Source organism: Streptomyces sp. NPDC048278 (assembly GCF_040652195.1).
In the GTDB taxonomy this organism is placed as follows: domain Bacteria; phylum Actinomycetota; class Actinomycetes; order Streptomycetales; family Streptomycetaceae; genus Streptomyces.
On sequence record NZ_JBEZLP010000005.1, the window covers coordinates 217817 to 447113 of the forward strand.

Below are 229297 nucleotides of genomic sequence, written 5' to 3' on the forward strand. Positions count from 1 at the left end.
CGGCCGTCAGCCGTCCGCGACACCGCCGCGGCGAGTCGCGCAGTTCCCCGCGCCCCTGGCAGGGCGCTGCACTCAAGCCCGATCGACAGGCGAAGCGACCCTTCGCTCCGCCAACGGCCGTCAGCCGTCCGCGACACCGCCGCGGCGAGTCGCGCAGTTCCCCGCGCCCCTGGCAGGGCGCTGCACTCAAGCCCGATCGACAGGCGAAGCAACCCTTCGCGCGGCCACCGGCCGTCAGCCGTCCGCGACACCGTCGCGGCTGGTCGCGCAGTTTCCCGTGCCCCTTACGGAGCGCTGTTGCGGACGCTTCTGTGGGCGAAGCGGTCCTTCGCGTAGCGGCCCCGGTTCTCCACCGGCACCACCCCGCTCGCCGCGCCCAGGCCGAACTTCGGCATGTCGAAGTAGATCGACTCGTAGGAGCCCTCGGGGGCTACGTACGTCTCGTGCCAGAGGCCCACGTGGGCGTGCAGCTTGCCCGCCTTCTCCTTGCGGTTCACGGCGCCCCACACCTTGTGGTGGAGCAGGCCCACCTCGCTCGCGTACGCGTACAGCTTCTCCTTGGACTCCCAGTACTGGACGACGTAGTACGTCCGCGGCGACGCCGTCAGCAGGATGCGGCCGAGCAGCCCCCGGCCGGGGTCCCGCGCCAGCTCCGCCAGCATGCGGAACATCGACACCATGACCGGGACCCACTGGTGGACCGCCCAGAAGTGGTTGATGCGCATGCCGATGAGCAGGACCACCGCATCGCCCTCGCGGGCAGCGGTCGTACGGCCCGGAATCGGTTTGGCGAACATGGAGACCATGTGGAGCGACACCCCCGGAGCCTTGTCGGATAGCGACACTATCCTTCTGTGGATGCTTGGATAGTGGCACTTACCAAGGAGGCGCGCAAGACATGCGGCTTGCCCGGTTGAGCGAGCGCAGCGGGGTGCCCGTCGCGACGATCAAGTACTACCTGCGCGAGGGGCTGTTGCCGCCCGGCCGCCAGGTCAACGCCACGACCGCGGAGTACGACGAGGAGCACCTGCGGCGGCTGCGGCTGGTGCGGGCGATGATCCAGGTGGGCCGGATCCCCGTGGCGACGGTCCGCGAGGTGCTCGGGCATGTCGACGACGACTCGCTGGGCCGCACGATCCGGGTGGGCGCCGCACTCTGGGCGCTGCCGCAGCTGCCGGAGCCGGACGAGGACGACGAGTACGTACGGGCCGCGCACCGGGAGGCCCGCACCCTGCTCGACACGCTCGGCTGGGCGAACGCCAGGCAGCTGACGACGATCTCCCCCGCGTACCGCCGGCTGGTGGTCGCGCTGGCCGCGTTCCGCCGGCTGGGCTACGACTGGGACGCCGAACTCCTCGTACCGCGCGCGAAGTTGATGTACCAGGCGGCCGTCGCCGATCTGGACTTCATGGAGACGCAGCCGTCGGAGGAGGAGAAGGCGGAGGCCGCGGTGGCCAGCGCGGTGCTGGTGGAGCCGATGTTGCAGGCCCTGCACCGGCTGGCCCAGGAGGAGGAGTCGGCCCGGCGCTACGGCTTCGGATAGGGCGCCGTAGGGACGACAGAAAGAAGGCCCCCCGCCGAAGCGGAGGGCCTTCATCGCGTACCCCCGACCGGATTCGAACCGGCGCTACCGCCTTGAGAGGGCGGCGTGCTAGGCCGCTACACAACGGGGGCGTGGATCTTACAGACGTTCGATGTACAACGCTGCAGATCCGAGCTGGTCTACCTGGACTCGAACCAAGACTAACTGAACCAGAATCAGTCGTGCTGCCAATTACACCATAGACCAATGATGGTTTAGACCAGTTCGTACCCCCGACCGGATTCGAACCGGCGCTACCGCCTTGAGAGGGCGGCGTGCTAGGCCGCTACACAACGGGGGCCCTAGCGATCATCCGTGGAAGATCTCCGTACCCCCGACCGGATTCGAACCGGCGCTACTGCCTTGAGAGGGCAGCGTGCTAGGCCGCTACACAACGGGGGCTTTGCAGATGAGCTCTGCGAGCTGGCCTACCTGGACTCGAACCAAGACTAACTGAACCAGAATCAGTCGTGCTGCCAATTACACCATAGGCCACTGGAACGCAAGCCCCTGAGGGGATCTTGTTCTAGTTTCGCGCCTCCGGTTCCGGCCTTTCGGCCCGCTCCCCGGCGGCGCAGGAAGAACATTACCTGAAGGTGGACGGGGCTCCAAAACGGGTATCGGCGCGGAGGATCGCGGGCAGTTCGGCGAGGGAGGCGATCCGGTGCGGGCCGGCGGGAGTGTCGGCCCTGGTGGCCGCGCCGGTGGACAGCCCGGGGCGGTCGATCCACACCGACAGCAGCCCGGCGTCGGCGGCGCCGCGCCCGTCGATCTCCGGGTGGTCGCCGACGTACGCGACCTGGTGCGGGGCGAGTTCCAGCGCCGCGCAGGCCGCCAGGAAGGCACCGGCGGCCGGCTTGGAGACGCCCAGTTCGGCCGCGCAGAGGACGGCCTCGAAGCGGTCGTACACCCCGAGCGTGCGCAGCTTGCGGTCCTGGACGTGCAGGCTGGAGTTGGAGAGCACGGCGTGCCGGTATCCGGCCGCGAGGGCGTCCAGGGCGGGCAGGACGTCCGGGAAGAGGGCCCAGACGGCCTCGTAGTGCGTCAGGTACCGGCGGAACCAGTCGTCGGCCTCGGCGTCGGTCAGCTCACTCTCCAGGAACACCCGGACCCGGTCGCGGCGCTGGCCCTCGAAGGAGAGCTCGCCCGCCGAGAACCGCGCCCACTGCTGGTCGGTGATCTCGCGCCACCGCACCAGCGCCGCCTCCGCGCTCCCCCAGCCGGCGAGCAGCCCCTCCGCCGCCAGATGCGCCCGCATGCCCTCGCGGTCGGCGCTCGTGTAGTCGAAGAGGGTGTCGTCCACGTCCCACACCACGGCCCTGATCGTCATGACACCGACCGTACTCCGCGGGTGCCGTCAGCCCAGGGTGATCCGGCCGGTCAGGGTCAGGGTCCGGCCCTGGCCGTCGCGGGGACGGGCGGTGAGCTTCCAGGTGTACCTGCCGGTCGCGGCCACGCCGCCGTTGTCGGTCCTGCCGTCCCAGGCCGGGCGGACGGCCGCGCCCGTGGAGGCGCCGGTCAGGGTGCGCCGGACCGTGCCCGAGGGGGTGGCGAGGGTCAGGGTCCACCTGGACGGCTTGTTCAGCTGCCACACCGGGGACCAGGGCGCGGACCTGGTGACGGCGGACGGCGAGTAGACCTGCGCGTCCATCTGGGCGAGCGGTGAGGTGGGCACGCGGCTGGGGACGATCCACACCCTCTCGTAGCTGCCGAGGTAGGCGATCTGGCCGCCGAACCGGTCCACGGCCCAACGGCCGTTGCTCGCGCCGGTGTTCAGATCGGTCGAGGGCAGCACGGCCACGACGTGCGTCTTCGCGGTACCGGTGTGGACGTCGGTGAGCAGCAGTTGGTGCGTGGTCCGGTTCTCGCGCACCAGGAAGCCGTCGCCCAGGCGGGCCGGGGAGCGGCCGGCGGGCACGGAGATGTTGCGCTTCGCCGCCCGGTCGTAGACCCCGGCCGGGCCGGACGGGCCGCAGCTCCAGTAGAGCCTGCTGTTGACGGCCTGGATGTCGGTGGGCACGCACCGGCCGCCGGTGACGACGGTCGTCGTGGTCCTGCCGGTCTTCAGGTCGTGGCCGGTGATCGACCCCTTGGCGCTGCCGGGCGTCCACAGGACCTGGCCCCACAGGGCCGCGGTGGTGCGGTTCCGGGTGAGCGCGGTCTTTCCTGACGTGGCGCCGCGCGGGAAGTCCTCGATCTGCTGCACGCCGGGCGTACCGCCGTTGTAGAGGACGTAGCGGCCGGTGCCGCCGGCGATGCGACCGCCGGAGTCGCCGGTGTCCACGCTCGACGAGGAGCCGGTGTCGAGGCCGGTCCGCAGCAGGTTCTCGTGGCCGGAGGGATCGGTGGACAGCACGGCGACAGTGCCGTCGCCGAGCGCCTCCAGCTGCGGGCAGGCGGTGTCGCCCGGGAGGCAGGTCACGTCGGGCAGGACGGGGCTGCGCGGGGCCTGGGAGCCGACCGGGCTACCGGAGGCGTCCAGCGCGAAGCCGGAGATCCGGTGGCCGCGGCTCTGCCTGCCGTCGAGGAACAGCTCGCCCCCGGCCATGGCCAGCCCCTCGACCCGTTCCTGTCCGGGCGGGGCCGGGGCCGCCTTCCGGGTGGCGGTGCCGCCGGCCGCGGTGGGGGTGATGCGGTAGATGTTCCAGTCGACGTTGGAGGTGCCGGCGGTGGCGAGCGCCCCGCCGTCCGGGGTCGGGGCCATGCCTCCGGAGGAGTCCGCGAGGACGGTGCCGGTCTCGCCGGTGGTCAGCGAGCGGGCCGTCAGCGCGGGCTCGGCGCCGCCGTAGACGACGGTCGGGTTGCCGATCAGAAGCTGGTCACCGACGACGGCCACCGTCTCGGCGCCCCGGACGGGCACGACGCCGGGCTGGGTGTCCGGGGCGGCGTCGACGCGGATGTACCTCCAGTCGGCGACCAGCCAGCGGTCGTTGAAGCGGACCTGCGGATCGGCGGCCACCCCCGTGACATAGCTGCGGAAGGTGCCGTCGCCCAGGTCCACGAGGCCCACGGAGGTCGTGCCGTCCAGGGTGTAGACGAGGGCGGCCCGGCGGACCGAGCCGCCCGGGATGTAACCCGTCGGCACGGCGCCCGCGGGGAGTCCGGTCACCGGGAGGTCGGTGGTGGAGCCGTCGGCCGCGGCGCGCAGGACGTGCGGGGTGCCGGAGGCGTCCTGGGTGAGCACGCTCCAGCCGGAGGTGGTCCGGTAGGTCTGGCCGGCCGGGACGGTGACGGTGGCCGTCACGCCGGTTGAGCGGTGCCGCTGCGTGACCTGGGCGCCCTCGTCCCACGTGCTGACCACGTCGGTGCCGGTGGCCAGGTCGTCCGGGCCGGCGTGCGCGGGCGGGACGAAGCCCGGGTAGTCGACCCAGGTCCCGGGGCCCGCGGCGGTCCGCGGCTCCCACTGGAACCCGGAAGCCCCCGCCCACATGTAGGACACGACGGTCGGCTCCTCCGTCCGGAACGTGACGAAGCCGGCCGGCGGCGGCACGTCCACGGGCCCGGCCTGCGCGGGTGAGGTCGCTCCGACGCAGGTCAGCGCCGCCGCTGCGGCGACGACGGCCGTGGCCAGTCTTCGCGAACGGATCACTTCGTCTCGTGAACGGGTCACGTCCCCCACCCCCTGCACCGGCCGCGCATGCACATCATGCGCACAGGAAACATCCAACGTGCACTCAGGAAGCGGGACTCGGCCGCCCAGGTGAACTCCGGGAGACGGCCGGGAAACACGTGCGGGGCGGCGGCCGGTGCCCCGGCCGCCGCCCCTGCCTACGCGCGCGTACCTATGCGGCCAGCTTCGCCAGCGCCGCGTCGATGCGGGCCAGCGTCCGCTCCTTGCCCAGGACCTCGAGGGACTCGAAGAGCGGCAGGCCGACCGTGCGGCCGGTGACGGCGACCCGGACCGGGGCCTGGGCCTTGCCGAGCTTGAGGCCGTGGGCCTCGCCGGCGGCCAGGACGGCCTCCTTCAGGGACTCGGCGGAGGTCCAGTCGGCCGACTCCAGCTTCTCGCGGGCCGTGGCGAGAAGGGCGTCGCTGCCCTCCTTCATCGCCTTGGTCCAGGACGCCTCGTCCTCGACCGGCTCGGCGAGGAACAGGAAGTCGACGTTCTCGGTGATCTCCGAGAGGACCTTGAGGCGGGTCTGGGCGTGCGGGGCGATCGCCTCCCACTTCGTCTCGTCGAAGTCCTCCGGGGCCCAGGGCGCGAAGGGCGCCTTCAGCCAGGGGGCGCAGCGCTCCGTGAAGTCCTTCACGTCCAGCATGCGGATGTGGTCGGCGTTGATCGCCTCGCACTTCTTGAGGTCGAAGCGGGCCGGGTTGGGCTGGACGTCCGCGATGTCGAAGGCCGCGACCATCTCGCCGATCGAGAAGATGTCCTGGTCGGCGGAGAGCGACCAGCCCAGCAGGGAGAGGTAGTTGAGCAGGCCCTCGGGGAGGAAGCCGCGCTCGCGGTAGAGGTTGAGGGACGACTCCGGGTCGCGCTTGGAGAGCTTCTTGTTGCCCTCGCCCATCACGTAGGGCAGGTGGCCGAAGGCCGGGGTCTGCTGGGCGATGCCCAGCTCGGTCAGCGCCTTGTAGAGGGCGATCTGGCGCGGGGTGGAGGAGAGCAGGTCCTCGCCGCGCAGGACGTGGGTGATCTCCATGAGGGCGTCGTCGACCGGGTTGACCAGCGTGTACAGCGGGGCGCCGTTGGCGCGGACGATGCCGTAGTCCGGGACGTTCTCCGCGGTGAAGGTCAGCTCGCCGCGGACCAGGTCGGTGAAGGTGATCGTCTCGTCGGGCATCCGGAAGCGGACGATGGGGGTACGGCCCTGGGCCTTGTACTCCTCGACCTGCTCGGCGGTGAGGTCGCGGCAGTGGCCGTCGTAGCCGGACGGCTTGCCGGCGGCGCGGGCGGCCTCGCGGCGGGTGTCCAGCTCCTCCTGGGAGCAGTAGCAGCGGTAGGCGTGGCCGGCGTCGAGCAGCTTGGCGGCGACGTCCTTGTAGATGTCCATCCGCTGCGACTGGCGGTACGGCGCGTGCGGGCCGCCGACCTCGGGGCCCTCGTCCCAGTCGAAGCCCAGCCAGCGCATCGCGTCGAGCAGCTGGTCGTACGACTCCTCGGAGTCGCGGGCCGCGTCGGTGTCCTCGATGCGGAAGACCAGCGTGCCCTGGTGGTGCCGGGCGAACGCCCAGTTGAACAGGGCGGTGCGGACCAGGCCCACGTGGGGGTTACCGGTGGGCGAGGGACAGAAACGTACGCGGACGGGAGTGCCGGATGCGCTAGCCACGCTTGACAACCTTGTTGGTGAGAGTGCCGATGCCTTCGATGGTGACGGCGACCTCGTCGCCGACGCTGAGGGGGCCGACCCCTGCCGGGGTGCCGGTGAGGATGACGTCGCCGGGGAGCAGCGTCATGGCCTCGGTGATGTTGACGATCAGGTCCTCGATGGAGTGGATCATCTCGCTCGTCCGGCCGAGCTGGCGCTGTTCGCCGTTGACCGTGAGCTGGATCGTCAGGTCGGACGCGGTGGCGAGGTCGAGGTCGGTCTCCACCCAGGGGCCGAGCGGGCAGGCGGTGTCGAAGCCCTTGGCCCGGGCCCACTGCTTCTCGCGCTTCTGGACGTCCCGGGCGGTGACGTCGTTGGCGCAGGTGTAGCCGAAGATCACGTCCGCCACGCGCTCGCGCGGGACCTCGCGGCACAGCCGGCCGATGACCACGGCCAGTTCGGCCTCGTGGTGGAGGTCCTGGGAGAAGGACGGGTACTGGATCTCGTCGCCGGGGCCGGTCACCGAGGTGGACGGCTTGAAGAAGGCGAAGGGGGCGTCCGGGACCTCGTTGCCCAGCTCCTTCGCGTGCTCCGCGTAGTTGCGGCCGTAGGCGACGACCTTGCTGGGGAGCACCGGCGGGAGCAGACGGACCTTGCTCAGCGGGACCTTGGTCCCGGAGAGCTCGAAGTCCGTGAACGGAATGCCCTTGATGATGTCGAGGACGAGTTCGTCCTGCTTGTCGCCCTCGACCGCGCCGAAGGCGACGTTCCCGTCGATGGAGAATCTGGCGATGCGCACGGGATCCTGCGCCCCTCACTGAACCGGCTGGAGTCTGACGCCCCAGGCTAACGTGGTGAGGGGTGGCCGCCGCGGAATAACCCGGTCGCCGGGTGGGTGAGTGATCGGCGGGCGGGTGCCGTACTACTCCGCGACCGAGGTCCCGGCCGGGACGTCCATGAGGATGGTGCGCCGGGGGTTGGCGGTCTGGGAGGGGAGATCGAGGGAGTGCTCGGGCAGCTCGGGGGTCTGCAGTTCCTCGGCGTCCTTGAGGTGGGCGAGGGTGGTGCGCCGGGGGTTGGCTATGTTGCGGAACATCATCGTCGTCTTCACGGTTGTACAGGACCCCGTCGTGTGTGGGTTGGCAGAGACTTCCCTGTTGTAAAGCGCCAGGCTAAACATCGAATTCCCGGCCGAAGCGGCGAAGAGGCCTTGATCCGCATGTGAGTTTGCTCACGGCGCCAGGGGCAAAGCGGTCATATCAGGCCGACAACTCACCGCAACGAAACGGACATTGGCGAACTGAACCTGTCATTCCGCTCCTGATCATGGCGACTGGGACACGGCCCGCACACCGGCGACTGACAGGGATACGCCCTTTATGTACGCGATCGACTTCCACATCTCGTAACGTGTCACTCACACGCTGTCACAGAGGTCACAGCTCGGTCCGCGGCCCTTGTTGGAGATCCGGCACTGTGCTGGAATTCCACGGACCGCCGCAGGATCGAGCCGGCGCGCAGAGGGCGCAACGCAGCGCCGAGTGGCGGCGAGACAGGGGGAGCCAGCGCCGGTCACACTCACGACCAACAGGGTGCGCATTCAGGGCGCTCCCCGTTCAACGCCGACACCGTGTCCTTCCGTTCCCGGAGGGGCGCCTGGTCCAGAGGTTGCGACGCTAGTGCAGGGACGTTTCAAGAGGGATGGCAGCGCTTCGGCTGAGCCGGCGGCGCACGGCGGGACCGACCGCGGTTCCTCGCCCCAGCACGCCCAGAACCCGGGCCCGGCCCCGGCCGGCGGTGGTGGCGACGGCGGTGAGCGCTCCGGGCGCCCCGCCGTGTCGGCGTCTTCGGGCCCCCAGCCGGCCGCGACTCCGACTCCGACTCCGCCGGTCAAGCCCACGCAGGGTCCGTCCAGCGCGGGCTCGCGCATAGCCCTGCGCAACTGGCGCATCTCCACGCGCCTGGTGTCGCTGCTCGCGCTCCCCGTGGTGGCGGCGACGACGCTGGGCGCGGTGCGCATCAACCAGTCACTCGACTCCATCCAGCAGCTCGACAACATGCAGCTGCTGACGGACATGACCACGCAGGCGACCGAGCTGGCCACCGCGCTCCAGACCGAGCGTGACAAGACGGCCGGTCCGCTGGCGCACAACGGTTCGCCCACGAGCTCCGCCGTCAAGGGCCTCGAGGACCAGACCGACCGCGCCCGCGAGAACTTCCTCAACGCCTCCGAGGAAATCGACACCGCGAGCAAGAACGGTCAGCTCCAGGGCGTCCGCGACAGCCTCGTCGGTCTGGCCGGCCAGCTGGACGACCTGGCGAAGATCCGCAAGGACGCCTTCCAGCAGAAGGAGAACTCGACCCAGACGGTCGAGGCCTACCACCGGCTGATCACCCAGCTGATCGACCTCTCGCAGGACATGGCGCAGGCCTCCAGCAACCCGGAGATGATCCAGCGCACCCGCGCCCTGGCGGCGTTCTCCACCGCCAAGGAGTACGCGTCCGTACAGCGTGCCGTCATCGCCGCGGCCCTGCCCGCCAACGGCACCAGCTCCGGCGACCTCTCCGAGAACGACCGCCTGTACGGCGAGTCGGCCCAGGAGAGCGAGACCTCCGAGCTGACGATCTTCCGGAAGATCTACGCCGGCAACGCGGCCGACCTGCTCAGCCCGATCGACGGCAACAACCCGACGATCGAGGCCGCCGACACCTACGCCAAGCGTGCACTCGGCGCCCAGAACGGTCTGAACGAGCTCAGCAAGCGCTCGTACCTGGACTGGGTGGACGACAGCTCGACCAAGATCGAGCAGATGCAGAAGATCGAGCACACGCTGCTCGAGGACATGGAGCAGAAGGCGCGCGAGCTGCGCAACTCCTCCGAGCAGTCGGCGATCATCTCCGGTGCGCTGATCCTGCTCGTCCTCGGTGTGTCGCTGGTCGGCGCCTTCATCGTGGCCCGCTCCATGATCCGCTCGCTGCGCCGCCTCCAGGAGACCGCCACCAAGGTCGCCCAGGACCGCCTGCCCGAGCTGGTCAAGCAGCTCTCCGAGTCCGACCCGCAGGACGTCGACACGTCCGTGGAGTCGGTCGGTGTGCACTCCCGGGACGAGATCGGCCAGGTGGCCGCGGCCTTCGACGACGTGCACCGCGAGGCGGTCCGCCTCGCCGCCGAGCAGGCCCTCCTGCGGGGCAACGTCAACGCGATGTTCACCAACCTCTCGCGCCGCTCCCAGGGCCTCATCCAGCGTCAGCTCTCGCTCATCTCCGAACTGGAGTCCCGCGAGGCCGACCCGGACCAGCTGTCCTCCCTCTTCAAGCTCGACCACCTCGCGACCCGTATGCGCCGGAACGGTGAGAACCTTCTGGTCCTCGCGGGTGAAGAGCCCGGCCGACGCTGGACCCGCCCGGTCCCGCTGGTCGACGTGCTCCGCGCCGCCGCGTCCGAGGTGGAGCAGTACGAGCGCATCGAACTGGCCGCCGTGCCGACCACCGAAGTGGCCGGCCGCGTGGTCAACGACCTCGTGCACCTGCTCGCCGAGCTGCTGGAGAACGCCACCTCGTTCTCCTCACCGCAGACCAAGGTCAAGGTCACCGGTCACGCGCTGCCCGACGGCCGCGTCCTGATCGAGATCCACGACACCGGCATCGGCCTCTCTCCCGAGGACCTCGCCGCGATCAACGAGCGGCTCGCCTCGCCGCCCACCGTGGACGTCTCCGTCTCCCGCCGCATGGGCCTCTTCGTGGTCGGTCGTCTGTCGCAGCGGCACGGCATCCGCATCCAGCTGCGGCCGTCCGACTCCGGTGGCACGACCGCGCTGGTCATGCTCCCGGTCGACGTCGCCCAGGGCGGCAGGAAGCCCGCTCCCGGCAAGCCCGGTGCCCCGGCCACGTCCGGCGGCCCGGCCGCCGCGCAGGCCGCGGCCGGTGCGGCAGCCGCCCGTCGCGGCAACGGCCAGGGCGGTGCCGGTGGTCCGCTCGGCGCGGGTGCCCCCGCCCCGGCGCTCGGCGGCGGTGCCCCCGCGGCCGGCGGACGCGGCGGTTCCCTCGGCTCCGGCGCCCCCTCCGGCGGCGGACTGCTCGGTGCCGGTGCGGCTCCGCGCGGCCAGGTCGGCGCCGGCCAGGGTCCCCGGGCCGCGCTGCCCGGCGCGGGCCCGAACGGCGGCCGTCCCGGTACGCAGCAGGGCGGCGGACGCGGCTCGCAGGGCCGGCCGAACACGGGTGCCGGCGGCTTCGGCAACCAGGACGCGTTCGGCAACGCGCAGGACTCCTTCGGCGGCCAGGACGCCTTCGGCAACCGCGCCCCGGTCCCGCCGCAGCGCTCCGCGAACCCCTCCGACCAGGGCCGTCAGCCCCAGCTGCCGCCGCGCGGTGGCCCGCGGGCCGAGCTGCCCGGCGCCAACCCGCCGGCCGGCCGCCCCAGCTGGAGCGACGACAACGCCCAGCCGCCGCTCTCCCGTGCCTCGCTGGACACCCCGCGCGGCCACGACGAGCAGGACCCGGCCCACACCGCGCCGATGCCCCGCATCGACGACCGGCAGGACTTCGGCGCCACCTCGCAGATGCCGGCGATCCCGCAGGCTCCGTCGACCGGCGAGTTCCCGCGCCCGGACTTCAACGCGCCGAACGGCTCGCAGAACACGGGGTCGTTCCCGCGGCCGGGCACCACCGGCCCGCAGGACACCGGTTCCTTCCCGCGCCCGAACGTGAACGGCCAGCACGACACGGGGTCGTTCCCGCGGCCCAATGTCAACGGCCAGCAGGACAACGGCCAGTTCGTGCGTTCCGACGTCTTCGGCACGCCGGCCGGACCGCAGGGCGGCTCCCAGAACACCGGGCAGTTCGCCGCGCCGCAGGCCTACGACAACGGCTCCACCGGCCAGTTCGCTACGCCGTCCTACGACGGCGGCTCCACCGGGCAGCACTCCCTGCCCGGTCGGCAGAACGGCTACGCGGGCAACGGCCAGAACGGCAACGGCCAGAACGGTACGGGCCAGTTCGAGCGTCCGGGGACCAACGGCCGCGGCCTCGACTTCGGCGCGCCGCAGCGCCCGCCGGTCCCGTCCGCGCCGCCGGTCCGCCAGGAGCCCGAGGCGCTGCCGCCGGCCACCGGTCCCGGTGACGGCCGTACCCCGCTGTACGACACGCTGGAGACCAACTGGTTCCACGGCGGCCAGCAGGAGCAGCACCCCCACAGCAACGGCAACGGCTCGGCACCGGTCCCGCCGATCCCGCCGGTGCCCACCCAGCCGCCGGCGCCCGCCGCCGCGGCCCCCCAGCGTCCCGCCCAGGCAACCTGGCGCACCTCCCCGAACGACGACCTCGTCCGGCAGGCGGAGCGTGTACGGCAGCCGGCGGCGGGCGGCGTCACCACCTCCGGTCTGCCGCGCCGGGTCCCCCGGGCGAACCTCGTCCCGGGCACGGCACAGCAGCAACAGCACCAAGCGGGTCCGCAGGTCTCGCGTTCGCCTGATGACGTTCGCGGCCGGCTGACCAATCTCCGTCGGGGTATCGCACAGGGTCGACAGGCCGGAACCGGCCCGCAGACCGGCACCTTCCCGAGCCCCACTCACCAGCAGGAGCGTTAGTTGAGTCCGATGAGCCAGGCGGCACAGAACCTCAACTGGTTGATCACCAACTTCGTGGACAACACCCCAGGTGTGTCCCACACCGTCGTCGTGTCAGCCGACGGCCTCCTTCTGGCGATGTCCGAAGGCTTCCCACGCGACCGTGCCGACCAGCTGGCGGCCGTCGCGTCCGGGCTCACCTCGCTGACGGCCGGGGCCTCCCGGATCTTCGAGGGCGGCAACGTGGCGCAGACGGTCGTCGAGATGGAACGCGGCTTCCTCTTCCTGATGTCCGTCTCCGACGGCTCGTCCCTCGCGGTCCTGGCCCACCCGGAGTGTGACATCGGCCTCGTCGGCTACGAGATGGCGCTCCTGGTCGACCGCGCGGGCGCGGTGCTCACGCCCGACCTGCGTGCCGAACTGCAAGGCAGTCTGCTCCACTGACAGCCCGGATCCAACCCGCCTCACCAAATCACCGTCCGGCCGCCACAATCCCCCCACCGGCCACGTCCGACGGCTAGCCCGACCGACTTGCTGTCCCGCCCGGAGGAACGATGACCCCGCCCACCGCCTCTCATGATCCGTACGCGGAGCCGTACGGGGACGAGGGCGACCAGCCGCTGGTACGTCCTTACGCGATGACCGGCGGCCGGACCCGGCCGCGCTACCAGCTCGCCATCGAGGCGCTGATCAGCACCACGGCCGACCCGGCAGCGCTCATGGGGCTGCTCCCGGAGCACCAGCGCATCTGCCACCTGTGCCGCGAGGTGAAGTCGGTGGCCGAGGTCTCGGCACTGCTCGCCATGCCGCTCGGTGTGGCCCGGATCCTGGTGGCCGACCTCGCCGAGGCCGGCCTGGTCGCCATCCACCAGCCGGGCGGCGACGAGAACAACGGCGGCGCTCCTGACGTGACGCTGCTCGAAAGGGTGCTCAGTGGACTTCGCAAGCTCTGACGGAGGCCGGGCCACCACCTCCGCGAAGATCGTGGTGGCGGGCGGCTTCGGCGTCGGCAAGACCACTTTCGTGGGAGCGGTCTCCGAGATCAACCCGCTGCGCACGGAGGCCGTGATGACGTCCGCCTCGGCGGGCATCGACGACCTGACGCACACCGGGGACAAGACCACCACCACGGTGGCCATGGACTTCGGCCGTATCACGCTCGACCAGGACCTGATCCTGTACCTGTTCGGCACGCCCGGCCAGGACCGTTTCTGGTTCATGTGGGACGACCTGGTACGCGGTGCGATCGGCGCGGTGGTGCTCGTGGACACCCGGCGTCTGGCCGACTGCTTCCCGGCGGTGGACTACTTCGAGAACAGCGGTCTGCCGTTCGTCATCGCCCTCAACGGCTTCGACGGACACCAGCCCTACACACCCGAAGAGGTGCGCGAGGCGCTGCAGATCGGACCGGACGCGCCGATCATCACGACCGACGCCCGGCACCGCGCCGACGCGAAGAGCGCGCTGATCACGCTGGTGGAGCACGCCCTCATGGCGCGCCTGCGGTAGCCACTGCGCCGTAGCCAAGTTCGTCGTCGCGTACGGCAGTTGTCGTAAGGAAACCGGAGCCGGCTGTGGCCTTTGACACGGTCGGCTCCGGTGTTCATAACGTTTCGGCAGAGGAATCCAGTGGTATCGCCACGCGTCGCGGTCACGCGGTGCCGCTGCGCTCACAATGGCCCCGCCTTTTGGCGGGGCTCGCTCTTTATGACCGTTTTATCTGGGGCTTACATCCGTGCGCTCTGCCCCAATGGACTGTTTGGAAGTGCACCGGCCCCCGTGCTGGAATGCCTGAACTGCCCATTAGTCAAAGACGTACTGAGTAGTGGTCTGAGACACACCGGGCTCTGAGAGACTGCGGCACGACGACAGGTGCCCGCCGCCGAGAGGTTGTTGGTCGAGTGAGGCGAAGCAAGAACGGTCCCGAGCCGTCGGCACGGGGCAACTTCACCCCGCCGCCGCGCGCTGCGGCGCCCACCCCTGTGCCAGCCGCGGAACCACCGGCCGCGCCCGCGAAGAGCGGCGGCCGTTTCTCCCCGCGGAACTGGCGCGTGCCGACCAGGCTGAACGCGATCCTGCTCATACCCGTGGCCGTCGGCCTCGTGATGGGCGGTTTCCAGGTGAAGAGCTCCATCGACACCTGGCAGGACGCCCGTGACGCGGAGAACACCGCGCGCCTGGTCCGCGCCGCCCTGACCTACGGCGACGCCCTGTACAACGAGCGGGACGTCAGTGCGGCACCGCTGCTCCTGAACAAGGGCAAGGCGACCGTCACCCAGGCCCGCGCCGCGACCGACAAGGCCGCCGACGCCTTCGACGCGGCGGCGCAGAACATGCCGCAGAAGCCGGGCCTGGAGCGCCGGCTGAAGCTGTTCCGCGAGGCGGAGCCCACCCTCACGGGCCTGCGCGCCGCCGCGTACACCAGCAAGCTCGGCGGTGTGAAGACGGAGGAGGGCTACACCCAGGTCGCCCACCCGCTGATGGAGTTCGCCAACGAGCTCGGTCTGGGCACCGGAAACATCACCTCCTACGGCCGTACCGTCTACGCCATCTCGCTCACCAAGGCGGCCCTGTCGCTGGAGCGGTCGATCGGCATGCACCTGCTGGTCAAGCCCGGCCCGGACGCCGGCAACCTGGCCAGCCAGCGGGTCGCCCTCTCCTCGTACGCCTACCTCGAGGGCATCGCCGTCGAGGAGTACATCGGCGGTGGTACCGAGGCGGACGCGCAGAAGCTGACCGACCTCGAGAAGAAGATCAAGACCGACGGCGCGGCCCTGGTCCAGCAGGCCAAGGCCAAGGACCCGAACTACGTGGCCCCGCCGTCCGGTGCCAACGCGATGGTCTCGGCGCTGGCGACGCTCAAGGACACCGACCCCGGCACCCGCCAGGCGCTGGCCACCCAGGGCATCACCGCCGACAACTGGTGGACGGTCAACACCCTCAAGTACCAGGCCTACCGCACGATCGAGTCGGACATGGCCGACAAGGCGGTGAGCGAGGCCTCCGACATCGCGGACAACGCGAAGACGGACGCCTTCATCACGGGTGCCGCGGTCATGGTCGCGCTGCTCGCCGCGTTCATCCTGGCCGGCATGGTGGCCCGCCAGATGTCCCGCTCGATGCGCCAGCTGCGCAACGCCGCCTTCGGCATCGCCGAGCAGCGCCTGCCGATGCTGGTCGACCAGCTCTCCCGCACCGACCCGGGCCGGGTCGACACCCGGGTGGCACCGATCCCGATCACCTCGACCGACGAGATCGGCGAAGTCGCCCGCGCCTTCGACCAGGTCCACCGCGAGGCCGTCCGGCTCGCCGCCGAGCAGGCCCTGCTGCGGGGCAACATCAACGCGATCTTCACCAACCTGTCGCGCCGCAACCAGTCGCTGATCGAGGGCCAGCTGACCCTGATCACCGACCTGGAGAACAACGAGGCCGACCCGGACCAGCTGGAGAACCTCTTCCGCCTGGACCACCTCGCGACCCGTATGCGCCGCAACGGCGAGAACCTCCTGGTCCTCGCCGGCGAGGAGCCCGGCCGCCGCTGGGACCAACCGGTCCCGCTGGTCGACGTGCTGCGCGCCGCCTCCTCCGAGGTGGAGCAGTACGAGCGCATCGAGCTCTCCGGCGTCCCGGAGGCCGAGATCCACGGCCGCGCGGTCACCGACCTCGTGCACCTGCTCGCCGAGCTCCTGGAGAACGCCACCACGTTCTCCTCGCCGCAGACCAAGGTCCGCGTCACGGCGACCCGTCTCCCCGACGGCCGCATCATGATCGAGATCCACGACAAGGGCATCGGCCTCACCGCCGAGGACTTCGCGGACATCAACCACAAGCTGGCCAACCCGCCGACCGTGGACGCCGCGATCTCCCAGCGCATGGGCCTCTTCGTGGTCGGCCGGCTCTCCGACCGGCACGGCATCCGGGTCCAGCTGCGCCCCTCGGGCGAGCAGGCCGGCACCACCTCGCTGGTCATGCTGCCGGACGCGATCACGCACGGCGGTGGCGGCGAACAGCCTGTGGACCGCGACGAGTTCACCGTCTCGCAGATCATCCCGGAGCAGCAGTTCCAGGCCGAGAACTTCGCCCAGCCGCAGCTCCAGCCCATGCGTACGGCGGCCGAGCTCGGCTTCGACGACAGCCGCTACATCGAGGTCCCCGACGACATCCGCGACCTGGACCCCGTGGGCCGCTCGCTGATGCGCGAGGAGCGCCGTGCGGCCCTGGAGGCCCAGGCGCAGCCCCCGCAGGCCGCACAGTCCCCGCAGGCGCCTCAGGAGACCGCCGAGATCCCGGCCTACACCGACGAGTTCGACAGCGGCCGGCAGGGCTACGACACGAACGGTACGGGTTTCCAGGAGCAGCCCACGGGCTACGACGGGCAGCCGGTGTACCAGGAGCAGCCGCAGGGCGGGTACGACGAGCAGTACTACGCGCCGAACGGCGGTCTGCCGCAGAACGACACGTTCTCCGCCGACCCGTTCTCCGTCGGCGGCGGCTACCCGGAGCCCGGTTATCCGGAGCAGGCCCAGGAGGAGCCCGCAGCCGCGCCGGCCGCCGCCGCGGATGCCCTCCCGGCCTTCGGCGAGCAGCCCTACCAGGACGACTGGCCGCAGCAGGACGGTTACACGAACGGCTACCCGGCCCAGTACGCTCCCCAGGCGGAGTCGGCGCAGGCCGGTGCCGTGGACGAGCGGAACCACGTAGGCTTCGACCGTCCGGGACCGGCCCCCTCCAACGGCCACCAGCTGACCGACGCCGGGCTGCCCCGCCGGGGCTCCGTCGGCGGCGGCACGGGCGGCTCGAACGGCGCGGGTCCCATGCAGCAGGCTCCGGCCGCGGCACCGGCGGCTCCGGCCCCGGCGGCCTCGGCTCCCGAGCCGGCCGGCGACGACTCCTGGCGCTCGCAGAACGACGCGCGCTGGCAGCAGGCCTCGGCGCTGCGCAAGCCCAAGGCGGGCGGGGTCACCTCCTCCGGCCTGCCGAGGCGGGTGCCCAAGGCCAACCTGGTCGAGGGAGCCGCCGCGAGCACCCCCCAGGGAGGCCCACAGGTCTCCCGCGCCCCGGAGGACGTCCGGGGCAGGCTGAGCAACCTGCGTCGGGGCGTCCAGCGCGGACGCAGCGCAGGCAGTGAAACGAACGGCCAGGGCTTCGGTCCTGACAGCACCTACAACCAGGAGCGTTAGTGTGAGCCCGATGAGCCAGGCGGCACAGAACCTGAACTGGTTGATCACCAACTTCGTGGACAACACCCCGGGGGTGTCCCACACCGTGGTGGTCTCCGCCGACGGACTCCTTCTGGCGATGTCCGAAGGCTTCCCCCGCGACCGCGCCGACCAGCTCGCGGCCGTCGCCTCCGGTCTGACGTCTCTGACGGCAGGCGCGTCCCGGATCTTCGAGGGCGGCAGCGTGAATCAGACGGTTGTGGAGATGGAGCGGGGGTTCCTGTTCATCATGTCCATTTCCGATGGTTCGTCGCTCGCGGTCCTTGCCCACCCGGAGGCCGACATCGGCCTGGTTGGGTACGAGATGGCCCTTTTGGTGGACCGTGCGGGCACGGTTCTTACCCCGGATCTGCGTGCGGAACTCCAGGGAAGCCTTCTCAACTAATAGTCAGACGGTGCGTTTTCGCGTCCGGGGGCCGTAAGGTTTCGGGACGCGGCTCCACAAGGATGGGTGCCCGGCACGGTCGGAGGAGGAGAGAAAGTGGCAACACCCCCAGGCGGTTCTAATAACGGCAACTGGTCGTACGGGCCTTCGCAGGGCCAGGGCGACGGTTCCGGGAACCGGTACAACTTCCCCTCCACGCCCAGCCACCGGCAGCCGTACGCCCCGCAGGGCCCCGGTCCGTCGCCGTACGACCAGCCGCCGGCGCCGCGCATCCAGCCGGTACAGCCGCAGCGCCGCCCCGAACCGGCGCCGGCCTCGGGGGCCAGCAGCCCCCTGGTGCGTCCGTACGCCATGACCGGCGGCCGGACTCGCCCGCGGTACCAGCTCGCCATCGAGGCGCTGGTGCACACCACCGCGCAGCCGCACCAGATGCAGGGCCAGCTGCCCGAGCATCAGCGGATCTGCAACCTCTGCCGGGAGATCAAGTCGGTGGCCGAAGTCTCGGCCCTGCTGTCGATCCCTCTCGGCGTGGCCAGGATCCTCGTCGCCGACTTGGCGGAGGCGGGCCTGGTCGCCATCCATCAGCCCGGCGGCGACGAGAACGCCGGTGGCCAGCCAGACGTGACACTGCTCGAAAGGGTGCTCAGTGGACTTCGCAAGCTCTAGCGGCGGTCCTTCCCGCTCCACCACCTCCGCGAAGATCGTGGTGGCGGGCGGCTTCGGCGTGGGCAAGACCACGTTCGTCGGTGCCGTCTCGGAGATCAACCCGCTGCGCACAGAGGCCGTGATGACGTCCGCGTCTGCCGGCATCGACGACCTCACCCACACCGGGGACAAGACGACCACCACGGTCGCCATGGACTTCGGCCGCATCACCCTGGACCAGGACCTGATCCTGTACCTGTTCGGCACCCCCGGTCAGGACCGCTTCTGGTTCATGTGGGACGACCTGGTACGCGGCGCCATCGGCGCGATCGTCCTGGTCGACACCCGGCGTCTCGCCGACTGCTTCCCCGCGGTCGACTACTTCGAGAACAGCGGCCTGCCGTTCGTCGTGGCCCTCAACGGCTTCGACGGCAGCCAGCCGTACAACCCCGAAGAGGTCCGCGAGGCCCTGCAGATCGGGCCCGACACCCCGATCATCACGACCGACGCGAGGCATCGTGCCGATGCGAAGTCGGCGCTGATCACTCTGGTCGAGCACGCTCTGATGGCCCGGCTGCGGTAGCTTCCGGCCACCGGGTTGCCACGACCGGTCGCTCGCCGACCACGGGTGGTCTGTGGCTGGTCGCGCAGTTCCCCGCGCCCCTTCGGGGGCGCGGTTCTTTTTCTCCGCCGCAACGGTGCTTGCCGCGACGGCGGTGTCCGGCGGTGCCGAAGCGGCCGACAGCCCTTGGCGCACACGGAGAAGGGCCCCTCTTGAGTAGAGGGGCCCTTCTCTGTACCTGCTGTCGGCTGAGCGGCGCAGCCTAGCCGTGCCAGCTGTGCGGGGCGCGGAAGCCGTTCTCGCGCTCCAGTCGGCGCCAGGCGGCCTTGGCGTGGCGGTGGTGGGGCTGCTCGGTGTCGGCGGTCGGCCGGGCGGCGGCGCGGGCCAGGAGGACCGCCGTTATGGCGGCGACTTCCTCCGGGTCGGCATTGCCCTTCTCGACGCGGATGTCAGGCACGTTCATGGGTGTCAGTCTCCGTGAGAGAGGTTTCCGCAGGATTACTGCGGGGGGTTGCCGTGCTTACGGGACGGCAGGTCGGCGTGCTTGGTGTGCAGCATCGCCAGCGACTTGGCGAGCACCTCGCGGGTCTCGGCCGGGTCGATGACGTCGTCGACCAGGCCGCGCTCGGCCGCGTAGTAGGGGTGCATCAGCTCGGACTTGTACTCCTTGACCATGCGGGCCCGCATGGCCTCGGGGTCCTCGGCGGAGGCGATCTGCCGGCGGAAGATCACGTTGGCGGCACCTTCGGCGCCCATGACCGCGATCTCGTTGGTCGGCCAGGCGTACGTGAGGTCGGCGCCGATCGACTGGGAGTCCATGACGATGTAGGCACCTCCGTACGCCTTGCGCAGGATCAGGGAGATCCGGGGCACGGTCGCGTTGCAGTAGGCGTAGAGGAGCTTCGCGCCGTGCCGGATGATCCCGCCGTGCTCCTGGTCGACACCGGGGAGGAAGCCCGGTACGTCCAGGAATGTGACGATCGGAACATTGAAAGCGTCACACATCTGAACGAAACGCGCAGCTTTTTCGCTCGCCTCGATGTCCAGGACGCCCGCGAGGACCTGGGGCTGGTTGGCGATGATGCCGACGACCTGGCCGTCGATCCGGGCCAGCGCGCAGATGATGTTCCGCGCCCAGCGCTCGTGGACCTCCAGGTACTCGCCGTCGTCGACGATCTCCTCGATGACCTTGGTCATGTCGTACGGCCGGTTGCCGTCCGACGGGACGAGGTCGAGCAGGACGTCGCTGCGGCGGTCGACGGGGTCCGTGGACTCGACACGCGGCGGGTTCTCGCGGTTGTTCTGCGGGAGGAGCGAGAGGAGGTAGCGGACCTCCGCGATGCAGGTCTCCTCGTCGTCGTACGCGAAGTGGCAGACGCCGGAGGTCTCCGCGTGGACGTCGGCGCCGCCGAGGCCGTTCTGGGTGATCTCCTCGCCGGTGACCGCCTTGACGACGTCCGGGCCCGTGATGAACATCTGCGAGGTCTCGCGGACCATGAAGACGAAGTCGGTGAGGGCGGGGCTGTAGGCCGCGCCGCCCGCGCACGGACCGAGCATCACGCTGATCTGCGGGATGACGCCCGACGCCTTCGTGTTGCGCTGGAAGATGCCGCCGTAGCCGGCCAGGGCCGAGACGCCCTCCTGGATCCGGGCGCCGGCGCCGTCGTTGAGGGAGACCAGGGGCGCGCCGGCCGCGATGGCCATGTCCATGATCTTGTGGATCTTGGTGGCGTGGGCCTCGCCCAGTGCGCCGCCGAAGATCCGGAAGTCATGGGCGTAGACGAAGACGGTACGGCCGTCGACCGTGCCCCAGCCGGTGATGACACCGTCGGTGTACGGCTTCTTGGCCTCCAGGCCGAAGCCGACCGCGCGGTGCCGGCGCAGCTGCTCGACCTCCTGGAAGGAACCCGGGTCCAGGAGCAGCTCGATGCGCTCCCGGGCCGTCAGCTTGCCCTTGGCGTGCTGCGCCTCGGTCGCCTTCTCGCTGGGGCCCGCCACGGCCGCCGCACGGATCTCGTGCAGCTCGGCGACCCGCCCGCGCGCGTCCGTCGGTTCACCGGTGGGCTCGCCCGTCGTCTCTTCCAAAACGGTCATGTAGCGACCTTACGAAGGACACCAAGGAATGCGAGACGTCGACTCCGTACAGTCTCCGACGCGTTTTCCTGGAACCACTGAACAGAACCAGAACGGCATGCAGCCGTTCCGACTGCTCAGGGGGCTTCGCCGTTGTAGGGGTGCCACAAAGGCGGGGCTGAGATGCGCCTCACATTCACCGGCGGTCCATACCACCCGCGGAGTGACACAGGCCTCCGGACGGCGGTTCACCCACACAGAGCCTAGCGGCTCCCCCCAGCGGGTCCCGGCGCGACATCGAGCGACGCGAGGTTACGGTGCGTAAGGGGCGTGACACGCGGGTCGATGATGTTGAAGGTTGAAGGGAATGGGTCTACGGTGTCTCTCGTTGAGTTCGTTGAACGTTAAACATCAAGGCCGCGCCTTCCGCAGACACCGCTGCACGCACCGCTACGAAGTCGCGACCCGTCCCCTCAAGGAGCACCTCATGGGCATCTTCGGCCGCAAGAACGACGAGACCACCGCCGCCGGCGCCACCGCCGACACGGCCGCGCTGACCGGCGACTACACGATCGACCCGGCGCACACCACGCTCGGCTTCGTGGCCCGCCACGCGATGGTCACCAACGTCAAGGGCAGCTTCCAGGAGTTCGAGGGCACCCTGCACCTGGACGGCTCGGACCCGTCCAAGTCCACGGCCTCCCTCGACATCACGATGGACAGCATCACCACCGGCAGCCCCGACCGCGACGGTCACCTGAAGTCGGCCGACTTCTTCAAGATCGACGAGTTCCCCACGATGACCTTCCGCTCCACCGAGGCCGAGGCCCTCGGCGGCGAGGACTACCGCATCACCGGCGACCTCACGATCCTCGGCGTCACCCGGCCGGTCACCATCGACCTGGAGTTCAACGGCGCCGCCAAGGACCCGTTCGGCAACGAGCGCGTCGGCTTCGAGGGCAAGGCCGAGATCAAGCGCTCCGACTGGGGCGTCACCTGGAACGCGGCGCTGGAGACCGGCGGCGTCCTCGTCTCCGACAAGATCAAGCTGAACTTCGACATCTCGGCGATCAAGAACGCGTGACCCCGCGGCGCCGGACCGCCGGCCCCGACCACGCCCGCTGAGCGCCGCCCTCCACTCCCCCGAGGGCGGCGCTCCGCCGTGTCCGGGCGGTCCTGCGGGGTCCGGCCCTAGTAGTCGACGGTCGGGTACCAGTCCCCGCGCCCCTGCGGGGTCAGGTCGAGGAGGTGCCAGACGGGCGTGAGCAGGTCGATGCCGCGCTCCTGGATGTCGTCGGCCATGCGGGGATGGGCGGAGTAGGTGTGCCGCACCGTGCCGTCGCCGTCGCGGGTGAAGACGGAGACCGTGGAGTCCTGGGCGCCGTCCTCGTCCTCGCTGCCCAGGTCGTACTTGAACGTGCTGTCACCGCAGCTGAGCAGCCGCAGCCCGTGCCAGCCGCGGTCGCGGCCGTACGCCCGCAGGGTGGGCGGGTCGGCAGCCGCGGCGACGACGAAGTCCGCGTTGCGGGTGACGTGGTGGGCGATGCCGTTGTAGCCGTCGATCCACAGCGTGCACATCGGGCAGGCACCGGTCTGGAGCTTGCCGTACATGAAGTGGTAGACGATCAGCGGCCGTTCGGGCGCGGAGAACAGCTCGCTCAACGCGACCTCGCGGACCGGGGCGTCACCGGCGTCGAGGTCGGAGGGGCCTTCCAGGAAGACGTAGTCGTCGACGGGCGGCCCCTGCGGGAGCGACCGGCGCCGGGCCGCGACCTCCTCCCGGTGCCGCATCAGCTCGATCTCGGCCAGCCGCAGTTCCTCACGCGCGCCGAGATAGTCCTCGGACTCCCCGGCCAGCCTGGTCTGCCGCGCCATCGCGTCCTCCCGGCTCGGGATCCCCCTCCCGGACCCTCAAGTCTAGGACGGCCACCCGGCTCACTCACCTCCGTGGATCCGCGCCAGGCCGACCGGCACCGCTTCCCCACGGGCCCAGGCCGTCAGGCCTGGAGTGTCTCCGCGCGGTGAAGAGCCCGCTTGAGCAGACCCTCCAACGCGTCCTGCTCGTCCTGCGTCAGGCCGGTGAACAGGGGCTCCTCCGTCAGGACCGTCAGCAACCGCTCCCGCAGCCCGGCGCCCTCCGGCGTCAGGACGAGCTGCTTGGCCCGGCGGTCGGTGGGGTGGGGACGGCGCTCTATCAGCCGCAGGCCCTCCAGCTTGTCGATCACGACGGTGGCGTTGGACGGTTCGCAGCTCATCCGCCCGGCCAGCTCACGCATGGTCATCGGGCCGGTCATCTCGCGCAGGGCCGAGGCCTGCGCGACGGTCAGACCGAGCCCCGAGACCCATTCGCGCATGCGCGCGTTGCTCTGCATGTCCAGGTCGTGGACCAGCTTGCCCAGCTCCCACTGCGCTTCCGCCTGCGCCTCCGTCATCGCCATGGCTCCAGGCTAGCAAACTGCTTCAACCCATGATAGGTATGGCTTTAATCATTCACGTCATACGTATCGGAGACGCCTCATGAACCTCGACCTCACGGGCAGGACCGCCGTCGTCACCGGCGCCGGCCGCGGCATCGGACTCGCCACCGTCCGGACCCTGATCGACGAAGGCGTCCGCGTCGTGGGCGCCGCCCGCACCATCACGCCCGAACTGAAGGACACCGGCGCCCATGCCGTGTCGGCGGACCTGAGCACCGCGGAAGGCGTCGCCGCCCTCATCGACGGCGCGCTGGCCGAACTGGGCGGCATCGACCTGCTGGTGAACAACGTGGGCGGCGGGGACGAGGCCGTCATGGGCTTCCTCGACGCCGACGACACCCAGTGGACCCGCATGTTCGACATCAACGTGCTCGCCACCGTCCGCGCCACGCGCGCGGCCCTGCCCAGCCTGATCGAGCGTCGCGGGGCGATCGTCAACATCTCCTCCACCGTCGCCCGCCTGCCCGTGGGCATCCCGGCCAGCTACAGCGCCGTCAAGGCGGCGGTCACCGCGCTCGGCAAGTCCCTGGCCGAGGAGTTCGGCCCCCGGGGCGTGCGTGTGAACACCGTCTCCCCCGGCCTGGTCCGCACCACCGTCTACGAGGACCCCAACGGCCCGGTCGCCCAGCTGGCCGCAGCCGCGGGCGTCGGCCTCGCCGACTTCGTCCAGCAGATCGCGAGGTCCCAGAACATCACCACCGGGCGCATGAGCGAACCCGAGGAGGTCGCGGCGCTGGTCGCGTTCCTGCTGTCGGACGTGGCCGGCAACATCACCGGCGCCGACTACGTCATCGACGGCGGCACCATCAAGACGGTCTGAACCACCTTCGACCCCGCCCCGGCGGCAGGCGGAATCCCGCACTTCACACCACAAACACGGAGGTCAGACCCATGGCTCACGTCGTCGTCGCATCCGCCGAGCGCACTGTTGACTCCCCCGCGGACGAGGTCCACCGGTACCTGGCAGACACGCGACTGCACTCCCGGTTCCTGCCGCCCCCCTTCTACGACTTCCGGGCCGAGGAGGGCGGCGTGGGCACGGGCAACGTCGTCCGATTCAAGATCGACTTCGCTGGGGGCGTCCGGGAGCTGCGGATGGAGGTCACCGAGCCGGAACCGGGCCGAACCCTGGTCCACACCGACACCGGCGGCTCCGGCCTCGTCACCACGTTCACCGTGACCCCGCACGGCGAGCAGGCGTTGGTGAACATCACCTCCCGCTTCGACGGCGAGACCGGCCTCGCCGGCTTCGTCGAGCGGATCATCGCGCCGCGCAGGCTGCACCGCGTCCACGGCAAGGAACTCGCCCGCCTCGACGCCTACGCCCGCGAGCAGCGCGCCGGTTGGCAACGGCACGCCGGCTGGAACGGGCCCCGGGCCTGACGAGCTGCCGGACGGTTCGCACCGTTGCCACACCATTTCTCACTGAACAGGAGTTCAACCATGAAGATGCTCACCTTCAAGGCCACGACCCACGCGGCGGAGCCTGCCCGCATCGGCGCACCGGTCGGCGCGGCGGCCATGGAGTCCGTGATCGACCAGCCGGGGCCGGTCGAGGTCGAGACGGTCGGCGCGGACTGGGAGGCCCCGATCACGGGGCTGCTCAACATCAGGCATCCGAAGGCCGTCGCAGCGGGGATCACCGACCACAAGGAGCCCATCAAGATCTACGCCCACGTCGTGCGACACCCCCTGTACGGCTTCTTCCTGGTCGACACCGGTGTTTCACGGCGGCTGGTGGAGGACCCCGTGGGCGTGGGGGTCGGGATGATGCTGAGGAAATACGGGGGCATCGAGAAGATGCGCCCTCGGCAGAGCACCGCGGAGATCATCGAAGCGGAGGGAGCCGCCCTTGACGGGGTCTTCATGACCCACCTCCACCTCGATCACGTCTCCGGGCTCCCGGACGTTCCCAAGGACGTCCCCATCTACACCGGCGCCGACGAGGCGGAGGCGTCGCTCTTCCTGAACCTGTTCGCCCAGGGCACCAACAACCACCTCCTGGCCGGACGGCCGCCGCTTCAGGAACTCCAGTTCACCAAGGACCCGGGCGGGCCGTTCGAAGGAGTCAACGACGTGTTCGGCGACGGCTCGTTCTTCGCGATCCTCACCCCCGGGCACACCACCGGACACGTCTCCTACCTCGCCCGCACCGCGGCGGGTCCGGTACTCATGACCGGCGACGTCAGCCACACGCGCTGGGGCTGGGACAACGCCGTCGAGCCCGGAACCTACATGCAGGAGCGACAACCCAGCATCAAAAGCCTGCTCGCCCTGAAGGCGCTCAGCGAACGCCACCCGAACATGGCCGTGAGACTGGGTCACCAGGAGTAGACAGCGCGGCCTGTGCACGCAACCACGACCGCCCGCGCATCCCTTCGTCGACCGCTGCGAGCGCTTTGCCGTCGGGGAGCCGCAGACCCAGGTGGAACGCCCGCGCTCAGGACAAACGCTTGCGAAGGCGCTGCAACGCTTCATCCGCAACACCGGCGGGCAGGCCTGGCACCACTAGCCTGCCACCGCCGCCGGCCGGGGCGCGCCGGGCTCGCGGCGCTTCGGTACCGGCAGCAGCCACCACGCCGAGGCCACCGAGAGGACCGCGCCCACCGCGATGCCCTCCAGACGGGTCGGGAGCAGGGACGCGGCGTCCTGGCCGAAGTAGCCGAGGAGGAGGGAGAGGGCGCAGGTCATGCCGGCGGCCCAGAAGGCGTAGGTGAGCGGGCGCAGCCAGAGGGCGACCGCGAGGGTCGTGAACGTCAGCGCCACCGCCGCGTGACCGGTGACGTCGGCCGCCGCGACGCCCGCCGCCAGGAACGTGCCCAGGCAGGCGCCGGCCAGGCGCTCGATTCCCTTGCGCAGCACGTCGGTTCGGCCCCGGTTGCCGCTCGCCGTGACGTACGCGGTCAGTACGGCCCAGGGCCAGTGGTCGTCGAAGAGCAGGTGGCCCAGGGCGAAGGCGGCGGCGATCCCGGCGGCCATCTGGAGCGCCATGCGGGTGCTGGGGCGGGGGTGCAGGCGGGAGCGGCGCGCGGGTGGGGCGGGGGCCGGGTCGGGGCGCCAGGGGCCGAAGCGGTCGCCCAGGGCCTGCACCAGCCAGACCGAGCAGCACGCCATGACCCCGACCAGCGCCGACCAGCCCCAGGTCACCAGTCCGCTCTGTGCCTCCGCCGGGAGCGCGGGACCGGGGACGACGAGGAGGGCGACCAGCGGGAGGGCGATCAGTGTGCCCGCCTTGGTGGCGGCGGGGCCGTAGCGGCGGATCCAGATGGCCAGCGCCATTCCGGCCGTGTAGACGGCCGCGCCCGCCGGGTAGTGCGAGGCGATCAGGCGGGCGACGAAGATCGAGGCGGCGGCGGTCACGGGCAGCAGCACCAGTGTCGTCAGCCGGCGGCGGGTGTCGGCCGTGCGCTGGGTACCGGCGAGGGTCAGGGTGAGGGCGATCGCGAGGACGAGCACGTCGGTGTGCAGCCCGGCGGCCCCCTCCAGCACCAGCGCGGCTCCCCAGCAGAGCAGCACGGCCGCCATCGTCAGCCCGGCTTCGTACGCGTTGCGTATGAGTTTGAGGGTCACGATGCGGAGAATACGGGTCGCATGGCCCAACAGATAGTAAGTTCATGCGTAGGATCTCCGCATGGAGCACCTCGCCGAAGCCGCCCGTGTCCGTCGTGCCGTCCTGCTGTTCAACCGTCGGCTGCGGCAGGAGCGCCGGGACGGGAGTCTCAGTCCCAATCAGCTGTCGGTGCTCGGGCACCTGTACCGGCACGGGCCGTCCACGCCCGGCGAGGTCGCGGCGGCCGAGCGGCAACGGCCGCAGTCACTGACCCGGGTCTTCGCGGAGCTGGAGGCGGAGGGGCTGGTCGGGCGGGCGCCGGACCCGGCCGACCGGCGGCAGGCTGTGCTGAGTCTCACCGAGGACGGGCGGCGCGCGCTGGCGGCCGACATGGCGCAGCGGGACGCCTGGCTGGCCGAGGCGTTCGGGGCGTTGAGCGAGACCGAGCGCGGGGTGCTGTCGCTCGCCGCCTCCGTGCTGGAGCGGCTGGGGGCCCTGGAGTAGCCCGCGCCGCTCAGAAACCGCCGCCGAAGTCCCCGCTGTCGCCGCCACCGCCGCCGAAGTCGCCGCCCCCGCCGAAGTCCCCGCCGCCGAAGGACCCGAAGTCCCCGGGGTCGAAGTCCGCGCCGGAGACGTCGCCGCCCTGGTAGCCGGCGGTGTCGGGGCCGCCGAAGTCGCCGTACCCGGTGCCGTAGTCGGCCGCGTAGGCGGGGGCGGACATCCAGCCGCCCAGGGCGGTGCCGATGAGGAGGCCGGGGAGGATGCCGCCGCCGAAGTAGCCGCCCGCCCAGGGGCCGTAGGCCGGGCCCGCGTCCCAGTAGGGGCGGCGGCCGTAGTCGGTGTCGACCTCGCGGACCGCCGGGTCGTGGCCGTCGGCGAGGCGGGTGGCGTCGGCCGCGCAGACCGGGACCTCGCGGGGCGCGCCGCCGGCCGGGGTCCAGGTCGCGTCGGTGACCGAGGGGCCGTGCCGGGGGTCGAAGAAGCAGGGCGGGCGGCGCTCCGGGAGCGGGCGGCCCTCGCGGCGGGCGGCCAGCTCGGCTAGTGCGAAACGGCCGTCCTCCAGCGCCTGGGTGACCCCCCGGACGTCCTCCGGTCTGCGGGCACCGGCCATCGCGGACTTCGCCTGGTCGTAGGCGTTGAGCGCGCGCTCGTAGCCGGCGCGCATCGCGTCGTCGGCGCCCGGCTCGGCCGGGTGGAAGTCCAGCCGGTCCAGTTCCTCGCCGAACGCGGTGATGTCCTCGTCGACGACCACCCGGAGCCGGTCCAGGGCGGCCCGCTGCTCCTCCTCGTGACGCCTGCGGTTGCGGCGGACCAGCGCGTACGCGCCCGCCCCGCCGGCCACCACCACGGCTCCGAGGGCGATCAACGCCGTGCCGGAGACCCCCGAGCCGCCCGTGCTGCCGCCACCCCAGGCGGCGGGGGCCTTGCCGCCCATGTTGGCCAGGGCCCGGTCGGTGAAGTCGGTCAGCTGGGCCTTGGCGGTCTCGCCCTGGACGCTGGTGACCAGGTTCTGGACGGCCGTCCGGGGCAGGACCGAGGAGTCGGCGCGGGCGTCGAAGCGGTCGCCGAGGCGGACGGCGTAGAGGCCGGTGACGCCGGTGGCGGTGCGCAGGTTCGTGAAGAGGTCCTTGGTGGGGTAGCCGGCCGGCAGGACGGCGACGAACAGGGGTTTGTCCGCGTCCTTGATCTGCCGGGCCAGCACGTCGGCGTCGGCCGTGGAGAACTGGGCGGCGGCGGCCGGGTCGACGTACACCGGGTTCTTGCGCAGGGCGTCGGCGATCGCGGAGACGCCGGTCGCCGCGTCGGCCCGCGGGGCGGGCGCGGTCAGGGCGACCAGCGCCAGCGCAAGCGCCAGGAACAGCAGCCCCGGGAGGCTTCGGGTGGTCCGTCGCACCGCGTTCATGCTTCGAACCTACCCCGAAGCCTCCTGGGGAGCGCGCTCCTCCTACGCTGCCCGGTAGGCCTCCGTCAGCTTCTCCACCGCCGCCGCGTACCTGCCGGTCAGCAGCAGGTGGTCGGCGTCGGCGAAGGGCTTCGAGACGGCCGCGGTGACGGACTGCCCGATCTTCGCCTGGACCAGCAGCCGGGCCTCGCCGACCAGCTTGCGGCCCGCCGGGTCGGAGCCCGTCCGTTCGGCCGCCCGCGCCGCCGCGCCGAGCGCCTTCAGGGTGGCCTCGCCGCCCTTGGGGGCCTTGGCCAGCGTGGTCAGGCCCCAGCCGTAGGGGTACTGCGGGTCGTACGACGCGTCGCCCACGTTGATCGGCAGCTGCGCCTCGGACTTCGGCCAGGTGACCGGGAGCTGACCGGTGAAGGCCTTCTTCCCGTAGAGCACGTCCGCCACGCCGTCGCCCTCGGTGCCCGGCAGCCAGGAGGCCACCAGGGCGTCGATCTCGCCGAGCCGGTCGCCGATCAGCTGGGGGCGCCCGGAGACGACCAGCACCGCGCACTTCATGGCCGCGCAGACCTTGTCCACGGCGGCCTGGTCGGCCGGGGTCAGCGTGAGGTCATTGCCGTTGCCGACGTCTCCGACGCCCTCGGCGTACGGGGTCTCGCCGACCACGACCACGCCCACGTCGTAGCCGCCGGTCGGCGCCGAGGCGTCCTGGGAGTAGGTGACGTCTCCCCCGGCGTTCCGCATGCCCTGGAGGATGGTGGTACCGGTGGTGTGGGTGCCGGACTGGCCCTGCCAGGTGATGGTCCAGCCGCCGGTCTGGTTGCCGAGGTCGTCGGCGTCGGACCCGGCGACGTACACCTTCTCCGACTTCTTCAGGGGCAGGACGCCGTCGGAGTTCTTCAAAAGCACCTGCGACTCGGCCGCCGCCTGCCGGGCGACGGCCCGGTGTCCGGTGGAGCCGATCTTGGAGGCATTGCTCGTGTCGGCGTAGGGGTGTTCGAAGAGGCCGAGCCGGAACTTCTGGGTGAGGATGCGGGACACCGCGTCGTCGATGCGCCGCTCGCTGACGCCGCCCGCGTTCACCTGGTCGGTCAGGGTCTTCGTGAAGTCCTGGTAGCTGTACGGCACCATCATCATGTCGACGCCCGCGTTGACGGCCGTGCTGACGTGGGACGCGTAGTCGCCCGGGAGCTGGTCGATGGCGTTCCAGTCGCTGATCACGAAGCCCTGGAAGCCCATCCGGCCCTTGAGCACCCCGTTGATCATGTCGGCGCGGGCGTGCATCTTCACCGGGCCCTGCCCGTCGCCGACGATGTCCAGCGAGGAGTACGACGGCATGACCGTGCCGATGCCCCGGTCCACGGCGGTCTGGTACGGCGCGAGATGGATGGCCTCCAGCTGCTGCCGGGTGACCGTGGTGACGCCCTGGTCGATGGTGTAGGTGCCGGTCGTGGACGAGCCGTAGGCGGTGCCGCCGTCGCCGACGAAGTGCTTGGCGGTGGCGAGGACCTTGTCGTCGTCCTTCAGGTCCCGTCCGTCGGCGCGGCCCTGGAGGCCCTGGATGACGGTCTCCATGGACTTCACCAGTGCCGGGTCCTCGCCGAAGGACTCGTAGGAGCGGCCCCAGCGTTCGTCACGGGTGACGCAGAGGCAGGGGGCGAAGTCCCAGGAGACGCCGGTGGCACGGACCTCGGAGGCGGTCACCGCACCGGCCTGCTCGGCGAGCCCGGGGTCGCGGGTGGCTCCGATGCCGATGTTGTGCGGCAGGATCGTGGCGCCGGCCAGGTTGTTGTGGCCGTGGACGGCGTCGGCGCCGTAGATCAGCGGGATCTGGAACCGGGTGGCCTGTGCCCGGAGCTGGAAGTCGTCGATCATCCGCGCCCAGGCCGCGGCCGTGTTGGGCGTGGGGGTGGAGCCGCCGCCGGAGAGCAGCGAGCCGAGGTCGTAGGCGGTGACGTCGCCGCCGGTGCCGACGGCACCGCGCTCGGCCTGGGTCATCTGGCCGACCTTCTCCGCCAGGGACATCCGGGAGAGGAGATCGGCGACCCGCTTCTTCACGGGCAACCTACTGTCCAGGTACGGCAGTCCGTGCGCGTCGACGACGACCTGCGGGGTCTCCGCGGGGGCCTTGGCGCCGGTGACCGTGAGCTTCAGCGGGACGGTCTCCGCCGGTTCGGCCGACCGGTCCTTCAGCGTCGGCACCTTGATGGTCTGCGTGGCCCCGGAGGCCGTACCGGCCGGGAAGGTGAGGGTGCCGGAGACCGCCTTGTAGTCCTTGCCGGCCTGGGCGGTCCCGCCCGTCGTCTCGTAGGCGACGGTGACCGGGTCGTCGATCGGCGCGGAGCCGGTGGTGGCGACGGTGACCTTCACGCTCGCCGTCCCGCCCTCCTTGACCGGGTAGACGGCCGCGTCGGTGGTGACCGACGCGCGCAGTGCCTGGTCGGCCTTGCCGTACAGCTCCACGTCGTCCATGGCGAACCGGCCCTGGATCCCGACGGGGAGGGTGACCGCGTAGCCCCACATCTCGGTCAGGCCGAGGACGTGGTCGATGCCGCCGACCGGCTGGTAGTCGGTCCGGTACACGAAGTCGGTGAACGGGATCTCGATCTGCTTCCAGCCGGTGAAGTCGTCGGTGAAGGATGTCGTCCACAGCTCGGAGGCCTCGCCGTCGGCGCCGCCGTCCTTGATCTCGAAGGCGGTCTTCCTGCCGTTGTCCTGGCCGTCCCACCAGAAGCGGATGCCCTGGTGCGCGGACCAGTCGTGGGCGGGCTCGGTGGCGGCGAAGTCGTGGCTGAAGCCGCCGTAGCCGCTGATGTCGTAGGTCCCGGCGAGGACCTTGGCGCCCTCGGGGGCGTCGGCGCGGTCGGCGAACTGCAAGGCGGGCGGGTCGTCGCTGTCGCTTCCCCAGGTGAAGATGCCGTCAGCGGGCTGGGCGGCGAAGGGGACCTCGCCCTCGAAGCGGTCGACGGGTGTGGGGGCCGGGTCGTCGGCGGCGCCGGCGCCGCCGGCTGCGGACAGGGGTATCAGGGCTGCGAGCAGTGCGGTGGAGACGAGCAGGGCGGCTCTTGGCATGGACCTTCCCTCGGCTCTCTGGTTCACTCGGGGCTCTCACAGTTCACTCATGGCTTAGATCACGTCGTGAGTTAACTAACGGCTCGCACCCCCGTCAAGACGTCCCGTCAGGAAGGGCGATGTGCCCATGAGAAGCACCCCCCACGTGCCGGCGAGAAGAGCACCCCGCACGCTCCGGCTGCTGCTGGCCGGGCTGCTCACCGCGGCCGGCTTCAGCGCCGTCGTACCGCCGGCGCACGCGGCCGGCGAGCAGGTCACCGCGTATCTCACGACCACCGACGACTCCGCCGGACGCCATGTCACCCGCGGGCTCCAGGCGCAGACGCCGTTCGCCTTCTCCGCCGGGACCGGCGGCGGCGGCACGAACATCACCGTCGACGAGAACACCCGCTACCAGACCTTCACCGGCGGCGGGGCGTCCTTCACGGACACCGCGGCCTGGCTGATGAACAGCAGCGGGGCGCTGTCCCAGGCCACCCGGGACGCCACCATGAAGAAGCTGTTCTCCCCCACGGACGGAATCGGCCTGTCGTTCCTGCGCAATCCGATGGGCGCCTCGGACCTGGCACGGTACGGGTACACGTACGACGACATACCCGCCGGGCAGACCGACCCGAACCTCAGCAGCTTCTCCGTCTCCCACGACCTCGCGGACGTCGTCCCGCTCACCAGGCAGGCGCTCCAGCTGAACCCCTCTCTGACTGTCATGGCCTCGCCATGGACGGCGCCGGCGTGGATGAAGGACAGCGGCTCGCTCAACGGGGGCTGGCTCAAGTCGGAGGACTATTCCGCCTACGCCGCGTACTTCGTGAAGTACCTCCAGGCGTACCAGGCGCAGGGCGTCAAGGTCTCCTACGTGACCCCGCAGAACGAGCCCACCTGCTGTTCCGGCTACCCGTCGATGAGCTGGAACGCGTCCGGGCTGCAGTACTTCCTCAAGAACGACCTGCTCCCGCAGCTCCAGTCGGCCGGCCTGTCCACCAAGGTCCTCGCGCACGACTGGAACTGGGACGTGTACGACTCGTACGCCGCCGCGCTCGTCGACGACGCGACGATCCGCAACCACCCCAACTTCGGCGGGATCGCCTGGCACGGCTACGGCGGTGACGTCTCCGAGCAGACCACCGTGCACAACCAGTACCCCTCGCTGGACGCCTTCGGCACCGAGCACTCCGGCGGCACCTGGGTCGCCGACCAGCAGAAGGAGGACATGTCCAACATCATCGACTACACCCGCAACTGGGCGAAGTCGGTGACCAAGTGGTCGCTGGCCGTGGACCAGAACATGGGCCCGCACAACGGCGGCTGCGGCACCTGCACCGGCCTGGTCACCGTGCACAACGGGGACGGCGCGAGCGGGACGGTCGACTACACCGTCGAGTACTACGACATGGGCCACCTGACCAAGTTCGTACGGCCCGGCGCGCAGCGGATCGCCTCCACCGCGTCCACCACCGTGCCGAACGTGGCCTGGCGCAACCCCGACGGCTCGAAGGCGCTCATCGCCTACAACGACTCGTCGGGCGCGCAGACGGTGACGATCAACTGGGGCTCCCAGCACGCCACCTACTCGCTCCCCGGCAACACCTCGGCGACCTTCACCTGGTCCGGCACCCAGTCGGGCGGCGGCAGCCAGACCGGTGCGTTCGTGGGGCTGGCGGGCAAGTGCCTGGACGTGGCGGGCGGTTCGACCACGAACGGCACGGCCGTCCAGCTCTACGACTGCAACGCCACCACCGCCCAACAGTGGACCGTGCAGTCCGACGGGTCGGTCCGGGCGCTCGGCAAGTGCCTCGACGTGACGTCGGCGTCGACGGCGGACGGCGCGAAGGTGCAGTTGTACGACTGCAACGGCACCGGTGCGCAGCAGTGGTCCTACAACTCGTCCACGGGTGACGTGGTGAACACGGCGGCCGGCAAGTGCCTGGACGTCACGGACAACTCGTCGGCGAACGGGGCACGGGCACAGATCTGGTCCTGCACAGGCGCGGCCAACCAGAAGTGGCACCTCCAGTAGACGAACCCGATCGGCCCTGGTGTCCCCTCGCGTCGCAAGGGCGGACACCAGGGCTTCTCCGCGTTGCCCTGACGCGTACGGACGCACAGAACCGGTCAGCCGCCCCGGTACAGGGCGGGCAACACGGATGCCTTCCTGCTCGACGAACGTCCTGGCCCTGCGGGTCAGGCCGGCCGGCAGGGCCGGGACAGCCCCCCTCGGCCTGACCGGCCTCGTCCTCAGACGCCGGACCGGCTGAGCTGTGGCTGCGCGCCGTCGTCGGCCATCGGGTGGTCCGAATCCGCCCGGTTCCGGATGAGGAGCAGATACACCAGCCCCCCGACCGTCCCCGAGAGCAGGAAGCTGCAGTCCACCCCGCCCGTCAGGGTCAGCAGCGGGCCCTCGTACGACGGGAGGGAGACCGCGAGGAGGCCTACGCCTGCGCCGAGGGCCCAGGACGCCGTGGCCCGGATGTTCCAGCCGGACCGGTACCAGTAGACGCCGCCCCGCGAGCCGCGGTTGAAGACCTGGAGGGCGTCCGCGTCGTAGACGCCCCGGCAGCGGACGAAGCCGATGAGGGTGATGACCGCCCACGGGGTGCCGATGGCGGTGAGGAGGAGGACGAAGGAGGTCATCGCGGACTGGGCGTTCCAGGCGATGGGGGTCCCCCCGGGCGCGAGCGAAGCCGAGCGTTTGGGGGAGGCCGGCGAAGACGCAGGCCGTGGCGACGATGGCGACCGTGTAGGTGGCGCGGGCGCGGGAGGCGCGAGGGAGGATCGCGTCCAGGTCGAGGCCCATGGAGTAGAGCATGAGGCCCGCGTTGCCGACCGAGCCGGCCGAGGCGGAGAGCAGGAGCGGGACCAGGTACCAGGCGGGGGACGCCGAGACCAGCGGGCCCGCGTAGTCCGCCGCCGCCCGCGCCGCGTACGCGGTGAACGTGCCGAAGAGCTGCGGGACCAGCAGGCCCAGGACCAGGCCGAGCCAGGTCGCGTGCAGGACCCGGCGGGAGGTGTGGCGGGCCGGGGAGATGTAGCGGGTGTAGTCGCCGAGGAGGGTGATGAAGGCGACGGGGCCGGAGAGGCCGGCCGCCACGGCCGCCAGGCACCAGGTCGGCCAGAAGCCGCCCAGCAGGTAGCCGCCCGCCTCCGGCAGCGCGGAGGTGGTGAAGTGCGGGGCGTAGGCGAAGATCCCGAGGACCAGCAGGGCCGTCATGCCGATGGCGAGGACCTTGGACATGGCGAGCAGCACCCGGTAGCCGTAGACCGCGCCCGCCACCGTCGCCGCCGCGAGCACCGTGTAGACGACGGCGTACGCCACCCCGTCCGCCGGGAGACCGAACAGCCGGCCCAGCACGCCCACCATCACGTCGCCGCCGATCCACACGGTCAGCGCGGTGTAGCCGAAGGCTAGCAGCAGGCCCACCACCGAGCCGACCAGCCGCCCGCGCACCCCGAACTGGGCGCCCGAGGAGGTGGAGAGGTTGGTCGCGGTGCGGAGGGAGACCAGGGCCAGCGGAGCCGTGAAGACCGTGCCGACCAGCGTGCCCGCCACGATCGCGCTCACCGACGCCCACCAGCCGAGCCCGAAGGACGGCGGCAGCCAGCCGAAGATGATCACGCCGAGACAGAGGTTGGAGCCGAGCAGGATCGAGACCAGGTCCTTCGGCCCGCTGGTGCTCCCCCACGCTCTCAACTGCGTTCGAGCGCGGGAGGTACCCCCATCCCGTCCGGGATCGTGTCGACTCCGCGCTGTTCTATCGGCATGGCTGGTCCCCTTCGACGGCCGTGCAAAAGTTAGAGCGACGTTCAATGTGGGTGACCTGCTGTTCGATGGCAATGGTTCCCTTCTCGTAATCCGGCATTTAGAGTGTTGTTCTAAGTCGAGCCAGGTATGACGAAGCGAAGGAGGTGCCGGGCGTGCGACTGACCCCCACGGAACGTGACCGGCTGCTGCTCTTCGGAGCCGCCGAGCTGGCCCGGGCCCGCCGCGCGCGGGGCCTCAGGCTGAACGTGCCGGAGGCCACCGCGCTGATCGCGGACACCGTCTGCGAGGCCGCCCGGGACGGCCGGCGGCTCGCCGAGGCGATCGAGGCGGCCCGCTCCGTGCTCGGCCCGGCCGACGTGCTGCCCGGTGTCGCCGACGTCGTCACCGAGGTGCACGTCGAGGCCGTCTTCGACGACGGGTCGAGGCTCGCGGTCGTCACCGACCCGATCGGCGGCGGGGGGCTCGGCGAGGACGCGCCCGGCGCGCTGCTGCCGGGGCCCGAGCACGCCGACCCGGAGGCGGTCGTACGGCTGGCCGTCACCAACACCGCTGCCGTCCCCGTCTCCGTCACCTCGCACTTCCACTTCTTCGAGGCCAACCCGCGCCTCGACTTCGACCGCGCCGCCGCCTACGGCCTGCGGCTCGCCGTGCCCGCCGGGTCGTCCGTGCGGTTCGGGCCGGGTGAGTCGCTGGAGGTCGGTCTCGTGCCGATCGGCGGCGGCCGGGTCGCCATCGGCTTCGCCGGACTCGTCGACGGGCCGCTGGACGCGCCCGGCGCCCGCGAGGAGGCCCTGCGCCGCGCCGCCGCCTGCGGATACCTGGGGGCACGAGAGGCAGAGGAGACCGGTCGATGAGCCGTCCCGCAGGACACCCCGCCGAGGCCCGCCGCCTCACCCCCCACGAGTACGCGGCCACCCACGGCCCCCGCGCCGGCGACCGCGTCCGCCTCGGGGACTCGGGGCTCGTGATCCGCGTCGAGGACGACTCCCAGCGCTACGGCGACGAGTTCCTGGCCGGTTTCGGCAAGACGGCCAGGGACGGGCTGCACCTCAAGGCCGCCGCCGTCCGGGAGACCTGCGACGTCGTGATCAGCAACGTCGTCGTCATCGACGCCGTGCTGGGGATCCGGAAGGTGTCCATCGGCATCCGGGAGGGGCGGATCTGCTCGATCGGGCGTGCCGGGAACCCGGACACCCTCGACGGGGTGGACGTCGTGGTCGGCACCGGCACGTCCATCGTGTCCGGGGAAGGGCTGATCGCCACCGCCGGGGCCGTCGACACGCACGTCCACCTGCTGTCGCCGCGCATCATGGAGGCCTCGCTGGCCTCCGGCGTGACCACGATCATCGGGCAGGAGTTCGGGCCGGTCTGGGGCGTCGGCGTCAACTCGCCCTGGGCGCTGCAGCACGCGTTCAACGCCTTCGACGCCTGGCCGGTCAACATCGGCTTCCTCGGCCGGGGTTCGTCCTCGCACGCGGCCCCGCTGGTCGAGGCCCTCGCCGAGGGGGGCGCCTCCGGCTTCAAGGTGCACGAGGACATGGGCGCCCACACCCGGGCCCTGGACACGGCGCTGCGGGTCGCCGAGGAGTACGACGTCCAGGTCGCCCTGCACAGCGACGGGCTGAACGAGTGCCTCTCGGTCGAGGACACCCTCCGGGTCCTGGAGGGCCGCACCATCCACGCCTTCCACATCGAGGGCTGCGGCGGCGGACACGTGCCCAACGTCCTGAAGATGGCCGGCGTCCCCCACGTCATCGGCTCCTCCACCAACCCCACCCTGCCCTTCGGCCGGGACGCGGTCGCCGAGCACTACGGGATGATCGTCTCCGTCCACGACCTGAAGACCGACCTGCCCGGCGACGCCGCCATGGCCCGCGACCGGATCCGCGCCGGGACCATGGGCGCCGAGGACGTCCTGCACGACCTGGGCGCGATCGGCATCACCTCGTCCGACGCGCAGGGCATGGGCCGGGCCGGCGAGACCGTCCGCCGCACCTTCGCGATGGCCGGCAAGATGAAGGCCGAGCTCGGCGCCCCGGACGACGGCCACGACAACGAGCGCGTGCTCCGCTACGTGGCCAAGCTGACCATCAACCCGGCCATCGCGCACGGCCTCTCGCACGAGGTCGGCTCGATCGAGGTCGGCAAGCTCGCCGACATCGTGCTGTGGAGCCCGGAGTACTTCGGGGCCAAGCCGCAGCTGGTACTGAAGTCCGGCTTCCCGGCGTTCGGCGTCACCGGCGACCCCAACGCGGCCACCGACACCTGCGAACCCCTCGTGCTCGGACCCCAGTTCGGGGCGCACGGCGCCACCCCCGCCGACCTCTCCGTCGCGTTCGTGGCCCGGGCCGCCCTCGACCAGGGCCACGACACCATGCCCACCCGGCGCCGCCGGGTCGCCGTCCGCGGCACCCGCGGCATCGGCCCGGCCGACCTGCGGCGCAACTCCCGTACCGGAGCGGTCGACGTCGACCAGCGCACCGGCCTGGTCACCCTCGACGGCGAACCGCTGCACTCGGAACCGGCCGACTCCGTCTCCCTCAACCGCCTGTACTTCCTGTAAGGACCCCCACCATGGACAAGGCTGCCGCCGACGGCTTCCGGATGCCCGCCGAGTGGACCCCGCACGAGCGCACCTGGATGGCGTGGCCGGGCCCCAACCCCACCTTCGACGACGCCGACGACCTCATCGCCGCCCGGATGGCCTGGGCGTCCGTGGCCCGTGCCGTCCTCCGCTTCGAACCGGTGACCGTCGTGTGCGGCCCCGGCCAGTCGGCGGCGGCACAGACGCTGCTCGGCCCCGGCGTCGACACCGTCGAGCGGGACCTCGACGACGCCTGGATGCGGGACATCGGGCCCACCTTCCTCACCGACGGGCGTGAACTGGCCGCCGTCGACTGGACGTTCAACGGCTGGGGCGCCCAGCACTGGGCCCGCTGGGAGCACGACGCGAAGATCGCCGCGCATGTCGCGGACCTCGCGGGCGCGCGGACGTACGCCTCGAAGCTGGTCAACGAGGGCGGTGCCATCCACGTCGACGGCGAGGGGACCGTCCTGCTGACCGAGACCGTGCAGCTGGGCCCCGAGCGCAACCCGGGCTGGACGAAGGCGGAGGTCGAGGCCGAGATCCACGGGATGCTCGGCACCCGCAAGGCGATATGGCTGCCCCGCGGCCTCACCGGCGACTACCCCCCGTACGGCTTCGGCACCCTCGGCCACGTCGACATCGTCGCCGCCTTCGCCCGCCCGGGCGTCGTGGTCGCGCACTCCCAGCCGGACCCCGCGCACCCGGACCACGAGGTGAGCAAGGAGGTCATCGGGCTGCTGCGGTCCCAGACCGACGCGCGCGGCCGGACCCTGGAGGTCGTCGAGGTGCCCGCGCCGACCGCCCTGGAGGCCGACGGCCACTGGGCCGACTACTCCTACATCAACCACTACCTCTGCAACGGCGGGGTCGTGCTCTGCGGCTTCGACGACCCGCGCGACGAGATCGCCGCCGGGATCTTCCGCCGCCTCTTCCCCGAGCGGACGGTGACGCTGGTGGACGCCCGTACGATCTTCGCGGGGGGTGGCGGTATCCACTGCATCACCCAGCAGCAGCCGAGGATCTAGGAGCGGAGCGGAACATGGCCGGTGCGCGCAGGAACGCCCCGCCCCGCGAGGACGTGCTCGCCGCCGCCATGACGATGATCGCCGGACGGGGCCTGGAGAAGCTCACCATGGCCGCGCTCGGCCGTGAGGTCGGCATGAGCAGCGGCCATCTCCTCTACTACTTCCACTCCAAGGACGAACTCCTGCTCCAGGCCCTGGAGTGGAGCGAGGGCCGGCTGGGCGCCGAGCGCGGCCGGCTGCTCACCCGGCGCGGCACCGCCCGCGAACGCCTCGACGCCTACGTCGACCTGTACGTCCCCGACGGGCACCGCGACCCGCACTGGACGCTCTGGCTGGAGGTCTGGAACCGCTCGCAGAACGCCGACGACGCGGCCCGCGACCGGCAGGCCGCCATCGAGGGCGCCTGGCACCGCGACCTGGTGGCGCTGGTCGCCGAGGGCATCTCACGTGGCGAGTTCCGGCCCGTCGACCCCGACCGGTTCGCCGCCCGGCTGCGCGCCCTCCTCGACGGGTTCTCCATCCACGTGGCGATCGGCCTGCGCGGCACGGACCGGGCACAGGTCCTCGGCCATGTACGCGACTTCCTGGCAGCGGACCTCCTCGCGGACGCGTGACGGACTGCACACTGTTCGCATCCTGAGACGGACGGTGAGGACGGGGACGGGCTGTGCCAGACTGCCTCCGTGCTCTCGTTCGCCATGATTATTGGCAGCAGGCGCGCCGGTCCGCAGTGACCACCACGTACGACCAGGTACGGGTGGCCATCGTCGTCCTCGACCCGCGCGCAGACCTCTCGCACCCGCGAGGGGTTTTTTCGTTTTCCGGCCCACCTTCAGCCGGAGGACAGGCGCGAGGGACCATGGAGGGACGGTGGAGCCGGTCATTCCGGTACGACCGAGATTCGACATCAGGAGCCTTGAGACCATGACCGAGACGGAAACCAACGAGCTGGACGACTCGTTCCACGTCTTCGACACCACGCTGCGCGACGGCGCGCAGCGCGAGGGCATCAACCTCACCGTCGCGGACAAGCTCGCCATCGCCCGGCACCTGGACGACTTCGGCGTGGGCTTCATCGAGGGCGGCTGGCCCGGCGCCAACCCCCGGGACACCGAGTTCTTCGCCCGCGCCCAGCAGGAGATCGACTTCAAGCACGCCCAGCTGGTCGCCTTCGGCGCCACCCGCCGGGCGAACGCCAAGGCCACGGAGGACCCCCAGGTCAGGGCGCTGCTGGAGTCCGGCGCCCCGGTGATCACGCTGGTCGCCAAGTCGCACGACCGGCACGTCGAGCTGGCCCTGCGCACCACCCTCGACGAGAACCTGGAGATGGTCCGCGACACGGTCTCCTTCCTGAAGGCCCAGGGCCGCCGGGTCTTCGTCGACTGCGAGCACTTCTTCGACGGCTACCGCGCCAACCCCGAGTACGCGAAGGCCGTCGTACGGGCCGCGTCCGAGGCCGGCGCCGACGTGGTCGTCCTCTGCGACACCAACGGCGGCATGCTCCCCGCCCAGGTCAACGCCGTCGTCTCCACCGTCCTCGCGGACACCGGCGCCCGGCTCGGCATCCACGCCCAGGACGACACCGGCTGCGCGGTCGCCAACACCCTCGCCGCGGTCGACGCGGGCGCCACCCACGTCCAGTGCACGGCCAACGGTTACGGCGAGCGGGTCGGCAACGCCAACCTGTTCCCGGTGGTCGCCGCCCTGGAGCTGAAGTACGGCAAGCAGGTACTGCCCGAGGGCCGCCTGCGCGAGATGACGAGGATCTCCCACGCCATCGCCGAGGTCGTCAACCTCACCCCCTCCACCCACCAGCCCTACGTCGGCGTCTCGGCCTTCGCCCACAAGGCGGGCCTGCACGCCTCCGCGATCAAGGTCGACCCCGACCTCTACCAGCACACCGACCCGGCCCTGGTCGGCAACACCATGCGCATGCTGGTCTCCGACATGGCCGGCCGCGCCTCCGTGGAGCTCAAGGGCAAGGAGCTGGGCGTCGACCTCGGCGGCGACCGCGAGGTGGTCGGCCGGGTGGTGGAGCGTGTCAAGGAGCGCGAGCTGAGGGGCTACACCTACGAGGCCGCCGACGCCTCCTTCGAACTCCTGCTGCGCGCCGAGGTCGAGGGCAGGCCGCGCTCCTACTTCCGCGTCGAGTCCTGGCGGGCCATCGTCGAGGACCGCCCCGACGGCACCCACGCCAACGAGGCCACGGTGAAGCTCTTCGCCAAGGGCGAGCGGATCGTCGCCACGGCCGAGGGCAACGGCCCGGTCAACGCCCTCGACCGCGCCCTGCGCGTGGGCCTCGAAAAGATCTACCCGCAGCTCGCCAAGCTGGACCTCGTCGACTACAAGGTCCGCATCCTGGAGGGCAAGCACGGCACCGAGTCCACCACCCGCGTCCTGATCTCGACCTCCGACGGCACCGCCGAATGGTCCACGGTGGGCGTCGCGGAGAACGTCATCGCCGCCTCCTGGCAGGCCCTGGAGGACGCGTACACCTACGGCCTGCTGCGCGCCGGGGTGGAACCGGCGGAGTGACGAACCGCGCCCCGGGCCTCGCCTCCCGACCGACCGAGTAGGGCGGTGGGCGAAGGCCCGGGGGCGAAGGCCCCGGAGGGACCGTCACCCCGGCTCGAGCCCCGGGAGGAACCGGGACGCCCCGAACGCCGGTTTCAGGTCGGTCCACCATGTCGCCCCCTCGTCGTACGCCGCGAAGAAGGGCCGGTCGACCAGGTCCGGATCGCGGGCCTGGATGAGGTGGAGGACGAAGACCCGCTCGCCGGCCACCTCGGCGACGCCGTCCACGCAGACCTTGCCCGGCATCGCCGACATGACCGGGCCGCGGACCGTGCGGGCGAGGCCCGACACACGGGCGTAGGCGTCGCGGAAGACGGCGTGGCCGCGGGCGAGCGGGACGCCGAAGTAGCCCTGGGGGCCGGTGTCCCGCTCCACGAACTGGTAGTACGGCACCGCGCCCAGCCGGGTCGTCTCCTCCCACAGCTCGGCCCAGGCGTCCGCGCTGTCGTTGATCCCGGCCACCAGCGGGCCCTGGCAGCGGATCACGGCCCCGGTGCCGCGGACGCGCCGCATCGCCTCCCGTACGACGGGCGGGCGCAGCTCCTGCGGGTGCGTGAAGTGGGCCATCAGGGCCAGGTGCCTGCCGCTCGCCACCACCTCCTCGAAGAGCCGCAGCAGGTCGTCGGCGTCGCGGTCGGTGGTGAAGCGATAGGGCCAGAAGGCGAGCGACTTGGTGCCGATGCGGATCGAGCGGACGGTGTCGATCCGCAGCAGCGGCTCGACGTAGCGGCGCAGTACGTCCGTGCTCATCACCAGCGGGTCGCCGCCCGTGACCAGGACGCTGGCGACCTCGGGGTGGGCGCGCAGGTAGGAACCGGTGGCCGCGATGTCGTCCGTGGCGATGCGCAGGTCGGCCTCGCCGACGAACTGCGGCCAGCGGAAGCAGTAGGTGCAGTAGGCGTGGCAGGTCTGGCCCTGACGCGGGAAGACCAGCACCGTCTCCGGGTACTTGTGCTGGAGGCCGGTCAGCCGCTGCCCCTCGTGCACGGGGACGTTGGCGTCCAGCTGGCCGGAGGGGTGCGGGTTGAGCCGCATCCGGATCTCGTGCGCGGCGCGCTGGATCTCGGCCCGCGACGCGTCCCGGCCCAGCAGCTCGGCCATCCGGCGGACGTCGGGCGCGGGCAGCATCCCCGACTGCGGGAAGGTCAGCCGGAAGACCGGGTCCTCGGGGACGGCCGACCAGTCGATCAGCTCGTCGACGACGTAGGCGTTCGTGCGGAACGGCAGGACCGAGGAGACCGCCCGCAGCTCCAGCCGCTGATCGTCCGTCAGGGAGACCCGGCGGAGCAGACCGTCCAGGTCACGGGGCGTGAAGGCGCGGAAACGGGGGTGGTGCGCTGAGCTCATCTGTGGCGGGGCCCTCTGTTGTTCATTCCGTGACCAGGACCGTGGACGGCCGCAACTCCACGAAGGCAGCCGCCCGCGCATCGTACTTCTCCCCGAAGTGCCGGATGAGCCGTCCGTGCAGCTCGCTCTCGTCGTCGACCACGATGACGTCGTGCGCGCCGGACCCGCTCAGCGCGTCGCTGTAGGCACTGAGTTGGTCGAGGCGGTGGCGGGCCAGGTAGGTGACGAGGTCGGGGGCGGCGACGTAGAGGCGGTCGTCGAGGAAGACGAAGTGGCAGACGAAATCGCGTCGCCCGTCCGTGGCGTCGACGAGGGTGACGGGCAGACGGGTGAACCGTTCCATCGGCTTGCCCTGCTGCCACAGTTCGTCGAAGCGCTGTTCGACGAAGGTGCCCAGCGGGGAGCGGACCGCGACTTCCAGCTGGACGCCCTCGCCGGAGAGCCGGCCGACGGTCAGGAAGGAGACCAGGCAGCGCTCGTCCCAGCGGTAGAGGGTGACGCCGGGGGAGGTGGAGCACAGCCGTACCTCCAGGAGCTGCCGGGAGGTGGCGTCGAGGCGGCGGGCGAACCCGTCCAGGGTGCGCAGGTTGCGCATGATGTCGCGGCGGATGTCGGCGCTCTGCTCACCCAGTTCACGGCCACGCAGGATGACGGCGAGGGAGTCGGGGTCCAGGAGCAGGATCTGCACCCGGGCGCCGCTCGCCGTGGCGGACCTGACGCCCCGGAAGAGGCGCTCGGAGAACTGCGGGCCGAACAGGTTGGAGAAGGTGTCCAGGACCTTCACGTTGGAGGTGGAGCCGTGCACCTGGGCGGCGAACCACTCGTAGTCCAGGCGGGTGTGCTCGCGGACCCGGCCCTCCTGGGCCCGGGATATCAGCGGGCCGATGACGAACACCGTGATGACCACGCCGACGAGGTCGGTACCGAGGTTGAGGGCGAGGTTCTGCCCGTAGCTGTCCATCGTCGAGGCCCGCCACAGCAGCAGGCCCGCGACGGCGGTGAGCAGGGCGAGCACGGTGAGGCTCTGCGGGCGGCGCGGGGTGCGTAACGTGCGCATCAGCCAGCGCAGTCGTGGCATCGGCGATCGTCCGCTCACGCGTGTTCCCTCCCCCGTGTGGAACCAGGAGATACCCGCACGGGGGAGGTGATACGCGTCGGACGGACCATCGAAGATCGGCCACCGGTACGACCGGTGGGGTCAGCCGAGCTGGTGCATCCAGCCGTGCTTGTCCTCGGCCGTGCCGCGCTGGATGTCGAGAAGGGCCTCGCGGAGCCGGAGGGTGACCTCGCCGGGCTCCCCGCCCGACTGCTGCCACTCGGCGTTCGCGCGCTTGACCGTGCCGACCGGGGTGATCACGGCGGCGGTGCCGCAGGCGAAGACCTCGGTGAGGGTGCCGTTCTCGGAGTCGCGCTGCCACTGCTCGACGGAGACCCGGGCCTCCTCGGACTCGTAGCCGAGGTCGCGGGCGACCGTGAGGAGGGAGTCGCGGGTGACGCCTTCGAGGATGGAGCCGGTGAGGGTCGGCGTGACGATCTTGTCGCCGTACACGAAGTACAGGTTCATGCCGCCGAGTTCCTCGACCCACTTGTGCTCGACCGCGTCGAGGTAGCAGACCTGGTCGCAGCCCTGGGCCGCGGCCTCGGCCTGGGCGAGCAGGGAGGCCGCGTAGTTGCCGCCGGTCTTGGCGTCGCCCATGCCGCCGGGGACGGCGCGGACGCGGTCCTCGGAGGCCCAGATGGAGACGGGCTTCACGCCGCCGGGGAAGTAGGCGCCGGCCGGGGAGGCGATGACCAGGAAGAGGTACTCGTTGGCCGGCTTGACGCCGAGGCCGACCTCGGTGGCGATCATGAAGGGGCGCAGGTAGAGGGACTCCTCGCCGCCGTGCGCGGGGACCCACGCCTTGTCCTGCTTGACCAGCAGGTCGCAGGCCTCGATGAAGGTCTCGACCGGCAGCTCGGGCATGGCGAGCCGGCGGGCGGACCGCTGGAAGCGCTTGGCGTTCTGGTCCGGGCGGAAGGTGGCCACGGAGCCGTCGGGGCGGCGGTAGGCCTTGAGGCCCTCGAAGATCTCCTGGGCGTAGTGCAGGACGTTGGTGGCCGGGTCGAGGGGGATCGGCGCGTACGGGACGAGCTGGCCGTCGTGCCAGCCGCGGCCCTCGGTCCACTTGATCGTCACCATGTGGTCGGTGAAGTGGCGGCCGAATCCGGGGCTGGCCAGGATCGCCTCGCGCTCCGCGGCGGGCAGCGGGTGTGCGGACGGCTTGAGCTCGATCGTGGGCGTCGTCATGAGTAGGTGTCCTTCACCGGTTGTAGTGATCGGCCGCGCGCACACCCGTAGGCCGGTGTCCGGGAGCAGGGCGAGTGCCCTGTCGTAGGACGTCCGAGCATTCCCTCATGGCGCGGCTCCGCGTTCGATTATCGCGCGGGGGCCGGGGTGGAAGGAATCGGGGTGAATGCGGACCCGGGGTTGATGGTGGCACCCGGCGGCAGGCATGGGAAAGCCGCCGGGCGCTGGTGCGACCCGGCGGCTTCGAAGTCGTGCTTCGAGTGGCTCGGGTCAGCCGGCTACTCGTACGGCGAGCGCGTCGCCGATCTCCGAGGTGGAGCGGGCGGGCTTGCCCTGGCGTTCGGTGAGGTCGGCGGTGACGGCCTCCTCGACGCGGGCGGCCTCGGCCTCGTAGCCGAGGTGGCGCAGCAGCAGGGCGACGGACAGGACCGTGGCGGTGGGGTCGGCCTTGCCCTGGCCCGCGATGTCGGGCGCGGAGCCGTGGACCGGCTCGAACATGGACGGGAACTCGCCGCTCGGGTTGATGTTCCCGCTCGCGGCGACGCCGATGCCGCCGGAGACGGCCGCGGCCAGGTCGGTGATGATGTCGCCGAAGAGGTTGTCGGTGACGATGACGTCGAACCGGCCGGGGTCGGTGACCAGGTAGATCGTCGCCGCGTCGACGTGGATGTAGTCCGTGGTGACCTCGGGGAACTCCGCGGCCACCTTGTTGAAGATGTTCGTCCACAGGTGCCCGGCGAAGGTCAGCACGTTGTTCTTGTGGACCAGCGTGAGCTTCTTGCGCGGGCGGGCCTGGGCGCGGGCGAAGGCGTCCCGGACGACCCGCTCGACGCCGAAGGCCGTGTTGACGGACACCTCGGTGGCGACCTCGTGCTCGGTGCCCTTGCGGATGGTGCCGCCGTTGCCGGTGTACGGGCCCTCGGTGCCCTCGCGGACCACGACGAAGTCGATCTCGGGCTCGCCGGCCAGCGGGGTGGCGACACCGGGGAGCAGCTTCGACGGACGCAGGTTGACGTGGTGGTCGAAGGCGAAGCGGAGCTTCAGCAGGAAGCCGCGCTCCAGGACGCCGGAGGGCACGCTCGGGTCGCCGATGGCTCCCAGCAGAATGGCGTCGTGCCCCTTCAGCGCGTCGAGGTCGGCGTCGGTGAGGGTCTCACCGGTGGCGTGGTAACGCTTGGCGCCGAAGTCGTACTCCCTGGTCTCCAGCTTCACGTCCTCCGGGAGGACGGCGGAGAGGACCTTGAGGCCTTCGGCCACGACTTCCTGCCCGATGCCGTCACCGGGGATCACTGCGAGATCGATGCTGCGAGACATGCCCGGCACCCTACTCCTCGTCCCATGGGATGACATGGAGCGTCCGGCATGCGGACACGGCGGGTCGTCCCGTCGCCGGGCGTTCACCCGTACGTGTGGCTGGTGTTGACCCGCGCTGGGCAACCTCTCGGGCATGGACAACCCCGGCACGGACATCCCCGACTTCGGCATCCCGCCGCGGCTCGCCGCCCGGCTGAGCATGGCCGAGCAGTACGAGTATCTGCGTGCCCGGCTGGTGAGCCGCCGCACCCTGGTGACGGCGGGCGCGGTGGCGGGCGGCGCGCTGGTGGCCGGCTGCGCGAAGTCGGCGAGCCCGGCTCCGGCGACCTCCGCGGTCCGGGGCGCGGCGGTCGTGCCGTTCGGCCGCCATCTCGCCTTCGGCGCCGACCCGCGGACGCAGATGCGGATCTCCTGGCAGGTGCCGTTCGCCGTGAAGAAGCCGTTCGTGCGGATCGGGACGCGCCCGGACCAGCTGGGCACGCGTGTCGCCGCCGAGATCCGGCACCTGCACACGCCCGGCGTGCAGGGGGTGCGCCCGGTGGTCGAGCAGTACTACGTGCACGCGGCCCTGACCGGCCTCACGCCCGGCACCACGTACTACTACGGCGTCGGCCACGACGGCCGGGACCCGGCCGCCCCCCACCACCGCGGCACCATCACGCCGTTCCGCACCGCGCCCGCGAGCCCGGAGCGGTTCGTCTTCACGGCCTTCGGCGACCAGGGCGTCAGCCAGGCCGGGAAGGCCGCCGACAACGCGCTGCTGAAGCAGGACCCCGCCTTCCACCTGCACGCCGGCGACATCTGCTACGCGGACGGCAACGGCGCCGGGAAGACCTCGGACGGCTACGACGCCCGGGAGTGGGACCGGTTCCTGAAACAGAACGACCCGGTGGCACGGTCCGTGCCGTGGATGGTGACGACCGGCAACCACGACATGGAGGCCTGGTACTCCCCCGACGGCTACGGCGGCCAGTACGCCCGCTTCGCCCTCCCGGACAACGGCTTCGACCCGCACGGGTCACCGGGCGTGTACGCGTTCACCTACGGCAACGTGGGCTTCGTGGCGCTGGACGCGAACGACGTGTCGTACGAGATCCCCGCCAACCTCGGCTACAGCGGCGGCCGGCAGACGACGTGGCTGGAGCGGAAGCTGAAGGAGCTGCGGGCGGCGAAGGGCGTGGACTTCGTCGTCGTCTTCTTCCACCACTGCGCGTACTCGACGTCCTCGCACGCCTCCGACGGCGGGATCCGGGCGGCCTGGCTGCCGCTGTTCACCCGGTACCAGGTGGACCTGGTCATCAACGGGCACAACCACGTCTACGAGCGCACGGACGCGGTGAAGGGCGGCGGGGTCGGCCGCGCGGTCCCGGTCGGCGGCTCGACCGACCCGACGCGGGACGGGATCGTGTACGTCACGGCGGGCGGCGGCGGGCGCGGCCTGTACGGGTTCCCGTCGGGGGTGAAGGACAGCTACGAGGGGCACGTCACCCGGCACGGCGCGGTGGACAGCTCCCACTGGACGAAGGGGCAGCACAGCGTGGCGGAGACGGTGGAGTGGTCGCGGGTGCGGTACACCGGCTTCTCCTTCCTCAGGGTCGAGGCGGAGGCGGGTACGGCCCCGAGGCTGAAGGTGTCGGCGCTGGCGCAGAGCGGTGCGCGGATCGACCACTTCGAGGTACGCCGGGGCGGCTGACCCCGGAGTACGGCGCGGCTGTCCCGGCCGCGCCGTACCCCGTGCGGGCGCGGCTCCCGTCGAGGGGTTGCTACACGTGTTACCGACGGTGCGTCAACGGCCCGTCAGCGGCTCAGTGGCCGGTCTCGCCGCCGTTGTCACGGCGGTCGAGGGCGCGCTGGAGTGCGGCGGCGGCGTTCTTGCGGTCCGAGTCGCTGGTGCGGGACACGTGGCGGACTCGGCGGCGGACGGTCGTCTCGGCCATGGGAATCGACTCCTTCGACATACAGGGAGTACGGCAAGGGGGGATACGAGACGCCGGAAGGGGCGGGGAGCGGTGCCGCAGGGGTTGCCTGCACGGGGCCCGGCTCACGACCGCCATTCGCTTGATCGAGCGAGACGTTCGGCTCCTACAAAAGTAAGGGAGCGGCCCGCTTCTGTCTGCACAATTACTCGGACTTCCTACTATCTGAGACGGCAAGGCCGGTCACCCGGCCGTGAGCTGGCGTTTTGACGGCTGGGGCGGGTGGGGCGAACGGGTTACATGACGTCTCCGTCGCGCCAGTCGAAGACCAGCTCGTGGGCGGGGTCGAGGGCACCGGCCAGGGCGGGCCGCACGAACACGTCCCCCTCCTCCGCGGCGAGCCGCACGATCCCCCGGTCCGGGGACAGCGCGCAGATCCTGCCGGGCCAGCGCTGCCAGCCCCGGACCGTGTACAGCCGGGCACCGTCGTCGCTCGCGCCGAGCGCGCCGAGGTCGTAGGCCCGCTCGACGATCCGTTCCAGCGCTGCCATCACCCGCCCGCCGTGCCCCCGGCGGCGGGCGTCGGGCCGTACGCCCACCGCCTCGACGTAGCCGACGCGCAGCCAGCGGCCCCGGTGCCGGGCGCGGCGCATGACGACCGAGCCGTGGGCGGCGAGCCCGGCCTCGTCGTGGACGAGCGCGTGCAGACCGCCCAGGCCGTGCTCCCAGTCGGTGTCGCCGAAGTCCCCGCCGAACGCCTCGTGGAGCAGGGCGCGGGCGGCACTCAGGTCGGCTGGGTCGAGGTCGGCGGTGTGGGCGATGCGGAGCGACGGGAGAGACATGGCCCCAGTGTCGTACGGGACTACCAGGCGACGGGGCCGTTGCGGTCGATGAAGCGGCCCGTTCCGGCGTCGGAGGCATCGGACGCGTCGGACGCGTCGGACGCGTCGGACGCGTCGGACGCGTCGGACGCGTCGGATCGCTCGGTGGCGAGACGGACGATCGCGTCCGTGCCCTCGGTGACGGTCTGCGGGCCGCTGTGGGCGTTGAGGTCGGTCGCCGTGTAGCCCGGGTCGACGGCGTTGACGCGGATGTCCTTGAGGGCCTTGGCGTACTGGGTGGTCAGCATGGTCAGGGCCGACTTGGAGGCGGTGTAGAGGGGCGAGACGACGGTGGACTCGACGCGGGCCGGGTCGTGGGTGAGCGCGAACGACCCCATCCCGCTGCTGACGTTGACGACGACCGGGTCCGGCGAGCGGCGCAGCAGCGGGAGGAAGGCGGTGGTGGTGCGGATGACACCGAAGACGTTGACGTCGAAGACGCCGAGGGCGTCCGCGCCGGTCAGCTCCGCGGGGTCGCCGTGCGGGCCGGCGATGCCCGCGTTGTTGACCAGTACGTCGATCCGGCCCTCGTGGGCGGCGACGTCGGCCGCCGCGGCGGCGACCGACGCGTCGTCGGTGACGTCGATCCGGACGAACCGCGCGCCGAGCGCGTCGGCCGCCGCCGCGCCCTGCTCGGGGTCGCGGGCGCCGACGAGCACGGTGTGGCCGAGTGCGACGAGGCGGCGGGCGGTCTCGCGGCCGAGGCCCTTGTTGGCCCCGGTGATGAAGGTGATGGTCATGGATCGATCGTCCGCCCGGCGCGGGGCCCCTGCCAGGGACGCCTCGACCGTAGGAACGGCATTACCAGGCTCACCCGGTTGGGGCAGGATGGAGGGCATGGCGAGGAAAGAGGCGGCCGGTCTGGGCCCGACGATCCGGGCGTGGCGGGAGCGGCTGTCACCGTCGGCCGTAGGGGTGTCCGCGACCGGTCGCGCCCGCCGGGCGACCGGGCTGCGCCGCGAGGAACTGGCCGAGCTGGCCGGGGTGTCGGTCGACTACGTCGTACGGCTGGAGCAGGGCCGGGCCACGGCGCCGTCCGGGCAGGTGGTCGCCGCCCTGTGCCGTGCCCTGCGGCTGACGGCCGCCGAGCGCGAGCACCTCTACCGGATGGCCGGGCTGGTCCCGCCGGACGGCGGCCCGGTCCCCGACCACCTCCCGCCGGGTGTGCTCCGCGTGCTGGACCGGCTGGGCGGGGTGGCGGTCGGCGTGTTCACCGCGCACTGGCAGCTGCTGTGGTGGAACCCCGGCTGGGCCGCGCTGCTCGGCGACCCGGCGGCCACCCCGCCCGGGCTGCGCAACCTCGCCCGCGAACGGTTCCCGGTCGGCGCCGAGGAGGCCCGCCTCGCGTCCTGGCCGGTACGGGTGGCGAACGCCGACGGCTCCGACCTCGCGATCGTGGCCGACCTGCGCCGCGCCACCGGCCGCTTCCCGCAGGACGCCCGGCTGGCCGAGCTGGTGCGCGAACTGGCCGAGGGCAACGAGCGGTTCGCCCGGCTCTGGGCGCGGGGCACGGTCGCCGCCCACCGCACGGACCGCAAGACGGTCGAGCATCCGGGGGTGGGTCCGGTGGAGGTGGACTGCGACGTCCTGACGGACGGCGACTCGGAGCTGAAGATCGTGATCCTCTCGGCCGCGCCGGACACCGAGGGCGCGGCCCGCCTCCGCACGCTGCTGTAGCCGGGCAGGGCATGGGAACGGGCCGGAGAGCCTGCTCGTGGGTCAGGCTTCCCGGCCCGTGCTCGGGGGGCTGAGGATCAGCCCATGTGCGGGTACGCGTAGTCGGTCGGCGCGACCAGCGTCTCCTTGATCGCACGGGTCAGCGTCCAGCGCAGCAGGTTCTGCGGGGCGCCGGCCTTGTCGTTGGTGCCGGAGGCACGGCCGCCGCCGAAGGGCTGCTGGCCGACGACGGCGCCGGTCGACTTGTCGTTGATGTAGAAGTTGCCGGCCGCGTAGCGCAGCTTCTCCATCGTGTACGCGGCGGCGGCGCGGTCGTTGGAGACGACCGAGCCGGTCAGCGCGTAGTCGGACACCGACTCCATCTGGGTCAGCATCGCGTCGTACTCGTCGTCCTCGTAGACGTGCACGGCGAGGAACGGGCCGAAGTACTCGGTGCGGAAGACCTCGTTCTCCGGGTCGCTGCACACGACGACGGTCGGGCGGACGAAGTAGCCGACCGAGTCGTCGTAGGAGCCGCCGGCGACGATCTCGCAGGACGGGTCGGTCTTCGCGCGGTCGATCGCGGCCTTGTTCTTGGCGAACGCGCGGTCGTCGATCACGGCGCCGACGAAGTTCGACAGGTCGGTGACGTCACCCATGGTCAGGTAGTCGACCTCGGCGGCGAACTCCTCGCGGAAACCGTCGTTCCAGATGGACGCCGGGATGTAGGCGCGGGAGGTCGCCGAGCACTTCTGGCCCTGGTACTCGAAGGCACCCCGGGTGAGGGCGGTCTTGAGGACGGCCCGGTCGGCGCTCGGGTGGGCGACGAGGAAGTCCTTGCCGCCGGTCTCGCCGACCAGCCGCGGGTACGAGCGGTACTTCTCGATGTTGTTGCCGACCGTCTTCCACAGGTACTGGAAGGTCTTGGTGGAGCCGGTGAAGTGGATGCCGGCGAGGTCCCGGTGCTCAAGGGCGACCTTGGACACCTCGATGCCGTCGCCGGTGACGAGGTTGATGACGCCCTTGGGCAGACCCGCCTCCTCCAGCAGCTGCATCAGCAGCACGGCCGCGTGGGTCTGGGTCGGGGACGGCTTCCACACGACCACGTTGCCCATCAGGGCGGGCGCGGTCGGCAGGTTGCCCGCGATCGCGCTGAAGTTGAACGGCGTGATCGCGTAGACGAAGCCCTCCAGCGGGCGGTGGTCGAGCCGGTTCCAGACGCCCGGGGAGTTGGCCGGGGGCTGCTCGGCCAGGATCTGGCGGGCGTAGTGGACGTTGAACCGCCAGAAGTCGACCAGTTCGCAGGGCGAGTCGATCTCGGCCTGCTGGGCCGTCTTGGACTGACCGAGCATGGTGGAGGCGGCGATCGTCTCGCGCCAGGGGCCGGCGAGCAGTTCGGCGGCGCGCAGGATGATGGCGGCGCGGTCGTCGAAGGCCATCGCGCGCCAGGCGGGCGCGGCGGCGAGGGCCGCGTCGATGGCGTCCTGGGCGTCCTGCTGGGTGGCGTGCCGGCCGGTGCCGATGACGGCCTTGTGGTGGTGCGGCTGCACGACCTGGAAGGGCTCGCCGCCGCCGAGCCGCTTCTCGCCGCCGATGGTCATCGACAGCTCGATCGGGTTCTCGGCGAGCTCCTTGAGCTTCGCCTCCAGGCGGGTGCGCTCGGGCGAGCCGGGGGCATAGCCGTGCACCGGCTCGTTGACGGGGGTGGGGACCTGGGTCACAGCGTCCATGGGTTACCTCTTCCGAGTGATTCCCTGGCTTCAGCCGGAGGGGGCCGAAGCAGTTGCGTATGGTGAGCAGCGGTCAGGGCTTGACCGTCACGGACCCGCTGTGGCGAGCCGTGAGAAGCCCCTTCGGGGGCGGAGTCACGAGATCCGTAACTCCTTTCCACGGGTCTGGGTCCGGCTCAGCCGGCCGCAGGGCTGCGGCTGTTGGCCTCCGAACTCCTCGGCGACCGACAGCCGTGGCTCATCCAGCGCATCACCCCTTGCTGATCATTGAGCGGACGAAAAATCGCAGGTTGGCGGGCTTTTCGGCGAGCCTGCGCATGAAGTAGCCGTACCAGTCGGTGCCGTAGGCGGTGTAGACGCGCATCCGGTGGCCCTCGGCGGCGAGCCGCAGGTGCTCGTCGCTCCGGATGCCGTACAGCATCTGGAACTCGTACTCGTCGGGCTTGCGGCCCGCGCGCCGGGCGAGTTCCTGGGCGATGGAGATCAGGCGCGGGTCGTGGGAGCCGACCATCGGGTACCCCTCGCCCTCCATCAGAGTCCGCAGGACCCGCACGTACGCCTTGTCGATCTCGTGCTTCTGCTGGTAGGCGACCTCGGCGGGCTCCTTGTAGGCGCCCTTGACCAGGCGGACGCGGCTGCCGGCCGCGGCGAGGCGGCGGGCGTCGGCCTCGGTGCGGAAGAGGTAGGCCTGGATGACGCAGCCGGTCTGCGGGAAGTCCTTCCGCAGTTCCTCGTGGATGGCGAACATCGAGTCGAGGGTGGTGTGGTCCTCGGCGTCGAGGGTGACGGTGGTACCGATCGCGGCGGCCGCCTCGACGACCGGGCGGACGTTGGCGAGGGCCAGCTCGTGGCCGCCCGGCAGCGCCTGCCCGAACATGGACAGCTTGACCGACATCTCGACGCGCTCGCCGAGGCCGAGGTCCTTCAGCCGCCCGACGAGCGTGAGGTAGGCGTCCCGGGCGGCGGAGGCCTGCTCGGGGGTGGTGATGTCCTCGCCGACGACGTCCATCGTCAGCTCCAGGCCGCGGCCGGTGAGCTCCTCGATGACCGGGACGATGTCGGTGACCGACTCACCGGGGATGAAGCGGTCGACGACCTGCTTCGTCACCGGGGCCGCCGAGATCAGACGTCGCATCCGGTCGCTGCGCGACGCGGCGAGAATCACGGGACCCAGCACGGGGCACCTCCACAACACATGCCAGACAGCCGCGATCCGACGATTTGGATACGGCACGGGGAACCACCGTGAAAGTTAAGGATCCCTCCGATCGTGGGCCATCGACAGCTGTCACGCATCCGTGCCACGGATCTCAGACAGATGTATGAAGACGCTCGGGAATTGCGGGAGAATGCCCGGGTGACGTCGGAATTCAAGGGTGACTACCAGGAGCTGGTCGACGAGATCTCGGAGCTCCTCGGCGTCCCGGCGACCCTGGAGAACCGCGACTTCGAGCTGATCGCCTTCGGGGCGTACGACAGTGAGGGCGACCTCGATCCGTCGGCGCTCGACCCGGTCCGCACCCGCTCGATCCTGACCCGGCGTTCGACGGCGGCGGTCCGCACCTGGTTCGAGGGCTTCGGCATCACCCGGGCGACCGGACCGGTCCGGATCCCGCCGACCCCCGAAGCCGGCGTGTACCGGGGGCGGATCTGTCTGCCGGTACGCCATCGGGGGGTCGTCCTCGGCTATGTGTGGCTGCTCGACTCGGATCCGGGTCCGACGGACGCCCAGCTGGCCGCCGCCCTGGGGGTGGCGGCGCGGATCGGGGCGCTGCTCGCGGACGAGGCGCAGGCGGGGGCGGGGCTCGGCCGGGAGCTGCGGGCGGTGCTGGTCGCGGAGGGCGGCTGGCAGCGGGACATGGCGGTGGCCGAACTCCGCACGGCCCTCGGCACCCGCGCGGACGCCCCGCACACCCTGGTCTGCGTCGCCCCCTGGCCGTCCGCCGACCCGGACGACGCGCCGTCCCCGCGCACCGTCCCGCACGCCACCGCGCTGTGCGCGCTGCCCTGGGGGGCGACCGGCCACAGCCTCGCCGTCCTGGTCCGGCTGCGCAGCACCGACACGGCCACGCCCGCCCTGACGGCCGCCGCCCGGCTGCTCAGGGATGCGGAGGAGGCCCGTGCGGCGGCGGCGCGCGGCGCCGGGGCGCGGACGGCGGCGGCCGTCGCCGCGGGGCTCGCGGGACCGGTCCCGGCGGCGCAGGGCTGCGCCGCCGGGGTGGGCGGGGCCAGGACCGGGCTGGCCGAGCTGGGCGCGGTCTGGCGGGAGGCGTCGGCGGCGGCCCGGGCCTCACTGGCGGAGCCGCGGTTCGGTCCGGTCGCGCAGTGGGCGGACATCGGCCCGTACCGCCTGCTGACCGCGCTGCCGCCGCAGGCCCCGCAGGACCCGGCCGTGGCCCCGCTGCTCACCCCCGCCCACCACGAACTGGCCCGCACCGCGGAGGTCTACCTCGACCACGCCGGCCAGGCGGGCCGCACGGCCACCGCACTCGGCATCCACCGGCAGACCCTGTACTACCGCCTGTCCCGCGTCGAACAGCTCACGGGTCTCGACCTGGACGACGGCGAGGACCGCCTGCTGCTGCACATGGCACTGAAGGGCGCCCGGCTCGCCTGAGGAGCGCCTTTCGGTGCCCTGCGCGGATGCCGGTCGGCGTATGCTCCGCGTGTTCTGTATACGTGTTCGCATGCGTGTTCCGCGTACGTGTTCTGCACAGGTGTTCACATCAAGGATGTCGGCGGGGGCGGACATGGGTGATTCGGGTCCGGGCATACGGCAGGGCGAGGCGGCCGAGCCGTCGCCTGCGGCGGGGACCGAGGCGCGCGGCCGGAGCCGGCCGGGGCGCCGGGCCGCCGCGCTGGGGATCGGCGCACTCGCCCTCGCGGGGTGCGCCTCCGGGGCCGTCTGGCTCTTCCGGGACGACCTGCCGCACCCGCTGGGCGACGACCGGGCCTGCGCCGGGAGCGAGCAGCGGCTGCCGGAGCGGATCCTCGTCCACGGCACACCGATCCCCTCCGACGCCGCCGACGTCCACTACTTCACCCGGAACGGCAGGGCCGTCCTGTCCTTCCGGAGCGGCCTGCTCTCCGGCTTCCTGCGCGGCGCGGGCATCGTGCCGGCGGGCGCGGACCTGTTCGACAAGCGGCACGGCGGCGTCGGCGTGGCGGGCGAGCCGTACAAGCTTCCCGACGGCCTGTGCGGACCCGCCCTGCAGAGTCCCGTCTGGTACTACCGCCCCGCCGACGGCGTCCGGGTCACCGTCGAGCGGTCGCCGCTGTACGACGACGCGCTCCGGTTCCCGGCCCGCGCCGTGCTGACGTACCCGCTCGGCTGACCCGCGCGCCGGCGGCTCCGCCGCGTCAACTCCGGTTCGCGGCCTCGACGATCTGCCGCAGCCCCTCGGTGAGCGCGTCGCCGTCGGGTGCGGTCTTCGGGTCGAAGGTCCATGCCGAGATCAGGCCGGACATCAGGGTCATGTAGAAGCGGCCGAGGGTGTCGGCGGTCTCGTCGGAGACCTCCTCCTCCGGTACGCCCATCATCAGCGAGGTCAGTCCACGGCCGCCCTCGCGCTGGGCGCGCGCCAACTGGTCGCGCACCTCCGGCAGCTGATCGCCCATCGCCATGATCTCCACGCTGAGCCGCCACATCGTGCCGGGCTCGCGCATGCTGCCGACGATGTTCGTCCAGACCTCTCGGAAGCGTTCGAGGGAGCCGGGCGCCCCGGTCAGCCCCCCGTCGCCGCCCTCGAAGGACAGCTCCTCCACCAGCGCGATGTAGGCCTGGGCGAGCAGCGCGTCCTTGGAGCCGTAGTGGTAGCCGATGGAGGCGAGGTTGGTCCCCGACTCCTTGACGATGTCGCGCGCCGTGGTCCGCGCGAACCCCTTCTCCAGCAGGCAGCGCTTGGCGCCTTCGAGCAGATCCTCACGGTGTCCCATGCGGCCACCCTACCCCGGGATCCATACAGCCGTCCTAGACGCATGACTTATACAATCGTTCTAGACAACCGTTTAAGACGCCCGTACATTCCTTGGCATGACGAACCCGACGAGCACGAACATGAGCACGACCACAGGCACACCCGAGACCAACTCCCTTGCCGGGCGCCGCGAATGGACGGCGCTCGGCGTGCTGATGCTGCCGCTGCTGCTGGTCTCCATGGACGTCTCCGTCCTCTACTTCGCCCTCCCGGCGATCGGCGCGGACCTGGCGCCGAGCGGCACCCAGCAGCTGTGGATCCTCGACATCTACGGCTTCGTCCTGGCCGGCCTGCTGATGACGATGGGCGCGCTGGGCGACCGCATCGGCCGCCGCCGCCTGCTGCTGTTCGGCGCCGCGGCCTTCGGCGGCGCCTCGCTGCTCGCCGCCTACGCGGACAGCGCCGGAACCCTGATCGCCGCCCGCGCGGTCCTCGGCATCGGCGGCGCGACCCTGATGCCGTCGACGATGGCGCTGCTGCGCACGATGTTCACCGACCCGGGCCAGCGCGCGAAGGCGATCGGCCTGTGGTCAGGCGTGATGACGGGCGGGATCGCGCTCGGCTCGGTGATGAGCGGGATCCTCGTCGAGCACTTCTGGTGGGGCTCGGTCTTCCTGGTCAACCTCCCGGCGATGGCCCTGCTCCTGCTCGTCGGCCCGTTCCTGCTCCCGGAGTCCCGGAACCCCTCCCCCGGCCGCTTCGACTGGCTGAGCGTCCCGCTCTCGATGGCCGCCGTGCTCCCCGTGATCTACGGCGTCAAGGAGATCCCCTCCGAGGGCTGGCACCCGCTGTACGTCGTCTCGGTCGCCGTCGGCCTGCTCTTCGCCGCCCTCTTCGTCCACCGCCAGCGCACCACCGGCTCCCCGCTGGTCCCGCCGGCCCTGCTGAAGGGCGGCGGCTTCGCCCCGGCGCTGGTCCTGAACCTGGTCGCCTCGCTCGCGATGATGGGCTCGGCGATCTTCACCACCCAGTACCTCCAGTCGGTCCTCGGGATGAGCCCGCTTTCGGCGGCGCTGTGGAGTCTGCTGCCCTCGGTGTTCATCGGGGCCGCGGGGCCGCTCACCGCGCAGCTGGTGCAGCGGGGTGCCGACCGCGGGTACGTCGTCGCCGGCGGCTTCGCGGCCATGGCGGCCGGGTTCGTGCTGCTCGCCCTGGTCGGTACCGACTCGCTGTGGCTGGTGCTGACCGGTGCCGGCGTCCTCGCCTGCGGGATGGTCGCGATCATGTCCCAGCTGACCGACCTCGCGATGACCGCCGCGCCGGTGGAACGGGCCGGGACGGCGTCCTCGCTGCTGGAGACGGCTTCGGAGTTCGGCGGTGCGCTCGGCATGGCCGTGCTGGGCTCGATCGGCACGGCGCTCTACCGCCACGAGATGCCGGCCACGGCCCCGGCCGGCGCCCGCGAGACCCTGGGCGGCGCCCTGGCCACGGCGAGCCGGCTGCCGGGGCCCGCGGCAGAGACCCTGACCCGCACCGCACGGGAGGCGTTCACCGGCGGGATGCAGGGGGCGGCGATCGCGGGGGCGGTGCTGCTGACGCTGGCCGCGGTGGGGGCGGGGATGACGCTCCGGAAGCCCGGTGAGTAGCAGAACATGCGAACGGCGGGCGGGCTGACCTGCGTCAGCCCGCCCGCCGTTCGCAGCAGTGACGGTTACACCAGGTTCACCGAACGAGCCGACGTGGCCCCGATCTCCGCCTCGACCTCGGCCAGCACGCCGGCGGCCACCGTGTCGTCGACGGTCAGGACGGCCAGCGCCTCGCCGCCCACCGCCGCACGGGCGACCTGCATGCCGGCGATGTTGATCCCGGCCTCACCCAGGATGCGGCCGACGGTGCCGACGACACCCGGCCGGTCCTCGTACCGCAGCACCAGCAGGTGGTCGGCGATCGCGAGGTCGACGTCGTAGTCGCCGACCGCGACGATCTTCTGGAGGTTCTTCGGGCCGGACAGCGTGCCGGAGACCGAGATCTCCTCGCCGTTGCCGAGGGTGCCGCGGACGGTGACGACGTTGCGGTGGTCGCTCGACTCGGAGCTGGTGGTGAGGCGTACCTCGACACCGCGCTCCTGCGCGAACAGCGGCGCGTTGACGTACGACACCGTCTCGTCGACGACGTCCTCGAAGACGCCCTTGAGCGCGGAGAGTTCCAGCACCTTCACGTCGTGCTGGGTGATCTCGCCGTAGACCTCGACGTCGAGGCGGACCGCGACCTCACCCGCGAGCGCGGTGAAGATGCGGCCGAGGCGCTCGGCGAGGGGCAGGCCCGGCTTGACGTCCTCGGCGATGACCCCGCCCTGGACGTTGACCGCGTCCGGGACCAGCTCGCCGGCGAGGGCGAGGCGGACGGAGCGGGCGACGGCGATGCCCGCCTTCTCCTGGGCCTCGTCGGTGGAGGCGCCGAGGTGCGGGGTGCAGACGACCTGGTCGAGCTCGAACAGCGGGGAGTCGGTGCACGGCTCCTTGCTGTAGACGTCGAGGCCGGCGCCGGCGACCCGGCCCTCCTTCAGCGCCGCGTACAGCGCCTCCTCGTCGACGATGCCACCGCGCGCGGCGTTGACGATCCGCACCGACGGCTTGACCTTGCGCAGCGCCTCGTCGCCGATCAGACCGACCGTCTCCGGGGTCTTCGGGAGGTGCACGGTGATGAAGTCGGCGACTTCGAGCAGCTCGTCCAGGGACAGCACCTTCACGCCCATCTGGGCGGCGCGGGCGGGCTGGATGTAGGGGTCGTAGGCGACGACCTTCATGCCGAAGGCGGACATGCGCTGCGCGACCAGGGCGCCGATGCGGCCGAGGCCGACGACACCGAGGGTCTTCTCGGCGAGCTCGACGCCCGTGTACTTGCTGCGCTTCCACTCGCCGTTCTTCAGCGCGGCGTTGGCCTGCGGGATGTGGCGGGCGCTGGAGATGAGGAGACCGCAGGCCAGTTCGGCGGCGGTCACGATGTTGGAGGTCGGGGCGTTGACGACCATCACGCCGGCCTTGGTGGCGGCGGAGACGTCGACGTTGTCCAGGCCGACGCCGGCTCGTGCGACGACCTTCAGCTTCTTCGCCGCGGCGATGGCCTCGGCGTCGACCTTGGTGGCGGAGCGGATCAGGATCGCGTCCACGTCGGCGATGGCGGGGAGCAGTTCGGCTCGGTCTGCTCCGTTGGTGTGCCGGATCTCGAAGTCCGGGCCCAGCGCGTCGACGGTGGCGGGCGACAGCTCTTCAGCGATGAGTACGACAGGTTTCGAGCTCACGTGAGTCCTCACATGTCCAATGCGGACGGCCGTCCCGACGGCCGCAGGCGGTGGAGGTTGGCTACCGCGTGGAGACGCACGACGCTGTGGGCCTGACGCGTATGTAGTACGGCAGTGTAGTGGCGTGGCAGGAGTCGTCCTGCGCCTCCGCGGAAGGATCACCCGTCCGAGATTCGACGGGGCGGACAACAGGGCCGGGGCGGCTCGCCCCGGCCCTGTCACCTGGGGCTCACGCGTCTTCGTTCACCCAGGACATCAGCTTGCGCAGCTGCTTGCCGGTGGTCTCCAGCAGGTGCTCGGAGTCCTGCTTCTTGTACTCGTTGTACTTCTTCAGACCGCCGTGGTACTCGTCCATCCAGTTGTTGGCGAAGGTGCCGTCCTGGATCTCGGCGAGGATCTGCTTCATCTCGGCCTTGGTGGCGTCGGTGATGATCCGCGGGCCGGTGACGTAGTCGCCCCACTCGGCGGTCTCGGAGACCGACCAGCGCATCTTCTCCAGGCCGCCCTCGTACATCAGGTCGACGATGAGCTTCAGCTCGTGCAGGCACTCGAAGTAGGCGATCTCCGGCTGGTAGCCGGCCTCGACCAGGGTCTCGAAACCGGCCTTGACCAGGGCGGAGGTGCCACCGCAGAGGACGGCCTGCTCACCGAACAGGTCGGTCTCGGTCTCCTCGGTGAAGGTCGTCTTGATGACGCCGGCGCGGGTGCCGCCGATGCCCTTCGCGTACGACAGGGCCAGCGCGAAGCCGTTGCCCGTGGCGTCCTGCTCGACGGCCACGATGCAGGGCACGCCGCGGCCCTCCTCGTACTGACGGCGGACCAGGTGGCCCGGGCCCTTGGGGGCGACCATGCAGACGTCGACGCCGGCCGGGGGCTTGATGAAGCCGAAGCGGATGTTCAGGCCGTGGCCGAAGAACAGGGCGTCGCCGTCGTTCAGGTTCGGGGCGATGGACTCCTCGTAGACCTGGGCCTGGATCGGGTCCGGGACGAGGATCATGATGACGTCGGCCTCGGCGGCGGCCTCGGCCGGGGTCACCACGCGCAGGCCCTGCTCCTCGGCCTTCGCCTTGGACTTGGAGCCCTCGTGCAGACCGACACGCACGTCGACACCCGAGTCGCGCAGCGACAGCGCGTGGGCGTGACCCTGGCTGCCGTAGCCGATGACCGCGACCTTGCGGCCCTGGATGATGGACAGGTCGGCGTCGGCGTCGTAGAACAGCTCGGCCACTTTGGGTTCTCTCCTTGTGTGCAGGTGTTGCGTCCCACCGTATGCCGGTGGAGGGAGGGGAAGTTTCGGGGTCTCGGTATACGGGCGGCCGGTGGGCCGTGGACGGATCGCCGGCCACCCGTGTCAGGCCTTGCTCAAGCCTTACGCAGATCGGTCCAGGGCGCGCAGCGACCGGTCGGTGATCGAACGGGCCCCGCGCCCGATCGCGATGGTGCCGGACTGGACCAGTTCCTTGATGCCGAACGGCTCCAGCATCTTGAGCATGGCGGTCAGCTTCTCGCTGCTGCCGGTGGCCTCGATGGTGACGGCCTCCGGGGAGACGTCGACGGTCTTGGCCCGGAACAGCTGGACGATCTCGACGATCTGGGAGCGCGTCTCGTTGTCGGCGCGCACCTTCACCAGAACGAGTTCCCGCTGAACGGCCGAACCCGGCTCCAGTTCGACGATCTTGAGCACCTCGACGAGCTTGTTGAGCTGCTTGGTGACCTGCTCCAGGGGCAGCGCCTCGACGCTCACCACGATCGTGATGCGGGAGATGTCGGCGTGCTCGGTGACCCCGACGGCGAGCGAGTCGATGTTGAAGCCGCGGCGGGAGAACAGGGCGGCGATCCGGGCGAGGATGCCCGGCTTGTTCTCCACCAGGACGGAGAGCGTGTGCTTGGACATATTCTTCTGCGTCTCTCTCTTACGTCTCTCGCTCAGTCGTCTTCGTTGTCGCCGAAGTCGGGGCGGACGTCCCGGGCGGCCATGATCTCGTCGTTGGAGGTGCCGGCGGCGACCATCGGCCACACCATGGCGTCCTCGTGGACGATGAAGTCGACGACGACGGGGCGGTCGTTGATGGAGTTCGCCTCTTCGATGGCCTTGTCGAGGTCGTCCGGGGACTCGCAGCGGATCGCGTGGCAGCCCATGGCCTCCGACAGCTTGACGAAGTCGGGGACCCGGGTGCCGCGGGCGTCCGGGTTGACGTCGTCGGGCCCGGAGTGCAGCACCGTGTTGGAGTACCGCTGGTTGTAGAAGAGGGTCTGCCACTGGCGGACCATCCCGAGGGCGCCGTTGTTGATGATGGCGACCTTGATCGGGATGTTGTTCAGGGCGCAGGTGGTGAGTTCCTGGTTGGTCATCTGGAAGCAGCCGTCGCCGTCGATCGCCCAGACGGTCCTGCCCGGCTGGCCGGCCTTGGCGCCCATGGCGGCCGGGACCGCGTAGCCCATGGTTCCGGCGCCGCCGGAGTTCAGCCAGGTGGCGGGCTTCTCGTACTGGACGTAGTGCGCGGCCCACATCTGGTGCTGGCCGACGCCCGCCGTGAAGACGGTGCCCTCCGGGGCGAGCTGTCCGATGCGCTCGATGACCTGCTGCGGGGAGAGCGAGCCGTTCTCCGGCAGGTCGTAGCCGAGCGGGTAGGTCTCGCGCCAGCGGCTCAGGTCCTTCCACCAGGCGGTGTAGTCGCCCTTCTGGCCCTCGCTGTGCTCCTTCTGCACCGCCTGGATCAGGTCGGCGATGACCTCGCGGGCGTCACCGACGATCGGCACGTCGGCGACGCGGTTCTTGCCGATCTCCGCGGGGTCGATGTCGGCGTGGACGATCTTGGCGTGCGGGGCGAAGCTGTCCAGCTTGCCGGTGACGCGGTCGTCGAAGCGGGCTCCGAGGGCGACGATCAGGTCGGCCTTCTGCAGCGCGGTGACGGCGGTGACCGCACCGTGCATGCCCGGCATTCCCACGTGCAGCGGGTGGCTGTCGGGGAACGCGCCGAGCGCCATCAGGGTGGTGGTGACGGGCGCTCCGGTGAGTTCGGCGAGGACCTTCAGCTCGGCGGTGGCGCCGGCCTTGATGACACCGCCGCCGACGTAGAGGACGGGCCGCTTCGCGGCGGTGATCAGCTTGGCGGCCTCGCGGATCTGCTTGGCGTGCGGCTTGGTCACCGGGCGGTAGCCGGGCAGGTCCATGACCGGCGGCCAGGAGAAGGTGGTCTTCGCCTGGAGGATGTCCTTGGGAATGTCCACGAGCACCGGGCCCGGACGGCCGGTGGAGGCGATGTGGAACGCCTGCGCGATGATCCGCGGGATGTCCTCGGCCTTGGTGACCAGGAAGCTGTGCTTGGTGATCGGCATGGTGATGCCGACGATGTCCGCCTCCTGGAAGGCGTCCGTGCCGATCGCCGCGGAGACCACCTGGCCGGTGATCGCCACGAGCGGCACCGAGTCCATGTTCGCGTCCGCGATCGGCGTCACCAGGTTGGTGGCACCGGGTCCCGAGGTCGCCATGCAGACGCCGACCTTGCCGGTGGCCTGCGCGTAGCCGGTGGCCGCGTGTCCGGCGCCCTGCTCGTGCCGGCACAGGACGTGGCGCACCCGGGTGGAGTCCATCAGCGGGTCGTAGGCGGGCAGGATCGTGCCGCCGGGGATGCCGAATACCGTGTCAGCGCCGACCTCCTCAAGCGAGCGGATGAGGGACTTCGCACCCGTGACGTGCTCGACGGGGGCGGGCTGCTGTCCTCCGGAACGGGGCCGCGGCTGCGGATGGTGGGCCGCGGCGCTCTGCTCGGTCATCGGCATTCTCTTCTCGATGCTGAGGGTTTTTGCGAGGTTCGTACGGTTTTCTGCTGCCGTACGCATGCTGTACGGGTGGTGCTGGTGCAACAAAAAACCCCTCGTGCCAAAAGGCAAGCGAGGGGAGCGCGCCGGTGAGGTCGCTGGGGATTCCGGATCGTCCTCCGGTGGGTCCCAGCTCAGCCGACGCGCTGTCCAAGTACGAGAATTCGGGTGCGCATGGAACTGACCCTCCCTCCGACGCGCACCACGTGTCAAGTGGGTGGGACGGGAGTCTCATTATGTGAGCGTAGGCCACTTCCGCCTCCGAGCACGGCCGGTACACCACCGGTGTACACCCCCGCGCCGCCGCCCGCGAAGGCGGGCTCGGCCGGGGCGTGCGGAACCGGATAGTGGCCGGAACCGAGCGCCCGGCGCAACCGGTACTCGTCGACCGGCCCGGAGAAGGCCATGCCCATCCCGTGCGTGCACCCCATCGCGCGGAGCGCCGTGACCTGCTCGGGCAGGTCCACGCCCTCGGCCACGGACTCCAGGCCGAGGTCGGAGGCGATCCGCAGCAGCCCGCTGGTGATCTTGTGCAGCCGGGCCGACTCGACCACCCCCTCGACCAGGCTGCGGTCGAGCTTGAGCACGTCGACGGGGAGCTTGCGGAGGGCCGTGATCGCCGCGTAGCCGCTGCCGAAGCCGTCAAGGGCGATCCGGACACCGTGCCGGCTGAGCGCCGTCAGCCGCCGCTCCAGCTCGTCCAGCGGGACCCTCGGGTCGGTGTCGGACAGCTCCAGGAGCAGCGCCCCCGAGGGCAGCCCGTGCCGGGTGAGCAGGGCCTCCACGGAGCCGAGCGGCGAGGACCGGTCGAGCAGCCGCCGGGCGGACGTCCGGACGGCGACCGGTACCACGAGCCCGCTCGCGGCCCGTTCGGCGGCCTGCTCGACCGCCTCCTGGAGGATCCAGCGGTCCAGCTCGGCCGTCTTGTCGCTGTCCTCGGCGACCCGCAGGAACTCGGCCGGGGTGAACAGCACGCCCTGCGAGGAGCGCCAGCGGGCCTGCGCGGAGACCGATTCGATCCGGCCGCTGTCCAGGCTCACCACCGGCTGGTGGAGCAGCGCGAACTCGCCGTCGTGCAGGGCGGCCCGCAACCGGGTGGCCAGTTCCGCCTTGCGTACGACGTCCTGCTGCATCTGCGGCTTGTACAGCTTGACGCGGCCTTTCCCGGCCGACTTGGCACGGTACATCGCCAGGTCGGCGTTGCGCAGCAACTCGCCCGCGCCGAGGCCCGGTTCGGCGAAGGCGACGCCGATGGACGCGTTGACACGGACATCGTTGCCGTCAATGGCGTACGGCTGGGAGAGGGTCACCCTGAGGCGGTCGGCGAGCTCCAGGATGTGCCGCTCCCGGGCACTGCGGTCACGGGTGCCGTCGCCGACGATCAGCGCCGCGAACTCGTCACCGCCCAGCCGGGACGCGGTGTCGCCGTGGCGGACCGCGTCCTGGAGTCTGCGGGCGGCCTGGACGAGCAGTTCGTCCCCGGCCTGGTGCCCGATCGTGTCGTTGACGGCCTTGAACCCGTCCAGGTCGATGAAGAGCACCGCCGTGTTCCGGAGGGCGGGGCCCCGGTCGGAGGAGCGGCGGCCGGACAGGGCCTGCTGGACGCGCCGGGTGAACAGGGCGCGGTTGGGCAGGTCGGTGAGCGGGTCGTGCTCGGCGTTGTGCTGGAGCTGCGCCTGTAGGCGCACCCTTTCGGTGACGTCCCGGCTGTTGAAGATGAGGCCGCCGTGGTGGCGGTTGACGGTGGACTCGACGTTGAGCCAGCCGCCCTCGCCGGAGCGGAACCGGCACTCGATGCGGGTGGTGGGTTCCTCCTGGGAGCTGGCGGCGAGGAAGCGGCGCACCTCGTGCACCACACAGCCCAGATCCTCGGGGTGGATGAGGTTGGCCAGTTCCGAACCCACCAGGTCCTCGGCGGACCGGCCGTAGACCCCGGCGGCGGCCGGGGAGACGTAGCGGAGCATGCCGCTGGGCGCGGCAATCATGATGACGTCGCTCGATCCCTGCACCAGGGAGCGGAAGTGGTTCTCCTGCTGCGCCAGTTCCTGGGTGAGGGTGATGTTGTCGAGCAGCATGATGCCCTGGCGCACGACGAGCGCGAGGACCACGCAGCCGGCGGTGATCAGGACGACGTGGTCGGGGCTGCGGCCGTTGAGGACGTTGTAGAGGATGCCCAGGGTGCACACGGCGGCGGCCAGGTACGGGGTGAGCGCGGCCAGGGAGCCGGTGATCGGGCGGCCCGCCGGGTACCGGCTGTGATCACCGCCCGGGGCGGGCGCCGGCGGCTGCTTGGCCGCCGGGGCACGGCCGCCGGGCACGTGCTCGTGGACCACCCGCGTGTGTCCCTCGGGATCCTGCGCGCCCGGCGGCCGGGGGGCGGCCCAGGGGGCGTAGGCGAGCAGCAGCGAGCCGGCGAACCAGCCCGCGTCCAGCAGCTGGCCGGAGCGGTAACTGCTGTGCAGCAGCGGCGAGGTGAACAGGGCGTCGCACATCACGGTCAGGGCGAGGGCGCCGATCGCGGTGTTCACCGCGGTGCGGTTGCCGGGCGAGCGCCGGAAGTGCAGGGCGAGCACCATGCTGACCAGGGCGATGTCCAGCAGCGGGTAGGCCAGCGAGAGCGCGGTGTGCGCGACGCTGGGCCCGTCGAACCGGGCGGCCTGGGCGAGCGCGAGGCTCCACGACAGGGTGAGCAGCGAGCCGCCGATCAGCCAGGCGTCCAGTGCCAGGCAGATCCAGCCGGCCTTGGTCACCGGCCGCTTGGCCAGCACCAGCAGGCCGACGATGGCGGGCGGCGCGAAGCAGAGGAAGAACAGGTCGGCGTAGCTGGGGCTGGGCACGGGCCGCTGGAGCACGACCTCGTACCACCCCCAGACCGCGTTGCCCAGGGCCGCCATCGCCGAGGAGAGGGCGAACAGCAGCCAGGCGGGTCGAAAGCGGACCCGCGGGGAGCGGGCGTAGAAGAAGCACGACACGGCGGCGGTGCCGGCGGCTGCGGTCAGACCGAAGTCGCCCATGAACAGGGCGATCTGGTTCGAGCCCCAGTCGAGCGCGGAACCGACGGCGTATCCCGCACAGATCAGGGCCAGGACGAGTTGGCGGACCATACCGGTCCCGCCGCCGGTGGCCGGCGGCCGGGGGTGCGGCATCCCCGCCGGAGACTGCGCCCGCAGCGCTCCGGGGAGGGTGGTCGTCACGGGCGTCGGCGCTGTCACCGGATGCTCCCGGTCTGCGCCGCTCCCGGGTCCCGTGGGCCCCGGTGCGCTGGGTGAGCGTGCCTCCTGCGTCCGCTGTGCCTGCGGTGGTGGTGATGGCTGGTGTGATGGCCGCGCCTGCGCGCAGCCGTGCGCCAGGGTCGCCGCCGGCGGCTCCGCCGCGTCGGATCGTTCGTCCATAGGCCGTGCATCGCCCGTCGCCCCCCTCACAAATCTGAAATGTCCATCCCCGGCGCCGTACGGTGCGCGGCGCAGCCCCTTCCCGGACGATACACCAGTCTCGTCACTCAGGGACATAGCTTCTCTACGCTCCGTGACGACCAGCGGCTATGCCGGCACACACCGCGCCCGGAAGGTTGCGGACCGTACCGGAAGCGGATTACACGCGTATTGCCGTGATGGTCAGTTGTCGGTGGATCCCGTCGTCAAAATCACGTTCCGCAACGGCTCCCGGTTCACGTAACGGTTCAACTGATCGGTGACGAGGCGCTTGGCGCGCGGCAGGAAGGCCGAGGTGGGGCCGCCGACATGAGGGCTGATCAGGACTCCGGGCGCCTGCCACAAGGGGTGTCCGGCCGGCAGCGGCTCGGGGTCGGTGACGTCCAGGGCGGCGGTGAGGCGACCGCTCTCCAGTTCGGCGAGGAGGGCCTTGGTGTCCACCACGGGCCCGCGTGCGATGTTCACGAGCAGGGCGCCGTCCCTCATCCGCGCGAGGAACTCCGCGTCGACCAGGCCACGCGTGGTGTCCGTGAGGGGCGTGGCGAGGATGACGACATCGGCTTCCGGAAGCAGATGCGGCAGTTCGGTGAGCGGATGCACGGGACCGCGCGCCGAGGCGCGCCCGGAGCGCGCGACGCGCGCCACCCGCGCAACCTCGAAGGGCACGAGCCGGTCCTCGATGGCCGAACCGATGGCACCGTAGCCGACGATGAGGACGGACTTGTCGGCGAGGGCCTGGTGGAAGCCGCTCTGCCAGTGCTCCTGCCGCTGGGCCCGGACGAACCCCGGGATGCCGCGCAGGGACGCCAGGGTGAGGGTGAGCGCGAGTTCGGCGGTGCTCGCCTCGTGCACCCCGCGCGCGTTGCAGAGCTGCACGCCGGGGGCGATCAGGTCGAGGGCCGCGGTCATGTCGTCGACACCGGCGGTGAGGGTCTGGATGAGGCGGACGTTGCGCATCCCCCGCAGCGGGCGCACCTTGACGGGCTGCCGCTTCATGTAGGGGACGACGTAGACGGCGCAGTCGGCGGGGTCGGCGGGAAAGTCCTGGTCGCCGTCCCAGAAGAGGTAGTTGGGGCCTTCCGGGAGCCCCTGGATCTCGGCCGGGGGGATGGGGAGCCACACGTCGGAGGTCATGGGCAGGAGGCTATGTCAGAGGTGTTCGGGCGACCGGGTTAGGTTGGGGACCCAAGAAGGAGGTTCACGGGCTGGTGGAGCGCAGGACGATCGGCGCGGGGGCGCTCGCGGTGGGGGCCGTCGGACTCGGGTGCATGCCGATGAGCTGGGCGTACAGCGGGTCGCGGCAGCGGGGTGACGAGTCGTCGAGAGCGGTGCACCGGGCGCTGGACCTGGGCGTGACGCTGCTTGACACCGCCGACATGTACGGCCCGTTCACCAACGAGCTGCTGCTGGGGCGGGTGCTCAGGGAGCGGCGGGCGGAGGCCTTCGTGTCGACGAAGGTGGGGCTGCTGGTGGGCGACCAGCACATCGTGGCGAACGGCCGCCCCGGCTATGTGAAACGGGCGTGTGACGCGTCGCTGCGCCGGCTGCAGACCGACGTCATAGACCTCTACCAGCTGCACCGCGCCGATCCCGAGGTTCCCGTCGAGGAGACCTGGGGCGCGATGGCGGAACTGGTGCAGGCGGGGAAGGTGCGGGCGCTGGGGTTGTGCGCCGTGGGGGCGCGCGGGGGGCGCAGGTCCGGCGCGCGGCTGCATGACGCGACCCTGCGGCAGCTTCAGCGGGTGCAGCAGGTGTTTCCGGTGAGCGCGGTGGAGGCGGAACTGTCGGTGTGGTCGCCGGAGGCGCTGGAGTCGCTGCTGCCGTGGTGTGCGGCGCGGGGGGTGGGGTTCCTCGCGGCGATGCCGCTCGGCAACGGCTTCCTGAGCGGGACGCTCACGCCGGGTGAGGGGTTCGAACCCGACGACCTGCGGGCGCGGCATCCTCGCTTCACGGCGGAGATGATGGCGGCGAACCAGCCGATCGTGGCGGGACTGCGGAGGGTTGCGGGCCGGCAGGGGGGCGGTGGTGTCACCGCGGCTCAGGTGGCGCTGGCGTGGGTGCTGGCGCAGGGGGCGCATGTGGTGCCGGTGCCGGGGGCCAAGCGGGGGCGGTGGGTGGCCGAGAACGCGGGTTCCGCGGAGGTCCGGCTGTCGGTGGAGGATCTGGCGGAGCTGGGTGGGTTGCCTGCTGCGCAGGGCTCTTGGGACTGAACGGTTTGAGAAAGCGCCGGGTTCTGCCGGTGGTTCGGTGCGGCGCCGTGGGGGCTGGTCGCGCAGTTCCCCGCGCCCCTTGCGGGGCGCTGTCAGCCGGCGTTGGCATCATGATCCGCCCGGCAGCCTCACGCCCCTTACGGGGCGCCGCCCCTGGCGGGGCGCGTTGTACTACCGTCGGGCGGGGGTGTCGGGGGCTGTTCGAAGGGATCGGGATCGTGCGACGTCGAGGTGTGGTCGCCCTGTTGGCTGCGGCTGGGCTCCTGCTGGTGGCGGGGTGTTCCTCCGGGGGCGGGGATCTGCCCACGCCGTCCTGGGCCGGGGGGTCGTCGGCGAGTGGTTCCGGGGCGGCCTCCGCGTCCGCCGGGGCATCGGACTCGGCCGCGCCCGCCAAGGGGTCGGTCACGGTGGTGCGTACGGTCGCCGAGGGGCTGAAGTCGCCGTGGGGGCTGGCGGCGCTGCCGGACGGGGCAGGGCTGCTGGTGTCCGACCGGGACGACGGGACGATCAGCAAGGTCGACGAGAAGACCGGGAAGATCACGGAACTGGGGGTCGTCTCCGGGGTGTCCGCGGCCGGTGAGGGGGGTCTGCTGGGGATCGCGCTCTCCCCCGACTTCGCCTCGGACCACATGATCTACGCGTACTTCACGTCGGCCTCCGACAACCGGATCGTCCGCATGCTCTGGGACGAGAGCAAGCCGGCCAAGGAGCAGCTGGGCGCTCCCGACACGATCTTCAAGGGGATCCCCAAGGGGTTCATCCACAACGGCGGGCGGATCGCCTTCGGCCCGGACGGCATGCTCTACGCGGGGACCGGGGAGAGCGGGCAGCGGGGGCTCGCGCAGGACAGGAAGTCGCTCGGCGGCAAGATCCTGCGGCTGACGCCGGAGGGCGACCCGGCCCCCGGCAACCCGTTCCCGGACTCCCCCGTCTACACCTACGGCCACCGCAACGTGCAGGGCCTCGCCTGGGACGACAAGCAGCGGCTGTTCGCCTCGGAGTTCGGGCAGGACACCTGGGACGAGCTGAACGCGATCAAGCCCGGCGGCGACTACGGCTGGCCGGACGCGGAGGGGAAGTCGTCCGACCCGAAGTACGTCAACCCGATCGCGCAGTGGCACACCGACGACGCGTCCCCGAGCGGCATCGCCTACGTCGGCGGCGTCATCTGGATGGCGGGGCTGAAGGGCCAACGGCTGTGGCGCATCCCGCTGGACGGCACGACCGCCGCCGCGGCTCCGCAGGCCTTCCTCACCGGCGAGTACGGCCGCCTGCGCACGGTCGTGGCGGCCGGCGGCGACAAGGTGTGGCTGGTGACCAGCAACACCGACGGCCGGGGCAAGCCGAAGACGGGCGACGACCGGATCCTGGAGCTGACGGTGAAGTAGGCGGGGCCGGGGCGGTACCGCTCACGCCCCGCCGTCTCCCGCCCCGCCGTCCCCGGAGTCCGCGTCGGGGTCCGCCTCGGAGTCGGAGCCGGTGTCCGTCGCGGGCTCCTCCTGCGGAAGCCGTATGACGACCTTGCCGGACGCGAGGTCTATCGGCCCGCGCCCGGGATCCGTGTCCCCCACGTCCTCGCGGGTGAGCTCCAGCCGCTTCTGCTCCTCGTGGGTGTGTTTGCGGCCGGGTGCGAACAGCTCCTCGAACATGTTGAACACGGTGCCTCCTCTGCCGGTCCCCTACCTGGTCGGGTCGAGGGCCTCGGCGGGGAACATCCCCAGTCTGTGTGCCACCGCCGCCGCCTCGCCCCTTCCTGCAACGCCCAGCTTGCCCAGAATGTTCGAGACGTGGACGCTCGCGGTCTTCGGGGAGATGAAGAGCTCCTCGGCTATCTGGCGGTTGGTACGGCCGGCCGCGACCAGGCGCAGGACGTCGCGCTCCCGGCTGGTGAGGCCGAGGCGCTCGGCGGGGTCGAGGGTCCGGCGGGCGGCGGCTCGGGTGGTGAGGGTGAGGCGGGCGCGCTGGGCGAGGAGGGCGACGGCCTCGGCGAGCGGGCGGGCGCCGAGGTGGTCGGCGACGGCCCCGGCCAGCCGGAGCAGTTCCGTCGCGCGGTCGCGTTCGTCGTCGCCGGTGGCCTCTTCGAGCAGGGCCTGGGCGAGGCGGCGGCGGACCCGGGCGAGGTCGTAGGGGCGGTCCAGGCGCTCGAAGCCGGTGACCACGTCCGACCAGACGGTGGCGGTGCCGGTACCCCGGGCGCGGTGCAGCTCGGCGCGGGTCCAGCGCTCGTACGCCTGCCACAGGGGCGCGCCGGTGGTGAGCTTGCGGGCGGCCTCGGCGAGCCGGTCGAGCGCCTCGGCACGGCCCTCGGCCGCCGCGGGCACGGCGCGGGCGTCGGCCTCGGCGGTCGCGGCGGCCAGCAGCAGGGGCCAGCCGTAGCGGTGGGTGCCGGGCGGGAAGCCGGCCGCCAGGGCGCGGTCCAGTTCGGCGCGGGCGTCGAGGATCCTGCCCTCCTCGGCGGCGACGCCGATCGCGATCCGGGCGACCGGCAGCTGGGCCTGGGGCATCGGGTCGTGGGTGCCGTAGTGGGCGCGCGCGACGGCCAGCCGGCGGGCGGCTTCGGCCGTGTCCCCCCGGGCGAGGGCGATATGGGCGAGTTGCAGGGCGCCGGCGCCCCGGGGCTTGGCGCTGGCCGCGGAGCCGAGGGCGCCGGCGGCTGCTTCGGCGGCCTCGTCCCACTGGCCGAGCGCGTACAGCGACTCGGAGAGGTTGCCCCAGACCCATGCCTCGGAGTCCAGCAGGCCGTATCTGCGGGCGAAGGCGATGCCCTCGCGCTGGACCGGCACGGCCTCGCGGGAGCGGCCCACCGACTCCAGCTCGGAGGGGAGGTTCGTGTAGGCGCGGCCCGCGACATGGGCGACGCCCTCCTGGAGGGCCGCGTCCTTGACCCGCTCCAGCTCCGCGAGGCCGTCCTCGACGTCGCCCGCGTCGACCATGAGGGTGCCCAGGGTGACGCGCGCGTTGAGTTCGATCTCCCGGGCGCCCACCATCCGCGCGTACTCCACGGCCCGTTCGGCGGCGGCGAAGGCCTCGGGGCCCGGCTCGTGCAGCATGGACCAGGCGGCGGCGTTGGCCAGCACGTCGGCGTGCACCTCGGACGGCGGGAGGCCACGCACCAGGTCCTGGGCGGTGCCGAGCTCCTGCCAGCCGTCGCCGCGGGCCAGGCCCTGGACCAGCCGGGAGCGCTGCACCCAGAACCAGGCGGCGCGCTGCGGGTCGTGCTCGTCCTGGAGGATCCGCAGCGCCTTCTTGGTGATCTTCAGGGCGCGTTCGCGCTCCCCGCAGAAACGGCCCGCGACGGCCGCCTCCGCCATCAGGTCGAGGTAGCGCAGCGGAGTGGTGGCGGGATCGCAGCCGCAGGGAGGGTAGACGTCGGTGTAGTCGACGGGGCGCAGGGCCGCGCGGACCTCCTCGGGGGCGGTGTCCCACAGCTCCATCGCCCGCTCCAGGAGCCGCAGTTGCTCGCTGTAGGCGTGCCGGCGGCGGGCCACGACGGAGGCGTCGAGGGCGGCGGGCAGGGCCTTGGCCGGGTCGTGGGCCTGGTACCAGTAGCTGGCCAGGCGGGTCACGCGCGCGTCGGCCGGCACCAGCTGGGGATCGGCCTCCAGTGCCTCGGCGTAGCGGCGGTTGAGCCGGGAGCGTTCGCCGGGCAGCAGGTCGTCGGCGACGGCCTCGCGGACCAGGGAGTGCCGGAAGCGGTAGCCGTCGCCGGCGGGGGTGGCGGTGAGGAGGTTGGCGCCGACGGCGGCCCGCAGCGCCTCGATGAGGTCGTCCTCGGCGAGCTGGGCGACGGCGGCGAGCAGCCGGTACTCGACGGTGGAGCCGCCCTCGGCGACGATCCGGGCGACCCGCTGGGCGCTCTCGGGCAGCGCCTCCACCCGGACCAGGAGCAGGTCGCGCAGGGAGTCGGTGAGCCCGGTGCAGCAGCCCTCGGCGCCGGCCACGGCCAGCTCCTCGACGAAGAAGGCGTTGCCGTCGGAGCGTTCGAAGATGTCGTCGACCTGGGCGGGGTCGGGTTCGGCGGCGAGGATGCCGGCGATCTGGCGGCCGACCTCCTCGCGGGTGAACCGGGCGAGTTCGAGGCGGCGGACGGTGCGCAGCCGGTCGAGTTCGGCGAGCAGGGGGCGCAGCGGGTGGCGGCGGTGGATGTCGTCGGAGCGGTAGGTGGCGAGGACGACGAGCCGACCGGTGCGCAGGGTGCGCAGCAGGTAGGCGAGGAGATGGCGGGTGGAGGCGTCGGCCCAGTGCAGGTCCTCCAGGGCGACGACCACCGTGCGCTCGGCGGCGACCCGTTCGAGCAGGCGCGCGGTGAGTTCGAAGAGGCGGGCCATGCCCTGTTCGTCGTGGCGGCCGGAGGTGGCCTCGCCGAGCTCGGGCAGCAGCCGGGCCAGCTCGTCCTCCTGGCCGGCGGCGGCCTCGGCCAGTTCGTCGGGCAGGGCGGCCCGCAGCGCGCGCAGGGCGGTGGAGAAGGGGGCGAACGGCAGGCCGTCGGCGCCGATCTCCACGCAGCCGCCCAGGGCGACGACCGCGCCCCTGCGGCAGGCGGCGGTGGCGAACTCCTCGACCAGCCGGGTCTTGCCGACGCCGGCCTCGCCGCCGAGCAGCAGCGCCTGCGGCTCGGCGGCCCCGGCACGCTCCAGCGCGTCGTTCAGTGTGTCCAACTCGTCGTTGCGGCCTACGAACACGGGACTCACGGACCTGGTTTCCACAGGCCAGAGCATCGCATGGGGCCCGGAGTCCACGGCAGCGGTTTTCCACAGCACCGGTGCGCTTGTCGTACCAGTGAACGGGGACGGGGACGGGGACGGGGGAAGCCGGTGGCCGACCCCCGTGCGGCCACCGGCTTCCCGGTTCGAGGTTCCCGGGCGGTCTGCCCCGCCCGGGCGTCCCGTGTTCACGCGGCGCGCGGGAGCCGGCGCCGGCCACGGCGGTCGGTATGGGCCTCCGGTGCCGCCGCGGCGGCTCCCGCCGCCGCGGCGCCCCCTGCCGTCCCGGCCGCCCGGGCCTCGCGGCGGGCGGCGCGGCGGGAGCGGACGACCTCGCGGACGAGGCGGGCGTCGTCGGCCTGCCGGCGCAGTTCGGCGGAGCGGATCCGGTGGAGTTCGTACGCGAACATGGTGGTGTCCCTTGTGAGAGTGGGTGGTTGTGCATCGCTTTCCGCGATGCCTCCACCTTCGTCTCCCAGGGGGGTGCGCCACATCGGGAGAGTTCCGCATCTTCGCGGGGCCGCCGGACCCCGGGGACGCGTAAGGGGCCTCAGACCGTCCGTAAGGTGCTTACGGACGCCCTAAGGCCCCTTCCGACCTGGGCTTCTGCCCTGAGCCTGCGCAGTCGGCCCAGCCGGCTCAGCTGGTCGACGGCAGTCCGAGGAGCGCGTCGGAGTACTTGAGGACGGCCAGCAGCAGGCCGATGACGCCGAGCGCGACACCCGCCCAGGCGACCGACTTGATCCACGGCGCCTGGGGCTTGCCGGGGGTGCCGAACGCGGGCCGGGCCAGCACCACGACGGCGGTGAGCAGCGCGGCCAGCGCGAAGAAGCCGGCCCACAGCGCGGTGGTCGCCCACGCGTCGCCGTACACCTCCTTGACCTGCTTGGCGACGCTCGCGGTCGACGAGGTCTGGAGCTGGCCGACGAGGGTCTCGCGGGCGGCTGCCACCGTACCGATCCAGCCACCCGTGAGGGAGACCAGGCCGAGCACGACGGAGACGACGGCACCGGCGCCCTGGCCGACGCCGGACGGGCCCTCGGCCTCGGCCAGCTCCGCGGCAAGGTCGGCGTCGTCCGCCAGGTCCTCGTCGTCCTCGTCGTCGGCGGCGTCGACGGCGTTCTGCGCGTTCGCCGTGGTCGACGCGTTCGCCGCGGCGAGGTCGGCGTCCTTGCCGTCGGCGGCCCCGGTCGCGGCCCCGGTCTCCGACGCGTCGTCGGCGTTCTTGGTGACGCTCACCTTCTCGTCGTCGGTCGTCACTTCGGCGCCCGTCCCGGCACCGGTCTCGTCAGCTGTCTTGGTTCCCATGTCCGGCACCGTACGGATCCTGTCTGAGAGGCTTCTTAATGATCGTTCGCTGTGACACGCGCGCGTGCTTCACGCCATTCCGGAGCGAGGATCGACCACACCTCCAGGTCGTGCCGTAGGCCACCATAGGGGTGCGCCTGACGGCGTACGCCATCGCGGGTCATCCCCAGCCGCCGGGCGACGTTCAGGCTGGGCTCGTTGCCCGAGGCGGCGACCCACTCGATGCGGTGGATGCCGCGCTGCTCGACCGCGAAGTCGAGCAGGACCCGCATCGCGCGCGTGACGAGTCCCCGCCCGGTGCCGGCCGGCTCCAGCCAGCAGCCGACCTCGGTGTTCCCGTGCTCGGCGTCGAAGTTCAGGAAGAGCACCCCGCCGACGAGCGTGCCCTCCAGCCACAGGCCGTGCAGGGAGCCGGTGTCGGCGGCCCGCAGGTCGGCGTACCGCTGGAGCATGGCCCGTGCGGCCGGCACGTCCTTCTCCCTGGTGCCGAACGCGATGAACCGCCCGATGAACTCGCGCCCACGCTCCAGGTGGGCGAGGAACTCCTCGGCGTGCCAGGGCTCCAGCGGGCGCAGTTCGGCGCCGTCGTCACCCAGGGATATCGCGTACATCGTGCTTCTCCAGTTCCACCACGTCCTTCACCGGCGCGTCGAGCCTCTCATGCGCGGCGCGCCTCCCGTGCGTCAGTCGAACTGGTCGCCGAGCGCCATCACCATGGTGCCCAGGATCATCAGCCAGAGGGCCCAGCGGGTGCGACCGCGGGACCCGAGCACCGCCGCGAACACGCACACGGCGGCTCCGGAGCCGTAGGCGGCGGGCACCAGCGCGGGCACGCCCCCGCCCACTCTCATCAGCGCGGCGGTGAGCCCCATCAGGGTCAGCAGCGCCCCGGTCACGGTGGCGGTCCAGCGGGCCTGACGAGCGTCCTCGTAGAAGTCCTCGTCCTCGTCGTCCGCGGCCTCCACCCCGGGTATCTCGGGTTCGGCGTCGGATTCGGCGTGTGTGGTCATGGCGGGCGAGCGTAGTACCCGCACCTGAGGAAAACGGCTGCGAACCAGGTGAACAACTGCTAGCTTCCGCTGGTCAGCCCTGACCGGCCCCTCGCCGGCGACCGAAGCGGGTGCATTGTTTGTCGGTTCGAACGCTCTCCTACGCATCGCCTTCCACTACGAAGATCACAAGGAGCCCGTTCAGCCATGTCCGACGCCGTCTCTCCCGCACCGTCGAAGGACGCCCCTCTCACTGACCGTCTGACCCTCCCCCGGTATCCGCTCAGCAGCACCTACGACGCCCGGTGGGCCGTCGAGAACCAGATGGGCCCGCACGCCCTGTGGCTGCTGGAGTGGCTGGCCCCTGCCCTGGGCCTGGACGCCCTTCGCCCGTGCGCGCGGGTGCTCGACCTGGGCTGCGGCCGGGCGATGACCTCGATCTTCCTGGCCAGGGAGTTCCACGCGCAGGTCACCGCCGCGGACCTGTGGGTCGGGCCCGACGACAACGCCCGGCGGATCGCCGAGGCGGGGTTCGCCGACCGCGTGCAGCCGGTGCACGTGGAAGCGCACGACCTGCCCTTCGCCGAGGGCAGCTTCGACGCGATCGTCTCCGTCGACGCGTACCACTACTTCGGCACCGCCGACCTCTATCTGCCCACGCTCACCCGGCTGCTGAAGCCCGGCGGCCGGATCGGGGTCGTCGTGCCCGCGGTGCGCGAGGAACTGGCCGGATCCGAGCCGCCCGAGCACCTGAAGGCGCACTGGGACCCCGGTTTCTGGGCGTTCCACTCCCCCGGCTGGTGGCACCGGCACTGGACCCGCAGCGGGGCCGTGCAGGTCGAGGCCGCCGACTGGCTGGAGGACGGCTGGCGCGACTGGCTGCTGTGGAGCGAGGTGTGCGCCGCGGAGAGCCCGGACCCGGAGATGGCCCGGATGGCCCGGGAGTCGGTGGAGCTGATCGAGGCGGACCGCGGACAGCTGCTCGGCTTCGCCCGGATCGTGGGCCGCCGCCTGTGACGCGGTACGGCCCCGGAGGCGCTGCCTCCGGGGCCGTACCGGTGCCTGCTGCGGTCGCTCAGCCCTCGCTGACGCCCAGCTTCTCCAGGATCAGCTCCTTGACGCGGGCCGCGTCGGCCTGGCCGCGGGTCGCCTTCATGACCGCGCCGACCAGGGCGCCGGCCGCGGCCACCTTGCCGCCGCGGATCTTGTCGGCGACGCCCGGGTTGCCGGCGATGGCCTCCTCGACGGCGGCGGTGAGCGCGCCCTCGTCGGAGACGACCTTCAGGCCGCGCTTGTCGACGACCTCGTCCGGGGTGCCCTCGCCCGCGAGGACGCCCTCGATGACCTGCCGGGCCAGCTTGTCGTTGAGGTCGCCCTTCGAGACCAGCTCGGTGACCCGGGCGACCTGCGCCGGGGTGATCGCCAGCTCGTCGAGCGAGGTGCCCGACTCGTTGGCGCTGCGGGCCAGTTCGCCCATCCACCACTTGCGGGCGGAGGCCGCGTCGGACCCGGCGTCGATGGTGGCGACGATCAGGTCCAGCGCACCGGCGTTGATGATCGCCTGCATGTCGAAGGCCGAGATGCCCCACTCGGCGAGCAGCCGGGTGCGGCGGGCCAGCGGCATCTCCGGCAGCGCGGCGCGGATCTCCTCGACCCACGCGCGCGAGGGCGCCACGGGGACCAGGTCGGGCTCCGGGAAGTACCGGTAGTCCTCGGCCTCCTCCTTCACGCGGCCGGAGGTCGTGGACCCCGTGTCCTCGTGGAAGTGCCGGGTCTCCTGGATGATCGTCCCGCCGGAGGAGAGCACGGCCGCGTGCCGCATGATCTCGAAGCGGGCCGCGCGCTCCACGGACCGCAGCGAGTTCACGTTCTTCGTCTCCGAGCGGGTACCGAACTTCGCGGTGCCGTTCGGGCGCAGCGACAGGTTCACGTCGCAGCGCATCTGACCCATCTCCATGCGGGCCTCGGACACGCCGAGCGCCCGGATGACCTCGCGCAGCTCACGGACGTACGCCCGCGCGACCTCGGGAGCGCGCTCGCCGGCGCCCTCGATCGGCTTGGTGACGATCTCGATGAGCGGGATGCCCGCGCGGTTGTAGTCGAGCAGGGAGTGGGACGCGCCGTGGATACGGCCGGTGGCGCCGCCGACGTGCGTCGACTTGCCGGTGTCCTCCTCCATGTGCGCGCGCTCGATCTCCACGCGGAAGGACTCCCCGTCCTCCAACTGCACGTCGAGGTAGCCGTTGAAGGCGATCGGCTCGTCGTACTGGGAGGTCTGGAAGTTCTTCGGCATGTCCGGATAGAAGTAGTTCTTCCGGGCGAAGCGGCACCACTCGGCGATCTCGCAGTTCAGCGCGAGGCCGATCTTGATCGCGGACTCGACGCCGGTCGCGTTGACGACCGGGAGCGCGCCGGGCAGGCCGAGGCAGGTCGGGCAGGTCTGCGAGTTGGGCTCGGCGCCCAGCTCGGTCGAACAGCCGCAGAACATCTTCGTCTTGGTGCCGAGTTCGACATGGACCTCAAGGCCCATGACGGGGTCGTAGGACGCCAGCGCGTCCTCGTACGACACCAGGTCGGTCGTGGTGGTCACGGTGAAACTTCCCTCTCAGCCCAGCAGGACGTCGTCGTCGCCCAGCCGCTTCAGCTCGCGGTACAGCAGGGCGAAACCGGTGACGATCGCGACGGCGGACACGGTGGCGTCGATGAGCCGCAGCGTGTCGTGCTCGGCGCGGGCCTTCTTGATCTGCTTGGCGACGCCGACCGCGCCGAACGCGGTGGTGGCCATGGACAGGTACGTACCGGACTTCGACTTCTTGAAGCCCTTGGCCTTCGACAGTGCGTTGCTCACAGCGACGGTGCCTCCTCCAGGAGCGGGTGCCCCCACCTTTCCACGAAGGCGGCCTCGACGGCGGCGCCGACCTTGTAAAGCCGGTCGTCCTTCAGCGCCGGGGCGATGATCTGCAGACCCACCGGGAGGTTGTCCTCCGGGGCGAGACCGCAGGGCAGCGACATCGCCGCGTTGCCCGCGAGGTTCGTCGGGATGGTGCACAGGTCGGCCAGGTACATCGCCATCGGGTCGTCGGCGCGCTCGCCGATCGCGAAGGCGGTGGTCGGCGTCGTGGGCGACACGATCACGTCCACCTGCTCGAAGGCCTTCTCGAAGTCCCGCGTGATGAGCGTGCGGACCTTCTGCGCGGAGCCGTAGTAGGCGTCGTAGTAGCCGGAGCTCAGCGCGTAGGTGCCGAGCATGATGCGGCGCTTGACCTCGGGGCCGAAGCCCGCCTCACGGGTGATCGACGTGACCTCTTCGGCCGAGTGCGTGCCGTCGTCACCCGTCCGCGCGCCGTAGCGCAGGCCGTCGAAGCGGGCCAGGTTGCTGGAGCACTCGCTCGGCGCGATCAGGTAGTACGCGGAGAGCGCCAGGTCGAAGGACGGGCAGTCCAGCTCGACGATCTCGGCGCCCAGTTCCTTCAGCAGCGCGACGGACTCGTCGAACCGCTGGATGACGCCGGCCTGGTAGCCCTCGCCGCGGAACTGCTTGACGACGCCGACCCGCATGCCCTCGACGCTGCCGTTGCGGGCGGCCTCGACGACCGGCGGGACAGGCGCGTCGATGGAGGTGGAGTCCAGCGGGTCGTGCCCGGCGATGACCTCGTGCAGGAGGGCCGCGTCCAGGACCGTACGGGCGCAGGGCCCGCCCTGGTCCAGGGAGGACGAGAACGCGACCATGCCGTACCGCGACACGGCCCCGTAGGTCGGCTTGACGCCCACCGTGCCGGTGACGGCGGCCGGCTGGCGGATGGAGCCGCCGGTGTCGGTGCCGATGGCGAGCGGCGCCTGGAAGGAGGCGAGGGCGGCGGAGGAGCCGCCACCGGAACCGCCGGGGATCTTGGTCAGATCCCACGGGTTGCCGGTCGGCCCGTACGCGCTGTTCTCGGTGCTCGACCCCATGGCGAACTCGTCCATGTTGGTCTTGCCGAGGATGACCACGTCGGCGGCCTTCAGCCGCTTGGTGAGCGTGGCGTCGTACGGCGGGATCCAGCCTTCGAGGATCTTCGAGCCGACGGTGGTCGGGATGCCCTCGGTGGTGAAGATGTCCTTGAGCGCGAGCGGGACGCCGGCGAGCGGGCCGAGCTTCTCGCCCTTCGCCCGCTTCTCGTCGACGGCGCGCGCCTGCGCCAGGGCGCCCTCGCGGTCGACGTGCAGGAAGGCGTGCACCTTCTCGTCGACGGCCTCGATCCGGGCGAGGTGGGCCTCGGCGACCTGCACGGCGGTGAGCTCACCGGAGGCGATCTTCGCGGCGGTCTCGGCGGCCGTGAGCTTGATGATGTCCGTCATGGCTGTCTAGTCCTCCCCCAGGATCTGCGGCACCTTGAAACGCTGCTGCTCCTGGGCCGGGGCGCCGGAGAGCGCCTGCGCGGGGGTGAGCGAGGGACGGACCTCGTCCGCGCGCATGACGTTCGTCAGCGGCAGCGGGTGCGAGGTCGGCGGTACGTCTTGGTCGGCGACCTCGCTGACGCGGGCGACCGCGCCGATGATGTCGTCCAGCTGGCCGGCGAAGTGTTCGAGTTCTTCGGGCTTCAGCTCCAGACGCGCCAGCCGGGCGAGGTGGGCGACCTCCTCGCGCGTGATGCCAGGCATGCAGCGTTCCTCTGGGGTGAGTGTGTGTGGTTTGGAGCCAATCCTATGGGGCACGGCCGGGTACCCGTTAAACGGTTTCCGTGGCGGGTGGTCTCGTTCAGACGAGGAACAGCAGCGCGGCGCTGATCAGGACGACGACCGCGGTGGCGAAGTGGATCCCGAAGGCGACGGCCCGGGTGCCGCCGTGCCGCAGGACTGTCAGCGTGTCGCCGAGCGGTACGAGGGCCACGCAGAGCATGAACCAGGCCTCGGCGTGCGCTCCGACGAAGGCCAGCAGCGCGAGCCCCACGACGCCGAGCGTGCCGTCCCTGAGGCCTTTGACGGAGAGATAGGCGCCCGCGTCGCCCGTCGGGTCGGCGGGCACGCCGTATCCGGCGGCTGCGGGCCCCGGCTGGAACAGGAACCGGTAGCCGAGGAACAGGCAGAACAGGTCGAGCAGGACGGCGAGGGTGTAGGCGGTGACGGTCATGGCGGCCCCCTGTTGATTGATTTCTAGCATCGCTAGGACTGATAGCGACGCTAACAGAGCGTCGACAGATTGGCTAGCGCTGCTAGAATCCGGAGCATGTCGATTCAGAACCGCCGGGAACGCGAACGGGCAGAGCGCGAGCAGCTGATCGTCACGGCCGCGCGCGAACTCGCCGAGAGCGAAGGCTGGGACGCGGTGACGACCCGCCGCCTGGCCGCCGAGATCGAGTACAGCCAGCCGGTCCTCTACAGCCACTTCAAGGGCAAGGACGCGATCATGGCGGCGGTGGCCGTCCAGGGTTTCGCGGAGATGGCGACGGAGCTGCGGGCAGCCCGCGCGGCGGCGAAGGGCGTGCGGGAGTCGCTGGCGGCGGTGGCGGAGACGTACACGTCGTTCGCCCGCAGGCGCCCCGCGCTGTACGACGCGATGTTCACCCACCGGGTGGATCTGCCGTTCGCGACCCAGGAGGCCCCGGAGGCCCTGTGGGCGGCGTTCGGTGAGCTGCTGCGGGCGGTCGAGCCGGTCGCCACGGGCGACGACGACCCCGGCATCCTGACGGAGACGTTCTGGGCGGGCCTGCACGGCCTGGTGACCCTGACCCGCAGCGGTCGCCTGCCGGAGGAGGCCCACGAGGAGCGGCTGAGGCTACTGATCGGCCACTTCGTCACTCCGTAAGGGCAGCCCCCTGTGCTTGGAGGCGCGAGGAACTGCGCGACGCCCGCCCGTCCGGAAACGGTGAACGGGTGGGCAGGCGGACGGGCGGACGGGTGGACGGGTGGACGGGTGGACGGGTGGGAAAACTACTCGGCGGCCGGCAGAGCCGCCCGTGGCCGCTGCCACCCCCGCGACCCCCGCGCCAGCAACCACGCCGTGGTCTCCTCCGGCGGCATCGCGGCGGCGACCAGCCACCCCTGCACGGCGTCACACCCCAGATCCCGCAGCCGCTCCCACGTCTCGTCGTCCTCCACCCCCTCCGCGACCACCAGCAGCCCCAGCGAATGCGCGAGGTCGACCGTGCAGCGCACGATCTCCGCGTCCTCGTTGTCCACCGCCAGCCGGGCCACGAAGGACCGGTCGATCTTCAGCTCGCTCACCGGCAGCCGCCGCAGATGCACGAGGGACGAGTACCCGGTGCCGAAGTCGTCCAGCGACATCTTCACGCCGTGCCCGTTCAGCCCCGCGAGGGTGTCGGCGGCCCGCTGCGGGTCTTCGAGCAGCACGTGCTCGGTTATCTCCAGCTGGAGCGCCCCGGCCGGCACCCCGTGCCGCGCCAGCCGCGCCGCCACCAGGCCCGCGAACCCCGGCGTGTGGACGTCGCGCGGCGAGACGTTGACCGCCACCGGCACCCGCAGCCCCTGCGCCCGCCATGCGGCGACCTGCCCGAGCGCGGTCTCCAGTACGTACTCCGTCAGATGGGGCATCAGCCCGGACGACTCGGCGATCGCTATGAACTCGTCCGGCGGCACCTTGCCCCGCTCGGGGTGCACCCACCGCACCAGCGCCTCGAGACCGGCCACCTGCCCGTCGAAACGGACCTTCGGCTGGTAGTGCAGCTGCACCTCGTGGGCGTCCAGGGCGCGCCGCAGGTCGCCCAGCAGGCCCAGCCGGTCGGGGGTGTTGGAGTCCCGCTTGGACTCGTAGACCTCGACGCCGGTACGGTCCCGCTTCGCCTGGTACATCGCCACGTCCGCCCGGCGCAGCAGCCCCTCCGCGTCGAGCGCGTGGTCGGGGAAGACGGCAACCCCCGCGCTGGCCTCCAGGACGAGGGTGAGGCCGTCGAGGTCGAGCGGCGAGGAGAGGGCCGTGACCAGGCCGCGGGCCACCCGGGTGGCCGAGGTCGTGGAGTCGGCGACCGGGAGTAAGACCGCGAACTCGTCGCCGCCGAGCCGGGCCGCCTCCGCACCGCGCGGCAGCGCGGCCCGCAGCCGGTCGGCTATCTGGAGGAGCAGCCGGTCACCGGCGAGATGACCGAGCGTGTCATTGACCGAACGGAACCGGTCGAGGTCGATCAGCATGAGGGCGGAGCGGGCGCCGATGCGTTCGGCGTCGTCGAGGGCGGTCCAGATCCGCTCCAGGAGCCACTGCCGGTTGGGCAGTCCGGTCAGCGGGTCGCGCAGCTGTTCCTCGGCGCGGGCCCGGGCTATCCACAGGGTGGAGTCGAGGGCGACCAGCGGGATGGAGAACAGCGGCAGCAGCAGCGGCTGGGCGACGGCGACCACGCAGATCAGCGGGGCGATGCCGAGCAGGGCGACGGCGACCAGGCCCTGGCGCATCAGGGCGGTGCGGGCGACGGTGGGCAGGCCGCCGCCGCGCGGTGCGTGCAGGTACCAGAGCAGGGCGCGGGTGACGGCGAGGTAGGCCGCCGCGACGAGCACGACCTCGGGGGCGGTGGCGACGCTCCAGCTGCCCGGGTTCCAGGGCGACTCGACGGTCGGGACCCGTCCGCAGACGAGGAGCACCAGGGCGCCGGCCCCGATGCCGAGGATGTCCACCGCGCCGTGCAGGACGCCCTGCCGCCAGCGGTGGCGCCGGGCTATGCCGACCAGGACGACGACGGTGAGGCTGACCATGCCGGCCGGCACCCAGCCGTAGAGCAGGAGGACGGCGAGGGTGAGGGCGGCGCCGGAGCCGGTGCCGCCCCACCAGCGGGCGCGGCCGAGCAGGACGAGGTGGCCGACGATGATGCCGGTCAGCACGGCCAGCGACCAGCCGACCGTGCCGGACGGGAAGAGGGCGTGGTCGTCGGAGAACGCGCGGTAGAAACCGGCGCCGAGGACGAAGGCGGCGGCAGCGACGACTCCGGCGGGCAGCGCGGGCCAGGACAGGTGCCGTTCGTGTTCGGTGCCGACCAGGCCGGGCGGCGGTTCGACGGCGGCCAGCGGCAGCGGGTCGCGCGCGTCCGCCGCGCCGCTCACCGCCGACCTGCCCGGCACACCCGGCGGACCGGGGCGCCGGTCGCCCCGCGCCGCCCACCGGCTCCCCCGCCATGCGCACGCCCGGCGGCGCAGCGGCAGCCGGGCGCCCGTGGCGGCGCTCTCGGTCGGTTCCATTCCCGTCCCTCTCACAGCCGGCGGTGCCCACGCCGTGCGGTCCGTGCCCTGCCGGAGCACGGGAATGCCCCGACCGCAGCTGGGCACGGCAGGCGCACGCCTCAACAGTAGGCCGCAGAAGGCTTCCACGGGCAGCGGTCGACGACGGTTGCCCGATTGCACCCCGGCCACCCGTATGCATCTGATATGCACCGAACGGGTGGCCTTCAACCACTACTCCTCGGTCGGAAGGGCGACTTCGGCCGCGGCGTCCGGTCCCTGCTCCAAAAGGACGACAAATCCGTCCTCGTTCAGGACAGGAACCTTCAGCTGCATCGCCTTGTCGTACTTGGATCCGGGGTTGTCACCCACGACCACGAACGCGGTCTTCTTCGACACCGAACCGGTCACCTTGGCCCCGCGGCTCTGCAGCGCGTCCTTGGCGCCGTCCCGCGTGTAGTGCTCCAGGGTTCCGGTCACGACGACGGTGAGGCCCTCCAGCGGACGCGGTCCCTCGTCCTCTCCGGTGGACTCGTCCTCCAGCGGGACTCCAGCGGCCTTCCACTTTCGGATGATCTCGCGGTGCCACTCCTCGGCGAACCACTCCGTGAGCGCGGTCGCGATGATGCCGCCGACGCCGTCGATGTTCGACAGCTCCTCCTCGGTGGCCTGTTCGATGCGGTCGATGGAGCGGAACTCGCGGGCCAGCGCCTGGGCGGCGACCGGTCCGACGTGCCGGATGGACAGGCCGTTGAGGAAGCGGGCGAGCGGGCGGGTCTTGGCCTCCTCGATCTTCTGGAGCAGCGCGAGGGTGTTCTTCTTCGGCTCGCCCTTCTGGTTGGCGAAGACCGTGACGACCTTCTCCTCGCCGGTCTTGGGGTCGCGCTTGGGCAGCCCGCTGTCCGGGTCGAGGACGTACGCCTTGATGGGCAGCAGCTTCTCGACGGTGAGGTCGAACAGGTCGCCCTCGTCGACCAGCGGCGGGTCGGCGGGCTCCAGCGGCCGGGTGAGGGCCGCCGCCGCGACCCCGCCGAAGTGCTCGATGTCCAGGCACTCGCGGCCCGCGAGGTAGGACACCCGCTCTCTCAACTGGGCGGGACACGCGCGCGCGTTGGGGCAGCGGAGGTCGATGTCGCCCTCCTTCATGGGCCGCAGCGGCGTCCCGCACTCCGGGCACTCGGCCGGCATCACGAACTCCCGCTCGCTGCCGTCGCGCAGGTCCACGACCGGGCCGAGGATCTCCGGGATGACGTCACCGGCCTTGCGCAGCACCACGGTGTCGCCGATCAGCACGCCCTTGGCCTTGACGACCTCCTGGTTGTGCAGGGTGGCGAACTCCACCTCGCTGCCGGCCACGGTGACCGGCTCGACCTGGGCGTACGGGGTGACCCGCCCGGTGCGGCCGACGCCCACCTTGATGTCGATCAGCTTGGTGTTGACCTCTTCCGGCGCGTACTTGTACGCGATCGCCCACCGGGGGGCCCGGGCCGTCGAGCCGAGCCGCCCCTGGAGCCGGATCTCGTCCAGCTTCACGACGACGCCGTCGATCTCGTGCTCCACGGAGTGCCGGTTCTCGCCGTAGTAGGCGATGAACTCCCGTACGCCGTCGAGGTCGTCGACCACCCTGTTGTGCGGGGAGGTGGGCAGGCCCCAGGTCTTCAGCAGGCCGTATGCCTCGGAGAGCCGGTTGAGGCCCTCGAAACCGGCCAGGGCGCCGATGCCGTGGACGACCATGTGCAGCGGGCGGGAGGCGGTGACCCGCGGGTCCTTCTGGCGCAGCGAACCGGCCGCCGCGTTGCGCGGGTTGGCGAACGGCTTGTCGCCGGCCGCGACCAGGCGTTCGTTGAGCTCGGCGAACTTCTCCATCGGGAAGTAGACCTCGCCGCGGATCTCGACCAGGTCGGGGACGCGCTCCCCGTCCAGCCGGTCCGGGATCTCCGCGATCGTACGGACGTTGGGCGTGATGTCCTCGCCGGTGCGGCCGTCGCCGCGGGTCGCCGCGCGGGTGAGGCGGCCGTGCTCGTAGGTGAGGTTGACGGCGAGGCCGTCGACCTTCAGCTCGCACAGGAAGTGGTACTCCTGCTCGCCGAGTTCCTTGTGGATCCGCTCGGCCCAGGCCGCGAGGTCGTCGTCGTTGAACGTGTTGTCCAGGGACAGCATCCGCTCGCGGTGCTCGACCGCCGTGAACTCCGTCTCGTACGCCCCGGCGACCTTCTGGGTCGGCGAGTCGGGCGTGCGCAGCCCGGGGTACTCGTCCTCCAGCGCCTCCAGCGACTTGAGGAGCTTGTCGAACTCCGCGTCGCTGACGACCGGGGCGTCCTTCACGTAGTACCGGAAGCGGTGCTCCTCGATCTGCTCGGCGAGCCGCGCGTGCTTCTCCCGTGCCTCGGCGGGCACCGCCGTCTCCGCCTGCTGCTTGTCGCCGGCCACCGTGTTCCTCCCGTTACTCTGGGTTGTCCGCGAGTGATCTCGCCGCCCGGACGCAGTGGGCGAGCGCCTCCCTGGCGTACGCGGGGGAAGCTCCCGCCAGCCCGCACGCCGGGGTGACCGTGACGGACTCCGCGAGAAGCCCCGGTCGCAGCCCCAGCCTGCGCCACAGCGTCCTGACACCCATGACGCTACCGGCAGGGTCTGACAATGCGGTGTCCGTGCCCGGCACGACACCGGCGAAGAGCCGGGTGCCGGCCTCCACCGCCTCGCCGATCACGTCGTCGTCACGTTCGGTGAGGAGCGAGAAGTCGAAGGAGACCGCGGCGGCTCCGGCGCGGCGGAGCAGGGCGAAGGGGACGTCCGGGGCGCAGGAGTGGACGACGACCGGGCCGTCGCCCTGCACGCCGAACACGTCGCGCAGGGTGGACTCGACGGCCTGCCGGTCGACCGCGCGGTGGGTGCGGTAGCCGGAGGCGGTCCTCACCTGGCCGCGCAGGACGGCGGTGAGCGACGGCTCGTCGAGCTGGAGCACCAGGCGGGCGCCGGGGACGCGCCGCCGCGTCTCGGCCAGGTGGAGGCGCAGTCCCTCGGCGAGGGAGGCGGCCAGGTCCCGGCAGGCGCCGGGGTCGGAGAGCGCCGACTCGCCGTTGCGCAGCTCCAGCGCGGCGGCGAGGGTCCAGGGGCCGACCGCCTGCACCTTCAGCGGGCCCGTGTACTCCTGGGTGAACTCCTCCAGCGCGTCCAGGTCCTCGCCCAGCCAGGACCTGGCCCGCCGGGTGTCCCGGCCCGGCCGGTCGCCGAGCCGCCAGCCGCTGGGCTCCACGCGCGCGTACAGCTCGACGAGCAGGCCGGCGGTGCGGCCGATCATGTCCGCGCCGGGGCCGCGGGCGGGCAGCTCGGGCAGGAAGGGGAAGTCCTCGAAGCTGCCGGTGGCGGTCTTGGCGGCCTCGCGGGCGTCGGTGCCGGGGAGGGAGCCGATGCCTGTGGCGGGGCCGAAGTCGGAGAGTGCGTTCACGTGAGGAGCCTATGCGGGGCGGGCGGTGCGGTGGGTTCCGGTGTGGGTGCGGATCTTGGTGCGCAGGGCCTGGGCCTCCGGCAGGCCCAGGTCGTCGAAGAGGTCCAGGGCCCGGCGCCAGGCGTCGAGCGCGGGGCCGGGCGCGCCCGCCGCCTCGTGGGTGTCGCCGAGATAGGTGAGGCCGATGGCCTCGCTGCGCAGGTCGCCCGTCTTGCGGAAGAGGGCGAGGGCCCGGTCGTAGCACTCCACGGCGGTGGTCCACCGGCCCAGGTGCCGGTGGATGTAGCCGAGGCTGTCCCAGGTGTGCGCCTGGCCGCTCAGGTCGCCCGTGGCCTGGACGAGCGGCAGGGCCTGCCGGCAGTAGTCGAGTGCCTCGCGCAGCTCGCCGAGTTCGGCGAGGTACCAGCCGATGTCGTTGAGGGCGACCGCCTGGCCGCCGCGGTCGTGCGCGAGCCGGAAGTGTTCGAGTGAGCGGCGCGCGTACTGCAGGGCCTCCCGGGGCGCGCCGTGCGCCCACGCCATCTTGGCCAGGTTCTGGCAGGTGCGCGCCTGGCCCGGGTGGTTGTCCAGGCGCCGGAAGAGGCCGAGGGAACGGGTGAGGTGGTGGCGGGCGCCGAGCGCGTCCCGCAGCTGGAAGCGGGCCAGGCCCAGGCCGCGGTGGGCGGCGGCCTGTCCGGCCAGGTCGTCGTGGTGCTCGGCCGCGCGCAGGGCGACGGTGTGGACGTCGGTGAGGGCCTGCCAGTTGCCCTGGCGTTCGAGGAACGTGGTCAGGGTCGCCGCCAGCTGCCAGGTGTGGGCGTCCAGGTCCGGGGCCGGGCGCTCCACGGCCGACAGCAGCACGGCCTGTTCGGCGATCAGCCAGGCCAGTGCCTCGTCGCAGTCCGCCAACGGCCGTGGCAGCGCGCCGGGTTCGGCCGGGGCCAGGGTCATCGGGTGGCGGCGCCGGGTCAGCAGGGCGTCGGCCGCGTAGGCCGTGTGCAGGTAGTGGTCCCGGACGCGGCGGCTCGCGGCCCGTACCGCCCGCGCGTCGTCGAACTCGGCGGCCAGTTCGACGGCATGGGCCCGCAGCAGGTCGTGGCAGGTGTAGCGGCCGGGGGTGGCCTCGGCCAGCAGGTGGGCCGCGGTCAGTTCGGCCACCGGCGCCCGCACCCGCCCCACGCACGTGCCGGCCAGCGCGGCGAGGGAGGTCAGGTCGGCGTCGGGGCCGGGATGCAGGCCGAGGAACCGGAAGAGCCGGGCCGCCGCCGGGCTGAGCGTACGGTACGACCAGTCGAAGACCGTCCGTACCGCGGTGGCCGGGTCACCGGTGTCCAGGGGGTCCAGGATCCGCTCGGCGGTGCGCAGTTCCTCGGCGGAACCGGCCAGCGACAGGTCGGGGCGGGCGGCGGAACGGGCGGCGACGACCGCGAGGGCCAGCGGCAGCCCGGCACACCGTACGACGATCTCGTCGACCGCGGCGGCCTCGGCGGCCACCCGGGCGGCGCCCAGCCGGGCGGCGAGCAGTTCGCGGCTCTCCTCGGCGCCGAGCAGGCCGAGGGCGAGCAGCCGGGCGCCCTCGGCGGCGGCGAGCCCGGCCAGCGGGGCACGGCTGGTCACCAGGGCCAGGCAGCCCGGCGCGCCGGGCAGCAGCGGCCGTACCTGGTCGGCGTCCCGGGCGTTGTCGAGGACCACCAGGACCCGGCGACCCGACAGCAGGCTGCGGTACAGGCCGACCTGGGCGTCGGGCGACTCCGGCACCCGGGTGGCCGGCACCCCGAGCGCCTCCAGGAATCCGCGCAGGGCACGGTCCGGGGCCAGGGGTGCGCCACTCGGGTCGTAGCCGCGCAGGTTCACGTACAACTGCCCGTCGGGGAAGGCCGGGTGCGCCTGCCGGGCCCAGTGCACGGCGAGTGCGGTCTTGCCGACGCCGCCCATGCCCGAGAGGGCGGACACCCCGACCGCCGCGGGATGCCGTCCGAGGTCCGCCAGCAGGGCGTCCAGCCGCGCGAGTTCGTCGACACGGCCGGTGAAACCGGGCGCTCCCGGCGGGAGTTGAGCGGGTGCGGTGTACGGGGTGCCGTCGCGGACGGGGGTCACCCGAGGTCCGGCGGGGGTGGTGCCTCGTTCTGCCGCCGGGGGGCCGGCCGGGTCCGGGCCGACGGGGATTGCCGGAGGTGCGGGGGCCGCAGGAGTGGCGGGGGTCGGCCGTACGGCCGCGGGGGGCGCCGGATGTCCGCCGGTGGGGAGCGGCTCGTGTGCGCCGACAAGGGCGGGGCCCGTGGGGTGGTCCCGGAGGATCCGCCGGTGGAGTTCCCACAGTCGGCGGCCGGGTTCCGTGCCGAGCTCCTCCACCAACCGCCGTCGGGTCTGGGCGTAGCAGCGCAGCGCCTCGCCGCTGTCGCCGGCCGCGTGCAGGGCCCGCATGAGGGCCTCCGCCAGGGGTTCCGTCAGCGGGTACTCGCCGAGCAGGTCCGTCAACTGGCCGACGACCGCGGCCGGGTCACCGCTGTGGATCTCGATGTCCGCGAGCCGTACTGCGGCGTCCACGCGCTGCCGCCGCCAGGTCTCGCGCATCCGGGCGGGCCAGGTCCCGGGCAGTCCCGCGAAGGGCTCGCCGCGCCACAGGGCGAGTGCCTCGCGCAGCTGCGCGGCACGGGTGCGGCCGGGCAGCGCGTCGTCGCGGGCGGTCGCCGCCAGCCGCTGGAAGCGGTGCAGGTCCACGCTGTCGGGGTCGAGGTCGAGCTGGTAGCCGCCGGCGCGGCGCAGCACCGGTAATCGCCCCTCGCCACTGTCGTCGAGGCGCTCCGCCAGCCGCCGGATGCGGGCGATGTGCGCGTACAGGGCGCGGCGGGCGCCCTCCGGCGGGTCGGCGCCCCAGACCCGGTCGACGAGCGCCTCCACCGGCACCGGCCGGCCGACGTCCACGGCCAACGCGGCGAGCACCGCCCGGCGTTGGGGTGGACCGAGATCCACCGGCGCCTCGCGCACGAGCACTTCCACCGGTCCCGACAGACACAACCGCAGCATTGAGCCCACCCCCGTCCGCCCCGTTTTCACAGTCTCCTCACATACGTGGGCTGGGCGACAACCTTTCGGCAAAGAATCGGCCCATGCGCGCAACCCACCCTGGTCCGGGCGGTGCCGCGCCGGTCTGTCGGCGTGTCGCACCCGCCACCGCACCCCGGTCCGGCACCGGACGGGGCTCACACGTGACCACGGGGGTAGACACGTGCACCGATCGGAGAGGGCGACCGCGACCGCCCCGGTACCGCCACCGAACAGACCAGCGGGGACGGTGTCCTCGGCCGGCCCCGACGGACCCCTGTCCGGTGCGGCCGGGCGGGGGGTTCTGGAGGGGGCCTTCGCGTTGCTGTACGCCGTGCAGCAGGAGCAGGGCGCCGGGGTGACCGCGCTGGCGGAGGTGTGCGGTCTTCCCAAGACGACCGCGTACCGGCTGCTCGACCAGCTGGCGGAGCTGGGCGCCGTGGAGCGCAGCGCGGGCCGTTACCGCATCGGACCGGGCATGTTCCGGCTGGGCCAGGGCTGGCAGCCGCATCCGGGGCTGCGGCCGGCGGCCCGGCGTCCGCTGCGGCGGCTGGCGGCCGTCACCGGGACGACGGTGGCCCTCGCCGTGCTGCACCGGGGGCAGACGCTGGTCCTGGACTGGACGGCGCCCGCGGACGTGCCGTGCCCGCTGCCCGACGACCGGCCGGTCTGGCCCTGGTACACGGCGGCCGGCAAGGTCCTGGCCGCCTGGGCCCGCACCGGTCCTGCGCCCGGCCCGCTGCCCCGGACCTGGCCGGGAGAGGCCGCGCGGATCCGCGAGACCGGGGCCGCCTACGACCGCGAGGAGGTGCTGGAGGGGGTGTGCTGCGCCGCCGTCCCGGTGGCCGCGCCGGGCGGTGTCCCGGTGGCGGCGCTGTGCCTGCTGACCGGCCCCGGACACCACCTGGAACGCCTCGCCGACACGGCCCACCGGGCGGCGTCGGCCGTCACGGCCGGGCTCGGCCGCCGCTGACCCGGTCGCTCGCCCCGCCGCCCGTTCCGTTCAGCGGCACAGCGGGCGACAGGGCCCGGCCCGCTCCGCAGTCTGGGTCGGGCATCGCGGACCTGCACCGCGGCCCCGCCACCGTTCAGGGAGGACACATGACGTCGTCGCCCCAACGCCCCGCGCCGGGTGACGAACTGGCGCGGCTGAAGGCGGAGTTCGAGTCCGCGTTCGAGGGCGGTTCCGACGTGTGGCGCTCGGCGCCGGGCGGCGCGCTCCCACGAGGGGAACGCTCACGATGACCACCCCGCAGCACCCCGAGGACTTCCTGAGTTCCCTGCGGCTGCGCAGCGCTCAGGAGGACGGGATCTTCCGGGTCGACGACCAGCGGCTCGGGGTCTTCGAGCCGGAGGCGGCCCGCCGGGTCAGCGCCGGCAACTGGCAGCGGTACGTGATGCACGACCGGCTGGTCGACATGGTGCGCCGGCGGCGCAGCCCCGAGATGCGGTGGAGCCGGATCCGCTCCGCCTGGATGACCCGGCTGCACGCGCTCGCGACGCCGGAGCAGCACGGTCTGCTGATCGGGCGCATGGAGCGGGTGCTGGACGCCCGGACCGGGCAGGACACCGACCTGACCATGCTGATGCAGGACGTGGCGCTGCGGTCGCTGCTGCCCGTCGCGCTCGGCGGGCTCACCGACGGCGAGGCGGACCTGGTCCGCCGGGACCTGGAGATGAAGCTGGCGCGGCTGGTGTCGCCCGCGCCGGGCGGCGTCCTGCACCACCTGCGGCACGTCGCCGTCCAGGTGCGGGCCGGGCTGGTGGTGCGCCGGGTGCTCCGGCAGCGGGCCCGGGGCCGGCGCGGGCGCGAGCAGGATCTCGCCGACCCCTTCGTGGACCTGCTGCCCGAACTCGGCATGGACCGGGCGCTGGACGTGGTGACCACCGTCCTCACCGCCATCGGCGGGCCGCCCGGCACCGCCGCCGCGAGCGTGCTGTACGAGTTCGCCCGGCAGCCGGAGTGGCAGCGCCGGCTCGAAGCCGAGCTGGGCGCGGTGGACCCGCTGGAGTTCCGTACGGCACCCACCAGGGCGGCTCCGGTCACCCACCGGTTCGTGAAGGAGGTGCTGCGGATGTGGAGCCCGCCGCTGCTGCTGGTGCGCCGCTCCACGTTCGGTTTCGACCTGGGGACCACCCGGCTGGAGCCGGGGCAGTGGTACCTGCTGAGCCCGCACCTGATCCACCGTGACGAGCGGGTGTGGAAGCAGCCCGACGTCTTCGACCCGGACCGCTTCCTGCCGGGCGCGCCGCACGGCCCGGCCGACCGGAGCTGTTATGTGCCGTTCGGCTGGGCGCCGAAGAAGTGCATCGGCGCGAACATCGCCGTCGTCCAGCTGATGGCCCTGTGCCACCTGCTGTGCACCCGCTACCGGCTGACCGTGGCGGATCCGGAGGCGGTCACGATGGCCTTGCGGTTCGCACCGGTGCCGGAGAACTTCCGGGGGCGGCTGGTCCTGCGGTGAGCAGGTCGTCCGCGGCGCCGTCGTGGCTGGTCGCGCAGTTCCTCGCGCCCCTTTGGGGCGCTGCGAACAGGCTCAGCCGGGAAGCGGGCCCGGGCGCACGGTGAGGTCGTTGATCTCCGCGTCCCCCGGCAGGTCCAGCGCGGTGAGGATCGTGGTCGCCACCGACTCCGGGTCGATCCAGCGCGCCGGGTCGTACTCCTTGCCCTCCTGCTGGTGGACCTTCGCCTGCATGGGGCTCGCGGTGCGGCCCGGGTAGACCGAGGTGACGCGGACGCCGTTGCCGTGCTCCTCGGCGCGCAGGGCGTCGGCCAGGGCCTTCAGCCCGTGCTTGGAGGCCGCGTACGCCGACCAGCCCGCGTTGGCGTTGAGTCCCGCGCCGGAGTTCACGAAGACCACGTGCCCGCGGGCGGCCCGGAGCTGGGGCAGGAAGTGCCGGGTCAGCTCGGCCGGTGCGACCAGGTTGACGTTGAGCTGGTGACGCCAGGACTTCGGGGTCAGCTCGCCGACCTCGCCCAGGTCGACGACGCCCGCGATGTGCAGCAGCGAGTCCACCCGGTCCGGGAGGGCCTGGTGGGAGAAGGCCCAGGAGAGCTTGTCGGGGTCCGCCAGGTCGCCGACCAGGGTGCGGGCGCCGGGGAACCCGGCGGCCAGCTCCTTCGCGCGGCCCGCGTCGCGCGCGTGCAGGACGACGTCGTCCCCTCGCGCGTGCAGGCGGCGGGCCACGGCGGCGCCGATGCCGGAACCGGCGCCGGTGATCACATGAGTTGCCATGAGGGCCATGCTCGCATCAGCGGGCGCGCTGGTTCGCCTCCAGGTACGCGAGCGCGTCGGCGGGTTCGGCGGCGACGTGCATCAGCTCCGCCAGGGGGCGGGGCAGGAAGCCCTCGGCGTCCATGCGGCGGAACTGCTGCGCCAGGCCGTCGTAGAAGCCGGCGGTGTTCAGCAGGACGACGGGCTTGTCGGTGCGGCCGTGCTTCTTCAGTTCCAGGATCTCGGTGGCCTCGTCGAGGGTGCCGGTGCCGCCGACCATGACGACGACGGCGTCGGCCTTCTCCAGGAGGAGCCGCTTGCGCTCCGCGAGGTCGGCCGCGATGACCATCTCGTCGGCGCCGGGGCGGGCCTTGTTGGCGAGGAACTCCACGGAGACGCCGATCAGCTTCCCGCCGGCTTCGTGGACGCCGTCGGCGACGACCTTCATGAGGCCGGTGTCGGAGCCTCCCCAGACCAGGGCGTGACCGCCCTTGCCGATCAGGTTTCCGAAGTCGCGAGCGGGGCGGGTGTAGCGGTCGTCGAGATCTGCCGCGGAGAGGAAGACACAGATTCGCATGGGGAAAGGGTATGCGTTGACCGTTGGCGGCTGCGGGTACGTTGTGGCTGGTCGCGCCCACGCGGCGGTAGCCGCACATCGAATACAGCCCCGCGCCCCTGAAGGGGCGCTCCACCGAGCGGCGGGAACAAGTAGGCGTCCAGCGGCGTCACCCTTACATGGCCTCTGGACACACGATCACCATCGAGCAGTCTCAGCAGCATGTTCGCGTCACGCACGGGGACCTCGTTCTCGCCGAGAGCGATCGGCCTCTCGTGCTGCGGGAGACCGGGTCGCCCGTGCGCTACTACATCCCCGCCGAGGACGTCCGGCTCGACCTCCTCACGCCCTCCGAGACGCACACCGTCTGCCCCTTCAAGGGGACCGCTTCCTACTGGTCCCTGCCGGACGCGCCGGACCTGGTCTGGGCGTACCCGGAGCCGAAGACCGACGTCGCCCGGATCAAGGACCACCTCTGCTTCTACGAGGTCGAGGTCACCGGCTGACGCCGGACGGTCGAGGCGATCGTCGCCGAGCCGACGACGCGGGTGCCGTCGTACAGGACGATCGCCTGGCCGGGGGCGACGCCGCGGACCGGCTCGGTGAACGTGACGCGCAGGTCGCCGTCGACCAGTTCCGCGCTCACCTCGGTCTCGCCGCCGTGGGCGCGGAGCTGGGCGGTGTAGACGCCGGGGGCGGTGGGGGCGGTGCCGCACCAGCGGGGCTTGATCGCGGTGAGGCCGGTGACGTCGAGGGACGCGGCCGGGCCGACCGTCACCGTGTTGTCGACCGGCGAGATGTCGAGGACGTAGCGCGGCTTGCCGTCGGCGGCGGGGTGGCCGATGCGCAGGCCCTTGCGCTGGCCGATGGTGAAGCCGTACGCGCCCTCGTGGGTGCCGACCTTGGCGCCGGACTCGTCCACGATGTCACCCTCGGCCTTGCCGAGCCGCTTCGCGAGGAAGCCCTGGGTGTCGCCGTCGGCGATGAAGCAGATGTCGTGCGAGTCGGGCTTCTTGGCGACCGCGAGGCCCCGGCGCTCGGCCTCGGCGCGGATCTCGTCCTTGGTGGTGAGGGTGTCGCCGAGCGGGAAGAGGGCGTGGGCGAGCTGCCGCTCGTCCAGGACGCCGAGGACGTACGACTGGTCCTTCGCCATGTCGGAGGCGCGGTGCAGCTCCCGGGAGCCGTCGGGGAGCGTCACGACCTTCGCGTAGTGGCCGGTGCAGACGGCGTCGAAGCCGAGCGCGAGGGCCTTGTCGAGCAGGGCCGCGAACTTGATCTTCTCGTTGCAGCGCAGGCACGGGTTGGGGGTGCGGCCGGCCTCGTACTCGGCGACGAAGTCCTCGACGACGTCCTCGCGGAAGCGGTCGGCGAGGTCCCAGACGTAGAACGGGATGCCGATGACGTCGGCGGCGCGGCGGGCGTCGCGGGAGTCCTCGATGGTGCAGCAGCCCCGGGCGCCCGTGCGGAAGGATTGCGGGTTCGCGGAGAGGGCGAGGTGGACGCCGGTGACGTCGTGGCCGGCCTCGGCCGCACGGGCGGCGGCGACGGCGGAGTCCACGCCGCCCGACATGGCGGCGAGGACGCGGAGGGGGCGGGTGCGCTGCGGGGTGTCAGTCATAGCCCCTCCAGGGTAAGGGGGCGCGGGAACCGGGGCCCGCGAGTATCCGTTGGGGATCACATGGGGGCGAGAACGGACGACGGTGACCGCAGGCTCGGGCGGCGGGCGCTGCTGATCGGCGGGGCGGTGGCCGCCGCGGGCACGGTGGCGCTGACCAGGGACGAGCTGGCGCGGCTGTACTGGCGGCTGCCGGGGGTGCAGAAGGCGCGCGTGGCGGGCGCGGTGGACTTCACGGGGGCGCGCTGGGTGGCGGCGTCCCCGGCGAACTACCGGACGGCGGACCGGCCGTCCGACTACCCGGTCGACCGGGTGGTCGTCCATGTCACCCAGGGCGGCTACGCGAGCGCGGTGAAGGCCTTCCAGGATCCGGCGCACCAGGCGGCGGCGCACTACATCGTGCGCAAGGACGGGCGGGTCACCCAGCTGGTCCGCGAGCTGGACGTGGCGTTCCACGCGGGGAACAGGTCGTACAACGAGCGCAGTGTCGGGATCGAGCACGAGGGGTTCGTGGACCGCCCGGAGGACTTCACGGACGCGATGTACGCGGCCTCGGCGCGGCTGACGGCCGCGATATGCCGGCGGTACGGGATGGCCGTGGACCGCGAGCACGTGATCGGACACGTGGAGGTGCCGGGGACGGATCACACCGATCCCGGGAAGCACTGGGACTGGGATCGCTACATGGGGCTTGTTCGGCGTGTCGGACAGGCCTGACCCCGGGTTCCACCTGTGACTTAATCGTTATCCTGTGCCTGTGCTGCACGCCGCCTGTGTCCGTTGCGTCCCGCACCCGGGGCGCTAGCTGCATCTGCTCAACTCAGCCTTTCCGCAAGGGAGTTAAGCATTATCAGCGTCCACGGCCGCCTCACAGTCGGGCAGGTTCGCTCCTAACTTCGCCTCAGATTTCACACAGTCCCCAGGTCAAACATCCGGGGCCATGACCCACACCACAGATCCCGCCTCCGGGGCGGACAGGAACGAAGAGCAGGTCACCGGCGGCAGGCGCCGCCGGGCCAAGGGCGCGGACCACGCCAAGGCCGAGCACACCAAGGCGGAGCGCGTCACGGACGCCGAGCACTCCAAGGAGGGAACGGCCAAGCGCGGCAAGGGCGTTCACCGGCGGAAGTTCCTCGGCGGCATGGCCGGGGTCGGTCTGGGCGCCGTCGCCGCGGGCGGCGCGACCTTCGCCCTGCTGACCGACGCGAGCGGCAACAAGGCGGGCGCGGCGACCAACACCGCCACCCTGACCGTCCCCGACCTCCTGGAGGGCACCACCTCCGACAGCACCACCACCTTCACCCTGGAGGCGAAGACCGGCAGCGCCGAGGTGCTCAGCGGTGTCACCAGCACCACCGCCGGCTACAACCAGTCGTTCCTCGGCCCGACCATGAAGTGGACCAAGGGCAACGTCAACGTCCTCAACATCACCAACAGCCTGGGCGAGGACACCACGGTCCACTTCCACGGCGCGCACGTCCCGGCCAAGATGGACGGCGGTCCGCAGGTCGCGTTCGCCGACGGGGAGACCTGGTCGCCGACCTTCACGGTCAAGGACGAGCCGATGACGCTCTGGTACCACCCGCACGCGCTGGGCACGACGGCGAAGCAGGCGGTGCACGGCCTGGCCGGCATGATCATCGTCGAGGACAGCTCCGACACCACCAGCGCCGACCTGCCCAGCACCTACGGCACGGACGACATCCCGCTGATCTTCCAGTGTCTGGCCGTCGACAGCTCCGGCGACATCAAGTACGACCTCACCGGCTACCTGAGCAGCGGCCTGAGCTACCCGCTGCTGGTCAACGGCACCAACGTCGACGACACCACCCTCACCTTCACCGCGACCAAGACCCGGACCCGGTTCCGGCTGCTCAACGCCTCGCCGTCGGACATCATCACGATCCAGCGCAGCGACGGCGGCACGATGACCCAGATCGCCACCGACCAGGGCTACCTGGCCGAGGCGGCGGACGTGACCACCATCCGGCTGGTGGCCGGCGCCCGCGCCGAGATGGTGATGGACATGTCGGACGACGTCACCCTCCAGGCGGTCGTCACCACCGGCTGGGTGCGCGGCGGCAGCGGCACGTACGACTTCCTGGCCGTCACCGCGAGCGGCACCGACACCCCGGACGACCTGCCCAGCTCGCTGCGGACCATCGACCGGTACGACACCAGCGACTTCACCGCGCGGACCATCACCCTCGGCCAGTCCGGTGCCACCATGCTGATCAACGGCTCGGCCGGCACGAGCATGTCCTCCATGGCCATGATCAGCACGACGCTGGGGTCCAAGGAGATCTGGACGATCAAGAACAGCACGCAGCTGGAGCACTCGTTCCACCTGCACGACGTGCCGTACCAGCTGATCTCCATCAACGGCGAGGATCCGACCGGTGTCGAACTCGGCTGGTACGACACGTACGAGGTGGTCGGCGGCGGCTCGATCGAGATCGCCATGGAGTTCACGGACTTCTCCGACGACACCTACATGTACATGCTCCACTGCCATCTGCTGCAGCACGAGGACGAGGGCATGATGGCGTCCCTCATGGTCACGGACAGCTAGCCGCCGCCCGGGCCTCCTGAGCAGGCTGCCGCCGGCAGTGGAAGTGCCGGCGGCAGCCGTTCGTGAGGTTCCGGTCACTGGCAGATCCCCCGGAACACGTCGACCCGGCCGTCCGTGCTGTCCGCCACCACGAGGTCGCGGACGCCGTTGCCGTCCAGGTCTGCCGCCGTCGCGTCGTAGGCGCCGGTGGCGGGCACGTCGGTCAGCTCGGTGAGGGTGCCGTCGGTGGCGCCCGTGTACGGCGTGACCGAGTTCCCCTTCAGCGAGGAGACCAGCAGGTCCGTGGTGCCGTCCCCGTCCAGGTCGGCGGCGCCCACGGCGACCGGCAGCGCGGGCGTGCCGTAGGTGGTGGCCGTACCGAAGGTGCCGTCGCCGTTGCCCGGCAGCACGTCCAGGGTGTCGGCGCCGTTGCTCACCGCGGCCAGGTCCAGGCTGCCGTCGCCGTCGAAGTCGCCCTCGGCGAGGGAGTAGAGGCGGGCGGTGGTGGCGTACCCGGTGGCGGTGCCCAGGGCTCCGGTGCCGTCGCCGAGGAGCACGCTCACCCCCGCGCTGCCGACGCTCGCCGTGGCCACGTCGGCATGGCCGTCGCCGTCGAAGTCACCGACGACGACACCGTGCGGCTGGCTTCCGGTGGCGGTCTGGCCGGCGTCGGTGAAGGTGCCGTCCCCGTCGCCGAGCAGCACCCGCACGGTGCTGGTCCGCTGCTCGGCGACCACCAGGTCGGCCAGGCCGTCGCCGTTCAGGTCCCCCGTGGCCAGCGCCCGCGGCGACCCGGAGACGTCGATCGCCGTGGCCGTACCGAAGGTGCCGGCACCGGAGTGGAGCAGGACACTCACCTGGGCCCCGCCGAAGTCGGCGGTCGCGAGGTCCGGATACCCGTCGCCGTCGAAGTCGGCGACCACGGTCTGGTACGGCCGGGTCCCCACCGCATACGTGCTGCCCGCCGCGAACGTCCCGTCCCCGTCGCCGGGCAGCACGGTCACCGAGTCGGCGTCGAGGTTGGCCGCGACCACGTCCGCCGCACCGTCGCCGTCGAGGTCGGCGGCGACGACGTGCCGGGTGTTGGTGCCGGCGGCGGCCGAGCCGGTCAGGGTGTACGACGGGACGCAGACGGCCGCGTCGGCGGCCACGGCGGGGAGCGCGGGCAGCGTGCCGGCCAGAAGCAGCCCGCCGGCCGCGGCGATCCGCAGGGAGGTGTGCCGGGTCATGCCGTACCGCCTCTCGTCTCAAGGGACTTGACCGATGTCCGGGTCCGCATGGCTCAGCTCTGGTCGGCGGCGACGCGGAAGCCCACCGTCGGGTAGCCGCCGCTGCCGTCCCGGCCCTCGCCGCGGTAGTGGGTGGTGCAGCTGCGCAGGGTCGCGTACCAGGAGCCGCCGCGCACCGCGTTGACGTCCAGTCCGGCCTCCTGGCCGTTGGTGGCCGTGACGACGCTGGAGGTCCACTCGAAGCAGTTGCCGGCCATGTCGTAGGCGCCGTACACGCTGACGCCGTCCGCGTAGGCGCCCACGGCCGAGGTGAGTCCGCCGGTCGCCATCAGCGCGTCGAAGAGGTCGGTGTAGACGAACCCGGTCCAGGTGTCGTGGTAGATCCAGCCGGTCACCCCGCCGGTTGCGGAGACGGTGAGGATCTCGGAGACCGGCTCGCTCTCGCCGTACCGGGTGGAGTCCGGTTCGTCGTAAGTAGCCTCGACCGAGCCGTAGTCGGCGAGATAGTACGCGGCGCAGACCGCGTTGTAGTTGTACCTGCTGGTGAGCACGGAGTCCGTGTAGGTCGTCCCGGCCGTGTCTCCCCAGGGGTAGGCGTAGGAGTCGGGGCCGCGGGCCGCGCTCTCCCACTCGGCCTCGGTCGGCAGCCGGAAGGTCCAGCCGTCGGCCTGCCCGGTGAGCCAGTCGCAGAAGGCCCCGGTGTCCGCCAGCGCGACCTGGAGCACGGGGTGTTGCTCCTTGCCGGCCGGGACCGTGCCGTCGTCCCAGTACGAGGGGACCGTGTACCCGGCGTTCGGGTTGTCGTCGAGGAAGGCCGCGTACTGGGCGTTGGTGACCTGGTAGGCCCCCAGCCAGTAGGGCGCGGCGATCGGCGAGGCCTCGCCCGCGCCCGTGGTGTTGGACAGGTCTGCGGTGAACACGAAGTCCGGGTCCGCGGGGGCGGACACCAGGGTCTGCCCGGCGACGGACACCGAGTCCGCCGCGGCCACGGCCGGAGCCGCGCCGAGCAGCGACGCGACGGCTCCCGCGCCGGCGATCCGGAACAGTTTCCGCCTGCCTAGCGGCTGTTGGTGCGGTGGTACGACGGTCATGGGGCGGCCCTCCGTCGACTCGATGACTGGGGAGGCCGGTCACGTGGCGTTCAGGGGGGCAGCGCACCGCGTGACCGGCCGTTCAACGGAACGTAAAGTGCGCGCCTTTGCCGTGGCTCTTGCCGGCCTGTGACTTGTCTGGACGCGCACGCACAGGTTCCGCGCCGGATGCGCGGCCTTTCCCGTTGAGCCCGCAGTCTGCCCGAAGAAGGGCACAGTGTCGACACCTTGCGCTGTGAATGACTGTGGACCTCTTGACCGCGCCTTACTGTCGACACTAGACACTTAGCGGAAGACCTCCCCACGCGACGAGGAGAACGTCATGACCGAGCCACGGACCGGACAACGACTGACCGGCAAGGTCGCCCTCGTCACCGGCGCGGGCGCGGGGATCGGGCAGGGCTGTGCGCTGCTCTTCGCCGAGCAGGGCGCCACCGTGGTCGGCTGCGACATCGACCCGGGCGCGGCCGAACGCACCCGCGAACTCGCCGCAGAGCGCGGGGTGAAGATCGACGTCATGGCACCGCTGGACATGACGGTCCCGGCGGACGCCCGGCAGTTCGCGGACTCGGCGCAGGAGCGGTACGGCCGGATCGACGTGCTGGTGACGGCCGGCGCGATCGCCCCGCACATGGCGAGCGCGGCGGAGATGGACTTCGACGCGCAGTGGACGCCGACCCTGCGCGGCGAGGTCGACGTGGTCTTCCTGCCGGTCCGGGCGGCCTGGCCGCACCTGCTGGCGTCCGGCGGCGGCTCGATCGTCAACTTCGCCTCGGTGAACGCCTTCCGGGGCAGCGGCACCTTCGGCATGGTCGCGCACTGCGCGGGCAAGTCGGCGGTGCTCGGACTGACCCGGCAGCTGGCCGTGGAGGGCGGCCCGTCCGGGATCCGGGCCAACACCATCTCCCCCGGCATGGTCCGCACCCCGGCCACCGAGTCGGCAGGCGCGCACGAGGGCGCCGCCCGGGCGGCCCTGCTGGCCCGGATCCCGCTGGGCAGGGTCGGCAGGCCCGAGGACATCGCCTGGTGCGCGGTCTACCTGGCGTCCGACGAGTCCGCGTGGGTCACCGGCGGGAACTTCCCGGTGGACGGCGGGGTGCTGGCGAAGTGAGACGGCGGGCCCCCGGGCCAGCCCCGGGGGCCTCGCGGGCCGTCACGTCGACGGGGTGCGCCGTCGGCGTGCCGGCTTGCGGCCGGCCTCCTGCTCCTGGATCTGCTCCTCCACCGAGCGCAGCGCCCGCACCGTCGCCCCCGCGATCAGCGCGGACGCCAGCTCGCCGTCGCGCTCCTCGCAGGCCTGCATCAGCCGCTCCTGGTCGTCGACGCTGTAGGCGAGGCGGCCGGGGCGGGTCAGGCTGAGGTGGCGGAGCATGAGGGTGCGCAGCGCAAGGGAGTCGAGGATCTGCTTGAGGGTGGCGTTGCCGACGATCTCGGTCATCCGCTCCTGGAGCTGCACATGGCCCCAGAAGTACGCGTCCACGTCGCCCTCGTCGGCGAGCCCGCGCATCTTCTCCACCCGGCCGCGCAGTTCGGCGATCTCGCCGTCGGAGGCCCGCTCGACCAGCAGGGCGGCGAGCATCGACAGAAGCTGCCGCCGGACCTGGTAGATGTCCCGGATGTCCTGGAGGGAGGGTGCGGCGACCCGGGGCCTGCGGCGCGCCTTCATCTCGACCAGGCCCTCCTGTTCGAGGACCATCAGTGCCTCGCGCACGGGGGTACGGCTGGTGTCGAACCTGCGTGACAGGTCGACGCTGTTGAGGTCCTGGCCGGCCGCGAGCCGGCCCTCGATGATCCCGGCGCCCACCCACTCGGCGATCTGCGCGACCAACGGCTCCCGCCGGTCCCGCAGCCGCAGCAGGCGGGCGAGCACGACATGCGTGTCCTGATCGGTCATCCGGCGGCCTCCCGGTCCGTGCCCGGCCCGGTGCCGGGTTCACAGCGGATCCATCGGTGTCGACACTATCGCACTCCGACGCCGCCCAGAACATCGTTCTACGGCAGTCTGTCGACAGCCACCTAGGGCTGGATGTCCAGGGCGACCAGGAACCGGGACACCATGTTGTACACCGCCACGGTCGCCGTCAGTTCGACGAGTCCGGTCTCGTCGAAGTCGGCCCGCAGGGCGTCGAACAGCTCGTCGGGAACGCGGACATCGCGGGTCATCGCATCGGTGTAGGCGACGACCCGCGCGGTCCGGTCATCGAACTCCGGTTTCTCCTTGCGGACTTCGGCCAGCTCCCGGTCACCGAGCCCGGCCCGCCGGGCGTGCGGCTCGTGCGCCTGCCATTCGTACGGCGCCCGGTTGAGGACCGCGATCCGCAGGACGACCAGTTCACGGAGGTCGGCGGGCAGTGACATCCGCTCCCGTACGGCACCGAGCAGGCTGTTCCAGCCGTCGGCCACCGGCGGGCAGTGCAGCAGCATCCGGTCGAGCGGATGCAGGCTGCCGCCCCGGCGGGCGCGGACCCGGTCGGCGATCTCGCCGCTGCCCTCGGTGTCGGGGAGTCGTGCCATGGGGTTCCTTCCGTTCGGAGGGGTGTCAGTCGAGCAGGGGGCGGGGAACGCGGTCCAGCAGCCGCAGGGCGTCGAGCCGGTCGACCGGACCGACCTGACCGGCCCGACCGGTCGCCGCGGTGCCGTCTCCGAACACCATCGCCTCCTCGCCCGTGAACCGCGGCCAGGCGGGCAGCGTGCCCCCGCCCGGGTCGTGGTCGGTGACGAAGCGGGCCCAGGTGTCGGCCATGGTGCGGGCGAGTTCGCGGTCGGCGTCCGTCCACGGCCAGGCGCGGGCCGTCAAGGTGTCGAGGACGTAGGGGAGTTCGGCGGTGTGATGGACGCCGTAGCCGGGGAGGCCGTCCCGGGGCGGGGCCAGCGGGAGACCGGGGGGCAGCGGAGGGGTCCGGGCGAAGCGGTACATCCAGGTGGGCGCGCGGGCCGCGTGGGTCCGCGCCCAGTGCCAGACCGGATAGCTGAACCGGCTCTCGCCCGTGAAACGCCGTGCCGTACGGCGGGCTTCGTCGCCGTCCCGCAGCGGGTACACCGCGTCCGTGCCGGGCTCGACGGGCAGCCGGCGCAGGATGTCCAGCGAGGCGTACACCGAGCCCTCGTCGTCGTTGGTGCCGACGAGGAGCGGTACGGGGTGCTGGCGGGCGGAGCCGAAGACGTCGTCGCTCGGTTCGGTGAGGACGCGGCCGTCGACGACCGGCCCGAAGTGGCCCTTGAGGACGAGTTCGACGCCGTCCAGGCGGCGCAGGACGCCGAGGTCACGGTCCGCCGCCCAGCGCAGCCCCTGCTTCTGTGCGGCGGCCTGGTCCGGGAGGGGGCCCTCGGCCCGGCCGATGCCGGAGGCGCTCTGGCCGATCGCCGCGTGGAAGAGATGCCGGGCGGCCGGTGCGGCCATGAGGTGGCAGATGTGGGCGGCGCCGGCCGAGTTGCCGGCGAGGGTGACCCGGTCGGGGTCGCCGCCGAACGCCGTGATGTTCTCCCGCACCCAGGTGAGGGCGGCGACGATGTCCAACACCCCGTAGTTGCCGGAGGCGCCGAGGTCGTCCTCGGCGGCGAGTTCCGGGTGGGCGAGAAAGCCGAGGGCGCCGAGCCGGTGGTTGAGGGTGACGACGACCAGGCCGCGCCGGGCCAGCGAGCGGCCGTGGTGGATCTCCTGGCCGCCGTGCCCGTAGCGGTTGCCGCCGCCGTGCACCCAGACCATCACGGGCAGCCGGGCGGCGGGGGCCGGATCCGGGGTCCAGACGTTCAGGTAGAGGCAGTCCTCGCTCATCACCAGCGCCCGCCGGTCGGCGAAGTTGGTGTGGTACATGATCGAGTCGCGGGGCGGCTGGGGCTGTAGGGGGGCCGGGCCGAAGGTGTCGGCCCGGCGTTGGCCGTCCCAGGACGCGGCGGGGCGCGGGGGCCGCCAGCGCAGCTCCCCGACGGGTGGTTCGGCGAAGGGGACGCCCCGGAAGACGGCCACCTCGCCGTCGTACTCCCCCGCCAGCCGGCCGCCGCCCGGATGTGCCCTGATCACCCGGCCGCCTTGTGCAGCACGCCGTCCTTCATGATCACCCGCAGCCGGTCGCGGTCCTGGAGGATCCGGATGTCGACCAGCGGGTCGCCGTCGACCAGCACCAGGTCCGCGAGGTACCCCGCCCGGACCAGCCCGAGTTCCTCGCCCATCCCCATGACCTGGCCGCCGTACCCGGTCGCCGCGCGCAGCGCCTCGGCCGGGGTGAACCCGAACCAGTCCACGAACAGCTCCAGGTCCCGCAGGTTGCGGCCGACCGGGTTCCAGGCGAAGCCGTAGTCGCCGCCGGGGACGACCCGGATGCCCCGGGCCACGAGTTCGGGTACGACCGCGCGGACGGCGTCCCGGGTGGCCTCGACCTCCATGCCGGGCTCGGGTTCGCTGTCGGCCTCGTGGAGGTTGGCGTGGATGATGCCGGGGGTCGGGGCGACGAAGATCCGGTCGCGGGCGCCCTGGAGGAGGTCGAGGGCCTCCTCGTCGGCGAAGGTGCAGTGGTAGACGGCGCGGATGCCGTGCCGTACGGCCATCTTGATCGACTCGGCCGCGTGGGCGTGCGCGGTGAGCCAGACGCCGTGCTTCTCGGCGGTGTACGCGGCGGCGGCCACCTCCTCGTCGGTGAACTGCACGATCCGGGAGGTGCCCTGTACGACGGCGCTCTCGCCGGAGAGGGACAACTTGACGATGTCGACGCCGAGTTCGGCCATGTCGGCGACGAACCGGGCCACCGACTCCGGGTCGGAGGCGCGGTGGTCGGTGCCGGGGAAGTCGTAGACGCCGGGCTCGACCATGCCGGCGCTGCCCTCCCAGGAGGCGGCCTTGAGGCGGGGGCCCGGCATCCAGCCCTCGGCGAAGGCCTTGCGGGCGGCGACCTCCGTGCCGGGCAGCCGGTTGCCGCCGGAGTAGGCGCTGGTGATGCCGTGATCGAGGAGGACCCGGCCGGCGTGCGCGACGAGCAGGGCCTTCTCCTCGGCGGGTTCGTCGCGGCGCCGGGAGAGGTGCTCGACGGTGGAGCCGAAGCCGAGGTGGGTGTGGGCGTCGACGAGTCCGGGGAGCAGGGTGCCGCCGCCTCCGTCGAACACCCGGGCCTCGGCGGCCAGGTCGCGCGGGACGCGGTCGGCGACCGCGGTGATGCGGTTGCCCTCGACCAGGACCTGCGCGGGGACCGGGTCGCGTCCGGTGCCGTCGAAGACGTGGACGTCGGTGAAGAGAACGGTCATGTCCGCGGCCTCCAGAAGCGGTGGCGCATCTCGCCGACTCCCCCGATCCTGCTGACCAGTTCGTCTTCCGGGGTCAGGAAGCGCTGCGGGACCCGGCGGTTGCCGACGCCCGCCGGGGTGCCGGTGAAGATCAGGTCGCCGGGGAGGAGGGTGCAGAACCGGCTGAGGTGGGCGACCAGTCGGGGAACCGGGAAGATCATGTCGGCGGTGCGGTCGTGCTGGACGGTCTCTCCGTTCAGCTCGCAGGTCAGCTCCAGGTCGTCGGGGTCGTCGAGCTCGTCCAGGCTGACGAGCGCGGGACCGACGGGACCGAACCCCGGGTAGGACTTGCCGAGCGAGAACTGGGCCGGTTTTCCCGCGAGTTGGCTGATCCGCTCGGAGAGGTCCTGGCCGACGGTGAGGGCGACGACCGGGTCCCAGCCCTTCTCCTCGGGCACCTGGTGGGCCTCGTGACCGATGACCGCGACCAGTTCCAGCTCCCAGTCGACATGGCCGGGCGGGAGGGTGACCGTGGTGTACGGGCCGGTGAGGCAGGTGGCGAACTTGGTGAACACGAGCGGGACTTCGGGCTCCTCGTAGCCCGCCTCGGCGGTGTGCGGGCGGTAGTTGAGGGCGACGGCGAAGATCTGGCGGGGGTCCGGTACCGGGGGCTCCAGGTCGGACTCGTCGTACGGGCGGGCGCCGGTCGCCGCGGCCGACCAGCGGCGCAGGTCGTCCCAGCGGGCGAAGAGGTCGGCGCCGAGGGAGTCGGGGATGTCGATGACGCCCTCGGGGGTCAGCAGGACGGGTCGGCCGGCGAGTCGTGCGATGCGCATGCCGCGATCACACCCACTGTTCCGCGGGCGGTTCCTGCTCCCCGTAGGCCTCGGCCCAGGAGACCACCGGGTTGCGCAGCACGCCCAGGCCCTCGATCTCGGCCTCGACGACGTCGCCGGGCTTGAGGTAGTTGGCGAACGGGTCCTCGGTGCTCGCGGCCACGCCCGCGATGGTGCCGGTGGTGACGAGGTCGCCCGCGCTGTAGGTCTGCGGGGAGTGGTAGGCGACCAGCTGCGGGATGGAGACCGACATCCGGCCGGTGTCGGACTTCTGCCGGACGTCGCCGTTGACGCGCAGCTCCATGTCCAGGGCGTGCGGGTCGTCGATCTCGTCGGCGGTGACGATGTACGGGCCGACCGGGCAGAAGGTCTCGATCGCCTTGGAGAAGGAGAAGACCCCCGACTCCATCTCCCGGCGCTGGATGTCGCGTGCGGTGATGTCGTTGAAGACCACATAGCCCGCGATGTGCTCGACGGCCTGCTCGGCGGAGAAGAACCGGCCCGGCTTGCCGATGACGATGGCGAGTTCGAGTTCGTAGTCCAGTTCCCGGGTGAGGTTCGCCGGGTACACGATCGGCTCGTCCGGGCCGATGATCGCGTCCACGTTCTGGAAGAACACGATGCCCTTGTTGACCGGGTGGGACCAGTCCACCCGGACCAGGTCCTCGTGGTGCTCACGGAAGTTGCCGGCGGTGTGGAAGAACTTCTTCGGCACGATCGGGGCGCGGAGCCGGACGTCGGCGAGCGCGAACGTCCGTCCGGTCTCGCCCACTTGGCCCTCGCGCTCGAAGTACGCACGGGTGGAGGGCACGTCCAGTTCCACGACGGTGTCCCCGTCGAGCCGGCCCACCAGTCCGCGGTCCGGGCCGCCGTCGAACGTCACCAGTTTCATCAGACCTCCCTAAACTGTCGACAGACAGCCTCTCCTGAGTCCGCTTCATCGTCAATAGATGCACCAAGTGTGGACACATATCGGTGCGGTGACCTACCGTCCGATCCATGCGGACGACTTGGGACTTCACGGGAACGAGGGCGCTGGTCGCCGGAGCCGGCGGGATCGGGACACAGGTCGCGGGCGCGCTCGCGGACGCCGGGGCCGCGCTGTTCTTGGCGACCGAGGATGCCGGGCACATCACAGGTGGCTTCTTGGTGGCTGACGGGGGATACAACATGATTGGGGCGTAGAGGTTGTGGGTTGGGTGCGGGTGGGTGGGGGCTGGTCGCGCCCACGCGGCGGTAGCCGCAAATTCAACACAGCCCCGCGCCCCTGGGTAGGACTCCTCGCCCCGATCGAAAAGCTCGAGCACCTCAATGGAAAAGCTCCGGCCCCCGGGATTCGGTTCGCATCCATCCCCGGGGGCCGGCCCTTGTCTCTTGGTCTGTTTACGACACCGTCAGGGTGAGGGCGCCCGTGTAGCTCTTGCCGGCGGTGATGGTGGTGGCGGTGCCGTCGACCGTGAGGGTGACGGTCTTTCCGCTCGGGGCCTCGATCGCCGCCGTCGACGCCAGGGTCAGGGCGCTCAGGTACGAGGTGCCGGTGACCGTCCAGGTCGAGCCGGCGCCCAGGGTCACCAGGACGCCGTTGTTGACCACCGCGCTCGGGGTGTTGGTGACCTCGCTGATCTGGCGGTACTCGGTCTTGGTGATGGTGGAGACGCTGTGCTTGGCCGTGCTCGCGGAGATCACGCCCTCGACCGTGGTGCGGGTGAAGGAGAGGGTGAGGTTCTGGCCTTGGAGGCTGGCGTTGCCGCCGCCCCAGACGGAGTTGTAGAAGTCGCCGGTGAGGGCGATGTCGGTGAAGGTGCCCTTCGCGTCGGTGGACTGGGAGCTGGTGGTGGTCCAGCTGGAGGACTTGGCCGGGGAGCCGGTCGGCTCGGTGTAGGTGCCGGTCGTCTCGCTGGACCAGGCCTTGCCGGAGACCGTGACGCTGCTCGGGCGGTCGGTGTCCATGAGCTGGAACAGGACGCCGTTGCCCGTGGTGATCGTGGCGCCGTCGGAGCCGTCGACGGTGACCGTGCCGGCGACGGCCTTGCACATGAACGTGGTCTCGCCGGTGTTGACCTGGGTGCCGCCGTCGATGGCGACCGAGCCCGCCGCGTACCACATGACCATGAAGCGGCCGGCGTCGATGGTGGTCGACTGGACTGGGAGGGCGCCGAGTTCGGCGGAGGTGAGGCCGAGGGAGAGGGAGTCGTTGAGGTCCGAGACCGCGTCGGCGGTGCTGTCGCCGTAGTGTGCCGAGGCGCCCCAGTGGATCAGGGCGTAGTCGCCGACGTCGAAGGTGCAGCCGAGGAAGTGCTCGGTGACGTTGCCGATCGCGTAACTGCCGTAGCCCTCGCCGCCGGTGTTGGCGATGGTGCTGTTGATCGCGGTGAGGGTGCAGTAGCTGCCGCCGTCGACCGACAGGGCGCCCCACTTCTCCGAGGAGATGGAGGAGTTGATGTACGTCGCCTTGGTGCTGGCGCCGAGCAGGTTGGTGGCGCGGACGTTGCCGGAGATGCCCAGCATCCACGGCACGGTGATCATGTAGCGGGTGTCGCCGGTGCCGGCGGACGGGTACTCGTCGGGGACGACGCCGTCGGCGCACCTGATGGTGGAGTTCTTGACGATCACGTTGGCCGTGGCGTCGGCGATGACGGCCGTACGGACCACGCCGACGTTGTTGATGTTCGCGCCGTCGAGGACGAGGGTGGTGCCCGAGCCGGTGCCGACGACGGAGGCGCCGTAGCCGACGAAGTCGCAGCGGCCGTTGCCGTCGAAGGCGATGGTCGGGTCGGTGAGGGTGTAGCTGCCGCCGCCGGCGACGTAGACGCCGTTGAAGGCCTCGGCGTTGGAGAGCAGGGTGATGCCGGAGGCCGCGGTGTCGGTGACGGTGCCGCCCACGACGTCGGAGGGGACGGACTTGGACTCGTCCACGCCGTCGGCGTCGACGTAGATCGCCTGGCGGAAGGGGAAGGTGAGGGTGGAGTAGGTGACGTCGGTGGCCTCGGCGACGTTCAGGACGATGGTGCCGGTGTAGGTGCCGGCCGCGATGGCGGTGGCGACGCCGCCGTTCCCGTCGGTGAGGGCGGCGAGTTCGCTGCCGGTCTCGACGCCGTTGACGGTGAGGGAGAGGCTGTAGCCGTCGGGGACGGCGATGGTGCCGCCCTCCTCGATGGTCAGGCAGGTCGCGGTGGTGGTCTCGGTGAGGGTCAGGGTCTCGTCCGAGCCGACGGTGATGCAGGTGTCGGCCTTGGCGCCCTTGCCCTTGCCGTTCTTGCGGCCGGCGGCCTGCGCGGTGGCCGGGGCGAGCAGGGTGGGGGCGAAGGCGGCGGCCACCGCGATGATGAGGGCGCGGGGACGGGCCCGGTTGGCGATCGGCCGGTCGAGCAGGTCGGACGCGGAGGTGGAGGTGGTGTCCTCGTGGTCCGTCCGGTTGTCGGTGGGCAGCACTGTGAACTCCTTTGTCTTCCGGTGTTTTCGGGCAGGGGGCATCGCCGTGCGGCGACACGGGGGGGCACGGGCAGGGGTGAGCCGGGCGTGGCGCCCGTGGGCGCACGCCCTCCCTGCTCGGTGGGGGGGTGGGTCAGTTGTGGGCGGGCGCGGCGTCCTGGTCGAGGCGCTCGCCGCGGATCCGGGCCAGCACTCGCGTGCGCAGTTCCGCGAAGCGCGGGTCGGCGCGGGTGGTGAGCTGGTCGCGGTCGGTGCCGAAGGGCACGGTGAGGGTGTCGAGTACGGCGGTGGGCCGGCCGCCGAGGACGATCACGCGGTCGCCCAGATAGACGGACTCGTCGATGTCGTGGGTGACGACGACGACCGTGATGCCGAGGCGGCGGCGCAGCTGGAGGGTGAGGTCCTCCAGGTCGAAGCGGGACTGCGCGTCGACCGAGCCGAACGGCTCGTCCATGAGCAGCACCGGGGCGTCGTAGGCGAGGCCGCGGGCGATGGCGACGCGCTGCTGCATGCCGCCGGAGAGCTGCCAGGGGTACTTGTCGCCGACGTCCGCGAGGCCGACGGCGTCCAGGCACTCCAGGGCGGTGGCCTTGCGGGCCGCCTTCTTCACGCCCCGCCCCTGGAGCGGGAAGGCCACGTTGTCCCACACCCGCATCCAGGGCAGCAGGGAGCCGCGGTAGTCCTGGGAGACCACGGCGATGTCGGCGTGCGGCTCGGTCAGCCGCTGGTCGCCGTAGCGGACCGCGCCCGAGGTGGGCGGGGTGAGTCCGGCGAGGCAGCGCAGCAGGGTGGTCTTGCCGGCGCCGGAGGGGCCGACGATGCACACGGACTCCCCCGGATCGACCCGCAGGGTGAGTCCGGCGAGCACCCGGTGCTCCTGTGGGCCGCCCTGGCCGAACGTCATGCAGAGGTCCTCGACGTGGAGGACGGATCCGCGGGTCATACGACCACTCCGTTGCTCTTCTTCTCGACGGGCTCGGTGGGCTTGGTGGACATGGTGGGCAGAGGGCGGCGGGTCCGAGGGGCGCGCTGGTGGTACCAGCCGAGGAGGGCGTGCTCGCAGAGCAGGAGCAGCACGCTCAGGCCGTAGCCGAGGACACCGATGAGGAGGGTGCCGGCCCAGGTGTCGGCGACGTGGAAGCTGGATCCGCTCTGCAGGATGAAGTTGCCGAGGCCGATCGGGGAGCCGTAGATCTCGCTGACGACCATCAGGACGACCGCGATGGAGAGGGCGACGCGGATGCCCGCGAAGATCTGCGGGAGGGCGCCCGGCAGGACCACCCGGCGCAGCTGGAGGTGCCAGGGGACGCGGTAGCCGCGGGCGGTCTCGTGCACGGCGGGGTTGATCTGGCCCACCCCGGCGACGGTGTTGAGCAGGATCGGCCAGAGCGAGCCGAGGAAGATCAGGAAGACCTTGGGGCCCGAGCCGATGCCCAGGGTGAGGATGATGACCGGCACGAAGCCGACGGTCGGGGTGGCGCGGGCGAAGTCGAGGAGCGGGCCGAGGGCCAGGCGCAGGGTGCGGACCTCGCCGATGACCAGGCCCGCGCCGACACCGACGACGGTGGCGAGGGCCAGGCCGAGCACGATGTTGCGGAGGCTGAACCAGAGGTCGTCGAGGAGGCCGCCGCCCGCGAGTTCGTCCCACAGGGTGTGCAAAACCGTGGTGAGCGGCGGGAAGTAGAAGCTGGTGCTGCCCGCGGTGGAGATCAGCAGGATCACGAAGACCAGGGCGGGGAGCCAGAGTTGGCGGATCGCCGCGCGGACGGTCATGCCGTCTCACCCGCCCTCGCCGGGGGCCGCCAGCGCAGCAGCCGGTGTTCGGCGTACTGGGCGAGCAGGGTGATCGAGTAGCCGATCGCGCCCGCCGTGAGGATGTAGGCGTAGGCCCGGTCCGAGGCGCCGGCCTGCTGCGACTCCATGATCATGTGGCCGATGCCGGGGAGCGTGGTGAGCACCTCGACGCCGATGGCGACCAGGACGGAGGTGGTGGCGGCCAGACGCAGGCCGGTCATCACGGAGGGGACGGCGCCGGGCAGGATCACCCGGCGGAAGCGGAGCAGGCGGGGGATGCGGTAGCTGTGCACGGTCTCGTGGACGGCCGGGGTGACGCTCCGGGCGCCGTACTGGGACTGGAGCAGGATCGGGAAGACGCAGGCGATGAAGACGACGGTGGCCTTCATGCCCGGGGTCGAGCCGAGGACCAGCAGGAACACCGGGAGCAGGGCGATGACCGGGAAGGAGCGCAGGATCTCCACCAGCAGCCGGGAGGACTCCTCGGCCGCCGCGTAGACCCCGGTGACCAGGCCGAGGGGGATGCCGACGGCGACGGCGACCAGGAGCCCGATGACCGCTCCGTCCAGGGTGTCGCCGACGGCCTTCCAGTACGTCCCGCTGCCGAGCAGGTCGCCGAGGGCGCCGGCCACGGCGGCGGGGCCGGGCAGTGCCGTGGCACTCACCGGGCCCGCCGCCGCGACCAGCGCCCACAGTGCCAGCACGGCCGCGAGCGCGCCGAGTTGGAGGAGGCGGACCCTCACCGGGTCACCACGGGGGCCTGGTCCCAGTACACGTCGGCGTCCTTGGGCTCGTTGTCGAGCAGGCCGAACTCGTGCATCTTCGTGATCACCGTGCGCATCATCGTCCTGTTGAGGTTCTTGTCGTAGTAGCTGATGTCGTGGGCGTCGATGAAGGAGGTGTCGACCTGGGTGTACTTCTTGTCGATGGCCTTGACGGCGGCCGGGTGGGCGTCGGCGTAGGTGATGGCCTTGGCGACGGCGTCGATGAACTTCTTCGCGGTGTCACCGTTGGCCGACAGGTACTTCTGGCTGGCGAAGAGCAGGCCCTGGACCATGCCGGGCAGGTCGTTCATGCCGTTGCCGAGGGAGCGCAGCCCGCTGTCCTTGGCGGCGAAGTAGAACGGGCCGAAGGAGAACACCGCGTCCGTCTTGCCGGACTTGGCGGCGTCGGTCAGCGAAGTCGTGGGCAGCGCCACGAACTTGATCTTCGAGGGGTCGCCGCCGGCCTGCTGGGTCAGGTACTCGCAGATGAACTGGATGGTGCCGCCGAGCGCGGAGATGCCGACGGTCTTGCCCTCCAGGTCCTTGAATGACGTGATCTTGCTGTCCTTCTTCACCAGGAGTCCGTCGGTGGGGTCGGTCTTCGTCGTCGCGGACTGGAGGCCGGTGACGATGCGGATGCCCATGCCCGAGGCCGCGCCCTTGAGGAAGCCCGAGCTGTCCGTCATCGCGAACTGGGCCTCGCCGTTGAGGACGGACGGCGCGTTCTGCGAGGTGTCCTGGGCGCCGGCCTTGATGGTGACGTCGAGGCCCGCGTCCTTGAAGTAGCCCTGCTGCTCGGCTATGTAGAGCGGCTCGAAGATGGCGCCGTTGGAACGCAGTACGGTGATCTTCGCCTTGCCGTCGGCCGTCTGGGTGCCGGCGGCCGAGTCGCCGCCGCAGGCGGTGGCGGTCAGCGACACGGTGGCGGCCAGGGCGGTCAGCAGGACGAGGGTGCGGCGCCGCGGGTTTCTCGAAGTGTGCATGGAACGGCTCTCCTTCGGGGCGGGGATCACTGCGTCCGCGCGGGGCCCGCGGCGGCGTAGGCGGTGGTGGATTCGGCGGGGGTCATGTAGCTGCGGAACAGGCCGTCGGGGTCGTACACGGCCCGGATCTCCTCCAGGCGGCCCGCGTTGGCCGGGCTGAGCCCGTGGTCGGGGCGGTCCGCGAGGTTGTTGTCGGAGAACTGCAGCCCCGTGGACAGGTGCTGGATCGCGGCGAGTTCGCCGTGCGCCCACCGTTCGTGGAGAAGGTCCTCGGCCGGGTCCGTCCAGCCGGCGTTGGGCGAGAGATAGAGCTTGGCCTGGCTGGACCAGCAGGCGTCGGGGCGCTCCGGGAAGCCGCCCCACAGCATCCACAGGACGTGGCTGGTGGTGTCCGGCGCGGAGTCGAACAGCGGCCGGGCGGCGGCCAGCACCTTGTCGACCGGCTCGTCGGTCCAGATGCCGTCCAGCGCCCAGCGCATCCCGGCCGGGGTCATCCGGTCGGCGTGCGTGTACAGCTCGGCCATGGTCGTCTCCGCGCCGACGACCGCGCGCAGGGCCTGGGACCGGAAGGGCGCGGTCTCCAGCAGGGCGAGCGGTTCGGAGTCCTCGTCCTGCGCGAAGGCGGTGGCGGTGACCGACACGGTGTGCCGGTCGAGGCCCTCCACGAAGCCGACCTTGGCCGAGAACTCGACCTCCGTCGGCAGCAGTTCGAGCATGTCGTACGTCCAGGCCAGTACCTCGTCGCGGAGGTCGAGGGGGTAGCTGTGCAGGGTGCGCAGCAGCCGCTTCGGGGCCGGGTGCAGGGCGAGGTGGAAGCGGGTGACGACGCCGAAGAAGCCGGGGCCGCTGCCGCGCGCCGCCCACAGCAGGGCGGGGTGGTCGGCGTCGGTGGCGTGCACCAGGGTGCCGTCGGCGAGGACGACGTCCACGGCGCGGATGCCGAGGCAGGCGGGGCCGAGGTGGCGGGAGTCCCAGCCGTAGCCGCCGCCGAGGAGGAAGCCGCCGAGACCGACGGTGGGGGCGTGGCCGGTGGGGAAGAACAGACCGTGGGGGGCGGCGGCTTCGAGCAGGGCGGGTCCGGTGGCGGCCGGCTGAGCGGTGGCGGTGCGGGTGGCCGGGTCGACGGTGACCTCCGTCAGGCGGGACAGGTCGAGCAGCATCCCGCCGTCGCGGACGCCGTTGCCGACCCAGCTGTGGCCGCCGGAGCGGATGCCGATCCGCCATCCTTCGGCGCGGGCCAGCCGGACGGCCGCGACGACGTCCGGCTCGCTCTCGGCGAGCACGATGGCGTCGGGGTGGCGGTCGGGCTTGCGTTCGTTCCAGACGGCGTCGAGACGGGCCCGTTCGTAGGCCGCGTCGCCGCGCCGGATGAGGGTGCCCTGGGGCAACTGGTGCATGGCGGTCTCCTCACGCGGTTCATCCGGGACCATACTGTCGACACTTTCGGCCTTCAAGAGATGCGTCATCGAAATATCTGGCATCTCTGCCGACACTAGGTACTTCAGTGCGGGGTGCCGTGTGTCGTCATCCGTCTGCGGCGCCTCCGTGGCTGGTCGCGCAGTTCCCCGCGCCCCTGTCGGGGCGCTCTAGTCGTCGAAGTCGAAGAGTTCGGCCGGGTTGGTTACCAACAGGCGTTGCAGTGCCGCTGGTTCGGGAGCCATGTGCTTCAGCAGGTCCACCAGCAGGCCGTCGTCCGGGGGGTCGCCGGTGATGTTGACGTGGGGGTAGTCGGTGCCCCAGACCACTCGCTCGGGGGCGTACGCGACCAGGGACGCGGCGAGGGTGACGGCGTCGGTGTACGGCGGGCCCTCCAGGGAGAGGCGGTCGACGCCGCTGACCTTGACCCAGACGTGTCCCGTGTCGAGCAGGGCGCGCAGGGTGCGGGTGGCCGGGCTGTCGCGGCCCGCGGTCAGGTCGACGCGGCCCATGTGGTCGATCACCACCCGGCCGGGCAGGGCGCGTACGACGTCGGTCAGGTCCGGCAGGTCGTCGCCGCGCACATGGAGCTGGGCGGCCCAGCCGAGGCCGTCCACGCGTTCCAGTACGGCGTCGATCTCGGCGTTCGTCGGCCGGCTCCGCAGGTGGGGCAGGAAGTTGAGCCGGAAGGCCCGTACGCCCGCCCGGTGCAGTTCCTCCGCCTCGGCCCGGCTCGTGGTCTCGCCGATCAGGGCCACGCCCCGCACCCGCCCGCCGCCTGCCGCGAGGGCGTCGAGCAGTACCCGGTGATCGCGGCCGTAGCAGGACGACTGCACGACCACCGTCCGGGTCAGCCCCAGGCGAGCGTGCAGGGACCGGAGTTGCTCCTTGGGGGCGTCGGGCGGGGTGAAGGTGCGGTCCGGTGCGTACGGGAAGCGGGCGACGGGTCCGAAGACGTGGCAGTGGGCGTCGCAACTGTCCGGCGGGAGAAGGAGTTCCGGCACCCGGGGCGACGGGTGCGGGGGCGGGCAGCCGGGCGAGGGCGCGGGGCGCGGGGGCTGGGGCAGGGGTTGGGGCAGGACGACCGGTGCGGGCGCGGCGGGTTCAGTCACAGCGGGCCGTCATTCCGCCGTCGACCACGATCTCGGTGCCGGTGACGAACCGCGCCTCGTCCGAGGCCAGGAACAGTGCCGCGTAGGCGGTGTCGCGCCCGTCGCCCATGAAGCCGAGCGGGATCCGGGCCTGGCGCTGGGCGAGGAGTTTCGCCACGTCCCCGCCCGCGCGCTGCCCGGCGAGGCGGGCCTCGACCAGCGGGGTGTGCAGCTGCCCGGGGACGACGGTGTTCACCCGGATCCCGTCCGGCGCGTACTGGACGGCCGTGACCCGGGACAGCTGGATGACCGCCGCCTTGGCCGCCGCGTATCCCACCTGGGCGGCGCCCGTCCAGCGCAGCCCCGAGCAGGAGGCGGTGTTGACGATCGCCCCTCCCCCGCCCCGCCGCATGACCGGGACGGCGTGCTTGCAGGCGAGGAAGGCGCTGGTGAGGTTGGTCCGCAGCTGGCTCTCCCAGTCCTCCAGGGCGAGCTCCACCACCCCGCCCGCCCGGGAGCCGCCCACGTTGTTGACGAGGATGTCGATCCGGCCGGCCCGTTCGGCGGTCCCGGTGAAGTAGGCCTGGACGGCGTCGGGTTCGGTGACGTCCAGGAGGTCGGTGCGGACCGTGCCGCCCTCCGCGCGGATCTGGTCCGCGGTGACCTGCAGCGCGTCCTTGTCGCGGTCGGTGAGAAAGACGGTGGCGCCTTCGCGGGCGAAGAGCACGGCGGCGGCACGGCCGTTGCCCCAGCCGGGGCCGACACTTCCGGCGCCGCCGATGACGGCGACCTTGCCGGCGAGCCGCCCTGCACGAGGGCCGAGTGGGTGTTCTGGCGCGTCCTGAAGCACAGGAGCCTCCCTCCATGGGGGATCGGAGCCTGCCGACAGTCATAGCCAAGTGTCGACACAAAGTAAACATGGGAGCTTTATCGAGCGGATCTCAGGCGCCTTCTTGCCAAGGGTGTCGACAGAGGGCTTGTATGGGCATCGGTACCGAGGAAGCAGCCGATCCGGAGGACAGCCGTGCAGAAACCCCCCGTCTTCACCCCGGAGGAGATCGCCCGCTTCCGCGCCGAACTCGCCGCCCGCCGGGCGCCCGGGGCACATGAGCCCGGCCGCTGGTCGGTGAGCCCGCTCAACCGCCGTACGGACGTGGTGGGTTCGCTGCCGGAGACGGTCCGGCTGCGGGACGCGACCCTGCGCTCGCTGGAGACCCTGCCGGGCGTCACCGCCCCGGCCGGGGCGAAACGCGCCCTTCTGCGGCGGGTGGTGGCGACCGGGGTGCCGGAGGTCGTCACCGCCGGACCGGGCGGACGGGACGAGGGCGCGCTGAAGGCCGAGGTGGATCTGGTCAAGGGCGAGAACCCGGGGTGCCGGGTGATCTGCCCGCTGATGCGCTCGACGGAGGACGTCGACCGTGCCGCGCGGGCCGGTTACGACGCCGTCCAGGTGTGGGTGCAGGGTTTCGGCGAGACGGCGCTGCTCTACCGGCCCGACGTGTACGCGACCGCGTGGCGGGGCGAGGAGTGGCGGACCCCGGAGACCGCGCGCGACCGGGCCGCCGTGCTGGGGCGGGCGGCGCGGCTCGTCTCGTACGCCCGCTCGCTGGGCGTCGAGGTGATCGCGCCGATGCTGATGGTGTCGTACCTGACGGAGGAGGACCACGCGGCGACGGTCGCGGCGCTGACCGGGGCCGGGGCCGGGGAGCTGACCCTCTTCGACGGGCCGGGCGCGATGAGCCCCGAGGCGTACGGGTACCTCGTGCGCCGGACCAGGGAGCTGGCGCCGGACGTGGCGGTGGGTCTGCACCCGCACAACACGTTCGGGCTGGCCGTCGGCTGCGCGGTCGCCGCCGTCCGGGCCGGTGCCGACGCCGTGGAGCTGTCGGTCAACGGCTACTGCGGCGGCCCCGGCAACGCCGACCTGGCCGCCACCGCGCTGGCCTTCGAGGCCGTCTACGGCGTCCGTACCGGCATCCGTACCGAGGCCCTCACCGAACTCTCCCGGCTGGGTGCGGAGGTGACGGGCTGCCAGACCGCCTGGAACCACCCGATCACCGGTCCCGACGCGTTCTGCTGGGGCGGCCTCGACTTCATCACCCAGGAGACGGCGGTCGATCCGCTGCTCCACAACTGCGTGGAGCCGTCCCTGGTCGGCAACGAACGCCGGATCCCCTTCACCCCGGACAGCGGCCCGTACACCCTGGCCGACCGGACGGCAGCGCTCGGCATCGACCTGCCCCCGGCCGGCCTGGACCAACTGCTGGATCAGGTGCAGCAGTTGATGGCCCGGGAGAACCGCCTCGCCGATGACGACGACCTGCGGGCGCTCGCCCGGGAACTGGGGTGACCGGCCGGCCCGGTGGCCATGACGGGTGGGCACACCGGGCCGGCGGCGTCAGCCTGTCTCCGGGCCCGTCGGCCTCAGGAGGTGCTGACACCCACGGTGAGCGTCGCCTTGTACCCGTCGGAGACGCTGTCACCCAGTGCGGTCAGGGTCAGCAGGCCGGAGGAGGCACCGCCGTCGTCGTAGATGGTGTCGTCGGAGAGCTGGGTCTCCGTGGTGGTGTTGTCCGAGTACGGCGAGGTCGCCTGGACCTCGGTGTTGATGTCCGCGTCGAAGAACAGCTGACCGGTGTGGATGATCGAGCCGCCGGTGTACGAGTCGTCGGTCAGCGTCACGTCGGTGTGGACCCGCATGTGGACGTGCACGGCCCGGGAGACGTAGTGGCCCGGCCAGATCGAGATGAGGCTCACCTGGCCGTCGGAGTCGGTCATCTGGCCGCCCCGCAGGAAGGTGCCGTCGTCGGTCTCGGTGTGGCCGTTCTTGCCGACGAACCCGGAGTACTCGCCGAGCGCGTCGCAGTGCCAGATCTCGACCAGCGCGTCCGCCAGCGGGGCACAGTCGTTGGCCTCGTCGACGACGGTGAAGGTGTACTGGACCTCGACACCCTCCTTGTCCTCGCGGACGTCCTCGCGCACCAGCGCGCCGGTGAGCGAGTACGGCCCCTCGGTGACCTCGGCGGTGAGGGAGCAGACACTGGAGGAGGCGTCGCTGGTGACGGCGGTGGAGGCGTCGGAGTCGGCGTCCGGGGTGACGGTGTCGGCGGAGGCGAGACCGGCGGCCATCAGCCCGCCGGCCGCGGCGATGGTGGCGCCGCCGATCAGCACGCGCCGCCGTTTCATCGTGTTGTCCATGCGGTGACGGCCCGGCTGGGCGTCGAGGGTGTCGGCGGAGGCGGGCTCGGGGGTCTGCCCGGAGGCAGAGGCGTTGTCTGTCATGTCACGAGAACCTAGGGACCGACCTGAGGTGGGCCATGGCCACGCACTGTGAGGACGCTGGGGAAAGAACGCCTCAACTCACCCTCTTTCGAGGACAGTTGGGGCAGATTCCGCGTGTTGCGGACGCGATCACACGGGTCTTCCGGAGCGGGCGGCCCTCAGCTGAGTCCGGCGGCCCGTGCCCGCTCCACCGCCGGGCCGATCGCCTTCCCGACCGCCTCGACGTCGGCCTGGGTGGAGGTGTGGCCGAGCGAGAAGCGCAGGGTGCCGCGGGCCAGGTCCGGGTCGGTGCCGGTGGCCAGCAGGACATGGCTGGGCTGGGCGACCCCGGCGGTGCACGCGGAGCCCGTCGAGCACTCGATGCCCTGGGCGTCCAGCAGCAGGAGCAGCGAGTCGCCCTCGCAGCCGGGGAAGGTGAAGTGCGCGTTGGCGGGCAGGCGGTCCACCGGGTCGCCGCCGAGGATCGCGTCGGGTACGGCCGCACGGACGGCGTCGATCAGGGCGTCGCGCAGGGCGCCGATCTCCCGGGCGAACCACTCGCGGCGCTCGACGGCCAGTCGCCCCGCCACCGCGAAGGAGGCGATCGCCGGGACGTCGAGGGTGCCGGAGCGGACGTGCCGCTCCTGTCCGCCGCCGTGCAGGACGGGGACGGGGGTGTACTCACGGCCGAGGAGCAGGGCGCCGATGCCGTACGGGCCGCCGACCTTGTGGCCGGAGACGGTCATCGCGGCGAGGCCCGAGGAGCCGAAGTCCACCGGGATCTGACCGAAGGCCTGGACCGCGTCGGCGTGCAGCGGGATGCCGAACTCGTTGGCCACGGCGGCGAGTTCGCGGACCGGCAGGACCGTGCCGATCTCGTTGTTGGCCCACATGACGGTGGCGAGGGCCACGTCGTCGGGGTTGCGTTCGACCGCCTCGCGCAACGCCTCGGGGTGGACCCGGCCGTAGCTGTCGACGGGGAGGTACTCCACCGTGGCGCCCTCGTGTTCGCCGAGCCAGTCGACGGCGTCCAGGACCGCGTGGTGTTCGACGGGGCTGGCGAGGATGCGGGTGCGGGCCGGGTCGGCGTCGCGGCGGGACCAGTAGAGGCCCTTGACCGCGAGGTTGTCGGCCTCGGTGCCGCCGGAGGTGAGGACGACCTCGCTGGGGCGGGCGCCGAGCGCTTCCGCGAGGGTCTCCCTTGATTCCTCGACCGTGCGGCGGGCCTTGCGGCCGGAGGCGTGCAAGGAGGACGCGTTGCCGCTGACGCGGAGGGCGGCGGTGAGCGCTTCCACCGCTTCCGGGAGCATCGGGGTCGTGGCTGCGTGGTCGAGGTAGGCCATGGTGGGGTCGATTCTACGTGGGGGCTCCGCCGCAGAACCGAGGGGCGCCGTGGCCGGCTCGGGCCGGTGGGTCACTTCCGGCCGTGCGGGGCCGGTCGCGCCCACGCGGCAGAGCCGCACATTCAGCACAGCCCCGCGCCCCTGACGGGGCGCTGCCCCTCGCGGGGCTCACAACGATCCCTCTACAGGCTCCAGGAGACCGTGTTCGACATCTCCATGGCGATGGCGAGGACCGCGAGGTCGGCGATGCCCAGGGTCAGGCCCAGGTAGGCGCGGCCCTTGCGGCCGGTGCCGCGCCACAGGGCGACGAGGGCCAGGACGATGGCGATGGGGCCGAGGAACATGTTGAGGACGAGGAGGCCGAGGAGGCCGAGGATGAAGGAGGCGACGGCCATGCCGTCGGCGTCACGGGTGCGGGTGCGGGTTTCCGGGCGGGTGGCGGCCGGGGCGGTGAGGTGCAGCATGACTCAGCTCCTGGGAGTCGTGGTGGACGGTCAGTTGGCCGAGGCGCGGCGGCGGGCGAGGCGCTCGCGGAGCGCGAAGACGGCCAGCCAGACGGCGATCACGGCGGCCAGCCCGGCGGTGACGTCGAGCGGTGCGTGGGCCACGGTGCCCAGCACCACGCCGAGCAGCATGAGTGCGGCGACGAGGAACAGCATGGGGTGGATCCCCCTCCGTTACATTTGGGTGAACGGTTGTAGTAACAGTTGTTCACTGACTTTGAGTCTAGCAACCCGCACGGCTTTTCAATTCCGGAGAACAGTTGTTAACTGGATGACATGAGTCACACCCTCGGCATCCGACAGGCCCAGAAGCAGAAGACGCGCCAGGCCTTCCTGGACGCGGCGCTCGCCCTGCTGGAGGAGCAGAGCCTGAGCAGCCTGGGACTGCGCGAGGTCACCCGGGCCGTGGGTGTCGCCCCGACCGCGTTCTACCGGCACTTCCGCTCCACCGCGGACCTCGGCGTCGCCCTCGTCGACGAGGCGCTCGGCAGCCTGCATCCGATGGTCCGCACGACGGTCGCCACGGCCGGCGAGGAGCGCATCACCCGGGCCGTCCAGCTGATTGCCGGCCATGTCTCCGCGCACCCGGCGCACGTCCGGTTCATCGCCCGGGAGCGGCACGGCGGGGTGCAGCCGGTGCGGGAGGCGATCCGGGCCCAGCTCGCCCGGTTCGCCGAGGAGGTCAAGACCGAGCTGGCCAAGGACCCGGAGGCCGCGGGCTGGGGCGACGACGACCTGCTGATGCTCGCCCACCTCTACGTGGACCAGATGCTCATCACCGCCTCCCTGTTCCTGGAGACCCTGGAGTCCCCCGACCCCTCGGAGGCGGAGCGGCAGCGCGTCGTCCAGGTCGCCACCCGGCAGCTGCGGCTGATCAGCCTAGGCAGGCAGCACTGGCTGGACCAGGAGCCGTGACGCACAGGGGCGGCGCGCCCGTTCGCCGGACGCGCCGCCCCTGTCGTACGACTTCCGCGGTCAGCTCTTGGTCGCCTGCGCGGTCGGCGCACCGCTGGGCGCCGCACCGCCCCCGCCGGGGCCGCCCTGGCCGCCACCGCAGCCGCCGGCGCCCTGACCGCCGCCGGGGCCACCGCCCTGGCCGCCGGGGCCGCCGCTCGGCATGCCGGTGGGGGTGCCGGTCGGCTTGACGGTGGAGTTGCCCGTGGGGGCGCCGGAGGGAGCGCCGCTCGGCATGCCGGAGGCGTTGCCGGTCGGCATCCCGGACGGCGCCTGACAGGACTGCGACTGGCCGGAGTTGCCGCTGCCGGAGGACGAGGAGTCGCTTGAGCCGCACGCGGTCAGCAGCAGCGGGGTGAGGGCGAGCAGGGCGACCGCGGGGACGAGACGTGCACGCTTCATGAGAGACAGCTCCGTAAAGGATGAGGGAGTCCTGAGGCGTGGCACTCAACCAACGGCGCTTAGGGCGTACTTGGGCCCGCCCTGTCCCCAGCCTGTGATTCGGGTAAAGGGCGCCTCAAGAAAACGCCCTGACCTGCCCCTTCGCCGAGAGGTGCGCCCTACCCGCTGGTACAGGCCCGTGACAGAACGGGGTGGTCAGCCGAGCCGGACCCGGGCCAACTGCCGTGACTGGGCGACCAGTCGGTCCGCGCTGTCCCAGACCTCGGCGTCCTCCTCGAGGAAGCCGCCGGCCAGGTTGCGGGTGGTGACGGAGACGCGCAGCGGGCCCGGGGCGGGCCGGTGGCGGACGTGGACGGTGAGTTCGACCGTGGGGACCCAGCCCTTGAGGCCGATCTCGAACGCGGTCGGCGGCAGCGCGTCCACCGCCAGCAGAAGGGAGAGCGGGTCGGCGTCACGGCCGTCCGCGAGACCGAACCAGGAGCGCATCTCGCCCTTGCCGGAGGGGGCGCCGAGGGCCCAGCCGAGGGTGGCGGGGTCCAGCTTGAGCATCAGGCGGTCGGTGATGGCGGAGCTGCCGTCGACCGGGGCCGGGCCGTCTTCCGGGCCGAAGCAGTGCTCCATGGGCGGGATCGCGGGCGGGGTCGCCACCGTCCGGACGTCGTCGGGAAGGGCGGTGAGGTCGCCGTAGGAGGCGAGGACGCGGATGCGTTCGACCTCGTTGCCCTCGTCGTCGTACTGGAGGAGCGCGGCCTGGCCGGTGGAGAGGGTGCGGCCGGTGCGGACGGTGTCCGTGCGGATCACGGCCGGGCCCGGCCGGGACGCGGTCAGGTAGTGCGCGGAGATCGTGAACGGGTCCGGGTGCGGCAGCGCGTCCGCGAGCGCCCGGCCGAGCACGGCCAGGAGGTAGCCGCCGTTCACGGCGTTGATGATGGTCCAGCCGGCCGAGAGGTCGATGTCGTAGACGCCGGGAGCGCGCCGGGTGACCGCGGTGTCGCGGTCGAACTCGCTGTCGCCGATCACGGCCCGCGTGGATGCTGCTTCTGGCATGCCTGAACAGTACAAGAGGTGATTACTAAGCGGTAGCTTTTGTGATCCACGCACCAGTGGGCCGTCCGGTAAGGGATCCCTCCACCGAGTGAGGTTCCGGCAATTTCTAGGTAAGTGTCCGGACACGTCCGTAACCCGGGGCCCCTGATTCCCCTCTATGGGGACATGAGCCTCACCGGGACTCCGTTCCTCTACACGACCATCGTGCTGTCCGTGGTCGCCCTCATACTGCCGCTCGTCCTGTGGTCGAGGATGCGCGGACCCAAGGCCTTCCGCGCCGCGGCCCGGGTCCTGATGCTCCTGTTCGCCCAGGCCACGGCCGTGACGCTGATCTTCGTGCTGGTCAACAACGAGAACAACCTGTACGACAACTGGGCGGACCTCCTCGGTACCGGCAACCACGTCCAGCAGGCCGCGAACCTCGGCCAGGACGGCACCGGCGGCATAGCGCTGAAGACGCTGCCCAAGGTGAGGCAGTCCTTCGCGGCGGCAAGCGGACCGGGCATGCGCGGAGTTCGGGTCACCCAGCTCAAGGGCCGGATCTCCGGAGTGAACGCCGAGGTCTACGTGTGGCTGCCGCCCCAGTACGACGAGCCCAAGTACCGGAACCACAAGTTCCCGGTCGTGGAGCTGCTGCCGGGCTACCCCGGCTCGGCCAAGGCCTGGTTCGGCTCGATGAAGGTGACCGCCCAGCTGGAACCGCTGATGAGGAGCGGCAGGGTCGCACCCTTCATCCTGGTCGCGCCGCGCACCAATCTGCTGGCCGGCGTGGACACCGGCTGCGCCAACATCCCGGGCACGGTCAACGCGGACAGCTGGCTGAGCATCGACGTCCCGAAGATGGTGACCGACAACTTCCGGGCCGCCCCCGCCCCGGCGGACTGGGCCACCGCCGGCTACTCGGCCGGCGCGCACTGCGCGGTCAAGCTGGCCGTCGCCCACCCGGACCGCTACCGGGCCGCGGTCAGCCTGTCCGGCTACAACGACCCGATCGGCGAGCGCAACTCGCTCGCCGCGCAGAGCGTGCCCCTGCGCGAGCAGAACAACCCCTACCTGCTGCTGCGGAAGGCGGCCACCCCGCCCCGGATCGCGCTCTACCTCTCCGGCGAGTCCGGTGACGGCTACCAGGCCGGGGTGGCGCTCGAACAGATCGCCAAGGCGCCGACCACCGTGCACGTGGTGTACCTGCCGCGCAGCGACGGCGGCCACAACATGGCGCTGTGGCGGCCCCAGGTGACGACGGTCTTCGAGTGGCTCACCCTCAACATGGGCCAGAGCCACGCCGGGGCCGGGACTACTCCTCCCGAACCGTCGAACGCCGGTTCCACGCACGCGGCGCTCGCCAGTGGTACCGCATCGCGAGCAGGCGCAGTACGAAAGCGGTGACGACCGCGAGCCCGCTGGTGAGCGGGGTCAGCGCGTCGTAGTGGATGCACAGCACCACCGTCGTCGCCCCGACGATCGCCGGGACCGCGTACAGGTCGCGGTCCCAGCGCAGCAGCGAGGGAACCTCGTTGGCGAGCACGTCCCGGAGCACGCCGCCGCCGACCGCGGTGGCGAGCCCCAGGGCGGCGGAGGCGGTGAGGTTGAGGCCGTAGGAGTACGCCTTCGTCGTGCCGCTGACCGCGAACAGGCCGAGGCCGGCCGCGTCGAAGACCAGGACCGCCGACTGGATCCGCTCCACGTGCGGATGCAGGAAGAAGACCACCAGGGCGGCGATCAGCGGGGTGATGAAGTACCCGAGGTCGGTGAAGGCGGCCGGGGGGACGGCCCCGATGATCACGTCCCGGAAGATCCCTCCGCCCAGTGCGGTGACCTCGGCCATCACTCCGATGCCGAAGACGTCGAAGTTCTTGCGGACGGCCAGCAGCGCGCCGGAGATGGCGAACACGAAGATGCCGATGACGTCGAGCGTGTGCTGGACGGAGGGAGAGAAGAGTTGCTGGAGCTGCACCCTGACATTGTGACCTGCCAGGGTGCATGAACCTTACAAAGCCAGGCCTACTGGGCGGGAAGGGCGGGTTTCCCTGTGCTGAACACCCACGTCTGGAACAGGTCGTCGAGCTGCTGACCGGAGATCTTCTCCGCGAGGCGGATGAAGTCGGCGGTGTCGGCGTTGCCGTAGCGGTGCAGCTTCGTCCAGGCCGGGAGCAGCTTGAAGAACGCCGTGTCGCCGATGCGTTCGCGCAGCATCTGGAGGGTCATCGCGCCGCGCTGGTAGACGGCCGAGGCGAACATGGTGTCGCGCTGCGGGTCGGCGACGACGGTCTGCCAGAAGGGGTTGTCGGCGGCCCTGGAGTTGTAGCCGGCCAGGAAGGAGTCGTGGGCCGAGCGGGTGCCCTGGTGCTCCGCCCACAGCCACTGGGCGTAGGTGGCGAAGCCCTCGTTGAGCCAGATGTCCTTCCACTGCGCCACGCTCACCGAGTCGCCGAACCACTGGTGGGCCAGCTCGTGCACGATCGTGGTCTCGTTGCGCACCGCCGAGTAGGCCGGCTTGCTCTGCACCTCCAGTGAGAACCCGGCCTCCGGCATGTCGTCGACGATGGCCCCGGTCTCCTCGAAGGGGTAGGGCCCGAAGAGCTGCTGCCAGTAGTCGGTGGCGGCGGCGGTGACGGCGTAGACGTCGACGCTGTTGCTGTTCGCCAGGGTCGGGTCGATGGCCACGTAGATCGGGATCCCGGAGGGGGTCCTCCCGGTCTTCACGTCGAACTTCCCGATGGTGGCGGTGGCGAGGTAGGTCGCCATCGGCCTCGACTCGCGCCAGTGCGTGTACGTCGAGCCGCCCTTGTCGTACGTCGAGACCAGCCGGCCGTTGGAGACCCCGGTCAGGCCCTCGGGCGCCTTGATCCGGATGTCGTAGGTGGCCTTGTCGGAGGGGTGGTCGCTGGACGGGAACCAGGTGGAGGCCGCGTTGGGCTCGCAGGCGACGAAGACGCCGTCGGGGGTCTTCATCCAGCCGTAGTCGGAGCCGAACACGATGGGGCCGTTGAGGGGTTCGGGGATCCCGCCGTAGGTGACGGAGACGGTGAAGTCGCGGCCCTTGCGCAGCGCGTCCCGCGGGGTGACGGTGATCTCGTCGCCGGTCCTGGTGAACTGGGCGCGTCTGCCGTTCACCTCGACCTTCGTGACCTCCAGTCTCTGGAGGTCGAGATCGAAGGCGGAGAGGTTCTGGGTGGCGCGGGCGGTGAGGGTGGCACGGCCGTCGAGGCGGCCGGTGTCCGGGGCGTAGGCCACGTCGAGGTCGTAGTGGCGGGCGTCGAAGCCGCCGTTGCCGAGCTGCGGGAAGTAGGGGTCGCCGATGCCGTCGGCGCCCGGGGTGGGGGCGGGGGCGGCGGCTATGACGAAGGAGGCGGCCGTCGCGGTTGCGACGGCCGCCAGACGTGCCGAACGGGAGAGGCGCATGAGTCGTCCCTTTCGAGCGTGCCGGTCAGTGGACGGACACGGTCGACTCTGCGCTCTCCCGTTAAGACATGTACATGACTTTGCAAAGTCGTGTCATGCGCTACTTGCCGGTTGGCTCCTGTGACTCCTGTGCCTCGGCTGTGCCCTCGTCCGGGCCTTCGGCGGCCTCGGAGGTCCCGGTGCCCTCGGAAGACTCGGCGTCCTCCGCGGTCCCGGTGTCCTCGGAGGCTTCGGCCGCGGACTCCTCGGCGGTCTCGGCCGCCGCGTCCGACTGGTGCTCGGCCTCCAGTGCGGCCACCGCGGCCGACGTCTCCGCCGACTCCTCCAGGGCCGCCTCGCCCACCAGTTCCGCGGCCTGCTTCGCCACGGTCAGCAGGACGGTGTCCTGCGGGGCCTGGTCGGCGAAGTTCTCCGGGTGGTGGCAGGCGACCTGCTGGCCGGGCTTCAGCTCGACGAGCGCGGGCTCGGCCGTCCGGCAGATCTCCGTCGCCTTCCAGCAGCGGGTGTGGAAGCGGCAGCCCGACGGCGGCGAGATCGGCGACGGCACGTCACCCTGGAGCAGGATGCGCTCGCTCTTCTGACCGCGGCGCTTCGGGTCCGGGATCGGCACGGCCGACATCAGCGCCTTGGTGTACGGGTGCATCGGCGCCTTGTACAGCGAGTCCCGGTCGGCCAGTTCGACGATCTTGCCGAGGTACATCACCGCGATGCGGTCCGAGACGTGCCGGACGACCGAGAGGTCGTGCGCGATGATCACGTACGTCAGGCCGAGTTCCTCCTGGAGGTCGTCCATGAGGTTCACGACCTGCGCCTGGATCGAGACGTCCAGGGCGGAGACGGGCTCGTCGGCCACCACCAGCTTCGGCTTCAGGGCGAGCGCGCGGGCGATGCCGATGCGCTGGCGCTGACCGCCGGAGAACTCGTGCGGGTAGCGGTTGTAGTGCTCGGGGTTGAGACCGACCACCGACAGCAGCCGCTGCACTTCCTTCCTGACGCCGCCCTCCGGAGTCACGCCCTGGAGCTTGAAGGGCGCTCCGATGATCGTGCCGATGGTGTGGCGCGGGTTCAGCGAGGAGTACGGGTCCTGGAAGATCATCTGCACGTCGCGGCGCAGCGGTCGCATGCCGCCGACACCGAGGTGCGTGATGTCCTTGCCCTCGAACTCGACCTTGCCGCCGGTCGGTTCGAGCAGCCGGGTGATCAGCCGGCCCATCGTCGACTTGCCGCAGCCGGACTCGCCCACGACGCCGAGGGTTTCACCGGCCTTGACCTCGAAGTCCAGCCCGTCGACCGCGTGCACGGCACCGACCTGCCGCTGGAGCAGGCCCTTCTTGATCGGGAAGTGCTTCTGGAGCCCGGTCACCTTGAGCAGGGTCTCGCCCTGGGCGACGCCCCGGGTGGAGACGTCACCGTCGCTCTGCGCAGGAATGGTCACTGCCGCGTCCTTGGTGGGTTTCTCGCTCACAGCTTCGGCGCAATCTCTTCGGTCCAGATCCGCTCCCGCTGCTCCTGCGTCATGTGGCAGGCGGCCCAGTGCCGGCCGCCGACCTCGGTCAGCTCCGGACGGACCGTGCGGGTGACGTTGTCCTTGGGGACGTCCGCGTACGGGCAGCGGGGGTTGAAGGCGCAGCCGGACGGGATGTTGATCAGTGAGGGCGGGGAGCCCTTCACCGGGATCAGGCGCTCCTGCTGCTCACGGTCGAGGCGCGGCATCGAGCCGAGCAGACCCCAGGTGTAGGGGTGCCGGGGCTCGTAGAACACCTTGTCGGCCGGGCCGCGCTCCACACAGCGACCGCCGTACATCACCAGGATGTCGTCCGCGAGTTCGGCGACGACGCCCAGGTCGTGGGTGATGATGATGACCGCGGAGCCGAACTCCGTCTGCAGGTCCCGGATCAGGTCGAGGATCTGCGCCTGGACGGTCACGTCCAGGGCGGTCGTCGGCTCGTCCGCGATGAGCAGTTCGGGGTTGTTGACCAGCGACATCGCGATCATCGCGCGCTGGCGCATACCGCCGGAGAACTCGTGCGGGTAGCTGTCGACCCGCTTGTCCGGCTGGGGGATGCCCACCCGGTCGAGCATCTCGACCGCGCGCCGCTTGGCGGTCTTCTTGTCGACGTTGTGGTGGATGCGGTACGCCTCCACGATCTGGTGGCCGATCGTGTAGTACGGGTGCAGCGCCGACAGCGGGTCCTGGAAGATCATGGACATCTGACGGCCGCGGAGCTTGCGCACCTCGTCCGGCGGGCTGCTGAGCAGCTCGGTGCCGTCCAGCCAGATCTCGCCGGAGATCTGGGGCTTGCGCTTGCCGTACTGCCCGGCGGTGTGCAGGCCCAGGATGCCGAGCGAGGTCACCGACTTGCCGGAGCCGGACTCGCCCACGATGCCGAGGGTCTTGCCCTTCTCCAGCTGGAAGGAGAGCCCGTCGACGGACTTGACCAGGCCGTCGTCGGTCGGGAAGTGCACCTTCAGGTCGCGCACTTCCAGGAAGGCCGTCGGAGCCTGCGAGCCGCTCGTGGGCTCGCCCACGGCCGCACCGCTCTTGCTCAGTTCGGTCATGAGAGCCTCACTCGGGGGTCGATCACGGCGTACAGGATGTCCACCACGAGGTTGGCGATCAGCACCGCGAGAGAAGTGATCAGGGTGACGCCCAGGATGATGGGCAGGTCCTGGTTCTTGATGGCGGTCAGCACCGCCTGGCCGAGGCCCGGCAGACTGAACGTCGTCTCGGTCAGGATGGCGCCGCCGATGAGAGCACCGAGGTCCATGCCGAGCATGGTCAGGATCGGCGTCATCGTGGAGCGCATGGCGTGCTTGCCGATGACGACGTGTTCCTTGAGGCCCTTCGCGCGTGCCGTGCGGATGTAGTCCTCGCCGAGGATCTCCAGCATGGTGGCGCGTGTGATGCGGGCGTACATGGCGGCGTAGAGGAAGGCGAGGGTGATCCAGGGCAGGATCATGCCGCCGAGCCAGCCGGAGAAGCTCTGGTCCAGCGGCACGTACTGGCCGTTGATCCAGTTCAGCCCGTAACTGAAGACGGCGAGCGAGAGCAGACCGGTGAAGTAGATGGGCAGGGACACACCGCCGAGCGCGACCACCATGGCCGTGCGGTCCCAGATGCTGCCCCGCTTGAGCGCGGAGAGCACACCCGCCGCGACACCGAAGACCAGCCACAGCACGGCGGCGCCGAGCGCGAGACCCAGGGTCACCGGGAAGCGGTCGGTCAGCACCGGCCAGACGGCCTGCTCGCTACGGAAGGAGTAGCCGAAGCACGGCGCGGCACAGTGGGTGATGTCACCGCCGGCCGCGTAGGTGCGGCCCACGAAGATGCCCTTGAAGAAGTGCCAGACCTGCACGAAGATCGGGTCGCCCAGACCCAGCTTCTCCCGCACCGCCGCGACGGCGTGAGGGTCGGCCTGCTTGCCCACGAAACTCGTGGCGATGTCCACGCCCGCCCACTTGGGGACGAGGAAGAAGATGCAGAAGACCACCAGGATGATGACCACCAGCATCACTGCGGCGGCGAACAGCCGCCTGATGAGGTAAGCGAGCACAGCTAACGGCCCGCCGCGGGACCGCGGGCCCCCGGAGGTCTTCCGGTGGCCCGCGGTCCCGCCGCGCCGGCCTTCACCTGCCTTTCGTGCCGTACGGCGGGTGTGCCGGGATTACTTCGTGGACTTCAGACCGATGTTGACGAAGTCGTAGTAGCCGCTGTACGCGTTCGTCGTGTACACGTTGGCGATACGCGAGGAACGCCAGTTCAGGAGTCGCTCGAAGGTGAAGGGCAGGTAGTACGCGCCCTCGGTCACCTTGTGGTTGATCTCCGTGGCGATCTGCGTCTTCTTCGACTCGTCCTGCGCGGTGTTGTACTGGTCGAACAACCCGTCGATCGTCTTGTCCTTGATCATGGCGAAGTTGTTGTTACCGCTCTGCAGGATGTAGTTGCTGTCCCACAGCGGGGCACCGAAGCCCTGGACGGTCGGGAAGTCCGCGCCCCAGCCCATGATGATGATGCCGAGCTTCTTCTTCGCGACGTTCGAGGGGGAGCCGATGATGCCGGAGCTCTGCGAACCGTCGTACTGGTAGATGTCGGCCTGGATGCCGACCTTCTTCAGCGCCGCCTGCAGGGACGTGGCCGTGGCCACCTCCTGCTGCTTGTTGTTGCGGACGGCGATGGTGGTCTTGAACCCGTTCGGCTGACCGCAGGCCTTCAGCGCCTTCTTGGCCAGGTCGTCGTTGCCGGTCTTGTTGGCACCGGAGATCCCGTACGGGTCGTACTTCTGGCCCTCGCCACCGGTGATGGCGGGCGGGAGCATGTTGGTGCCGATGTCACCACCGGCGATCGGGCCACCGCGCGCGGTCTGCAGCGACACGTGGTCGGCCGCGTAGATGACCGCCTTGCGGCACTCGATGTTGTCGAACGGCTTCACGTTCTGCGGGAAGACCGCGTAACGGATGAAGCCGGAGACCGGGTTGTCCAGGTTGGCCTTGTGCTCCTTCAGGGCGATGGTGCGGCCCTGCGGACCCAGACCCGTCTGGCCGGCGTCGATGTCGTAGTCGCCGTTGATCAGACGCTGGTCCATGTCGGACTGGTTCGAGGAGATCGTCAGCGAGATCGTGTCCGGGTACGCCTTGCGCACCGGGTCCGAGGACGCCTTCCAGTTGGTGTTGCGGACCAGCACCAGCTTCTTGCCCGGGCTGTACGACTGGAACTTGTACGGACCGGAGGAGAACGGGTGCAGCGTGTACTTCGCCTTGGTGTCCTTGTCCTGGCGGACCGGGGACGCCGAGACCATGGCGAGGACCTGCTTGAAGTCCGAGTTCGCCGTGGGCAGGTGGAAGACGATCGTCTTGGCGTCGGGCGTGGAGATCGCCTTCAGGCCGAGCTTGTCCTTCGAGGTGTCCTTGTAGGGACCCTTGTAGGTGCCCTTGGGGTCGAGCATCTGCTGGAGGTAGATCGGACCGCCGGACAGCACGTCCTGGGCCCAGACCCGCTCGATGCCGTACTTGATGTCCTGGGAGGTGATGGTCTTGCCGTCCTCCCACGTGATCCCGTCACGCAGGTGGAACGTGTACGTCTTGCCGTCGGCCGAGACCTGTCCCATGTCGGTGGCCAGGTCGGGCGTCAGCTCGGCGCCCGCGGCGCCCGGCTCGGTCTTGAAGGTGAGCAGCTGACGGCTGTAGTAGCGCGAGAAGTCCCACATGAAGCCGTAGTAACCGCGCGTGGTGTCCCAGAAGTCGGCGTCCTGAGCGGAGACGAACTTCAGCTCGCCGCCCTTCTTGACCAGCGAGGCCTGGGCGACCTTGTTGTTCGCCGCGTCGAAGCCGGCGGCGCCGGTCTTCGAACCACCGTCGTCGCTCTTGCCGCCGCCGCACGCTGCCAAGGCCAGCATGCCGGCGACCGCGGCAGCAGCGGCAAACGCCTGCTTACGCCGCCCTGAGGCGCGTTGGGTAGTCACGATCTCGGATCCTCCGGATTTGATGAGAGACCCCGTGTAGATGGCACGGGACGCTTGGGGTAAGGCGGTTCAGCGGGAGCCCTTCGGGTCCAGCGCGTCTCGCACGCCGTCGCCGAAGAGGTTGAAGGCCAGAACGGTGATGAAGATCGCCACGCCGGGGACGACCATGTACATGGGGTCCGAGTCGTAGTAGTCGATCGCGGTGGAGAGCATCTGCCCCCAGGAGGACGTGGGCGGCTTGACGCCCACGCCCAGGAAGCTGAGTGCCGCCTCGGTGAGGATGTTGGTGGGGATCATCATCGTCGTGTACACGATGATCGGCGCGACCAGGTTGGGCAGCAGTTCCTTGAACAGGATGTAGAAGCGCCCGGCACCCAGGGATCGGGCGGCCTCGACGTACTCCCGCTCGCGCATCGAGAGGGTCTGTCCGCGCACCACGCGTCCGATGTACGGCCAGCCGAAGAAGCCGATGACCAGGATCATCACGAAGACCCGCACGCTGGAACCGCTCAGCCCCAGCATTTCGTTCGGCATCACGGAGACCAGCGCGATGATGAAGAGCAGCTGCGGGAAGGCCAGCAGACCGTCCATGACGCGGCTGATCGTCGAGTCGACCCAGCCGCCGAAGAAGCCGGCCAGGATGCCGAGGACGGTGCCGAGCACGACGGCGACGATCGCGGACAGGAAGCCGACGAGCAGCGAGATCCGGGCACCGTAGAGGATCCGCGCGAAGATGTCGCGGCCGTTGACGGGCTCGACGCCGAGCAGGTGGTCGCCGCTGATGCCGCCCAACGACCCCGTGGGGGTGCCGAACAGAGGGTCGATCAGGCTCTCGTGGAAGGTGTCCGGATCCTGCCCGATCAGGTTGGCGATCACTGGGGCGAGGACGGCGACCAGGATGAGGAGGAGCACGACTATGCCGCCCGCGAGGGCGAGCTTGTCGCGCTTGAGGCGCTCCCAGGCGATCCGGCCCAGGGAACGCCCCTGCACGGCCTTGTCGCCGGCGGTGGCAGCCGCCGCTTCTTCGGCCGCGCTCGGGGCCGCTTCCGCGGTCGGCTCGTGCAATGGTGCCGTCATCTGGCAGGGACCCCTCTCAACCGGCGGTAGCCGGCTTGCACTTGCCGCTGGTAGCGGCATGATCGCTCTCTGCTGGGCAGGGTTGAACACCCCATAGGGCGCGAGTCTTCAACGCCGTGGCGACTGGTTGCCAGACTTGGCGGTGAATGGATGCGCAACCGTGATACGAGCAAGGCGTTTCGTTATCCGAACGACGGGTAACGCCTGCCGGACAGGGACAAAGGTGACGCATCACCGCGTCACCTACCCAAAGCCCCTCATCTACGCGCAGAGACTCCCCCCGGAGGCAGGTCTCGCCATTCAATCACCACCGGCAGGCACGTGACCCAGGTCACGCCGCTCGCCCCTCGGCCGGAAGGCGCGAAGGCGGGTGCGGTGAGGGTCAGTAGCCGCCCTGGGCCGGTGGATACCCGTACCCCGTCACCGGCGCGGGCGGCAGCGCCGCGTGGGCCTCGCGGTCGTAGAACGGCCGTGCCGTCGCCCGCATCCACATCACGACCGGGTCGTACTCGTCGGTCATCGCGACCGTCGACACCGGAAGTCCGTCCGGCACCGCCCCGATCGACTGCTGCATCATCCCCCGCACCGAGTCGACGGCCGGCGGCGAGGTGTCGTACACGTCCAGGCCGATCGCGAGGTACGGCGCCCCGAGGGCCGGCTGCACCCAGGCGCGGCGCAGCGAGCGGACCGCGGGGGTGCGGTGGGCGTTCTGCGTGAGCAGGGCGTAGAACTGCGGGACCTCGATGGCCGGTTCGGCGAGCCGCAGCGGGCCGGCCGGCTGACGGTCCAGGCCGGTGGCGATGCGGCGCAGGTCCAGCCAGGGGATGCCGACGCCGCCGCCGGGGGCGTGCGGGTTGAGCCAGAGGCCGAAGTGGTCGGGGTAGAGCGTGCGGGCCACGTCGATGCCGTCGACCACCTCGTACGAGCGGTTCCAGCCGCTCGCGGAGAGCTCCTGGGCCGAGGTCACGCAGGGGGCGTAGCCGTGGCCCTCGACCTCCATGTTCCCGTACTGGGCGTCGGGGGAGCCGGCCTGGCCGTGCCAGAGCAGCATCCAGATCTGGCCGGAGGAGGGCGTGGCGAGGGCGCGGAGGAGTGCCTCGTAGGCGTCGTAGCGCCCGGGGGTTACCTGGCGCAGCATGTGCTCGACCTGTCCGGTCGCCGCGGTGCCGCTGGCGCTCACGTGTTACCGCCCCTTCATCTGGTGCCCCGCGTCTGGAGGGCGCCCCGCGTTTGGAGACAGCTTATGCGCCCAGGGGGCGGGGACTGCCGGTCCGTCGGCGGGTGCGGGTCCGTCGTGGTACTTCGCGCAGTTCCCCGCGCCCCTGACGGGGCACGTTTCAGTGGCCGTACTGGTAGAAGGGCCGGACGTTCTCCCGCATCCAGTGGCCCACCGGGTCGTCCGCCACGTCGAGCAGGACCAGGTTCACCGGCCAGCGCACCGGGGCGCGGCCCAGCGCCTTGCCGAGGGCCTCCAGGGGCAGGGCACGCAAGTCGCCCTCCCACTGGGAGAGTTCGACGCCCACGAACATCACCGGGTCGGCCGTCTCGACCGCGGCGAGGCAGCGGCGGGCCGAGGCGACCACGCCGATCGCCGCGAACTCCGCGGACGCCGCGGCCAGGAAGTCCATCGGGTCGTCCTGCCAGTCCGGTTCGAAGAGGCGGACCCGGCCGCCGGAGGCGGGGCCGTCCAGCACGGTGCGGCCGGCCCGGCAGAGCTGGGCGACCGCCTCCGGCGGCAGCGGGACCCCGACCACTCCCCCGGGGTTCACGGCGATGCCGACCTGCGGGGGCAGCCCGCGGGCGAACTCGACCGCCGGGGCGATCGTGTACGACAGGTGGGAGCCGGCCACCTGACGGAACTGCTCCTCGGAGCTGAAGACCGGCACGTACACCTGGCCCTCGATCTGCGTGGTGGGCAGGTCCAGCGGGCCGCTGTGCGGGCCGCCGCCCTCGGGCAGCGGGATCCACAGGAAGCTCCGGCCCAGTACCTCGATGAGCCGGCCCGCCGCCGCGGGCATGCCGAGGGAGGCCGACAGGACCTCCTCCAGTTCGTTGCCGGGCCACCCGCCGTGCGGGTGGGGGTGCGCCTGTGCCGGGAAGTCCGCGGGAATGTCCGCCGGGAAGTCCATCTGCCTACCGCCTGCTGGAAACCGCTGCTGAGGCTGGAAAGGCTAGCGGGTGACACCGACAAAGCCACCCCACCAGCCGGTTCGGGCCGCCTTCGGGCGCTCAGCGCGCGAAGGCGATCCGGCGCAGTACGTCCGCCGCGTCCCGGTCGAGGAGGACCGCCGAGCCGACGCCCTCGGGCAGCTTCCCCTTCTCCGCCGCGCGCAGCAGCCGCCCGGCCGCCCGGCGGTGGCGCAGGAAGGCGTACCGGGAGACGCCCCGGCCGCGCTCGCGCTGGCCGTCCAGCGCCGTGCCCGGCGTGACGTCGAGGAGCAGCAGGTGCAGGGTGCCGCCGCGGCGGCGGGCCGCCCGGGCCAGCCAGTCCCGCACCCAGGCCTGGGTCCCGCAGTCGTGCACGACCACGCCCTCACCGGTGCCCAGGGCCCGGCGCAGCCCGGCGTAGTGGGCGAGGCGGACCAGCGGGCGGTAGGCGGCGTACGGCAGGAGCCGGGCCAGCCGGGCGTCCCAGCGGTCGCGGGTGTCCTGGGAGTCGATGCGGATGCCCTGGACGGTGCGGTGCATCAGCGTGGACTTGCCGCTGCCGGGCAGCCCGGTGACCACCACCAGGTCCCGGGGGCCGAAGAGCAGGCCGTGCGGGCTGTGCCCGGCGCGGTCGCGCAGATCGCGGACGACCGGTGCGGGGACCTCGCCGCGCCGCTCGCGGGCCGGGGCCGTCGGCTGCTGGGGCAGGGCGATGCCCGTCGTCGTCGCGAATGCCGTGGTCCTTGTCACCGTGACCGTCCTCCCTGGGGGTTCAGGAAAGGTTCTCCCCACTTAACGTAAAGAGAAGGTAATGCACGGTGCCTCGCGGTTCCGTACGCGTTCTGCCACAGGCCCGTCACAGAACGGAGGGGCAGGTCCGGCCTGCCACGGCCCCGGGCGGCGTGCAATGATGTCCGCGCCAACTGCATACCGGCCGCTTGAATCCGCGCGGGAGAGTCCCCAGCCGTCTTCGCTGGGGCGCCGAAGGAGCAAGTCCCTCCCTTGAATCTCTCAGGCCCCGTTACCGCGCGGGCGAGGCACATCTGAAAAGCGGGCCGCTGTGTCAGTGGCTCCACCCAAGGTGCAAGCCGTGATCACGTCCGTGGTCAGGGCGAACCTCTCAGGTTCCGATGACAGATGGGGAGGACAGCCCTCGCCTGTCATGCCCTTGGGACCTTCGGGAGACGACCGACCGATGAGCAGTACCGATTCCTCCGCACCCCGCCGTACCGCGCTCGACGCCCTGCACCGCTCGCTCGGCGCGACCATGACCGACTTCGCCGGCTGGGACATGCCCCTGCGCTACGGCTCCGAGCGCGACGAGCACGTCGCCGTACGGACCCGGGCCGGGCTCTTCGACCTCTCCCACATGGGCGAGATCACCGTGACCGGGCCGCAGGCCGCCGCCCTGCTGAACCACGCCCTGGTCGGCAACATCGCCTCCGTCGGCGTGGGCCGGGCCCGCTACACCATGATCTGCCGCGCCGACGGCGGCATCCTGGACGACCTGATCGTCTACCGGCTGGCCGAGACGGAGGCCGCTGCTTCCGAGTACCTCGTCGTCGCCAACGCCTCCAACGCCCAGGTCGTCCTCGACGCGCTCGTGGAGCGGTCCGCCGGGTTCGACGCCGAGGTCCGCGACGACCGGGACGCGTACGCGCTGCTCGCCGTCCAGGGCCCCGAGTCCCCGGGCATCCTCGCGTCCCTCACCGACGCCGACCTGGACGGCCTGAAGTACTACGCCGGGCTGCCCGGCACCGTCGCCGGCGTCCCGGCGCTGATCGCGCGCACCGGCTACACCGGCGAGGACGGCTTCGAGCTGTTCGTGAAGCCGGAGCACGCGGTGGAGCTGTGGCAGGCGCTGACCAAGGCCGGTTCCGCGGTGGGCCTGGTGCCGTGCGGGCTGTCCTGCCGGGACACGCTGCGGCTGGAGGCGGGCATGCCGCTGTACGGGCACGAGCTCACCACCTCGCTCACCCCCTTCGACGCCGGGCTCGGCCGGGTGGTCAAGTTCGAGAAGGAGGGCGACTTCGTGGGGCGCGCGGCGCTCGCCGAGGCCGCCGCCCGTGCGGAGCAGAACCCGCCGCGGGTGCTCGTCGGCCTGGTCGCCGAGGGCCGCCGGGTGCCGCGCGCCGGATACCAGGTGGTCGCCGGCGGCGAGGTGATCGGCGAGGTCACCTCGGGCGCCCCCTCCCCGACCCTGGGCAGGCCGATCGCCATGGCGTACGTCGACGCGGCGCACTCGGCGCCGGGCACGGCGGGCGTCGGCGTGGACATCCGGGGCAGCCACGAGCCGTACGAGGTCGTGCGGCTGCCGTTCTACAAGCGCCAGAAGTAGCCGGACGCCACCGGACCGGTCCGGAGCCGTCCGGAGCCGGACGGATCCTTCTGGACCCGTCCGGAGCCGACCGCAGCCGACCGCAGCCGACCGCAGCCGACCGCAGCCGACCGGCGTGACCTCGCCCACATCACCGCAGGTCACGCACGTTCCCAGCAGTCCCCCCCTTCACCAGCACTCCCCCGCGTACAGGAGAATTCAGGCCATGAGCAACCCCCAGCAGCTGCGTTACAGCAAGGAGCACGAGTGGCTGACGGCCGCCGAGGACGGCGTGGCGACGGTCGGCATCACGGAGCACGCGGCCAACGCGCTCGGTGACGTCGTCTTCGTCCAGCTCCCGGCGGTCGGCGACACGGTGACCGCGGGCGAGTCCTGCGGCGAGCTGGAGTCGACCAAGTCGGTGTCCGACCTGTACGCGCCGGTCACCGGTGAGATCACCGCGGTCAACGAGGACGTCGTCGACGACCCGTCCCTGGTGAACTCGGCCCCCTTCGAGGGCGGCTGGCTGTTCAAGGTGCGGGTCACGGACGAGCCGGGCGACCTGCTCTCCGCCGACGAGTACACCGCCTTCACCGCCGGCTGAGAGCCGCCGCAGACCCCGGCCTAGGAGTCGTACAACAGATGTCCGCTTTGCATACGCTGAACACGCCCCTGCACGAGCTCGACCCCGAGGTAGCCGCCGCGGTCGACGCCGAACTGGTGCGCCAGCAGTCCACCCTGGAGATGATCGCCTCGGAGAACTTCGCTCCGCTCGCGGTCATGGAGGCGCAGGGCTCGGTCCTCACCAACAAGTACGCCGAGGGCTACCCGGGCCGCCGCTACTACGGCGGCTGCGAGCACGTCGACGTCACCGAGCAGATCGCCATCGACCGGGTGAAGGAGCTGTTCGGCGCCGAGTACGCCAACGTGCAGCCGCACTCCGGTGCCTCCGCCAACCAGGCGGCCCTGTTCGCGCTGGCCCAGCCCGGGGACACCATCCTCGGCCTGGACCTCGCCCACGGCGGTCACCTGACCCACGGCATGCGCCTGAACTTCTCCGGCAAGCAGTTCGACGTGGTCGCCTACCACGTCGACGACGCCGGCCTGGTCGACATGGCCGAGGTGGAGCGGCTGGCCAAGGAGCACCGCCCGAAGGTGATCATCGCGGGCTGGTCGGCGTACCCGCGGCAGCTGGACTTCGCGGAGTTCCGCCGGATCGCCGACGAGGTCGAGGCGTACCTGTGGGTCGACATGGCCCACTTCGCCGGCCTGGTCGCGGCCGGGCTGCACCCGAACCCGGTCCCCTACGCGGACGTGGTCACCTCCACTACCCACAAGACCCTCGGCGGCCCCCGCGGCGGCATCATCCTCGCCAAGCAGGCCTTCGCGAAGAAGCTGAACTCGTCCGTCTTCCCGGGCTTCCAGGGCGGTCCCCTGGAGCACGTGATCGCGGCGAAGGCGGTCTCCTTCAAGGTCGCCGCCTCGGCGGACTTCAAGGAGCGCCAGCGCCGTACGGTGGAGGGTGCGCGGATCCTGGCGGAGCGGCTCACCGCCGCCGACGCCCGCGAGGCCGGCGTGAACGTCCTGTCCGGCGGCACGGACGTGCACCTGATCCTCGTCGACCTGCGCGAGTCCGAGCTGGACGGCCGGCAGGCCGAGGACCGCCTCCACGAGGTCGGCATCACGGTCAACCGCAACGCCGTCCCGAACGACCCGCGGCCCCCGATGGTCACCTCGGGTCTGCGGATCGGCACCCCGGCGCTGGCCACCCGCGGCTTCACGGCCGAGGACTTCGCCGAGGTCGCGGACGTGATCGCCGAGACGCTGAAGCCGTCCTACGACGCGGCGGCCCTCGGGGCCCGGGTCGAGGCACTGACGGCGAAGCACCCGCTTTACCCCGGTCTGAACAAGTAGTTCCCTGGTGGGGGCACCCGACGGCGTGTGCCCCCGCCCTTTTCCAAGGAGTTCCCGTGGCCATCTCGGTCTTCGACCTGTTCTCGATCGGCATCGGCCCGTCGAGCTCCCACACCGTCGGCCCGATGCGCGCGGCCCGGATGTTCGCCCGCCGCCTGCACAACGAGGACCTGCTGCCCTCCGTCGCCTCCATACGCGCCGAGCTGTACGGCTCCCTGGGCGCGACCGGCCACGGCCACGGCACCCCGAAGGCGGTGCTGCTCGGCCTGGAGGGCGCCTCGCCGCGCACGGTGGACGTGGAGACGGCCGACGACCGCATCGAGACGATCAGGACCACGAAGCGCCTGTCCCTGCTCGGCGAGCACGAGATCCCGTTCTCCTTCGACGACGACCTCAAGCTGCACCGCCGCAAGGCGCTTCCCTACCACGCGAACGGCATGACCCTCTGGGCCCACGACGCGTCCGGGGCCGAACTCCTCTCCAAGACGTACTACTCGGTCGGCGGCGGGTTCGTCGTCGACGAGGACGCGGTCGGCGCGGACCGCATCGTGCTGGACGACACGGTCCTGAAGTACCCCTTCCGCACGGGCGACGAGCTGCTGCGCCTGACGAAGGACACGGGTCTGTCGATCTCCGCGCTGATGCTGGAGAACGAGCGGGCCTGGCGCACCGAGGAGCAGATCCGCGAGGGCCTGCTGGACATCTGGCGGGTGATGCAGGCGTGCGTCTCCCGCGGCATGTCCCGCGAGGGCATCCTGCCGGGCGGCCTCCGGGTGAAGCGCCGGGCCGCCGTGACCGCGCGCCAGCTCCGCGCCGAGGGCGACCCGCTGGCCCACGCCATGGAGTGGATCACGCTCTACGCGATGGCCGTGAACGAGGAGAACGCGGCCGGCGGCCGGGTGGTCACCGCCCCCACGAACGGCGCGGCCGGCATCATCCCCGCCGTCCTGCACTACTACATCAACTTCGTGCCCGGCGCCGACGAGGACGGGGTCGTCCGCTTCCTCCTCGCCGCCGGCGCGATCGGCATGCTCTTCAAGGAGAACGCGTCCATCTCCGGCGCCGAGGTCGGCTGCCAGGGCGAGGTCGGCTCGGCCTGCTCGATGGCGGCGGGCGCGCTCGCCGAGGTCCTCGGCGGCTCCCCCGAACAGGTCGAGAACGCGGCCGAGATCGGCATGGAGCACAACCTCGGCCTCACCTGCGACCCGGTCGGCGGCCTCGTCCAGATCCCCTGCATCGAGCGCAACGGCATGGCCGCGGTCAAGGCGGTCACCGCGGCCCGCATGGCCATGCGCGGCGACGGCTCCCACAAGGTGTCCCTCGACAAGGTCATCAAGACCATGAAGGACACGGGCGCCGACATGAGCGTCAAGTACAAGGAGACGGCCCGGGGCGGGCTGGCGGTGAACATCATCGAGTGCTGAGGGACCAGGCCCTGACCAGCACGTTCGTGTCTTTCGGCGCTGTCGGGGCCTTCCCTGCTTACGCGGCGGAAAGTCCCCGGGAAGTCCCTGAGATAGACGTGAAAGTCCCCGAAAAGTCCCCGGGATATCCCCAGAGATCGTGGATGCTCGACGCCCGTGAGCGGTCGCGCACGCGAGTGTTCCACCGGCTCTGGCTGGCGAGTGGGAAGCGATACCCGACTCGGTTCCTTCCCTGCGAGCGCGAAGCCGGCGATGACCAGCGGGCTTCGGTCGAAGCCGGGACCACCGGGACTACCCCCTGCAGGCACAGGGAACAGTCCAGCCCACCGATCTCGACGGACCGGTCACCGGAACATCCCCTCGCGGACGCGGGGAGGGGGGCGCGTTTCGGCGACGCGTGAATCGTGAGTCCGCATTCAGGCAGAGTCTGCAGGTCTCCATGACGGGCAGCAGGGTGCGGACCGATGGCGACTCGGTTGGACCATGGACGCGCGTGTGCGCAGGAGATCGTTGAGCACGCGCACCGGGGACGTCGGGTAAAGGGCCAATCGAGCGTCGAGCGCCGTCTCCCACTGCTCGGTCAGGCCGAGCACGAGGCGTTCACGCATGCCAGGGGTGACGTGGGCGTAGCGCGCCGACACCGAGCCGTCGATGTGGCCTATGCGTTGGTCCATGAGGACCTTCTCGGTGCCGAGGTCCTCCATCACGGTTCGGTGGGTGTGGCGAAGGCCGTGGGGTGTTAGGCCCTTGGCGATCGGGAGCCAGCAAGTGTCAGCCCGGTCGCCGGCTCCGCGTCCTCGGACCGGGACGCCGGGCCAGGGCTCGCCGAGCAGCGGTACGGGGCGGGCCTCCTGCGGTGCCTTTTTCGGATACCAGCCGGAGACCGCTGGGGTGAACAGCCACGTCGCGAAGCCGTTTCGACGCCAGTGGGCAGGGCGCTCCGACACCATGCCGCCCCGCACGAACCCCAGGTCGGCGATAGCCTGCTCTACCTTGACCCGTTTGGCTTCGGTAACGCGATCGGGTTGGTTGAGGACGTTCGACGCCGTGCCGGTGGAGACTTCGGCACGACGAGCGACATCGACGAGCCTTGTGCCCTGGTGGCCGCCGGTGCTACCCGCGCCCTGCCCCCGGAAGACGTAGGTCTTGCCGTGACACGGACAGGGCGTCAACTTCGTGCGTGCGACATGGTTGGCGACCAGGGCCGACAACCAGTCCATCGCGTCGATAGCGCGGTAACTGTCGTCCTTGGGTGGACACCGCACCAACTCGCCCGTGTCAAGTTCGTACAATTGCCACTCGATGCGGATGGAGCGGGGGCGGGCGAACTCCGCCTCCAGGCCGACAATTTCACCCCACCGCATACCGGTGTACCCCTTGAGTACGATGGCGACGAACTCGTCGTCGCGGCCAGAAAGCAGGGAGGCTCTCTCCGCAGTCAGCAGGATGCCGAGAGCGTCGGTGACGACCTTCTCTGGCCCTCGCTCGCGGGAGCGTCCCGCGCGCTTGCCGCGCCCGCGCCGCCTGGCCGCCGGGTTCGACGCGATCAGGCCCTCGTCGATCGCGTCCTCGAAGATCACGTGGAGGGTGGAGCGCCAGGTCTTGACGCTGGAGACCGCGTAGGCGGCCTTCTCCTTCTTCTCCCACAGGTCGACGTCGGTGCGCACAATGCCGGCAAGCTCCTTGTCCTCGAACTCGGGGAGCAGATGCTCCTCGATGTGGCGCTTATAGTTCTGCATCGTCGAGGCCGCCAGGTCCTGGGCTTCATACCAGCGGTTCGCGTACGCGCCGAAGGTCTCACGTCCAATCGACGGATCGCGCCAGTCGCCATGTCTGAATCTGTTCTCGGCGTCGGTCGCGACACGTTGGGCCTCGCCCTCGGTGGCAAACCTGATCGCCTTGCCGCTCTCATCGATGACCGTGAGGTGCTTGCCTGGCGCGATCTTGTACCGACCGCGCCAGTAGTTTCCGCGCCTCTCCGCGAAACCCAACTTCCGTGTACCTCCCCCTGCTCATGGCTTGTGGCTTGCGCGGGCTCGATACGCGATGGACTCGTACCGGATACGACGCGGCGGGCGGGCCTGCAGACGCCCTGTCGTCAAGTCGGCGGCAGGCCGACGAGGCTGGGAGGCGCGGGCTCGAACAGCGGAAGGCCTTGTCGCGGGTACATCGACCGCAGCGCCGCCAGGGGCTCGTGTCGGGCGCTCTTCGTTCAGGCGGACGATCTCGGCAAGATGTTCGGCGGTGAAGCGGTATGCGCGGCCGACGCGGACATGCGGAATGAGGCTGCGCCGGGCGCGATCCTTGACCCACCAGGCAGAGCAGCCGAGGGCTTCGCTGATCTCCTCGGGGCGGTAGAGACGGGGCAAGGCAGCTTCGTCCTTGGTGCTTGGACGGAGGCGCACGAGGGCAGCAGGCATCGAGGAATAATGCAAGGAAAGTGGGTTCCCAACTCGGTAGGGAGAGTGCTCGGTCAGCAGTGCTGGACAGACCTCGTCACGCGCTCAGCCGCTGTAGCAGCGCAGGAAACGAGACACTATGCAGAGCGGTCATCGGAGGGCCTCCTTCGGAGATCCTGAAGCGTCTTCCCCAAGGCTCAGCCGATGACCACTGCTCTATACCCGACACCACCCGCATGCGCTCTCAAACCACCCCATCGGCCACGGCCTCGATAGTCCGCGGTACACCATGTCCATGGACGTGACCGATCTTGCACGACGCTGCCCCAGGTGTCGGTGCTCTGTCGGACACTGTCTCTACGGCGATGCGAGACCCAAGAGAGGTGGCACCAGCCCATGGAGGGGATGGCGCGTGACGGTTCGGTAGAGGTCCTCAAGTACCTGCACAAGCGGCTGCATGACCACTTCCGAACGCTTCACGAACATCGCCAGGCCCTCCGGCCGGCGGCTCCCGTATTTGCGCTGGAGCACAACCTCAGCACTAGCGACTTCGAGTTGCTTCGAGCCGCTGTGCGTGGGGCTGTCGGGCAGGGACTCGATACTCGCTCCCGCACCTGGTGGTTGCCCTTTGTGGTTTACGCAGCTGAGATCGGCTATGAATATGCTGGAGATGAGTATTGGCCACTCCTCGCCCAGAAGACACCGGGATGGGAAAGTGGGCCAGGTTGGAGCGTGACCACCAACCGCCAACGCATAAAGCGGTGGTTCGAGCGATTCGCAGCCGACTACGGCGGGGCTGAACCGAAGGGAGGCTTTGCGGCCAACTTCAACATCATCGCTTGGCCAATCACACACGCCGTCATACCGGCTGATCTCCAACGGCAGTTGGCGCAGCTTTTGTTTGAATCGCGTGCAGTATTGACCGCGGAGCTACTCAGCAATCCCCACGCCCTGGGGGCTTGCCTGGCTTCGCGTACGGGCGGATACAGCGAGCGTTTCCAGATCTTCTGCAGCAACCAGAGTCTTCTCGGTCAGGTGGCAGCAGCAATGCTCTCAGGCGACGACGAGGACTCCCCATATCTAGTGCGATCGACACTCACCCGCCTGGTTGACGACCTGACCAATGAACGTCAGTCACGAACCTGGCTGAACCGAGCCAAGCACTCGGCCAATCTGGTCCGTTCCAGCGGATTTCTCCCCAAGAATTCGGGCATGCGACCCGTGGAACGTGTGCAGCCACTCACGGCTGTCACTAACCCGAAGCTTCTCCTGCGGCTGACAGACGGCGGTTGGCGTCCATATTTGAAGCTACCTGATCTTACGTCACTACAGGTGTTGCAGAATCAAGTTGGTCAGGAACTTCGGAATCTCCGCCCGAAGGTGGAGGGCCGCCGCCAACCGCTTCCCCGCGGGAAACTTCTTTATCCGGGTGAAGTGGCCCTATCCACGTGGCCTCGGCTCGAAATCCCCATCATCCAACTAGAGCGGGGCTCTTCTGTCGTGAACAGCCTCATCGCCGAGCGTTGCTCAATCACGCAAGGACCGTGGTGGGTGTTCCGGAAGCAACCGGGTGGACTGGCCGTTGAGATAAAGAGCAAGGTTGTGCGACCGGGTCACGAATATTGCTTGGTCGGACGACTCGACAGCCAACCGCCCTCGCTGCCATACGCTACTAGTGCGACAGTTCTGGCCGAGGGAGTGCATGCCTTCGAGGTGAAGGTACCGCAAGTTATCGACGAAGCGGAAATATCCCAGCTCGTAGCGGCCAATCTATCGGTGGTGACGGATGTATCGGTGCGGCCCGTCGGGCTCGTTCCCGGGGCCTGGGACGGAGATGGTGCTGTCGAGTGGCTAGCTGGAGAGCCGGCGCTACTCGCCGTGCGATCCAGTCGGGTAACGGAGATGTGCGCAGTAACCGTCGATGGCGGGCTCCCTATTGTGCTCGATTGGCCTGCCGCAAAGCCGGAATTGATCTTTGCTCTTGAGGACCTCGCAGTGGGAACTCACGAGATCGACATTGCGCTATTGACTACGGACAACGATGCGACTATCGCAAGTGGCACATTGGCGATCACGATCCGCGACCCGCACACGAACCTGGATGAAACCACGGAGGGCTCAGGGATCCGGCTGTTTGCCACGCCGGCACGTCCGAAACTGACTGAGCTTTGGAATGGTCAGGCGAGCCTCTCGATCGACGGTCCGCCAAATACGAAAGCGGAACTGGTGATCGTACTGCGAGACGACGCTGGCAATGCACTGGCGCAGGCACATCACACGATCTCGATTCCTTTCAGCGATAGCGCATGGGAAAGGTTGGCGGGCCAGGAACTGCAAAAGAGAAAACTGCTCGCCGCCTACGAGGAGGCGGAGTCATGCGAAGTTACAGTGTCCCGGAGCGGAGTGGGTTTCGCGTCCCTGGTCTGCGAACGTGGCTTCCATCCGCTCCGCTGGGTGCTAACCAAACAGCGCAATGGCAAGCACGAGGCACGTCTGATCGATCGGTCGGACGGAGATGGCACGCAGGTACTCTATTATCCGGTGGAGGATCCCTTGACCGGGGAGAGCCGCGATTCACGTCGCCTAATTTCCGTTCCACCGAGTGGAGGACTGCTACAGGCAGCATCTGGCAATGTGACCGCGGCCATCGTCTTGCCACCCGAGCCAAACCGGCTGCGCCAGAGACCAGGCAACCGCCCGGTCATCCAGTTCACAGAGAATTCACTCTCTGAGATGCAGCAACTCATCTTTGGCCACCGCCGCTGGCTTGACGCCCACGTGCCAGCAGATCCGTTCGCTCATCATCAGCGAGAACAGGTTCTCAACGAGATCACGACTGCCCTTGTGTCCCTCGCCGCCGGAAGCAGGTGGGCTCATTTGGAGCGCAAGCGCGTTCCTGCCAGCACTCGCAAGCCACTGGATGTGCTCGACGAAATGCAGGAACTTGTGGGTCAGGCTCCGAAGCAGCGCGCTACGGCTCAGCAGATTGCCAGCCACCTCTGGCAATGGGCGGACTCACCGGGAGCGTTGAGCGAGGGGTTCGCCAGTGCGATCCGTATCATCGCTGCAGCCAGTGGCATCGATGATCCGCACACCGCCGCAGATTTCTTGCTTCCCCTTGTGACCAGACCTGGCTCTCTCGCAAGTTGGGACGAAATCGAACGGGACCGGCTCTTGGAGTGCGTGCAGCGTTCTCCCGTACTCGTTCGTGCAGCTCGATTCGCTGTGCTCGGGATTGAAGACCTACGAGAGGCGTCGAACCAGTCGGGTGTCGGAGGTAGCTGGTGAACATAACTCCGGTCAGCGGTCGCGATGCCGCTGAACATGCGCTCCGAGCTCTGGGGCTGGATGAGACAGCTACCGACCTGTTCTCGACGGAAGCCATATGCGCCTCGCTGCGCCGCGCGGCTTCGTTCCTGTGTCCGGCGACGCCGCGTCGGCTCGTGGAAGCCGTCCTTGAGGCCATTAAACCGCTCGATGATTCCTCCCTGGTTACTCGCAGCCAGATCGCGGAGCAGTTGGATCTCTTGGTGTCGCTAGGTGACCTGGTCGAACTCCCTCGCCAGCAGGATCGGGGCAGTCGCCTGCTCTACCTGGCTCCTCCCTCGTATGTGGTGAAGGCTCCCGGGCAGTACCTCTTGCTGGGGGTACGCCCCAACGCCGCCCCGCTCGTGGATGAGTCAATGGGCGCGGAGGTGCTGTACGAGGGCCACACGCGGTCCATAGAACTGGACCCGGAGGTGGGTCCTGTCCACATGCGTGCTGCGGGCCTACATGAGATCCGACGTGAACACTGGCTCAAACACCCGAGCGCGGATCCCGCAGCCGCTGTCGTCGTTGCGATGCGTCAGCGTCTGGACCAGGCCGCAGAATCTGGCGATGTCAGCGGTCTGACAATCATCGATCCTGGGACGTCAGTTCACTACTACCGCGGCCGCTGGAGATCACCTGCGGACAGCGACTCCGGCGACTTCGTTGCTCGCCGGCCCCAGGCCTACGGTGCAGACCTGTGGTGCCTTGTTCGGATCGAGCATGGTGTGCCTCGCGCGCTTGTGGATCTGCCAGTTGATTCCTCTGATGCGCCAGCCTGCGACGAAGCGTGGCGCTTCCAGGCAGCCCTCGATGCCGTGATTGGAAACCCGCAGGTGATGCAAGTCCGGCCCGCTACAGGGGCACCCGGGAGCCGAACGATGGACCTGTTCGGACCTGTGCCCGGCTGGACTCAGCGCTACCTCGAACTCGTGGGCACCCCTGTCTCCCGGGCGAGAGGCGCATTGGTCTCGTACCGCGTACCGATCTCGGTGATTGGCAAGATGTCGGCGTTCGTCACTGACATGCTGTGGATGCACGTCAGAGAAGAGGGAGGGGTGGCGTGACAGTGGAAGCGCCAACGATCGCGGAGACGGTCACCAAGATTCAGGCGGCACTTCGGGACTACATCGAGGCGACCTACCACGTGGGGCATCCCACGGTGATCGATCAGCGTCGTGTGCTGCTCGAACAGGAGGGCGTACTGTTCCGAGCGCCCTTCATCGAGAGCACTCCCCGGTATCAGACGGACCGAAGTTTTGGTGATCTCGAACTCGCCGCATCTGCACAAGCGCTCTTCGCCAGGTTGACAACACCCGAGGGTGGCCTGAAGCCACTGTTGTACGACCCGCCCTACACCCACCAAGCTGATGCACTTGAGTGGACGACCCGGGACGGCCTTAGCCTTGCTGTCACTACCGGCACTGGCTCAGGAAAGACGGAGTCGTTTCTCCTGCCAATGCTGGCGAAGCTTGCAGCGGAGGCGGCCAACAAGCCTGAGTCGTTCGCAGCTCCAGCTGTGCGTTCCTTGATTCTCTACCCGATGAACGCGCTGGTGAATGACCAGTTGGGTCGTCTTCGCCTCCTGCTTGGCGATCCGCGCGTCACGGCCCAGTTCAGCGACTGGGCTGGCCGACCAGCACGCTTCGCCCGTTACACCAGCCGAACCCTGTACCCCGGTGTACGGAAGGTCGAGAAGGACCAGGCCCGGCTTCGGTCCATCGAGGACTTCTACGTTCACCTCATCAACCGGGCAGACGACCCTTCGTCGCAGGGGCACCGCGAGGCAGCAGGCCTCATCAACAAACTGCGATCGCGCGGCAAGTGGCCAGCAAAGCCAGATCTGAAGTCCTGGTACGGCGCAAGTGGCTCCCGTTGGAAGAACAAGGATGGCGCGTTCGTCCGTGCCGTCCTTCAGCCCAACGACCCCGAACTCCTGACGCGCCATGAGGTGCTGGGCACACCTCCGGATGTCTTGATTACGAACTACTCAATGCTTGAGTACATGTTGATGCGCCCACTCGAGCGACCCGTGTTCGATGCGACGCGGGCCTGGTTGGCGAACAACCCCGACGAGAAGTTCCTCCTGGTCGTCGATGAGGCCCATCTCTACCGCGGCGCGGCCGGCGCCGAGGTTGCCCTCCTGTTGCGCCGGCTTCGCGCCAGGCTTGGGATTACTCCCGAGCGGCTACAGGTGATCTGTACGAGTGCGAGCTTCGCGAGCCCTGTGTACGCGCGTCAGTTCGCTGCACAGTTGAGCGGCAAGTCCGAGGGCCACTTCAAGACCGTAGAAGGTCGTCTCGCCCTACGGGGACTCGCTGGTCCTGGGAGCCTCCAGGACGCCCAAGCTCTCGCAGCCGTACCGATGCACGATTTCTACGAGGGCGAGGGAGACGAGGCCCGCATCGCCGCCGTTCAGGCGCTTCTGGACTACCGGAAGGTTGCCGTGAAAGAGGGCGCCACGGTCGGCGAACTGCTGCACGATGCTCTCAGCGGATTCGGCCCAATGAACCTGCTCGTCAACGAGACGATGCAGCGGGCACAACCGGTAAATGAGTTGGGCTCGCTCATTTTCCCGACCGTTGAGACGGAGCTTGCTGATAGGGCAGTTTCTTCCCTGGTGGCACTCGGTAGCGCGGCGCGACGGTCGGCGGATGACGCAGGTCTGCTGCCATGTCGCGTGCATGCGTTCTTTCGTGGGCTGCCTGGGCTGTGGGCATGTCTCGACCCCGACTGCCCGGAGGTTGACCGGGAAGCACACCCAGAGCCGGGGCCGGTTGGCAAGCTTTACGACCAACCGCGGGCAACTTGCGGATGTGGTGCACGAGTCTTCGAGTTGTACACCTGCAGGCACTGTGGCTCCGCCTACGCACGGACCTATACCGACGACGTAAGCGAGCCAACGTACCTATGGCATGAGCCGGGGGGATCGTTCGAGTCCGCATCGGGTTCCATCCCCGAACTCCAGGCACTCGATGTACTGCTTGAGGACCCCTCTGATGGCGATGTCGAACCTGCCGACATCGATCTCGTTACCGGCCGGCTCAATCCGGAAGAACTTGGCGCCCGCGTCCGCAGTGTCTTCATTCCTCGGCTTCGAAGGGGAGAAGCCGTCAGGGGTGACGACGACGGCGGTGATGGTGAGGCGGAGGCGAACGGAGAGTTCAAGCCTTGCGGTGTCTGCGGGCAACTCGCCGGGTTCGGCCGTTCGTCGGTACAGGATCACCAGACGAAGGGTGACCAGCCCTTCCAAGCCTTGGTGACACGTCAGCTCGAAGTCCAACCACCGGGTGCCCAGCCGTACACCGACTTTGCGCCGCTGCGCGGTCGCAAGGTGCTGGCGTTCTCCGACTCGCGGCAGGTTGCCGCACGGCTGGCACCCAACCTTCAGAGTTACTCGATGCGCGACGTCATTCGGCCCCTGATCTTGCGCGGGTGGCAGGAACTGGCGAATCAACCGTTCCTGGCGCCGTCGCTCAGCTTGGAGCGTCTGTACGTGGCCGTCATGGTCGGAGCGCGAGTGCTGTCGGTGCGGCTGCGCCCGGAACTACGTCCCATGGAGACGCTCCATGTCGTGGACACGGTCGCGAAGGCAATCGACAAAGGTGCACTCTCGGGTAATCCCGCTGAGTTGGTGCCACTGCTCACCACCGCCAATCCGCCGCAGTCGCTGCTGAGGGCGATGTACGCGACGCTAACGGACAAGTACTACGGGCTGTCGTCCTTGGGCTTGGCATCCCTCCGTGAGCGGGCGAACCTCACCGATACGTTGTTGACGGAACTACCGGACATCGATGGCGTCGCAAGCACCGCCGACACCAAACTTGCCCTTGTACGGTTGTGGCTGGCGCAATGGAACACCCCGACCCGAGGAATCTGGTTCCCGTCGATGACTGAAGGCGACTGGTGGAGGACAAAGGGCGGTGTCAAACAGCACACAGGTAAGTTCCAAGCGGTCGAGCGTTGGCTCGATTCAAAGGCTGCGAAGAAAAAGTTCGCGGACGACTGGCTGCAGACGTTGCTCACGAATTTCTGCGAACCAGTGGCCGGCAAGTTTCGGTTGTTGGCCCAGCACGTTGCCCTGGAACTCGGCGGAATGTGGGGATACTGCGAGCGCTGCCGCTTCACGCAGCGACCGTTTCCCGGAACAACTCGGTGCGTCAACTGCGGGCACGATCGGGTTCGCACTCTAAATCCCGACACTGATCCGGTCTTCCAAGCCCGGAAAGGCTACTACCGCGCCAGTGCGGCCCGGGCTTTGAGTGAACCGCCCGAGCCCCCATTGAGCATTATCGCCGCCGAGCACACGGCGCAGCTCAATGCCGCCCAGTCCGACGCTGTATTCTCCAAAGCGGAAGAACACGAGTTGCTGTTCCAGGATGTCGACCTCGGCTTGACCCGCCAAGGAGAGCAGTCACGCGCCGCCGTCGACGTTCTGTCCTGCACGACCACCATGGAAGTAGGCATCGACATCGGCAGCCTGACCGGCGTCGCGCTGCGCAATATGCCACCATCGCGGGCCAACTACCAGCAGCGCGCAGGACGGGCGGGGCGTCGGGGCAACGCTGTCGCCACTGTACTGGCCTTCGGAAGCGCCGACACACACGACGACCACTACTTCCGTCAACCAGAGCTCATGATCCGCGGCGCAGTCGACGACCCAGTCCTGACGTTGAACAATGACGAAATCGCACGGCGCCACGTCATCGCTTACCTGTTGCAGCGCTATCACCAGGATCGACTGCCAGCAATCGAGCCTGACGAGCAGCCGCAGCTCTTCGAAGTCCTTGGTAAAATCGAGGACTTCGTCGGGACAGTATCTCCTCTGAATCGGACCGATTTGGAAGAGTGGCTGAGGTCCGAGGAAGATAAGCTACGTGAGGAGATTGCATCGTGGCTTCCCGATGAACTGAGCGAGACGGACCGCAGCGCCGTTCTAAGCGGTGTCGTCACGAACACACTCCGCGAGATCGACAAGGCACTTGACCTCGACCTCGACGGGGGCCTGCCAGCTCCCTCCGAGGGCGATGCGGCGCCGGAGCCCGATGACGTGGAGGCAGAGGGCCCCGCCGAAGATAGCGCCGAGGAGCCGAGTGCTCGGCGGAGTCAGACGAACCTGCTTGATCGGCTGCTGTACAAGGGGGTGCTGCCGCGCTATGCGTTTCCGACGGATGTCGTGTCCTTCTACGTCTTCGATCTCGATCGGTCAACACCGTTCAAGGCCGAGTTCCACTATGCGCCCAGTCAGGGACTCCCAGTGGCCCTCAGCCAGTACGCACCTGGCAAAGTGGTGTGGGTTGATAACAAGGAGTGGACCTCCGGTGCCATCTACGCACCGGTCCAAGAGGAACGCTTCCAGGCCTGGCGGGACAAACTGCTGTACTTCGAGTGCCAGGTATGCCACTACGCCAAGCATTTCCCTCACGACCCGGCAGAGCGTGGGAAAGAACGCGACTGTCCAGCCTGCGGCGCCGAGGAAAAATTTGGCAAGGCCAAGAACTGGATGCGACCGCCAGGCTTTGCGCACCCGGCCGATAAAGCGCCGGGCACAAGCCCAGACGACGCGCCGGCCCGCAGTTACGCCACACGCGCCAAACTCATGGCGCCCGGGCCGACCGAGGAGACTGCCTGGCAGCGTGTCACCGATCGCTTGGCACAGACCTACCACCGCGAAACCCTGCTCGTCACCAACACCGGCCCACGCAACGAGGGATACACCTACTGCACGCGCTGCGGACTAATTGAGCCGACTGCGACGGCGACTGGGGTGGTCGTCGGTACGCATAAGAAGCCTTACCCCGATGAAAAGGCCCCGGACTGTCCCGGCACGGCCTCAACACGGGGCCTGGTACTTGGGACTGACTTCATTTCGGATGTACTTCTGGTTCGCTTGAAGGTGGCCTCGCCGATCACATTGAGGCCAGCTCTGCTGTCGACGCACATCGCGCTCCGTACGCTTGCTGAGGCGCTGACGATCGCCGCGACCCAAAAGCTCGATATTGAGGCGACGGAACTACAGGCAGAGTACCGTCCTGCGCTGACTCCCCTCGGTAAAGAAGGCCTTGAGGCCGAGATCTACGTGTACGACACGCTCGCCGGTGGAGCTGGCTTCGCTCGACGGGTAAACGACTACGGAATGGAAATCCTTGAACGGACGCTGAAGCGTCTCGAAGAATGCCCAGCGAACTGCGACGAGTCCTGCTACCGCTGTCTACGCAGCTTCCGTAACCGGTTCGAGCACAGCCTCCTCGACCGGCACGTGGGTGCCAGCCTGCTGCGCTACCTGATCCACGGAACCCCGCCGAGTCTGGACGAGGATCGACTCGAACGATCGGCCGACAAGCTCTACGAGGACCTCAACAGCCGTGGGCTTCACGACATTTCCTTCACTCGAAGGGACAAGATCGACGTTGCGGGAGTTGGAACGGTCACCGCACCTATCTTGGCAAGGCAGGGTGACCAGCGATGGATCTTGGGCGTACACGGCCCGCTAAGCCCTGGGTTGGCGCCAACCGCCGAGTTGCGTGCCGCGCAGCAGTCCGGGGACGTGATGGTCCATCTGATCGACGACATGGTGATCTCTCACAATCTCCCATTTGCCAGCCAGCAGGTATTGCAAACACTGGCCTGAGCAAAATCAGGATCTGGCTCGCCACCGGCGCCGCAGCGCCGGTGGCGGTTCTGTCGCCACCACCCATAACCGGCCTTTGGCGTGACCAGGTCTGCGAACGGAAAATGCTTTGACCACTGCCAGTGACGCTAGGAGAGACACATATGCCAGCCGATGACCTCGAAGAGGCCATGGGTGAAGATGACCTTGCAGAGGGGCAAGTGCCTATCACGGCACTGCAAGAACATTTCAGCGTGTCATTTACGCGAATGATCGCTTACGCCGCTGGATGCTCAATAAAGCCTCACGAGACCGACTATGAGGGCGTCGACATCACAATCGTTTCCTCAACGGAGTACCGCGGTTACTACGGTCCACAATTCGAGCTTCAACTTAAGTGCACTTATCAAGAAAGTCTACTCAAAGATGACAGCATGACCTGGCAAATGAAGGCAAAGCCGTTTCGGAAATTGACGCGTAGAAAGCGCTATATCCCCGCCTACCTCGGCGTACTCCTCATCCCGCGCGAACCCGAGCCATGGCTCGGGGCCGACGAGTTTGGCTTGTTCACGCGTAGCCGCATGTTCTGGGAGTCTGCAGATAACTTGAGATACGACGGGCCGATCAAGGAATACCGCACCGTACATTTGCCACGTCGAAACCTGTTCACGGGCGAACAACTTTTGGGCATAATGAAAACGATCGGGGACGCAGAGGAGGGTTCAAGGTGAGCCGATCTACACTCGACAGTTACCGTGATATTGCATCCACGTTGACCCCTCTCGCCGTCTCCCAGTTCCTGGCTTCTCACGACTGGGAACTGGAACATCAGCAGCCAGAAGTTCGTCAGGTCTGGCGCTACGGCTCGGGCCACTTGTCCACCGCGCCACGCATCATGATCCCGCTCGCTACGGACTTTGCAGATTTCATGCCGCGCTTCGTGGATGCTCTCGAGTCGCTCGGACACATTCATGACTGGGATGCAAGCCAGCTACTGGAACGCGTCATCGCTACACGTGCGGACCTCTTTTTCGTTCGTCTCGACCAAGGCATGATTGATGGCACGATTCCATTCCAGCAAGCCGAAAAGACACTGCAGGCCATTTACAAGATGATGAAGGCAGCAGCGACCACCACTGCTGACCCCCATCACTCGCACAAGGGCCGCAGGCCAGCGACAGTGGGAGAATTCCTGGATGAAGATGTACGGCTCGGCCACACTAAGCGTGGCAGTTTTGTGTTCACTGTCGTAACACGCCTGGGGGACCCTAGCCATCCGGCTGTCGACGACCCCGAGCGCCCAACAATTGCCTTTCCCCGGCGGGTCATGGAAACCCTGGCTAGAGGGCTCGAGACCACAAAGCGCCTGACGGAATCCTGGGATCAGGAAGCCTTCGAAATTCCAAGCAGTCTAGGGCTAAGTGCAGGGCTGGTCGAATCACTCGAAGATATGGCACAGCCCGAACATCTTCGTTCGCTGGACTTGTCTTTTCAGTGGGCAGCGGCTGAACCTAAGCCGGACGTAGGGCTTGCAACCATTGTGCTGGACCGCGATGTGATTGATGAGCTCCCACGAGTCCGGGAACGGCTCGTACGAAGGGAAGAGCCCGTACGGCGGGAGACGTTGGTTGGACTCGTTAAATCACTCACGCGAGACGATGCAACACCCAACGACGATGAATCAGCACTCATCACCGTCGCGGCGGAGGTAAGTGGTAAGACTCTGCGAGTGCAGGTCCCACTAACCGGAGAGAATCATGGCTGGGCAATAATGGCTTATAGGCGCCAACTGCCCTTCACGGTGACCGGAGACCTCTCATACGAACGTCGCGCATGGCGTCTGACAGGCCATATCGAAGTCGATTCGAGCTTCCTGCAGCATCTTTCAGGATCGTCAACACCCGACTTGGGCGAGGCTTGAAGCCGGAGCGCTGCAAGCATGAGAGTCAGTCCCCGGCGGGCTGCAATACCCCGGAGCCCGGAGTACTGCAGCCCGCGGAACCATCGCGGCGGAAGGCCTCCCAGGCAGCGCGCCGGCTGGCACAACGTTCTGGGGGCAAGTGACGACGGTTTCTTAACTGGAGATGGGGAACATTTCCTCTCCGGGGGCCGGCATTCCCTCTCCCACGGGCAACGGCACGCGGGCACCGTGCTCGACTGGACGGACCAACCGATGCGACCGCATGGACTCAAGAACATGGCCTTGTGCAGCCCTCTGTCGGCACCAGCGCTCAAGCCACCACGCGGAGACCTTGGCGCCCGCTTCGGCCAGCTCGGGATTCAGCAGGTATTGCGGCTCGCGATCGATACCGAGCGAGTAGTCCCGCAGGTTCTCGACCAGAGGGACGCCGTAGAGGATGCGCTCGCGTCCGTGCTTAAGAAGCTCGTTGGCGGGCCAGCCAAGTGCGGCCAGTCCCACTCGGACCTTACGCAGCCGGGGGCTGACACCTTCGCCGAAGAGGCTGTTGATCCGGACGGAAGACCCGCGCAACGCCGAGACTCGAACGAGGGCGTCGACGGTCTCATCGGAGAAGTGGGAGGTTCCGAAGGACCGTGATCGTCCAAGCTCGTAAAAGCCCATACGGAGGTCGCTGTCGCCCCCCATGACGTCAGCAGGCCAGAATAGTCGGTTGTATTGACTTGAACCGGTGCCGTAGAGCGACGTAGTTCCGACGAAGGAGAGTCGGGGCTCACGCAGAATCGGGCGGCCGGCCATCGCTGACGCAATTTCACTTGCGCGTGCATACTTCTCGCGGTAAGCGGACAGCACCTGGGGCGAGACGGCAAGCGCTCCCACCAGTTTTCCCGCCGCTAGCGCACTGTAGGGCGCCACGGCGCCACAGACAGTGAGGTCGGCGATCACAGTACCGACCCGTTCTCCACGTGCGCGACGCACCACTCGGCGCATCTGCGAACGGGCTTTCGGATCCGAAAAGGCCTTGGCCAGTCCCTCGATCGTGGGCGGAGAGAGATACCCTCCGAGCAGGCTGGCGACCTCCAGGGTTTCTGCAAGAGCCGAGGAACGCTTGCTCCGAAACAGATCAGTTGTGGCGCGCTCTACCCACGCTTCGCGGTCGATGTTGCGGACCGCACGGATCGTGGTTGCCTGGTGGTGCCTCTGCCGATGCCGATCGGCATCGGCCCGCAGCCGAGCGATGACCTCGGCCGTGGGCGCGGCCAGGTCGGTCGGTTGGAGAATCCCATCACGAAGGAGATCGTCGACGTAGATCTCGCTCTGCTGACCCTCGATCCGCTGAGCTAGCCACTCAGCAATGTCAGCAGTGGGCTCAGCTTGCACCTGCTCAAGAAACTGATCAGTCTCCCAGCCCATCCAATGATCGCGCTCGGCAATCTGGACAACGGGGCTGGAGATGGCCGCCAGCCCGATCACGGCGTGGAATTCTGTACCTGCATCCCGGACCAAGATCGGCATCGAGCGGCCGGGCACGGTTGCGTAGGCGTTGGACCATGTGTGGCGGAAGTAACGCCAGATGTCGTGAAGCTTGAATCCAGTTAGTTCACAAGTCGATGAGTCGACAATCTGAACGTAGGGCTTAACGACGTCTACAGACGCGTCGGCGCGCTGAAGCGCGTCCGCCAGCTCTCGGCCGTCGCGCATCAGGTTGAAGACAGAGACCAACCGGTCACCGTGTTGGTGCGTGCGTTCCATCCCCTCGACGAATCGTCGAACGCTGCTCTTTCTGAGCTGTTCGTCACGACGGAGATGCTCCTGACGCCGGATCCGGGCCTTCTCCACATCGCGGTCGCCGTGCGCCGAAGGGGGAGTGAAGACGGCCTTCGAACTGTCCACTCGAACCGTCCAGCCTTGATCCACAAGGTCGATGGCGACGTGGGCGGCTGCAGCAAGTAGAGGCTGGTCGTACAGGTTCTTGATCTCGGCTGCCTTCATCCACCGATCGTGGTCACCCACAGCTTCGGCTGCGACCGTGGCGCTCGCCAGCAGGGTGCAGAGCCGGCCGAACCCATGCCGTTCCCGACGGGAGGCGTCGGTCGGAAGACTGAGAGGAACAAACTTGGCCTCGTCTTTCATGACTTTTGGAGCATCCGTCCGTAGGTCCTGCTCCACATACGCAGGAGATCGTCGCAATTGTGACCGTCGCGGCTCAGAAGTGTTGTGGTGCGGGCGAAGGACAGGAGGAACAGTTCGAGAGCGGTGCGGAGCTCTCCTGCCGCCTCATCACCCAACGTCTGGAGGGGTCGGTACAACGCTGCGAAGGCAGGGTGGTCAACGTTCAGCGTGACATCGAGCGTGCGCCGCTTCAGAGTGGAGGCGAACATCCTATCGATAGAAAGTTGCTCGGATCCAATCCGGTAGCTCAGGGCGCCCGAGCCCTTACCCGCCGTTCTGATGACAGGCAGATCGACGTCAGCAGCCTCCGCTATGCGGCACGACGTCTCCGTGGCCGCTTGAAACTTGGCCTCCTCAAAAGCTTGGCGGACTCGCGAGTTCAAAAGCCGAGCGATCGCCTCCAGCTCCGACCCGAGGGCCTCCTGGAGTACCTGGGAAGGTCGGATTCCCTGCTTATTGATGGTGATACCGAAGTGCTCGTCGAGGATGGGATCGAACTCGATCTCGCAGCGCCACCAGTCGTCGTAGTTCTCTTTACGCTTCGCTCCCATGAGGTACCAGCCGCTCGCGATCTCGCGACCGGCGCGAAGGATAGAGACTCCGGCTCCCCCGACAATGCCGACACGCCGCTTGGTCACGTTGTCCAGATGCTGCCAGTGCTGCACTGGCAGCATCGCGAACCGAATCGTAACGAAGGCCGTCTTGCCCGACGACGCTGCCAGTTCGTATCGGAGCGGCTCGAACGCCAGGCGTGCGCTGTGCCCCTCAGTCTTCGCGGTCAGCAGCATGGGATCGACTGGATCCACCCGCTTCCCATTGATAGTCAACGCGAGGTCCCCGTTACTGAGGAAGCGGCGGTAGATGCGTCCAAGGTCCCGCCGAAGCGCGCGCTCGAGCCAGGCGAGGCGTTGGTACTCGATGCGGTCACAGTGCTGCCAGGTCACCAAGCAACCTGACCCCGTGGTATCGCCAGGCTGACGGCGAGCCCGAAGATCAACTGGGAGCCCGGCGGTGATGGCGTCGACGTCCAGGCAGACCCGGTTGGCTGCCTGACCGTTCTGCCACGAGGTCACCTCCACTCGCCGCGCCTGGCTGAGGGACGCGGCGGGCAACCCCATACCGAACCGGCCGAACGACTGCCTTTCATCGAAGCGTGACGAGCCGCCGAAGCGGAGGCATCCCTCTAGTCGAGAGCGCGACATCCCCTCCCCGTTGTCCTCCACGCGGATCTCTGGAAGGCCGCCCGGTTTGGCTCTCGTGATCGTGACCGCGACCTCCGTCGCTGCTGCCTGAAGCGAGTTGTCGATGAGTTCTGCGAGGGCGGTCGAGAGGCTGACGTAGCCCGACTCCCGGACTGCGCGGATGAAGTTGGAGGAGACCAGGAGGTCGTCCTTGCGTTGCGTCTGCCGGCCCATCGCTTCTCCCGATGACTTGCTCAGATTCCTGCATCGAGAGTAGCTGCATCGAGGCCGCCTGGAAAGCAGGTCACTCGGTGCGGCAAGGTCACTCAGACCTGGTCACGATCGTGACCGTGATCCGCTTCGTCTTGGCCGGTTCAGTCAAGTCCATGCCCGATCCGTCAGCCATGAGGAGACGGACAGTAGGACGGCTGACCCCAGCAAGACTCTGGTAGGGCTCAGCAGATTCGAGCATTACGACCCGGCCCGTACGTTGCAGATCGATCGAGATGCGGTGGCCGACCGTGTGCATGTTGATGATGCGCTCAACGACGTCCACCTCTGTCACCGCCTCCCCTACGAGCGCCTCTGGAAGCGGTGAAACGGACTTGAGCGAGTTGATGCCGAGCACCTGGAACGTGGTGATCTTCTTCCCCTTGAGCCGCTCCAGGAGCGGTGCGATCTCGGCTGCTGACTGGATGGTGGCCATGAGAGCATCATGGCGGAAGAAACAGGACGTGTACGCCAGGCCAGTCAGATGCTGTCGCGAGTATCCGCTGCCTTCCAGTCTGTCTGGGGTGAGGCATCCGGTATGCCAGGTTACCTGTCCTGGGGTGACAGGATTCCCCCGTCCCAGAGGACCACAAGAGCGTTCCGGTAGCCGAGCCAAGGGCTCGCGCCGCGACCCGCCGCCGCTGCTCCCTGGAGCGCAAGCCGCGCCGGTTTCCTAGTACGGCGCCGCCTCGTCCGGGGAGAAGACCCCGTGATTCTGCGCCGTGAGCGGCTGTACCACGCCCGCATCCACGATTGGTGGACCGGCCGGAACGTTGAGGCGGGTTTCGTGTGCCAGCTCAGTCGCCGTGGACAGACCTGGAATACATGCCGAGGCTGATCGATTGGCCTGTTCAGGACACTGACTGACTGCGAGGGGGCGGCTGAGACCGATGAACGATCTGACGTTGTTCCGCGTCACTGATGGCCAGGCCGTCAAGATCCCTGGCACCGCAGTGGCGCTGGAGCGACACCTGCAGACGTTGATCGAGCGGAATATGGAAGCGATGCTCGGAATCCGGTTCCTGGCATCTGAATACAGCACAGGTTCGCGGCACCGCGGGCGCGTCGACTCGCTAGGCCTGGACGAGAACAGCAACCCTGTGATCATTGAGTACAAGCGTTCGAACGGCAAGACGGTGATCACTCAGGCACTGTCGTATCTGTCTTGGCTGCGGGACCACCGACACGAGTTCGAGAGCCTGGTGAAGGAGCGGCTCGGCGACGAGACGGCTGGCACGGTCGACTGGAGCAATCCGCGCCTGGTGTGCATCGCAGAGGACTTCACGGCGCACGATACGAACGCGCTGGACGAGATCGGCCGCCGAATCGATCTCGTGAGCTACCGGGACTTCGGCGAGGGCCTACTGGCTCTGCAGTTGGTCGCCTCCGTGACTGGATCCACGGCACTCTCCCGGACTCCAATCACCCGGGCGAACCCTATTGCGCCGTCGAAGGGTCCTAGGGGGGGCATATCGACGGCCAAGTCGGTCCGGCAGCACTACGACGAGTCGCCTCAGTCACTTCGGGACCTATACGCCGACCTCGACGCCATGCTGATCTCCCATGCTGATGTACAGAAGGAGTTCCAACTCCACTACATCGCCTACCGGCGGATCAAGAACATCGCGACCGTCCGCTTCCAACCTCGCAGCCACACCCTCGTGGTCCGACTTGCGATCGATCCCGGCACTGTCTCATTGGTCGAGGGTTTCGCCCGTGACGTGCGCAAGATCGGTTGTCTGGGGACGGGTTCTTTGGAGGTCCGGATCCGATCCCAGGAGGACCTGGCAAGGGCGGCCGAACTCATCTGGCGCAGCGTCGAAGGCCGTTGATCCGGCTGCCGCTGGCGGTTGTGCCGTGGAGTCCCCCAGCGCAACCGCCACGTTCGGCATGCCGTCAAACGGGGTGGTCCGGCAGGGCTCGATCTCATTCCTCTGGGCCCGCCAGCTCGAAGTCGTCCTGGGACAGGGCGCTGCGGAGGCGCTCTTCTGCGATGCCCGCATAGTGATCGGAGAGTTCGACGCCGATGAACTGGCGCCCCTCACGCAAGGCGGCGACGCCGGTGGTCCCGGAGCCAGCGAAGGGGTCGAGGACCGTTCCACCCGGCGGGCAGATCTTCACCAGCTCCTGCATCACTTCCACGGGCTTCTGCGTGATGTGCACCCGGCTCTTCCGGGGCTGACTCGCGGTGTAGAGACCCGGGAGGTAGACAGGGTTGCGGTTGGCATCGACGGGGCCCTTGGTTCCCCACACGATGTACTCGCACGACTGCTTGAGTCGGCCCTTCTGCGGGCGGGAGACCGGCTTGTGCCACGAAGCGATCCCCCGCCAGGTCCACCCAGCGGCCTGGAGCGCGTCCGTCGTCGTCGGCAGCTGACGCCAGTCGGTGAAGACGAGCGCGCTGCCGGACTCGACGGTCGCGCGATAGGACTCGGTGAGCAGGAGGGTGAGCCAGAAGCCGTACGAGCGCTGGTCTCGGTTCTCTCCGGGGAAGTTGGCGAGGTCATGCTCGGCGTCGGCCGAGGTGTACTTGGCGCGCGCGGAGCGGCCGGTGCGCTCGCCGCTGGTTCGGCCGCCGCTGTTGTAGGGCGGATCGGTGATCACGGCATCGACGCTGTTGTCAGGGATGCCGGCGAGGGCGGTCAGCGCGTCGCCTCGGTGCAGGGTGTACGGCATTGCGCGGTTCTCTCTTCCAGGGGGCTGTCGTGCGCCTGTTTCTCCGCGTACGGAGGGCTGCGTACGTCGGCATGGATCGCTCCGCGGAACTGCGGAAGCAGCCGCCGTGGCGATCAATGCGCCGGAGGTTAACGCCGAATTCCGGCCGCACCCAATGAGGCGGCCTTCGACTCAGCTCCCCGAAACCGCCCGAGGCACAAGCCGTTTGGTGCGGCCGGATTTCGTCCCTACAGTCTCGCCGTGTTCGCAGGACGGGACCTGGCTCCGCCCCTGCTGACCTGTGTCAATGCGTGCTGTCCCGTCCAAGGGACAGCACCGCCGGACACCCCACCGACCGACTCCCTATCGGCGAAGGGAACTCCCCATGTGGAGAGTGAGATTACGAGCGCGGCTGGCTGCCGCTTTTCAGTAAGCAAGGAGCCAGCGACCGGGACTTATCAGCTCCCGGCCCTGGTTCCCCTGCCTCCCTCAGGGATGGCGAATTCATGACCGGCGTGGTGCCGGTGGCCTTTTCGACGAGAACGCCTGCGCCGCGCTGTCTACGAGTAAGGAGCTGCCGATGCAGCGTGCCGAGGCGCATCCCTCCCCAGGGCCCAGTTCTCCGTCCTACGGTTCGGCGTTCGGCCGTCGTCCGTGAAGAAGGTCGTAGCCATGGCTGGGGCCGTGGCGCTCTGCCCGACGTTGTTGATAGCGCCGGTCGCCGTCGCTCTCGCTGGTTCCAGCCGTGCTCAGGCCGCTTGTTCCGCAGACGGTGCACAGGCTGTGGACAGCGCGGCGGTCGCGAAGCTGGTGAAGTCGATCCTCAAGGGCGACGACAAGGGGTCCGTGTCTGTTTCGGGGCTGGATGACCCCGAGGAGCAGATTCCGAATGCCGAGACGATCCAGGCCACCGGCATCGCGATGAAGGTGCCGGCTCGGGGGCAGATCGTTGCCCTGGCCACGGCTCTGCAGGAGTCGGGGCTGCGGAACCTGGATTACGGCGATCGGGATTCGCTCGGCCTCTTCCAGCAGCGCCCCAGCCAGGGTTGGGGCACGCCTACTGAAGTTCGTGATCCTGTGCACGCCTCCACGAAATTCTACGAGGGCCTGCTCAAGGTCAAGGGCTGGCAGTCGATGACCATCACCCAGGCCGCGCAGGCGGTCCAGAAGAGCGGTTACCGCGACGCGTACGCGAAGTGGGAGCCGCTGGCTACGGCCATCCAGAAGGCCATCGCAAAGTCGCGTGGCATGGTGGGGAGTTCGAGCACGGACAGCGACACCGGCGATGCGGCCGAACAGCCGACCTCCTCGGCAGCTGCCGTGTGCGGCGCCGGCGACGACGGGTCCTCCTTCGGCTCGATTCCCGCGGGGCCAGTGCCCGAGGGCTACGAGGTCCCGGCCAGCGCGCCCAAGTCCATTCGTACGGCCATCCGTTGGGGCCTCGGTCAGCTCGGTACGCCGTATCAGTGGGGCGGTACGTGTTCCGCTCCCCACGGCCAGGACCCGATGGGCCGGTGCGACTGCTCGTCCTTGATGCAGGCGTCGTACAAGGCCGGCGGCATCTCGATCTCCCGGACCACGTACACGCAGGTCAAGGAGGGCAAGGCGGTCAGCGTCGATGCCCTCCGGCCGGGTGACCTCCTGTTCACCCGGGGCACGGCCGCGGTGCCGGAACACGTCGGGATGTTCATTGGCCAGGGGTTGATCCTGCAGGCCCCGCACACCGGCGACGTGGTCAGGATCTCGACCCTCGCCGACTGGCGTGCAGACATCGTCGCCGCCCGCCGGATCGTCTGACCGGCCACTTCTCCCCCTCCCTCGCTCCATCTCCCCCCGGGCCCTCGCGCGCCCAAAATCGCACTGGAGTTCCAAGTGAAGCTCATGCATCACGCCCAGTACCTGGCGTACAACCCCGGCATCACGCCGAAGGAGGGCGGTCTTCCCGGCCTCAGCGTGCTGAAGGACGTCGTCTCCTCGATCAACCTCTTCGGGATCGTCGCGGTGGTCGGCGCCCTCGCCATCTCGGCAATGGTCTGGGCGTGGGGTCACCACAGCGGTGGCCACCAGGCCGAGGCGAACGGGAAGAAGGGCACGGTCATCGCCGCCGGGTGCGCGCTGCTGCTGGGCGCGGCCAACGGCATCGTCGCGTTCTTCTCGGCGATGGGGACGCAGGTCCACTGATGTCGAGGAAACATTCCCTCTTCGCCCAGGAGCGCACCTACGGGGCGCCGTCCTCGGTCCTGCGACGTGCCCTGTTGGGTGGCATCGTCCTGGCCGTACTGCTGGCAGTCGCCGGGCTCCTCGCGTATTTGACCCGCGCGGAGAGCCCGGCCTCGGCTAAGCCCTCCCCGACTCCGGCATCCACGCAGCGGCCCGCCTCGCCGACGGCAACCCCCAGCGGGCGTGCGGCGGGTGCGGCACCGCCCAAGACGAGCGATCCGATCGTCTTCGCCAAGGCGGCCACCAAGGTGCTGTGGACGTACGACACCCGTTCCGTTTCCCGGGCCGAGCACGTCGCCGGGCTCAAGCGGTGGATGACCGGCGAGAAGAAGTACGACGACTGGGAGTCCGTCTCCGACCAGGTTCCCGGCCCGGTGCTGTGGTCGCGGATGCACGACAACCGCCAGCACGCGACTGCGAAGGTCGGCGAGGGCCACTTCCCTCAGGCGTTCAAGACGGCCCTGGCGCAGGATCCCGGCGCGATCACAGAGGCGTACGTCTACGCCGTGACGGTCACCGGCAAGCAGTCCATCGCCTGGAAGGGCTCCGGTTCCGGGGCCGAGTCCCGCTCCACGACGCTCGCCGTGCAGTGCCGCCCCGACAAAGCCTGTGCCCTGGTCGGCGTGCTGCCGAGCGTCGCGCCCTGATCGCCCCCAATTCCCTTAAGGAGGTGCCCTCATGGGGGCTTGTGACCTTCCCCTGATGAGCGCGGTGTGCGACACCGTCGGCGGCGTCGTCGGTTCGACCGGCGAGGCGATCACCGATGGCATCGGCGCCTGGATCGCCAAGTCGATGGGCGAGCTGGCCCAGTCCTCCGCGGACCTCGCCTCGACGGCGGTCGACAAGACCACGGCTGTCGATCTCAACGCCGAGTGGTTCCGCGGCAATTACGAGTTGCTTATGCCCATCGGTCTCGTGCTGACCGTCGGCACGTTCTGTCTGCAGTTGATGCGGGCCGCCTGGCGCCGTGACGAGCGCGCTCTCGCGCAGGCGGTGACGGGGACGGTGGCGGGTGTCCTGTTCGCGTTCGCCGCGATCGCGTGCACCACCGTCACGCTGACCGTGGTCGACGCGCTGTCCGCCGGGTTGTTCCAGGCGGCGGACACGTCGGTCGACGACGCGATCCGCCGCGTCATCGAGGTCAACGATCTCGGTCCGATGTACGAGTTGGGCTGGGCGATACCCGCCATGGTCGGCCTGGGATGTGCCATCGGCGCGTTCCTGTATTGGGCGGTGATGGTCGCCCGGAAGGTCGGCATCCTGGTCCTGGTGACGCTGGCGGTGTTCGCTGGCGCCGGCGGCGGCTGGGAAGTCGCGCGGCGCTGGAGGCGCGGGTGGATCGAGGCGACCACGACTCTGATCGTCAGCAAGCTGCTGATGACGATCGTGTTCCTACTGGGCGTCTCGGCCATGGGCAAGAGCGACGCCTCCGACGGGCTCGCCGCCTTGTCCGACGCCATGGCGGGCATCGTCGTCATGGTTCTGGTGATGCTGTGCCCCTACGCCACTTACAAGTTCGTGCACTGGGCGGCCGACGGCGGCGGCCAAGACGACCTGCACCGTTCGGGGGTCGCCGGTGTCGCGGTGGCTGCCGGTGCGGCGAAGACGGCGGGCCAGCTCGCAATGCAGGCCGGCACCGGTATGCGGGCTCCGCAGGGCCCGTCGAAGGTTCCGGGCCAGGGCTGGGGCGGTGTCGCCTCCGGTATTGACCCGACCGGCGGGTCGACCGACGGCGACCAGCCGAAGCAGACCCACTTCCGCTTCGGTGAGGACCCGAACGCCACCGGCGACAAGGGCCGGGCGCTGATCCGGCGGCCTCCCAGCGACGGTGACCGCGGGCAGCCGCTGATCCAGCGGCCCGGCCAGGAGGCGGCGGCCGACGCGGCTCCGGTCTCCTCCGGGCCGACGCCCCAGGGCGCGGCGGTGACGCAGCCGCGCATCACGCACCTGGATCCGCCGGCACCCCGGCGTCCAGGACCGGTGAGCGGTCCTTCGCCGCAGGGTGGTGCCACGCCTCAGCGGTGGGTCTACCCCGAGTCGCCGGGGGGATCTGGCTCGTAGCCCTCGCCTTGCTACGGGGCGGGCGGCACCTGTCGTCTCCGACGCCGCCCACCCCGACTTCTCCCCTTCTCTTTCTTGCTCTCCACGTTCCAAGGACGGCTTCGCCATGCTCTCCGACACCTCTCAGCCTGACGGCCCGGCCACCGTGAAGTTCCCGCATCGCTCGCGGCGCGGTGTCCTGCTCGGTCTGTCGGCTCCCCAGCTGACCGTCGTCGCCCTCACCGGACTGCTGCTGCTCGCGGTACTGCTCACTTCCGGCGTCACCGGGGCGCTCAAGCTCATCCCGCTGTGGGTGGTCGTTCTGGCGGCGGTGTTCGTCCGCCATCGCGGACGGTCCCTCGCCGACTGGGCGCCCATCGCCGTGGGGTACGCGCTCCGTCGCTTCCGCGGCCAGCTGGTCTGGCTCGCCCGGCCGTCCACCCGACCGCGCCGCGAGGGCCTGCTCCATCTCCCGGGCACGGCGGCGTCCCTGCGCGTGGTCACCGCCCCGCACGGCCGCTTCGGCGCGGTGCATGATCCGCACCACGGCACGCTCACCGCGGTCGTCAAGGTCTCCTCGCGCGCCTTCGCGCTGCTCGACCCGGCCACCCAGGCCAGCAATGTCGCAGGTTGGGGGCGCACACTGGCGGCGCTGTCGCGCACCGGGCACATCGCCCGGGTCCAGGTCCTGGAGCGCACGGTGCCCGACTCCGGCGACGCGCTCAACCGCTACTGGCACGAGCACGGCGATGAGGCGACCCACCTCGCCGGACCGATCTACCGCGACCTGCTGACCGCTGCCGGCCCGGCCGCGGCCCCGCACGAGGCGTACGTCGCGCTCGCCCTCGACCTCAAGGCCGCCCGCCGACTGATCAACCAGGCTGGCGGGGGACTCACCGGCGGCTTCGCGGTCCTGGCCCAGCTCACCGCCACCTTCGACCAGGCCGCCCGCAACTCCGGTCTCACGCCCAGCGGCTGGCTGAACGCGTCCGAGATCGCCGCCGTGATCCGTACCGCGTACGACCCGAAGGCATCCGCCGCGCTGGACCAGTGGTCGGCCTCGGGCCGCCCGCAGGCCGAGCCCGCTGCCTCCGGCCCCGTCGTCCTGGTCGAGAAGGCCGACCGGATCCAGACCGACTCGGCCCACCACGCCACGTTCTGGATCGAGAACTGGCCCCGCATCGAGACCTCGCCGGGCTTCCTGCACCAGCTCCTGTTCACCTCCGGCGTGCGCCGCACACTGTCGCTGACCTACGAGCCCAAGGGCCTGGATTCCGCGCTCAAGGACGTGCAGCGCCGCAAGGCCACCGTGATCGCGGACGCCGCCGAGCGGCAGCGCAAGGGACAGGTCGACTCCGAGGAGGACTCAGTCGAGTACGCCGACATCAAGCAGCGCGAGCGCCAGCTGATCGCCGGCCACGCCGATGTCGCCCTCACCGGCCTACTCACCGTGAGCGCCGACACCGACGAGCAGCTCAACGCCGCCTGCGCCGCGATCGAGACAGCCGCCGTCGCCGCCCTCGTCGACCTGCGCCTTCTGACCTGGCAGCAGGCCGAGGCCTTCACCAACGCCGCCCTGCCGCTCGCCCGCCCGTAGCGCACCCGCACCACCAACTCGCGCTCTACCGAAGGGCACCCCCATGCCGACCGAGCCCCTGCCCGAACTGGCTCCGGACTTCGTCCCGTTCGCCACCGCCGCGCTCGACTTCCACCAGGCGATCAACATGCCGGTCGCCCCGGTCGCCGCCGGCCGTGCCGAACTCGACTCCCTGCACGCCCACGTCGTCGCGCTGTACGGGCTGCTCGACGCCCACACCGCCCGCACCACCCCGGTGGCCAGGGCGGAGGGTGACCACCTGCGGGCGTGCCGAATCCGGCTGTGGCAGGCAGCCGAGCACCTCCACGCCGCCTTCCACACCGCCCCACACCCCGGCTCCGGCCGCCTTCCGACCCGGGAGGCATGTCGGGCCCGGCGGCCCGAGGGGACGCCCGAACTCACCGTGTGCCAGCGCCACCTGGCCACCGCCGCCCGCGTCCGCCATGACCACACCCCGGCCGATCTGCGCGACCCCTTCACCGGCCTCACCCGCCACTGACCATCAGGAGCACCACCCGCATGGCCTCTCGTACCCGCGCCAGCGCCAGCCAGCTCTTCGTCCCCCGCAAGAGCGACCGCCGTACGGCGCGCACCGCCCGTCATCAGTTCGCCGCCGCCCGGGACCAGGCCCGGCACGTCGCGCGCCCCGCAGCCCGCCCGACCGCGCCTGGGCTCGACCCCGAGTTGCGGGCCACCTACCCGGCCGCTGGCCGTCCCGGGCCGGCCTCCGCTCGCAGTAGCCGTCTCAAGCTGCCCGCCCACCGGATGACGACGGCCACCGCGTCGGGGGCCTATCCCTTTCTCGCGGAGGGCGGTCTCGGCGCGCAGGGCATCTACATCGGCCGTGACGTGCACGCGGAGGCGGCCTTCACGTACGACCCGTTCGCCCTGTACGGGCGTCTCGACGGCTTCACCAATCCCAACATCCTGCTGGCCGGGATCATCGGCATGGGCAAGTCCGCCCTGGCCAAGTCCCTCGCAGTGCGCGCCGTGGCCTTCGGCTACCGAATCTACGTGCCATGCGACCCGAAGGGCGAGTGGACTGTTGTCGCCCAGGAGTTGGGCGGGCAGACCATCGCGCTCGGCCCGGGCATGCCGGGGCGCCTGAACCCCTTGGACGCGCCCGCCCGGCCACACGACGTCAGCGAGGAGGACTGGACCACCGAGGTCCGCAAGCGGCGCCTCCTCCTGCTCGGCTCGCTCGCGAAGACGGTCCTGGGACGCGAGCTGCACCCCATGGAGCACACCGCCCTTGACGTGGCGCTCGACCAGGTCGTCGCCTACGCCGAGGCCAACGGCACCACGCCCCTGCTGGGCGAGGTCGCCCACGTCCTCGGCTCCCCCGAGCGCCTCGATGCCGCGCTCGGCGAGCTGTCCGGCCGACTCGGGCACGCCGCCGAGGACCTCGCCCACGCCCTACGGCGCCTCGTGCACGGCGACCTCGCTGGCATGTTCGACGCACCGAGCACCGTGGCTTTCGACCCGAGCGCGCCGATGCTGTCCATCGACCTGTCCCGCCTCGGTGGCGCAGGCGACGACACCGCGCTCGTCCTGGCGATGACCTGTGCCTCCGCCTGGATGGAGTCCGCGCTCGCCGACCCCTCCGGGGGACGGCGCTGGGTGATCTATGACGAGGCCTGGCGCGTGATGCGACATGTCGCTCTGCTGGAGCGGATGCAGAGCCAGTGGAAACTCTCCCGCGGCCTCGGCATCGCCAACATGATGGTCATCCACCGCCTCAGCGACCTCCTCACCGCAGGCGACGCCGGCTCCCGGGGACGCGCCCTGGCCGAGGGCCTGCTCACCGACTGCTCCACCCGGATCATCTACCGCCAGGAAGCCGACCAACTCGCCTCAGCCGCATCTCTGTTGGGTCTCACCGGCGTCGAGACCCAGGCCGTATCCGCGCTCACCAAAGGGCGCGGACTGTGGAAGGTCGCAGGCAGGTCGTTCATTACTCAACATCTTCTGCACCCGCGTGAGCGCGAGTTGTTCGACACGGACGCCCGAATGGCCAAGATCACTGGTCCTTGATCCCCCTCATCGTCAGTGAGGGGGAGTCGATGCCGCGCTCCGGCTCCCCTTCGGTCCCCTCTCCCCCACTTTCACAGAGGAAGTCCGTGTCCGTGTCTCTGCATTACAAGATCCGCCGTGTGGTGAACCAACTCGTGCGGCGCTACATCAACGCAACCTCGGTCAACGCCGCTCACAGCCACATTCCCCTGGCCACAGGCCCGTTTGCCGCACATGATGAATCCCGGCGAATCGCGCCGTGCACCGAGTCGGGTGTCCGGCATGGCTGAACCGTCACCGGCCGACCCGGCCGTGCGGCAGGCACTGATCGAGGGACTCGCGGCGGCCGTGGCCGCCGGAGAGCGCGTCCTGGCCGAGTGGGATGCCGTCTCGGACAGCCTGTGCGACGCCGACCACTGGCCCCTCGACGAGCGTTACGACCTGCGTCAGCAGCAACGAGACGCGGCCATGTGGACGCAGTTCGCCCCCTTCCTCGACCACGGCCCTGCCCTCGTCACCAACGCCGAGGAGACACTCCCGCTCCTCGCTCCTGGTGATCGGATGGATGGACGCTGGGCATACCGGCTTCGGATGCTGCGTGAGGCCTTGGAGGGTGGCGCGCGGGTTCAGGCAGACTTCGAAGCCGTTACGGGTGCGCTTTTGCCTGATCATCCTCGCGCCGAGGCTGCCTTCGCGAGGGCTGTCGCCGAGCGCAATGCCGAGGCCTGGCACTACGCCCTGACCTGGACGGAGAACGGCGAGGCTCTCGTCGAGATCGCGCGGGCCGAACAAGCCCTGCGCGGCCGACAGGATGGGGCAGAACGGTCCGCGCAGTCCCAGGCGGCCCACGCCCGGTCCCCGCACGCGATCCGCCAGAGCGCACACGTGACGACGGTGTCCACCGCGGCCCCGCCGCTCAACGCCCCCAGGCACGAGCGTCCGACCCGATCCCGCTAGCGGGGATTCCCGGCCCCACCAAATCCGGCTTCGGACCGCATCCTCGTCCTCCACACGGCCCCGACCACTGCGAGGTGCACCTCTCGTGGCGGAAACACCTCCGCACATCACCGTCACCCACCACGACCAGTACGGCGTAGTGGCAGCGACATCGCACGACAACCACGCCGTCGACCACATGCTGCGGCGGGTCGGCTTCGATCAGCTGTCCGGCAGCCACCTGTACGCGCTCACAGGGCCGACGCACGATCTGGCCCGGCGCGGACAGCAGGCTGTCCAGTCCTTGCGCGCCGCGCGATACAGCGTCACCGCCGACGCCTCGTACGACCTACAGCCCTCCACCCGACTCCACCGCGACCGAAGTCTCCACGACCCGCGGGAGAGCGACCCTGTGCCGAAAGCCCTCGGCGACAAGGACGTGGTCTTCGCTTCCGCCCGCGCGCTCGATGCCGACATCCGGGCCGCCCGGATCGTCGTGCACGACCAGGTACGCGATCCCGACGGCACGCTGCGGGCGGTCGGCACCGACATGCGCACCCGCGAGGGCGTGCTGCTGCACGGCGAGGGCGACCTGCGGTACGTCGAGTCCCGGCTGGACAGCACGACCCTCGCGTTCGACGCCTTCTCCTACATCCGCGGGAACGGACGCCCCGATCCGACTCCGTCGACCCAGCAACGCCGGGCCCAGGCCGCCGTCACCATCTCCCCGGCCCGCGCGGGCGCCTCGGTGCCACGGCCACCCGACGTTGCAGTCGCCTACCGCCTACCCGTCGCCGCCCAGCAGCCGGCGCGTGCCCGCTGAATGCCCGAGCCGAAGGAAACCTCCGCCATGAATCTGCATCTCGAACCCGACGTCGCCTTCGGCGTTCATCCCAATCTCGGGGTCGCCGCAGCCGTCACAGATGACCGCCCGTTCCTCGACGAGGTCCTGCGCAAGCACCACTTCCGTCACAGCAGCACCCTCGATCTCTACCTGCTGCCCGGAGGCACTCCGCACAACACCGCGGTGCGGACCGTGGCCCGTGTCAGCCGCGAGTTCCAGGAGGCCGGCCTCTCTGTCGCCGCCGACCCTCGCCTCATGGTGCCGCCACCCATCCCCACGCCGGACGGGGTCGCCGTACGTCAGGCACTGCCCGGCCAGTCGCTGACCGCACTGACCGGCGAACTCCACGAGCTGCGTCGCTCGGCCGATGTCGCCGACGTGCTGGAGCAGGTCCTCGACGAACACCACGGTGTCGTCGGCGACTTGGAGGAGTTCATCGACACGGCCGCCGCCTGGTGCTCGCGGCTCGACACTCCCAACGGCCGTGAGCTGAGCCAGCACCTGCGCACCATCGCCCATCACGTGGCGTTCCTCGGCGACCAGCTCGTCGACGCCCAGCTCGACCTGGCTGTCATGCCGGACGTGACTCCGGCCGACGCCCCGCCCCTGGCCGAGGTGCCGCTCCCCGCCCGGTACGAGATCCCGGCCGTCACGCACACCGCACGCTCCCGCGCGGCCTTGGCGTCCTCCCCCAATCTCCCGACCGCCGCCACTCGCCCCGCGCCGCCGGGCGAAGCGGTCACCTCCCGAGCCACCGCTCCCAACGCCCGCCGTTCGCGCTGATCCCGCGCTCGATCCGCAAGGAGCCACAGCTCATGGCCGTCAAGAAGTCCTGGACCATCAACCATGCCTGCGGACACACCTCCCAGGCCGATCTCTCCGACCGCCCCGCCGACCGGCGCGCCGGCTACGCCCGGTGGCTCACCGAGCGCGAGTGTGCTGACTGTTGGCGTGCCGCCCGAGGCGAGGACACCGGGTCCAAGGCCGAGTGGCTGGCGAAGAAGCGGGCCGACGAGCAGACCGAGGCCGAGGAATGGTCGGCCCGGTACCGGATGCCCCCACTGGACGGCACCGACCGCGCGGTCGCCTGGGGCACCCGCTGCCGCTACCAGCTCGTTTCCGCCGCCTACGCCGCCCTTGTCCTGGAAGGCACCACCAGCGAGGCGGCGTGGGAGGACATCGAGGAGGCCATACGGCCCGTGACTCGTGCGGGGTGGTGGCTCGATCAACGAGACGCCGACCCGGCCGACCTGCCCGAGCTGCTGGAAGCCGCCGCCACGAGCGACCGGCCGACCGAGAACCCGCACTTCTAGACCGGCCCGGGGGCCTCCATGTCCACCACACCCGATGTGGTCATCACCCGCGAGCCGGACGGGAACGTCGTTGCCGAAGGCGGCGACGAGCTGGCCATAACTCTTCTCAAGCGCGCCGGCTTCGTCATAGAGACCACGCCGCGCTCCTTCTGGTATCGGCTGCCCTGGGACCTGGGTGAAGAGCGGGAGAACCAGCTGGCCACCCATGCGGCCCGGATGCTGACGGCCGTCGGGTATGGCGTCGATCTCGATCCCTGCCTGGACTCCGTCCGGGTCACCACGCCCACCGATCCTGCTGGAGTTCGGGGCATCGGGCACAGCATGCTCACGCTTGTCGACCACCTGAACGGCGCTGCCACCTACGAGGCGGCGGCTGACGTCGTGGACGAGATCCTGGATCCGGACGACGGCGTCCTCGTACGTCTCGGCGACTTCTTCGAGGCCGCCGCCGTGCAGGCCAACTCGGTTGATACGGACGGCGGATGGGAGCTGTCACACCTCTTTGAGGACGCCGCGGTGACGGTCAGGGATCTCGGCACCGACCTGCACGCGGCCAGCGGCCGGATGCGGGATCTCGGCCCTCCACCGAAGCGGAGCTGGCAGGAGGGCGTCGCCCGCTACTACGCGTCGGCTCCCACCCGCGGCGCCACGCCAGCCACAGGAGTATCCGACGAACCCACCGCCGCAGGGCCTCCCACGCCTGACTCCCCTACCCGCCGCCGCACCCGCTAGGAGCCTGCCCATGGCCTCCAGAACACCTCGTCGCTCCGCCGCCACCCGTAGGTTCGCACCCCTCTGGATCCCGCTTTGTCATCGCCGCGTACCAGCACGCCCTCGACCACCACCGGCACCGACTTCCTCCTCTACCTCCTGATCGGCATCGCCGGTCTCGGTATGGCGGGAGGCTCACTGTCCTGGCTGTTCGGTAATTTCGCCAACGCCGCCGTCGGCTCCGACCCGTGGGCCGCCTTCCAGCCGACCAACGCGCTCCTGCACCACCGGCAGGTCTGGCCGCACCTGCCTCAGTCCGCCGCCGTCACCGGCTGCTATCTGCTGCCCGCCGCCGCGCTCACCGCCGCGGCCGTTCTCGGCGCCCGGCTCTGGTTGCGCCTTCGCCGTAGCCCCAGCGGGCTGGCTGGCCAGCGAGACCTGGCCGACCTGCTGCCCAAGAAGATCGCCGCCAAGGCGATCGACCTGCGCCCCAGTCTGAAGGGCACCAAGCCCAAGGACGTGGAGCCGGACGACCGCGGTGTGCTGCTCGGCACACTGAAGCCGGGCTCTGCCGAGGTCCGTTCCTCCTGGGAGGACGTTCTTCTCGCGATCATGGCGCCCCGGTCCGGAAAGACGTCCGGCCTGGCGATACCCGCGATCCTGCGCGCCCCCGGCCCGGTGCTGCTGACCTCCAACAAGGCCGCCCGCGACGCCTTCACGGCCACGCTCGACGAGCGCGCCCAGGTCGGCACGGTGTGGACACTGGACCCACAGCAGATCGCCCACGCCCCGCAGACCGTGTGGTGGGACGTCCTCGCCGATGCCCACGATCTCGCCGGGGCCCGGCGGTTGGCCGGCCACTTCGTGACCGCTTCCGTGGACGAGTCGAGCGCGGGCGACTTCTGGTCCACGGCCGCGGCCAACACCCTGACCGCGCTGTTCCTGGCCGCCGCGCGCGACGGCCGTCCGATCACCGACGTACTGGCCTGGCTCGCCTCACCGGCCGATCGCACCCCCATCGACCTTCTGCAGGACTCCGGTCTCGACGGCGTCGCCGCCCAGCTCCAGGGCACCGTGGCCGGTGCCGTCGAGACCCGTGACGGCATTTTCGAGACCGCCCGGCAGTACGCCAGCTGTCTCCTCGATCCGGGCATCGCCGCCTGGGTCACGTCGCCCAACGGCCTCGCCAAGGTACGGGAGTTCAAGCCGCAGGAGTTCGCGACCAGCAAGGACACCCTGTTCCTGCTGTCCAAGGACGGCGGCGGCTCCGCCTCGGCGATCATCGCCGCTGCCGCCGACGCGGTGATGCGCGCGGCCGTCCTCCAGGCCGAACGCGACGGCGGGCGCCTCGATGCCCCGCTGCTCGCGATCCTCGACGAGGCCGCCAACGTCTGCAAGATCGCGGACCTGCCCGACCTCTACTCCCATCTCGGCTCCCGGGGCGTCATCCCGATCACGATCCTGCAGTCCTACCGGCAGGGCGTACGGGTCTGGGGCGAGGCCGGCATGGACGCGCTGTGGTCCGCCGCGACCATCAAGCTGGTCGGCTCCGGCATCGACGACGCCGACTTCGCCGACAAGCTCTCGCGCCTCGTCGGCGACCACGACGTACGCACCGTCTCCGTGTCCACCAGCGAGTCGGGCAAGTCGACGTCGGTCTCCATGCGCCAGCAGCGCGTGCTGCCGGCCGACGCGATCCGCGCCCTGCCCAAGGGCTCCGCACTCCTGCTGGCCACAGGCGTCCGCCCGGCGCTGCTTGACCTCAAGCCCTGGTACCGCGAACCAGACTCCGACCGCTTGGGCGCCGCCTCCGCCGAAGCGACCGCGGCCATCACCGAACGGGCGCTGGCCAAGCACCTGCACCGCGACGACTTCGGCCCGGCCGCATGACCGCCCCGGTAGAGCACCGCGTCGCCACGAGACGGCCGGGCCCACGCCCCCGTCCAGCCGCTTCTCGTTCCTCTGCTGACTGAGGTGCTCGATGTCTCACCCTGTACCGCTGCCTCCCCCTGTACCGCCGACCTGGGTGTCCGTCCGCCCCGCCGAGCGACTCGCCGGCACTCCCCTCGTATGCCGTGACGGTAACTGGTGGCTCGTCTCCCCGACTGGATCGCTGCCCGCATCAGATCCCGCCTTCGCCAGTCAACTGGACTTGTTTGCCTTCGACTTGGCTGCTGCCGAGCGCGCCGTGGCGCGGCTGCGCACCCAGCGCGAGACAGCTGGCGAGGTGGCGTCATGACGCCGCTCGTGCAGGCCGAACAGGCGGTCCTGGGCGCGGTCTTCCTCGATCCGGGCCAGCTCGACCATCTCTCACCCTGGCTGCGACCGGACCACTTCTACCGCCCAGCGCACCAGGCTCTGTACGCCGCAATGCTCAGGCTCCACGCCGAGGGCCACCCCGCCGCAACAGCGAACGCCGGCGAGCCTGTGCCGCTGGCCTGGCTGACCGACACGGTGCGAGAGGCCAGTACCCGCACCCGCGGACTGACCGCATCGCACGCGCACGCACTTGTCGCAGCGTGCCCGACTCCCGTGCACGCCCCGGTCTACGGACGGATGGTCCTCGAAGGCGCCATCCACCGCAGCGTGGCCCAGCACGCCATCCGCCTCCACCAGGCCGCCCGTGCCGACGGAATCCGCGGTGAAGTCGAGGAGACGATCCACCACGCCCAGATCCTGTCCGAGGTCCTCACCGACCTCGCCCACCGCTGGGGCACCGAGCCGCGTCCTCTGCCGCCGCCCGCGGCGAGTGAGTCGCCGGTCCCCCAGCGACAGCCGGTGGACGAGAAGGTCCTGGCCGACGAGGAGTTCCTCCTCGGCTGTCTCAGCGTCCGGCCCGACCAACTCCTCGACGTCGTCGGATGGCTCCACCCGGTCGACTTCGCCGATACCGGACACCGGCACATCTACCGCTCTCTGGGCGCGCTGCACCACCGCGGTGAACCGATCGACCAGCTCACCGTGCTGTGGGAGACCCAACGCCGGGGTGCGCTGGCCGACGGGACCCTCGACGCCGAACGCGTCCTGAGGATCTGCGACCCGCTGGCCTTCTCCGGCGCCGCCGAGTACTTCGGCGAACGTGTCGTCCAGGCATCCCTCGTACGAACGGCCACCGCGGCGGCCCGGCAGGTACGGGCGCTGGCCGACACCGAGTCCCTGGCTCCGGGACGGCTGATCGGATACGCCCTCCACGCACTCGGACCGCTCGACGACGTCCGCCGTCGCTGGCGCACCGCCTCTGCGGGCGAGTCCGATCCGGTCCGTCCGGGCGGCCCACGAGGTGCGCCTCCACCCGCGGCCAGGATCGATGCCGCCCGCGCCCGCAGCCGCCTCGCAGACGCCACGGCTTCCGTGACGCCGGTCGCGGCCCCCTGCACCGCGCTTCCTTCCCGCCCCACTCATCGGAGTCCGTCATGACCGACCACACCGGCCGCGCGGGCCTGGAGAAGGACGAACTGTACGCGGTCGCCCACGAGTTCGAGCAACTGCGCTCCGAGATCGTCCGGTCGTACACGCAGCGCTCTCTGCCCGACCTTGTCACCGCTTCTCATCACCTCACGGCACTCGCGGGACTGGTGAAGGACCTGTCCGACGAGGTCCTCTTCCGCGCCACCGACACCGACCCTGGCCTCGACTTCGGCCCGGTCATCGCCGCCTACACCAGCGCGTCCGCGTCGGCGGGACGCGCCATGAACAGTTACACCGAGGCCTTCGAGCAGCTCGGATTCTCACGCAGGTACGCGGAAGCCCCATCGTCAGCGGACATGCGCGATGCCCGTCAGTCCGCGTTCGACGTCGCACAGGACCGACTGGATCTCACCGTGGACTCACTCCAGGAGACCTTCCTCGGTCTGCGGCGCGATGCCGACCACATCGACAGCACCCCGCCCCGTGTCCTCGCCGCACTGAGCCGCTCGGCACGTCTATCCAACTCGATCTACCGCGTCCCGAGCGAACTCCCCGCGACCGGGCCGACCCGTCTCGCCTACATGCCGGCGTCCCGCCATGCACGCTGACCCACCGACGGCGCCGTGGCCGTCGATCGGGAGCCTGTGCTCCGGCTACGGCGGCCTGGACCTCGGCGTCCAGGCCACCCTCGGAGGCACGCTCGCCTGGCACTCCGAGGTCGACCCGGGCGCATCCCGGATCCTGTCCCGGCACTGGCCCACCGTGCCCAACCTCGGCGACATCACCACCCTGAACTGGGCCGACGTCCCCGAGGTCTGCGTCCTGACGGCCGGGTTCCCCTGTCAAAGACGTCTCCGTCGCCGGCCGCCGCGCCGGACTGGCCGAAGGCACCCGTTCCGGGCTCTGGCATCACGTCGTGCGCGCCATCGAAGCCCTCAACCCCTGTCTGGTGGTGATCGAGAATGTCCGCGGGCTCCTCTCCGCGCCCGCCGGTTCCCCTGGCGACGTGGAACTCTGCCCGTGGTGTCTGGGAGACACCGCAGGTCAGCCTGCTGTGCGCGCACTCGGTGCCGTACTCGGCTCCCTGGCCGACCTCCGGTTCGATGCGCGCTGGTGCGTGCTACGCGCCGCTGACGTCGGAGCCCCGCACCGCCGCGAGCGGATCTTCCTCGCCGCCTGGCCCTCCGACCGGACCGCCGTTGTTGAAGACCCCGACCAGCAACCTGGCGACCAACGGCGGCAGCCAGCATCCGGTCAAACGCAAGCAGGGCGGCCACGGCCCGAATCTGGCGGACGAAGTGGAGTGGCTCCTGCCCACCCCGAAGGCGTCGGACGGCACCAAGGGCTCACCGAACCAGCGTCATGGCAACGGGGACTCGACCTTGCCTTCGGCCGCGGCACGGCTGCGTCGGACGCCCCGGGCGCGCGATGTCAGCACACCGGATCGTCGACCGGGAGCAGCCTTCCGGCCTCCACCGCAGGTCGTGGAACTCCCGCTGTTCGCCGAGCCGACACCGACGACGGACAAGCCGGGGCCTGGGGACCGTACGCCACCGCCATCGCCCGATGGGAGACAGCCACTCGTCCCGCACCACCCCCGACCGATGACGCGGGCCGCCTGAGCCCCCGGTTCGTGGAGTGGATGCAGGGCCTCGCCCCGGGCTGGGTGACCGACACCCCAGGGCTGGGTCGCCCTGCCCAACTGACCGCTCTGGGCAACGGAGTCGTGCCACAGCAGGCCTCCCAAGCACTGCGGATCCTGGCGCCGCCACGTTTCGTATGCCGTCACCGGACGCCGCGTTGAGCAGCGCCGTCTACACGAGATGTCCGGCCGGGCCAAACCCCGGATTCCGCGGAACCTCGGCACCCCACCCACCAGATCTCGCACAGGGGTAGCCATGTCCGAACCCGAATCCGATCACGAGAGCGGTCCGATACGAATACCGGACCACGACCTGGACGACCTCGTCGCCACGGTCACCCGACTCGTCGCGGAGAGCCGCAAGCAAGGCGAAACGCTCGCCCGGCTCACCACCGACGAGCAGCCGTCCCCCGAGGACGGCGAACAGAGCGCTGTCGAACGCGCCGGAGAGACGACTCCGCCCTCGTCTCCAACGGCCGGCGATCCGAGTGCCGCCACGACGGAGGAGCCAGCCTCCGTCTTCATCCTGGCGCTCGCCCCCAAGGCGTACGCCAAGGAGTTGGCCGCGCTGACGAACTGGGTGCACAACCTGCTCCTGCCGGTCTACGGCCGGGAGATCACCACCGGCCGCCCGTGGTGCCGGCAGTGGCAGGAACACCCCGAGGCCGTCGCCCGGCTGCACGCGCTCTGGCTCGCCTGGCAGCAGCTCACCGATGTCCAGGCCGGACTCACCGGCCCCTCGACGTGGCACCGTGACCACCTCGATCCGGCACTGCTCCAGCTCCGCACCCCGGACGGGCCGTTCGGCGCATGCACGACGAGCGCGAGCCGCCCCCACCACCGGCTGCTGGCCGCGCCCGAGCCCGCCGGAGTCTGAGATGGCCGACACCTACGAGCCCCCCGTGCCCGAGTACCGGATCGACGGCTTCGAGGCCGCCAGCGGGCGAATCGAGGAGGACTTCTCCTCCGTCACGCTCACGGACGACCTGTTCGTCACCCTCACCGACCACCACAGCACCGACGGCCACGACAGCTACCTCCTGCTGTACGACCGGGCCGCCATCTGGGACATCCCCGGGACAGCGGAGTACCTCTCGCTGCACATCACTCGGGACGTCGAACAGCGCACCTTCGCCTTCGCCTCCGAGCGCCACCCAGTCGTCCCCCTGGCGCAGAACTGGCTGATCGGCCGGGGCTGTCCGACGGAAGCCGCCGAGGTGTCCGACCGTCACGGGCCCCGCCCCGCCGACGCGCTCACCAGGCGCCTGGAGGACCTGCTCAGGACCAACCCCGGCAACCGGTACGAGGTCCTGGACCACTACACCGACAACGCCTGCTCCTTCGATTCCGGTGTCGAGGTGCGCACTCTCCTGTACGACGCCCATCCCGACTCCGCGGACACCCCCTACCGGCTCTTCCTCGAAGAGACGGCCAAGGACCTGCGCTCCTACACCGTGCGGGAGGGCGCGTTCGCCAACGCCGACGAGGCGGACAGGTGGGCCGTGGAGCGGGACTCGCCGCTCCCCCTGGCTCCCGCTCCACCCGGTACGGCCGATCGCCGGGCGGCAGCCGCCCGCGCTCGCTCCACCTCTGCGGGCGCCGACGTTGCCGTGGCTCCGGCGCCCGCTGCCCCATCACGAGCAGCGGGGCCTGCTCCGTCGCGCCGTCGTGGAGGCACGCCGTGAGCCGGGCGCGGTACGCCTTCGCCGCGCACCCCGAGGCCCTCGCCGACCTGCGCGCCGTGCCGGAGACCATCCGCGACCTCGCCCTCCTCGAACTGCAGCACCTGGTCCACGGCAACGAACGCGGAGCCGCCCTGCAACGCGAACTCGCCGGCTGTCACAAGGTCTACGTCGACCCGGAGACCCGATGGCGCCTGGTCATCCAGTACCGCGACGCCCCCGCGTCCTCGCAGCACAAGCGGGAGATCTACCTCCTGGCCGTCGGCGAACGCCAGGACCACGCTGCCTACCGCGCCGCGGCCTTCAGGCTGGAGCGCGAACGGGAAGCCGCCGACACCTCCGCCCTGGGGCGCCGGGCGCAGGCCGCCAGGGCCCGCTCCCCACACAGCGGCAGCGGGCACCCGGCTCCCGCGGCGCAGACGACAACGACGGCCGCCACGCCGCTACGTTCCCTCCGCGCCCGGTAACCCTCCCCTTCACACACCGACACACGGAGCGCACCCATGCCCGACTCCACCATCTCGGCGGAAGCACCCACAGAGTTCATCGCCTCGGCCATCGTCAGGCTCTCTCCTCGGTGGACCACCTGGACCCTGCAAACGGTCCAACAGCACGGCCCCATGCGTCTCGGGGACATCAACTCCGCACTACCGTGGGTCGGAATCCAGGCCATGGCACGGGTCGTACGCCGATTGGAAGCGAGCTACCTGTTGGAGCGGCCCCAACACGGGATCTACGGCCTCTCACCGCTCGGCGGTAACGCGCAGCACGCTCTCCGCGCGCTCGCCGCCTGGCATCACGTCCAGTTCACCGACCAGCGGCCGGTGCTCGCCGACGCGGAACGCACGGAGGACGCGCTACGCCGACTGAGCGGCAAAGGCACGATCGCGGTCCTTGAGGCTCTCGAACAGCACGGTCCGCTCCCCAGCAGTGAGCTGGGCGCCACGGCCGGACTGGCCACAGGATCCCTCCACCACCGCGTACAGCAACTCCAGACCGACGGACTCATCACCCGCACCAGCCCCTTCTCCGGGCGCGGAGCGGAGTACGCCCTCACGCCCGCCGCCCAGGCACTCACGCCGGTGTACGCGGAACTCGCCACACTCGCCCGCGACAGCGAATCCGCCCCGTCGCCCAGCGGAGTCGAGCGACGGACGACTGCTCATTCAGCGGCCGACACGGCGCGAGCGACCGCTGCAGTACGGCGCAGCCCCGCACTCACCCCCGGAATGTTCTCGCACGCCCCCGTCCCGCAGACGCGCGTCCCGATGAACCTCACGGAACTCTCCCGCCCGTCACGGACCAGGTGATCCCTCATGACCGCAGCCAGACCCCAGCACATCCACGGCGCCCGCGCGACACAGCACACAAGCCGCGTGGGCGCCCGCGCACCGCCCCATCGGAGAACTCCTCATGCCCAAGGATCCCCACACCCTCAGCCAGGGCACCGACGTCCTGGTCAGCCCCAGCTATCTCGCCGGCCCGGCTCGAACCTGACAGTCTTCAACACCCTTGAGAACGCGTCTGGTTGGACCAAGAACGTGGCGTTCGGCACCGACACGTACTTCACCAGCCCATGTCAGCGCGTACGCGTAGCCAACGCGGTCGAGGGCTACTACGGCGGGTGGACCGTCTCGTACGCCGAGGACCCACTCGGTGTTCCGGACTGGATCACCACGTTCGACCGGAACGCCCCCAGCGAGATCGTCGCCGCGTTCACCGGCACCCTCGTCGACGGACTGCACAACAACTTCGCCGACTACCTCAGCGGCGGCCCGCGCCACACCGGCACCAGCCCTGCCTCGCTGGCCGCACGCCACAGCTGGGAACCGGTACACGGCTCCCGGCCGTTCCGCCTGGTCTCACCCGACGGGTACGCCGCATACCACATGCGGGATGGCTGGCTCCACGAGTACGACGAGCTGATCAGCCCCGAGAAGTCGACGTGGCGCATGTCCGCCGGCCCCGACCCCGTGTTCACGCCGTCCTGGCGGGCGTTCTTCAGCCGGTACACCCCGCAGCACCTGATCGCGGCGTCGACAGCTGCGTTCACGGACCCCACTCCCGTGCTGCGCGCGCCGGACCATGTCCCGGACCGTCATCGCACCCTGGTGTCGATCACCCATCCGAAGCCCGCCGCGCTTGCCCCGCGCGCCGCAGCAGCCCTCGCCCGCAGCTCGCAACACCGCGCCGCGCCCATGTCTCCAGCCACAACCGCGCCCGCCACGTTCTCTCCGCACGCCGGATCCCGGCGCCAGCGATAGCGCGTCGTCCCTGAGTCCCGGAGTCCCACCGTGCCCAATCGCACCCCCGTCCAAGACGTCCGTGTCTCCCCCGTCTACCTCGCCGGCCCCACCTCCGACTTCACCGGCGACCCCGCCCTTGCCCCACTCCTCGCTCAAGGCTTCGCCCTGCACCACGACGAGGAGTCCAACGTGTACCTCTCGTCACCAGGGCAGGGCATCCGACTCGGCTACCTGCCCGAAGGACCGGACCACACCCTCTGGAAGGTCACCGTCCACACCGACCCCTTCGGTCCCCCGCGCTGGACGGCCACCTTCGACATGCCGACGCCCATCGAGTTGGTCACCGCCTTCACCACAGCCCTCGCCAACAGCTACGCGAAGAACCCGCAGTCCTGTGTGGCCGGCACAGCCCACGGAGCCGACGAGGTCCTCCGGCCACTGAGCGATGCAGGCTGGAAGCGCGAGGTCCTGCGAGCCGAGACCCTCTGCACCGCGCCCGACCGACTTGCCGGGCTGAGCTACTCCCGCCGACCACTCGCCCCCGAGACCGAACTCCGGCAGGACTCGGCCCGATGGGTTCTCTGGGGAGGCCAGGACGGATACATCTCCCGCTGGTACGCCTCCTTCTCCTCCTGTACGCCCGCCCATCTGATCGCTTCCACGACCGCCCGCCTCGCCGACCCAACCCTGTGATCCGGTACACCCGCGACGTCCCCGCCCGAAACCGAGGAGCTGCTCGTATCGCTCCCGTCCGGCCTCCCACGCCGACTCCGCTGGACGTCCGGCGCGCTTCTGCGGCCCGCGCTCGCACCACCGTTCCAACGGCCACCGCGCACGCCCCTGCCATGGCATCGCCACCCGGCCCCGGCGCCATACCCCCGGTTCGTTCATCTCGGCGTCGATGAGCGCCGCAGAGGGGAAAGCCACGGGCCCAACAACCTGTTCGACCTTCGAACCAGTACCCTGACCGACGGAAATCCGGCTCCGGCCGCCATGACCCGTCACCAGCAGGCTCAACCAAAAGCCTGCGGTGCATATCCCTCCACCGATCAGTCGCCTTCAAGCAGACGCACCAGAGAAGCAGTGATCACACGGCGACGGCCTCCGAAGGGCACGAGTTCGACCGGCGCCTCACCTCTTCTGATCAGCTCGTGGAGGTAGCTCCTTGAGACGCCGAGCGCGGTCGCGGCCTTGGGGACGCTCACCGTGGCGGGCCAGGAGCGCACCTGGTCGAGAGTCGGGCCGTCTGTGGACGTCGAGCGGCCGTCATCGACGTCACTCGCGGTGACCTGCGCCTGAGCGGTTCGCTCGGCGAGGGGCCGCTCCCACAGCCGGAGCAGGGCGCGCAGCCGATCAACGTCCTCCGGGGGTGGCAACGGCGCGCTGTCCACGAGGCTCCGGATGTACGCCTCCCGTTCCTCAGGCGTCATTGGCCTGCGCCCGTTCCGTACGACCGGGCTCGGTGAGGTGTTCGCGAGTCATCATGCCGCGCCCCCGTTGTGGCCGCCCGTTCACGCTCAGCTTGCTCTGCCTCGACGCGTTCAGCGACGGGGGCGAGGATCGGTCTGAGCTGGGCGATCAGCTCAGGGGGAATGCCCACAGTGCGGATCGCACGGTCGGCCTGCGCACGGGCATCCGCGATCTCTGCCGGGGTGAGGATCGCATGGCGCTCTTCCTCGGTCATCACGCCTCCCGCCTTCGTACACGGTCAAGTGCATCGCCCGACAGAGGGTCCGGCAAGGCGCGCAGGAGATGTGCGAATCGTGCGTTCGAGCGGACCAGGGGCCCCGATCCTCCGCGCGGGCTCAGAGCGGTCCGTCGGCCTCGGCATCCACCAGCCGTACCAGTTCCTCGACGCTCAGCTCGATCCGCCGCCCATCAGCCATCCGAGACCGGCCCAACGATGCCGCTTCGGCATCGTCGACAGCCTCGTCACGGACACGGATCTCCTCACTGCCCAAACCAGCTCCTCCCTCGCTTCCTTCACTCACCTCCGTGAACGGTCGCTCCCGCACCAGCCGAAACGGCGGCCGGTTCATTCCGCATTGGCCGGACATCGATCGTCGTGGCTGCGGCCAGTTCGCCCACGGCAGACGCACACCTCGGGCAACGACTGGAGACCCCATCCAAGACCATGTCAACGTACGGGAGACCGGAAAAACCGCAGGTCAACGAAGGGTTCTCTGTTCGTGACGCTCACCGCCACCACCCCGTTCCAGCCTCTCGCAGAACTTCCTCCGCCCGCCCTCGGCGAGCGTGAGTGGCTTCTCGAATGCCACTGCGCCCAACCTGTGACCGACCTTCTCAAGGGCCAGGGATGGGATGTCGTCGTCGACCTGGACTGTAACGTCCACTGCTCCAGCCCCGACCGACGCGTGTACGTGGGCTTCCTCCCCGAAAGCCGGGAGGCGGCACACGGCGAGCTGTGGCACATCCATGTCGCTGACGAGGACGGCACCACGGCCTGGCGCCAGACCTTCGGGTCGGACACCCCGGCACAGGCCGTCGCCGGGTTCCTCACCGCTCTGGTCATCTGCCCCACCCGCTGCTGTACCTGCGTGTGACACCCGTCTGCCAGAAACCGCCGTCCTGCCCCACCGACGCCCAGGAGACCGTCTTGCCCCACAAGATCACCGTTGGCCAGCTGGTCCGTCAGCTCCAGGCCTTCGACCCCGAACTGCCCACGTACTTCGCCATCAATCCCGACTGGCCCTATGCCCACCGCATCGGCCGCATCGTGGAGGTCACCGGATCGAACGGAGCCGTCTACATCGCCGAGGACGGCCAGGAGGACGTGCTGCCACCCGCTGTCCGCACCGAGCTGGACTGGTCCGGCGTATGAGCTGCCACCCCCGTATGCAGCCCGCTGTTCCACCGGTCAGCTCCTCGTGCCGCATGGTCCTCCGTGACGTCGCCCAGAGTCCCATGCCACGATCCGTACGTGGTGCCCTCCTCCGCCGCGTGCCTCCGCACCCCGCCCAGACGATCCACACGGTGTGGATATCCGACCTGGAACCCCGCCGACTCGAACCCGGTTCGATCCTGCTCAGCTGGGAGCCCGGCCCGGGGGCCGGAACGGACGTGACCGCTCGCCTCGGTCTGGCCTCGGCGGAGGTCCTACTCGCCAGGTGGCCGGCACTTCACGGCGACTGGATCCCCGTCGTACACCCCACCCTCCACGAGGTCAAAGGCCTTCACTCCGCGCTGTCCGTGGCCACCGACGCGCTGCACCTCGCCAACCACCTGGCCACCAACTGACGATCACACACTTCGAACGAAGAGGGGTGCCCCGAGAGCCGGGGCACCCCTCTGCTGACGGGCGGCAACGCCATCCCCGGTCTCGAAGGCGACGACGGGTGTGCGGAGTTCCGGGCGCGTCTGAAGGAGCGGATCCGTTCGAAGCGGGCAAGTCACCGCTACGGCCGGTAGATCGCCCACGTCTTGGGTGTCTCCGATACCTTCACCGCCGAGAGTTCAGGCACCTCGTCACGCCACCTGTCGAAGATCCACTTGGCGAGGTTCTCCGCCGAGGGGGAGGCACCCCCCCCCATCGCTTCATTGAGGTGCCGGTGATCGAGGGCGTCGTCCATCCACTTCTTGAACGCGTCGAGATCCCTGTAGTCCCGCACGAATCCCGCGGGGGTCAGCGCATCGTCCTCGGCGGACAGTTCGAGCACCACGATGTAGTTGTGGCCGTGCATGCGTGCGCAGGGGTGCCAGGCGGGCAGCTGGTCGAGCACGTGGCTCGCGGAGAAGTGGAACTCCTTGGTTATGGTGAACACGGTTTCCGCCTCCCCTTCTACTCCTGCGTCTGCGCATCACCCTGGTCCCGCACTGTAACCGCGAACCCGCCGGATTCCGACGGCACGTCCACGAACAGGACCTGGTTGAGCGGCACGGCGTTCAGGAAGTGTGCCCGCCGACGCGGGTCGCCGATGCTGTCCGCCTTACGGCGTACCTCGGCACGGGCCCGCTCCAGCAGGTCGGCGGCTTCCTCGTCGGCGCCGTCGGCGACCAGGGCGCGCGAGACGTCGTACAACACTTCCTCCGTACGCAGGGCGGGCATCGCACCCCGTTCTTCGAGGATCGCGTACGCGGCCCGGGCATCCTCCAGCGCGCTCCGGGTATCACCCTCCGCGAGCCGGAGACGGCTGCGCAGGCAGAACGCGGCGATGCGGCTGCGCTCCATCTTGGTGGTCTCGGTCTCGACGAGGGTGTCCCCGATCAGCTGGAGCGCCAGCCTGGAGTCCTCCCCCACCGCCATGAGCACGTCCACGTACAGGTTGCGGACGATGGGCACCAAATTGACCAGCCACGTCTCCTGCGTCTCCAGCCATGCTGCCCGGATGCGCCGGAGCGCCTCCGGCGCGCGCTCGGGTGTGCGGGAGGCGATCAGGGCCAGGAGCGCGTTGTTGTACGCGTGCCAGCCGCTGATGCTCTCGCGCTCCTCCTGGTACTCCTCCTCGAAGGCCAGCGCTCTGGCCAGCGCGGCCTCCGCCTCCTCCACGTCGCCCATGGCGATGTGCAGTTGAGCGAGGTAGTTCAACGCAATGGGCAGCTCGCCGCGCATCGCCTCACCGCTCAACCGCTCCACGCAGCGCAGCAGCCGTTGCAGGGCTTCGTCGAAGCGGCTCGCGTCGAAGAGGTTGACGCCGATCTGCATCTCGTTGAGGTTGCGTGCGTGCTGGAGCAGCGGGCTCGCGACATCGCCGAGTTCAGTGGCGGAGGCGTACAGTTCCTCGGCCTCGAACAACACTCTCAGGCCAGCTTCAAGGTCGCGCTTGGGCAGCTGGCGGCCGTACTCGACAAGTGCCACGTAGAGCACTTCGGTGCCCTCCGGACCGCACTCGCGGGCGAGAGCGACCGCCTCCTCGTGCTTCTCCAGCGAGGGATCAAGACCGTGCACCGCCAGCAGTGTCTTCCCGCGCAGCAGCGCTGTGCGGGCCATCAGCAGCGGGTCACCGAGGCGACGCGCCGATTCCTCGGCCTCGGCCGCCAGCGTGTCGATGCCGGGAGACTCCGCCTCGCTCCCGCTGCCCCTCCAGCGCACCTCGGTGAGGCTCAGCAGCAGTTCGGCCGCCTCCACCAGCAGACGGTCGCGTTCCGGGTCTCCCAGGGGCAGCTGCCGGGCCGAGTCGAGGGCCGTCCGGCAGTACTTCTCGGCCTGGACGAACGCCAGCTCGTCCACGGCCACGGATCGGGCGAGCCGGTAGTGGGCGCCGGCGCTCGCGGCAGCGCGGGAGGGCCCGGCCGCACGCAGGTGGCCGGCGACCATGACTCGGACCTCACGCGGAAGATCCCCGCCGGCCCTCGGCAGTCTCTCCAGGGCATCGGCCACCTGTGCGTGCCTCAGCAGCCGCGCTCCCTCGTCCTGATGGCCTTCACGGATGCACCACTGGAGGGCGCGGTGCTCGAAGTCGTACCAGTCGATGTGCAGTCCGTCCGCCCAGCGGGGCATGTCCGCACGGCGCCGTTCGCGCACAAGTCCGTGGTCGCGCGCCACGCCGTGCAGCAGATCCTGAACGCGGATCTGGGGCATCCCCGTCACTTCGGCGAGCGTGTGCGAGAAGAAGAACTGGCCGGCGGTGGCGCCGAGGACAAGCAGTTCCTGGGCGGCGGAGTCGATACCCCGGAATCGTTCCCGCACCGCGTGCGGGAGTTCGTTCGGCAGTGGTACGTCCGTCCCGTAGCCGGGGCGCCACAGCTTCAGGACCTGGTCCACGAAGACGGGGCGCCCACCGGTCACCGAGTGCACCTGCTCGGCGAAGCCGACGGGAACGTCCTGGCCATCCAGCCTGGCCGAGACAAGGTCACCGACGGCCCAGTCCGGCAGGGCCCCGATCCGGTGCCGGGCGATCAGCAGGTTGTGCCTCGTCTCCCACATGTGGAGCAGCTGCTCCATCTCCGCGCCACTCGCTGTCGTCGACGTGTACGAGCCGAGGCCCAGCACCAGGCTGAGCGGCTGGCCTTCCAGCTTGCGCAGCAGCAGGTGCAGGAGTTCACGGCTCCCTTCGTCGAACAACTGGATGTCATCGATCAGCAGCAGAAGCGGTGCGCCGTCACGCGCCTCCACCAGCAATGCCTCGCTGATCTGGTGGGCCATGATGGTCCGCACCGAACCCAGGCTGTCCGCCGGAAGGGACCCGGTGGCGAGGGCCGACTTGACCGCCACGGTTCCCGCGTCGACCACGCCGCCGATTCCGGGGATCGCGAGGGACACCAACGCTGGCGCGGCGGAGGCGGCTCCTCGTCCCAGCGCGCGGGCCCACCTCGCCCTGCGCTTCCCTGGACGTGGGGCTGAGCTCAGTTCGGCGAGGGCGTCGAGGAACGGTCCGTACTCGCCTCCCCTGCCAAGCCCTGGCACACAACTGACCAGGACCACCCGGCAGGCTCCGCCGGACGACCTCCGATATACCTCGGCAAGTAGGGACGTCTTACCCATGCCCGAGTCGCCCTCGACGACCAGGACGCTGCTGGTGCCCTCCTCCAGCCTCCTCGCGACGCTCCCGATCACGTCCAGGCTGTCCTCACGGTCGACGAACACCGCCGCCACTGCGCCCCCCAATCTCGCCGACTTCACCAAGTACCACGTCAACAACGCGCGCGATCAGGGTATTTGACGTATGACGATCTACGGAGGCGTTCCGGGACCAAGCCCCGGAATCGCAGGAGCCGAGGGAGACATGGCCGCCTTCTGCCGGCCCAGTGGTCGAGGTCAGGGATGTCAGGTGGCAGGGCCGGGCACCGGGCAAGGCACCACTAGCGATTCCGCTCGTCAATCCACATAGACGCCAGCGAACGTGCCGTCGTAGCCCGCGGCCCGGGCCGCGGCCTCCAGGCTCGGGTAGTCCTGGCCTCCGACGTCGATCATCGCCTCGTAGTCCGCGCGCGTCAGTTCGCGTTCGACCCACTGGTGTGTGCAGCGGCAGCGGATGCTGATCTCGTCGCGGTCGCAGATCACCATCCAGTCGCGCCGGGCGCCGCATCGGGGGCACATGACAGGGATCCCGGTGATGGTGATCTCCTCGGGGTGGGTGGTGGCCCGGAGACGGATGTTGCCGTCGCCGAGCCGAGTCTCCTGCTGGAGTCGCAGCAGGGGATCATCGTCGAAGTCGGTCTCCGGCAGATCGGTTCTCTGGGCCTGGACGCCGTTTTCGAGCATGTGCATCGTCTCCTTCTCTCAGCCGTTCACTATTAACAGGCCCTTGCGCCCCCGACATCCAGCACTTTGTGCGCTGATCAGCGCCTCGGCCCCGGGGAACGTGGGTCAGCACTGTGGGGCCTCACCGGCGGTTCGGGGGTCTGTGGTGCCGAGGAATAGCGCCGCGATCGGGCTGTCCCCGCGTTCGCACGCTCGCGGGGCGCGTCCATGGTGGCGGGCAGTTTGCCGATGCGTCGCAGGCGCCAGACGAGCACGTCGGTGACGCTGTCCGCGGTGTCCAGTTCGCGCCATGCGATGGCCTGTTGGAGGAGGGCGTCGGGGTCGTGTCCCGCTCGCTCGGCCTGGTCGAGGGTGGCGGTCAGCGCATCCCAGCCGGGTTCGTGGCGGACGCAGTCGGCCTGCTCGGGCAGGGCGGCTTCGAGGGTGCCGGCGTATCGCTGCCGTACGGGTTCGGGGAGACGCCGGCCGTGCTCGCGCATCGCGTTCATGGGCAGGGTGGAAGCCGATCGGTAGGCGCTGCGGAGGTGTCGAGCGGCTCGTTGGGCGGCGACTGCCTGCTGGGCGTGGCCTCGGGCGGAGTGCCAGCGCGCGGCGGCGATGGCCACGAGGACCATCGTGGACAGGACCATCGCGGTGGCACCACCGTCCTCGCCCTTGCCGAGTGCGCCGCCGGCTCGGACGATGCCGCGGGCGGCGGAGCGGATGGCGTGGTTGTCCGCGCGTTCGGCTCGGATGTGGGAGCGGGTGGCACGTTCGAAGACTCGGGCGGCCTCGGCGAGTTCCCCGCGGGTCGAGGCCGGGGCGGTCTGAGCGAGAGCGTCGAGCAGTTCGCCGACTCCGACCAGTTGGCCGGCGGCGTCCTCGTCGTCGTTCCCGTCAAGGATCGACGCCGCCCGTTCGACGACCGGTGCTGCTTCGCGGCGGGCGCGGGCTGGGTGCCTCACTTGTTCGTCGGCACGGCCGACGACGGGCTCATCGGCATCAGGTCGTACGGCGTCAAGCCGCTGCCGGATCTTGGGCAGGGAGAGGTCCGGGGCGAGTTTCGACCCGGAGAACCAGATGGGTTCGCCATCGCGGTTGCGGTCGCCGGGGAGAGCGACGTTGTATCCGATGGCGTCGCCCGAGGGGGCGATGCGCTTGTCGATCCGGAGGCCGGCTTCGGCGAGGCGTTCGAAGAACTCCTCCTCGCTGGCGGCTCCGGCCAGGGCGTGGCGGACGCCCTCCCGCAGTGTCTCCCGTGGTGTCTCGGGGCGACCGGTTCGCTCGGCCTTGGAGCGTTCGGCGCTGGTGGGGCGCTGGGCGGCGGTGCGGTCGCCGCCGTTGAGGATCTGCAGGCCGAACTCCTTCTCGATCTTTCGGCATTCGGCCTGGGCGCGGATGCCGTCGTTGTGGTGGCGTGCCTGTCGGCCGTCCTGGCGTACGAGGGTGGCGGCGATGTGGATGTGGTCGTCGGCATGGCGTACGGCGATCCACCGGCATGCCTTGTCGTCACCCTCAGGCGCGATGCCGGTGGCGTGCACGACGCGTCGGGCGACCTCGGCCCATTCGGCGTCGGTGAGGTAGCGGTCGCCGGGCGCGGTGCGCACGGGGCAGTGCCATACGTGCTGGACGGGGCGGCGGTCCTTCGGCAGGGCGAGAACGGGCAGGTCGAGCCGGTCGGAGAGTTGCTTGAGGGTGGCGTCCGGGTCGCGTCCGGGGTCAGGGGCGAGGCCGGGCATCCAAGAAGCGACAAGGTGAGGGTCGGTGTGTTCCTCCCTGCGGCCGGGTCCGTAGAGGTAGTTGAGCAGGCCGTACGTACGGCTGCCGGTGGAGACGTCCGGGACCACCGTCAGCGCCGAGCCATCTCTAGGGCGGCGCCCTCGATGCGGGCTGCGGCACCCAGGACTCGGGCGACCGCATCGTCCACGTACTCGACCTGACCGCCGGAGTTGAGGATGCGGGCGATCTGGTTGAGGTTGTTGCCGACGCGGGCGAGTTGGGCGCTGGCCGCCATCAGTTCCTCCACTCGACCGCGCTGGTCCAACAGCCACGTCTTCGGACCGCCTTGGGCGTGGGCTACGGCGACCGCGGCATCGGCGAGGAATCCGGCTGTCTTCAGACCGACGGCTTCGGCGGCGCGCTTGACGGAGTCGAGTTCGTCGCGGGTCAGACGGACGCTGCGGACTTGGTCGCGGTGGACGCTCTGGCGCAGACGGGGGCGCGTACGCAGCGCGGCGTTCGGCTCCGCTTCTCCCCCCGACTGCGATCCGCCCTCGGTCGCAGTCCCGGAGTCCGGCGCCCCCTGGTGCCGGACCTCCCCCGCCCCTCCGGGGGCGGGGGCATGCGCTTCCGAAACTCCTCCGCAGCCATGGGCTGCGGAGGAGTTTCGGAAGCTACAGCTTGCTCGGCTTCGTGCCGGGCAGTGGTCTTGCCGCAGGTCGGAGGTGGTGTCGGCCGGTTCGGAGCGTGTCATCGGAGCGTCTGGGCCTTCGTACGGCGCACGTCGTGGAGGACCTCGGCCACGAAGTCGAGCGCCAGGACCGGGTGGTGCAGGGTGAGGGGCGGGCTGGCGGGGGTTCGCTGCACGGTCCAGGTGCCGTCCGGGCCGGGGTCGGCGCGGTGGAGGTGTCCGTACCGGCGGAGCACGGTGATCCAGGCGTCGGCTTCGGCGGGGGTGGCCGGTGTGGTGCGCATCGTGTGTCTCCGGTGCGTGGGTAGGAGGTCACGGAAGTTGGTGGGGTGGGGGCGGGCGGCCCGGCTGTTGCCGTTGGCCGCCCGCCCATCCGGGCCGTTCGGTCAGCCGGTCCTGGTGGCCGAGTCCTGGCCGGTCTCGGCGCGGAGTTGTCGCATCAGGGCGGTCAGCCGGTCGTTGGACAGCGTCCTGCCCTGTCCGCGGATGGCGTCCGCGACGACCTCGCGGGTGACCTTGCCCGCGTCGGCGACCGCTTGGCGGGCGATCGGCAGCAGGGTGTCCGCCGACGGGTCGGTGTCCGGGGCGCCGTTGTCCGAGGTCTCCGAGATGGCGTCCGGGCCAGCCTCCGGGGCGGTGACCGAGGGGGCGGCCAGCCGCGGGCGGGTGACCGGGACAGGTCTGCTGACCGGCTGTCCGCCCAGGCCAGCGACGTCTCCGTCATGGGCGTGGTTCGGCTCCACGGTGGTCTCCGAGTGTCCGGACGGCTCCTCCCGGTCAGCCGTCAGCCGTATGTCCGGGCCGGAGGCGACCGCCGGACGGCTGCTCTCCGGCGCGGAGAGCGCGGCCGGTTGTCCGGAGGTGACCGGGGCCGGCCGGTGTCCGTCCGCCGCTCGCGGGGGCTCCGGCCGGTCAGCGGCGATCCGGTTGGTCCGGACGCCGAGAGTGTCCGGGTGTCCGTGGTGACCGGCTTCGGTGACCCGCCGGGCTATGAGGATGTAGAGGTGGACGGCCCCGGCCAGGGCGAGCGGCGCGATGGTGGACAGGGCGCCGACGGTGACGTCGCCGAGCCGTAGTCCGCCGCCTTCGGGACGCTGCTGGTTGAGGCGTACGGCGTGCAGCGCGTTGGCCCAGATGCTGGCGGCCGTCGCCGTGCCGAACAGCGTCCACACGTACAGGCGGGCGGCGAAGGAAGCGGTGCGCAGGACCAGGAGCGCGCGTACCCCGTAGGCGATGAATCCGTCGATCACCAGGGGGAAAACGAACGTGAGGGGTCCGCGGACGTGGATGGCGGTGGCCATCTGCTGCAGGGCGTCGTACGAGAGCGCGCATCCGGCGCCGCCGAGGGCGACGATCGCGGCTCGGTCCCAGCCGGTGATCCGCGCCGAAACCGGCGCGCTCTGGCTCACGCGGCCGTCCCGAGGTCGTCCCATGCGGGTGTCTCGGCCACGGGTGTGTTGAGCGCCTTCGTAGGGCTCTTGGACTTCTTCCCTTTGTTCGCCTTCTTCTGGTCGACGGCCCGGTTGCGGATCTCCCGGCGGGTGCGGCGGTAGAGCTTCTCGGCGTGCTCCTCGGTGACCTTGAGCAGCCAGGCGAGCCGCTCAGCCGGGACCTCTGCCTGGTAGGCGGCGCGGACGACGGCATCGCGCTCGGCCTGTGTGAGGTGTATGTCGCGGCCGGCCAGCACGGCGTTCACGCGAGCGTAGTCGAAACGGCTTTGGAGCTTGCGGTGCAGGGGTGCGCGTTCCTCTTCGGTCATGCCTCCCCGGATGCCGTCGCGGTCTCCGTTCTCGAGGGCGGCGTCCAGGCAGGTGGAGCGGGCGGGGCACTGGGCGCACAGGGCCTTGGCGGCGCGGATGCGGTCCATCTCGTCCGGCTCGGGGAAGAAGATGTCGGGATCGACCTGGTGGTCGGTCGTCGAGCAGCAGGCGGCGCTGTCGTGCCAGGTGAGGTCGCCGAGGGTGCGCGGTATCTGGTTCTCGGTGCTGTGCATGTGGGGTGTCTCCGGTCGCCCCGGGCGCGTTTGGGCATACGCGTCCCAGGGGGTTGGTGCGTGAAGGAGGCGGAACCGGTGTCGGCCGGTCACGGCAGGGATCAGGCGGCGGCGATGCGGCGACGCTCGGCCGCGAGGGCTCGTCTGCGGTCGGGACCGTCGAGGATGACCTTGTCGCTCATCTCGGTCAGCCGGGAGGCGACCCGGTCGCCGATGTGCTGACGCAGGTCGGTCATGCCGAGGTTGGTGGTGATGAGGGTCGGGAGCATCTCGTTGTAGCGGCGGTTGATGAGCCGCATCGTGATCTCCTCGGTCCACTCGCTGTTCTTGGCCGCGCCGAGGTCGTCGATGATCAGCAGCGGGCAGCGAGCGAGGTCCATCAGCTCCCGCTCGCCGTCGTGCCCGGGGCGGGGCCGCAACTCGGCGTACAGGTCGGCGGCCGTGGTCGCCTTCCAGCGCAGCCGGACTCCGGCGAGGAGCAGCGACCGTACCGCGCCGTACGCCTGGTGGGTCTTGCCCGTACCGGTGGTGCCGACGATCAGCAGCGAGCGGCCCTGCGCGATCCCCGGGGCTCCCTCAGGCCCGGGACGGCCGGCCTCGGCGATCTCACGGACCCAGGCGGCGACCGCCGGATGGTCGGCGACCGCGCCCCGGTACCGGGCCGGGATGCGGTTCTGCGCCGCCTGCAGGGCGGGGATGGGCTCGGCCACGTCGGTGAGCGGAGCGGCCGGATCGATGCCCCGGGCGGTGAGGATGTTGGCCAAGCGGCGGGCGATGCCGCCGACGGGCTGGGCGTCGTGGTCGCGCATCACAGCTCCTCGGCGTAGGCGGCGGCAGGGTCGGCAGGATTGGCCCAGGCCCGGTGACCGGGCACGTTAGGCCGCGATTCCGTCCGCGCCAAACCGGCGGGGGTGGCGTTCATGGCCTCGTGGACCAGGCTCGGCAGGGTGCTCGGGTGGAGCCCCTTCGCCCGGTGGCGGGCCAGCCCGGCTCGGATGTGGTCCGGCTCGATTCCCTCCGCGAGGAGCTTGGCCGTCTCCCGTCCGAGGTGACCGAGCACGCCGCTGGGCGGTCGGTGGGCACAGGCGGCGGCGTACTCGGCCATGAGCTGCTGGGTCGAGACCGTCGCCGGTGCGGGGGCGCTGACGTCCCCCGAAGGAGTAGTAGTTCCTAGATCCAAGTTCCTAGGTCCTAGATCCGGACCGTGAGGACTCATCGAGGGCTCGCTGAGTCCTCTGTGAGTGCTCCGTGAAGGCTCACCGAGTGCACCCTGAGCTGCGGTTTTGTTGTGATGGGCAGGAAGCTCGTCCGGGGTGCGTGAACCCTCAGCGAGTCCTTCGTGAGGGATCACGGAGGACTCAGTGCCGTCTACGTGAGTTCGCGATGCGGCCGAGGTGGGCCGTTCGACGTCGTGGTGCGGGCAGGCGGGGAAGCGAACTCCGCTCGGTCGGTTGACCTTCTGATGTTGGCGCCAGGTGACGATATGCAGGTACCGCTTGCCGTCATCCCCCTCGTAGCGGCAGATCAGGTGAGCGGTGGCCAGCTGGGTCAGGTCGTCCTCGACGTCCACGGGACCGTGTTCCGGGCGCAGCGACCACAGCAGTCCGGTGATCACTGCGGGCTGGTCGCGGAAGCGACCGTGGTCGTCGGCCTGGGTGAGGAGGCCGAAGAAGGTCCGCTCGGCGGCGAGAGAGACAGCGGCGAGAGACTCGGATGCGAAGGCTTCGGGTTTGATCGTTCGGATCCGGGCCACGGGTCAGCGGCCCCCGTCCGATGGAGCGCAGGCCTTCGCGGTGGGACGCAGGGACCCCGTGGTCAGGTCGAGGTCATGCGCCTCGTCCCAGTCCGCCTCGGGAAAGGCTCGGATCACCCAGCGGGCGGCGGCAGTTCGCTGGGGCCGGTTGAGAGGTATGGGCTGTCCCCGCTCGTCGTACGCGCAGGTATGGGGACTTGGCCAGGTCTGGCTGGGCTGGTGCTGCGACACGCGGATGATGCGGGCACCAGGCACCATGTCCGCCAGGAGGAGCGCCAATCGGTGCTGGCGGATACCGTCAGTGAGTTGAACGGCCTTGGCGGGCTGGGCGGTGATCGCCCTTCCGCTTCGGGAGGCGGGCATGCGAGAATTCCTCACTCGTAGGTGGGGTGGGACGGCCGTTCTCGTCGAAAAGGCCAGCCGACTCGCCCCGGTTATGAATCCGTACCCTCAGGGGTGGCGGGGTCGGCGCCCTGGAGCGGCTAACTCCGGGGCGCCGTTCTCATTTCCTGCTGGAATCGCAGAGTTGGCGCTGGGATGTCGTTTCGTTCTCCTCCGTTGCGGGGTCGTCGCTGGGCGGTGCCGGCGTCGGGACCAGCAACATATGCAGTAGGCGGTGAACACTCCAGCGGACCGTGGCTACTGGGGGAATCCGACGCCAACTCGACATATATCGATGGGTTGGAGAATTCCCACACCGGACGGCGGTGCCGGGAATAACGCTCCGGCCCGGCTCCTTCACCGTTGGAATAAGCAGGGATCAGGAGGCGCAGGAGCTGGCGCAAGGTCGACTTCCCACAGTCCCCGAGATCTTGATCCAGACGCGGTTTCTGACGTTCGATCGACGCAGCAGGGACATGCAACACTCCTCATACGACAGCCACTCACAAATCCCGTCCCGGGTAGGGAATGACCGAGGTGCGTCTTCCTCGCCCTCCGGGCTCGAAGCCGCACACGTTCCAACACCCGAGGGGCAGAGCCCTCGGTACCGGTTCCTTCCGGAAGCCCTCCGCGCGCACGATGCCGCGGCCGTACCCCGGTAACCCCACCTCGGCCGGGAGCCTTGGCAGGGTCGAAGACGAAGGCCGAGCTGGCGTGCAACGCCACCCGCCCTTCGCTAAGCTGAAGCTATTCCCGACTACAGAAAAAGTCAACGCACTGGATCCACTCCAGCTTGCATAAAAAACGAGGTCAGATGCCTGCTCGTCACTTCGACCGAAGCCGTCTGCGCGCGGTCCGGCGAGCCGCCGAGATCTTCCAGGCCGCCGTGGGCGAGGCCCTGGGGGTCTCCGACTCCGCGGTCGCCAGCTGGGAGAGCGGTGCGCAGACTCCCGATCCAGAGAAGCTGCCCGCTCTGGCCCGCGCTCTCGGCCGGGACCTGGACGATCTGTTCCCGCGGTCCGGGCCCCCCGACCTGACCGATCTGCGCTGCGACGCCGGCTACTACCAGTACGAGACGGCCACACTGATCGGCACCCGGAGCGCCGGGCCGGTGGCGGCGGCCGAACGCGGCGAGCGACGCCTCAAGGACAGGTACGTCCCGGCGTTGGCGTCGGCGTACGGGGTCAGCGAAGAGGATCTGCGGCGAGCTGAGGCCAGATCGATCGCCAAGGCACAGGGTCTGCATGTCGACGAACCCGAGCTGTCGGGAAAACGGGCGGGCCCGGTTCCCGGCAGCCCTCCCGAGTCGCTGGCCGAGAAGATCACCCTGCTCCTGGACAACTCGTACCCCAGCCCCCCTGGGCCCCCCTCTGACGCGGAAATGACCACCGCGGTGAACGCCCACGCTGGCGCCCAGATCATCACCGAGCAGGAGTTCCGGGATCTCCGTACCGGCGTCACCGAATCCGCGTCGCCTGCCGCGTTGGACGCACTGGCAGCGGTCGTCGGTGTCTCGCGGATGTACTTCGAACCAGATGACACCGTGGCCGCCCAGGTCTACGAGGGCCTTCAGCTCCTGGCTGCCGCCAAGAAGGGAGCCGTGGGCCGGGTGAGGGCTCGCGGCCTCGGCACACAGGGGCTGTCACCGAAGGCCATGGCCCTGGTCAACGAGTTGGTGGCGGAGCTGGAGGAGAAGGAGACGGACGCCGGTGAATGACGCCGTCTGCCATTGAACTGCGCGGTTCACAGGAGACTTGCGCGGCCCGGCTTACGGGATGCCTCCCCCGTGGTCCATGCTGAGGCGATCGGCACAAGGCATCGACTGGATGCTGGGGCCGCGACTTCATGCCCGCTGTGGTGCGCAGCGAGTGCGTGAGCTCGCGCCTTGATACGCGTCGGCTCCGCCGGGGACCAGGCGTCATGACGGAGTTGGGTGGGACATGTCCGCAGTACCTGTCGAGGAATTGATCACGAGCCTGGAACTGGGGGCCAAGTCGTTCGCGCCGGACGAGCTTGCGTACTTGGCTCTGACGTCCAAGGTCGAACGGCCACTGCAGGACAGGCTCGCGTGGGCCCTGCACACCAGGCTGCCTGAACTTGTCGTGGCACGAGAGTGGAGGCGGTGCGATATAGCCGTTCTGAACAGCGACGCTTCGTTGCCTCTGCTCCTCCTGGAAGCCAAGGCCATGTACTCGTTCGACCTTGTCCGCAAGACGTCCGCCGCTGACTACGCGGCCAAGGTGAAGGCGGACTTGGACAAGATGCGCGTGCTGGACAAGAGCGGCGCTGCTGATACATACGCGCTCGTGCTGGCGACTCACCCCTTCAGCACGCCTCAGAACCTCCCAGGCGTGATCAAATACGACAGAGACGTCCGTGCCGCTCTTCACAAGATGCCCGAAGACGGGATACGCCGCGCGGCGGCCAACGCGGCAAACCGAATCTTGGGTGCCTTTGGTCCCGTGCGGAAGGGTTCACTGTCCGGCGGCTCCGCCTTCGGCACCCAGGTCGCCGTTGACTACTGGTTGGTGGGCCCGCCGCTCCGATGAGGTGAGTGTCCCTTCCTGGGGTTGAGCTGCTGCTTCGCTGAGGGGTGCGACCAGCGAGTACGACGGCCCCGTCTCGTCAGCGATGCCGTGCGGCCCCAGTCAGGTGGTCGGCTGGGTGCGAATCACCAGCACGTCCTGGTGGAGTTCGCCGTCTGGCACGGACAGCCCAGCCCAGGTCGCGATCGCGGCAAGGAGATTGAACGGGGAGCGGGGTGCACAGGTGACCTGGGGGAAGCCCTTTGGCCCTTGAGTGAGGTAGGCGAATGTTGCGCGGGCGGCGGCTTCAGCGTCGGCCGCGTGCTGGCCAGCGGCTACCGGCACAGGTTTGCCAGCAGCGGAGACGAAGGCCTCGGCGAGCAGGAGGTGGGCGTGCCCAGCGGTGAGGCGTTCGGTCTGAGTGGTCACGGCCACTTGTGGTGCGAGCGCTCGCAGGCGGGAGAGCATCCAGGCAGTCTGTGCTATTCCGGTGGCCAACGCTCCGGCGCCAGCACCGGCTGACCAAGGCCGGTTACCTTCCCCCGTGCGGGCGCGGCCCAGCCACTGCCACTCATCGCTGTTGGGAGCCGGGACGGGGACGGCCATCGGCGCTTCCACAGCCAGGACCGCCCGCCCACCCTCGTCGAGAGACCGGACCAGAGCCTGGACGGCACCTTCCGGATCATCCCCGTAGGAGACCGCTGGGCGGTCTGGCGAGTCAACGGCTGCCCAGGCGAAGTTCGACTGCTTCACCGAGCCGATATCGACGCCCACGACCTGCACGGGATCCCCGCCCTTCAACAGCATCGGCGTACCGGACGCCAAGCTCGTGGCGCCGGTTGCTGGCGCCGGGAGATCTTCTCATGCTGCCTCCCTCGAAGCAGGTCTTCGAAGAACTCTCTGCTGGCCCGCTGACCGCATTCGATCCGTCTCAGCGGCACGGACCAGCGCGACGGACCCTGGCAACCGACCGTACGAATCTTGGGGACGAGTAGGCGTTCAAGCCTCCCCGGGGAGTCTGCCCATGCATCAACACCATAAGTGCGCGCTGACCACGGCCCCTCTCGACCTACGCTGCACGCACTACGCAGCGGATTCCTGCCGCTACAAGGAGGTCAGGTCTGGCGTCCGTGGATTTGGATGAACTGCACGACGACGTCCGTGATGGGGCGGCCGTCGTAGCCAGTAGGGATCTTCGCGATGGTGTCGACAACCTCTTGCCCTTGGATCACTTCGCCGATGATCGTGTGCCGACCGTTGAGATCCGGTGCCGGCCTGAGGGTGATGAAGAACTGCGAGCCCACGGTGTCCGGAGCCGTGGTGGTCATGGCCACCATGTACGGCCGGTCGAAATTCACCGCCGGGTCGATTTCGTCCGGGAACTCCCAGCCCGGTCCTCCGGTCCCATCTCCTTGCGGATCGCCGCCCTGGATCATGAGATCGGCGACCACACGATGGAAGATCGTTCCGCTATAGAGCGGCCCGAAGCCCAGTTCGCCCGTCCGCGGATCTCTCCATGTCCAACTCCCCCGAGCCAGGCCACTGAAGCTCGCGACGGTTTCCGGCGCGGACTCCGGAAACAGCTTCACCACGATCTGTCCCAGGGTCGTGTGCAGCGTGGCTGTCAGCTCTTGCACCATGGACTTCCGTCCCGTCATCCGTGCCCCCGCACATGGAACAGCACAACCGCGCAGGTCAGCATGAGGACACGCCAGTCGTACCCTCGAAAGTCTGGCCTCACCGAAGACCGTCCGGCGATGCTGCGGCCCCTCGGAGTCGGCGGACGACGTGCCGCGGACCGTAACCGCCGGTCCACTGCTGGAACACGACTGACTACAGTTCGTCACCGGAAATCACGATGCCGGCCCTCGTCCACGCGCCGAATCGGAGGACGACGAGGGCTGCTCCGCTTGCTCCGGCCCCCTCCGTGAGTCGCCGGCCGCCTGAATCGGTTACGGCTGATCGGTCCCAGACCCTGGCTCGCGCACCTGTCCGGCGGCGATCACCGCACGGATCTCCTTGAGGGCATCGAGGTCGGTCAGCGGATCTCCGCCGACGACCAGCAGGTCGGCGCGGAAGTCGGAGGCGATGCGGCCGGTCGAGTTGCCGAGTCCCAGAGCGTCGGCCGCGTGGACGGTGGCCATATCGATGATCCTGTCGTTCGTGATACCCAGGTGCGCGTAGAACGCGAGGGCGGGTACGAGCGTCCCGTCGAATCCGGTCCGCTGCACTCCGGCGTCGGTTCCGGCGATGAGTCTGACTCCGGCTTCGGCCATCTCCCGGACCTGCCCGAAGAGGACCTTCGCCCGCTCCTCGCCGAAGACACGCGGCACCATCTGCCAGTGGGGGCTGACAGCCGGACAGACCGCGATGCCCTGATCGACGATCTTGTTGAGTACTTCTCGACGCAGACCGAAGCCGTTCTCCGTCATCCAGGAACAGTGCTCGATGGTGTCCACGCCCGCGTCCACGACCGCCGTGATGCCGTCCGCCCCATGAGCGTGCGCGGCCACCGGTACGCCGGCCTGATGCGCCTCATCCACCAGAGCGCGCAACTCGTCTACTGAGAACTGGCTCTGCCAGCTCTTCGGCCCGTCCTTGGTCAGGCCGCCACCGGTCGCCATGACCTTGATCACGCTGGCACCCGCCGCCAGGTTCCGTCGCACCAGGTCACGGACGGCGGTCTCGCCGGATACCTCGCCGCCCAGGAAGTGGCAGTGCCCCCCGGGCGTGGTCAACGGAGTGCCCGCGGACACGACCCGAGGACCGGGCGTGCTGCCACGGGCGATCTCCTCGTCCAGACGCAGAGCCAGGTGGTTGCGGTCGCCCAGGTCCCGGACGGTCGTCACACCACTACGGACGAGTTGATCGGCGCGTTGGCGCATCTCCGACAGAAGGTAGTCGTCGTCCGAAGAGCGGAGGGCGGCCACCGGGTCGCTGCTGCCGTCGAACACCAGGTGGACGTGGGCATCGATGAGCCCGGGAACAACCGTCGCGCCGGGAAACGCGAGGTGTGTCTCGTCCGCGCCGGCGCGGGCGGCGAGCTGCGTGCGGGGTCCGACCGCGGTGATCGTGGCGCCCTCGACGAGGATGGCGCCGTCCTCCAGGTATGTCCCGGAACCGGTCAGGATCCGGTCGGCCGTGATCAGCATGTCGTCTCGTCTCCTCGTTCTCCCATGGTCACGCGCTCAGCCGGAGCACTTCCGACACCGCGATCAGCTGACGGACGTCCTCGTCCCGGTCGTCGCCCTTCGGCACCGCCAGGGCGACCGCCTGCCCCGGTGCCGGAACATCGTTCTTGATCATGTCGGCGGCGACGCGCAGACGTTGGGCCAGCTGAGCAGGCTCAAGGTCCAGCAGGTTCATGCCTTCCCCCCTGCCCACCACATAGGGGCTGATGTCGACCAGTCCGTCCCGGCATTCCACTATCCGGCGGTGGTATCGGCGGTGGACACCACGCGCCCGCCACCGATCCCAGAACCCCAACGAAGCGGGACGCAGGTGGTTCTGGGGATAGACCTCGATCAGGAGCTGCCACAAGGGGGCCAGCCGACGGTGATCGCGTCGTCGGCGCAGCCACAGCCGAGTGGCGGTGAGCCTGGCGCGGGCCACCGAGTACGTGACGCCTGCGGCGAAGAGCAGGCTGGACACGACCAGCAGGAGCGACGCGTAGGTGTTGACCCGATACGACACTGAACCACCGCTCCACCGGACGGTGACGAAGACCGCGCGGATCGCGCAGGCCACAGCCATCCCGCCCAGGCCGATCGCGGCCATCCACAAACCCGTGGCGTGCGGCCGGCGCGACATGCGCGCGTAGGCGGCGGACCACCATGCGGCGGCACCGATCGCGTACATCAGGTACAGGCCGGCGACGGTGTAGAAGAGAAAGATCTGGGGGACCGTCATGTCCACGGTGACATACGGCTTGCCGAGTTCATCGTGCGGCACGGTCACGGCGGCCACCGTGATCGCCACCGCGACCAAGGCCATGATGGCGCCTTCCCACCAGGCACGACGACGCGCTCCCGGCCCGTCCGCCGAGTACAGGTAGAAGCACATCAGGAAGTAGACCGCCAGCAACAGCAACAGGTTCTGGGCGAGCCGGGCCATGCCGTGCCCAGCGAGGGTGTCGATACCGCTGGCGCCTCCCGGCATGGCCGCTGGGTACGACAGGCCCATACACAGGAAGGCGAGCGCCACCGACCGCGTGGGAGCGTCGTGCGGAGCACGGAACCACAGGTAGAGCCGCCACGCGACAGCGACCGCGATGATCAGCAGAAGGTACTTGACCACGGCCTACAACCACCCTCGCCGGTCGCCCAGAGCGGACTGAACCCGACGCACTCGCGGGTCCTCCGACAACGGAGGAAGGGCATCCACCACCGAGGACCACTCCAGAATGATCGTGGCCGCCAGCTCCACCGAGCACTCCTCCGCGTCCTCGTACGAGCACCGGGCAGCGACCCGCCGGATCAGCTTGGGGTCCAGGACAGGCACGAGAGCAGACCACTCCTCGACGAACTCGTCCGGGGACGCCTCGGGGGCCGCACGGCCTTCCTCCCACTCATCGACGAGGATGTGGAGGAGTTCGTGCAGGATGATTTGCCGCTGGTGCAACGGGGTCGTCTCCTCCTGGTAGAGGATCACGTCCGTCTTCGGCATCTCGACCCACAGTCCCGAGGGTCCGGGCTTTTCCAGCGCGAAGGGACGCAGGACCATCGGACGTCCACGCCGCTCACCGAGCGCCGTGGCAAGCTCGTCCATGTCCAGAGGCGGAACGATGCCAAGGCTGCGCAGCTCCTGCCGCAGGCGTCGGTGCAGGCCGCGCTCCACGGTTCGTTTCTCGGCCGTACGCCATCGCCCCAGCCGCCGGCACCACACCCGCCCCCTCACGGGAACCGTAGATTCCGGCTCGCCGCGGCGGCTTTCTCCCGGAGACATTGCGCAATCCCTTCGTACCGGCCGAACAGGGCTCGCACTCGAAGCCGCTCGTCAGCCACCACGGGTCAAAGACGTTTCCGTCCCCAGGGCAGCACTCATGAAGGTGATCGCAGACACCGAGACCAGGACCCTCCGTATGGAGCGGACCAGCCGCAGCGATTGGGCTGCGAGTACCTACGAGACCCTTCTGAACGCGCTTGATCGCAAGAGCGAACGGAAGGCAATCGATCGGAGCCTTTCGAGGTGGCTCCCAGGAACCTCTCGGACCTTACGTGAGGCTCATAAAAGACCAACAACCGAAAGGCTCTCCTCGCGATCCAAGGAGGGCTGAAAAACACCTAGGCGAAAGGTGCCAAATCGACCATTCGAGATGTCGATCAAGACCCTGAGCTGCCACTTGCCCTTATGTTCATTTTGGTCACTCCCGTGCAACCATCACACGATTTCGTTACATTTTCGAGATATTCAAGATGCAAGATATATGCCCATAAGGGACATCATTGACGATAGCGCGCTCACCCTTTGGGGTGCCACATCGGGTGTGGGGGTGGTCACGAGCGTGCAAGTTCACCCAGGTCGCCGCGTTATCCTCCGGGTCATGCCTGCGGATATATTCAGCCAGCTGACCAGATACTCAGAGTTCTGGCGCGAGTACCACTTGTGTACGCTGACCACTCTTCGCCCTGACGGCAGCCCGCATGTAGTACCCGTTGGCGTGACCGTCGATGTCGATGCAGGCGTCGCTCGCATTATCACCCGCAAATCCAGCAAGAAGATCGCCAACATTCAGGCGTCCCGGCCCGGTGAAGCACACGTGGCTGTCTGCCAGGTCGACGGGGGACGCTGGGCCAGTCTGGAGGGCACGGCCGAGGTCCTCACCGACGCTGCCGCGGTGGAAGACGCCGTCACCCGCTACGCCGACAGATACGGACGGACCCCGGCCCCGGATCCGGAGCGCGTTGTCATCGAGATCACGATTACTCGGGCCATGGGCCTGGCCAGTCGTTCCCAGCCGGCACCGTCACGGCGCACTATCTGAAGCGAAGGTTTCGAGGCACTGGGAGCGGCGCCGCGCACCGTGCGGGCGAGATGGTCGGCTTATCTGCCTCCGGCGGTGAGACTTGCACGCATAGCTGCTTGGAGGTCCTTGCGGGCTTGGTGGAACCGTTCCAGTCCTTCGAGGTACTCCGGCGACGCCAGGGAGAGTCCTGGGTGGGAGTCGAGCAAGTCGCGCCATTGCCGGAGCAGCCTGTACGCGTGATCGGACTTCTCTCGAACCGCCTGCGGCGCTTGCAGGGCGACTCTGTAGCGCTGCGTCAGCACGGAAGTATCGCGAAAAGCGTCCAACGCCGCCTGGTACCGCGCGGCCGCATCGTTCTCCCTGAGGATGATCACCCGCAGGACCGACGAGCTGTCATTCAAGGCAGCGAGGTATGTGCTGTAGAGATCCCGGAGGGATTCGTGCATGCGGTTCGCTTGCTCACGACGGGATCGTGTGTGGTCGGCGATCAAGGTCGAGCCGATCCCTAAGACGGCACCGACGACTGTGCCTAGCAGCGTCCCCCAGTCCACGCGTGCCACCGTAGTACGACCAGCTCGGCACGGAAACCGGACAAATGCCAGCACTGTTCTCCCCGTTCGCCGACCAACCATGAGGCTCAGAGGGGCCCACTGGGGTACCCATCGGCGTCTCGCCACCGGCAGGAGCCGAACAACCCGCTAGTCGACCTCCTGCACCAGAGCACGCCCGCGCACATCGGCGAACGGGGTGTGGACACCTTTCCACACGTGCGCGCGTGACGTTCCATGCGCGGCTGGCGTCATAGCCGAGCCTTCTACTGCGGGGCCCATGACCTCCCTGGCGTTCCTGACCGCCGGCGTCACGAGGCCCTCTCCGCCACGGACTGGCAGCCCGCTGCGTCAGCGGTTGGGTCACCGGACGTTTCCCAGTCGAACACGAGGTCGACGTGGGGCTTCCTGATCACATGCGGGTTGGACTCGACGGGGTGACAGGCGTGGGCTGGGTGGACGGTGAGCATGGGGGTGCTGTCACGGGCCGTACGGTCCCAGGACGTGACGAGGTCGGTCATCGTGTCGGCCAAGTCGTCTGCCTGGGGGCCGTAGGCGTGGACGCCGAATTCCCAAAGCCCGTCGCCGTCGTCGCTGATCTTGCGGTGCAGCACGTGGGCGAGGGAGTCGTCGCGGACGAGGGTCGCGGCGTCCGAGCCCTTGGAAGGTTGGAGCACGCCGGTGTCGAGAGCCTTGTCGACGGCCAGGCGTGCGAACCCGGTGTCGAGGTGGGTGACCAGCCACAGCATGAGCTTGTCGAAGGGCACCTGGCCGGGGATGGTGACGCCGGTCCACCGCTCGGTGCGGGGCATATCGAGAGCGGCTTCGAGGCGACTGGTGTCGGTGGGGGTGCCGTCGGCGAAGCGTACGGTGATCTCGCCGCCGCGCAGCTTGACGGTGTGGTCGGGTCGGTAGCCGGGGCCCTGGAGAGGGACGAACCCGCACACCTCGAAGCGGTCGGCCACCAGCAGCTCGTCGCGTTTGGTGAAGGCAACGGACCATGTGTAGCCGTGGATCCGCAGTGGGACGACCAGGCGCCCGCCCTCGGAGAGGCTGCTGATCCAGGCGGGCGGGATGTCGCGGGCTTCGACGGTGACGACGATGGCGACGATGGCGTCCACGCTGCCCGGGGCGGCGAAGGTCGCGGGCGACTGTTCGCCGTCGCCGAGGTGGACGCGGACCTGCTGGTATCCGGTGTCGTCGAGGAAGCGGCGGGCGCGGTCGGTGACGTAGGGGTCGATGTCGATGGTGATCACCGTGCCGTGCGGGCCGACCAGCTCCTGGAGGAGGGCGGCGTTGTAGCCGCCGGAGCCGATCTCGATCACGGTGTCGCCGGGTTGGAGGGCGGCGTCGCGCAGCATGACCGCCTGCAGCCAGGGAGCCGAGACGCTGCTGGTGGTCTTGCCGTCAGGGGTTTGCTTAGTGACGGGGGCCTTCTTGGCGTCGTAGGCGTCGGCCAGTGGGACATCGGGCAGGAAGCGGTGGCGAGGGACGTGCCGGATGGCGGCCTCGATCGTGCTGCCCGCATCCGTGTAGCCGTCTTCGATCAGCCGGTCGGCCATCGTCTGACGCAACGCAGCCACTTCTTGTGCCTGTTGGGCGGACTCGGGAATGGTTGCAGGGATGATCGGGTAGCGGTGGACGGGCGGCAGACCGGTCAGCAGGCCAGGCCACACAGTGTCGATGACATGCGCGCTCGGGGTGAACAGCGGTTGGTCGAGGTGGGGCAGGTCCGTGATCTCGTGCCATTCCCAGCGGCTGGTCAAGTGGGGTTCGGTGACGACCGGTTCACCTGTATGGGCGGTGATTCGGACCGCGGCCGTCATCCGCGGGATGCCGTGTGCGGAGTCCATGAGCAGGGCCAGCAACCGGGCACTCGCCGGGTCGGCGGTGAGGCCGGTTTCCTCGCGCAGCTCCCGTACGGCGGTGACGAGGAAGTCCTCGTCGGCTTCGTTCTTCCCGCCGGGCAACTCCCACACCCCGCGCCGCCTCGACCAGCCGAGCAGAATCCGCCCCACGGGGTCGGTGACGACAACGCCCGCGCCTGTCAGGGCGTGCGCGGAGGGCTCGTTCTTCCCGGCGCAGATGACATGGCCAGGGGCTGGACCGCGTAGGACGATGAACGCGAGTCCGTCGGCATCGTGCCGTTCGGCGAAGCGCCACCCCTCGCACAGCAGGCCGAGTTCGTCCTCGTCGAGGGCGATGTCGCGCCGCTCGTCGGGCACGTTCGTCGTGACGGAGGTGATGACGACGAGGGTGCCGCCGGGGCGCAGTCGTTCGCGCAGCCTGTTCATCACGCGGGTGCGGTCACGGACGAAAGCCCACCGGCCCGAACCGCCCGCATCACCTGCTCTCCCGCGCAGGCCGGGACAACCACCGTCATGGACGATGGCGTTGCCTTGTTCCGTCATCCAACTTGACAACGGGGAAGCCGTACTGATCGCCGATGTTCCAGCCGAGCACCAAAGTCACGATCCACAGCTGCCGTGAACGATCGACGAGCTCGACGGCGAAGTCACGACCGTGCGTCGTCGCAGCCGATCCTCAAGGACGCTTCGCCCTCGTCGTCGCCTGGCTCATCATCCAAGTCGGCGAACTTCGTGAGGTTCGGGGGCAATGCGAGGCCGTATTTCTCTGCGAGGAAGAGCGTCTGCGCGTAGAGGCGCGCCTGCTTCGCAACGTCCCCGATCACGTAGGCGTTGGTGGTAGTCGACGCCACGACGGCAACGACGGGGAGACCCTTGGCGGCTTTGCCTACAGGCACGTGGGACACGCCGTTCCACTGTTTCATCAGTTTCTCCAGCGCAGCCAAGATCCGATGGTCGTGGCGAAGCTTCTTACTCCAGTTCTTCCGACCCTTCGCCGCAGCAGCAGCGAGATTGGCCCTTCGCGCTGTCGCGGCCTTTGGAACCTGATCACCGAATGAACGGGTGACCATCCGTCGAACGATGTGCTGGAGTTCGGGGTCCTTGGCGTCGAATCCGTAGGCGTAACAGACTCTGGCCACAATTGCGTTTATCAAGATCTGCATCACCAGAAGATCGGCGGCGATTGCCAACGCTCCTCCCGCAATGGGAACCATCGCCAAGGCACCCAAAGCAGCTCCCTCTGCCGCACCAAAGGACCGCCACTGCAACACGAGTCGCCTCACGACCTCGTCCAGATCGGCAAGGTCGAGCTTGCGAAGGTCCGCTAGCGATGCGACGTCGCGGCCCTTTCGGCGATGGAAATCGATCACCTTCTGCGGGTCAGTGAACTCGACGGCCAAGTCGTTGACGAACTCTATCGTTCCCACGATTCCGTCGACCGTCGGCGCAAGGGCCGCATCGGCGACTTTCGCGCCGAACTCCTTGAACGACTCCGGCGTAGCCTCAGCAACGGCAGTACCCGCGCGGACGGCAAACTCCTTCGTCATCTCACCAACTGCGCCCAAGGTGGCACGGGCTTGGGGCGGCACCAGCTCACGGCGCTGTGCCTTTTTGGTCCAGTGCGCGTTGAGTTCGCGCCACCGGCGCGATTCGTACGGCGAGATCGACAGGCTCGTCATGGTTGTGAGACTAGTACACCATCAGGCCATGATCACGACGATCTGTGACGCTCAACCAGACTGCAGTGGCCGCTGCGCCGCCATGTCGCGCTAGCGGACGCCTGCCTACCGATTCGACCTTGTGCCGGATCAACTCCGTACGCGCCCTGCGTACGTCTCTGGCCTTGCCCGTGCTCCGTACCGCCATATCCTTGACGGTACGGAGCAACCCGCTTGCTACTCCCGGAAAGATCACTAGAGATCAACACCGACAGCTATGGGCCGCGACCATGGCGCACCGAGATCCGGATTTGCGCATTCACTGCACATCCTCAGCCGACATCGCGCATTGGATTGTGGAACCTACAGCGGCACCCCACTGTGGTCAGCGGCTGGTGGACAGAGCCAGAAGTTCCGCGAACAGGCCGTTTCCGTCGGACAGTTCGTCGTAGGCGCCCTGTTCAGCGATCCGGCCGTCCTTCATAACCAGGATCCTGTCGGCGATCTTGGTATTGACCAGCTGGTGGGTCACCAGGACCGTGATGCAGTCGCTGGTGCGGGCCTTGATCTGCTGGAGGATGGTGTACTCGCCACGGGCGTCCATCTCCGAGGTCGGCTCGTCCAGGACCAGGAGCCCCGCCCGGCGGTACAGCGCCCGGGCGCAGGCCAGGCGCTGCCACTGGCCGCCGGACAGTTCGCTGCCGCCCCACAGCTCACGGGCAAGCAGCGTGTCCAGACCGGCCGGGAGGTCCCGAACGGCTTGGGTGAGTCCGACCGCCTCCAACGCTTCCCACACGAGACGGTCGTCTTCCTCGTGGGGCTGGCCGAGGGTGACGTTGTCCCGCACGGACAGCGGCCACTGCGCGAAATTCTGCGGCACCAGCCCGGACACCTTCCACAGACGGTCGGGGTCGAGGGCGGCCACGCTCTCGCCGTTCCAACAGACCGTGCCCTTGTCGGCCAGGAAGATTCCGGCGAGTAGCCTCACCAGGGTCGACTTCCCCGAGCCGTTCTCCCCTACCAGGGCGAGGACCTCTCCCCTGCGCACCGTCAGCGACACGCCGTCCACCGCCGCCTTCTCCTTGCCCGGATAGCGGTAGACGGCCTCCGTGACGCAGATGTCCTCCAGCGGTCCGTCAACGGCCAACGCGCCTCGTTTCGGGGCATGTTGGGCGGCATAGTCGAGGAAGGAGTCCGAGTCCGCGAGGTAGAGCGAGGTGTGGAACATCGCCGCGCCGTAGATGACCAGCTGGGACAGGGCGCCGAGCGTGGTCTGCACGGCGACGACCGCGGTCCCGGCGATCGCCGGCTCGATCCTCCCAATGGACACGAGCCAGGCCAGCACGGCCCAGGTGGCCACGAGGAAGGTTCCGCTGATCACTGAGCTCGTCAGGTTGATCTTCAGCATCCTGGGCGCAGCCGCGAGGGTGCGCGCGTCGATCCGCTCGGAGATGGCCCGATACCAGAAGGTGAGGTAGCCGGTCATCGTGTTGGCGCGGATCTCGTCGGTGAACTTGGCCGAGGTGGCCCAGCCGCGCAGGTTGGTGCGCACGTTGCGGTCGCCGACGTTGGCGTAGTGGGTTTCGTAGGTGACCCGGGCGTGCAGGATCGCGCCGGCGCCGGCGGGGACGACCGCGAGCAGGAGCAGGGGCAGCAGCAGCGGGTGCAGCACGGTCAGCACCCCGCTCGCGGTGACCAGGCGGATGACGGCGGCGGTGAGCCGGTTGGCGTCCTGGATCATGACGTGGCTGCGGACCACCCCCATCTCCGCGGCTTCCTGCCGGTCCGCGCAGCCGTCCTCGGCTCGGGCGGCGGCCTCGATCCCGCACACCGCCGCCACCAGGGCGCTGTCCGCCTCCGTCGTCAGCCGGGGCGTGATCCGCCCGTCAGCGTACGAGGACAGCGCACTCGCCGTCCGCCCGGTCATCGCGGCCAGCGCGATCACCACCAGGGCGGGCAACGCGTGGTGGAGCCGGTCGGCGACCGCCCCGGTGCCGAAGACGGCACGCATCGCGTGCGCGGTCGCCGTCAGCTGGACGGCAGAGCTGACACCGATGGCCAGCTGGCAGCCGGCCAGCAGCAGCACGGCGACGCGGTCGATCACCCACGCCATCCGCGCGGTCCGCGCCAGCACCGACGGCAGGCGCCGGACCAGCTGCGCGAACCCCGCCTCTTCCAGCGGGTTCTTGCTGTACATGCCGCCATAGCGCAGCTGGGCGGGCGGCGGGGGCGGCACCCGCCCGGCGCCCACCGCACCGCTCGTCCGCTCCGGCCGGGACATGACGCTCACCGGCTCCCTCCTCGCGCGCGGTCCGGGCAACGGCTCTGATCTGCTGTGAAGCCCAGTGGTGGTACGGGCATCACGCGCTCACCTCGTCCTTCACCCGGTTGAGCACGGCCTCGCAGGCGTCCGCAGCCTCCTTGTCGCCGAGGGCGCGTGCTTCGACCAGTGAGCGTGCGGCGGTGAGGGCCGTCAGACAGCGCAGGGCAACCCACTCGTCGTGGCCGAGGGCGCGGCCGTAGCCAGTGAAGAACGCCGTACGCAGGCGCGGCTGGGTCATCCAGGGCCCGCAGGCGAGGTGGACGAAGTCCAGGATCACAGGGGCGAACCGTGCCGACTCGAAGTCACGCAGGGCCAGTTGCGTCTCGGCGGACCAGATAAGACTTGAGCCGAGGGCGCCCCCGTGAATGAAGCCGAGCGGCATTCGGCCGACGAAGCGCAGCCGGTCGGCGAGGCCCATGACGAGCTTCTGTTCGTCCGACGACAGGCGGTCGCTGACCATATCGAGGTGACGGGCCGCGTCGTCGGCCAGGCGGGACAGCACCGTCGGCGCGTCGTGGTGCGCGGTACCGGTGTGCCTTCCGGCCTGGTGTAGCTGGGCGAGGAGCAGGCCGGCCCGCCAGTGCACCGTCCTGAGCATGGCCTCCTTCAGCCGCAGCTGGGCAAGGGGAGTGCCGGGCAGGGCCGTCACGATCAGAGCCAGGTGCGCGGCGGAGGTGGCCAGCAGGCGTGGGGCCGCACCGGGGCCGAGGGCGGGCACAGCGTGTCGGTGGGCGAAGGTCTCTTGGGTGAAGGCACCAGGGTTCTGGGCGATCTTGATGTGGAAAAGGGCGCCGTCACTCGTGCGTACGACGTCCCACGCACCTGCGAGCGACGGACCGGCCGTGGCGTTGCGCAGCACGGCGAGTGGGCCGAGGGTCCGTTCCGCCCAGGCCACGACGGGTGCCGAGGGTGATTGCTGTCCGGTCATGCCCCCCACCTCGGTGTCAGGTGGCGCGTATCCAGGGCGTACGCCGGAGTGCTGCCGGCCGCAGTCACCCTGTGGCTCCGGAGGACTGCCCGGGCGGCCTCGGGGTGAGCGGTGACTGGATGAACGAGGAGAGGCACAGGGACGGGATTCATGATTCCTCCGGTGGTTGGCCGAGCGACGACACGGTGGAGTGACGGCGGTATGCCGGGGCATGACCGTCCCGGATGCCGCCAACAGCGCGACATCCGAACCGTGTTGGGGATGACTGATGATGACCGGGACAACGACCCGACGGCCCGACTCGAACACGCGTGTTTGAGTCGGATCCCCAGCCGTGTGAATTCGGGGGTCTCGCCTCGCCGACCGCCATCCAGCACGCTTCCCGAGGCACGGAGGGTGGCCGAATCGCCGCGAGCGGATGCTCAAGTGATCCATGGGGCTGGAGTGAAAGTTGGTTTGCGTACCAAACCCGGAGCCCGCCCCATCCGCGACGGGGGCACGGACGGGACGGGCGGCATGTGGGTCTGGCGCATCGCTCGGCAGGCCAGCTTGGAAGTTGGCGCCGTCACGGCTTTACGGCGATGGCCGCGAACGCTGCTGATGAACCAGGGGGATACGCGGTACCTGTAACGCCGTGCCAGTGGGCGATCTCCACCAGCCCGGGGGCGAGTAGACGCCACCCGTCGAAGAACCGGCCGAGTTCATGAGGGCTGCGCAGGGCGATGGGACCGATCGACTCGGTGTACAGATCTCCGACCCGCTTCATCGAACCTGGGTGCAGTGCGGCGGTGGGGTGGGTGATGGAGAGGGCACTGCCTGGGGCCAGCCGACCCGTGAGAGCGGAGATGGCCGGGTAGGCGAGGCGGTCGGGTACTTCGTGCAGGACGGCGTGGGCGAGTACGGCCACCGGCCGGGACAGGTCCAAAGCGCCTCGCAGGTCCGGGTCGGTGAGGATGCTGTCGGGCTGGGCGAGGTCCGCGTGCACATGCGCCGTTCGGTGGGGGCGTGGCGCCGTGAGCAGCGTGGCGGCATGGGCCATGACGATCGGATCGTGGTCGACGTAGGCCACGGCGATCTCGCTTCCACGGGGCAGGACTGCGGCGGCGGTCTCGTACAGCGTCGGGGAAGTGGGGAGCCCACATCCGAGGTCGATGAACTGGGTGCTGCCCAGCTGGCCGGCCAGCAGGGCGACCGCTCGGATGGCGAACGCGTCGTTGATGGCGACGGCATCACGGAGGAACGGGGCGACGGTGAGGAGTTGTTCGGTCATTTCGCCGTCGACGGGGTAGTGGTCTTTGCCGCGTCGGAGGCAGTCCTGGACCCTTGCCGAGCTGGGCTTCGCGGTCAGCAGCCGCAGAGTGACCGCCGAGCCCAGAGAAGGCAGTGGGGCAGGCGGTCCGACGGCCTGGAGGGCGGGCGCGCTTCGGCTCTCCCCTACCGGCTGGACGGCGTGGTGTGCCGCATGCCGACGGCTGGCGGATGCGGCTTGGATGCGGCGAGGTTCGATGCCGTGCGCCTGCTCCAGCCGGCGCAGCAACTCCTGGGTCTGCCGGAGGAGCACCAGCAGGTGTTCGTACGCGAGATCCGGCCGCGGCTTCGAACTGGCACGGTCTTTGACCCTGCCGATCAGCGCCCGGAGTTCCGCCTGCTTCTCTCCCCCGATGCTGCTGGCAAGCGGCTCGGCGGCCGTCACCAGGCGCAGAGCGAGTGCCCCCAGGGAGGTGAGCGCCGCGGCGACAGCCATGGGAGCGTTCGGGACGCGGAATGCGATGGCGTCCAGCTCCCGCCGCGCGTTGGTCAACAACGTGGGCACATCCGTGCCCTTCGTGGACGCGGCGGGAGTCGTGCTCGTCATGGGAGTGCTCCGTACGGTGCTGTAGAGGTTGATTGGCCAGGTCAGGCAGCGGGCGTCTCGGCGATGTGCGCAGGAGGTGGCGTTCGGCCGGGAGCTGCTGAGGGTGCGGCCCGGGCCGTGAGGTGATCAGGGGCCGGGGGCTTGACCGGTGCGCCGTCGAGGTAGACGGGGATCTGCTGGTGGCCGTTGGAGATGAACGAGGCGAGGGGACTCAGGTTCTCGGCCGCCGTGGCCAGGGTGAGGCGAGGGAAGCGGCCGAAGAGGGCGTCCAGTGCGATGCGGGCTTCGAGGCGGGCGAGGCCGGCGCCGAGGCAGTAGTGCGCTCCCACGCCGAAGGACTGGTGGTTCTTTCGCGTGGGCCGGGTGGCGTCGAAGCGATCAGGGTCGGTGTGCACGCGGGGGTCGCGGTTGGCGGCGGCGTAGTTGATGACGATGAGGTCGCCGGCGCCGAAGGTCACCCCGGTCTCGGGGTCGTGGATGTCAACCGTGGGGAAGCGCGGAAGGATGTTGGCGACCGGGGCTTGGTGGCGCAGGGTCTCGTCCACGACGTCGTCCATCGTGATGCTGGCGTTCTCGGCCTCGACGAGGGCGAGCTGGTCGGGATGGGTCATGAGGTTGACCGAGGCGTGGTCGATCAGGTTGACCGTGGTCTCGTGGCCGGCGCCTATGAGCAGCAGGAGGCTGTCGATGAGTTCCTGGTGGGACAGCCGGCTGTCGGTGGCGGAGTCGTGGGCCTTGATCAGGTCGGAGGTGACGTCGTCTCCGGGCATCTCGCGCTTGGCGGTGACCAGTCCGTCCAGGGCCTTGTAGAGGGCGAGGTTGCGGGCCTGGGCCTGTTCCTCGGTGATGTCGGTGGCGAAGGCGCCGCCGATCAGCTCGCGGAAGGTGTCGTGGAGGTTGTCCGGGACGCCCAGGAGCATGTTGACGACACGCAGCGGCAGCAGCCAGGCGAAGTGCTCCCGCAGGTCCACGGGGTTGCCGGTGCCCCGGTGGTGTTCGAGGTCATCGAGGAGGGCGTGGGCGATGCCCTCGATGGCGAGGGCGAGCGCGCGGACCCGGCGGATCTGGAAGCCGGTGCCGATCAGACGACGCAGTCGCTTGTGCTCCGGTCCGTAGGCGGTCAAGGCGTTGCGGACCTGGACCCAGAGGCGGAGGGGCCACTTCTCCGGGATCTGCCCGTCGACGAAGGCGGGCCAGTGCTGGTGGGCGTCCTTGGAGACACGGTCGTCCAACAGGAGGCGCTCGATCAGCCCCGGATCGGTGACCGACCAGGCGGCGACCCCTCCGGGCAGTTCGATCCGGGCGGCCGGGCCGAGGGCGCGCAGCTGACGGGCCTCGGCGTGGAGGTCGGAGCCCGCCGGGTCGATCGCGAACGGGCAGCTGGAGGGAGGGAGCTGGGAGGTCATCGCGGTCCTCTGCTGGAGTTCGGGACGGTGGAGGTCGTGCGAGGGAAAGCGACGGGGAGATGCGTCCAGCCGCTCTGGAAGGTGCCGGGGCGGCGGACGAGTTGGGCAGATGAGCAGGCGAGGGTGAGATCGGGGATCCGGTCCAGGACGCGTTCGATGGCGGTCTCGGTGATGACGCGGGCGAGATCGGGTGCCGGGCAGGCACGGACGCCCGCGCTGAAGGCGAGGTGCGCCCGGTTGCCCGAGCGTCGGTCGGAGCCGGCGGCGAGGGCGGGGTCGCTGTTGGCGGCGGCGAAGGACACCAGTATCGGGATACCGGGAAGCAGCCGGATGCCCTCGTAGACGTGTTCTTCGCGCAGGTAGAGGGGGCAGTAGCTGGACACCGGCGGGTCGTCCCACAGGACTTGGTCGAGCGCGTCGGAGACGGGTCGGACGCCGGTGTGCAGGTCACCGCTGAACCGGTCGTCTGTGATGAGCAGGAGCACGGCGTTGGCGATCAGGTTGGTGCACGGGGTGGTTCCGGCCCCGATCAGCAGGAGGATCTGCTGGATCATCTCCTCGTCGGACAGCTGGGCCTGGTGGGACACGAGCCAGGAGGTGACGTCGTAGCCCGGCCGGTGCCGTTTGAGCCTCGTGAGGGCCAGGCAGGCCTCTTCGAGTTCGGTGTTCACCCGGGCTGCGTCCTGGGTGGTGTCGAAGAGCCTGGCGATGGAGGTGACGATGGTCTGGCCGATCTCGGGCGGGCAGCCGAACATCTCGATCAGTACCTGCATGGGCAGGGGGTCGGCGAAGTGGGCGACCAGGTCGGGGAGTTCGTGGTCCATGAGGCGGTCGAGCAGGCCTTCGGCGATGCGGGCCACGCCGGCGGTCAGGGCGTGGGTGTCGACCCAGGAAAGACTGTCGGTGACCGCGCTGCGCAGGCGTGTGTGGTCGTAGCCGTCGAGCCACAGCGCGTTCCTACGCGGCCGCATCATCATGAGCGCGGGGGCGTCGGCAGGTACGCGGCCCTCGCGAAGGGCCGACCAGTGGTGGGGGTCCTTGAGGAAGATGCTCGGGGTGTTGCGCAGCAGGTACAGGGCGGAGCGGTAGGTGGTGGTGATGTAGCCGTAGACCCCGTGGTCGATCTCGCATGGCGCGATGGGGCCTTGGGCTCGGAGCCTCTCGTACGTCTGGCGCGGGTTCGCACTGAATTCGGGCCCGTGGATCGGTAGCGGCTGCGGCGGGACAGGCGCGGGCGGGTATCCCGCCGGGCTGTAGGGGCAGCCGCCGGCCGCAGGCGGCCAGTGGGGCGTGGGCCCGGGAGTCGGCATGGTCATCGGGGTGGCTCCGGCAACAGGGTGAGGAGATAGGACACGAGGCTGATCAGGGCGTTCTTGGAGCTGGGGCGGTCGCGCGCGTCGAAGAACACCAGCGGGGTCTGCTCGGACAGGTCCATCGCGGCCCGCAGCTCGTCGACGGTGTGCCGCGGAGCGTCGGGGAACTCGTTGACCGCGATGGCGTAGGCCAGCCCGAGCTCCTCCACCGCGCCGATGACGGGATAGCTCTGCGCAAGGTGGCGTGTGTCCACCAGGACCAGCGCCCCGAGTGCGCCGTGGGCGAGGTGACGCAGGATGGGGAAGAACCGTTGCTGCCCGGGCGCGCCGAAGAGGTAGAGCACGAGTTCGGGGCTGAGGGAGAGCCGGCCGAAGTCGAGGGCGACCGTGGTCGCGCTCTTGTCCGGGCGCCCGTCCAGGTCGTCGACCGGGACGCTGGCGGCGGTCATCACCTCCTCCGTCCGGAGGGGACGGATCTCCGACATCGTGCCGATGACGGTGGTCTTGCCCACGGAGAAGGCGCCCGCGACCATGATCTTCACGGTGGTCTCGTCACCGCGCAGATGGGTACCCGCGGCGGGGTTAGAGCTTGCGGAGCCCCTCAAGGACTGCCTCCAATACCTCTCGGTCGGCCGCCTGGACGGCGTAGAACTTGCCGTTGGTGGTGATGTGGCCTCGTTCCATCAGGTCGGCGAGGAGGACCCGCAGGACACTGAGGGGAAGCACGAGATACGCCCCGATCTCGGCCACGGTCAGTGCTCCCGGCTGACACAGCTCCAGCACGCGGCGCTGCTCCGGGGACAGGCCCGCGCGATCCAGGCCGGGGGTGGAGATGCGTACGGTCGTGACGAAGTCGAAGTGGTTGCGGCTCGGCTCGGAGCGGCCGCCCGTCACGACGTGCAGGCCCACCAGCCCCGGCCCCCGGACACGCCGGGACGCGGTCATGACGCGGACGGTGCCGGTTGCCGCGGGGGAAGGCCGAGGTAGTCGCCGATGCGGTCGACGACCTTCTCCATCTGGTACGACACGGCCTCGACGTCCGCCTTCTCGTTCATGGCCACGGCCAGGTACGTGCCGGCGCGGGCGGCGATGATGATGATGTACGCCTGCTCGTACTGGATCAGGGTCCGTTGCCATGGGCCGGCGGAGAAGGGCTTGTCCTCGCTGCTCCTCGGCTTGCTGGCGAACTCGGTCGACTCCTGGCTGACGGCCTGAAGCCCGGTGACGGCCGCGGCCACCCGCTCGGACATGGCCCTGGGGATGTCCTGGCCGCGGTCGATGTCCTTTGAACAGACGACCGGCAGTCCGTCGGCCGACAGCACCATGGCGCGCAGGACGCCGGGCTGCCCGAGGAGTTCCTCATCGAGCATCCAGCCCAGCCCGCTCAGCATGTCGAGCTTCTTGTTAACGGTCGTCATCGGTGTGCTTCCCTTCGTCGGGGAGGTGGGAGCCCGGGCCTGAGGGTTGGCCGCCCTGGGTGCCAGCGCGTTCGACGCCGCGCAGGAAGGCACCCACGGCACGGCCGCCGTCACTCGGGGTCTGGGTCTCGTGGACAGGGGAGGTGGCGTGCCGCGGCCCGGCGCCTTGTCGGGTGCGTTGCGGGAGGCCGCTGTCGGCGCGCGTCGGATACTGCGGCGGTTCGCCGGCCACTGAGGCAGGCTCTGCCGGTGGCGCCGGGGCGGAGGTAGTGACAGGCGGGTGCGTGCGTGCTTGCTCGGCGGCTTTCGGTACGTCTGCGAGGGCCACCAACAGCTCCTGTGGAATGAACACCCAGGCCCGTACACCGCCGGTTGCGGATACCTGGTCGGCGCCCGCCCGGAAGCCGTAACGGTCGGCGTACTGTCCGGCCGTCACGAACCCGAGCTGGGGCGGGTTACGCATCTGGGTGATCCAGATCTGCTGGCCACCGGAGAGCAGCAGGCCGGCGTTCGCGCGGTTCTCGGGCGTCATCCCGATGCCCGCGTCGTCGATGAACACGGTCACCCCGTTGGCTGCCGAGACGTACCAGACCTGGACCTTGGTGCCCGGCTCGGAGTGGCGGGCCGCGTTGTCGAGCAACTCGGCCAGACTCAGCACGATGGGTTCCACGGCCCGGCTGGTCACGGCGAAAGGAGCCTCGCCGGTGATCTCGATGCGGTCGTAGTCGCGGATTCGTGAGACGCCGCCGCGCACGACATCGATCAGGGGTGCGGGGTCGCGCTGGCGCCCGGGCCAGGATCCGATCAGCACGCTGAATGCCTGAAGTCGCCGGGCCAGCTGGTTGCCACCGTGGGAGATCTCGATCGCGTCCGCGAGCACCTTCGGGTCGTGGTGACGCTCGACCATCTCTTCCACCGCGCCCTGCAGCTCGTTCACGAGCGGCTGGATCGCGCGGATGAAGGTGCCCAGTGTCGTGCGGGTCACGTTCTCCGCGCGGTCGGCGGACTGGACCGTCGTCTCGTGCACCGTGCGCAGGACTTCAGCCAGAGCCCGGCCGAACTCGGTCTTGCTCAGTTCCGGGTGGAGCGAGGGCGGGGCCGCTGCCTGTTGGCCGCTCAGCACGGTGTGGATCAGGTGGGGCACCTGCTGCTGAGCGAGATGCCGTACCTCGTCGTCACGGGCTGCGACCGCCTCCCGCTCCATCCGCAAGGACGTCTCCAGGCTGGCGACGCGACGCTTTCCGTCGAGTGACGCGGCACGAAAGCGCACGGCCGTGGCCACGGCTGCGAGAACAGCCAGGGCCGACAACCAAAGGGCCGGATCCAATACGCGCGAGGTCATCAAATCCCCGAAGTAGAAAGAAAGGTTGGCGATGGGGAGGCATCGGTCCCGATGCCACGCAGTGCCGGAAATGTGACGCACTTGCGATTCAGCCGGACGGCTTGAAACCGGCGGCTAGAAACTGATCTTTCCGACGATCTGGGCAACGCTGTTCACGGCCTGCGAGACGGTGGGGGCGATCGAGGAGTCTGCGAGGTAGAAACCGAAGAGCGTGCAGACGACCGCGTGGCCCGCCTTCAACCCGCTCTTTTTGACGAGCAGGAACGTGATGAACCCCAGCAGGACGACGGCCGAGACGCTAACCGCCATACCGGACCTCGACGTTCCGTACGCCGGCGGACCGTGTCAGGGACAGCCAGTGAAGGAGCGCGGGCGCGTGTGTGCAGGTGTTCCGCGGACCGGGCGGAAACAGCCACACCCCCGAGCACCGCGACCGCTGTGTCGGAAGCCCGCTGGTCGAGCACTCCCAGGCTCCCGGGCGGCACAGCGTCTGCGGAGCGTGCCAGCGGTAGGCGGTGTCCGACTCGACAGGGATGTGCATCCTGACGTGCGACTCACAGCAGAAGACCGGGCCAACTGGAAGGCCGTCCTGCCGGACGCCCTCCACCGCACGGAGTCCCACCCCGAGCCCGACCTGCACGACGTCCACCGCGCCCAGCCGCGGCCTCGGGAACGCCGCCAGTTGGATCCCCCAGCTCAACTCGGACTGCGCGGGAGACGGCGACCGGGCCTGCGACGACACGGGGCGGTCGGGTGGAGCGCCCCAGCCATGCGACGGCCCCGCGAGCCCCGCCGGCCTCTGCGGCAGGGAGTCATCAGAAGCGACGCCAACTCGACCTGAAGCGAACATCATCGGGAGACTCCTGTGCGTCCGAACGGACCGGTTGAGCCGCTCGACCGGGCGACTTCTGTCACCGGAACGCGGGCTGGCCCCCAAGACTGTTCACTGGACGGTGATTACGCACATGCCGAAGGTGATATCACTAAGGTGATTCCGGCTCCGCGAAAGGACGCCCGGAGAACCGCACATCTCGCTCGGGGGAGGGAAGGGTGCCTCGCCAGGCGCAACGGCACTGCGATCGATGCGGCTGCTCCCTGAGCCAGTACAACTCGGATTCCCTGTGCGCTTCCTGCACCCGCTCGCAACCCAGGCAAGCTCATTTCACGCCGCTCGTGCCGGAATACGTCTGGACGGACACGGAAGTCCGAAGTGCGCTCGGCAACTGGGATTTCAGCCGGGCCAGCCGCCTCATCCGGCTCCGAAGTGGCCTTCGCCAGGGAGACATGGCCCAGCTCACCGGGATGAGCCAGTCCTTCCTGTCCATGCTGGAGTCGGGCAACCGGCGGCTCACCAACATCGACAAGATCATCGAGTTCCTGACAGGCCTCGGCGTACCAGCCGAGTTGGTCGCCCTTCCTCTCCCACATGCTCACGGCCCGGCCCAGCAAGCGCCCGAGATCCCGTTCGCCGGCGACGCCGATCCGAGCCTCCCCTGGACCTCGGCCCGTATGGTGGAAGCACTGGACAGCGCGGTAGGAGGCAACGCGATGAACCGTCGACGATTCCTCACCGCTGGCGGCATCGCGCTCACCACCTTCGTCAACGCCTGGGACACCGCCGAAGCCGAACCCCTCACCAGGGCAGCGGAGGGGAGTCAGCTCACCGGTGACCTGCTGGACGCCCTGCAGCGCACCACCGACAGTCTCCGCACCATGGACGCGAGCGACGGCAGCGGCACCCTCACCGCTCTCGGGGACAGCCACCTCCGGTTCCTCAAGCACCTGCTGGAGGAGACCTCGTACGACGAGGAGACCGGACGCCGCCTCGCGGCGATCATCGCCGACACGGCCACGCAGACCGGCTGGTTCGTCTTCGACTCCGGCGACCGGGATCGTCCACTCAGCTACCTGTACGCGGCCCTGCGCGCGGCGAAGGCCTCGCAGGACGTACGGCTGGGCGCCGGCGCCCTGTCCTACATAGCCATCCACGGCTACTCCACCGGGGCCCCGCACCATGCCGTGGCCGCGGCTCAGCGTGCCCGGGACAGGGTCAGGCACCTCGGCACACCGGCGCTCGAAGCCATGCTCCTGACGCGGCAGGCCCGCGGGCACGCCAAACTCGGCGAACGCCAAGCCGCCCTCACCGCACTCGGACGAGCGGCGGAACTCTGCGCTCAGGGCCGCTCCGAACAGGACCCGCACTGGCTGTACTGGGTCAACGAGGGCGAGATCCACGGCCAGACGGGCAGCTGCCACCTCGACCTCGGCGACCCGAGCAGCGCCGCCGCCAGCTTCAGCAGGGCACGGCAGGCACTCAACCCGGCGGACCACCGCACCCGGGGCCTGTTCCTCTCGCGTGCCGCCACCGCCCACGTCGAGCAAGGCGACATAGAAGCCGGGGCCGCCGCGGCGCACGAAGTCCTCGACCTGGCCGCGAGGCTCCGGTCGGCCCGGCTCGACAGCCACGTCGCGGACATGATCCACGGGCTCCGTCAGGTCGCCCACAGCCCGTACGCTCAGGACGTACTGGAGCGACACGTCGCGATGCCGGCAACAGGGAGCCGAACTTGACCGCCGCACCTCGGACCCTCGTCCTGTGGGACATCGACCGCACCCTGTTGTACGTCGGCGACATCGACAGGCAGGTCTACCGGGAGACCTTCGCCGAGATCGTCGGTCGTCCCGCGGAGCACCTCCCGGCACGAGGTACCGGCGTCACCATGCCCCTGGCGATCCGTTCCCTCCTGACGGACAACGGCGTCCCCGAGGCAGAGGTCCCGCATTTGTTGCCGCGCATGGTGGAACTCCTCCCCCGACGCCTCGCCGCACACACGGAAGACCTTCGCCGACAAGGTGTCCTCCTGCCCGGAGCCGTCTCCGCCCTCAAGAACGTGCAGGCCCAACCGGGATACGTACCGACGGTGGTCACGGGGAACCTCAAGCCCAATGCCCTGCTGAAGCTCCAGGCGTTCGACCTCACCGGCTTCCTGGACACGGAGATCGGGGGGTACTCGTCCGACAACGACCACCGCCCGAGTCTCGTATCAGTCGCCCAGACACGCGCCCAGACCGAATACGGCTCACGCTTCTCCCGCTCCAACACGGTCATCATCGGCGACTCCCTCGAAGACGTCCGCACGGGCCTCGAAGGCGGAGCACCTGTGATCGCGGTCGCGTCCGGCAAGACCTCCGCAGTTGATCTGGCGGCGGCCGGAGCCGACGTCGTACTCGACAGCCTCGAAGACGTTCCGCGGCTTCTGGGCGCGATCGCGGCAGTGACCCGCTCCGACGTCTGAGCACACCCCGCCGCCCACCAGCTGGGGTATCACCGGCGTGATTCCCGCCCGCGAGTGCCCGCACGTACGCTGCCGTCCGCAGACGAGGAACGGGGGCGCGATGCCGAGGAACCCTCGCACATGCGCCGGCTGCGGATGCCGGTTGAGCCAGTACAACCTTGACGAACGGTGCGCGGCGTGCGCCCGCACCAAGGGGACGTGGGAGCCGCAACCAGTCCGCAGCATCCCGGACACGGTGTGGACCGACCGCGACATCCAAACCGCCATCGTGGCTTGGGACTTCGGCCGTGCGAGCCGACTCATCCGGGAGAGAGCCGGTCTTCGGCAAGAAGACATGGCGTCCATGGCCGGCCTGAGCCAGGGCTTCCTGTCGATGCTCGAAGCCGGCAGCCGACGTCTCACGAACCTCGACAAGGTCGCGCGGTTCCTCGACGGCATCGGCACGCCGGACGCCCTGCTGGCTCCGCCTTTCCGCGAACAGGGGACGTACGACGTCTCTGTCCCCGCACAGATCGGATGGTCACCCGTCGACGTGCCTCCCGGGGTGACCGAGGCCACCGACCTGAACCAGTTGGCGGCCCAGGCCGCCGTGCAGTCCCTGAACTTCGCCAGCGACATCACGCAGAGCAACGTCAGCGACGTGGAGCTCGAAGGGATCGAGGCCGTACTCGCCGGGATCGCCGGTGACTACGTCCACGCACCGCTGCACCGGATCTTCACTGACCTCGTGTCGACTAGGGATCACCTCTTCGGCCTGCTGAACGGCCGCCAGCCTCTCGGCCAGACCAGAAAACTGCTCCTGCTCGCTGGCACCAGCTCCCTGTTGCTCGCTCACGCCTCGCAGAACCTCGGCGACGAAGACGCCGCTGTCGCGCAGTTGCAGACAGCCTGGACTCTCGCCGAACAGTCCGATCACAACGACCTGCGAGCCTGGGTGAAGGGCACGGCCGCGCTGATCGCCGAGTGGTCGTCGCGGCGGCAGACAGCTCTCGACTACACAAGGCAGGCCGCCCTGCTGTCCCCCGGTGGGGAAACCCGAATCCGGATAGCGGCGATCGAAGCCCGGGCGGCGGCTCGCATCGGCGACCGCCGGACTGCCATGGACGCCATCGAGGAACTCAAACGGGCCCGGGACCGGCATGGGGCTCCAGACGCCCTGACCCGGTTCGGAGGCCTCCTCACGTTCCCCGAAGCGAAGCAGCACTACTACATCGGCGGAACCTTCGCGCTGCTTGGCGGGCATCGACTGGCCGAGCAGCACGCGACCACGGCCATCGAACTCTACGAGGCCGGCCCTCCGGAGCAGAGGTCGTACGGCGATGAGGCCCTGGCGCGCCTCGACATCGCGACAGCGCGCATCACCGCAGGAGAGATCGAGGGAGCCGGAGAGCACCTTCGGCCCGTCCTGGATCTCCCGGCGGACCAACGCATCCGGCAACTCGGCGACGCCGTGCAGTCAGTGGCTAGGCTGTTGGAGCAACCGCGGTTCGCCCGGAGCCCCGTCGCGCGTGAACTCGCCGAAGCGGCCCGCGGGTACCAGGCGATAGACACCCGAACGAAGGTCCTTGCCCCATGACGACGACGGTCTCTCCCGAGTCCGCCGCCCGCATGGCCTGTCGAGCCTCAGGCCTGACAGACCAGTCACTCACCCGACTCCACGACCACGCCACGTCCGTGTTCCTCCTTGCCGACGAAGGCATCGTCGTACGCGTCAGCCCCCTCTCCCAACGGCCACGTCTCGACACGGCGGTCTCGTTGACCCGCTGGCTCGTCGCGAACGGCTTCCCGGCGACGGAGCCCGCGGATCTCCCCCAGCCGCTCGTCTACGCTCCGCATACGGTGACGTTCTGGCGGCATTACCCGCAGCCAGAAGGCAGCGGGCCGCCAGCCGGCCCCTTGGGCGCCCTGCTAAGTGAACTCCACTCCTTGCCGGCGCCGCCGATCCCGCTTCCCCGGTTTCAGCCCCTCGCCTCGTTCAAGAGCTCCGTGGAGTCGAGCTGCTACCTGACCTCGCCCCAGCGTGAGTGGTTGGCCGCGCGGCGGGAGGAGCTTCTGGCCAGCTACGGCAAGCTCGACTTCCCTCTGGGCCAGGGTCACATCCACGCCGACGCCTATCCCGGAAACACGCTCTGGAGTGGTGACGGCGTGCGGCTCGGCGACTGGGACGAGGCAGCGTTCGGCCCTCGTGAGATCGACCTGGCCAACACCTTCCAAGGGGTCCGGTTCGGGCGTACTGTCGCGGACCTCGACGAGTTCAGCCTTCGGTATGGGTACGACATCCGGCAGTGGGATGGATTGCCCGTTCTGCGAGCGATCCGCGACCTGCACACGCTCGGCGCCTTCATACGACGCGCGGATCGAGGAGACAAGGCGGCTGGTATGCAGCTTTCACACCGAGTCGCGACGCTCATGGACGGGAGGGAAAGGGCCTCCTGGGTTATCGCCTGATCCGGGGCCTTCGGGAATCGGTCGCGGGTGTAATTCCCGAACGTTTCGCGAGCCCTTTGTGGCTACCGCGGTCGGTACCACCGCGAGGGCGCATATGGGCCCGCCCCTGGCTCGCAGGGGCGGGCCCATATGTCTTGCCATGGGCGTGCTTCACACTCTGTGGACGGGGAAGGCGACCAGCCTCTCTCCCGAGCTCAGCAGTCTGTCCGCAGCTCGTGCGACCGCATCCGGGCCAGTTGTCCCCATCATCTGCGCCAACCGCCGCCAGGTCACCGCGTCCGGTCCATGCTCAGGCGCGCCTGAGTGTTGCGGCTGTCTGGGTTCCGCACCTGCAGGGCACTCATGTGGCGCCAGAGCCAGGGGCTCGTCCGCGGCCGAGAACCGGACCACCCCGGCCGAAGTCCTGTCCGCCCGCATGATCTCTCCGTCGGGAAAGGTCGCCACGTCCCCCTCGAACCCCAGCGCTCCCGCGCAGGCCAGCGACAGGACGTCCGAGCAGTCCTGCACGACGACGGTGGCGAACTCGCGGGCGGCTGCTTCCTCGATGCTCGATCCCCGGGCTGAGGTGAGCCCGGACACGAACTCCCAGTAATCTGCGGCGGCTTCGGCGGAGCCGTCCCCAGCGCCCACGAGACAGACGGTTACGTCGTCCAGCAGCGGCAGCAGCGCCTCCACGGCGTCCCCGGGCCTGCCGGGTGGCATGAGCCGCGGCGCCGCCCCGCACAGGCAGCGGTACGGGCCGCCGACCGACACCACCTCGACGCCCGGGTTGCCGTGCTCCCGCAGGAGCGCGGCCAGTGCCGCATGGGCGGCCTCGGTCGGCAACTCCGCATCCAGCAGCATCAGTTTCAGCGGTGTTCCCTGCGCCGCCCGGACCCAATCAAGGTCCGGCGGGAGCTCCCCGAGCAGGGCGGGGGTCAGGTGTACGACACCTTTCTCCCCTCCCGCCCGGGCACCGATCATCTCGCGTACGGTCCGTCCCTCGTCGCCGACCAGCACGACGGTGGACACCTGGGGACCTCCGTCGTGCGGCCGGGTCAGTGCAACGGCCACGAAGTCGCCGAGGCCGTTGCCGGCCATGACGTACGTTCTTTGCGTTCTCAGAGCCATCGCGGCCTCGCTAGTCCCATTTTCCGTAGCCGTACAGCGTGTACGCCTTCCCGCCGGGCATGATCACATTGCCCGTCACGTCGATCTCCACGGTGGAGTAGCCCTCCACATGGCCGATGAAGAACACGTCGTAGCGGTAGCGCCCGCGTAGGCTGTCGTCTTCGTGCTCGCCCCATGATGGGTGCCAGTAGTAGCTGCCTTCCTCGGGGTGGCCGTACTCGTGCCATGGACTCACTGTGTGGCCCTCCACCAGGATCGTGAAGGACAGGGTGACGGAGTACGCCGAGCGCCAGTGGCCGGTGAGCTTAATACCAAAGAAGAGGGAGCAGTGGCCGCTCGGCTCCGCGCACCTCCGGGTCAGGTGCACACAGCCGGCGTGACCGCACTGCCAGCCGTCGTTCTTGTACTTGAAGCTTGTCCCCATCATGTCTGACGTGTTCACGGGGTTCTGTCCCGCGTAGTCGTAGGCGTTTTGGCTGCCGCCGGGGATCGGGTCGGTCTGCAGGAACCTGCCGTCGGCCGGGCTGTACAGGCGGACGCCCATGAGCAGCAGGCCGGTAGGGGTCTCTGCGGAGCGCTGGTGGGCGCCAAGCCAGCCATAGCGAGCGGTCGTGGTGGCGTTACCGAACTCGTCGTAGCCATGGCTGGTGACCATGGTGGAGGCGAGCGCCAGCTGGACGGTGACGTCGCCGTGCAGGTCGGACAGTTGCAGGACCGTGTTGCCCGTGGCGTCCGTGGTGGCGGCGAGTGATCCGGTGAGGTCCTCCACGTCGCGCGTGATCGTCCCCGAGGTGTCCTCGGCGGTCCACGCCGGCAGGTCCGTGCTGTCGGCGTAGTGGTTGGTCTTCGTCGCCGTGGCGGTCCAGGTGCCTCCGGAGAGGGTCTGCGTGGTCCAGCTCGCCAGGCGCTGGAGTCCGTCCAGACTCCAGGTCTGCCGGGTGGTCGCGGTGGTCTCCTGGCGGACCAGGTCGTTGGAGTAGTAGGCGAGCGTTGTGCCGTCGGGGGTGGCGGTGGTGCGGCCGAAGGCGTCGTAGGTGTAACCGGTGTCGCTGACGCGGTCGGCGCTGTCGTAGGTGTGGGCCGCCGTCGTGGTGGTTGTGGCCGTGGTGTCGGCGCAGTCCGTGGAGCTGGAGTCCGTGGCGAGCTTCGTGCGGTCCCAGCTGGTGGCGGAAGCGAACGTATAGGAGCGGGTCGTGCAGGAGTTACCGGTGTCGTCGGCGGCCTGGGTGAGGCGGTCGACGTTGTCGTAGGTGTAGGTGCTCGTCGTAGTGGTGCCGTTGTTCTCGCTGTGGCCCGCCCGCAGACCGCCGGCCGTGTAGTCGGCCGTGTCGGTCAGCACGGGCGTGCTGCCGGAGTCGGTGTAGGTGCGGGCGGTTTCGTGGCCCGCGGGGTCGTAGGACTGGGTGAGGGTGTAGCCGCTGGGAAGGGTCTCGGCGGTGAGGTTGCCGTCCGCGTCGTGACTGGTGGCGGTGAAGGTGCCGGCGACGGAGTCGGTGACCGTGGCGGGCAGGCCGGTGGTGGCGTCGTAGGTGTAGGTGGTGGTGGAGGGGGCGGAGTCGGTGACGGTGACGGGGCGGTCTGAGCTGTCGTACGCCGTCGTCGTGGTGTCGCCGGTGCCGTCGTCGTACGTCGCCTGGCGGCCGAGCTCGTCCTGGGTGACCGTGATGGTCGTCCCGTTCGAGGTCTGCTTGGCCAGGGCGCCTGTGGTGGTGCCGTAGGTGTAGGTGACGTCGGGGGTGGCCGTTCCGGTACCGCCGGAGACGGACTGCGTGAGCAC

At 70.0% G+C, this 229297-nt stretch carries 201 protein-coding genes, 5 tRNA genes, 2 pseudogenes and 1 riboswitch (1 of these 209 only partly in view); of the genes and pseudogenes, 84 read left to right on the top strand and 124 right to left on the bottom strand.

The features are described 5' to 3' along the window. Positions 1 to 284: 284 nt before the first annotated feature. Positions 285 to 797 carry a DUF4188 domain-containing protein gene (locus AB0D74_RS11740; RefSeq protein WP_362584222.1) on the bottom strand — a complete coding sequence of 171 codons (513 nt, stop codon included), beginning with the start codon at positions 795 to 797 and terminating at the stop codon, positions 285 to 287. A gap of 101 nt (positions 798 to 898) precedes the next feature. Between AB0D74_RS11740 and AB0D74_RS11745 the strand changes: the two genes are divergently transcribed. Then, positions 899 to 1543, top strand: coding sequence for a MerR family transcriptional regulator (locus tag AB0D74_RS11745; protein WP_362583596.1), 645 nt, complete (start codon positions 899 to 901; stop codon positions 1541 to 1543). 58 nt (positions 1544 to 1601) lie between these two features. Here the strand turns inward: AB0D74_RS11745 and AB0D74_RS11750 are convergent. The 10 genes from AB0D74_RS11750 to AB0D74_RS11795 form a co-directional block, all read right to left on the bottom strand. Continuing rightward, a tRNA-Glu gene (locus tag AB0D74_RS11750) sits at positions 1602 to 1674 on the bottom strand. A gap of 43 nt (positions 1675 to 1717) precedes the next feature. After that, positions 1718 to 1789 (bottom strand) — tRNA-Gln (locus tag AB0D74_RS11755). Positions 1790 to 1810: 21 nt separating this feature from the next. Further along, a tRNA-Glu gene (locus tag AB0D74_RS11760) sits at positions 1811 to 1883 on the bottom strand. 28 nt (positions 1884 to 1911) lie between these two features. Continuing rightward, positions 1912 to 1984 (bottom strand) — tRNA-Glu (locus tag AB0D74_RS11765). Positions 1985 to 2005: 21 nt separating this feature from the next. Then, positions 2006 to 2077: transfer RNA gene (locus tag AB0D74_RS11770), tRNA-Gln, on the bottom strand. Positions 2078 to 2168: 91 nt separating this feature from the next. Then, positions 2169 to 2912 (bottom strand): HAD family hydrolase, encoded by a 744-nt coding sequence (locus tag AB0D74_RS11775; RefSeq protein ID WP_362583599.1) that lies wholly within the window; start codon positions 2910 to 2912, stop codon positions 2169 to 2171. 27 nt (positions 2913 to 2939) lie between these two features. Beyond that, on the bottom strand, positions 2940 to 5192 hold the full coding sequence (locus tag AB0D74_RS11780; RefSeq protein WP_362583601.1) for a hypothetical protein: 2253 nt from the start codon (positions 5190 to 5192) through the stop codon (positions 2940 to 2942). A 172-nt stretch (positions 5193 to 5364) separates the two neighbouring features. Further along, complete coding sequence (gene gltX / locus AB0D74_RS11785) at positions 5365 to 6849, bottom strand: glutamate--tRNA ligase (RefSeq protein ID WP_362583604.1); 1485 nt, start codon at positions 6847 to 6849, stop codon at positions 5365 to 5367. Beyond that, positions 6842 to 7627: a fumarylacetoacetate hydrolase family protein gene (locus AB0D74_RS11790; RefSeq protein ID WP_362583607.1), complete on the bottom strand. Its 786-nt coding sequence runs from the start codon at positions 7625 to 7627 to the stop codon at positions 6842 to 6844. Before AB0D74_RS11790 ends, gltX begins: the two co-directional genes overlap by 8 nt. A 123-nt stretch (positions 7628 to 7750) precedes the next feature. Beyond that, positions 7751 to 7939 (bottom strand): hypothetical protein, encoded by a 189-nt coding sequence (locus AB0D74_RS11795; RefSeq protein ID WP_362583610.1) that lies wholly within the window; start codon positions 7937 to 7939, stop codon positions 7751 to 7753. A gap of 568 nt (positions 7940 to 8507) precedes the next feature. Between AB0D74_RS11795 and AB0D74_RS11800 the strand changes: the two genes are divergently transcribed. From AB0D74_RS11800 to AB0D74_RS11835, 8 genes are all read left to right on the top strand, one after another. Further along, positions 8508 to 12413: a nitrate- and nitrite sensing domain-containing protein gene (locus tag AB0D74_RS11800; RefSeq protein WP_362583613.1), complete on the top strand. Its 3906-nt coding sequence runs from the start codon at positions 8508 to 8510 to the stop codon at positions 12411 to 12413. 9 nt (positions 12414 to 12422) lie between these two features. Next, entirely contained in the window at positions 12423 to 12836 is a 414-nt protein-coding gene (locus tag AB0D74_RS11805; protein WP_003973453.1) for a roadblock/LC7 domain-containing protein, read from the top strand. Between the two features lie 110 nt (positions 12837 to 12946). Next, the gene (locus tag AB0D74_RS11810) at positions 12947 to 13345 is read left to right on the top strand and encodes a DUF742 domain-containing protein (protein WP_019058642.1); all 399 of its coding nucleotides are present in this window, start codon (positions 12947 to 12949) and stop codon (positions 13343 to 13345) included. Next, positions 13326 to 13901, top strand: coding sequence for an ATP/GTP-binding protein (locus AB0D74_RS11815; protein WP_046729249.1), 576 nt, complete (start codon positions 13326 to 13328; stop codon positions 13899 to 13901). Before AB0D74_RS11810 ends, AB0D74_RS11815 begins: the two co-directional genes overlap by 20 nt. Before the next feature lie 392 nt (positions 13902 to 14293). Beyond that, entirely contained in the window at positions 14294 to 17572 is a 3279-nt protein-coding gene (locus AB0D74_RS11820; RefSeq protein WP_362583617.1) for a nitrate- and nitrite sensing domain-containing protein, read from the top strand. 10 nt (positions 17573 to 17582) lie between these two features. Beyond that, on the top strand, positions 17583 to 17996 hold the full coding sequence (locus AB0D74_RS11825) for a roadblock/LC7 domain-containing protein (protein WP_033321188.1): 414 nt from the start codon (positions 17583 to 17585) through the stop codon (positions 17994 to 17996). A 96-nt stretch (positions 17997 to 18092) separates the two neighbouring features. Beyond that, entirely contained in the window at positions 18093 to 18662 is a 570-nt protein-coding gene (locus AB0D74_RS11830) for a DUF742 domain-containing protein (RefSeq protein ID WP_362583621.1), read from the top strand. After that, positions 18643 to 19224: an ATP/GTP-binding protein gene (locus AB0D74_RS11835; RefSeq protein ID WP_123973912.1), complete on the top strand. Its 582-nt coding sequence runs from the start codon at positions 18643 to 18645 to the stop codon at positions 19222 to 19224. The genes AB0D74_RS11830 and AB0D74_RS11835 overlap by 20 nt, the downstream gene beginning before the upstream one ends. Before the next feature lie 241 nt (positions 19225 to 19465). Here AB0D74_RS11835 and AB0D74_RS11840 read toward each other — a convergent pair whose 3' ends face one another. Continuing rightward, positions 19466 to 19666 (bottom strand): acyl-CoA carboxylase subunit epsilon, encoded by a 201-nt coding sequence (locus AB0D74_RS11840; protein WP_362583624.1) that lies wholly within the window; start codon positions 19664 to 19666, stop codon positions 19466 to 19468. 35 nt (positions 19667 to 19701) lie between these two features. Then, positions 19702 to 21297, bottom strand: a complete 1596-nt coding sequence (locus tag AB0D74_RS11845; RefSeq protein ID WP_362583627.1) for an acyl-CoA carboxylase subunit beta — start codon at positions 21295 to 21297, stop codon at positions 19702 to 19704. A gap of 466 nt (positions 21298 to 21763) precedes the next feature. On the opposite strand from AB0D74_RS11845, the gene AB0D74_RS11850 reads away from it, so the two are divergent. Beyond that, complete coding sequence (locus tag AB0D74_RS11850; protein WP_362583630.1) at positions 21764 to 22360, top strand: YceI family protein; 597 nt, start codon at positions 21764 to 21766, stop codon at positions 22358 to 22360. 107 nt (positions 22361 to 22467) lie between these two features. Here the strand turns inward: AB0D74_RS11850 and AB0D74_RS11855 are convergent, their stop codons facing one another. Both AB0D74_RS11855 and AB0D74_RS11860 read right to left on the bottom strand, forming a co-directional pair. After that, the gene (locus AB0D74_RS11855; RefSeq protein ID WP_362583633.1) at positions 22468 to 23151 is read right to left on the bottom strand and encodes a DUF899 family protein; all 684 of its coding nucleotides are present in this window, start codon (positions 23149 to 23151) and stop codon (positions 22468 to 22470) included. Between the two features lie 122 nt (positions 23152 to 23273). Beyond that, positions 23274 to 23708 (bottom strand): MarR family transcriptional regulator, encoded by a 435-nt coding sequence (locus AB0D74_RS11860; RefSeq protein ID WP_362584226.1) that lies wholly within the window; start codon positions 23706 to 23708, stop codon positions 23274 to 23276. A gap of 85 nt (positions 23709 to 23793) precedes the next feature. On the opposite strand from AB0D74_RS11860, the gene AB0D74_RS11865 reads away from it, so the two are divergent. The 3 genes from AB0D74_RS11865 (at position 23794) to AB0D74_RS11875 (ending at position 26087) form a co-directional block, all read left to right on the top strand. Beyond that, the gene (locus tag AB0D74_RS11865) at positions 23794 to 24573 is read left to right on the top strand and encodes an oxidoreductase (protein ID WP_362583636.1); all 780 of its coding nucleotides are present in this window, start codon (positions 23794 to 23796) and stop codon (positions 24571 to 24573) included. A gap of 71 nt (positions 24574 to 24644) precedes the next feature. Next, a complete protein-coding gene (locus AB0D74_RS11870; RefSeq protein ID WP_362583639.1) occupies positions 24645 to 25136 on the top strand; it encodes an SRPBCC family protein in 492 nt (163 codons plus the stop codon). 60 nt (positions 25137 to 25196) lie between these two features. Further along, a complete protein-coding gene (locus tag AB0D74_RS11875) occupies positions 25197 to 26087 on the top strand; it encodes an MBL fold metallo-hydrolase (RefSeq protein WP_362583642.1) in 891 nt (296 codons plus the stop codon). 174 nt (positions 26088 to 26261) lie between these two features. Here the strand turns inward: AB0D74_RS11875 and AB0D74_RS11880 are convergent, their stop codons facing one another. Next, entirely contained in the window at positions 26262 to 27323 is a 1062-nt protein-coding gene (locus AB0D74_RS11880) for an FUSC family protein (protein ID WP_362583645.1), read from the bottom strand. A gap of 61 nt (positions 27324 to 27384) precedes the next feature. On the opposite strand from AB0D74_RS11880, the gene AB0D74_RS11885 reads away from it, so the two are divergent. After that, the gene (locus AB0D74_RS11885) at positions 27385 to 27807 is read left to right on the top strand and encodes a MarR family transcriptional regulator (protein ID WP_362583648.1); all 423 of its coding nucleotides are present in this window, start codon (positions 27385 to 27387) and stop codon (positions 27805 to 27807) included. A 10-nt stretch (positions 27808 to 27817) separates the two neighbouring features. On the opposite strand, the gene AB0D74_RS11890 is transcribed toward AB0D74_RS11885, so the two are convergent. Together AB0D74_RS11890 and AB0D74_RS11895 are read right to left on the bottom strand one after the other, a co-directional pair. Further along, positions 27818 to 29206: a hypothetical protein gene (locus AB0D74_RS11890; protein ID WP_362583651.1), complete on the bottom strand. Its 1389-nt coding sequence runs from the start codon at positions 29204 to 29206 to the stop codon at positions 27818 to 27820. A 42-nt stretch (positions 29207 to 29248) separates the two neighbouring features. After that, positions 29249 to 32269: a glycoside hydrolase family 3 N-terminal domain-containing protein gene (locus AB0D74_RS11895; RefSeq protein WP_362583654.1), complete on the bottom strand. Its 3021-nt coding sequence runs from the start codon at positions 32267 to 32269 to the stop codon at positions 29249 to 29251. Between the two features lie 127 nt (positions 32270 to 32396). On the opposite strand from AB0D74_RS11895, the gene AB0D74_RS11900 reads away from it, so the two are divergent. Further along, a complete protein-coding gene (locus AB0D74_RS11900) occupies positions 32397 to 34286 on the top strand; it encodes a ricin-type beta-trefoil lectin domain protein (RefSeq protein WP_362583657.1) in 1890 nt (629 codons plus the stop codon). Positions 34287 to 34504: 218 nt separating this feature from the next. On the opposite strand, the pseudogene AB0D74_RS11905 reads toward AB0D74_RS11900, so the two are convergent. Continuing rightward, a pseudogene (locus AB0D74_RS11905) lies at positions 34505 to 36028 on the bottom strand (cytosine permease). A 153-nt stretch (positions 36029 to 36181) separates the two neighbouring features. Between AB0D74_RS11905 and ureA the strand changes: the two are divergent. The 5 genes from ureA to cimA all read left to right on the top strand — a co-directional run bounded on the left by ureA (position 36182) and on the right by cimA (position 42176). Beyond that, a complete protein-coding gene (gene ureA / locus AB0D74_RS11910) occupies positions 36182 to 36883 on the top strand; it encodes an urease subunit gamma (RefSeq protein WP_362583660.1) in 702 nt (233 codons plus the stop codon). Beyond that, positions 36880 to 38592 (top strand): urease subunit alpha, encoded by a 1713-nt coding sequence (locus AB0D74_RS11915; RefSeq protein ID WP_362583663.1) that lies wholly within the window; start codon positions 36880 to 36882, stop codon positions 38590 to 38592. The genes ureA and AB0D74_RS11915 overlap by 4 nt, the downstream gene beginning before the upstream one ends. Positions 38593 to 38603: 11 nt before the next feature. Next, positions 38604 to 39641, top strand: a complete 1038-nt coding sequence (locus tag AB0D74_RS11920) for an agmatine deiminase family protein (protein WP_362583667.1) — start codon at positions 38604 to 38606, stop codon at positions 39639 to 39641. Between the two features lie 14 nt (positions 39642 to 39655). After that, entirely contained in the window at positions 39656 to 40255 is a 600-nt protein-coding gene (locus AB0D74_RS11925) for a TetR/AcrR family transcriptional regulator (RefSeq protein WP_362583670.1), read from the top strand. Between the two features lie 310 nt (positions 40256 to 40565). Then, a complete protein-coding gene (cimA, locus tag AB0D74_RS11930) occupies positions 40566 to 42176 on the top strand; it encodes a citramalate synthase (protein WP_362583673.1) in 1611 nt (536 codons plus the stop codon). A gap of 84 nt (positions 42177 to 42260) precedes the next feature. On the opposite strand, the gene AB0D74_RS11935 is transcribed toward cimA, so the two are convergent. From AB0D74_RS11935 to AB0D74_RS11950, 4 genes are all read right to left on the bottom strand, one after another. Continuing rightward, entirely contained in the window at positions 42261 to 43562 is a 1302-nt protein-coding gene (locus tag AB0D74_RS11935) for a lysine 2,3-aminomutase (RefSeq protein ID WP_362583676.1), read from the bottom strand. A gap of 22 nt (positions 43563 to 43584) precedes the next feature. Further along, positions 43585 to 44658 carry a hypothetical protein gene (locus AB0D74_RS11940; protein WP_362583679.1) on the bottom strand — a complete coding sequence of 358 codons (1074 nt, stop codon included), beginning with the start codon at positions 44656 to 44658 and terminating at the stop codon, positions 43585 to 43587. Between the two features lie 102 nt (positions 44659 to 44760). Further along, positions 44761 to 45849: a branched-chain amino acid aminotransferase gene (locus tag AB0D74_RS11945; RefSeq protein WP_362583682.1), complete on the bottom strand. Its 1089-nt coding sequence runs from the start codon at positions 45847 to 45849 to the stop codon at positions 44761 to 44763. A gap of 270 nt (positions 45850 to 46119) precedes the next feature. Beyond that, entirely contained in the window at positions 46120 to 47163 is a 1044-nt protein-coding gene (locus AB0D74_RS11950) for a 3-isopropylmalate dehydrogenase (protein ID WP_362583685.1), read from the bottom strand. Positions 47164 to 47296: 133 nt separating this feature from the next. Between AB0D74_RS11950 and AB0D74_RS11955 the strand changes: the two genes are divergently transcribed. Then, positions 47297 to 48856 carry a metallophosphoesterase family protein gene (locus tag AB0D74_RS11955; RefSeq protein ID WP_362583687.1) on the top strand — a complete coding sequence of 520 codons (1560 nt, stop codon included), beginning with the start codon at positions 47297 to 47299 and terminating at the stop codon, positions 48854 to 48856. A 112-nt stretch (positions 48857 to 48968) separates the two neighbouring features. Here the strand turns inward: AB0D74_RS11955 and AB0D74_RS11960 are convergent, their stop codons facing one another. From AB0D74_RS11960 to AB0D74_RS11970, 3 genes are all read right to left on the bottom strand, one after another. After that, positions 48969 to 49100, bottom strand: coding sequence for a hypothetical protein (locus tag AB0D74_RS11960; protein ID WP_294004210.1), 132 nt, complete (start codon positions 49098 to 49100; stop codon positions 48969 to 48971). A 275-nt stretch (positions 49101 to 49375) separates the two neighbouring features. Continuing rightward, positions 49376 to 49921 (bottom strand): GNAT family N-acetyltransferase, encoded by a 546-nt coding sequence (locus AB0D74_RS11965; RefSeq protein ID WP_362583690.1) that lies wholly within the window; start codon positions 49919 to 49921, stop codon positions 49376 to 49378. A 20-nt stretch (positions 49922 to 49941) separates the two neighbouring features. After that, complete coding sequence (locus AB0D74_RS11970; RefSeq protein WP_362583693.1) at positions 49942 to 50700, bottom strand: SDR family NAD(P)-dependent oxidoreductase; 759 nt, start codon at positions 50698 to 50700, stop codon at positions 49942 to 49944. Between the two features lie 88 nt (positions 50701 to 50788). On the opposite strand from AB0D74_RS11970, the gene AB0D74_RS11975 reads away from it, so the two are divergent. Beyond that, a complete protein-coding gene (locus AB0D74_RS11975) occupies positions 50789 to 51637 on the top strand; it encodes a helix-turn-helix transcriptional regulator (protein ID WP_362583696.1) in 849 nt (282 codons plus the stop codon). Positions 51638 to 51714: 77 nt separating this feature from the next. Here AB0D74_RS11975 and pruA read toward each other — a convergent pair whose 3' ends face one another. Beyond that, positions 51715 to 53346, bottom strand: coding sequence for an L-glutamate gamma-semialdehyde dehydrogenase (gene pruA, locus AB0D74_RS11980; protein WP_362583699.1), 1632 nt, complete (start codon positions 53344 to 53346; stop codon positions 51715 to 51717). Between the two features lie 250 nt (positions 53347 to 53596). Beyond that, on the bottom strand, positions 53597 to 54523 hold the full coding sequence (locus AB0D74_RS11985; RefSeq protein WP_362583702.1) for a proline dehydrogenase family protein: 927 nt from the start codon (positions 54521 to 54523) through the stop codon (positions 53597 to 53599). A gap of 141 nt (positions 54524 to 54664) precedes the next feature. Here AB0D74_RS11985 and AB0D74_RS11990 point away from each other — a divergent pair, with 141 nt between their 5' ends. Together AB0D74_RS11990 and AB0D74_RS11995 are read left to right on the top strand one after the other, a co-directional pair. Next, entirely contained in the window at positions 54665 to 55963 is a 1299-nt protein-coding gene (locus tag AB0D74_RS11990; protein WP_362583704.1) for a helix-turn-helix domain-containing protein, read from the top strand. A 133-nt stretch (positions 55964 to 56096) separates the two neighbouring features. Then, positions 56097 to 56681: a hypothetical protein gene (locus tag AB0D74_RS11995; protein ID WP_362583707.1), complete on the top strand. Its 585-nt coding sequence runs from the start codon at positions 56097 to 56099 to the stop codon at positions 56679 to 56681. A 25-nt stretch (positions 56682 to 56706) separates the two neighbouring features. Here AB0D74_RS11995 and AB0D74_RS12000 read toward each other — a convergent pair whose 3' ends face one another. Beyond that, positions 56707 to 57282 carry a TetR/AcrR family transcriptional regulator gene (locus AB0D74_RS12000; RefSeq protein WP_362583710.1) on the bottom strand — a complete coding sequence of 192 codons (576 nt, stop codon included), beginning with the start codon at positions 57280 to 57282 and terminating at the stop codon, positions 56707 to 56709. 97 nt (positions 57283 to 57379) lie between these two features. Between AB0D74_RS12000 and AB0D74_RS12005 the strand changes: the two genes are divergently transcribed. Continuing rightward, the gene (locus tag AB0D74_RS12005; protein WP_362583713.1) at positions 57380 to 58909 is read left to right on the top strand and encodes an MFS transporter; all 1530 of its coding nucleotides are present in this window, start codon (positions 57380 to 57382) and stop codon (positions 58907 to 58909) included. Positions 58910 to 58974: 65 nt separating this feature from the next. Here AB0D74_RS12005 and serA read toward each other — a convergent pair whose 3' ends face one another. The 6 genes from serA to AB0D74_RS12035 all read right to left on the bottom strand — a co-directional run bounded on the left by serA (position 58975) and on the right by AB0D74_RS12035 (position 68951). Further along, on the bottom strand, positions 58975 to 60564 hold the full coding sequence (gene serA, locus AB0D74_RS12010) for a phosphoglycerate dehydrogenase (protein ID WP_362583716.1): 1590 nt from the start codon (positions 60562 to 60564) through the stop codon (positions 58975 to 58977). A gap of 229 nt (positions 60565 to 60793) precedes the next feature. Further along, positions 60794 to 61792 (bottom strand): ketol-acid reductoisomerase, encoded by a 999-nt coding sequence (ilvC, locus tag AB0D74_RS12015; RefSeq protein ID WP_089098583.1) that lies wholly within the window; start codon positions 61790 to 61792, stop codon positions 60794 to 60796. 141 nt (positions 61793 to 61933) lie between these two features. Further along, positions 61934 to 62458, bottom strand: coding sequence for an acetolactate synthase small subunit (gene ilvN / locus AB0D74_RS12020; RefSeq protein ID WP_046726929.1), 525 nt, complete (start codon positions 62456 to 62458; stop codon positions 61934 to 61936). A 32-nt stretch (positions 62459 to 62490) separates the two neighbouring features. Next, positions 62491 to 64341 (bottom strand): acetolactate synthase large subunit, encoded by a 1851-nt coding sequence (locus tag AB0D74_RS12025; RefSeq protein ID WP_362583722.1) that lies wholly within the window; start codon positions 64339 to 64341, stop codon positions 62491 to 62493. 254 nt (positions 64342 to 64595) lie between these two features. Next, positions 64596 to 67598 carry an EAL domain-containing protein gene (locus AB0D74_RS12030; protein ID WP_362583725.1) on the bottom strand — a complete coding sequence of 1001 codons (3003 nt, stop codon included), beginning with the start codon at positions 67596 to 67598 and terminating at the stop codon, positions 64596 to 64598. A gap of 402 nt (positions 67599 to 68000) precedes the next feature. Next, positions 68001 to 68951 carry a 2-hydroxyacid dehydrogenase gene (locus AB0D74_RS12035; protein WP_362583728.1) on the bottom strand — a complete coding sequence of 317 codons (951 nt, stop codon included), beginning with the start codon at positions 68949 to 68951 and terminating at the stop codon, positions 68001 to 68003. 74 nt (positions 68952 to 69025) lie between these two features. Between AB0D74_RS12035 and AB0D74_RS12040 the strand changes: the two genes are divergently transcribed. Both AB0D74_RS12040 and AB0D74_RS12045 read left to right on the top strand, forming a co-directional pair. Beyond that, the gene (locus tag AB0D74_RS12040; protein ID WP_362583731.1) at positions 69026 to 70027 is read left to right on the top strand and encodes an aldo/keto reductase; all 1002 of its coding nucleotides are present in this window, start codon (positions 69026 to 69028) and stop codon (positions 70025 to 70027) included. Between the two features lie 233 nt (positions 70028 to 70260). After that, entirely contained in the window at positions 70261 to 71415 is a 1155-nt protein-coding gene (locus tag AB0D74_RS12045) for a PQQ-dependent sugar dehydrogenase (RefSeq protein WP_362584229.1), read from the top strand. A gap of 21 nt (positions 71416 to 71436) precedes the next feature. On the opposite strand, the gene AB0D74_RS12050 is transcribed toward AB0D74_RS12045, so the two are convergent. From AB0D74_RS12050 to AB0D74_RS12075, 6 genes are all read right to left on the bottom strand, one after another. Then, positions 71437 to 71685: a DUF6191 domain-containing protein gene (locus AB0D74_RS12050; protein ID WP_362583734.1), complete on the bottom strand. Its 249-nt coding sequence runs from the start codon at positions 71683 to 71685 to the stop codon at positions 71437 to 71439. A 21-nt stretch (positions 71686 to 71706) separates the two neighbouring features. Further along, positions 71707 to 74745, bottom strand: coding sequence for an AAA family ATPase (locus AB0D74_RS12055; protein WP_362583737.1), 3039 nt, complete (start codon positions 74743 to 74745; stop codon positions 71707 to 71709). Between the two features lie 173 nt (positions 74746 to 74918). After that, complete coding sequence (locus AB0D74_RS12060; RefSeq protein ID WP_362583740.1) at positions 74919 to 75140, bottom strand: hypothetical protein; 222 nt, start codon at positions 75138 to 75140, stop codon at positions 74919 to 74921. A 229-nt stretch (positions 75141 to 75369) separates the two neighbouring features. Then, positions 75370 to 76038: a hypothetical protein gene (locus AB0D74_RS12065; protein WP_362583743.1), complete on the bottom strand. Its 669-nt coding sequence runs from the start codon at positions 76036 to 76038 to the stop codon at positions 75370 to 75372. A gap of 35 nt (positions 76039 to 76073) precedes the next feature. After that, complete coding sequence (locus AB0D74_RS12070) at positions 76074 to 76649, bottom strand: GNAT family protein (RefSeq protein WP_362583746.1); 576 nt, start codon at positions 76647 to 76649, stop codon at positions 76074 to 76076. Positions 76650 to 76721: 72 nt separating this feature from the next. Next, complete coding sequence (locus tag AB0D74_RS12075) at positions 76722 to 77048, bottom strand: hypothetical protein (RefSeq protein WP_362583749.1); 327 nt, start codon at positions 77046 to 77048, stop codon at positions 76722 to 76724. 186 nt (positions 77049 to 77234) lie between these two features. On the opposite strand from AB0D74_RS12075, the gene AB0D74_RS12080 reads away from it, so the two are divergent. Then, the gene (locus AB0D74_RS12080; RefSeq protein WP_362583752.1) at positions 77235 to 78044 is read left to right on the top strand and encodes a methyltransferase domain-containing protein; all 810 of its coding nucleotides are present in this window, start codon (positions 77235 to 77237) and stop codon (positions 78042 to 78044) included. A gap of 58 nt (positions 78045 to 78102) precedes the next feature. On the opposite strand, the gene gatB is transcribed toward AB0D74_RS12080, so the two are convergent. The 5 genes from gatB to AB0D74_RS12105 all read right to left on the bottom strand — a co-directional run bounded on the left by gatB (position 78103) and on the right by AB0D74_RS12105 (position 82137). Further along, positions 78103 to 79617 (bottom strand): Asp-tRNA(Asn)/Glu-tRNA(Gln) amidotransferase subunit GatB, encoded by a 1515-nt coding sequence (gene gatB, locus AB0D74_RS12085; protein ID WP_362583755.1) that lies wholly within the window; start codon positions 79615 to 79617, stop codon positions 78103 to 78105. Positions 79618 to 79632: 15 nt separating this feature from the next. Further along, positions 79633 to 79875 carry a hypothetical protein gene (locus AB0D74_RS12090; protein ID WP_089098594.1) on the bottom strand — a complete coding sequence of 81 codons (243 nt, stop codon included), beginning with the start codon at positions 79873 to 79875 and terminating at the stop codon, positions 79633 to 79635. Continuing rightward, complete coding sequence (gatA, locus tag AB0D74_RS12095; RefSeq protein WP_362583759.1) at positions 79872 to 81365, bottom strand: Asp-tRNA(Asn)/Glu-tRNA(Gln) amidotransferase subunit GatA; 1494 nt, start codon at positions 81363 to 81365, stop codon at positions 79872 to 79874. Before gatA ends, AB0D74_RS12090 begins: the two co-directional genes overlap by 4 nt. Before the next feature lie 6 nt (positions 81366 to 81371). After that, complete coding sequence (gene gatC, locus AB0D74_RS12100; protein ID WP_067164579.1) at positions 81372 to 81668, bottom strand: Asp-tRNA(Asn)/Glu-tRNA(Gln) amidotransferase subunit GatC; 297 nt, start codon at positions 81666 to 81668, stop codon at positions 81372 to 81374. 97 nt (positions 81669 to 81765) lie between these two features. Beyond that, positions 81766 to 82137, bottom strand: coding sequence for a DUF4267 domain-containing protein (locus AB0D74_RS12105; RefSeq protein WP_362583762.1), 372 nt, complete (start codon positions 82135 to 82137; stop codon positions 81766 to 81768). 96 nt (positions 82138 to 82233) lie between these two features. Between AB0D74_RS12105 and AB0D74_RS12110 the strand changes: the two genes are divergently transcribed. Continuing rightward, positions 82234 to 82812, top strand: coding sequence for a TetR/AcrR family transcriptional regulator (locus AB0D74_RS12110; RefSeq protein WP_362583765.1), 579 nt, complete (start codon positions 82234 to 82236; stop codon positions 82810 to 82812). 125 nt (positions 82813 to 82937) lie between these two features. On the opposite strand, the gene AB0D74_RS12115 is transcribed toward AB0D74_RS12110, so the two are convergent. The 4 genes from AB0D74_RS12115 to AB0D74_RS12130 form a co-directional block, all read right to left on the bottom strand. After that, the gene (locus AB0D74_RS12115) at positions 82938 to 85187 is read right to left on the bottom strand and encodes a bifunctional diguanylate cyclase/phosphodiesterase (RefSeq protein ID WP_362583768.1); all 2250 of its coding nucleotides are present in this window, start codon (positions 85185 to 85187) and stop codon (positions 82938 to 82940) included. A 213-nt stretch (positions 85188 to 85400) separates the two neighbouring features. Next, positions 85401 to 87596, bottom strand: a complete 2196-nt coding sequence (gene ligA / locus AB0D74_RS12120; RefSeq protein WP_362583771.1) for an NAD-dependent DNA ligase LigA — start codon at positions 87594 to 87596, stop codon at positions 85401 to 85403. A 13-nt stretch (positions 87597 to 87609) separates the two neighbouring features. Then, positions 87610 to 88611, bottom strand: coding sequence for a methionine synthase (locus AB0D74_RS12125; protein ID WP_362583773.1), 1002 nt, complete (start codon positions 88609 to 88611; stop codon positions 87610 to 87612). Positions 88612 to 88620: 9 nt separating this feature from the next. After that, the gene (locus tag AB0D74_RS12130) at positions 88621 to 91578 is read right to left on the bottom strand and encodes a BTAD domain-containing putative transcriptional regulator (protein ID WP_362583776.1); all 2958 of its coding nucleotides are present in this window, start codon (positions 91576 to 91578) and stop codon (positions 88621 to 88623) included. A gap of 379 nt (positions 91579 to 91957) precedes the next feature. Between AB0D74_RS12130 and AB0D74_RS12135 the strand changes: the two genes are divergently transcribed. The 3 genes from AB0D74_RS12135 (at position 91958) to AB0D74_RS12145 (ending at position 94100) form a co-directional block, all read left to right on the top strand. Next, the gene (locus AB0D74_RS12135; RefSeq protein ID WP_362583779.1) at positions 91958 to 92608 is read left to right on the top strand and encodes a helix-turn-helix domain-containing protein; all 651 of its coding nucleotides are present in this window, start codon (positions 91958 to 91960) and stop codon (positions 92606 to 92608) included. A 128-nt stretch (positions 92609 to 92736) separates the two neighbouring features. Continuing rightward, the gene (locus AB0D74_RS12140) at positions 92737 to 92880 is read left to right on the top strand and encodes a hypothetical protein (protein ID WP_362583782.1); all 144 of its coding nucleotides are present in this window, start codon (positions 92737 to 92739) and stop codon (positions 92878 to 92880) included. After that, positions 92877 to 94100: a cytochrome P450 gene (locus AB0D74_RS12145; protein ID WP_362583785.1), complete on the top strand. Its 1224-nt coding sequence runs from the start codon at positions 92877 to 92879 to the stop codon at positions 94098 to 94100. Before AB0D74_RS12140 ends, AB0D74_RS12145 begins: the two co-directional genes overlap by 4 nt. 72 nt (positions 94101 to 94172) lie before the next feature. On the opposite strand, the gene AB0D74_RS12150 is transcribed toward AB0D74_RS12145, so the two are convergent. After that, the gene (locus AB0D74_RS12150; RefSeq protein ID WP_362583788.1) at positions 94173 to 94880 is read right to left on the bottom strand and encodes an SDR family oxidoreductase; all 708 of its coding nucleotides are present in this window, start codon (positions 94878 to 94880) and stop codon (positions 94173 to 94175) included. Between the two features lie 7 nt (positions 94881 to 94887). After that, positions 94888 to 95427, bottom strand: coding sequence for a TIGR00730 family Rossman fold protein (locus AB0D74_RS12155; RefSeq protein WP_362583791.1), 540 nt, complete (start codon positions 95425 to 95427; stop codon positions 94888 to 94890). Between the two features lie 158 nt (positions 95428 to 95585). Between AB0D74_RS12155 and AB0D74_RS12160 the strand changes: the two genes are divergently transcribed. Further along, entirely contained in the window at positions 95586 to 95912 is a 327-nt protein-coding gene (locus tag AB0D74_RS12160) for a DUF427 domain-containing protein (RefSeq protein WP_362583794.1), read from the top strand. On the opposite strand, the gene mnmA is transcribed toward AB0D74_RS12160, so the two are convergent. Then, positions 95888 to 97024, bottom strand: a complete 1137-nt coding sequence (gene mnmA, locus AB0D74_RS12165; RefSeq protein WP_362583797.1) for a tRNA 2-thiouridine(34) synthase MnmA — start codon at positions 97022 to 97024, stop codon at positions 95888 to 95890. The two genes, AB0D74_RS12160 and mnmA, sit on opposite strands and share 25 nt — an antisense overlap. Before the next feature lie 60 nt (positions 97025 to 97084). Between mnmA and AB0D74_RS12170 the strand changes: the two genes are divergently transcribed. Together AB0D74_RS12170 and AB0D74_RS12175 are read left to right on the top strand one after the other, a co-directional pair. Then, on the top strand, positions 97085 to 97738 hold the full coding sequence (locus AB0D74_RS12170; RefSeq protein ID WP_362583800.1) for an N-acetylmuramoyl-L-alanine amidase: 654 nt from the start codon (positions 97085 to 97087) through the stop codon (positions 97736 to 97738). Positions 97739 to 97961: 223 nt separating this feature from the next. Continuing rightward, positions 97962 to 99593, top strand: coding sequence for a multicopper oxidase domain-containing protein (locus tag AB0D74_RS12175; RefSeq protein ID WP_362583803.1), 1632 nt, complete (start codon positions 97962 to 97964; stop codon positions 99591 to 99593). Between the two features lie 74 nt (positions 99594 to 99667). Here the strand turns inward: AB0D74_RS12175 and AB0D74_RS12180 are convergent, their stop codons facing one another. Continuing rightward, the gene (locus tag AB0D74_RS12180; protein ID WP_362583806.1) at positions 99668 to 100801 is read right to left on the bottom strand and encodes a VCBS repeat-containing protein; all 1134 of its coding nucleotides are present in this window, start codon (positions 100799 to 100801) and stop codon (positions 99668 to 99670) included. Positions 100802 to 100854: 53 nt separating this feature from the next. Further along, a complete protein-coding gene (locus tag AB0D74_RS12185) occupies positions 100855 to 101892 on the bottom strand; it encodes a formylglycine-generating enzyme family protein (RefSeq protein WP_362583809.1) in 1038 nt (345 codons plus the stop codon). A gap of 322 nt (positions 101893 to 102214) precedes the next feature. Between AB0D74_RS12185 and AB0D74_RS12190 the strand changes: the two genes are divergently transcribed. After that, entirely contained in the window at positions 102215 to 103003 is a 789-nt protein-coding gene (locus AB0D74_RS12190; RefSeq protein WP_362583812.1) for an SDR family oxidoreductase, read from the top strand. Positions 103004 to 103045: 42 nt separating this feature from the next. Here AB0D74_RS12190 and AB0D74_RS12195 read toward each other — a convergent pair whose 3' ends face one another. From AB0D74_RS12195 to AB0D74_RS12220, 6 genes are all read right to left on the bottom strand, one after another. Continuing rightward, the gene (locus AB0D74_RS12195; RefSeq protein WP_362583815.1) at positions 103046 to 103786 is read right to left on the bottom strand and encodes a GntR family transcriptional regulator; all 741 of its coding nucleotides are present in this window, start codon (positions 103784 to 103786) and stop codon (positions 103046 to 103048) included. A gap of 122 nt (positions 103787 to 103908) precedes the next feature. After that, positions 103909 to 104406 (bottom strand): carboxymuconolactone decarboxylase family protein, encoded by a 498-nt coding sequence (locus AB0D74_RS12200; protein ID WP_362583818.1) that lies wholly within the window; start codon positions 104404 to 104406, stop codon positions 103909 to 103911. Positions 104407 to 104431: 25 nt separating this feature from the next. Beyond that, positions 104432 to 105913: a carboxylesterase family protein gene (locus tag AB0D74_RS12205; protein WP_362583821.1), complete on the bottom strand. Its 1482-nt coding sequence runs from the start codon at positions 105911 to 105913 to the stop codon at positions 104432 to 104434. Further along, on the bottom strand, positions 105910 to 107127 hold the full coding sequence (locus tag AB0D74_RS12210) for an amidohydrolase family protein (RefSeq protein WP_362583824.1): 1218 nt from the start codon (positions 107125 to 107127) through the stop codon (positions 105910 to 105912). Before AB0D74_RS12210 ends, AB0D74_RS12205 begins: the two co-directional genes overlap by 4 nt. Then, the gene (locus tag AB0D74_RS12215; protein ID WP_362583827.1) at positions 107124 to 107942 is read right to left on the bottom strand and encodes a fumarylacetoacetate hydrolase family protein; all 819 of its coding nucleotides are present in this window, start codon (positions 107940 to 107942) and stop codon (positions 107124 to 107126) included. The genes AB0D74_RS12210 and AB0D74_RS12215 overlap by 4 nt, the downstream gene beginning before the upstream one ends. A 7-nt stretch (positions 107943 to 107949) precedes the next feature. Next, complete coding sequence (locus tag AB0D74_RS12220; protein WP_362583830.1) at positions 107950 to 108834, bottom strand: fumarylacetoacetate hydrolase family protein; 885 nt, start codon at positions 108832 to 108834, stop codon at positions 107950 to 107952. Positions 108835 to 108941: 107 nt separating this feature from the next. On the opposite strand from AB0D74_RS12220, the gene AB0D74_RS12225 reads away from it, so the two are divergent. Next, on the top strand, positions 108942 to 109127 hold the full coding sequence (locus tag AB0D74_RS12225; protein WP_362583833.1) for a hypothetical protein: 186 nt from the start codon (positions 108942 to 108944) through the stop codon (positions 109125 to 109127). A 198-nt stretch (positions 109128 to 109325) separates the two neighbouring features. On the opposite strand, the gene AB0D74_RS12230 is transcribed toward AB0D74_RS12225, so the two are convergent. The 8 genes from AB0D74_RS12230 to AB0D74_RS12265 form a co-directional block, all read right to left on the bottom strand. Continuing rightward, positions 109326 to 111374 (bottom strand): hypothetical protein, encoded by a 2049-nt coding sequence (locus tag AB0D74_RS12230; protein WP_362583836.1) that lies wholly within the window; start codon positions 111372 to 111374, stop codon positions 109326 to 109328. A 133-nt stretch (positions 111375 to 111507) separates the two neighbouring features. Continuing rightward, the gene (locus AB0D74_RS12235) at positions 111508 to 112317 is read right to left on the bottom strand and encodes an ABC transporter ATP-binding protein (protein ID WP_362583839.1); all 810 of its coding nucleotides are present in this window, start codon (positions 112315 to 112317) and stop codon (positions 111508 to 111510) included. Further along, complete coding sequence (locus AB0D74_RS12240) at positions 112314 to 113147, bottom strand: ABC transporter permease (protein ID WP_362583842.1); 834 nt, start codon at positions 113145 to 113147, stop codon at positions 112314 to 112316. Before AB0D74_RS12240 ends, AB0D74_RS12235 begins: the two co-directional genes overlap by 4 nt. After that, entirely contained in the window at positions 113144 to 113911 is a 768-nt protein-coding gene (locus tag AB0D74_RS12245) for an ABC transporter permease (protein ID WP_362583845.1), read from the bottom strand. The genes AB0D74_RS12240 and AB0D74_RS12245 overlap by 4 nt, the downstream gene beginning before the upstream one ends. After that, the gene (locus AB0D74_RS12250; RefSeq protein WP_362583848.1) at positions 113908 to 114915 is read right to left on the bottom strand and encodes an ABC transporter substrate-binding protein; all 1008 of its coding nucleotides are present in this window, start codon (positions 114913 to 114915) and stop codon (positions 113908 to 113910) included. Before AB0D74_RS12250 ends, AB0D74_RS12245 begins: the two co-directional genes overlap by 4 nt. A gap of 26 nt (positions 114916 to 114941) precedes the next feature. Then, a complete protein-coding gene (locus tag AB0D74_RS12255; protein WP_362583851.1) occupies positions 114942 to 116312 on the bottom strand; it encodes an FAD-binding oxidoreductase in 1371 nt (456 codons plus the stop codon). 189 nt (positions 116313 to 116501) lie between these two features. Continuing rightward, complete coding sequence (locus AB0D74_RS12260) at positions 116502 to 117443, bottom strand: amidohydrolase family protein (RefSeq protein ID WP_362583854.1); 942 nt, start codon at positions 117441 to 117443, stop codon at positions 116502 to 116504. Next, entirely contained in the window at positions 117436 to 118272 is an 837-nt protein-coding gene (locus AB0D74_RS12265) for an SDR family NAD(P)-dependent oxidoreductase (RefSeq protein ID WP_362583857.1), read from the bottom strand. The genes AB0D74_RS12260 and AB0D74_RS12265 overlap by 8 nt, the downstream gene beginning before the upstream one ends. Positions 118273 to 118446: 174 nt before the next feature. Between AB0D74_RS12265 and AB0D74_RS12270 the strand changes: the two genes are divergently transcribed. Beyond that, positions 118447 to 119772, top strand: coding sequence for a hypothetical protein (locus tag AB0D74_RS12270; protein ID WP_362583859.1), 1326 nt, complete (start codon positions 118447 to 118449; stop codon positions 119770 to 119772). Between the two features lie 74 nt (positions 119773 to 119846). Here AB0D74_RS12270 and AB0D74_RS12275 read toward each other — a convergent pair whose 3' ends face one another. From AB0D74_RS12275 to AB0D74_RS12290, 4 genes are all read right to left on the bottom strand, one after another. Then, entirely contained in the window at positions 119847 to 120704 is an 858-nt protein-coding gene (locus tag AB0D74_RS12275; RefSeq protein ID WP_362583862.1) for an intradiol ring-cleavage dioxygenase, read from the bottom strand. A gap of 158 nt (positions 120705 to 120862) precedes the next feature. Continuing rightward, positions 120863 to 122026: a cysteine desulfurase family protein gene (locus AB0D74_RS12280; protein WP_362583865.1), complete on the bottom strand. Its 1164-nt coding sequence runs from the start codon at positions 122024 to 122026 to the stop codon at positions 120863 to 120865. Positions 122027 to 122208: 182 nt separating this feature from the next. Beyond that, positions 122209 to 122487, bottom strand: a complete 279-nt coding sequence (locus AB0D74_RS12285; RefSeq protein ID WP_362584232.1) for a DUF4190 domain-containing protein — start codon at positions 122485 to 122487, stop codon at positions 122209 to 122211. A 33-nt stretch (positions 122488 to 122520) separates the two neighbouring features. Continuing rightward, a complete protein-coding gene (locus tag AB0D74_RS12290; RefSeq protein WP_362583868.1) occupies positions 122521 to 122685 on the bottom strand; it encodes a hypothetical protein in 165 nt (54 codons plus the stop codon). A gap of 120 nt (positions 122686 to 122805) precedes the next feature. Here AB0D74_RS12290 and AB0D74_RS12295 point away from each other — a divergent pair, with 120 nt between their 5' ends. Beyond that, positions 122806 to 123444 (top strand): TetR family transcriptional regulator, encoded by a 639-nt coding sequence (locus AB0D74_RS12295; protein ID WP_362583870.1) that lies wholly within the window; start codon positions 122806 to 122808, stop codon positions 123442 to 123444. 60 nt (positions 123445 to 123504) lie between these two features. Here the strand turns inward: AB0D74_RS12295 and AB0D74_RS12300 are convergent, their stop codons facing one another. Both AB0D74_RS12300 and AB0D74_RS12305 read right to left on the bottom strand, forming a co-directional pair. Continuing rightward, positions 123505 to 123885, bottom strand: a complete 381-nt coding sequence (locus tag AB0D74_RS12300; protein WP_362583872.1) for a hypothetical protein — start codon at positions 123883 to 123885, stop codon at positions 123505 to 123507. Between the two features lie 195 nt (positions 123886 to 124080). After that, entirely contained in the window at positions 124081 to 124932 is an 852-nt protein-coding gene (locus AB0D74_RS12305; RefSeq protein WP_362583875.1) for a thioesterase family protein, read from the bottom strand. A gap of 165 nt (positions 124933 to 125097) precedes the next feature. Here AB0D74_RS12305 and AB0D74_RS12310 point away from each other — a divergent pair, with 165 nt between their 5' ends. Beyond that, positions 125098 to 126318: an alpha/beta hydrolase-fold protein gene (locus tag AB0D74_RS12310; RefSeq protein ID WP_362583877.1), complete on the top strand. Its 1221-nt coding sequence runs from the start codon at positions 125098 to 125100 to the stop codon at positions 126316 to 126318. On the opposite strand, the gene AB0D74_RS12315 is transcribed toward AB0D74_RS12310, so the two are convergent. The 10 genes from AB0D74_RS12315 to AB0D74_RS12360 form a co-directional block, all read right to left on the bottom strand. Further along, on the bottom strand, positions 126227 to 126886 hold the full coding sequence (locus AB0D74_RS12315; RefSeq protein WP_351961334.1) for a trimeric intracellular cation channel family protein: 660 nt from the start codon (positions 126884 to 126886) through the stop codon (positions 126227 to 126229). The genes AB0D74_RS12310 and AB0D74_RS12315 overlap by 92 nt on opposite strands. Positions 126887 to 126933: 47 nt before the next feature. Further along, positions 126934 to 128334, bottom strand: coding sequence for a M1 family metallopeptidase (locus tag AB0D74_RS12320; RefSeq protein WP_362583882.1), 1401 nt, complete (start codon positions 128332 to 128334; stop codon positions 126934 to 126936). Between the two features lie 100 nt (positions 128335 to 128434). Continuing rightward, on the bottom strand, positions 128435 to 129769 hold the full coding sequence (locus AB0D74_RS12325; protein ID WP_362583885.1) for a dipeptide ABC transporter ATP-binding protein: 1335 nt from the start codon (positions 129767 to 129769) through the stop codon (positions 128435 to 128437). A 26-nt stretch (positions 129770 to 129795) separates the two neighbouring features. Beyond that, positions 129796 to 130893 (bottom strand): ABC transporter ATP-binding protein, encoded by a 1098-nt coding sequence (locus AB0D74_RS12330; RefSeq protein ID WP_362583887.1) that lies wholly within the window; start codon positions 130891 to 130893, stop codon positions 129796 to 129798. Further along, a complete protein-coding gene (locus tag AB0D74_RS12335) occupies positions 130890 to 131888 on the bottom strand; it encodes an ABC transporter permease (RefSeq protein WP_362583890.1) in 999 nt (332 codons plus the stop codon). The genes AB0D74_RS12330 and AB0D74_RS12335 overlap by 4 nt, the downstream gene beginning before the upstream one ends. Positions 131889 to 131999: 111 nt before the next feature. After that, positions 132000 to 133793 (bottom strand): ABC transporter substrate-binding protein, encoded by a 1794-nt coding sequence (locus AB0D74_RS12340; protein WP_362583893.1) that lies wholly within the window; start codon positions 133791 to 133793, stop codon positions 132000 to 132002. Between the two features lie 69 nt (positions 133794 to 133862). Beyond that, positions 133863 to 134870 carry an ABC transporter permease gene (locus AB0D74_RS12345; RefSeq protein ID WP_362583896.1) on the bottom strand — a complete coding sequence of 336 codons (1008 nt, stop codon included), beginning with the start codon at positions 134868 to 134870 and terminating at the stop codon, positions 133863 to 133865. Positions 134871 to 135252: 382 nt separating this feature from the next. Next, a complete protein-coding gene (locus AB0D74_RS12350) occupies positions 135253 to 136050 on the bottom strand; it encodes an enhanced serine sensitivity protein SseB C-terminal domain-containing protein (protein ID WP_362583899.1) in 798 nt (265 codons plus the stop codon). Between the two features lie 157 nt (positions 136051 to 136207). Beyond that, positions 136208 to 136999, bottom strand: a complete 792-nt coding sequence (locus AB0D74_RS12355) for an enhanced serine sensitivity protein SseB (RefSeq protein ID WP_362583902.1) — start codon at positions 136997 to 136999, stop codon at positions 136208 to 136210. Positions 137000 to 137099: 100 nt separating this feature from the next. Continuing rightward, entirely contained in the window at positions 137100 to 137768 is a 669-nt protein-coding gene (locus tag AB0D74_RS12360; protein ID WP_362583904.1) for an AAA family ATPase, read from the bottom strand. 189 nt (positions 137769 to 137957) lie between these two features. Next, positions 137958 to 138055, top strand: a riboswitch (glycine riboswitch). A 158-nt stretch (positions 138056 to 138213) separates the two neighbouring features. On the opposite strand from AB0D74_RS12360, the gene gcvT reads away from it, so the two are divergent. The 4 genes from gcvT to AB0D74_RS12380 all read left to right on the top strand — a co-directional run bounded on the left by gcvT (position 138214) and on the right by AB0D74_RS12380 (position 142673). Beyond that, positions 138214 to 139356, top strand: coding sequence for a glycine cleavage system aminomethyltransferase GcvT (gene gcvT / locus AB0D74_RS12365; RefSeq protein ID WP_362583907.1), 1143 nt, complete (start codon positions 138214 to 138216; stop codon positions 139354 to 139356). A gap of 205 nt (positions 139357 to 139561) precedes the next feature. Beyond that, positions 139562 to 139939: a glycine cleavage system protein GcvH gene (gcvH, locus tag AB0D74_RS12370; protein ID WP_351491106.1), complete on the top strand. Its 378-nt coding sequence runs from the start codon at positions 139562 to 139564 to the stop codon at positions 139937 to 139939. A 47-nt stretch (positions 139940 to 139986) separates the two neighbouring features. Beyond that, positions 139987 to 141249, top strand: a complete 1263-nt coding sequence (glyA, locus tag AB0D74_RS12375; protein ID WP_362584235.1) for a serine hydroxymethyltransferase — start codon at positions 139987 to 139989, stop codon at positions 141247 to 141249. A 56-nt stretch (positions 141250 to 141305) separates the two neighbouring features. Beyond that, entirely contained in the window at positions 141306 to 142673 is a 1368-nt protein-coding gene (locus tag AB0D74_RS12380) for an L-serine ammonia-lyase (RefSeq protein ID WP_362583911.1), read from the top strand. A 416-nt stretch (positions 142674 to 143089) separates the two neighbouring features. Here AB0D74_RS12380 and AB0D74_RS12385 read toward each other — a convergent pair whose 3' ends face one another. Together AB0D74_RS12385 and AB0D74_RS12390 are read right to left on the bottom strand one after the other, a co-directional pair. Continuing rightward, positions 143090 to 144664 carry a LacI family DNA-binding transcriptional regulator gene (locus AB0D74_RS12385; RefSeq protein ID WP_362583914.1) on the bottom strand — a complete coding sequence of 525 codons (1575 nt, stop codon included), beginning with the start codon at positions 144662 to 144664 and terminating at the stop codon, positions 143090 to 143092. Between the two features lie 21 nt (positions 144665 to 144685). Next, complete coding sequence (locus AB0D74_RS12390) at positions 144686 to 145093, bottom strand: DNA-binding protein (protein WP_362583917.1); 408 nt, start codon at positions 145091 to 145093, stop codon at positions 144686 to 144688. A gap of 375 nt (positions 145094 to 145468) precedes the next feature. Between AB0D74_RS12390 and AB0D74_RS12395 the strand changes: the two genes are divergently transcribed. The 5 genes from AB0D74_RS12395 to AB0D74_RS12415 all read left to right on the top strand — a co-directional run bounded on the left by AB0D74_RS12395 (position 145469) and on the right by AB0D74_RS12415 (position 156912). After that, entirely contained in the window at positions 145469 to 148360 is a 2892-nt protein-coding gene (locus AB0D74_RS12395; RefSeq protein ID WP_362583919.1) for a hypothetical protein, read from the top strand. Continuing rightward, positions 148357 to 149448 (top strand): hypothetical protein, encoded by a 1092-nt coding sequence (locus tag AB0D74_RS12400; protein WP_362583922.1) that lies wholly within the window; start codon positions 148357 to 148359, stop codon positions 149446 to 149448. Before AB0D74_RS12395 ends, AB0D74_RS12400 begins: the two co-directional genes overlap by 4 nt. Next, the gene (locus AB0D74_RS12405) at positions 149445 to 155012 is read left to right on the top strand and encodes a DEAD/DEAH box helicase (protein WP_362583925.1); all 5568 of its coding nucleotides are present in this window, start codon (positions 149445 to 149447) and stop codon (positions 155010 to 155012) included. Before AB0D74_RS12400 ends, AB0D74_RS12405 begins: the two co-directional genes overlap by 4 nt. A gap of 143 nt (positions 155013 to 155155) precedes the next feature. Next, entirely contained in the window at positions 155156 to 155722 is a 567-nt protein-coding gene (locus AB0D74_RS12410; protein ID WP_362583929.1) for a DUF4365 domain-containing protein, read from the top strand. Continuing rightward, positions 155719 to 156912, top strand: coding sequence for a hypothetical protein (locus tag AB0D74_RS12415; protein WP_362583932.1), 1194 nt, complete (start codon positions 155719 to 155721; stop codon positions 156910 to 156912). Before AB0D74_RS12410 ends, AB0D74_RS12415 begins: the two co-directional genes overlap by 4 nt. A 153-nt stretch (positions 156913 to 157065) precedes the next feature. Here the strand turns inward: AB0D74_RS12415 and AB0D74_RS12420 are convergent, their stop codons facing one another. The 3 genes from AB0D74_RS12420 to AB0D74_RS12430 form a co-directional block, all read right to left on the bottom strand. After that, positions 157066 to 159042, bottom strand: a complete 1977-nt coding sequence (locus AB0D74_RS12420) for a Druantia anti-phage system protein DruA (protein ID WP_362583935.1) — start codon at positions 159040 to 159042, stop codon at positions 157066 to 157068. Further along, positions 159039 to 160496 carry an ATP-binding protein gene (locus AB0D74_RS12425; RefSeq protein WP_362583938.1) on the bottom strand — a complete coding sequence of 486 codons (1458 nt, stop codon included), beginning with the start codon at positions 160494 to 160496 and terminating at the stop codon, positions 159039 to 159041. The genes AB0D74_RS12420 and AB0D74_RS12425 overlap by 4 nt, the downstream gene beginning before the upstream one ends. A gap of 88 nt (positions 160497 to 160584) precedes the next feature. After that, positions 160585 to 160968, bottom strand: a complete 384-nt coding sequence (locus AB0D74_RS12430) for a hypothetical protein (RefSeq protein ID WP_362583942.1) — start codon at positions 160966 to 160968, stop codon at positions 160585 to 160587. A gap of 454 nt (positions 160969 to 161422) precedes the next feature. Between AB0D74_RS12430 and AB0D74_RS12435 the strand changes: the two genes are divergently transcribed. Next, positions 161423 to 162364 (top strand): DUF5655 domain-containing protein, encoded by a 942-nt coding sequence (locus AB0D74_RS12435; protein WP_362583944.1) that lies wholly within the window; start codon positions 161423 to 161425, stop codon positions 162362 to 162364. Between the two features lie 94 nt (positions 162365 to 162458). On the opposite strand, the gene AB0D74_RS12440 is transcribed toward AB0D74_RS12435, so the two are convergent. Beyond that, a complete protein-coding gene (locus AB0D74_RS12440) occupies positions 162459 to 163208 on the bottom strand; it encodes a site-specific DNA-methyltransferase (protein WP_362583947.1) in 750 nt (249 codons plus the stop codon). 651 nt (positions 163209 to 163859) lie between these two features. Between AB0D74_RS12440 and AB0D74_RS12445 the strand changes: the two genes are divergently transcribed. The 23 genes and pseudogenes from AB0D74_RS12445 to AB0D74_RS12555 all read left to right on the top strand — a co-directional run bounded on the left by AB0D74_RS12445 (position 163860) and on the right by AB0D74_RS12555 (position 184532). Next, the gene (locus tag AB0D74_RS12445) at positions 163860 to 164984 is read left to right on the top strand and encodes a C40 family peptidase (protein ID WP_362583950.1); all 1125 of its coding nucleotides are present in this window, start codon (positions 163860 to 163862) and stop codon (positions 164982 to 164984) included. 84 nt (positions 164985 to 165068) lie between these two features. Continuing rightward, complete coding sequence (locus AB0D74_RS12450) at positions 165069 to 165368, top strand: DUF6112 family protein (protein ID WP_362584238.1); 300 nt, start codon at positions 165069 to 165071, stop codon at positions 165366 to 165368. Continuing rightward, positions 165368 to 166054, top strand: coding sequence for a hypothetical protein (locus AB0D74_RS12455; protein WP_362583953.1), 687 nt, complete (start codon positions 165368 to 165370; stop codon positions 166052 to 166054). Before AB0D74_RS12450 ends, AB0D74_RS12455 begins: the two co-directional genes overlap by 1 nt. Before the next feature lie 31 nt (positions 166055 to 166085). Then, positions 166086 to 167468: an ATP-binding protein gene (locus tag AB0D74_RS12460; RefSeq protein WP_362583956.1), complete on the top strand. Its 1383-nt coding sequence runs from the start codon at positions 166086 to 166088 to the stop codon at positions 167466 to 167468. Between the two features lie 106 nt (positions 167469 to 167574). After that, positions 167575 to 169044 carry an SCO6880 family protein gene (locus AB0D74_RS12465; RefSeq protein WP_362583959.1) on the top strand — a complete coding sequence of 490 codons (1470 nt, stop codon included), beginning with the start codon at positions 167575 to 167577 and terminating at the stop codon, positions 169042 to 169044. A gap of 43 nt (positions 169045 to 169087) precedes the next feature. Then, positions 169088 to 169543: a DUF6238 family protein gene (locus AB0D74_RS12470; protein ID WP_362583961.1), complete on the top strand. Its 456-nt coding sequence runs from the start codon at positions 169088 to 169090 to the stop codon at positions 169541 to 169543. A 20-nt stretch (positions 169544 to 169563) separates the two neighbouring features. Further along, positions 169564 to 171078, top strand: coding sequence for an ATP-binding protein (locus tag AB0D74_RS12475; RefSeq protein ID WP_362583964.1), 1515 nt, complete (start codon positions 169564 to 169566; stop codon positions 171076 to 171078). A gap of 261 nt (positions 171079 to 171339) precedes the next feature. Then, positions 171340 to 172014 carry a hypothetical protein gene (locus AB0D74_RS12480; protein WP_362583967.1) on the top strand — a complete coding sequence of 225 codons (675 nt, stop codon included), beginning with the start codon at positions 171340 to 171342 and terminating at the stop codon, positions 172012 to 172014. Between the two features lie 85 nt (positions 172015 to 172099). Beyond that, on the top strand, positions 172100 to 172816 hold the full coding sequence (locus AB0D74_RS12485; RefSeq protein ID WP_362583970.1) for a hypothetical protein: 717 nt from the start codon (positions 172100 to 172102) through the stop codon (positions 172814 to 172816). 27 nt (positions 172817 to 172843) lie between these two features. Further along, positions 172844 to 173620 (top strand): hypothetical protein, encoded by a 777-nt coding sequence (locus tag AB0D74_RS12490; protein WP_362583973.1) that lies wholly within the window; start codon positions 172844 to 172846, stop codon positions 173618 to 173620. A gap of 32 nt (positions 173621 to 173652) precedes the next feature. Beyond that, positions 173653 to 174150: a hypothetical protein gene (locus AB0D74_RS12495; RefSeq protein WP_362583975.1), complete on the top strand. Its 498-nt coding sequence runs from the start codon at positions 173653 to 173655 to the stop codon at positions 174148 to 174150. An 18-nt stretch (positions 174151 to 174168) separates the two neighbouring features. Further along, the gene (locus tag AB0D74_RS12500; protein WP_362583978.1) at positions 174169 to 174882 is read left to right on the top strand and encodes a hypothetical protein; all 714 of its coding nucleotides are present in this window, start codon (positions 174169 to 174171) and stop codon (positions 174880 to 174882) included. A 75-nt stretch (positions 174883 to 174957) separates the two neighbouring features. Beyond that, entirely contained in the window at positions 174958 to 176751 is a 1794-nt protein-coding gene (locus tag AB0D74_RS12505; RefSeq protein ID WP_362583982.1) for a TraM recognition domain-containing protein, read from the top strand. Positions 176752 to 177096: 345 nt separating this feature from the next. Continuing rightward, positions 177097 to 178278: a DnaB-like helicase N-terminal domain-containing protein gene (locus AB0D74_RS12510; RefSeq protein WP_362583985.1), complete on the top strand. Its 1182-nt coding sequence runs from the start codon at positions 177097 to 177099 to the stop codon at positions 178276 to 178278. After that, positions 178275 to 178877, top strand: a complete 603-nt coding sequence (locus tag AB0D74_RS12515) for a hypothetical protein (RefSeq protein WP_362583988.1) — start codon at positions 178275 to 178277, stop codon at positions 178875 to 178877. Before AB0D74_RS12510 ends, AB0D74_RS12515 begins: the two co-directional genes overlap by 4 nt. After that, positions 178867 to 179040 (top strand): annotated as a pseudogene (locus AB0D74_RS12520) (DNA methyltransferase); the annotation flags it as partial. The gene AB0D74_RS12515 and the pseudogene AB0D74_RS12520, both read left to right, overlap by 11 nt. Before the next feature lie 106 nt (positions 179041 to 179146). Continuing rightward, positions 179147 to 180073, top strand: a complete 927-nt coding sequence (locus tag AB0D74_RS12525; RefSeq protein ID WP_362584241.1) for a DNA cytosine methyltransferase — start codon at positions 179147 to 179149, stop codon at positions 180071 to 180073. A gap of 94 nt (positions 180074 to 180167) precedes the next feature. Next, complete coding sequence (locus tag AB0D74_RS12530) at positions 180168 to 180788, top strand: DUF4913 domain-containing protein (RefSeq protein WP_362583991.1); 621 nt, start codon at positions 180168 to 180170, stop codon at positions 180786 to 180788. 1 nt (position 180789) lies between these two features. Continuing rightward, positions 180790 to 181596, top strand: coding sequence for a hypothetical protein (locus tag AB0D74_RS12535; protein ID WP_362583994.1), 807 nt, complete (start codon positions 180790 to 180792; stop codon positions 181594 to 181596). Then, positions 181593 to 182060, top strand: coding sequence for a hypothetical protein (locus AB0D74_RS12540; RefSeq protein ID WP_362583997.1), 468 nt, complete (start codon positions 181593 to 181595; stop codon positions 182058 to 182060). Before AB0D74_RS12535 ends, AB0D74_RS12540 begins: the two co-directional genes overlap by 4 nt. 36 nt (positions 182061 to 182096) lie before the next feature. Next, the gene (locus tag AB0D74_RS12545; protein WP_362584000.1) at positions 182097 to 182903 is read left to right on the top strand and encodes a winged helix-turn-helix transcriptional regulator; all 807 of its coding nucleotides are present in this window, start codon (positions 182097 to 182099) and stop codon (positions 182901 to 182903) included. A 231-nt stretch (positions 182904 to 183134) separates the two neighbouring features. Then, a complete protein-coding gene (locus tag AB0D74_RS12550; protein WP_362584003.1) occupies positions 183135 to 183857 on the top strand; it encodes a DUF317 domain-containing protein in 723 nt (240 codons plus the stop codon). A gap of 30 nt (positions 183858 to 183887) precedes the next feature. Next, positions 183888 to 184532 (top strand): DUF317 domain-containing protein, encoded by a 645-nt coding sequence (locus AB0D74_RS12555; RefSeq protein WP_362584006.1) that lies wholly within the window; start codon positions 183888 to 183890, stop codon positions 184530 to 184532. Between the two features lie 356 nt (positions 184533 to 184888). On the opposite strand, the gene AB0D74_RS12560 is transcribed toward AB0D74_RS12555, so the two are convergent. The 3 genes from AB0D74_RS12560 to AB0D74_RS12570 all read right to left on the bottom strand — a co-directional run bounded on the left by AB0D74_RS12560 (position 184889) and on the right by AB0D74_RS12570 (position 185800). Then, complete coding sequence (locus tag AB0D74_RS12560; protein WP_362584009.1) at positions 184889 to 185269, bottom strand: helix-turn-helix domain-containing protein; 381 nt, start codon at positions 185267 to 185269, stop codon at positions 184889 to 184891. Continuing rightward, a complete protein-coding gene (locus AB0D74_RS12565; RefSeq protein WP_362584012.1) occupies positions 185266 to 185523 on the bottom strand; it encodes a hypothetical protein in 258 nt (85 codons plus the stop codon). Before AB0D74_RS12565 ends, AB0D74_RS12560 begins: the two co-directional genes overlap by 4 nt. Before the next feature lie 121 nt (positions 185524 to 185644). Continuing rightward, positions 185645 to 185800 (bottom strand): hypothetical protein, encoded by a 156-nt coding sequence (locus AB0D74_RS12570; RefSeq protein WP_362584015.1) that lies wholly within the window; start codon positions 185798 to 185800, stop codon positions 185645 to 185647. Positions 185801 to 186130: 330 nt separating this feature from the next. Here AB0D74_RS12570 and AB0D74_RS12575 point away from each other — a divergent pair, with 330 nt between their 5' ends. The 3 genes from AB0D74_RS12575 (at position 186131) to AB0D74_RS12585 (ending at position 187097) form a co-directional block, all read left to right on the top strand. After that, positions 186131 to 186403 (top strand): DUF317 domain-containing protein, encoded by a 273-nt coding sequence (locus AB0D74_RS12575; RefSeq protein WP_362584018.1) that lies wholly within the window; start codon positions 186131 to 186133, stop codon positions 186401 to 186403. Between the two features lie 53 nt (positions 186404 to 186456). Further along, positions 186457 to 186681, top strand: coding sequence for a hypothetical protein (locus AB0D74_RS12580; RefSeq protein ID WP_362584021.1), 225 nt, complete (start codon positions 186457 to 186459; stop codon positions 186679 to 186681). A gap of 119 nt (positions 186682 to 186800) precedes the next feature. Further along, entirely contained in the window at positions 186801 to 187097 is a 297-nt protein-coding gene (locus tag AB0D74_RS12585; protein WP_362584024.1) for an esterase, read from the top strand. Positions 187098 to 187255: 158 nt separating this feature from the next. Here AB0D74_RS12585 and AB0D74_RS12590 read toward each other — a convergent pair whose 3' ends face one another. Further along, complete coding sequence (locus AB0D74_RS12590) at positions 187256 to 187621, bottom strand: 6-carboxytetrahydropterin synthase (RefSeq protein ID WP_362584026.1); 366 nt, start codon at positions 187619 to 187621, stop codon at positions 187256 to 187258. 17 nt (positions 187622 to 187638) lie between these two features. After that, positions 187639 to 190353 (bottom strand): AAA family ATPase, encoded by a 2715-nt coding sequence (locus AB0D74_RS12595; protein WP_362584244.1) that lies wholly within the window; start codon positions 190351 to 190353, stop codon positions 187639 to 187641. Between AB0D74_RS12595 and AB0D74_RS12600 the strand changes: the two genes are divergently transcribed. Beyond that, entirely contained in the window at positions 190280 to 190459 is a 180-nt protein-coding gene (locus tag AB0D74_RS12600; RefSeq protein ID WP_362584257.1) for a hypothetical protein, read from the top strand. The two genes, AB0D74_RS12595 and AB0D74_RS12600, sit on opposite strands and share 74 nt — an antisense overlap. Positions 190460 to 190614: 155 nt before the next feature. Here AB0D74_RS12600 and AB0D74_RS12605 read toward each other — a convergent pair whose 3' ends face one another. From AB0D74_RS12605 to AB0D74_RS12640, 8 genes are all read right to left on the bottom strand, one after another. Then, complete coding sequence (locus tag AB0D74_RS12605; protein ID WP_362584029.1) at positions 190615 to 191007, bottom strand: hypothetical protein; 393 nt, start codon at positions 191005 to 191007, stop codon at positions 190615 to 190617. Positions 191008 to 191078: 71 nt separating this feature from the next. Next, positions 191079 to 192827, bottom strand: coding sequence for a relaxase/mobilization nuclease domain-containing protein (locus AB0D74_RS12610; RefSeq protein WP_362584032.1), 1749 nt, complete (start codon positions 192825 to 192827; stop codon positions 191079 to 191081). Positions 192828 to 192829: 2 nt separating this feature from the next. Further along, positions 192830 to 192994 carry a plasmid mobilization relaxosome protein MobC gene (gene mobC / locus AB0D74_RS12615; RefSeq protein WP_362584035.1) on the bottom strand — a complete coding sequence of 55 codons (165 nt, stop codon included), beginning with the start codon at positions 192992 to 192994 and terminating at the stop codon, positions 192830 to 192832. A 455-nt stretch (positions 192995 to 193449) separates the two neighbouring features. Beyond that, entirely contained in the window at positions 193450 to 193674 is a 225-nt protein-coding gene (locus AB0D74_RS12620) for a hypothetical protein (RefSeq protein WP_362584038.1), read from the bottom strand. A gap of 102 nt (positions 193675 to 193776) precedes the next feature. Next, positions 193777 to 194799: a DUF2637 domain-containing protein gene (locus AB0D74_RS12625; RefSeq protein ID WP_362584041.1), complete on the bottom strand. Its 1023-nt coding sequence runs from the start codon at positions 194797 to 194799 to the stop codon at positions 193777 to 193779. Next, positions 194796 to 195383 carry a WhiB family transcriptional regulator gene (locus AB0D74_RS12630; protein WP_362584044.1) on the bottom strand — a complete coding sequence of 196 codons (588 nt, stop codon included), beginning with the start codon at positions 195381 to 195383 and terminating at the stop codon, positions 194796 to 194798. The genes AB0D74_RS12625 and AB0D74_RS12630 overlap by 4 nt, the downstream gene beginning before the upstream one ends. A 101-nt stretch (positions 195384 to 195484) precedes the next feature. Next, positions 195485 to 196192 (bottom strand): ATP-binding protein, encoded by a 708-nt coding sequence (locus tag AB0D74_RS12635; RefSeq protein WP_362584047.1) that lies wholly within the window; start codon positions 196190 to 196192, stop codon positions 195485 to 195487. Further along, positions 196192 to 197136, bottom strand: a complete 945-nt coding sequence (locus AB0D74_RS12640; RefSeq protein WP_362584050.1) for a hypothetical protein — start codon at positions 197134 to 197136, stop codon at positions 196192 to 196194. The genes AB0D74_RS12635 and AB0D74_RS12640 overlap by 1 nt, the downstream gene beginning before the upstream one ends. A gap of 1195 nt (positions 197137 to 198331) precedes the next feature. Between AB0D74_RS12640 and AB0D74_RS12645 the strand changes: the two genes are divergently transcribed. Further along, complete coding sequence (locus tag AB0D74_RS12645; protein ID WP_362584053.1) at positions 198332 to 199234, top strand: helix-turn-helix transcriptional regulator; 903 nt, start codon at positions 198332 to 198334, stop codon at positions 199232 to 199234. A 223-nt stretch (positions 199235 to 199457) separates the two neighbouring features. Beyond that, complete coding sequence (locus AB0D74_RS12650; protein ID WP_362584056.1) at positions 199458 to 200066, top strand: hypothetical protein; 609 nt, start codon at positions 199458 to 199460, stop codon at positions 200064 to 200066. A gap of 99 nt (positions 200067 to 200165) precedes the next feature. Here AB0D74_RS12650 and AB0D74_RS12655 read toward each other — a convergent pair whose 3' ends face one another. From AB0D74_RS12655 to AB0D74_RS12675, 5 genes are all read right to left on the bottom strand, one after another. Then, complete coding sequence (locus AB0D74_RS12655) at positions 200166 to 200849, bottom strand: hypothetical protein (protein WP_362584059.1); 684 nt, start codon at positions 200847 to 200849, stop codon at positions 200166 to 200168. Between the two features lie 308 nt (positions 200850 to 201157). Further along, positions 201158 to 201682 carry a peptidylprolyl isomerase gene (locus AB0D74_RS12660; protein WP_362584062.1) on the bottom strand — a complete coding sequence of 175 codons (525 nt, stop codon included), beginning with the start codon at positions 201680 to 201682 and terminating at the stop codon, positions 201158 to 201160. 312 nt (positions 201683 to 201994) lie between these two features. Next, the gene (locus AB0D74_RS12665) at positions 201995 to 203194 is read right to left on the bottom strand and encodes an amidohydrolase family protein (RefSeq protein WP_362584065.1); all 1200 of its coding nucleotides are present in this window, start codon (positions 203192 to 203194) and stop codon (positions 201995 to 201997) included. A 28-nt stretch (positions 203195 to 203222) separates the two neighbouring features. Further along, positions 203223 to 204338, bottom strand: coding sequence for an MAB_1171c family putative transporter (locus tag AB0D74_RS12670; RefSeq protein WP_362584068.1), 1116 nt, complete (start codon positions 204336 to 204338; stop codon positions 203223 to 203225). Positions 204339 to 204341: 3 nt separating this feature from the next. After that, positions 204342 to 204878 (bottom strand): hypothetical protein, encoded by a 537-nt coding sequence (locus AB0D74_RS12675; RefSeq protein WP_362584071.1) that lies wholly within the window; start codon positions 204876 to 204878, stop codon positions 204342 to 204344. Positions 204879 to 205584: 706 nt separating this feature from the next. On the opposite strand from AB0D74_RS12675, the gene AB0D74_RS12680 reads away from it, so the two are divergent. Beyond that, entirely contained in the window at positions 205585 to 206025 is a 441-nt protein-coding gene (locus tag AB0D74_RS12680) for a TIGR03618 family F420-dependent PPOX class oxidoreductase (RefSeq protein WP_362584074.1), read from the top strand. Between the two features lie 59 nt (positions 206026 to 206084). Here AB0D74_RS12680 and AB0D74_RS12685 read toward each other — a convergent pair whose 3' ends face one another. From AB0D74_RS12685 to AB0D74_RS12745, 13 genes are all read right to left on the bottom strand, one after another. Then, positions 206085 to 206558 carry a hypothetical protein gene (locus AB0D74_RS12685; RefSeq protein WP_362584077.1) on the bottom strand — a complete coding sequence of 158 codons (474 nt, stop codon included), beginning with the start codon at positions 206556 to 206558 and terminating at the stop codon, positions 206085 to 206087. 308 nt (positions 206559 to 206866) lie between these two features. Continuing rightward, on the bottom strand, positions 206867 to 208849 hold the full coding sequence (fxlM, locus tag AB0D74_RS12690) for a methyltransferase, FxLD system (protein WP_362584247.1): 1983 nt from the start codon (positions 208847 to 208849) through the stop codon (positions 206867 to 206869). A gap of 221 nt (positions 208850 to 209070) precedes the next feature. Further along, positions 209071 to 210102: an EcsC family protein gene (locus AB0D74_RS12695; protein ID WP_362584080.1), complete on the bottom strand. Its 1032-nt coding sequence runs from the start codon at positions 210100 to 210102 to the stop codon at positions 209071 to 209073. Between the two features lie 364 nt (positions 210103 to 210466). Then, positions 210467 to 212362, bottom strand: coding sequence for an ABC transporter ATP-binding protein (locus AB0D74_RS12700; RefSeq protein WP_362584250.1), 1896 nt, complete (start codon positions 212360 to 212362; stop codon positions 210467 to 210469). A gap of 79 nt (positions 212363 to 212441) precedes the next feature. Then, the gene (locus tag AB0D74_RS12705) at positions 212442 to 213332 is read right to left on the bottom strand and encodes a phosphotransferase (protein ID WP_362584083.1); all 891 of its coding nucleotides are present in this window, start codon (positions 213330 to 213332) and stop codon (positions 212442 to 212444) included. A gap of 565 nt (positions 213333 to 213897) precedes the next feature. Beyond that, positions 213898 to 215187, bottom strand: coding sequence for an SAM-dependent methyltransferase (locus AB0D74_RS12710; protein ID WP_362584086.1), 1290 nt, complete (start codon positions 215185 to 215187; stop codon positions 213898 to 213900). Positions 215188 to 215228: 41 nt separating this feature from the next. Continuing rightward, on the bottom strand, positions 215229 to 216593 hold the full coding sequence (locus AB0D74_RS12715; protein ID WP_362584089.1) for a cytochrome P450: 1365 nt from the start codon (positions 216591 to 216593) through the stop codon (positions 215229 to 215231). Next, positions 216590 to 217909: a cytochrome P450 gene (locus AB0D74_RS12720; protein WP_362584092.1), complete on the bottom strand. Its 1320-nt coding sequence runs from the start codon at positions 217907 to 217909 to the stop codon at positions 216590 to 216592. Before AB0D74_RS12720 ends, AB0D74_RS12715 begins: the two co-directional genes overlap by 4 nt. After that, positions 217906 to 218439 (bottom strand): ATP/GTP-binding protein, encoded by a 534-nt coding sequence (locus AB0D74_RS12725; protein WP_046732174.1) that lies wholly within the window; start codon positions 218437 to 218439, stop codon positions 217906 to 217908. Before AB0D74_RS12725 ends, AB0D74_RS12720 begins: the two co-directional genes overlap by 4 nt. Positions 218440 to 218488: 49 nt before the next feature. After that, the gene (locus AB0D74_RS12730; RefSeq protein WP_362584094.1) at positions 218489 to 218851 is read right to left on the bottom strand and encodes a DUF742 domain-containing protein; all 363 of its coding nucleotides are present in this window, start codon (positions 218849 to 218851) and stop codon (positions 218489 to 218491) included. Next, the gene (locus AB0D74_RS12735; protein WP_362584097.1) at positions 218848 to 219324 is read right to left on the bottom strand and encodes a roadblock/LC7 domain-containing protein; all 477 of its coding nucleotides are present in this window, start codon (positions 219322 to 219324) and stop codon (positions 218848 to 218850) included. Before AB0D74_RS12735 ends, AB0D74_RS12730 begins: the two co-directional genes overlap by 4 nt. After that, on the bottom strand, positions 219311 to 220666 hold the full coding sequence (locus AB0D74_RS12740) for an ATP-binding protein (protein ID WP_362584100.1): 1356 nt from the start codon (positions 220664 to 220666) through the stop codon (positions 219311 to 219313). Before AB0D74_RS12740 ends, AB0D74_RS12735 begins: the two co-directional genes overlap by 14 nt. Positions 220667 to 220780: 114 nt before the next feature. Then, the gene (locus tag AB0D74_RS12745; protein WP_362584103.1) at positions 220781 to 220975 is read right to left on the bottom strand and encodes a hypothetical protein; all 195 of its coding nucleotides are present in this window, start codon (positions 220973 to 220975) and stop codon (positions 220781 to 220783) included. Positions 220976 to 221839: 864 nt separating this feature from the next. Between AB0D74_RS12745 and AB0D74_RS12750 the strand changes: the two genes are divergently transcribed. The 4 genes from AB0D74_RS12750 (at position 221840) to AB0D74_RS12765 (ending at position 226410) form a co-directional block, all read left to right on the top strand. Then, complete coding sequence (locus AB0D74_RS12750; RefSeq protein WP_362584106.1) at positions 221840 to 223237, top strand: helix-turn-helix transcriptional regulator; 1398 nt, start codon at positions 221840 to 221842, stop codon at positions 223235 to 223237. Continuing rightward, positions 223234 to 223962 (top strand): haloacid dehalogenase-like hydrolase, encoded by a 729-nt coding sequence (locus AB0D74_RS12755; protein WP_362584109.1) that lies wholly within the window; start codon positions 223234 to 223236, stop codon positions 223960 to 223962. Before AB0D74_RS12750 ends, AB0D74_RS12755 begins: the two co-directional genes overlap by 4 nt. 142 nt (positions 223963 to 224104) lie before the next feature. Next, positions 224105 to 225538, top strand: coding sequence for a helix-turn-helix transcriptional regulator (locus AB0D74_RS12760; protein ID WP_362584112.1), 1434 nt, complete (start codon positions 224105 to 224107; stop codon positions 225536 to 225538). Further along, the gene (locus tag AB0D74_RS12765; RefSeq protein ID WP_362584115.1) at positions 225535 to 226410 is read left to right on the top strand and encodes an aminoglycoside phosphotransferase family protein; all 876 of its coding nucleotides are present in this window, start codon (positions 225535 to 225537) and stop codon (positions 226408 to 226410) included. The genes AB0D74_RS12760 and AB0D74_RS12765 overlap by 4 nt, the downstream gene beginning before the upstream one ends. A gap of 150 nt (positions 226411 to 226560) precedes the next feature. Here AB0D74_RS12765 and AB0D74_RS12770 read toward each other — a convergent pair whose 3' ends face one another. After that, positions 226561 to 227490, bottom strand: a complete 930-nt coding sequence (locus AB0D74_RS12770) for a hypothetical protein (RefSeq protein WP_362584118.1) — start codon at positions 227488 to 227490, stop codon at positions 226561 to 226563. Positions 227491 to 227530: 40 nt separating this feature from the next. Next, positions 227531 to 229297: the 3' end of a DNRLRE domain-containing protein gene (locus AB0D74_RS12775; RefSeq protein ID WP_362584121.1), read on the bottom strand. The gene runs 4269 nt beyond the window's last position; 1767 of the gene's 6036 nt are visible here — the last part of the coding sequence; its start codon lies beyond the right edge, outside the window; it ends in the stop codon at positions 227531 to 227533.

Bases quoted from the DNA above. Each gene is read 5' to 3' on its own strand.
- AB0D74_RS11740 (WP_362584222.1), bottom strand. From the start codon at position 797: ATGTTCGCCAAACCGATTCCGGGCCGTACGACCGCTGCCCGCGAGGGC.
- AB0D74_RS11745 (WP_362583596.1), top strand. From the start codon at position 899: ATGCGGCTTGCCCGGTTGAGCGAGCGCAGCGGGGTGCCCGTCGCGACG.
- AB0D74_RS11775 (WP_362583599.1), bottom strand. From the start codon at position 2,912: ATGACGATCAGGGCCGTGGTGTGGGACGTGGACGACACCCTCTTCGAC.
- AB0D74_RS11805 (WP_003973453.1), top strand. From the start codon at position 12,423: ATGAGCCAGGCGGCACAGAACCTCAACTGGTTGATCACCAACTTCGTG.
- AB0D74_RS11810 (WP_019058642.1), top strand. From the start codon at position 12,947: ATGACCCCGCCCACCGCCTCTCATGATCCGTACGCGGAGCCGTACGGG.
- AB0D74_RS11825 (WP_033321188.1), top strand. From the start codon at position 17,583: ATGAGCCAGGCGGCACAGAACCTGAACTGGTTGATCACCAACTTCGTG.
- AB0D74_RS11840 (WP_362583624.1), bottom strand. From the start codon at position 19,666: ATGAACGTGCCTGACATCCGCGTCGAGAAGGGCAATGCCGACCCGGAG.
- AB0D74_RS11845 (WP_362583627.1), bottom strand. From the start codon at position 21,297: ATGACCGTTTTGGAAGAGACGACGGGCGAGCCCACCGGTGAACCGACG.
- AB0D74_RS11850 (WP_362583630.1), top strand. From the start codon at position 21,764: ATGGGCATCTTCGGCCGCAAGAACGACGAGACCACCGCCGCCGGCGCC.
- AB0D74_RS11855 (WP_362583633.1), bottom strand. From the start codon at position 23,151: ATGGCGCGGCAGACCAGGCTGGCCGGGGAGTCCGAGGACTATCTCGGC.
- AB0D74_RS11860 (WP_362584226.1), bottom strand. From the start codon at position 23,708: ATGACGGAGGCGCAGGCGGAAGCGCAGTGGGAGCTGGGCAAGCTGGTC.
- AB0D74_RS11865 (WP_362583636.1), top strand. From the start codon at position 23,794: ATGAACCTCGACCTCACGGGCAGGACCGCCGTCGTCACCGGCGCCGGC.
- AB0D74_RS11870 (WP_362583639.1), top strand. From the start codon at position 24,645: ATGGCTCACGTCGTCGTCGCATCCGCCGAGCGCACTGTTGACTCCCCC.
- AB0D74_RS11875 (WP_362583642.1), top strand. From the start codon at position 25,197: ATGAAGATGCTCACCTTCAAGGCCACGACCCACGCGGCGGAGCCTGCC.
- AB0D74_RS11885 (WP_362583648.1), top strand. From the start codon at position 27,385: ATGGAGCACCTCGCCGAAGCCGCCCGTGTCCGTCGTGCCGTCCTGCTG.
- AB0D74_RS11890 (WP_362583651.1), bottom strand. From the start codon at position 29,206: ATGAACGCGGTGCGACGGACCACCCGAAGCCTCCCGGGGCTGCTGTTC.
- AB0D74_RS11895 (WP_362583654.1), bottom strand. From the start codon at position 32,269: ATGCCAAGAGCCGCCCTGCTCGTCTCCACCGCACTGCTCGCAGCCCTG.
- AB0D74_RS11900 (WP_362583657.1), top strand. From the start codon at position 32,397: ATGAGAAGCACCCCCCACGTGCCGGCGAGAAGAGCACCCCGCACGCTC.
- AB0D74_RS11915 (WP_362583663.1), top strand. From the start codon at position 36,880: ATGAGCCGTCCCGCAGGACACCCCGCCGAGGCCCGCCGCCTCACCCCC.
- AB0D74_RS11920 (WP_362583667.1), top strand. From the start codon at position 38,604: ATGGACAAGGCTGCCGCCGACGGCTTCCGGATGCCCGCCGAGTGGACC.
- AB0D74_RS11925 (WP_362583670.1), top strand. From the start codon at position 39,656: ATGGCCGGTGCGCGCAGGAACGCCCCGCCCCGCGAGGACGTGCTCGCC.
- cimA (WP_362583673.1), top strand. From the start codon at position 40,566: ATGACCGAGACGGAAACCAACGAGCTGGACGACTCGTTCCACGTCTTC.
- AB0D74_RS11935 (WP_362583676.1), bottom strand. From the start codon at position 43,562: ATGAGCTCAGCGCACCACCCCCGTTTCCGCGCCTTCACGCCCCGTGAC.
- AB0D74_RS11945 (WP_362583682.1), bottom strand. From the start codon at position 45,849: ATGACGACGCCCACGATCGAGCTCAAGCCGTCCGCACACCCGCTGCCC.
- AB0D74_RS11950 (WP_362583685.1), bottom strand. From the start codon at position 47,163: ATGTCTCGCAGCATCGATCTCGCAGTGATCCCCGGTGACGGCATCGGG.
- AB0D74_RS11955 (WP_362583687.1), top strand. From the start codon at position 47,297: ATGGACAACCCCGGCACGGACATCCCCGACTTCGGCATCCCGCCGCGG.
- AB0D74_RS11960 (WP_294004210.1), bottom strand. From the start codon at position 49,100: ATGGCCGAGACGACCGTCCGCCGCCGAGTCCGCCACGTGTCCCGCACC.
- AB0D74_RS11965 (WP_362583690.1), bottom strand. From the start codon at position 49,921: ATGTCTCTCCCGTCGCTCCGCATCGCCCACACCGCCGACCTCGACCCA.
- AB0D74_RS11970 (WP_362583693.1), bottom strand. From the start codon at position 50,700: ATGACCATCACCTTCATCACCGGGGCCAACAAGGGCCTCGGCCGCGAG.
- AB0D74_RS11975 (WP_362583696.1), top strand. From the start codon at position 50,789: ATGGAGGGCATGGCGAGGAAAGAGGCGGCCGGTCTGGGCCCGACGATC.
- pruA (WP_362583699.1), bottom strand. From the start codon at position 53,346: ATGGACGCTGTGACCCAGGTCCCCACCCCCGTCAACGAGCCGGTGCAC.
- AB0D74_RS11990 (WP_362583704.1), top strand. From the start codon at position 54,665: ATGTATGAAGACGCTCGGGAATTGCGGGAGAATGCCCGGGTGACGTCG.
- AB0D74_RS11995 (WP_362583707.1), top strand. From the start codon at position 56,097: ATGGGTGATTCGGGTCCGGGCATACGGCAGGGCGAGGCGGCCGAGCCG.
- AB0D74_RS12000 (WP_362583710.1), bottom strand. From the start codon at position 57,282: ATGGGACACCGTGAGGATCTGCTCGAAGGCGCCAAGCGCTGCCTGCTG.
- AB0D74_RS12005 (WP_362583713.1), top strand. From the start codon at position 57,380: ATGACGAACCCGACGAGCACGAACATGAGCACGACCACAGGCACACCC.
- ilvN (WP_046726929.1), bottom strand. From the start codon at position 62,458: ATGTCCAAGCACACGCTCTCCGTCCTGGTGGAGAACAAGCCGGGCATC.
- AB0D74_RS12025 (WP_362583722.1), bottom strand. From the start codon at position 64,341: ATGACCGAGCAGAGCGCCGCGGCCCACCATCCGCAGCCGCGGCCCCGT.
- AB0D74_RS12035 (WP_362583728.1), bottom strand. From the start codon at position 68,951: ATGACCTCCGACGTGTGGCTCCCCATCCCCCCGGCCGAGATCCAGGGG.
- AB0D74_RS12055 (WP_362583737.1), bottom strand. From the start codon at position 74,745: ATGCTCTGGCCTGTGGAAACCAGGTCCGTGAGTCCCGTGTTCGTAGGC.
- AB0D74_RS12060 (WP_362583740.1), bottom strand. From the start codon at position 75,140: ATGTTCGCGTACGAACTCCACCGGATCCGCTCCGCCGAACTGCGCCGG.
- AB0D74_RS12065 (WP_362583743.1), bottom strand. From the start codon at position 76,038: ATGGGAACCAAGACAGCTGACGAGACCGGTGCCGGGACGGGCGCCGAA.
- AB0D74_RS12070 (WP_362583746.1), bottom strand. From the start codon at position 76,649: ATGTACGCGATATCCCTGGGTGACGACGGCGCCGAACTGCGCCCGCTG.
- AB0D74_RS12075 (WP_362583749.1), bottom strand. From the start codon at position 77,048: ATGACCACACACGCCGAATCCGACGCCGAACCCGAGATACCCGGGGTG.
- AB0D74_RS12080 (WP_362583752.1), top strand. From the start codon at position 77,235: ATGTCCGACGCCGTCTCTCCCGCACCGTCGAAGGACGCCCCTCTCACT.
- gatA (WP_362583759.1), bottom strand. From the start codon at position 81,365: ATGACGGACATCATCAAGCTCACGGCCGCCGAGACCGCCGCGAAGATC.
- gatC (WP_067164579.1), bottom strand. From the start codon at position 81,668: ATGCCTGGCATCACGCGCGAGGAGGTCGCCCACCTCGCCCGGCTGGCG.
- AB0D74_RS12105 (WP_362583762.1), bottom strand. From the start codon at position 82,137: ATGACCGTCACCGCCTACACCCTCGCCGTCCTGCTCGACCTGTTCTGC.
- AB0D74_RS12110 (WP_362583765.1), top strand. From the start codon at position 82,234: ATGTCGATTCAGAACCGCCGGGAACGCGAACGGGCAGAGCGCGAGCAG.
- AB0D74_RS12115 (WP_362583768.1), bottom strand. From the start codon at position 85,187: ATGGAACCGACCGAGAGCGCCGCCACGGGCGCCCGGCTGCCGCTGCGC.
- AB0D74_RS12140 (WP_362583782.1), top strand. From the start codon at position 92,737: ATGACGTCGTCGCCCCAACGCCCCGCGCCGGGTGACGAACTGGCGCGG.
- AB0D74_RS12145 (WP_362583785.1), top strand. From the start codon at position 92,877: ATGACCACCCCGCAGCACCCCGAGGACTTCCTGAGTTCCCTGCGGCTG.
- AB0D74_RS12150 (WP_362583788.1), bottom strand. From the start codon at position 94,880: ATGGCCCTCATGGCAACTCATGTGATCACCGGCGCCGGTTCCGGCATC.
- AB0D74_RS12155 (WP_362583791.1), bottom strand. From the start codon at position 95,427: ATGCGAATCTGTGTCTTCCTCTCCGCGGCAGATCTCGACGACCGCTAC.
- AB0D74_RS12160 (WP_362583794.1), top strand. From the start codon at position 95,586: ATGGCCTCTGGACACACGATCACCATCGAGCAGTCTCAGCAGCATGTT.
- mnmA (WP_362583797.1), bottom strand. From the start codon at position 97,024: ATGACTGACACCCCGCAGCGCACCCGCCCCCTCCGCGTCCTCGCCGCC.
- AB0D74_RS12170 (WP_362583800.1), top strand. From the start codon at position 97,085: ATGGGGGCGAGAACGGACGACGGTGACCGCAGGCTCGGGCGGCGGGCG.
- AB0D74_RS12175 (WP_362583803.1), top strand. From the start codon at position 97,962: ATGACCCACACCACAGATCCCGCCTCCGGGGCGGACAGGAACGAAGAG.
- AB0D74_RS12180 (WP_362583806.1), bottom strand. From the start codon at position 100,801: ATGACCCGGCACACCTCCCTGCGGATCGCCGCGGCCGGCGGGCTGCTT.
- AB0D74_RS12185 (WP_362583809.1), bottom strand. From the start codon at position 101,892: ATGACCGTCGTACCACCGCACCAACAGCCGCTAGGCAGGCGGAAACTG.
- AB0D74_RS12190 (WP_362583812.1), top strand. From the start codon at position 102,215: ATGACCGAGCCACGGACCGGACAACGACTGACCGGCAAGGTCGCCCTC.
- AB0D74_RS12195 (WP_362583815.1), bottom strand. From the start codon at position 103,786: ATGACCGATCAGGACACGCATGTCGTGCTCGCCCGCCTGCTGCGGCTG.
- AB0D74_RS12200 (WP_362583818.1), bottom strand. From the start codon at position 104,406: ATGGCACGACTCCCCGACACCGAGGGCAGCGGCGAGATCGCCGACCGG.
- AB0D74_RS12210 (WP_362583824.1), bottom strand. From the start codon at position 107,127: ATGACCGTTCTCTTCACCGACGTCCACGTCTTCGACGGCACCGGACGC.
- AB0D74_RS12215 (WP_362583827.1), bottom strand. From the start codon at position 107,942: ATGCGCATCGCACGACTCGCCGGCCGACCCGTCCTGCTGACCCCCGAG.
- AB0D74_RS12220 (WP_362583830.1), bottom strand. From the start codon at position 108,834: ATGAAACTGGTGACGTTCGACGGCGGCCCGGACCGCGGACTGGTGGGC.
- AB0D74_RS12225 (WP_362583833.1), top strand. From the start codon at position 108,942: ATGCGGACGACTTGGGACTTCACGGGAACGAGGGCGCTGGTCGCCGGA.
- AB0D74_RS12235 (WP_362583839.1), bottom strand. From the start codon at position 112,317: ATGACCCGCGGATCCGTCCTCCACGTCGAGGACCTCTGCATGACGTTC.
- AB0D74_RS12240 (WP_362583842.1), bottom strand. From the start codon at position 113,147: ATGACCGTCCGCGCGGCGATCCGCCAACTCTGGCTCCCCGCCCTGGTC.
- AB0D74_RS12250 (WP_362583848.1), bottom strand. From the start codon at position 114,915: ATGCACACTTCGAGAAACCCGCGGCGCCGCACCCTCGTCCTGCTGACC.
- AB0D74_RS12255 (WP_362583851.1), bottom strand. From the start codon at position 116,312: ATGCACCAGTTGCCCCAGGGCACCCTCATCCGGCGCGGCGACGCGGCC.
- AB0D74_RS12275 (WP_362583862.1), bottom strand. From the start codon at position 120,704: ATGACAGACAACGCCTCTGCCTCCGGGCAGACCCCCGAGCCCGCCTCC.
- AB0D74_RS12280 (WP_362583865.1), bottom strand. From the start codon at position 122,026: ATGGCCTACCTCGACCACGCAGCCACGACCCCGATGCTCCCGGAAGCG.
- AB0D74_RS12290 (WP_362583868.1), bottom strand. From the start codon at position 122,685: ATGCTGTTCCTCGTCGCCGCACTCATGCTGCTCGGCGTGGTGCTGGGC.
- AB0D74_RS12295 (WP_362583870.1), top strand. From the start codon at position 122,806: ATGAGTCACACCCTCGGCATCCGACAGGCCCAGAAGCAGAAGACGCGC.
- AB0D74_RS12300 (WP_362583872.1), bottom strand. From the start codon at position 123,885: ATGAAGCGTGCACGTCTCGTCCCCGCGGTCGCCCTGCTCGCCCTCACC.
- AB0D74_RS12305 (WP_362583875.1), bottom strand. From the start codon at position 124,932: ATGCCAGAAGCAGCATCCACGCGGGCCGTGATCGGCGACAGCGAGTTC.
- AB0D74_RS12310 (WP_362583877.1), top strand. From the start codon at position 125,098: ATGAGCCTCACCGGGACTCCGTTCCTCTACACGACCATCGTGCTGTCC.
- AB0D74_RS12320 (WP_362583882.1), bottom strand. From the start codon at position 128,334: ATGCGCCTCTCCCGTTCGGCACGTCTGGCGGCCGTCGCAACCGCGACG.
- AB0D74_RS12330 (WP_362583887.1), bottom strand. From the start codon at position 130,893: ATGACCGAACTGAGCAAGAGCGGTGCGGCCGTGGGCGAGCCCACGAGC.
- AB0D74_RS12345 (WP_362583896.1), bottom strand. From the start codon at position 134,870: ATGACGGCACCATTGCACGAGCCGACCGCGGAAGCGGCCCCGAGCGCG.
- AB0D74_RS12355 (WP_362583902.1), bottom strand. From the start codon at position 136,999: ATGGACTTCCCGGCGGACATTCCCGCGGACTTCCCGGCACAGGCGCAC.
- gcvT (WP_362583907.1), top strand. From the start codon at position 138,214: ATGAGCAGTACCGATTCCTCCGCACCCCGCCGTACCGCGCTCGACGCC.
- gcvH (WP_351491106.1), top strand. From the start codon at position 139,562: ATGAGCAACCCCCAGCAGCTGCGTTACAGCAAGGAGCACGAGTGGCTG.
- AB0D74_RS12390 (WP_362583917.1), bottom strand. From the start codon at position 145,093: ATGCCTGCTGCCCTCGTGCGCCTCCGTCCAAGCACCAAGGACGAAGCT.
- AB0D74_RS12395 (WP_362583919.1), top strand. From the start codon at position 145,469: ATGGAGGGGATGGCGCGTGACGGTTCGGTAGAGGTCCTCAAGTACCTG.
- AB0D74_RS12410 (WP_362583929.1), top strand. From the start codon at position 155,156: ATGCCAGCCGATGACCTCGAAGAGGCCATGGGTGAAGATGACCTTGCA.
- AB0D74_RS12420 (WP_362583935.1), bottom strand. From the start codon at position 159,042: ATGAAAGACGAGGCCAAGTTTGTTCCTCTCAGTCTTCCGACCGACGCC.
- AB0D74_RS12425 (WP_362583938.1), bottom strand. From the start codon at position 160,496: ATGGGCCGGCAGACGCAACGCAAGGACGACCTCCTGGTCTCCTCCAAC.
- AB0D74_RS12430 (WP_362583942.1), bottom strand. From the start codon at position 160,968: ATGGCCACCATCCAGTCAGCAGCCGAGATCGCACCGCTCCTGGAGCGG.
- AB0D74_RS12435 (WP_362583944.1), top strand. From the start codon at position 161,423: ATGAACGATCTGACGTTGTTCCGCGTCACTGATGGCCAGGCCGTCAAG.
- AB0D74_RS12440 (WP_362583947.1), bottom strand. From the start codon at position 163,208: ATGCCGTACACCCTGCACCGAGGCGACGCGCTGACCGCCCTCGCCGGC.
- AB0D74_RS12445 (WP_362583950.1), top strand. From the start codon at position 163,860: ATGGCTGGGGCCGTGGCGCTCTGCCCGACGTTGTTGATAGCGCCGGTC.
- AB0D74_RS12450 (WP_362584238.1), top strand. From the start codon at position 165,069: ATGCATCACGCCCAGTACCTGGCGTACAACCCCGGCATCACGCCGAAG.
- AB0D74_RS12455 (WP_362583953.1), top strand. From the start codon at position 165,368: ATGTCGAGGAAACATTCCCTCTTCGCCCAGGAGCGCACCTACGGGGCG.
- AB0D74_RS12460 (WP_362583956.1), top strand. From the start codon at position 166,086: ATGGGGGCTTGTGACCTTCCCCTGATGAGCGCGGTGTGCGACACCGTC.
- AB0D74_RS12465 (WP_362583959.1), top strand. From the start codon at position 167,575: ATGCTCTCCGACACCTCTCAGCCTGACGGCCCGGCCACCGTGAAGTTC.
- AB0D74_RS12470 (WP_362583961.1), top strand. From the start codon at position 169,088: ATGCCGACCGAGCCCCTGCCCGAACTGGCTCCGGACTTCGTCCCGTTC.
- AB0D74_RS12475 (WP_362583964.1), top strand. From the start codon at position 169,564: ATGGCCTCTCGTACCCGCGCCAGCGCCAGCCAGCTCTTCGTCCCCCGC.
- AB0D74_RS12480 (WP_362583967.1), top strand. From the start codon at position 171,340: ATGGCTGAACCGTCACCGGCCGACCCGGCCGTGCGGCAGGCACTGATC.
- AB0D74_RS12490 (WP_362583973.1), top strand. From the start codon at position 172,844: ATGAATCTGCATCTCGAACCCGACGTCGCCTTCGGCGTTCATCCCAAT.
- AB0D74_RS12495 (WP_362583975.1), top strand. From the start codon at position 173,653: ATGGCCGTCAAGAAGTCCTGGACCATCAACCATGCCTGCGGACACACC.
- AB0D74_RS12500 (WP_362583978.1), top strand. From the start codon at position 174,169: ATGTCCACCACACCCGATGTGGTCATCACCCGCGAGCCGGACGGGAAC.
- AB0D74_RS12510 (WP_362583985.1), top strand. From the start codon at position 177,097: ATGACGCCGCTCGTGCAGGCCGAACAGGCGGTCCTGGGCGCGGTCTTC.
- AB0D74_RS12515 (WP_362583988.1), top strand. From the start codon at position 178,275: ATGACCGACCACACCGGCCGCGCGGGCCTGGAGAAGGACGAACTGTAC.
- AB0D74_RS12530 (WP_362583991.1), top strand. From the start codon at position 180,168: ATGTCCGAACCCGAATCCGATCACGAGAGCGGTCCGATACGAATACCG.
- AB0D74_RS12535 (WP_362583994.1), top strand. From the start codon at position 180,790: ATGGCCGACACCTACGAGCCCCCCGTGCCCGAGTACCGGATCGACGGC.
- AB0D74_RS12545 (WP_362584000.1), top strand. From the start codon at position 182,097: ATGCCCGACTCCACCATCTCGGCGGAAGCACCCACAGAGTTCATCGCC.
- AB0D74_RS12560 (WP_362584009.1), bottom strand. From the start codon at position 185,269: ATGACGCCTGAGGAACGGGAGGCGTACATCCGGAGCCTCGTGGACAGC.
- AB0D74_RS12565 (WP_362584012.1), bottom strand. From the start codon at position 185,523: ATGACCGAGGAAGAGCGCCATGCGATCCTCACCCCGGCAGAGATCGCG.
- AB0D74_RS12600 (WP_362584257.1), top strand. From the start codon at position 190,280: ATGCCCGAGTCGCCCTCGACGACCAGGACGCTGCTGGTGCCCTCCTCC.
- AB0D74_RS12605 (WP_362584029.1), bottom strand. From the start codon at position 191,007: ATGCACATGCTCGAAAACGGCGTCCAGGCCCAGAGAACCGATCTGCCG.
- mobC (WP_362584035.1), bottom strand. From the start codon at position 192,994: ATGGCGGCCAGCGCCCAACTCGCCCGCGTCGGCAACAACCTCAACCAG.
- AB0D74_RS12620 (WP_362584038.1), bottom strand. From the start codon at position 193,674: ATGCGCACCACACCGGCCACCCCCGCCGAAGCCGACGCCTGGATCACC.
- AB0D74_RS12630 (WP_362584044.1), bottom strand. From the start codon at position 195,383: ATGCACAGCACCGAGAACCAGATACCGCGCACCCTCGGCGACCTCACC.
- AB0D74_RS12635 (WP_362584047.1), bottom strand. From the start codon at position 196,192: ATGCGCGACCACGACGCCCAGCCCGTCGGCGGCATCGCCCGCCGCTTG.
- AB0D74_RS12645 (WP_362584053.1), top strand. From the start codon at position 198,332: ATGCCTGCTCGTCACTTCGACCGAAGCCGTCTGCGCGCGGTCCGGCGA.
- AB0D74_RS12650 (WP_362584056.1), top strand. From the start codon at position 199,458: ATGTCCGCAGTACCTGTCGAGGAATTGATCACGAGCCTGGAACTGGGG.
- AB0D74_RS12655 (WP_362584059.1), bottom strand. From the start codon at position 200,849: ATGCTGTTGAAGGGCGGGGATCCCGTGCAGGTCGTGGGCGTCGATATC.
- AB0D74_RS12660 (WP_362584062.1), bottom strand. From the start codon at position 201,682: ATGGTGCAAGAGCTGACAGCCACGCTGCACACGACCCTGGGACAGATC.
- AB0D74_RS12665 (WP_362584065.1), bottom strand. From the start codon at position 203,194: ATGCTGATCACGGCCGACCGGATCCTGACCGGTTCCGGGACATACCTG.
- AB0D74_RS12680 (WP_362584074.1), top strand. From the start codon at position 205,585: ATGCCTGCGGATATATTCAGCCAGCTGACCAGATACTCAGAGTTCTGG.
- fxlM (WP_362584247.1), bottom strand. From the start codon at position 208,849: ATGAACAGGCTGCGCGAACGACTGCGCCCCGGCGGCACCCTCGTCGTC.
- AB0D74_RS12695 (WP_362584080.1), bottom strand. From the start codon at position 210,102: ATGACGAGCCTGTCGATCTCGCCGTACGAATCGCGCCGGTGGCGCGAA.
- AB0D74_RS12700 (WP_362584250.1), bottom strand. From the start codon at position 212,362: ATGTCCCGGCCGGAGCGGACGAGCGGTGCGGTGGGCGCCGGGCGGGTG.
- AB0D74_RS12705 (WP_362584083.1), bottom strand. From the start codon at position 213,332: ATGACCGGACAGCAATCACCCTCGGCACCCGTCGTGGCCTGGGCGGAA.
- AB0D74_RS12710 (WP_362584086.1), bottom strand. From the start codon at position 215,187: ATGACGAGCACGACTCCCGCCGCGTCCACGAAGGGCACGGATGTGCCC.
- AB0D74_RS12715 (WP_362584089.1), bottom strand. From the start codon at position 216,593: ATGACCTCCCAGCTCCCTCCCTCCAGCTGCCCGTTCGCGATCGACCCG.
- AB0D74_RS12720 (WP_362584092.1), bottom strand. From the start codon at position 217,909: ATGACCATGCCGACTCCCGGGCCCACGCCCCACTGGCCGCCTGCGGCC.
- AB0D74_RS12725 (WP_046732174.1), bottom strand. From the start codon at position 218,439: ATGGTCGCGGGCGCCTTCTCCGTGGGCAAGACCACCGTCATCGGCACG.
- AB0D74_RS12730 (WP_362584094.1), bottom strand. From the start codon at position 218,851: ATGACCGCGTCCCGGCGTGTCCGGGGGCCGGGGCTGGTGGGCCTGCAC.
- AB0D74_RS12735 (WP_362584097.1), bottom strand. From the start codon at position 219,324: ATGACGACCGTTAACAAGAAGCTCGACATGCTGAGCGGGCTGGGCTGG.
- AB0D74_RS12740 (WP_362584100.1), bottom strand. From the start codon at position 220,666: ATGACCTCGCGCGTATTGGATCCGGCCCTTTGGTTGTCGGCCCTGGCT.
- AB0D74_RS12745 (WP_362584103.1), bottom strand. From the start codon at position 220,975: ATGGCGGTTAGCGTCTCGGCCGTCGTCCTGCTGGGGTTCATCACGTTC.
- AB0D74_RS12765 (WP_362584115.1), top strand. From the start codon at position 225,535: ATGACGACGACGGTCTCTCCCGAGTCCGCCGCCCGCATGGCCTGTCGA.
- AB0D74_RS12770 (WP_362584118.1), bottom strand. From the start codon at position 227,490: ATGGCCGGCAACGGCCTCGGCGACTTCGTGGCCGTTGCACTGACCCGG.